Origin of the sequence: Phytohabitans sp. LJ34 (genome assembly GCF_052068095.1) — a bacterium.
In the GTDB taxonomy this organism is placed as follows: Bacteria; Actinomycetota; Actinomycetes; order Mycobacteriales; family Micromonosporaceae; genus Phytohabitans.
Genome location: NZ_JBQHDG010000005.1, coordinates 1 through 223,962, shown reverse-complemented (window position 1 = coordinate 223,962; position 223,962 = coordinate 1). Strand labels below are relative to the sequence as shown.

General features: G+C 70.8%; 208 protein-coding genes, 7 tRNA genes, 1 other RNA gene and 3 pseudogenes (1 of these 219 only partly in view). 100 read left to right on the top strand and 119 right to left on the bottom strand.

The features are described from left to right. Window positions 1-1,079 carry the 5' portion of an acetyl-CoA carboxylase biotin carboxylase subunit gene (locus ACTMTJ_RS11045; protein ID WP_441216056.1) on the bottom strand. 259 nt of this gene lie to the left of the window's left edge, so only the first 1,079 of its 1,338 coding nucleotides appear in the window; the start codon lies at window positions 1,077-1,079; its stop codon lies beyond the left edge, outside the window. After that, window positions 1,079-1,675 (bottom strand): TetR/AcrR family transcriptional regulator, encoded by a 597-nt coding sequence (locus ACTMTJ_RS11040; RefSeq protein WP_441216055.1) that lies wholly within the window; start codon window positions 1,673-1,675, stop codon window positions 1,079-1,081. The genes ACTMTJ_RS11045 and ACTMTJ_RS11040 overlap by 1 nt, the downstream gene beginning before the upstream one ends. Before the next feature lie 210 nt (window positions 1,676-1,885). Between ACTMTJ_RS11040 and ACTMTJ_RS11035 the strand changes: the two genes are divergently transcribed. Further along, entirely contained in the window at window positions 1,886-3,127 is a 1,242-nt protein-coding gene (locus ACTMTJ_RS11035) for a YncE family protein (RefSeq protein WP_441216054.1), read from the top strand. Between the two features lies 1 nt (window position 3,128). Here the strand turns inward: ACTMTJ_RS11035 and ACTMTJ_RS11030 are convergent, their stop codons facing one another. The 3 genes from ACTMTJ_RS11030 to ACTMTJ_RS11020 form a co-directional block, all read right to left on the bottom strand. Then, window positions 3,129-4,415, bottom strand: a complete 1,287-nt coding sequence (locus tag ACTMTJ_RS11030) for an aminotransferase class V-fold PLP-dependent enzyme (protein ID WP_441216053.1) — start codon at window positions 4,413-4,415, stop codon at window positions 3,129-3,131. A gap of 23 nt (window positions 4,416-4,438) precedes the next feature. After that, entirely contained in the window at window positions 4,439-6,550 is a 2,112-nt protein-coding gene (locus ACTMTJ_RS11025) for a hypothetical protein (protein WP_441216052.1), read from the bottom strand. A 100-nt stretch (window positions 6,551-6,650) separates the two neighbouring features. Further along, window positions 6,651-7,436 carry an SGNH/GDSL hydrolase family protein gene (locus tag ACTMTJ_RS11020; RefSeq protein ID WP_441216051.1) on the bottom strand — a complete coding sequence of 262 codons (786 nt, stop codon included), beginning with the start codon at window positions 7,434-7,436 and terminating at the stop codon, window positions 6,651-6,653. Between the two features lie 75 nt (window positions 7,437-7,511). Between ACTMTJ_RS11020 and ACTMTJ_RS11015 the strand changes: the two genes are divergently transcribed. Then, the gene (locus ACTMTJ_RS11015) at window positions 7,512-9,218 is read left to right on the top strand and encodes a proline--tRNA ligase (protein ID WP_441216050.1); all 1,707 of its coding nucleotides are present in this window, start codon (window positions 7,512-7,514) and stop codon (window positions 9,216-9,218) included. Between the two features lie 28 nt (window positions 9,219-9,246). Beyond that, window positions 9,247-9,672, top strand: a complete 426-nt coding sequence (locus ACTMTJ_RS11010; RefSeq protein ID WP_441216049.1) for a CBS domain-containing protein — start codon at window positions 9,247-9,249, stop codon at window positions 9,670-9,672. Between the two features lie 3 nt (window positions 9,673-9,675). On the opposite strand, the gene ACTMTJ_RS11005 is transcribed toward ACTMTJ_RS11010, so the two are convergent. Next, entirely contained in the window at window positions 9,676-10,245 is a 570-nt protein-coding gene (locus tag ACTMTJ_RS11005; protein ID WP_441216321.1) for a YbaK/EbsC family protein, read from the bottom strand. Next, the gene (locus tag ACTMTJ_RS11000; protein WP_441216048.1) at window positions 10,245-11,027 is read right to left on the bottom strand and encodes an SDR family oxidoreductase; all 783 of its coding nucleotides are present in this window, start codon (window positions 11,025-11,027) and stop codon (window positions 10,245-10,247) included. The genes ACTMTJ_RS11005 and ACTMTJ_RS11000 overlap by 1 nt, the downstream gene beginning before the upstream one ends. Before the next feature lie 70 nt (window positions 11,028-11,097). Between ACTMTJ_RS11000 and ACTMTJ_RS10995 the strand changes: the two genes are divergently transcribed. Further along, window positions 11,098-11,904: an alpha/beta fold hydrolase gene (locus ACTMTJ_RS10995; RefSeq protein ID WP_441216047.1), complete on the top strand. Its 807-nt coding sequence runs from the start codon at window positions 11,098-11,100 to the stop codon at window positions 11,902-11,904. A 38-nt stretch (window positions 11,905-11,942) separates the two neighbouring features. Beyond that, the gene (locus ACTMTJ_RS10990; protein WP_441216046.1) at window positions 11,943-12,740 is read left to right on the top strand and encodes an endonuclease/exonuclease/phosphatase family protein; all 798 of its coding nucleotides are present in this window, start codon (window positions 11,943-11,945) and stop codon (window positions 12,738-12,740) included. Here ACTMTJ_RS10990 and ACTMTJ_RS10985 read toward each other — a convergent pair. The 7 genes from ACTMTJ_RS10985 to gyrB all read right to left on the bottom strand — a co-directional run bounded on the left by ACTMTJ_RS10985 (window position 12,715) and on the right by gyrB (window position 19,256). Next, on the bottom strand, window positions 12,715-13,371 hold the full coding sequence (locus ACTMTJ_RS10985; RefSeq protein WP_441216045.1) for a TRM11 family SAM-dependent methyltransferase: 657 nt from the start codon (window positions 13,369-13,371) through the stop codon (window positions 12,715-12,717). The two genes, ACTMTJ_RS10990 and ACTMTJ_RS10985, sit on opposite strands and share 26 nt — an antisense overlap. Window positions 13,372-13,399: 28 nt before the next feature. Next, window positions 13,400-13,475, bottom strand: a tRNA-Ala gene (locus tag ACTMTJ_RS10980). A gap of 29 nt (window positions 13,476-13,504) precedes the next feature. After that, window positions 13,505-13,633 carry a DLW-39 family protein gene (locus tag ACTMTJ_RS10975; protein WP_218577294.1) on the bottom strand — a complete coding sequence of 43 codons (129 nt, stop codon included), beginning with the start codon at window positions 13,631-13,633 and terminating at the stop codon, window positions 13,505-13,507. 48 nt (window positions 13,634-13,681) lie between these two features. Beyond that, window positions 13,682-13,758, bottom strand: a tRNA-Ile gene (locus ACTMTJ_RS10970). A gap of 90 nt (window positions 13,759-13,848) precedes the next feature. Next, a complete protein-coding gene (locus tag ACTMTJ_RS10965) occupies window positions 13,849-14,694 on the bottom strand; it encodes a DUF3566 domain-containing protein (RefSeq protein ID WP_441216044.1) in 846 nt (281 codons plus the stop codon). 3 nt (window positions 14,695-14,697) lie between these two features. Then, a complete protein-coding gene (gyrA, locus tag ACTMTJ_RS10960) occupies window positions 14,698-17,220 on the bottom strand; it encodes a DNA gyrase subunit A (RefSeq protein ID WP_441216043.1) in 2,523 nt (840 codons plus the stop codon). Window positions 17,221-17,312: 92 nt separating this feature from the next. Further along, a complete protein-coding gene (gene gyrB / locus ACTMTJ_RS10955; protein WP_441216042.1) occupies window positions 17,313-19,256 on the bottom strand; it encodes a DNA topoisomerase (ATP-hydrolyzing) subunit B in 1,944 nt (647 codons plus the stop codon). A 470-nt stretch (window positions 19,257-19,726) separates the two neighbouring features. Here gyrB and ACTMTJ_RS10950 point away from each other — a divergent pair, with 470 nt between their 5' ends. Together ACTMTJ_RS10950 and ACTMTJ_RS10945 are read left to right on the top strand one after the other, a co-directional pair. After that, window positions 19,727-20,281, top strand: a complete 555-nt coding sequence (locus tag ACTMTJ_RS10950; protein ID WP_441216041.1) for a hypothetical protein — start codon at window positions 19,727-19,729, stop codon at window positions 20,279-20,281. 160 nt (window positions 20,282-20,441) lie between these two features. Then, window positions 20,442-21,539: pseudogene (locus tag ACTMTJ_RS10945) on the top strand (MFS transporter); the annotation flags it as partial. 175 nt (window positions 21,540-21,714) lie between these two features. Here ACTMTJ_RS10945 and ACTMTJ_RS10940 read toward each other — a convergent pair. The 5 genes from ACTMTJ_RS10940 to dnaA form a co-directional block, all read right to left on the bottom strand. Beyond that, window positions 21,715-22,251: a DciA family protein gene (locus tag ACTMTJ_RS10940; RefSeq protein WP_441216040.1), complete on the bottom strand. Its 537-nt coding sequence runs from the start codon at window positions 22,249-22,251 to the stop codon at window positions 21,715-21,717. Further along, entirely contained in the window at window positions 22,241-23,368 is a 1,128-nt protein-coding gene (gene recF / locus ACTMTJ_RS10935; protein ID WP_441216039.1) for a DNA replication/repair protein RecF, read from the bottom strand. Before recF ends, ACTMTJ_RS10940 begins: the two co-directional genes overlap by 11 nt. Before the next feature lie 7 nt (window positions 23,369-23,375). Next, window positions 23,376-24,251, bottom strand: coding sequence for a phosphogluconate dehydrogenase (NAD(+)-dependent, decarboxylating) (gene gnd / locus ACTMTJ_RS10930; RefSeq protein ID WP_441216038.1), 876 nt, complete (start codon window positions 24,249-24,251; stop codon window positions 23,376-23,378). Window positions 24,252-24,312: 61 nt separating this feature from the next. Further along, a complete protein-coding gene (gene dnaN, locus ACTMTJ_RS10925; protein ID WP_441216037.1) occupies window positions 24,313-25,446 on the bottom strand; it encodes a DNA polymerase III subunit beta in 1,134 nt (377 codons plus the stop codon). A gap of 718 nt (window positions 25,447-26,164) precedes the next feature. Beyond that, entirely contained in the window at window positions 26,165-27,898 is a 1,734-nt protein-coding gene (gene dnaA / locus ACTMTJ_RS10920) for a chromosomal replication initiator protein DnaA (protein WP_441216320.1), read from the bottom strand. 535 nt (window positions 27,899-28,433) lie between these two features. Between dnaA and rpmH the strand changes: the two genes are divergently transcribed. From rpmH to ACTMTJ_RS10875, 9 genes are all read left to right on the top strand, one after another. Then, window positions 28,434-28,571, top strand: a complete 138-nt coding sequence (rpmH, locus tag ACTMTJ_RS10915; protein ID WP_441216036.1) for a 50S ribosomal protein L34 — start codon at window positions 28,434-28,436, stop codon at window positions 28,569-28,571. Between the two features lie 31 nt (window positions 28,572-28,602). Beyond that, on the top strand, window positions 28,603-29,007 hold the full coding sequence (gene rnpA, locus ACTMTJ_RS10910) for a ribonuclease P protein component (RefSeq protein ID WP_441216035.1): 405 nt from the start codon (window positions 28,603-28,605) through the stop codon (window positions 29,005-29,007). 44 nt (window positions 29,008-29,051) lie between these two features. Further along, on the top strand, window positions 29,052-29,309 hold the full coding sequence (gene yidD, locus ACTMTJ_RS10905; protein ID WP_441216319.1) for a membrane protein insertion efficiency factor YidD: 258 nt from the start codon (window positions 29,052-29,054) through the stop codon (window positions 29,307-29,309). Then, window positions 29,306-30,319, top strand: a complete 1,014-nt coding sequence (yidC, locus tag ACTMTJ_RS10900; RefSeq protein ID WP_441216034.1) for a membrane protein insertase YidC — start codon at window positions 29,306-29,308, stop codon at window positions 30,317-30,319. The genes yidD and yidC overlap by 4 nt, the downstream gene beginning before the upstream one ends. Window positions 30,320-30,488: 169 nt before the next feature. Further along, a complete protein-coding gene (locus ACTMTJ_RS10895; protein WP_441216317.1) occupies window positions 30,489-31,073 on the top strand; it encodes a Jag family protein in 585 nt (194 codons plus the stop codon). Between the two features lie 4 nt (window positions 31,074-31,077). Further along, window positions 31,078-31,839 carry a 16S rRNA (guanine(527)-N(7))-methyltransferase RsmG gene (gene rsmG / locus ACTMTJ_RS10890; protein WP_441216033.1) on the top strand — a complete coding sequence of 254 codons (762 nt, stop codon included), beginning with the start codon at window positions 31,078-31,080 and terminating at the stop codon, window positions 31,837-31,839. 282 nt (window positions 31,840-32,121) lie between these two features. Continuing rightward, complete coding sequence (locus tag ACTMTJ_RS10885; protein WP_441216315.1) at window positions 32,122-33,564, top strand: ParA family protein; 1,443 nt, start codon at window positions 32,122-32,124, stop codon at window positions 33,562-33,564. Window positions 33,565-33,598: 34 nt separating this feature from the next. Next, window positions 33,599-34,639 carry a ParB/RepB/Spo0J family partition protein gene (locus ACTMTJ_RS10880; protein ID WP_441216032.1) on the top strand — a complete coding sequence of 347 codons (1,041 nt, stop codon included), beginning with the start codon at window positions 33,599-33,601 and terminating at the stop codon, window positions 34,637-34,639. 2,100 nt (window positions 34,640-36,739) lie between these two features. Next, window positions 36,740-37,588, top strand: a complete 849-nt coding sequence (locus tag ACTMTJ_RS10875) for a hypothetical protein (RefSeq protein ID WP_441216313.1) — start codon at window positions 36,740-36,742, stop codon at window positions 37,586-37,588. 68 nt (window positions 37,589-37,656) lie between these two features. Here ACTMTJ_RS10875 and ACTMTJ_RS10870 read toward each other — a convergent pair whose 3' ends face one another. Beyond that, window positions 37,657-38,610, bottom strand: a complete 954-nt coding sequence (locus ACTMTJ_RS10870) for a D-alanine--D-alanine ligase family protein (RefSeq protein ID WP_441216031.1) — start codon at window positions 38,608-38,610, stop codon at window positions 37,657-37,659. An 8-nt stretch (window positions 38,611-38,618) separates the two neighbouring features. Beyond that, window positions 38,619-39,935, bottom strand: a complete 1,317-nt coding sequence (locus tag ACTMTJ_RS10865; RefSeq protein ID WP_441216030.1) for a PLP-dependent aminotransferase family protein — start codon at window positions 39,933-39,935, stop codon at window positions 38,619-38,621. Window positions 39,936-40,181: 246 nt separating this feature from the next. On the opposite strand from ACTMTJ_RS10865, the gene ACTMTJ_RS10860 reads away from it, so the two are divergent. Further along, window positions 40,182-40,841 carry a GNAT family N-acetyltransferase gene (locus ACTMTJ_RS10860; RefSeq protein WP_441216029.1) on the top strand — a complete coding sequence of 220 codons (660 nt, stop codon included), beginning with the start codon at window positions 40,182-40,184 and terminating at the stop codon, window positions 40,839-40,841. A gap of 1 nt (window position 40,842) precedes the next feature. On the opposite strand, the gene ACTMTJ_RS10855 is transcribed toward ACTMTJ_RS10860, so the two are convergent. The 6 genes from ACTMTJ_RS10855 to ACTMTJ_RS10830 all read right to left on the bottom strand — a co-directional run bounded on the left by ACTMTJ_RS10855 (window position 40,843) and on the right by ACTMTJ_RS10830 (window position 46,590). Further along, window positions 40,843-41,982, bottom strand: coding sequence for an N-acetylmuramoyl-L-alanine amidase (locus tag ACTMTJ_RS10855; protein ID WP_441216028.1), 1,140 nt, complete (start codon window positions 41,980-41,982; stop codon window positions 40,843-40,845). Between the two features lie 123 nt (window positions 41,983-42,105). Next, entirely contained in the window at window positions 42,106-42,429 is a 324-nt protein-coding gene (gene trxA, locus ACTMTJ_RS10850; RefSeq protein WP_441216027.1) for a thioredoxin, read from the bottom strand. A 16-nt stretch (window positions 42,430-42,445) separates the two neighbouring features. Continuing rightward, a complete protein-coding gene (trxB, locus tag ACTMTJ_RS10845; protein WP_441216026.1) occupies window positions 42,446-43,399 on the bottom strand; it encodes a thioredoxin-disulfide reductase in 954 nt (317 codons plus the stop codon). An 84-nt stretch (window positions 43,400-43,483) separates the two neighbouring features. Then, on the bottom strand, window positions 43,484-44,362 hold the full coding sequence (locus tag ACTMTJ_RS10840; protein ID WP_441216025.1) for a hypothetical protein: 879 nt from the start codon (window positions 44,360-44,362) through the stop codon (window positions 43,484-43,486). Next, entirely contained in the window at window positions 44,359-45,003 is a 645-nt protein-coding gene (gene sigM / locus ACTMTJ_RS10835) for an RNA polymerase sigma factor SigM (protein WP_441216024.1), read from the bottom strand. The genes ACTMTJ_RS10840 and sigM overlap by 4 nt, the downstream gene beginning before the upstream one ends. A gap of 9 nt (window positions 45,004-45,012) precedes the next feature. Further along, the gene (locus ACTMTJ_RS10830) at window positions 45,013-46,590 is read right to left on the bottom strand and encodes a protein kinase domain-containing protein (RefSeq protein WP_441216023.1); all 1,578 of its coding nucleotides are present in this window, start codon (window positions 46,588-46,590) and stop codon (window positions 45,013-45,015) included. A 286-nt stretch (window positions 46,591-46,876) separates the two neighbouring features. Here ACTMTJ_RS10830 and ACTMTJ_RS10825 point away from each other — a divergent pair, with 286 nt between their 5' ends. Beyond that, window positions 46,877-48,448, top strand: coding sequence for a helicase HerA-like domain-containing protein (locus ACTMTJ_RS10825; RefSeq protein ID WP_441216022.1), 1,572 nt, complete (start codon window positions 46,877-46,879; stop codon window positions 48,446-48,448). Window positions 48,449-48,460: 12 nt separating this feature from the next. On the opposite strand, the gene murJ is transcribed toward ACTMTJ_RS10825, so the two are convergent. Further along, a complete protein-coding gene (gene murJ / locus ACTMTJ_RS10820; RefSeq protein ID WP_441216021.1) occupies window positions 48,461-50,227 on the bottom strand; it encodes a murein biosynthesis integral membrane protein MurJ in 1,767 nt (588 codons plus the stop codon). A gap of 1 nt (window position 50,228) precedes the next feature. Beyond that, a complete protein-coding gene (locus ACTMTJ_RS10815; protein WP_441216020.1) occupies window positions 50,229-51,077 on the bottom strand; it encodes a hypothetical protein in 849 nt (282 codons plus the stop codon). Window positions 51,078-51,115: 38 nt separating this feature from the next. Between ACTMTJ_RS10815 and ACTMTJ_RS10810 the strand changes: the two genes are divergently transcribed. From ACTMTJ_RS10810 to ACTMTJ_RS10790, 5 genes are all read left to right on the top strand, one after another. After that, complete coding sequence (locus ACTMTJ_RS10810) at window positions 51,116-52,561, top strand: CCA tRNA nucleotidyltransferase (RefSeq protein WP_441216019.1); 1,446 nt, start codon at window positions 51,116-51,118, stop codon at window positions 52,559-52,561. Between the two features lie 109 nt (window positions 52,562-52,670). Continuing rightward, window positions 52,671-53,549 carry a hypothetical protein gene (locus tag ACTMTJ_RS10805; RefSeq protein WP_441216018.1) on the top strand — a complete coding sequence of 293 codons (879 nt, stop codon included), beginning with the start codon at window positions 52,671-52,673 and terminating at the stop codon, window positions 53,547-53,549. Between the two features lie 35 nt (window positions 53,550-53,584). Next, window positions 53,585-54,064, top strand: a complete 480-nt coding sequence (locus tag ACTMTJ_RS10800) for a methylated-DNA--[protein]-cysteine S-methyltransferase (RefSeq protein WP_441216017.1) — start codon at window positions 53,585-53,587, stop codon at window positions 54,062-54,064. Between the two features lie 45 nt (window positions 54,065-54,109). Beyond that, a complete protein-coding gene (locus ACTMTJ_RS10795; RefSeq protein ID WP_441216016.1) occupies window positions 54,110-54,316 on the top strand; it encodes a hypothetical protein in 207 nt (68 codons plus the stop codon). A gap of 42 nt (window positions 54,317-54,358) precedes the next feature. Further along, a complete protein-coding gene (locus ACTMTJ_RS10790; RefSeq protein ID WP_441216015.1) occupies window positions 54,359-54,538 on the top strand; it encodes a hypothetical protein in 180 nt (59 codons plus the stop codon). 44 nt (window positions 54,539-54,582) lie between these two features. On the opposite strand, the gene ACTMTJ_RS10785 is transcribed toward ACTMTJ_RS10790, so the two are convergent. Together ACTMTJ_RS10785 and ACTMTJ_RS10780 are read right to left on the bottom strand one after the other, a co-directional pair. Further along, the gene (locus tag ACTMTJ_RS10785; RefSeq protein WP_441216312.1) at window positions 54,583-55,662 is read right to left on the bottom strand and encodes an inositol-3-phosphate synthase; all 1,080 of its coding nucleotides are present in this window, start codon (window positions 55,660-55,662) and stop codon (window positions 54,583-54,585) included. 23 nt (window positions 55,663-55,685) lie between these two features. Next, complete coding sequence (locus ACTMTJ_RS10780) at window positions 55,686-56,321, bottom strand: PadR family transcriptional regulator (protein ID WP_441216014.1); 636 nt, start codon at window positions 56,319-56,321, stop codon at window positions 55,686-55,688. Between the two features lie 173 nt (window positions 56,322-56,494). On the opposite strand from ACTMTJ_RS10780, the gene ACTMTJ_RS10775 reads away from it, so the two are divergent. From ACTMTJ_RS10775 to ACTMTJ_RS10765, 3 genes are all read left to right on the top strand, one after another. Continuing rightward, window positions 56,495-56,974, top strand: a complete 480-nt coding sequence (locus tag ACTMTJ_RS10775; RefSeq protein ID WP_441216013.1) for a DUF5318 domain-containing protein — start codon at window positions 56,495-56,497, stop codon at window positions 56,972-56,974. A gap of 197 nt (window positions 56,975-57,171) precedes the next feature. Then, window positions 57,172-59,931, top strand: a complete 2,760-nt coding sequence (locus ACTMTJ_RS10770; protein WP_441216012.1) for a transglycosylase domain-containing protein — start codon at window positions 57,172-57,174, stop codon at window positions 59,929-59,931. A 92-nt stretch (window positions 59,932-60,023) separates the two neighbouring features. Next, entirely contained in the window at window positions 60,024-61,541 is a 1,518-nt protein-coding gene (locus ACTMTJ_RS10765; protein ID WP_441216011.1) for a glycosyltransferase family 87 protein, read from the top strand. 18 nt (window positions 61,542-61,559) lie between these two features. Here ACTMTJ_RS10765 and ACTMTJ_RS10760 read toward each other — a convergent pair whose 3' ends face one another. Both ACTMTJ_RS10760 and ACTMTJ_RS10755 read right to left on the bottom strand, forming a co-directional pair. Then, window positions 61,560-63,644: a hypothetical protein gene (locus ACTMTJ_RS10760; RefSeq protein ID WP_441216010.1), complete on the bottom strand. Its 2,085-nt coding sequence runs from the start codon at window positions 63,642-63,644 to the stop codon at window positions 61,560-61,562. 11 nt (window positions 63,645-63,655) lie between these two features. Continuing rightward, entirely contained in the window at window positions 63,656-64,432 is a 777-nt protein-coding gene (locus ACTMTJ_RS10755; protein ID WP_441216009.1) for a deoxyribonuclease IV, read from the bottom strand. Window positions 64,433-64,597: 165 nt separating this feature from the next. Here ACTMTJ_RS10755 and ACTMTJ_RS10750 point away from each other — a divergent pair, with 165 nt between their 5' ends. The 5 genes from ACTMTJ_RS10750 to rplI all read left to right on the top strand — a co-directional run bounded on the left by ACTMTJ_RS10750 (window position 64,598) and on the right by rplI (window position 67,304). Beyond that, the gene (locus ACTMTJ_RS10750) at window positions 64,598-65,389 is read left to right on the top strand and encodes a hypothetical protein (protein ID WP_441216008.1); all 792 of its coding nucleotides are present in this window, start codon (window positions 64,598-64,600) and stop codon (window positions 65,387-65,389) included. A gap of 251 nt (window positions 65,390-65,640) precedes the next feature. Then, on the top strand, window positions 65,641-65,931 hold the full coding sequence (gene rpsF, locus ACTMTJ_RS10745; protein ID WP_441216007.1) for a 30S ribosomal protein S6: 291 nt from the start codon (window positions 65,641-65,643) through the stop codon (window positions 65,929-65,931). A gap of 73 nt (window positions 65,932-66,004) precedes the next feature. Continuing rightward, complete coding sequence (locus ACTMTJ_RS10740) at window positions 66,005-66,550, top strand: single-stranded DNA-binding protein (protein ID WP_441216006.1); 546 nt, start codon at window positions 66,005-66,007, stop codon at window positions 66,548-66,550. Between the two features lie 47 nt (window positions 66,551-66,597). Further along, window positions 66,598-66,837, top strand: coding sequence for a 30S ribosomal protein S18 (gene rpsR / locus ACTMTJ_RS10735; protein WP_173040721.1), 240 nt, complete (start codon window positions 66,598-66,600; stop codon window positions 66,835-66,837). Window positions 66,838-66,851: 14 nt separating this feature from the next. Beyond that, the gene (gene rplI / locus ACTMTJ_RS10730; protein WP_441216005.1) at window positions 66,852-67,304 is read left to right on the top strand and encodes a 50S ribosomal protein L9; all 453 of its coding nucleotides are present in this window, start codon (window positions 66,852-66,854) and stop codon (window positions 67,302-67,304) included. A gap of 544 nt (window positions 67,305-67,848) precedes the next feature. On the opposite strand, the gene ACTMTJ_RS10725 is transcribed toward rplI, so the two are convergent. Next, window positions 67,849-69,855 carry a hypothetical protein gene (locus tag ACTMTJ_RS10725; RefSeq protein ID WP_441216004.1) on the bottom strand — a complete coding sequence of 669 codons (2,007 nt, stop codon included), beginning with the start codon at window positions 69,853-69,855 and terminating at the stop codon, window positions 67,849-67,851. Window positions 69,856-70,221: 366 nt separating this feature from the next. Here ACTMTJ_RS10725 and ACTMTJ_RS10720 point away from each other — a divergent pair, with 366 nt between their 5' ends. Beyond that, entirely contained in the window at window positions 70,222-72,876 is a 2,655-nt protein-coding gene (locus ACTMTJ_RS10720; RefSeq protein ID WP_441216003.1) for a replicative DNA helicase, read from the top strand. Between the two features lie 54 nt (window positions 72,877-72,930). Here the strand turns inward: ACTMTJ_RS10720 and ACTMTJ_RS10715 are convergent, their stop codons facing one another. Genes ACTMTJ_RS10715 through ACTMTJ_RS10700 form a run of 4 tightly spaced genes read right to left on the bottom strand, consistent with a single transcriptional unit; the run spans window position 72,931 to window position 77,748 of the window. Next, window positions 72,931-73,308, bottom strand: a complete 378-nt coding sequence (locus ACTMTJ_RS10715; protein WP_441216002.1) for a zf-TFIIB domain-containing protein — start codon at window positions 73,306-73,308, stop codon at window positions 72,931-72,933. 26 nt (window positions 73,309-73,334) lie between these two features. After that, on the bottom strand, window positions 73,335-73,994 hold the full coding sequence (locus ACTMTJ_RS10710) for a phosphoribosyltransferase (protein ID WP_441216001.1): 660 nt from the start codon (window positions 73,992-73,994) through the stop codon (window positions 73,335-73,337). Next, window positions 73,949-75,223, bottom strand: a complete 1,275-nt coding sequence (locus ACTMTJ_RS10705) for a glycosyltransferase family 87 protein (RefSeq protein WP_441216000.1) — start codon at window positions 75,221-75,223, stop codon at window positions 73,949-73,951. Before ACTMTJ_RS10705 ends, ACTMTJ_RS10710 begins: the two co-directional genes overlap by 46 nt. Next, complete coding sequence (locus tag ACTMTJ_RS10700) at window positions 75,220-77,748, bottom strand: putative bifunctional diguanylate cyclase/phosphodiesterase (RefSeq protein ID WP_441215999.1); 2,529 nt, start codon at window positions 77,746-77,748, stop codon at window positions 75,220-75,222. The genes ACTMTJ_RS10705 and ACTMTJ_RS10700 overlap by 4 nt, the downstream gene beginning before the upstream one ends. 654 nt (window positions 77,749-78,402) lie before the next feature. On the opposite strand from ACTMTJ_RS10700, the gene ACTMTJ_RS10695 reads away from it, so the two are divergent. From ACTMTJ_RS10695 to ACTMTJ_RS10665, 7 genes are all read left to right on the top strand, one after another. Continuing rightward, window positions 78,403-79,224, top strand: a complete 822-nt coding sequence (locus tag ACTMTJ_RS10695) for a tetratricopeptide repeat protein (RefSeq protein WP_441215998.1) — start codon at window positions 78,403-78,405, stop codon at window positions 79,222-79,224. A gap of 150 nt (window positions 79,225-79,374) precedes the next feature. Further along, on the top strand, window positions 79,375-82,392 hold the full coding sequence (locus ACTMTJ_RS10690) for an AfsR/SARP family transcriptional regulator (protein ID WP_441215997.1): 3,018 nt from the start codon (window positions 79,375-79,377) through the stop codon (window positions 82,390-82,392). A 111-nt stretch (window positions 82,393-82,503) separates the two neighbouring features. Further along, window positions 82,504-83,862 carry an ATP-binding protein gene (locus tag ACTMTJ_RS10685; RefSeq protein ID WP_441215996.1) on the top strand — a complete coding sequence of 453 codons (1,359 nt, stop codon included), beginning with the start codon at window positions 82,504-82,506 and terminating at the stop codon, window positions 83,860-83,862. 124 nt (window positions 83,863-83,986) lie between these two features. Further along, a complete protein-coding gene (gene moaC / locus ACTMTJ_RS10680) occupies window positions 83,987-84,478 on the top strand; it encodes a cyclic pyranopterin monophosphate synthase MoaC (protein WP_441215995.1) in 492 nt (163 codons plus the stop codon). Then, window positions 84,475-84,963, top strand: coding sequence for a MogA/MoaB family molybdenum cofactor biosynthesis protein (locus tag ACTMTJ_RS10675; RefSeq protein WP_441215994.1), 489 nt, complete (start codon window positions 84,475-84,477; stop codon window positions 84,961-84,963). The genes moaC and ACTMTJ_RS10675 overlap by 4 nt, the downstream gene beginning before the upstream one ends. 9 nt (window positions 84,964-84,972) lie before the next feature. Continuing rightward, window positions 84,973-86,193, top strand: a complete 1,221-nt coding sequence (locus tag ACTMTJ_RS10670) for a molybdopterin molybdotransferase MoeA (protein WP_441215993.1) — start codon at window positions 84,973-84,975, stop codon at window positions 86,191-86,193. Further along, window positions 86,190-86,615: a molybdenum cofactor biosynthesis protein MoaE gene (locus tag ACTMTJ_RS10665; RefSeq protein ID WP_441215992.1), complete on the top strand. Its 426-nt coding sequence runs from the start codon at window positions 86,190-86,192 to the stop codon at window positions 86,613-86,615. The genes ACTMTJ_RS10670 and ACTMTJ_RS10665 overlap by 4 nt, the downstream gene beginning before the upstream one ends. Before the next feature lie 77 nt (window positions 86,616-86,692). Here ACTMTJ_RS10665 and ACTMTJ_RS10660 read toward each other — a convergent pair whose 3' ends face one another. From ACTMTJ_RS10660 to ACTMTJ_RS10620, 9 genes are all read right to left on the bottom strand, one after another. Next, entirely contained in the window at window positions 86,693-88,213 is a 1,521-nt protein-coding gene (locus ACTMTJ_RS10660; RefSeq protein WP_441215991.1) for a glycosyltransferase 87 family protein, read from the bottom strand. A 171-nt stretch (window positions 88,214-88,384) separates the two neighbouring features. Beyond that, on the bottom strand, window positions 88,385-88,930 hold the full coding sequence (locus ACTMTJ_RS10655) for a DoxX family protein (protein WP_441215990.1): 546 nt from the start codon (window positions 88,928-88,930) through the stop codon (window positions 88,385-88,387). Between the two features lie 29 nt (window positions 88,931-88,959). Then, window positions 88,960-90,165 carry an AAA family ATPase gene (locus ACTMTJ_RS10650; RefSeq protein ID WP_441215989.1) on the bottom strand — a complete coding sequence of 402 codons (1,206 nt, stop codon included), beginning with the start codon at window positions 90,163-90,165 and terminating at the stop codon, window positions 88,960-88,962. Window positions 90,166-90,283: 118 nt separating this feature from the next. After that, on the bottom strand, window positions 90,284-91,075 hold the full coding sequence (locus ACTMTJ_RS10645; protein ID WP_441215988.1) for an LppU/SCO3897 family protein: 792 nt from the start codon (window positions 91,073-91,075) through the stop codon (window positions 90,284-90,286). A gap of 86 nt (window positions 91,076-91,161) precedes the next feature. After that, window positions 91,162-94,359, bottom strand: coding sequence for a UvrD-helicase domain-containing protein (locus tag ACTMTJ_RS10640; protein WP_441216311.1), 3,198 nt, complete (start codon window positions 94,357-94,359; stop codon window positions 91,162-91,164). A gap of 185 nt (window positions 94,360-94,544) precedes the next feature. Beyond that, window positions 94,545-95,735: a metallophosphoesterase gene (locus ACTMTJ_RS10635; RefSeq protein ID WP_441215987.1), complete on the bottom strand. Its 1,191-nt coding sequence runs from the start codon at window positions 95,733-95,735 to the stop codon at window positions 94,545-94,547. Window positions 95,736-95,742: 7 nt separating this feature from the next. Continuing rightward, entirely contained in the window at window positions 95,743-95,997 is a 255-nt protein-coding gene (locus ACTMTJ_RS10630) for a MoaD/ThiS family protein (RefSeq protein ID WP_441215986.1), read from the bottom strand. A 1-nt stretch (window position 95,998) separates the two neighbouring features. Beyond that, complete coding sequence (gene moaA, locus ACTMTJ_RS10625; RefSeq protein ID WP_441215985.1) at window positions 95,999-97,015, bottom strand: GTP 3',8-cyclase MoaA; 1,017 nt, start codon at window positions 97,013-97,015, stop codon at window positions 95,999-96,001. 17 nt (window positions 97,016-97,032) lie between these two features. Beyond that, the gene (locus tag ACTMTJ_RS10620) at window positions 97,033-97,920 is read right to left on the bottom strand and encodes a fructosamine kinase family protein (RefSeq protein ID WP_441215984.1); all 888 of its coding nucleotides are present in this window, start codon (window positions 97,918-97,920) and stop codon (window positions 97,033-97,035) included. A gap of 59 nt (window positions 97,921-97,979) precedes the next feature. On the opposite strand from ACTMTJ_RS10620, the gene ACTMTJ_RS10615 reads away from it, so the two are divergent. Beyond that, window positions 97,980-98,486, top strand: a complete 507-nt coding sequence (locus tag ACTMTJ_RS10615) for a GNAT family N-acetyltransferase (protein ID WP_441215983.1) — start codon at window positions 97,980-97,982, stop codon at window positions 98,484-98,486. 89 nt (window positions 98,487-98,575) lie between these two features. Beyond that, the gene (locus ACTMTJ_RS10610; protein ID WP_441215982.1) at window positions 98,576-99,595 is read left to right on the top strand and encodes a DUF4192 domain-containing protein; all 1,020 of its coding nucleotides are present in this window, start codon (window positions 98,576-98,578) and stop codon (window positions 99,593-99,595) included. A 59-nt stretch (window positions 99,596-99,654) separates the two neighbouring features. On the opposite strand, the gene fdhD is transcribed toward ACTMTJ_RS10610, so the two are convergent. After that, window positions 99,655-100,503 carry a formate dehydrogenase accessory sulfurtransferase FdhD gene (gene fdhD, locus ACTMTJ_RS10605; RefSeq protein WP_441215981.1) on the bottom strand — a complete coding sequence of 283 codons (849 nt, stop codon included), beginning with the start codon at window positions 100,501-100,503 and terminating at the stop codon, window positions 99,655-99,657. A gap of 129 nt (window positions 100,504-100,632) precedes the next feature. On the opposite strand from fdhD, the gene ACTMTJ_RS10600 reads away from it, so the two are divergent. The 3 genes from ACTMTJ_RS10600 to ACTMTJ_RS10590 all read left to right on the top strand — a co-directional run bounded on the left by ACTMTJ_RS10600 (window position 100,633) and on the right by ACTMTJ_RS10590 (window position 103,261). Then, window positions 100,633-102,321 carry a DUF4394 domain-containing protein gene (locus tag ACTMTJ_RS10600; protein ID WP_441215980.1) on the top strand — a complete coding sequence of 563 codons (1,689 nt, stop codon included), beginning with the start codon at window positions 100,633-100,635 and terminating at the stop codon, window positions 102,319-102,321. A 113-nt stretch (window positions 102,322-102,434) separates the two neighbouring features. After that, window positions 102,435-103,031 carry a molybdenum cofactor guanylyltransferase gene (mobA, locus tag ACTMTJ_RS10595; protein ID WP_441215979.1) on the top strand — a complete coding sequence of 199 codons (597 nt, stop codon included), beginning with the start codon at window positions 102,435-102,437 and terminating at the stop codon, window positions 103,029-103,031. Further along, window positions 103,028-103,261 carry a DUF6457 domain-containing protein gene (locus ACTMTJ_RS10590; RefSeq protein WP_441215978.1) on the top strand — a complete coding sequence of 78 codons (234 nt, stop codon included), beginning with the start codon at window positions 103,028-103,030 and terminating at the stop codon, window positions 103,259-103,261. The genes mobA and ACTMTJ_RS10590 overlap by 4 nt, the downstream gene beginning before the upstream one ends. A 4-nt stretch (window positions 103,262-103,265) precedes the next feature. On the opposite strand, the gene ACTMTJ_RS10585 is transcribed toward ACTMTJ_RS10590, so the two are convergent. Further along, complete coding sequence (locus ACTMTJ_RS10585) at window positions 103,266-103,763, bottom strand: hypothetical protein (protein ID WP_441215977.1); 498 nt, start codon at window positions 103,761-103,763, stop codon at window positions 103,266-103,268. Between the two features lie 25 nt (window positions 103,764-103,788). Then, window positions 103,789-106,056 (bottom strand): FdhF/YdeP family oxidoreductase, encoded by a 2,268-nt coding sequence (locus ACTMTJ_RS10580; RefSeq protein ID WP_441215976.1) that lies wholly within the window; start codon window positions 106,054-106,056, stop codon window positions 103,789-103,791. 92 nt (window positions 106,057-106,148) lie between these two features. On the opposite strand from ACTMTJ_RS10580, the gene ACTMTJ_RS10575 reads away from it, so the two are divergent. Next, complete coding sequence (locus ACTMTJ_RS10575) at window positions 106,149-107,225, top strand: T3SS (YopN, CesT) and YbjN peptide-binding chaperone 1 (protein ID WP_441215975.1); 1,077 nt, start codon at window positions 106,149-106,151, stop codon at window positions 107,223-107,225. 131 nt (window positions 107,226-107,356) lie between these two features. Here the strand turns inward: ACTMTJ_RS10575 and ACTMTJ_RS10570 are convergent, their stop codons facing one another. Next, window positions 107,357-109,297: a beta-propeller domain-containing protein gene (locus tag ACTMTJ_RS10570; RefSeq protein ID WP_441215974.1), complete on the bottom strand. Its 1,941-nt coding sequence runs from the start codon at window positions 109,295-109,297 to the stop codon at window positions 107,357-107,359. A 43-nt stretch (window positions 109,298-109,340) separates the two neighbouring features. Continuing rightward, the gene (locus ACTMTJ_RS10565) at window positions 109,341-109,799 is read right to left on the bottom strand and encodes an Lrp/AsnC family transcriptional regulator (RefSeq protein WP_441215973.1); all 459 of its coding nucleotides are present in this window, start codon (window positions 109,797-109,799) and stop codon (window positions 109,341-109,343) included. A gap of 66 nt (window positions 109,800-109,865) precedes the next feature. Here ACTMTJ_RS10565 and ddaH point away from each other — a divergent pair, with 66 nt between their 5' ends. Further along, complete coding sequence (gene ddaH / locus ACTMTJ_RS10560; RefSeq protein WP_441215972.1) at window positions 109,866-110,690, top strand: dimethylargininase; 825 nt, start codon at window positions 109,866-109,868, stop codon at window positions 110,688-110,690. 13 nt (window positions 110,691-110,703) lie between these two features. Here the strand turns inward: ddaH and ACTMTJ_RS10555 are convergent, their stop codons facing one another. Both ACTMTJ_RS10555 and ACTMTJ_RS10550 read right to left on the bottom strand, forming a co-directional pair. Beyond that, window positions 110,704-111,894 carry an ABC transporter substrate-binding protein gene (locus ACTMTJ_RS10555; RefSeq protein WP_441215971.1) on the bottom strand — a complete coding sequence of 397 codons (1,191 nt, stop codon included), beginning with the start codon at window positions 111,892-111,894 and terminating at the stop codon, window positions 110,704-110,706. A 106-nt stretch (window positions 111,895-112,000) separates the two neighbouring features. Then, a complete protein-coding gene (locus tag ACTMTJ_RS10550) occupies window positions 112,001-112,774 on the bottom strand; it encodes an alpha/beta hydrolase family protein (RefSeq protein WP_441215970.1) in 774 nt (257 codons plus the stop codon). Window positions 112,775-112,858: 84 nt separating this feature from the next. Between ACTMTJ_RS10550 and ACTMTJ_RS10545 the strand changes: the two genes are divergently transcribed. Further along, window positions 112,859-113,443: a bacterial proteasome activator family protein gene (locus ACTMTJ_RS10545; RefSeq protein WP_441215969.1), complete on the top strand. Its 585-nt coding sequence runs from the start codon at window positions 112,859-112,861 to the stop codon at window positions 113,441-113,443. A gap of 314 nt (window positions 113,444-113,757) precedes the next feature. On the opposite strand, the gene ACTMTJ_RS10540 is transcribed toward ACTMTJ_RS10545, so the two are convergent. The 6 genes from ACTMTJ_RS10540 to ACTMTJ_RS10515 all read right to left on the bottom strand — a co-directional run bounded on the left by ACTMTJ_RS10540 (window position 113,758) and on the right by ACTMTJ_RS10515 (window position 118,657). Beyond that, window positions 113,758-114,573 carry an HAD family hydrolase gene (locus ACTMTJ_RS10540; RefSeq protein ID WP_441215968.1) on the bottom strand — a complete coding sequence of 272 codons (816 nt, stop codon included), beginning with the start codon at window positions 114,571-114,573 and terminating at the stop codon, window positions 113,758-113,760. Then, window positions 114,573-115,394, bottom strand: a complete 822-nt coding sequence (locus ACTMTJ_RS10535; RefSeq protein ID WP_441215967.1) for an HAD family hydrolase — start codon at window positions 115,392-115,394, stop codon at window positions 114,573-114,575. Before ACTMTJ_RS10535 ends, ACTMTJ_RS10540 begins: the two co-directional genes overlap by 1 nt. 113 nt (window positions 115,395-115,507) lie before the next feature. Further along, window positions 115,508-116,764: a serine--tRNA ligase gene (gene serS / locus ACTMTJ_RS10530; protein WP_441215966.1), complete on the bottom strand. Its 1,257-nt coding sequence runs from the start codon at window positions 116,762-116,764 to the stop codon at window positions 115,508-115,510. 11 nt (window positions 116,765-116,775) lie between these two features. After that, complete coding sequence (locus ACTMTJ_RS10525) at window positions 116,776-117,615, bottom strand: hypothetical protein (protein WP_441215965.1); 840 nt, start codon at window positions 117,613-117,615, stop codon at window positions 116,776-116,778. Window positions 117,616-117,617: 2 nt separating this feature from the next. Beyond that, on the bottom strand, window positions 117,618-118,139 hold the full coding sequence (locus ACTMTJ_RS10520; RefSeq protein WP_441215964.1) for a Uma2 family endonuclease: 522 nt from the start codon (window positions 118,137-118,139) through the stop codon (window positions 117,618-117,620). 38 nt (window positions 118,140-118,177) lie between these two features. After that, window positions 118,178-118,657: a hypothetical protein gene (locus tag ACTMTJ_RS10515; protein ID WP_441215963.1), complete on the bottom strand. Its 480-nt coding sequence runs from the start codon at window positions 118,655-118,657 to the stop codon at window positions 118,178-118,180. 46 nt (window positions 118,658-118,703) lie between these two features. Between ACTMTJ_RS10515 and ACTMTJ_RS10510 the strand changes: the two genes are divergently transcribed. The 3 genes from ACTMTJ_RS10510 to ACTMTJ_RS10500 all read left to right on the top strand — a co-directional run bounded on the left by ACTMTJ_RS10510 (window position 118,704) and on the right by ACTMTJ_RS10500 (window position 120,325). Then, window positions 118,704-119,132, top strand: coding sequence for an OsmC family protein (locus tag ACTMTJ_RS10510; RefSeq protein ID WP_441215962.1), 429 nt, complete (start codon window positions 118,704-118,706; stop codon window positions 119,130-119,132). A gap of 63 nt (window positions 119,133-119,195) precedes the next feature. Further along, window positions 119,196-119,558 carry a metallopeptidase family protein gene (locus ACTMTJ_RS10505; protein WP_441215961.1) on the top strand — a complete coding sequence of 121 codons (363 nt, stop codon included), beginning with the start codon at window positions 119,196-119,198 and terminating at the stop codon, window positions 119,556-119,558. 44 nt (window positions 119,559-119,602) lie between these two features. Beyond that, on the top strand, window positions 119,603-120,325 hold the full coding sequence (locus tag ACTMTJ_RS10500; RefSeq protein ID WP_441215960.1) for an AIM24 family protein: 723 nt from the start codon (window positions 119,603-119,605) through the stop codon (window positions 120,323-120,325). 2 nt (window positions 120,326-120,327) lie between these two features. Here ACTMTJ_RS10500 and pheA read toward each other — a convergent pair whose 3' ends face one another. The 4 genes from pheA to ACTMTJ_RS10480 all read right to left on the bottom strand — a co-directional run bounded on the left by pheA (window position 120,328) and on the right by ACTMTJ_RS10480 (window position 123,249). Beyond that, the gene (gene pheA / locus ACTMTJ_RS10495) at window positions 120,328-121,278 is read right to left on the bottom strand and encodes a prephenate dehydratase (protein WP_441215959.1); all 951 of its coding nucleotides are present in this window, start codon (window positions 121,276-121,278) and stop codon (window positions 120,328-120,330) included. 9 nt (window positions 121,279-121,287) lie between these two features. After that, window positions 121,288-121,812, bottom strand: a complete 525-nt coding sequence (locus tag ACTMTJ_RS10490; protein WP_441215958.1) for a hypothetical protein — start codon at window positions 121,810-121,812, stop codon at window positions 121,288-121,290. Between the two features lie 118 nt (window positions 121,813-121,930). Continuing rightward, the gene (locus ACTMTJ_RS10485; protein WP_441215957.1) at window positions 121,931-122,389 is read right to left on the bottom strand and encodes a hypothetical protein; all 459 of its coding nucleotides are present in this window, start codon (window positions 122,387-122,389) and stop codon (window positions 121,931-121,933) included. A 110-nt stretch (window positions 122,390-122,499) separates the two neighbouring features. Beyond that, the gene (locus tag ACTMTJ_RS10480; protein ID WP_441215956.1) at window positions 122,500-123,249 is read right to left on the bottom strand and encodes a hypothetical protein; all 750 of its coding nucleotides are present in this window, start codon (window positions 123,247-123,249) and stop codon (window positions 122,500-122,502) included. Window positions 123,250-123,410: 161 nt separating this feature from the next. On the opposite strand from ACTMTJ_RS10480, the gene ACTMTJ_RS10475 reads away from it, so the two are divergent. Further along, entirely contained in the window at window positions 123,411-124,625 is a 1,215-nt protein-coding gene (locus ACTMTJ_RS10475) for an arginine deiminase (protein WP_441216310.1), read from the top strand. On the opposite strand, the gene ACTMTJ_RS10470 is transcribed toward ACTMTJ_RS10475, so the two are convergent. From ACTMTJ_RS10470 to ACTMTJ_RS10420, 11 genes and pseudogenes are all read right to left on the bottom strand, one after another. Further along, window positions 124,612-125,496 carry a DUF5926 family protein gene (locus tag ACTMTJ_RS10470; protein WP_441215955.1) on the bottom strand — a complete coding sequence of 295 codons (885 nt, stop codon included), beginning with the start codon at window positions 125,494-125,496 and terminating at the stop codon, window positions 124,612-124,614. The two genes, ACTMTJ_RS10475 and ACTMTJ_RS10470, sit on opposite strands and share 14 nt — an antisense overlap. A 178-nt stretch (window positions 125,497-125,674) precedes the next feature. Further along, the gene (locus ACTMTJ_RS10465; protein ID WP_441215954.1) at window positions 125,675-126,136 is read right to left on the bottom strand and encodes an ATP-binding protein; all 462 of its coding nucleotides are present in this window, start codon (window positions 126,134-126,136) and stop codon (window positions 125,675-125,677) included. Window positions 126,137-126,154: 18 nt separating this feature from the next. Then, entirely contained in the window at window positions 126,155-127,615 is a 1,461-nt protein-coding gene (locus ACTMTJ_RS10460; protein ID WP_441215953.1) for an ATP-binding protein, read from the bottom strand. A gap of 93 nt (window positions 127,616-127,708) precedes the next feature. Then, the gene (locus ACTMTJ_RS10455; protein ID WP_441215952.1) at window positions 127,709-128,044 is read right to left on the bottom strand and encodes a rhodanese-like domain-containing protein; all 336 of its coding nucleotides are present in this window, start codon (window positions 128,042-128,044) and stop codon (window positions 127,709-127,711) included. 13 nt (window positions 128,045-128,057) lie between these two features. Next, the gene (locus ACTMTJ_RS10450) at window positions 128,058-128,993 is read right to left on the bottom strand and encodes an LCP family protein (RefSeq protein ID WP_441215951.1); all 936 of its coding nucleotides are present in this window, start codon (window positions 128,991-128,993) and stop codon (window positions 128,058-128,060) included. 312 nt (window positions 128,994-129,305) lie between these two features. Continuing rightward, window positions 129,306-130,481 (bottom strand): LCP family protein, encoded by a 1,176-nt coding sequence (locus tag ACTMTJ_RS10445; RefSeq protein ID WP_441215950.1) that lies wholly within the window; start codon window positions 130,479-130,481, stop codon window positions 129,306-129,308. Between the two features lie 126 nt (window positions 130,482-130,607). Then, a complete protein-coding gene (locus tag ACTMTJ_RS10440; protein ID WP_441215949.1) occupies window positions 130,608-131,843 on the bottom strand; it encodes an LCP family protein in 1,236 nt (411 codons plus the stop codon). Window positions 131,844-131,937: 94 nt separating this feature from the next. Next, window positions 131,938-132,939 (bottom strand): UDP-glucuronic acid decarboxylase family protein, encoded by a 1,002-nt coding sequence (locus ACTMTJ_RS10435; protein ID WP_441215948.1) that lies wholly within the window; start codon window positions 132,937-132,939, stop codon window positions 131,938-131,940. A gap of 131 nt (window positions 132,940-133,070) precedes the next feature. Next, a complete protein-coding gene (locus ACTMTJ_RS10430) occupies window positions 133,071-134,750 on the bottom strand; it encodes a solute symporter family protein (protein WP_441215947.1) in 1,680 nt (559 codons plus the stop codon). After that, complete coding sequence (locus tag ACTMTJ_RS10425) at window positions 134,747-135,097, bottom strand: DUF485 domain-containing protein (protein WP_441215946.1); 351 nt, start codon at window positions 135,095-135,097, stop codon at window positions 134,747-134,749. Before ACTMTJ_RS10425 ends, ACTMTJ_RS10430 begins: the two co-directional genes overlap by 4 nt. Before the next feature lie 154 nt (window positions 135,098-135,251). Then, window positions 135,252-135,764: pseudogene (locus ACTMTJ_RS10420) on the bottom strand (flavin reductase family protein); the annotation flags it as partial. 201 nt (window positions 135,765-135,965) lie between these two features. Between ACTMTJ_RS10420 and ACTMTJ_RS10415 the strand changes: the two are divergent. Continuing rightward, a complete protein-coding gene (locus tag ACTMTJ_RS10415) occupies window positions 135,966-136,934 on the top strand; it encodes a glutamate ABC transporter substrate-binding protein (RefSeq protein ID WP_441215945.1) in 969 nt (322 codons plus the stop codon). A gap of 893 nt (window positions 136,935-137,827) precedes the next feature. Here ACTMTJ_RS10415 and ACTMTJ_RS10410 read toward each other — a convergent pair. The 9 genes from ACTMTJ_RS10410 to ACTMTJ_RS10370 form a co-directional block, all read right to left on the bottom strand. Continuing rightward, entirely contained in the window at window positions 137,828-139,477 is a 1,650-nt protein-coding gene (locus ACTMTJ_RS10410; RefSeq protein WP_441215944.1) for an ABC transporter permease, read from the bottom strand. Beyond that, window positions 139,468-140,229 carry an ABC transporter ATP-binding protein gene (locus ACTMTJ_RS10405; RefSeq protein WP_441215943.1) on the bottom strand — a complete coding sequence of 254 codons (762 nt, stop codon included), beginning with the start codon at window positions 140,227-140,229 and terminating at the stop codon, window positions 139,468-139,470. Before ACTMTJ_RS10405 ends, ACTMTJ_RS10410 begins: the two co-directional genes overlap by 10 nt. A 16-nt stretch (window positions 140,230-140,245) precedes the next feature. After that, complete coding sequence (locus ACTMTJ_RS10400) at window positions 140,246-141,685, bottom strand: DUF4153 domain-containing protein (RefSeq protein WP_441215942.1); 1,440 nt, start codon at window positions 141,683-141,685, stop codon at window positions 140,246-140,248. 216 nt (window positions 141,686-141,901) lie between these two features. Further along, the gene (locus ACTMTJ_RS10395; protein ID WP_441215941.1) at window positions 141,902-142,933 is read right to left on the bottom strand and encodes an ATP-binding protein; all 1,032 of its coding nucleotides are present in this window, start codon (window positions 142,931-142,933) and stop codon (window positions 141,902-141,904) included. Next, window positions 142,930-143,616 carry a response regulator transcription factor gene (locus ACTMTJ_RS10390; RefSeq protein WP_441215940.1) on the bottom strand — a complete coding sequence of 229 codons (687 nt, stop codon included), beginning with the start codon at window positions 143,614-143,616 and terminating at the stop codon, window positions 142,930-142,932. The genes ACTMTJ_RS10395 and ACTMTJ_RS10390 overlap by 4 nt, the downstream gene beginning before the upstream one ends. Before the next feature lie 69 nt (window positions 143,617-143,685). Continuing rightward, complete coding sequence (locus ACTMTJ_RS10385) at window positions 143,686-145,347, bottom strand: sodium/solute symporter (protein ID WP_441215939.1); 1,662 nt, start codon at window positions 145,345-145,347, stop codon at window positions 143,686-143,688. Then, window positions 145,347-145,739, bottom strand: coding sequence for a hypothetical protein (locus ACTMTJ_RS10380; protein WP_441215938.1), 393 nt, complete (start codon window positions 145,737-145,739; stop codon window positions 145,347-145,349). The genes ACTMTJ_RS10385 and ACTMTJ_RS10380 overlap by 1 nt, the downstream gene beginning before the upstream one ends. A 42-nt stretch (window positions 145,740-145,781) precedes the next feature. After that, on the bottom strand, window positions 145,782-147,032 hold the full coding sequence (locus tag ACTMTJ_RS10375) for a hypothetical protein (protein WP_441215937.1): 1,251 nt from the start codon (window positions 147,030-147,032) through the stop codon (window positions 145,782-145,784). Continuing rightward, window positions 147,029-147,538, bottom strand: a complete 510-nt coding sequence (locus tag ACTMTJ_RS10370; RefSeq protein ID WP_441215936.1) for a SigE family RNA polymerase sigma factor — start codon at window positions 147,536-147,538, stop codon at window positions 147,029-147,031. Before ACTMTJ_RS10370 ends, ACTMTJ_RS10375 begins: the two co-directional genes overlap by 4 nt. 80 nt (window positions 147,539-147,618) lie before the next feature. Here ACTMTJ_RS10370 and ACTMTJ_RS10365 point away from each other — a divergent pair, with 80 nt between their 5' ends. Further along, entirely contained in the window at window positions 147,619-148,218 is a 600-nt protein-coding gene (locus ACTMTJ_RS10365) for a Uma2 family endonuclease (RefSeq protein ID WP_441215935.1), read from the top strand. Here ACTMTJ_RS10365 and ACTMTJ_RS10360 read toward each other — a convergent pair. The 5 genes from ACTMTJ_RS10360 to ACTMTJ_RS10340 form a co-directional block, all read right to left on the bottom strand. Beyond that, complete coding sequence (locus tag ACTMTJ_RS10360; protein WP_441215934.1) at window positions 148,215-148,970, bottom strand: LytR/AlgR family response regulator transcription factor; 756 nt, start codon at window positions 148,968-148,970, stop codon at window positions 148,215-148,217. The two genes, ACTMTJ_RS10365 and ACTMTJ_RS10360, sit on opposite strands and share 4 nt — an antisense overlap. Further along, window positions 148,967-150,175, bottom strand: a complete 1,209-nt coding sequence (locus ACTMTJ_RS10355) for a sensor histidine kinase (RefSeq protein WP_441215933.1) — start codon at window positions 150,173-150,175, stop codon at window positions 148,967-148,969. The genes ACTMTJ_RS10360 and ACTMTJ_RS10355 overlap by 4 nt, the downstream gene beginning before the upstream one ends. Before the next feature lie 251 nt (window positions 150,176-150,426). Then, window positions 150,427-151,932 carry a sugar transferase gene (locus ACTMTJ_RS10350; RefSeq protein ID WP_441215932.1) on the bottom strand — a complete coding sequence of 502 codons (1,506 nt, stop codon included), beginning with the start codon at window positions 151,930-151,932 and terminating at the stop codon, window positions 150,427-150,429. Window positions 151,933-152,211: 279 nt separating this feature from the next. Further along, a complete protein-coding gene (locus ACTMTJ_RS10345; RefSeq protein ID WP_441215931.1) occupies window positions 152,212-153,072 on the bottom strand; it encodes an Fpg/Nei family DNA glycosylase in 861 nt (286 codons plus the stop codon). A gap of 31 nt (window positions 153,073-153,103) precedes the next feature. After that, complete coding sequence (locus tag ACTMTJ_RS10340; RefSeq protein ID WP_441215930.1) at window positions 153,104-153,553, bottom strand: NUDIX hydrolase; 450 nt, start codon at window positions 153,551-153,553, stop codon at window positions 153,104-153,106. 107 nt (window positions 153,554-153,660) lie between these two features. Here ACTMTJ_RS10340 and ACTMTJ_RS10335 point away from each other — a divergent pair, with 107 nt between their 5' ends. The 3 genes from ACTMTJ_RS10335 to corA all read left to right on the top strand — a co-directional run bounded on the left by ACTMTJ_RS10335 (window position 153,661) and on the right by corA (window position 156,762). Then, window positions 153,661-154,053: a CBS domain-containing protein gene (locus ACTMTJ_RS10335; RefSeq protein WP_441215929.1), complete on the top strand. Its 393-nt coding sequence runs from the start codon at window positions 153,661-153,663 to the stop codon at window positions 154,051-154,053. A 62-nt stretch (window positions 154,054-154,115) separates the two neighbouring features. Beyond that, window positions 154,116-155,210 carry a PLP-dependent aminotransferase family protein gene (locus ACTMTJ_RS10330; protein ID WP_441215928.1) on the top strand — a complete coding sequence of 365 codons (1,095 nt, stop codon included), beginning with the start codon at window positions 154,116-154,118 and terminating at the stop codon, window positions 155,208-155,210. 403 nt (window positions 155,211-155,613) lie between these two features. Continuing rightward, window positions 155,614-156,762 (top strand): magnesium/cobalt transporter CorA, encoded by a 1,149-nt coding sequence (gene corA, locus ACTMTJ_RS10325; RefSeq protein ID WP_441215927.1) that lies wholly within the window; start codon window positions 155,614-155,616, stop codon window positions 156,760-156,762. 31 nt (window positions 156,763-156,793) lie between these two features. On the opposite strand, the gene ACTMTJ_RS10320 is transcribed toward corA, so the two are convergent. Beyond that, the gene (locus ACTMTJ_RS10320; RefSeq protein ID WP_441215926.1) at window positions 156,794-157,255 is read right to left on the bottom strand and encodes a hypothetical protein; all 462 of its coding nucleotides are present in this window, start codon (window positions 157,253-157,255) and stop codon (window positions 156,794-156,796) included. 297 nt (window positions 157,256-157,552) lie between these two features. Here ACTMTJ_RS10320 and ACTMTJ_RS10315 point away from each other — a divergent pair, with 297 nt between their 5' ends. Together ACTMTJ_RS10315 and ACTMTJ_RS10310 are read left to right on the top strand one after the other, a co-directional pair. Continuing rightward, the gene (locus ACTMTJ_RS10315; protein WP_441215925.1) at window positions 157,553-158,089 is read left to right on the top strand and encodes a peptidylprolyl isomerase; all 537 of its coding nucleotides are present in this window, start codon (window positions 157,553-157,555) and stop codon (window positions 158,087-158,089) included. A gap of 17 nt (window positions 158,090-158,106) precedes the next feature. Continuing rightward, complete coding sequence (locus tag ACTMTJ_RS10310; RefSeq protein WP_441215924.1) at window positions 158,107-159,039, top strand: rhomboid family intramembrane serine protease; 933 nt, start codon at window positions 158,107-158,109, stop codon at window positions 159,037-159,039. A gap of 28 nt (window positions 159,040-159,067) precedes the next feature. Here ACTMTJ_RS10310 and ACTMTJ_RS10305 read toward each other — a convergent pair whose 3' ends face one another. Beyond that, window positions 159,068-159,562, bottom strand: coding sequence for a PH domain-containing protein (locus tag ACTMTJ_RS10305; protein WP_441215923.1), 495 nt, complete (start codon window positions 159,560-159,562; stop codon window positions 159,068-159,070). Between the two features lie 70 nt (window positions 159,563-159,632). Between ACTMTJ_RS10305 and ACTMTJ_RS10300 the strand changes: the two genes are divergently transcribed. The 6 genes from ACTMTJ_RS10300 (at window position 159,633) to ACTMTJ_RS10275 (ending at window position 164,926) form a co-directional block, all read left to right on the top strand. After that, complete coding sequence (locus ACTMTJ_RS10300) at window positions 159,633-160,763, top strand: thiolase family protein (protein WP_441215922.1); 1,131 nt, start codon at window positions 159,633-159,635, stop codon at window positions 160,761-160,763. Between the two features lie 45 nt (window positions 160,764-160,808). Beyond that, window positions 160,809-161,303 (top strand): hypothetical protein, encoded by a 495-nt coding sequence (locus ACTMTJ_RS10295; RefSeq protein WP_441215921.1) that lies wholly within the window; start codon window positions 160,809-160,811, stop codon window positions 161,301-161,303. A gap of 177 nt (window positions 161,304-161,480) precedes the next feature. Continuing rightward, a complete protein-coding gene (locus tag ACTMTJ_RS10290; RefSeq protein ID WP_441215920.1) occupies window positions 161,481-162,158 on the top strand; it encodes a response regulator in 678 nt (225 codons plus the stop codon). After that, window positions 162,151-163,548: a sensor histidine kinase gene (locus ACTMTJ_RS10285; RefSeq protein WP_441215919.1), complete on the top strand. Its 1,398-nt coding sequence runs from the start codon at window positions 162,151-162,153 to the stop codon at window positions 163,546-163,548. Before ACTMTJ_RS10290 ends, ACTMTJ_RS10285 begins: the two co-directional genes overlap by 8 nt. 35 nt (window positions 163,549-163,583) lie before the next feature. Then, a complete protein-coding gene (locus ACTMTJ_RS10280) occupies window positions 163,584-164,093 on the top strand; it encodes a hypothetical protein (RefSeq protein WP_441215918.1) in 510 nt (169 codons plus the stop codon). 131 nt (window positions 164,094-164,224) lie between these two features. Continuing rightward, window positions 164,225-164,926, top strand: a complete 702-nt coding sequence (locus ACTMTJ_RS10275; RefSeq protein WP_441215917.1) for a glycosyltransferase family 2 protein — start codon at window positions 164,225-164,227, stop codon at window positions 164,924-164,926. Here the strand turns inward: ACTMTJ_RS10275 and ACTMTJ_RS10270 are convergent. Both ACTMTJ_RS10270 and ACTMTJ_RS10265 read right to left on the bottom strand, forming a co-directional pair. Continuing rightward, window positions 164,907-165,776: a transketolase family protein gene (locus ACTMTJ_RS10270; protein WP_441215916.1), complete on the bottom strand. Its 870-nt coding sequence runs from the start codon at window positions 165,774-165,776 to the stop codon at window positions 164,907-164,909. The genes ACTMTJ_RS10275 and ACTMTJ_RS10270 overlap by 20 nt on opposite strands. Before the next feature lie 4 nt (window positions 165,777-165,780). Next, on the bottom strand, window positions 165,781-166,461 hold the full coding sequence (locus tag ACTMTJ_RS10265; RefSeq protein ID WP_441215915.1) for a transketolase: 681 nt from the start codon (window positions 166,459-166,461) through the stop codon (window positions 165,781-165,783). Window positions 166,462-166,505: 44 nt separating this feature from the next. Between ACTMTJ_RS10265 and soxR the strand changes: the two genes are divergently transcribed. Beyond that, complete coding sequence (soxR, locus tag ACTMTJ_RS10260) at window positions 166,506-166,949, top strand: redox-sensitive transcriptional activator SoxR (RefSeq protein WP_441215914.1); 444 nt, start codon at window positions 166,506-166,508, stop codon at window positions 166,947-166,949. Here the strand turns inward: soxR and ACTMTJ_RS10255 are convergent. After that, entirely contained in the window at window positions 166,942-167,862 is a 921-nt protein-coding gene (locus ACTMTJ_RS10255) for an NAD(P)H-quinone oxidoreductase (RefSeq protein WP_441215913.1), read from the bottom strand. The two genes, soxR and ACTMTJ_RS10255, sit on opposite strands and share 8 nt — an antisense overlap. Window positions 167,863-167,947: 85 nt before the next feature. Between ACTMTJ_RS10255 and ACTMTJ_RS10250 the strand changes: the two genes are divergently transcribed. From ACTMTJ_RS10250 to ACTMTJ_RS10225, 6 genes are all read left to right on the top strand, one after another. Next, a tRNA-Ser gene (locus ACTMTJ_RS10250) sits at window positions 167,948-168,036 on the top strand. A gap of 67 nt (window positions 168,037-168,103) precedes the next feature. After that, a complete protein-coding gene (locus ACTMTJ_RS10245; protein ID WP_441215912.1) occupies window positions 168,104-168,355 on the top strand; it encodes a hypothetical protein in 252 nt (83 codons plus the stop codon). A gap of 597 nt (window positions 168,356-168,952) precedes the next feature. Further along, window positions 168,953-169,537 carry a hypothetical protein gene (locus ACTMTJ_RS10240; protein ID WP_441215911.1) on the top strand — a complete coding sequence of 195 codons (585 nt, stop codon included), beginning with the start codon at window positions 168,953-168,955 and terminating at the stop codon, window positions 169,535-169,537. Between the two features lie 44 nt (window positions 169,538-169,581). After that, on the top strand, window positions 169,582-170,700 hold the full coding sequence (locus ACTMTJ_RS10235; protein ID WP_441215910.1) for an XRE family transcriptional regulator: 1,119 nt from the start codon (window positions 169,582-169,584) through the stop codon (window positions 170,698-170,700). Window positions 170,701-170,702: 2 nt separating this feature from the next. Then, the gene (locus ACTMTJ_RS10230; RefSeq protein ID WP_441215909.1) at window positions 170,703-171,569 is read left to right on the top strand and encodes an NAD-dependent epimerase/dehydratase family protein; all 867 of its coding nucleotides are present in this window, start codon (window positions 170,703-170,705) and stop codon (window positions 171,567-171,569) included. Next, window positions 171,566-172,099 carry a YbhB/YbcL family Raf kinase inhibitor-like protein gene (locus tag ACTMTJ_RS10225; RefSeq protein WP_441215908.1) on the top strand — a complete coding sequence of 178 codons (534 nt, stop codon included), beginning with the start codon at window positions 171,566-171,568 and terminating at the stop codon, window positions 172,097-172,099. Before ACTMTJ_RS10230 ends, ACTMTJ_RS10225 begins: the two co-directional genes overlap by 4 nt. Here the strand turns inward: ACTMTJ_RS10225 and ACTMTJ_RS10220 are convergent. After that, complete coding sequence (locus ACTMTJ_RS10220; RefSeq protein WP_441216309.1) at window positions 172,089-172,814, bottom strand: hypothetical protein; 726 nt, start codon at window positions 172,812-172,814, stop codon at window positions 172,089-172,091. The genes ACTMTJ_RS10225 and ACTMTJ_RS10220 overlap by 11 nt on opposite strands. Before the next feature lie 421 nt (window positions 172,815-173,235). Between ACTMTJ_RS10220 and ACTMTJ_RS10215 the strand changes: the two genes are divergently transcribed. Further along, window positions 173,236-174,756: a peptide deformylase gene (locus ACTMTJ_RS10215; RefSeq protein WP_441215907.1), complete on the top strand. Its 1,521-nt coding sequence runs from the start codon at window positions 173,236-173,238 to the stop codon at window positions 174,754-174,756. Here ACTMTJ_RS10215 and ACTMTJ_RS10210 read toward each other — a convergent pair. Next, the gene (locus ACTMTJ_RS10210; protein WP_441215906.1) at window positions 174,753-175,868 is read right to left on the bottom strand and encodes a globin domain-containing protein; all 1,116 of its coding nucleotides are present in this window, start codon (window positions 175,866-175,868) and stop codon (window positions 174,753-174,755) included. The two genes, ACTMTJ_RS10215 and ACTMTJ_RS10210, sit on opposite strands and share 4 nt — an antisense overlap. A gap of 180 nt (window positions 175,869-176,048) precedes the next feature. Here ACTMTJ_RS10210 and ACTMTJ_RS10205 point away from each other — a divergent pair, with 180 nt between their 5' ends. Beyond that, window positions 176,049-176,825 (top strand): CPBP family intramembrane glutamic endopeptidase, encoded by a 777-nt coding sequence (locus tag ACTMTJ_RS10205; RefSeq protein WP_441215905.1) that lies wholly within the window; start codon window positions 176,049-176,051, stop codon window positions 176,823-176,825. On the opposite strand, the gene ACTMTJ_RS10200 is transcribed toward ACTMTJ_RS10205, so the two are convergent. After that, window positions 176,807-178,330 (bottom strand): hypothetical protein, encoded by a 1,524-nt coding sequence (locus ACTMTJ_RS10200; RefSeq protein WP_441215904.1) that lies wholly within the window; start codon window positions 178,328-178,330, stop codon window positions 176,807-176,809. The two genes, ACTMTJ_RS10205 and ACTMTJ_RS10200, sit on opposite strands and share 19 nt — an antisense overlap. A 131-nt stretch (window positions 178,331-178,461) precedes the next feature. On the opposite strand from ACTMTJ_RS10200, the gene ACTMTJ_RS10195 reads away from it, so the two are divergent. From ACTMTJ_RS10195 to ACTMTJ_RS10185, 3 genes are all read left to right on the top strand, one after another. Beyond that, window positions 178,462-178,552 (top strand) — tRNA-Ser (locus ACTMTJ_RS10195). 34 nt (window positions 178,553-178,586) lie between these two features. Beyond that, a tRNA-Arg gene (locus ACTMTJ_RS10190) sits at window positions 178,587-178,659 on the top strand. 141 nt (window positions 178,660-178,800) lie between these two features. Next, window positions 178,801-179,007: a DUF397 domain-containing protein gene (locus ACTMTJ_RS10185; protein WP_441216307.1), complete on the top strand. Its 207-nt coding sequence runs from the start codon at window positions 178,801-178,803 to the stop codon at window positions 179,005-179,007. On the opposite strand, the gene ACTMTJ_RS10180 is transcribed toward ACTMTJ_RS10185, so the two are convergent. Next, window positions 178,976-179,695, bottom strand: coding sequence for a DUF6082 family protein (locus tag ACTMTJ_RS10180; protein WP_441215903.1), 720 nt, complete (start codon window positions 179,693-179,695; stop codon window positions 178,976-178,978). The two genes, ACTMTJ_RS10185 and ACTMTJ_RS10180, sit on opposite strands and share 32 nt — an antisense overlap. 195 nt (window positions 179,696-179,890) lie before the next feature. Here ACTMTJ_RS10180 and ACTMTJ_RS10175 point away from each other — a divergent pair, with 195 nt between their 5' ends. Next, window positions 179,891-180,289: a helix-turn-helix domain-containing protein gene (locus tag ACTMTJ_RS10175; protein ID WP_441215902.1), complete on the top strand. Its 399-nt coding sequence runs from the start codon at window positions 179,891-179,893 to the stop codon at window positions 180,287-180,289. Window positions 180,290-180,324: 35 nt separating this feature from the next. Beyond that, complete coding sequence (locus tag ACTMTJ_RS10170; RefSeq protein ID WP_441215901.1) at window positions 180,325-180,735, top strand: VOC family protein; 411 nt, start codon at window positions 180,325-180,327, stop codon at window positions 180,733-180,735. Between the two features lie 2 nt (window positions 180,736-180,737). On the opposite strand, the gene ACTMTJ_RS10165 is transcribed toward ACTMTJ_RS10170, so the two are convergent. Then, entirely contained in the window at window positions 180,738-181,367 is a 630-nt protein-coding gene (locus ACTMTJ_RS10165; protein WP_441215900.1) for an alpha-ketoglutarate-dependent dioxygenase AlkB, read from the bottom strand. Between the two features lie 19 nt (window positions 181,368-181,386). Continuing rightward, entirely contained in the window at window positions 181,387-181,983 is a 597-nt protein-coding gene (locus tag ACTMTJ_RS10160; RefSeq protein ID WP_441215899.1) for a TetR family transcriptional regulator C-terminal domain-containing protein, read from the bottom strand. 34 nt (window positions 181,984-182,017) lie between these two features. Here ACTMTJ_RS10160 and ACTMTJ_RS10155 point away from each other — a divergent pair, with 34 nt between their 5' ends. Next, window positions 182,018-182,503 (top strand): GNAT family N-acetyltransferase, encoded by a 486-nt coding sequence (locus tag ACTMTJ_RS10155; protein ID WP_441215898.1) that lies wholly within the window; start codon window positions 182,018-182,020, stop codon window positions 182,501-182,503. 65 nt (window positions 182,504-182,568) lie between these two features. Here the strand turns inward: ACTMTJ_RS10155 and ACTMTJ_RS10150 are convergent, their stop codons facing one another. The 4 genes from ACTMTJ_RS10150 to ACTMTJ_RS10135 are packed head-to-tail and all read right to left on the bottom strand — an operon-like array spanning window position 182,569 to window position 189,799. After that, the gene (locus ACTMTJ_RS10150) at window positions 182,569-183,726 is read right to left on the bottom strand and encodes a VWA domain-containing protein (RefSeq protein ID WP_441215897.1); all 1,158 of its coding nucleotides are present in this window, start codon (window positions 183,724-183,726) and stop codon (window positions 182,569-182,571) included. Beyond that, window positions 183,719-185,887, bottom strand: a complete 2,169-nt coding sequence (locus ACTMTJ_RS10145; protein WP_441215896.1) for a DUF5682 family protein — start codon at window positions 185,885-185,887, stop codon at window positions 183,719-183,721. Before ACTMTJ_RS10145 ends, ACTMTJ_RS10150 begins: the two co-directional genes overlap by 8 nt. Further along, window positions 185,880-186,941 (bottom strand): ATP-binding protein, encoded by a 1,062-nt coding sequence (locus ACTMTJ_RS10140; RefSeq protein ID WP_441215895.1) that lies wholly within the window; start codon window positions 186,939-186,941, stop codon window positions 185,880-185,882. Before ACTMTJ_RS10140 ends, ACTMTJ_RS10145 begins: the two co-directional genes overlap by 8 nt. Beyond that, window positions 186,938-189,799 carry an SWIM zinc finger family protein gene (locus ACTMTJ_RS10135; RefSeq protein ID WP_441215894.1) on the bottom strand — a complete coding sequence of 954 codons (2,862 nt, stop codon included), beginning with the start codon at window positions 189,797-189,799 and terminating at the stop codon, window positions 186,938-186,940. The genes ACTMTJ_RS10140 and ACTMTJ_RS10135 overlap by 4 nt, the downstream gene beginning before the upstream one ends. A gap of 94 nt (window positions 189,800-189,893) precedes the next feature. Between ACTMTJ_RS10135 and ACTMTJ_RS10130 the strand changes: the two are divergent. The 4 genes and pseudogenes from ACTMTJ_RS10130 to ACTMTJ_RS10115 form a co-directional block, all read left to right on the top strand. Continuing rightward, window positions 189,894-190,394, top strand: a pseudogene (locus ACTMTJ_RS10130) (DedA family protein); the annotation flags it as partial. A gap of 238 nt (window positions 190,395-190,632) precedes the next feature. Then, on the top strand, window positions 190,633-192,954 hold the full coding sequence (lon, locus tag ACTMTJ_RS10125) for an endopeptidase La (RefSeq protein WP_441215893.1): 2,322 nt from the start codon (window positions 190,633-190,635) through the stop codon (window positions 192,952-192,954). Window positions 192,955-193,394: 440 nt separating this feature from the next. Beyond that, entirely contained in the window at window positions 193,395-193,937 is a 543-nt protein-coding gene (locus tag ACTMTJ_RS10120) for a DUF6230 family protein (protein WP_441216306.1), read from the top strand. Next, window positions 193,909-195,444 carry a DUF6114 domain-containing protein gene (locus ACTMTJ_RS10115; protein WP_441215892.1) on the top strand — a complete coding sequence of 512 codons (1,536 nt, stop codon included), beginning with the start codon at window positions 193,909-193,911 and terminating at the stop codon, window positions 195,442-195,444. Before ACTMTJ_RS10120 ends, ACTMTJ_RS10115 begins: the two co-directional genes overlap by 29 nt. A 174-nt stretch (window positions 195,445-195,618) precedes the next feature. On the opposite strand, the gene ACTMTJ_RS10110 is transcribed toward ACTMTJ_RS10115, so the two are convergent. Further along, window positions 195,619-197,289, bottom strand: a complete 1,671-nt coding sequence (locus ACTMTJ_RS10110; RefSeq protein WP_441215891.1) for a DUF885 domain-containing protein — start codon at window positions 197,287-197,289, stop codon at window positions 195,619-195,621. Between the two features lie 133 nt (window positions 197,290-197,422). Between ACTMTJ_RS10110 and ACTMTJ_RS10105 the strand changes: the two genes are divergently transcribed. Next, entirely contained in the window at window positions 197,423-198,400 is a 978-nt protein-coding gene (locus tag ACTMTJ_RS10105; RefSeq protein ID WP_441215890.1) for a DMT family transporter, read from the top strand. Here ACTMTJ_RS10105 and ACTMTJ_RS10100 read toward each other — a convergent pair. Continuing rightward, window positions 198,348-199,427, bottom strand: a complete 1,080-nt coding sequence (locus ACTMTJ_RS10100; protein WP_441215889.1) for a PHP domain-containing protein — start codon at window positions 199,425-199,427, stop codon at window positions 198,348-198,350. The genes ACTMTJ_RS10105 and ACTMTJ_RS10100 overlap by 53 nt on opposite strands. Window positions 199,428-199,436: 9 nt before the next feature. After that, on the bottom strand, window positions 199,437-200,417 hold the full coding sequence (locus ACTMTJ_RS10095; protein ID WP_441215888.1) for a DUF4034 domain-containing protein: 981 nt from the start codon (window positions 200,415-200,417) through the stop codon (window positions 199,437-199,439). Window positions 200,418-200,528: 111 nt separating this feature from the next. Here ACTMTJ_RS10095 and ACTMTJ_RS10090 point away from each other — a divergent pair, with 111 nt between their 5' ends. Further along, window positions 200,529-202,373, top strand: coding sequence for a M48 family metallopeptidase (locus ACTMTJ_RS10090; RefSeq protein ID WP_441215887.1), 1,845 nt, complete (start codon window positions 200,529-200,531; stop codon window positions 202,371-202,373). Window positions 202,374-202,646: 273 nt separating this feature from the next. On the opposite strand, the gene ACTMTJ_RS10085 is transcribed toward ACTMTJ_RS10090, so the two are convergent. Both ACTMTJ_RS10085 and ACTMTJ_RS10080 read right to left on the bottom strand, forming a co-directional pair. Further along, window positions 202,647-203,633 carry a prephenate dehydrogenase/arogenate dehydrogenase family protein gene (locus ACTMTJ_RS10085; RefSeq protein ID WP_441215886.1) on the bottom strand — a complete coding sequence of 329 codons (987 nt, stop codon included), beginning with the start codon at window positions 203,631-203,633 and terminating at the stop codon, window positions 202,647-202,649. Between the two features lie 71 nt (window positions 203,634-203,704). Beyond that, complete coding sequence (locus ACTMTJ_RS10080; protein ID WP_441215885.1) at window positions 203,705-204,436, bottom strand: M23 family metallopeptidase; 732 nt, start codon at window positions 204,434-204,436, stop codon at window positions 203,705-203,707. Window positions 204,437-204,523: 87 nt separating this feature from the next. Between ACTMTJ_RS10080 and ACTMTJ_RS10075 the strand changes: the two genes are divergently transcribed. The 4 genes from ACTMTJ_RS10075 to ACTMTJ_RS10060 all read left to right on the top strand — a co-directional run bounded on the left by ACTMTJ_RS10075 (window position 204,524) and on the right by ACTMTJ_RS10060 (window position 206,261). Beyond that, a complete protein-coding gene (locus ACTMTJ_RS10075) occupies window positions 204,524-204,871 on the top strand; it encodes a hypothetical protein (protein WP_441215884.1) in 348 nt (115 codons plus the stop codon). An 85-nt stretch (window positions 204,872-204,956) separates the two neighbouring features. Continuing rightward, window positions 204,957-205,124 (top strand): hypothetical protein, encoded by a 168-nt coding sequence (locus tag ACTMTJ_RS10070; RefSeq protein ID WP_441215883.1) that lies wholly within the window; start codon window positions 204,957-204,959, stop codon window positions 205,122-205,124. Window positions 205,125-205,291: 167 nt separating this feature from the next. Continuing rightward, on the top strand, window positions 205,292-205,813 hold the full coding sequence (locus ACTMTJ_RS10065; RefSeq protein WP_441215882.1) for a tRNA adenosine deaminase-associated protein: 522 nt from the start codon (window positions 205,292-205,294) through the stop codon (window positions 205,811-205,813). Beyond that, window positions 205,803-206,261 (top strand): nucleoside deaminase, encoded by a 459-nt coding sequence (locus ACTMTJ_RS10060; protein ID WP_441215881.1) that lies wholly within the window; start codon window positions 205,803-205,805, stop codon window positions 206,259-206,261. The genes ACTMTJ_RS10065 and ACTMTJ_RS10060 overlap by 11 nt, the downstream gene beginning before the upstream one ends. On the opposite strand, the gene ACTMTJ_RS10055 is transcribed toward ACTMTJ_RS10060, so the two are convergent. Genes ACTMTJ_RS10055 through ACTMTJ_RS10040 form a run of 4 tightly spaced genes read right to left on the bottom strand, consistent with a single transcriptional unit; the run spans window position 206,235 to window position 209,209 of the window. After that, entirely contained in the window at window positions 206,235-206,699 is a 465-nt protein-coding gene (locus ACTMTJ_RS10055; protein ID WP_441215880.1) for an acyl-CoA thioesterase, read from the bottom strand. The genes ACTMTJ_RS10060 and ACTMTJ_RS10055 overlap by 27 nt on opposite strands. Continuing rightward, the gene (locus ACTMTJ_RS10050) at window positions 206,699-207,328 is read right to left on the bottom strand and encodes a TetR/AcrR family transcriptional regulator (RefSeq protein ID WP_441216305.1); all 630 of its coding nucleotides are present in this window, start codon (window positions 207,326-207,328) and stop codon (window positions 206,699-206,701) included. The genes ACTMTJ_RS10055 and ACTMTJ_RS10050 overlap by 1 nt, the downstream gene beginning before the upstream one ends. 40 nt (window positions 207,329-207,368) lie before the next feature. Next, complete coding sequence (locus tag ACTMTJ_RS10045; RefSeq protein WP_441215879.1) at window positions 207,369-208,556, bottom strand: sensor histidine kinase; 1,188 nt, start codon at window positions 208,554-208,556, stop codon at window positions 207,369-207,371. Next, window positions 208,553-209,209 carry a response regulator transcription factor gene (locus ACTMTJ_RS10040; protein ID WP_441215878.1) on the bottom strand — a complete coding sequence of 219 codons (657 nt, stop codon included), beginning with the start codon at window positions 209,207-209,209 and terminating at the stop codon, window positions 208,553-208,555. Before ACTMTJ_RS10040 ends, ACTMTJ_RS10045 begins: the two co-directional genes overlap by 4 nt. A gap of 109 nt (window positions 209,210-209,318) precedes the next feature. On the opposite strand from ACTMTJ_RS10040, the gene ACTMTJ_RS10035 reads away from it, so the two are divergent. From ACTMTJ_RS10035 to ACTMTJ_RS10020, 4 genes are read left to right on the top strand one after another with little or no spacing between them, the layout of a single operon-like run. Then, window positions 209,319-209,846, top strand: coding sequence for a hypothetical protein (locus tag ACTMTJ_RS10035; protein ID WP_441215877.1), 528 nt, complete (start codon window positions 209,319-209,321; stop codon window positions 209,844-209,846). Further along, window positions 209,843-210,910, top strand: a complete 1,068-nt coding sequence (locus ACTMTJ_RS10030) for a peptidoglycan-binding protein (RefSeq protein ID WP_441215876.1) — start codon at window positions 209,843-209,845, stop codon at window positions 210,908-210,910. Before ACTMTJ_RS10035 ends, ACTMTJ_RS10030 begins: the two co-directional genes overlap by 4 nt. Next, on the top strand, window positions 210,907-211,560 hold the full coding sequence (locus ACTMTJ_RS10025) for an ABC transporter ATP-binding protein (RefSeq protein WP_441215875.1): 654 nt from the start codon (window positions 210,907-210,909) through the stop codon (window positions 211,558-211,560). Before ACTMTJ_RS10030 ends, ACTMTJ_RS10025 begins: the two co-directional genes overlap by 4 nt. Continuing rightward, window positions 211,557-212,741 carry an ABC transporter permease gene (locus ACTMTJ_RS10020; RefSeq protein WP_441215874.1) on the top strand — a complete coding sequence of 395 codons (1,185 nt, stop codon included), beginning with the start codon at window positions 211,557-211,559 and terminating at the stop codon, window positions 212,739-212,741. The genes ACTMTJ_RS10025 and ACTMTJ_RS10020 overlap by 4 nt, the downstream gene beginning before the upstream one ends. A 52-nt stretch (window positions 212,742-212,793) precedes the next feature. On the opposite strand, the gene ACTMTJ_RS10015 is transcribed toward ACTMTJ_RS10020, so the two are convergent. Together ACTMTJ_RS10015 and ACTMTJ_RS10010 are read right to left on the bottom strand one after the other, a co-directional pair. Beyond that, on the bottom strand, window positions 212,794-213,951 hold the full coding sequence (locus ACTMTJ_RS10015; protein ID WP_441215873.1) for a sensor histidine kinase: 1,158 nt from the start codon (window positions 213,949-213,951) through the stop codon (window positions 212,794-212,796). Further along, the gene (locus ACTMTJ_RS10010) at window positions 213,948-214,604 is read right to left on the bottom strand and encodes a response regulator transcription factor (RefSeq protein ID WP_441215872.1); all 657 of its coding nucleotides are present in this window, start codon (window positions 214,602-214,604) and stop codon (window positions 213,948-213,950) included. Before ACTMTJ_RS10010 ends, ACTMTJ_RS10015 begins: the two co-directional genes overlap by 4 nt. An 89-nt stretch (window positions 214,605-214,693) precedes the next feature. Here ACTMTJ_RS10010 and ACTMTJ_RS10005 point away from each other — a divergent pair, with 89 nt between their 5' ends. The 4 genes from ACTMTJ_RS10005 to ACTMTJ_RS09990 are packed head-to-tail and all read left to right on the top strand — an operon-like array spanning window position 214,694 to window position 218,110. Then, window positions 214,694-215,230, top strand: a complete 537-nt coding sequence (locus tag ACTMTJ_RS10005) for a hypothetical protein (protein WP_441215871.1) — start codon at window positions 214,694-214,696, stop codon at window positions 215,228-215,230. Beyond that, window positions 215,227-216,276 (top strand): peptidoglycan-binding protein, encoded by a 1,050-nt coding sequence (locus tag ACTMTJ_RS10000; RefSeq protein WP_441215870.1) that lies wholly within the window; start codon window positions 215,227-215,229, stop codon window positions 216,274-216,276. Before ACTMTJ_RS10005 ends, ACTMTJ_RS10000 begins: the two co-directional genes overlap by 4 nt. Continuing rightward, window positions 216,273-216,926, top strand: a complete 654-nt coding sequence (locus tag ACTMTJ_RS09995) for an ABC transporter ATP-binding protein (protein WP_441215869.1) — start codon at window positions 216,273-216,275, stop codon at window positions 216,924-216,926. Before ACTMTJ_RS10000 ends, ACTMTJ_RS09995 begins: the two co-directional genes overlap by 4 nt. 20 nt (window positions 216,927-216,946) lie before the next feature. Beyond that, window positions 216,947-218,110: an ABC transporter permease gene (locus tag ACTMTJ_RS09990; protein ID WP_441216303.1), complete on the top strand. Its 1,164-nt coding sequence runs from the start codon at window positions 216,947-216,949 to the stop codon at window positions 218,108-218,110. Here ACTMTJ_RS09990 and deoD read toward each other — a convergent pair. After that, a complete protein-coding gene (gene deoD / locus ACTMTJ_RS09985; RefSeq protein ID WP_441215868.1) occupies window positions 218,107-218,814 on the bottom strand; it encodes a purine-nucleoside phosphorylase in 708 nt (235 codons plus the stop codon). The two genes, ACTMTJ_RS09990 and deoD, sit on opposite strands and share 4 nt — an antisense overlap. A gap of 67 nt (window positions 218,815-218,881) precedes the next feature. On the opposite strand from deoD, the gene ACTMTJ_RS09980 reads away from it, so the two are divergent. After that, window positions 218,882-218,968 (top strand) — tRNA-Ser (locus ACTMTJ_RS09980). Window positions 218,969-219,338: 370 nt separating this feature from the next. Here the strand turns inward: ACTMTJ_RS09980 and ACTMTJ_RS09975 are convergent. From ACTMTJ_RS09975 to ACTMTJ_RS09965, 3 genes are all read right to left on the bottom strand, one after another. After that, window positions 219,339-220,523: a DNA sulfur modification protein DndB gene (locus ACTMTJ_RS09975; RefSeq protein ID WP_441215867.1), complete on the bottom strand. Its 1,185-nt coding sequence runs from the start codon at window positions 220,521-220,523 to the stop codon at window positions 219,339-219,341. 427 nt (window positions 220,524-220,950) lie between these two features. Next, window positions 220,951-222,030, bottom strand: a complete 1,080-nt coding sequence (locus tag ACTMTJ_RS09970; RefSeq protein WP_441215866.1) for a hypothetical protein — start codon at window positions 222,028-222,030, stop codon at window positions 220,951-220,953. A gap of 158 nt (window positions 222,031-222,188) precedes the next feature. Then, window positions 222,189-222,276, bottom strand: a tRNA-Ser gene (locus ACTMTJ_RS09965). Window positions 222,277-222,379: 103 nt separating this feature from the next. Here ACTMTJ_RS09965 and ffs point away from each other — a divergent pair. Then, window positions 222,380-222,473, top strand: an RNA gene (gene ffs, locus ACTMTJ_RS09960) — signal recognition particle sRNA small type. 179 nt (window positions 222,474-222,652) lie between these two features. After that, a partial coding sequence (locus tag ACTMTJ_RS09955; RefSeq protein ID WP_441215865.1) for a DNA polymerase III subunit gamma and tau occupies window positions 222,653-223,962 on the top strand: 1,310 nt, incomplete at its 3' end.

Below are 223,962 nucleotides of genomic sequence, written 5' to 3'. Positions count from 1 at the left end.
TCGACCCACGCCGTGATCGCGCCCGGCCCGGGGAGGAAGCGCTTCGGGTCTTCCGCGTTGACCCGCAGCTCGATCGCGTGCCCGCGCGGCACAAGCCCGTCCGGGTCGAACGTCGGCGGCAGCCCGGCGGCCACGCGCAGCTGCTCCTCGACAAGGTCCAACCCGTACACGAACTCGGTGACCGGGTGCTCGACCTGGAGCCGGGTATTCATCTCCAGGAAGAAGAAGTCGCCGCTGCCCGGGTCGAAGAGGCACTCGACCGTGCCCGCGTTGCGGTAGCCGACCGCCTCGCCCGCTCGCACCGCCGCGGCCAGCAGCCGCTCGCGTAGCTCGGGTGAGACCGCGGGTGAGGGCGACTCCTCCAGCAGCTTTTGGTTGCGGCGCTGCACCGAACACTCGCGCTCGCCGAGCGCCACGACGCGGCCGTCGGCCAGCCCGAGGATCTGCACCTCGATGTGGCGCACGCGCGGGAAGTAACGCTCGATCAGCACGGAGCCGTCACCGAACATCCGCTCGGCGAAGCCGCGCACCTTGTCGTACTCCGTGCGCAGCGCCGCCTCGTCGGCCGCTACGCCCATGCCCATGCCACCGCCGCCGGCGGCCGCCTTGACCATCACGGGGTAGCCGATCGAGGTGGCCGCCTCGACGGCGGCCTCGGCCGTCGCGGCCGGGTCGGTGGTGCCGGGCGCGACCGGCACCCCGGCCGCGGCCATCAGGTTTCGCGCATTGATCTTGTCGCCCATCGCCGTGATCGCCTCGGCGCCGGGCCCGACCCAGATCAGGCCGCTGGCCTCGACGGCACGGGCGAAGTCGGCGTTTTCCGACAGGAAGCCGTAGCCGGGGTGCACCGCCTGGGCGCCGGTCGCCTTGGCCGCGGACAGGATCGCCTCGGTGTTTCGGTAGCTCAACGCGGGATTGGCCGGGCCGACGTTGACCGCTTCGTCGGCCTCCGCCACGAACGGCAGCCCGGCGTCAGCCTCGGAGTGCACCGCGATGGCACGCACACCGAGGCGCTTGGCGGTGCGGATGACCCGGCGAGCGATCTCGCCCCGGTTGGCGACGAGGAGTGACTCGATCATCACTGCCCGACCAGCGCTGCCAGCGTGGCGTCGCGCAGCAGCGCCGCACGGCGCTCGCGCTCGACCTCACCGCCGAGGAACGGCGTCGAGTTCATGAGGCCGAAGGCGGCGTGCGCCAGCACCCGGGCCTCGCCAGCCACGAACTCGGGGCGGAGGTTGGTCAGGACGCTGACCCACTCCTCCACGTACAGCCGCTGGAGGCGCCGGATCTGGCGCCGCGGCTCTTCGGGCAACCGATCGAGCTCGTGCAGGTGCAGCGCGATCACGGCCGGGTTGGCGAGCGCGAACTCGACGTGGAAGTCGATCAGCGACTCCAGCGCGGCGCGGGCGTCGTCAGGGTGGCTTGCCACGCGGGCCCGACCACCCTCGAGGAGGCCCTCGCTGACCGGGATCAAAGCCGCGACGAGCATCGCTTCCTTGCCGGCGAAGTGATGGTAGAGCGCTGGCCCGGTGACCCCGGCGGCTGAGCCGATGTCGTCCATCGACACGCCGTGGTAACCGCGGGCCGCGAAGAGGCCCACAGCGATCTCGATTATCTCGTCGCGCCGGGTCCGCCTACGGGCCGGCGCCGACGACGTCTGCTGCTCCACCGTCACCGGGTCAGCGTAACGAATTGTCAACACACGCATATCATGCGATCGGCGCCCTCTCTCCACCAGCGCTGAGAGAGAAGACTCGCCAGGGCCGCGGCGAGCGCGTCGACCGACATGCCGTCCACAGAGGACACCCGGCCCGAGGTCGAAGGCGTGCCGGGCCGGCACGGCATCGGCCTGGAACCATCACGGTCCGTCACGCCTCTTCCCGGCATGACGAATCGGCGCACAGTCCTCCAGCTCGCCGGGCTCACCGGCGCGGGCGCCGTGCTCGGCGCCTGCGACTCCGGCACCGCGGCGAAGCCCAAGGCCACCCCCGGTGACCTGCTCATCGTGGAGACGAAGGCCGGGCTCTCGGTCGTGGAGGCGGGCACCGGCAAAGCCATGGTGCCGGCGGCGCCCTCGATCATCACCGGCGACCGCACCCGCCTGGTACGCACCGAGTGGACCGGCAAGGGCACCAAGCTCGCCACATACCGGCTGCCCGGCGGCGAGGTGGTCGCCGGCGGCGTGATCCGCGACAAGCTGGACGCGCGGGTGGTCAGCGCCGACGGGCGGCTGGTCGCGCTCGCCTCGCCGGCCGGCCCGCGCAGCCGTACCACCATCGCGGTCGCCGACGGCAGCGGCGAGCGGATCCGCGTCGACCTGATCGGCAACCTGGAGCCGGAGGCGTTCGACGTCACCGGGCAGTACCTGTTCGTCCTCGACTACCTGCCGCCGACCGCGCCGGACCGCTACCGCGTACGCGCCCTCGACCTGCACTCCGGCAAGGTGGAGCCCCTGCTCAACCGCGCGAAGGCGGTGCTGCCGCCAGGTGCCGAGGAGGAGATGCGCGGCCAGGGCCGGCAGGCGGTGTACGACACCAAGCGGCAGCAGCTCTTCACCCTCTACACCCACCAGCCCGACCACCTGCACAGCCGCGACCTGCTCGCCGGTGCCCGGGACTCCGCGCCGCACGTGCACGCGTTCGTCCACACCCTGCACCTGGGCCAGCGCTGGGCGTTCTGCATCGACCTGCCCGAGCCGTTCGGCGTGCGGGCGGCCGAGCGGCACGCGATCGCGTTGAGCGGCGACGGGCTTCGGCTGTGCGTGGTCGACGCGGTCACCGGCACGGTCGCCGTGATCGACCCTGAGGGCCTCAACGTGGTGCGCACGATGCCGCTGTCCGCACCGACCGGCGACGGGCCGGCGACCGCCGCGGTCACCGCCGACGGGCAGCGACTCGTCGTCGGGGGCGGCGACAAGGTCGTGGTGATGCCGTTGGGTGGCTCCGGCTCCCCCACCCGGTGGTCGCCCGGATCCCAGGTGCGCGGCCTGGCGCTGCTCGACGGCGCCGAGCGCGCTTACGTCGGCCAGGACGGCGCGGTCACCGCCCACGACCTGACCACCGGCGGGCTGCTGTCACGCACGGTGGTGCCCGGCCTCGTTTCGGTGCGCCAGGCCGTCGCCCGCTGACCTACGCGAGGGTACGGGCCGCCTTCAGCGCGGCCTCCACGTCGGCTTCGTTGTTGACGATCGTCGTGCCGAACCGGAGCAGCGTGGGCCGGTACGGCGTGGCGCTGGCGACCACCTTGAGCCCGCGCAGGCGAGCCACGGCCTCGTCGACGCTGACGTCGCGCACCTGGCAGCAGACCACGCCGGCGGACAGATCACGGCTCTTCGGCGTGGCGAGCTGAAGCCCGCCGATGCCAGCGAGCCCGTCCTTGAGCGTGGTGGCGAGATCGTGGGTACGCGCCGCGACCCGCTCGCGTCCGATCGCCTTGTGAAAGTCGAACGCCTCGGCCAGCGCCCACCGGTGCTCGAAGCTGTGGTAGCCGCCCGGGGTGGCCGCCGGACCGGGCGGGCTCGCGCCGCCGTCAAAGCCGAGCCACGCGCCGATGCTGCGCCCGTCGAATGTCGGGATCACCGGGGTAAACCGGGCCCACCCGTCGGCCGAGCCCCAGACCAGCCCGGTGCCGCGCGGGCCGAGCAGCCACTTGTGGCAGCCGGAAACGAGGAAGTCGCAGCCGAGGTCACCCGGGCTGACGTCCTCCGCCCCGAAGCCGTGCACCGCGTCGACGCAGAGCAGCACGCCGCGGCCACGCAGCGCGTCGGCGATCGCCCGGATCGGCAGCTTGACCCCCGTGCTCGAGTGCACCCAGGTCACCGCCACCACCTTGGTACGTCCGGTCACCGCGCGGGTCAGGTTGCCCACGATCTCGTCGGTGCTCGCCTTGGCGGAGTCGGCGTAGAGCCGCACCCGGCGCACGGTGACGCCGTCGCGCTCAGCCCGCAGCCGGAGCGACTCGTGCGTGGCGTAGAAGTCGTGCTCGGTGGTCAGCACCTCGTCGCCGGGCTCCAGCCGCAGGCCGGTGTAGAGCAGGCCGAGCCCCATCGTGGTCGAGTCGGTGAACGCGATGTCGTCGAGCCCTGCGTCGAGGTAATCCGCGGCGGCCACCGCCACCCGCTCGTCCAGCCGCGCCTCGTTTTCGTGCAGGTAGCCGATCGGGTCGGCGTCGAGCCCGGCCCGGTGCCGCTCGATCGACGCGCGCACCGGCGCCGGGTGCGGCGCGAACACGAACGTGGACAGATGCGCGATCTCGGTGCTCACCGCGAACTGGGCACGTACGCTGGCCCAGTCCGTGGGAATCAAGGGCGGCGCGCCCGCGGGTGCGGGCGCCGCCGCCGGCTCGTCGTCACAGGCGGCGGCCGCACCGACAAACCCCGCGGCCGCCGCCACTCCCAGCAGGCTTCGCCGTCTCATCCGACCAGCCTGCGCTGTGAAGGTCACAATCCGGACGCGCCTTCCTCCGGCGGCAGCGGCTCCTCGACCAGGAAGAGCGCGGTCCGCTCGGGCGACACCGTGCCGTCGGCTGTGTGCGCCCGCGCGGTCACGGTCATCTCGCCCGCCGCGGTCGGCGCCATGACGACGGTCGCCTGCTGGCTGCCGGGCGTCACGTCGAGCGTCTGCTCGGGGCCGCCGTCGACGCGGTAGGTGAAGCGGACCAGGTCGGGCAGGCCGGACCAGAAGTAGAAGGTCGCCTCGACGCCTGGACCGCCGGTCGGGAACCACTCGTGGTAGACGTCGGAGTACACGCTGGGCCGCAGATCCACCACGCTGAACGAGTAGGTCGCCGGCTCCGACTCGGTGCCGTCCGCACCGACGCTCACCACCGACAGCGTGATCGGGCCGGCTCCGGTCGGCGCCCAGGTCACCGAGGCGCGGCCGTCAGCTTCCGCGGCGACCGTGCGCGCCGCCTCCGTGCCGAAGGTGTAGCGGTATGCCACCACGTCGGGCAGGCGCGGAGCGAACGTGAATACACCGGGAACTCCCTGGCCGCCGCTCGTCTGGCCGTCCGCGTAGACGGTCGCGGTGATGTCGGGGCCGGTCTTCACCTGGAACGTGTACGTCACGGTGCCGAGCCGGCCGGCGGCCGTGACCGTCGTGACGCGAAGCGTGTGCTGCCCGCCGCTGTTGACGACGATGGACACCTCCGCGCCCCCGTCGGCCCCGGCCGTCACCGTCTCGGTGGCGCCGTCATCGAGCCGGTAGTCGTAGGCCAGGACACCCTCGGTGGTCGGCTCGAACGTAAACCGGCTCGCCTGCCCCAGCATGCCGATCTCGCCGGTGACCGCGGGCAGGGTGTGGCTGACCGTAAACCAGTATTCCGTGGCCGGTGAACGGTTTCCGGCGGCGTCGATGCTGTTTACCGTCAGCCGCTTGCTCCCCCACGCGGTCGGCGTGAACCGGAACGTGGCCGGGCCGCCCGTACTCTCCGCCGGGACGGAGGTGAACGTGATCCCGCCATCCCAGCTGGCCCGATAGCTGACGACGTCGGCCGTGCCGTTGGGAGTGAAGGTGAAGGCGCCTTCGATGCCGGGACCGCCGTGCAGCTGGCCATCGCTCGGATAGTCCGATGAGGACACACTGGGCGCGGCCGGGCGCTGGAGGTCCATTGTGAAGTAACAAGGCTCGGTCCAAGCCGAGGACGTCTGCGGGTCGAGCGCGCGCACCTGCCACGCGTACGTCTGGCCGTGCGCCAGCAAGGTCTTCGGGTAGACCGCCGTCCGCACCGCGGTGCCCGCGTTGCCCAGCCGGACCATGCGCTCCTCCGGCCGGTCGACCGGCCACACCGCAAACTGTCCCTCGACCCGGTCGGGGAACCCGGCCTGGTGGTCTGGGTCCACGATCCGGGCCGACAGCGCCACATCGGTGTCACCGTGCAGCCGGCCTGGGGCCTGCGGCTCACAGGGCCAGTCGGTGTGCACCATCAGGTCGGTCGGCACTTCCGGCGACGTGTTGTACCGCACCGTCAGGCGGGCGCCACTGGCCAGCCAGATCCCTTGCGCCGGATCACGCTCCACATCGGACGGCAGCTGCACCGCGAGGGTCAGCGTCTGGCGCCCCTCGGCCACCGCCTGGCGCAGGCCCTCGACCGCGTCCCACTCGATGCGCGGCGCCGGGCACGGCCGCGGATACGTTGTCGTGTAGAGCAGGCCGAGCGACGCGGGCGGCCGCCGCCAGCTCGACCGCTCGGTGAAGTCTTCGGTGCGCCACAGCTCGATCGGCGGGCGCTGCGTGCAGTCTTCGGCCTTTGTCTGCGCGCCGACGAACATCGCCGACTCGATCGTGGTGCCGCGGAAACGGCTGATGTCGAACGTGAAGTAGGCCCGGGACCTGTGCCGGCGGCCCTGGTCGTCGCGCCATGTACCGACCGGGGCGTCTCCCGCGCCGTCGATCGTGATTCGGTGTGGATGGCGGGCGTCGACGGATGCCCACGACACCCGGGTGATCGTGGTCGTGCCCACCGCGGCCGCTGGCTGCGCGGTCGCGACCAGGGCTCCGGCGGTCAGGACGGGCGTGGCCGCGGCGGCGACCAGCCTCCAAAAAGAGCGCATCGAACCTCCCCGAACTGCGCCGGCTACCCCAACTGCGCCAGCGGTGGGGGGAGGGTACAGAGCGGGTATGACTGTGCGCGATCCCTTATGGACAATGCGGCTAAGCCTGGCGTTCCTGCTCTACCGGGGCGAGTGTGGGGCGTTTCGCACTGATGAAGTCACCCGAGGACCGCCCGGTGAGGCGGCGCTTGACCCACGGCGCCAGGTAGCGCCCGGCCCACCGCAGGTCGGACGCGCGGGCGGCCAGCCACGGCGTCCGCTCCGGGCGCGGCGGCACCAGCAGCCACTCCTCGTCGCAGCCGACGCCGAGCGCGTTCAGCACGTGCCCGGCCACGCGCCGGTGGCCGAGCTCGGACAGGTGCAGGCGATCGACACTCCACATAAGAGGGTGGTGGAACGCCTCGTCATGGTTGAGGTTGACCAGGGTCGCGCCGGTCGCCTCGGCGGCCTGCTCGACCGCCTGGTTGAGCTGATTTCCGCGCGGCAGGGTGATCCGCGAGCCGGGCAGCCGGGTGACCCACGCGTCCGAAAACCGGAAGAGGATCACGTCGGCGCCACCGCCGCGCAGCTCCGCGATCACCTTGAGGAAGCGCTCGATCAAGACACCCATGTCGAAGTTGCGGCGCAACATGTCGTTGCCACCCGCCGCGAAGCTGATCAGGTCGGGGCGCATCGCGAGCGCCGCCGGCACCTGCTCGGCCACCACGCCGGGGAAGAGCCGCCCCCGGATCGCCAGGTTCGCGTAGCGGAAGTCCGGCCCGACCTCGGCCGCCAGCCGGGTCGCCACGAGATCCGCCCATCCACGGTAGACACCGCCCTGCGGGTACGGATCGTCCATCCCCTCGGTGAAGCTGTCCCCGACCGCCACGAAGCTGCGCCATCTCACGACCGCAAGTCTCGCACCATCCCGGGACGGCGTAATCCCGGTGCCCCGGACAGTGACGGGGCCTACGCTGCGCTCATGTTGCTGCGGATGTCCACGCTCTTTCTTCGTACGCTGCGCGAGGACCCCGCCGACGCCGAGGTGCCGAGCCACCGGCTGCTGCTGCGGGCGGGCATGATCCGGCGGGCCGCTCCGGGCGGGTTCACCTGGCTGCCGGTGGGCAAGCTGGTGCTCGACCGGGTCACCCAGGTGGTCCGCGAGGAGATGGCGGCGATCGGCGGCCAGGAGCTGTCGTTTCCGGCCCTCCTGCCGCGCGAGCCGTACGAGACGAGCGGCCGCTGGACCGCATACGGCGCGGACATCTTCAGGCTCAAGGACCGCCGCGGCGCCGAGTACCTGCTCGCGCCCACCCACGAGGAGATGTTCGCGCTGCTCGTACGCGACACGCTCAACTCGTACAAGGACTTCCCGGTGATCCTCTACCAGGTGCAGAGCAAGTTTCGCGACGAGGCGCGGCCGCGGGCCGGCCTGCTGCGCGGGCGGGAGTTCCTGATGAAGGACGCGTACTCCTTCGACCTGGACGAGGCCGGCCTCGCTGAGGCGTACGACAAGCACCGCGGCGCGTACCAGCGGATCTTCGACCGGCTGGGGCTCGACTACACCGTCGTGGCCGCGATGTCCGGCTCGATGGGCGGGTCGGCGTCCGAGGAGTTTCTGGCCGCCTCGCCGGTGGGTGAGGACACGTTCGTGGGGTGCACCCACTGCGACTACGCGGCCAACACGGAGGCGGTGATCACGCCCGCGCCGGCGCCGAGCGATCCCGCGATCCGCCCGGCCCTGGAGGTCCACGACACCCCGGACACACCCACGATCGACACCCTGGTGGAGCTCGCCAACGCCCGCCGGCTGGGTGGGCGCGCCGACTGGACGGCCGCCGACACCCTCAAAAACGTCGTGGTAACGGTCACACCACCCGGCGCCGACCCGTACCTTCTCGTCATCGGCGTGCCCGGCGACCGCGAGGTGGATCTCAAGCGGGCGGAGGCCGCGCTGCATCCGGCGGGGGTGGCCATGTTCGACGCTTGGTCGACCCGGCCGGACCTGGTCCGCGGCTACATCGGGCCGCAAAAGCTCGACCAGCGCTACCTCGTCGACCCGCGGGTCGTCCCCGGCACCTCCTGGCTGACCGGCGCGAACGAGCCCGGGCGCCACGCGGTCAACGTGGTGTGTGGCCGCGACTTCACCCCGGACGGCACGATCGAGGCGGCCGAGGTGCGGGCCGGCGACCCATGCCCCGGCTGCGGCTCCGGCACGCTCACCATGCGCCGCGGCATCGAGATCGGCCACATCTTCCAGCTCGGCCGCCACTTCACCGACGCGTTCCAGGTGGACGCGCTCGGCCGGGACGGCAAGCCGGTGCGGCCGTTGATGGGCTGCTACGGCATCGGCCTGTCGCGTGCGGTGGCGGCCATCGCGGAGCAGCACCACGACGAGCGCGGGTTGGTGTGGCCGCGCGAGGTGGCGCCGTTCGACGTGCATGTGGTCGCGGCCGGCAAGGACCTCGGTCCCGCGGCGGTCGAGCTCGGCGGTCGCCTCGCCGCCCGTGGGCGGCGGGTGCTGGTCGACGACCGGGCACAGGTCTCCGCCGGGGTGAAGTTCACCGACGCCGAGCTGATCGGCATCCCCGAGGCCGTCGTGGTCGGCCGCCGCTTCGCCGAGGGGTACGTCGAGTGGCGCGACCGGGCCACCGGGGAACGCACCGAGGTGCCGCTCGACCACGTGTAGCGGCGGCCCATCCGGGTACGAATAGCTCATGGGTACCCTGACTGTGCGCGACGTGATGACCAGGCAGGTCGTCTACCTGCCCGCCGAGACCACTGTGGACGAGGCCGCTCAGGCCATGCGCACGGCCGACATCGGCGACGTCGTGGTGACGGAGGGGCCGGCGCTTGCCGGCATCCTGACCGACCGCGACATCGTGGTGCGAGCCGTCGCCGAGCGGCAGGACCCCGGCCAGATGACCGTCGGCTCGATCGCGAGCACCGACCTGGTGATGATCCAGCAGGACGCCAGCCCTCAGGAGGCGGTCCGGTTGATGCGCGAGCGGGCCGTGCGGCGGCTGCTCGTGTGCGACGCCGACCGCCAGCTCGTGGGCGTCGTCTCGCTCGGCGACCTGGCCATGCGTCTGGACCCGTCGTCCGTCCTGAGCGACATCAGCGAGGCCTCGCCCAATAATTGATCTTCAGGTTTCACGTGCAACGGTATCGACGGCCTTGGCTAGACCTTCGATGACCTGCGCGCGGGGCAGTGCGCTGAGCGCGGTCCCGGGCAGTGCGATCTTGCTGTGCCGCACACCAGAGCCGATGATCACGTACCCCGCGGCGGCCACGCGGGAGTCGACGAGGACCGGCCAGTCCTCGGGGAGGCCGATCGGAGTGATCCCGCCGTACTCCATGCCGGTCAGCTCCACCGCCTCCGCCATCGGCGCGAAGCTCGCCTTGCGCACGTCGAGCATCTTGCGCACGACTCCGTTGACGTCGGCCCGGGTGGTGGCCAGGATGACACAGGCCGCGTAGCGGGTCACGCCCTCGCGCTTGCCGGCGACGACGACGCAGTTCGCTGAGATGTCCAGGCCCACCTCGTACGCCTCGCAGAACGCCGCCGTGTCCGCGAGCGTCGGGTCGATCGGCGCCACCAGCACCTCGTCGACGCCCACCGGCGCGTTTGCGGGCCAGGCGTCGAGGGCGGCGGCGGTGGACGCGGCAAGGAGGTCCGGGCGGCTGCGGGCCGGCTCGGTCTTCAAGGTCCCTATCACGCCTGCGAGTCTCGCACCGGCTTGTACCTCTCGGCGAGGTACTCCTCCCACGTCCGCGTGCCAGTGGGCTGGGCGGTGGTCGTGAGCGCGCCCTCCCGCATCGCTCGCAGTGTCTTGCCGGGCAGGCGAAGCGACAGCACCGGCCGGCGCTTGCCCGTCGCGCGCAGCCAGGAGCGCACGATCTCCTCGGAGGTCCGCACCTCCGGCCCACCGAAGTCCTCCACCCGCCGGCTCGGCCCGGCCGCCAGCAGCCCCGCGATCCGGTCGGCGACGTCGCGCGGGTCCACTAGCTGCACGGTGATGCCGGGGTCGGCGACAAGTACGCCCAGGCGGCTCGCGACCGGCAGGAAGCGTTCGTCCACAAGCTGTGGAAACTGGGTGGCGCGCAGGATCGACCAGGGCACCGGGCCAGCCTGGAGCACCTTCTCGGCGGCCAGCTTGTGGCGGTAGTAGCCGAACGGGATCCGGTCGATGCCGACGATCGAGACGTACACGAGGTGCCGCACGCCGGCCCGCTCGGCCGCGGTCGCGAGCCGCCGGGTGCCGGCGACGTCCACCTCGCCCGCTTTGCGGTACTGCGTCGTCGCGGAAGCCAAGTGGACCACCGCGTCCACGCCGGCGACCGCTTCCGCCAGGCCTTCTCCGGTCGCGAGATCCGCCCGCACCCAGCCCGGCCTGGCACTGCGGCTGGTCCGGCGCACGTCCTGGCCGTCCTGTTCGAGCCGGGGCAACACGGCTTGCCCGAGTACCCCGCTCGCACCCGTCACGAGAACCTTCATGCCGTGTGGACGAGCGGGGCGGGTCGAACGTGACTTGACGACGCTAGCTAATGTTGTTAGCTTTTTAGCTATGACAAGTAGTTACCTGGAGCGCGGCGAGGGTCGGATCGCTTACGAGGTGCACGGCGAGGGGCCGCTGGCCGTGTGCGTGCCCGGCATGGGCGACCTGCGCTCCGCATTCCGCTTCACCGTCCCGGCGCTGCTCGAGGCGGGCTACCAGGTGGCGACGATGGACCTGCGCGGCCACGGAGAGAGCGACGACGGCTTCAGCGCGTACGACGACCCCGCGGTGGCCTCCGACATCCGCGCCCTGGTCACCCACCTCGGCGGGCCGGCGCTGCTGGTCGGCAATTCGATGGGCGCGGCGGCGTCGATCATCGCGACCGCCGAGGCGCCCGAGCTTGTCGCCGGCCTCGCCCTGTTGGGCCCGTGGGTGCGCGACCCCAAGCCCAACCCGGTCATGCGCCTGGTGCAGCGCCTGATGCTGGTCAAGCCGTGGGGCCCGGCCGCGTGGCGGGCGTTCTACAAGACGCTCTACCCCGGCCGCCGCCCCGACGATCTGGCCGCCCACCTCGACCGCATCGGCGCCAGCATGGGGCGCGGCGACCACTGGCGCTCGTTCGTGCGCACGACGGCCACCAGCCACGCCCCGGTCGAGGCCCGCCTCGACGACGTGCGCGTGCCCGCGCTGATCGTCATGGGCGAAAAGGACCCGGACTTTCCCGACCCTGCGGCCGAGGCCCGCTTCGCGGCCGAGCGCCTGCGCGGCGAGCTCCTGCTGGTGCCCGACTCCGGCCACTACCCGCAGGCCGACTCGCCCGACCTGGTCAATCCGGCGGTGCTCGCGTTCGCGGCCAAGGTCTTCGGCCGGTTGTAGCCGTGCGGACGCCCGCCGCCGGCGTGATGATGGCGGGCATGCGCGTTGCGACGCTCAACCTCTGGTGCCGGCGCGGCGACTGGCCCACGCGGCGGAAGGTCCTGGCGGACGGCTTCCGCGAACTGCGGCCGGACCTGATCGCGTTTCAGGAGTCGATCGTCACGGACGACTACGACCAGATCGCCGACCTGCTGGGCGATGGCTATGAGATCCACCACGGCGGCGCCCGCACACCGCACGACGGCGCGGGCACGACGATCGCCAGCCGCTGGCCGGTGACGAAGCTGCACGAGCGGGACCTCAGCGTCACCTCGCGCGTCGACCCCGCCGAGCCGTGGATCGGCCGGGTGTACGCCGCCGAGGTCGACGGCCCGGAGCCGCTGCTCTTCGTCAACCACAAACCCTCGTACCCACTGCACATGGAGCTGGAGCGGGAGCTCCAGGCGGTGGCCACGGCCCGCATGGTGGAGGATCTGCTCGGCTCCGGCCAGCGACACGTGGTGCTCGCCGGCGACTTCGACGCCACGCCCGAGGCGGCGAGCATTCGCTTCTGGTCCGGCAAGCAGTCGCTGCACGGCCTGAGCGTCTGCTACCGGGACGCCTGGGAGCAGGCACACCCCGGCGAGCCGGGATACACGTTCGCGACCCGAAACCCGCTGATGCGCTGGGATTGGGACCGGCGGATCGACTACGTCTTCGTGCGCTGCGAGGCCAAGGGGCCCACGCTGCGGGTCGACCGGTGCGAGCCGCTCTTCGCCGACTCCGTGGATGGCGTGTGGGCGAGCGACCACTTCGGCGTGGTGGCCGACCTCAGCCCGCGGCCTTCTCGTACGTGAGGCAGTAGTCGCCGCTCAGACCGGGCAGCAGCGCGTCCCAACACAGAAACGTCTCCTGCCGCAGCACCAGATGGCGGCAGAGCACCCGCCCCATGTCCCAGGCCAGCGGCGTGATGAACCCGTCGTCCTCGAGGTTGGCCACGTTGACCACCGCGCGGCCGCCCGGCCGCAGCAGCCCCGCCACCTGCCGGAAGACATCGCCGATCTCGGCCAGGTAAGTCACGTAGTCGCCGTCCAGCGTCTCGTACGCGGTCAGCGGGTTTTCCGGATGGTCGGTCGCGGTCATGTACGGCGGCGAGGTCATGCACAGGTCGATCGGCCCGTCGACGAGGGCGGCGAGATTGCGCGCGTCGCCCTGCACGACCCTGACATCGCCACCGGCCAACCGGCCCCGGATCAGGTCGACGCGCTCGTCGAGCAACTCGACACCGATCGCCCGGCGCCCCATCCGCTCGGCCACCACCAGCGTGGTGCCGAAGCCGGCGAACGGGTCGAGCACCAGGTCGCCCGGTGACGTGTACTCCTCCAGCGCGGCCTCGACCAGCGCCTCCGGGTAGTGCACGTCTTCGTCGGCGCCCTCCGGGCGCTGCGCGATCAGGTCGGTCGCCTTCAGGTACAGCCAGGGTTTCACTGCGCCAGTATCCGACCGCAGCGCTCCATGGTGGAGCCGAGGGGACTCGAACCCCTAACCCCTGCCTTGCAAAGGCAGTGCTCTGCCAGTTGAGCTACGGCCCCCGCTGGCGGCGCGGCCGCCTACGGGTGGACTAGCGAAGGTCGGGCGCGGTGGTGGCCTCGTGCCACAGGGCGCGCTCGTCGTTGGACTCCTTGACCTTCTTGGCGATCAGGGCCGCCGCACCGATCACACCGGCGATGATAAGAATCTTCTTCCACATGGGGTGATCGCCCTCCAGGTTGAGTCTCGGCCGATGGTGCTGGACGCATGGTGGGGCTAGATGGAATCGAACCATCGACCTCAGAGTTATCAGCTCTGCGCTCTAACCGACTGAGCTATAGCCCCGTGCGCGTGCGGCGACGAGCAAGGTTACCGTACCCGGGAAGCTTCTCCCAAGTTGGGGCGCCCGCCACGCCGAGCGCCCCAGATGCCCGATCAGTCCCGCTCGGCCAGGGTGAGCTCGACGCCGCCGACCAGGTCGGCGCAGACGTTGTAGATGAACGCCCCGAGCGTGGCCAGTGCTGTGAAGAGCACGACGTTGACCGCTCCGATCAGCGCGGACGTGCCGATGACGCCCTTGGCGGTGATCCGGAACGTGCTCCCGTCGTCTCCGCCGCCGGCACTCACCAGGTCGGTCAGGCTGCTGTTGACGCTCTCGAAGACGCCCATCGCGTCAAGCGCGAGGTAGAGCACCGAGGTGGCCACGATCACCACGATGAAGAGCACCAGCGAGACCGCGAAGGAGAACTTCATCACCGACCACGGGTCGATGCGCTTTACGTTGAGCTTGGCCCGTCGCGGACCGCGCGATGCCGCGGACGCCACCGTGCTGCGTGCCGCGCGCACCGCCTCGCCGACCCGGGCCGCGCCCACGGCAGCAGACCCCGCGGCACCGACCGTGCGCACCGAGGCCCCGCCAGCTGCGGCCCGCCCGGCACCCGGACGTGCCCCCGCGCCCGGCGGCATGGCCGGCGCTCCGGGAGCGGGGCCCGGCGTCACCTGCGTGGCGCCTGCCGGTGGCGAGCTCACCGGAGCCTTGCCGGAGACCACCTGGGTGGCCGGACCCGGCGCGCCCTGAGGCTTTTGCCCGTCGCCCGGCTGCTCCGGTGGTGGAGGCATGCCGGGAGCCCGCGTGAACTTCGGGGACGGCGCCTCAGCGGGGACTGCCGCCCGGCCCACGACCGCGCGGCCGGTCGCCGGTGTGCCGCCTTGGGCGGCCTCCTCCTCGACCGGGTTGGTCGAGGTCCCCGCAGCCCCCGACTTCGCCTGTGTCTCCGTCATCAACTAGTCCTGTTCGTCAGGCTCGTCGGCATTGCGAGCAATGGCCACGATGGTTACACCGTCTGGCAGGTCCATCAACTTGACCCCCATTGTGTTCCGATCGCGAGTGCGGCGTACAGGCTTCACCGGAGTCCGGATAACTCCGCCGTTACTTGTGATAGCGAAGAGCTCGTCGTCCGGGTTGATGACGACCGCACCCACAAGTCCACCACGACGCTCGGTGATCTTGGCGGTCAACACGCCCTTGCCGCCGCGACCCTGCACCGGGTACTCCTCGATGGGTGTGCGCTTGGCATACCCGCCGTTGGTCGCCACCAAAACATCCATGCCCTCGCGTACGACCTCCATCGCGAGGAGCACGTCGTCCTCACTGAATCGCATGCCTATCACACCCGAGGTAGCCCTACCCATCGGACGCAGAGCCTCGTCGGTGGCGTTGAACCGGATGGCCTGTGCGTTCTTGGACACCAGCAGGAGGTCGTCCTGTGGGCCGGCGAGCGCGGCGCCGACCAGCTCGTCCTCGTCGCGCAGGTTGATCCCGATGATCCCACCGCTGCGGTTGGAGTCGAACTCTTCCAGCCGGGTCTTCTTCACGAGCCCATTCTTGGTGGCGAGCACAAGGTAGGGCGCGACCTGGTAATTGGAGATCACGATCACCTGCGCGATGTGCTCCTCCGGCTGGAAGGCCAGCAGGTTGGCGACGTGCTGGCCCTTGGCCACCCGGTTGGCCTCGGGCAGCTCGTACGCCTTGGCCCGGTAGACCCGGCCCTTGTTGGTGAAGAACAAGATCCAGGAGTGCGTCGAGGTCACGAAGAAGTGGCTGACGATGTCGTCCTGGCGGAGTGAGGCGCCGCTAACCCCCTTGCCGCCCCGGCGCTGCGAGCGGTAGAGGTCGACCTTCGTGCGCTTCGCGTACCCGGTGCGGGTGATGGTGACCACCACGTCCTCGCGGGCGATGAGGTCTTCCATCGAGACCTCGCCGTCGAACGGCACGATCTTGGTGCGGCGGTCGTCGCCCCACTTGGCGACGATCTCGGCCAGCTCCTCCGAGACGATCTTCCGCTGCCGCTCCGGCTTGGCGAGGATGTCCTTGAGGTCGGCGATCTCCAGCTCGATCTTGGCCAGCTCGTCGATGATCTTCTGGCGTTCGAGGGCGGCCAGCCGGCGCAGCTGCATGTCGAGGATCGCCGTGGCCTGCACCTCGTCGATGTCGAGCAGCTGGATCAGGCCGGTGCGGGCCTCCTCCACGGTGGGCGAACGCCGGATGAGCGCGATCACCTCGTCGAGCGCGTCGAGCGCCTTGACCAGACCGCGCAGGATGTGCGCCCGCTCCTCGGCCTTGCGCAGCCGGAACGCCGTGCGCCTGCGGATCACGTCGATCTGGTGCTCGACGTAGTACCGGATGAACTGGGCCAGGTTGAGCGTGCGCGGCACCCCGTCGACGAGCGCCAGCATGTTGGCGCCGAAGGTCTCCTGGAGCTGCGTGTGCTTGTACAGGTTATTGAGCACGACCTTCGCGACCGCGTCACGCTTGAGCACGATCACGATGCGCATGCCCGTGCGACCGGAGGACTCGTCGCGGATGTCCGCGATGCCGGCGAGCTTGCCCTCCTTGACCAGCTCGGCGATCCGCTCGGCGAGGTTGTCCGGGTTGACCTGGTAGGGCAGCTCGGTGACGACGAGGCAGGCGCGCCCCTTCTTGTCTTCCTCGACCTCGACCACCGCGCGCATCCGGATCGACCCGCGGCCGGTCCGGTACGCGTCCTGGATGCCGGCCATGCCGACGATCAGGCCGTAGGTCGGGAAGTCGGGGCCCTTGACGATCTGGATCAGCTCGTCGAGCGTGGTGGCCTCGTCGGCCTCCGGGTGCTCGAGGCACCACTGCACGGCGGCGGCGATCTCCCGCAGGTTGTGCGGCGGGATCTTGGTGGCCATGCCCACCGCGATGCCCTCGGAACCGTTGATCAGCAGGTTGGGGATCCGCGACGGCAGGATTGTGGGCTCCTTGGCCCGGCCGTCGTAGTTGTCCTGCATGTCGACGGTGTCTTCGTCGATGTCCCGCAGCATCTCCATCGCCAGCGGGTCGAGCTTGCACTCGGTGTATCGCATGGCGGCGGCCGGGTCGTTGCCCGGCGAACCGAAGTTGCCGTTGCCGTCGACCAAGGGGTAGCGCAGCGACCACGGCTGGGCCATGCGCACGAGCGCGTCGTAGATGGCGGAGTCGCCGTGCGGATGGAACTGACCCATGACGTCGCCGACGACGCGGGAGCACTTCACGTAGCCGCGGTCCGGGCGGTAGCCCGAGTCGTACATCGCGTAGAGGATCTTGCGGTGCACCGGCTTGAGGCCGTCGCGTACATCCGGCAGCGCTCGGCCGACGATCACGCTCATCGCGTAGTCGAGGTAGGAGCGCTGCATCTCCACCTCGAGGCCGACCGGTTCGACCCGAAGGCGGTTGCCGCCCTCGCCGTTTTCGTCGGCGCTGTTCGAGTCGTCCGGTTCGCTGTCGAATGGAGTGTCCGTCACAATCAAACCCTTATCAGACTAAAAGCCGCATAAAGCCTGTGGACAACGGCTGTGGAAACTGCAAAAGCTGTGGATAACGTTGTGGGGCCGCGCTAGATGTCCAGGAAGCGCACGTCCTTCGCGTTCCGCTGGATGAACGAGCGACGCGCCTCCACGTCCTCCCCCATCAGGACGCTGAAAAGCTCGTCCGCCGTTGCGGCATCATCCAGGGTCACCTGACGCAGCGTACGGGTGGCCGGGTTCATCGTGGTGTCCCACAGCTCCGGGTAGTTCATCTCGCCGAGACCCTTGAACCGCTGGATGTCATCCGGCTTGGCGTTGGGCTTCTTCTCCTGGCGGAGCCGGATCAACCCGTCGCGTTCGCGGTCCGAGTACGCATACTGCGCGTCATCGCCCTTCTTGTTCCACTTGATCTTGTACAGCGGCGGCGCGGCGAGGTAGACGTGGCCCAGCTCGACCAGCGGCCGCATGAAGCGGAAGAGCAGCGTCAGCAGCAGCGTCTGGATGTGCTGGCCGTCGACGTCGGCGTCGGCCATCAGAATGATCTTGTGGTAACGCAGCTTCTCGATATCGAAGTCCTCGTGCACGCCGGTGCCCAGTGCGGTGATCAGGGCCTGGACCTCGTTGTTCTTGAGCACCCGGTCGATCCGGGCCTTCTCGACATTGAGGATCTTGCCGCGGATCGGAAGGATCGCCTGGGTGCGCGGGTCACGGCCCTGCTTGGCCGAGCCACCCGCCGAGTCGCCCTCGACGATGAACACCTCCGACTCGCGCGGGTCGGTCGACTGGCAGTCGGCCAGCTTGCCGGGCATCGAGCCGGACTCCAGCAGCGACTTGCGCCGGGCCAGCTTGCGGGCCTGCGCCGCCGCGATCCGGGCGCGAGCGGCGGCGGTCGCCTTCAAGATGATCATCTTGGCCTCGGCGGGATTGCGCTCCAGCCAGTCGGTCAGCCACTCGTTGCAGACCTTCTGCACGAAGCTCTTCACCGGAGTGTTGCCGAGCTTGGTCTTGGTCTGGCCCTCGAACTGGGGGTTGGCCAGCTTCACCGAGATGATCGCGGCGAGCCCTTCGCGAATGTCCTCGCCGGAAAGCTTCTCGTCGCCCTTGAGGAGCTTCTTGTCCGCACCGTACTTGTTGACCACGGTGGTCAGGGCCGCCCGGAAGCCTTCCTCGTGGGTGCCGCCCTCGTGCGTGTTGATCGTGTTGGCGAAGGTGTAGACCGACTCGCCGTACGACTCGTTCCACTGCATCGCGATCTCGACCGACATGCCGTCGTCCTCGGCGCCGAACTCGATGACCGTCTTGTGGATCGCGCTCTTGGTGTTGTTGAGGTGCCGCACGAAGTCGGCGATGCCGCCCTTGTAGAGGAAGGTCACCTCGCGCGGCTTGCCGTCCTCCTCGATCGTGCGCTCGTCACGCAGGTGGATGGTGAGCCCACGGTTGAGGAACGCCATCTCCTGAAGCCGGCGGTAGATCGTCTCGAACATGAACTCGGTGGTCTCGAAGACCTTCGGGTCCGGCCAGAACGCCACCGAGGAGCCGGTGCGGTTGGTCGTCTCGCCCTTCGCCAGCGGGGTCGGCTTGGAGTCGTGGTACTGCTGGCGGTAGGTGAAGCCGTCCTTCCAGATCTCCAGCTCCATCCGCGCCGACAGCGCGTTGACGACCGAGACGCCAACGCCGTGCAGGCCACCGGAAACCTGGTATGCCTTGCCGTCGAACTTGCCGCCGGCGTGCAGGACGGTCAGCGCCACCTCGACGCCGGGCTTCTTCAGCTTGGGGTGCAGGTCGACGGGAAAGCCGCGGCCGTTGTCGACCACGCGGACCCCGCCGTCGGCGAGGAGGACCACGTCGATGGTGTCGCAGTAGCCGGCCAGCGCCTCGTCGACCGCGTTGTCGACGACCTCCCAGACCAGGTGGTGCAGGCCCCGTTCACCGGTGGATCCGATGTACATACCGGGGCGCTTGCGGACCGCCTCCAAGCCCTCAAGGACGGTAATCGACTCGGCGCCGTATTCCTGCTTCTTCTGCGCTGCCACCCTCGGCCACTTTCTCGCACTGCCCAGCGCTGGTCGGCGCGGGGGCGCGGGGTATGGCGGGCTGTCACGGCGGCAGGGGCGCGCGCCACCGCAACGTATGCTGTGGCGGGCGCTCCAGTCACCGCGGTCGCCCGCGGATCACGTTCACTCCGAGCGCCGGATGCACCGGCGTCTTCGTCGCCTCCAATCTTACTGTGCGGAGGCCGGAAACCGGGTACACGGCACCCCATGCGGGCACCTGAGACCTTCATAGCGGGCCGAATGGCGCCGGTCGCGACTCCCCCCACACGCGGGGCGCCCCGACGCGGAAGACCGCCCAGCGGGACCGAAACTACGGGAGTGCCCACTCGGGGGTCGCGCAAAGGGCACACCGTGTCGTAATTTTGCCCGGCGCCGTTTGAACCACCGGGCGCCTTTTGCACATAGCAGGCGCACGGTCACGCTGCGCTACAGGAGAGGGTGACCCCACGATGGGGCTGGACAACGTCGCCGTGAAATGGCCGCGTACCGGCCGCTTTTACGACCCCGTGGCCCCCGCCGAGTTCGTCGACTTCGCCGAGCTCGCGGACGATCCGCAGGTCTCTGCGCCGACCGCGGCGCTCGCCGGCCACATCGCGAAGACCGGCACGGTGCGCGCCACGGCGTACACGGAGCTGGTCGACCTGCTCCTCGGCCTGGATGGTGTGCTGTACGCCACAGAGGCCGCGGCTGAAGACGAAGACCCAGTGATCGACCCGGACGGCTGCGCCTGGATCGCCGGCGGCCTGGAGCGGTTCGTGGAAAGCCATCGGGAGCACGGCGAGGCGGTCACGTTCGACACGGTGGGCGCGGTGCTGCGCGCGGCCCTCGCCGGCGGCCGCCTGGCCGACCAGCAGCTGCGCTGGCTCGACAACCGCCTCGACGGGCTGCGCGACGAGTCCGGGGGCGCGCCGCAGTGGAGCTTCTCCCGCTCGGAGCTGGGCGTGCTGTCCCGCTTCTACCGCCGGTGCGCCGACCGCGGCTTCGCCGTCTACGCCGACTTCTGACAGCCGATCCTCTTCTCCGGCCTCGTCCGGACGGCCCATCATCACGCTGAGCTACGTGAAGTCGCTCACCGGACCGGGCTAAATCCGCCTTGAAGTAGCCAGACTTGCCCGCGCCACCAGCCGGTGGTGACGGAGAGTCACGGCAGGAGCACAGCACTTCATGGGCACGACGTTCGCCGCCCTGCGACATCGGGACTACCGGATCTGGGCGGGTGCGGGGTTCGTCTCGGTCGCGGGCACGTGGATGCAGGTGCTGGGCGTCAACTGGTACGTCCTGGAACAGACCGGATCCGCCGCCCGGATGGGGTTCGCGGTGCTGCTCCAGGCGCTGCCCGTGCTTCTGCTCGCCTCCTGGGGCGGCGCGCTTGCCGACCGGTTGCCGGCCCGCCCGCTGCTGCTCTCCACCCAGCTCGCGCACGCCGCGCTCGCGGCGGCTCTCGCGGTGATCGCCACGACGTCCGCCGGTGGCCTTCCCGCGGTGTACGCGATCTCGCTCCTCGGCGGCGTGGTCTCGGCCGTGGAGGGACCGGCGATGGGCCGGTTCGGTGCACAGCTCGTGCACCGCGACACCCTCGGCAACGCGCTGGCGCTCGGCTCGCTGACCAACTCGGCCGGCCGCATCCTCGGCATGAGCGCCGGGGGCGCGATGGTGGCCGCCGCCGGACCCGCCCCGCTGTTCGCGGTCAACGCGGTGAGCTTCGTCGCGGTCGTCGGTGCCCTCCTGGCCGTGCGCCCGGCCCACGCGGCCGCGCCGGAACCAGCCCAGGACGGCGGCGTGCGCGCCGGCTTCGCGTACCTGATCCGCCAACCTGTCGTACTCGTTGCGCTCGCGCTGGCGTTCGTGCTCGGCAGCCTCGGTCGCAACTACCAGATCACGATGGCCGCGATGAGCGGCGGGCCGCTCGGCGGCGGCGCCGGCGGCTACGGCGCACTCTCCACCGTCTTCGCGGTCGGCACGGTGGTCGGCGGCTTCGCCGCGGCCCGGCGGCCGTCGCTGGGCTACCGCACGCTGGTCGGCGCCGGCCTGCTCGCCAGCGCGCTGCAATTGGGCGCGGGGCTGATGCCCGGCGTGTGGAGCTTTGCCGCGCTGATCCTGCCGATCGCGGCGGCCGCGGTCCTGATCGACACGACGGTCTCCGCCCGGGTACAGCTCGACACCCGGGAGGAGATGCGCGGTCGGGTGCTGGCCGCACTGACGATTACGGGGTCGGTGGCCGGCGCGGTCGGCGCCCCCCTGCTCGGCTGGCTGGCCGAGCACGTCGGCCCGCGGCAGACCCTCGTGCTGGCCGGCGCGGTCGCCGCGATCGCGTCCGCCGCGACCGGTGTGGCGCTGGCCCGCTTATACGGCCGGCCGGTGCGCCCGGTCGAGGTGCGGATAACGCTGCGCGAGTCGGTCGGCCTGAACGCCGCGCGGCTGCGCGCGAACGCGGCACTCAGCCGTATGTGTCCCGCGGGCCACGGCCCCGCACCCGCCTGGCGCCGCGTGACCAGGACGGCGCGGCCGGTCCGTGAATGTGCAGCTTGCGCACCACGTTATGGCCGACTTCGGCGGCGATCCGCCGGAGCAAGGACGCGGCCAGCAGCCGCAGCTGGGTCGCCCACGCGGTAGATTCCGCCTCCACGGTCAGCTCGCCGTCGTCGAGCTTGATCGGGCGGCTGTGCTTGGCGATGTCTGGACCGACCACGCGCTCCCAGGCCCCGAAGACCGTGGCCTCCGCCGCCGGCCGCTGCCACCCCCGTGCCTTGACAAGCTTGGCGAGCACGTCGCCGAACACCTGCGGGTCGCGGGGGTCGGGCCCCGGTCCGGAATATCCCCGCGCGCGCCGGCCGCCGACCACCGGTCGCCCGTCGTCCCCATTGGACGGAGTACGCCGGCGGGGTGCGGCCGCCTGCCGGCGCGCTTTTGCCGCGTCGAGAACGGCACGGGCCAACTCCGGTCCGGCCTTCGGGCTTTCGGGCTCATCCGACACGGTGCACCCGTCCTTCCGCCACCTCGTAGCGTGACCCGCGGAGAACCGCCGGCACGTCCTCGGCAACCGCGCACGTTACCAGCAGCTGGCTCGCGCCACCGACAAGTTCGGCCAGGCGGGCGCGGCGGCCGGCGTCGAGCTCGGCGAAGACGTCGTCGAGCACGAGTACGGGCTCGATGCCCTCGGTGCGCAGCAGGTCGTACGCGGCGAGCCGGAGCGCCAGCGCGTACGACCAGCACTCGCCGTGGCTCGCGTAGCCCTTGGCGGGCAGGTCGCCGAGCGTAAGCGTGAGGTCGTCGCGGTGCGGGCCGACCAGCGTGACGCCACGCTCCACTTCGGACGATCGCGACTCGACGAGCGCGGCGGCCAGCGCGGCCTGGAGCGCCTCACGGTCGGGCGGGTCGACCGGCACGGTGGCCTTGTACGCGATCGACGCGCTGCCCTTGCCGGCCGCCACCGCGTCGTACGCCTTCGTCACGTGCGGGGCAAGCGCGGCGACCAGCTCCAGGCGGCCGGCCAGCAGCTCGGCGCCGTGGTGGGCCAGGTGTGCGTCCCAAACGTCGAGTGTGGACAGATCGCCGCCCCGGCTGCCGCCGGTCTTGCGGGCCAGGTACGCCGTGCGGAGCAACGCGTTGCGCTGCTTGATCACCCGGTCGTAGTCGGCGCGCACGCCCGCGTACCGCGGCTGCCGCGCGACGAGCAGGTCGTCGAGGTAGCGGCGGCGCTCGCCCGGGTCGCCGCGGATCAGCTCGAGGTCTTCCGGCGCGAAGAGGACGAGCCGCAGCGCGCCGAGCACGTCGCGCGCCCGCCGCACCGGCGAGCGGCCGAGCCGGGCCCTATTGGCCTTGCCCGGCACGAGCTCCAGCTCGACCAGCAGCTCGCGTCCATCGTGGACGATCATGCAGCGGATCACCGCTGCCGCCGCGCCGGCCCGGACCAGCGGAGCGTCGGTGGCCACGCGGTGGCTGCCCAGCGTGGCGACGTAGCCGAGCGCCTCGATCAGGTTGGTCTTGCCGACGCCGTTGTGGCCGACCAGCACCGACCCGCCCGGCTCGAGATCGACCTCCACCCGCTCGTACGAGCGGAAGTCGACAAGCTCGAGCCGTTTGACGTACATCGGGCGGCTACGGCCGCTTGCGGACCGCGTGCCCGCCGAACTGCTGGCGCAGCGCGGCGACCGCCTTCATGGCCGGCGAGTCGTCCTGCCGGGACACGAAACGGGCGAACAGGGACGCGGCGATCACGTTCATCGGGACGGCCAGCCGGATCGCCTCCTCGACGGTCCAGCGCCCCTCGCCGGTGTCCTCCGTGTAGCCGCTCAGGTTGGCCAGATCCGGATCCTCGTCGAGCGCCCGGTCGAGCAGGTCGAGCAGCCACGACTCGACGACCGAGCCGTCCCGCCAGGACTTGATGACGCCGGGCACGTCGGTGACGAGCTCGGATGCGGTGAGCAGCTCGTAGCCCTCCGCGTACGCGTGCATCAGGCCGTACTCGATGCCGTTGTGGACCATCTTGGCGTAGTGGCCGGCGCCGACCGGGCCGGCGTGCACGAAGCCGAACTGGCCCTGCGGCTTGAGCGCCTCGAAGACCGGCTCCAGCCGCGACACGTGCTCGGGGTCGCCACCGACCATCAGCGCGTACCCGTTTTCCAGGCCCCAGACGCCGCCGGAGACGCCGACGTCCATGTAGCCGATGCCCTGCCGCCCCAGCCGCTCGGCGCGTGGCGCGTCGTCGCTGAAGCGGGAGTTGCCGCCGTCGATGATGAGGTCGCCCTCGGCGAGGAGGGTGGCCAGCTCCTCGATCGCCGCGTCGGTCACCGCGGCCGGCACCATCACCCACACGGCACGCGGCGGCGCCAGCCGCTCGACCAGCTCGGCCAGGCTGGCGACGTCGGACACGTCCGGGTTGCGGTCGTATCCGATGACCTCGTGGCCGGCAGTGCGCAGCCGCCCACGCATGTTGCCGCCCATCCGGCCAAGGCCCACAAGCCCTAGCTGCATGACTCTGATCCCCCCTGTTTGTCCCGGCTAGTTGTGCCTGCTGTCGCGCCGGATAGCCCGATCAGCGGGTTACCCGGATTGGCATGATCAGATAGCGGTAGCCAGGGACGATCTCACCATCCTCGCCCGCCGGCGAGATCACGGCCGGCTTGAAGGCGTCGACGAACGACAGCATCGCGGTGGGGGAACCGAGCGCGGCGAGGCCGTCGAGCAGGTACTGCGGGTTGAAGCCGATGGTCAGCGGCTCGCCGGTGAAGGCGGCCTCCATCGCCTCGCTGGCCCGCGCCTCCTCGGTGCCGCCGGCCTCGACCACCAGCCCTTCGTCGCTGAAGCTCAACAGGACCGGCGTCGTGCGGTCGGCGACGAGGGCGACGCGGCGGACCACCTCGTTGAGGGCGGCGACCGACACACGGGCCTCGGCGTTGTGCGAGGCCGGGAAGAGTGAACGCACCGGCGGGTAGTTGGCACCGTCGAGCAGGCGGCTGGTGGTGCGCCGCGCGCCACCCACAAAACCGATCATGCCCTCGCCGGCGCCGCCGTGGGCGAGCGCCATCGTCACGTCGCCGCCGAGCGGGCCGAGCGTCTTGGCGGTATCGGCGAGAGTGCGGGCGGGCACGAGCGCGTTCATGCTCAGGTCGGGGTTTTCCGGGCGCCACTGCATCTCGCGCATCGCGAGGCGGTAGCGGTCGGTGGCGAGCATCGCCAGCGAGCTGCCATTGAGCTCGATGCGGACGCCGGTCATCATCGGCAGCGTCTCGTCGCGGCCGGCGGCGATCGCGACCTGGGCCACCGCGGAGGCGAACTCGGCCGCGTCGACCGTGCCGGCGCTGTCGGGCATCTCGGGCAAGGTCGGGTAGTCCTCGACGGGCATGGTGGGCAGCGTGAAGCGGGCGCTGCCGCAGACAAGCTCCAGGTGCGCACCGACGGCCGCGATGTCGACCGGCTTGGCGGGCAGCGCCTTGGTGATCTCGGCGAGCAGGCGGCCGGACACGAGGGCCGCGCCGTCGGCGTCACCTTGCACGTCGACGCTCACCTGACTGGAGACCTCATAGTCGAAGCCGGACACGTTGAGCTGCCCCTCGGTCACCCGCATCATCACTCCGGCGAGCACCGGCACCGAAGGCCGGTTGGGCAGGCTCTTCGCCGTCCACGCCACGGCGTCGGCGAGCGCGTCGCGCTCAACTCGGAACTTCATGCCTGTGCCTCCGCGTCGACTCGGTGGTGTGGCGGTCCGGGCCGTGAGCGCCGGCGCAGAACCGCCCTACCGACCATAGGGCTCCCCGGCCGGCGGCGTACGCCCACCCCCGGTGGTTTGCCCGATCAGATACCTAGGTTGGCCCGGCGGGAGCCGGTCCACAGAACGCACAACGCCGGTGATTGATTTTTGTTGTCTTAGAAGGATCAAGTTCATCGTCTTCATAGGGCCTGTGTGAACTGTGGAGGACGGGCGTCTCCCCTGGCCAGGCCGTTATCCACCGGTGGTTTGGCTGTGGAGAAGCAGGGTAGGAAGCGGGCCGTCCCTCCACAGGTTGGCGATCGAGCAATGGTTGTCCACCTCTGTCCACCGGTCATCCACCGGCTATCCCCCGGGTTTCTCCCCAGGTCTGTGGAGAGCGTGGTGGAGGTCCCCCACGACTTTTCCCCAGAACCTTCAACACCTCGTACACACCTGCGCCATCGGTCGTGGACAGTCTTGTTACCCGCCGTACACGTCCACAGCGGTTTCCCCAGGAGTTGTCCACAGGTTGTGGGTAACCCTTCGCAAGAACACAAGGTGTTGTCCACCGACAGTGGACACAGCGTGTGGACGCGTGTGGACGGATGTGGAAAGCAGACTTTCGGCCAGGATCTGCGGGCACGCCTGTGTGTTCCCGGACCGTCGGGGCGACGGCTCGCTGGTCCGGGGCGGGCTGTCAGGAGTTCTGCTTGATCCGGTTGGTCAGCTCGGCGATCTGGTTGTACAGCGAGCGGCGCTCGGCCATCTGCTGACGGATCTTCCGGTCGGCGTGCATCACGGTGGTGTGGTCGCGGCCGCCGAAAGCCTGCCCGATGCGGGGCAGTGACAGGTCGGTGAGCTCGCGGCACAGGTACATGGCAACCTGGCGGGCGTTGACGAGCACCCGCGAGCGCGAGTGGCCGCGCAGGTCTTCGAGGCTCACGCCGAAGTAGTCGGCCGTCGACACCATGATCTGGTCAGCGGTGATCTCGGGCCCCGAGCCGTCCGGGATGAAGTCGCGCAGCACCTCTTCGGCCAGCGACAGCTCGACCGCCGAGCGGGTCAGCGACGCGAACGCGGTCACCCGGATGAGCGCGCCCTCGAGCTCGCGGATCGAGTTGGCGATCCGCGAGGCGATGAACTCCAGCACGTCCGGCGGCGCGAACAGCCGCTCCTGTGCGGCCTTCTTCTGGAGGATCGCGATGCGGGTCTCCAGGTCGGGCGGCTGGATGTCGGCGAGCAGGCCCCACTCGAACCGGGTACGCAGCCGGTCTTCGAGCGTCGCGAGCTGCTTCGGCGAGCGGTCCGAGGTGATGACGATCTGCTTGTTCGCGTTGTGGAGCGTGTTGAACGTATGGAAGAACTCCTCCTGCGTCCGCTCCCGGTTTTCCAGGAACTGGATGTCGTCGATCAGGAGGATGTCGACGTCGCGGTAGCGCCGCTGGAAGGCGCTCGTCTTGTCGTCGCGCAGCGAGTTGATGAAGTCGTTGGTGAACTCTTCGGTCGAGACGTACCGCACGGAGCGGGCGTTGCCGAGCGTGGTGGCGTAGTGGCCGATCGCGTGCAGCAGGTGGGTCTTGCCCAGCCCGGAGCTGCCGTAGATGAACAGCGGGTTGTACGCCTTGGCCGGCGACTCCGCGACCGCGACCGCCGCCGCGTGGGCGAAGCGGTTGGACGAGCCGATGACGAACGTCTCGAACATGTACTTGGGGTTGAGGCGGTTGCCGCCCGACTCGGTACCTCCACCGGGCCGGCGGTCGTCGCGGGCGGGACCGCCCGGACGGTGATCGCGCCCCGCGGTGCCCCGGTCGGACATGGCCGCCGCGCGGCCGGGACCGCTGTCGGGCCCGGAGTCATGGCGCAGGTCTCGGGTAGTCGGCTCGTCCCGGCGAGTGAGGTCCGGATGGTGCATGTCGTCCCGGTAGTCGGGGACGGCCTCGGCGTGCACGGGCAGCCGGTCGGTGTCGCCGAGCGACTCGGTCGCCTGGCGCGGCGCGGAGAAGAGCGCGCCCTGCCCCTGCTCTGGGTCGCGGGCCATGGGCACGGACGCGGAACCGGTCGCCGGCGCGGCCGCGGGCGACATCGGGTGCTGTGCCGAGCCGGTCGGCTCCTCCTCCACGAAGGCGCCCTCGAACCCGTCGTCGCCGGCGTCGAGGTCGGCCGGGCTGCCGTAGATGGTGCCGGCCGGGCGGCCCTGCCCGTCTTCCGGCGGCCGGATCGTCACGGCCACCTGGATCGGCCGGCCGAGCCGGCGGGAGAGCGCGTCGGTGATCGCCGGGCGCAGGCGCGACTCGATGACGTCGCGGGTGAACGCGTCCGGCACGGACAGCAGCGCGATGTCCTCGACGATGGCACCAAGGCGGGTCAACCGGAGGTACGCGCGCTGCTGCGCCGAGACGATCTCGTCAGCCAGCTCCTCGGTCGCCGCCATCCAGACGACGGCCAGATCATTCTCGGCCACCCCTCGCGCCACCCCCTTCGCCCTCCGAGCGCCCCGGGCTGCCCCCGTTGCCGCCAGTCGTCCACAAGTTATCCACAGCCTGTGTACCGACCGATTGTGGTTTCCAGCCTGACGCTCCAGCGGAGCTCGCTCGGCCTGCGACGACGCTGGAAGCGGTACACCGTGCCGAACGACTGACTGCCTCGTCCGGTTTTGCACCGATTTGTAGCGGCAGTGACCCCCTGTCGCGGACCGGCAATCGGGCACGCTAACAGCGTTGTCCACAACCCTTCAACCGCTGTCCACACCGGTTCGTTGTCGGTGGCCGCGAAACCGCGCATTGAGGCCACTGCCCACGGTGATGCGGGAAGCACACGCCGTTCCGAAAGCCCTCCTCGATGCCTCCCCGGACCCGACCGTTTGACGGTGATTGCCGGTCTGCGTAAGCTTGAGCGGCTGCTCCGTGGCCTGACGGAGCGCCTCGTGCTGAGCAAAATGCACCCGGTAGTGAAGACGGAGATTAGACGTGAGCAAGCGCACCTACCAGCCGAACAACCGCCGGCGTGCCAAGACCCACGGTTTCCGGCTGCGCATGCGCACCCGTGCCGGCCGTGCCATCCTCTCCGCCCGTCGCTCGAAGGGGCGCACCCGCCTGTCGGCCTGAGCCCGGCGGGCAGGTCGAAGGTGAGGCAGTCGTGCTGGCCGCGGCGCAGCGACTGCGGCGCAGCAGCGACTTCGCCGCAGCGGTACGCGGCGGCCGTCGTGCCGGCCGCGGGTCCGTGGTCGTCCACCTGACCGTCCCACAGCAGACCGAGCTTTCCGAGCCGGCGCCCACCGACGATTCTTCGGTGCGCGCCGGCTTCGTCGTGTCCAAGGCCGTCGGCGGGGCGGTGACGCGCAACACGGTGCGCCGCCGGCTTCGCCACCTCGTCCGCGAGCGCCTGGCCACCCTGCCACCGGGGAGCGTCCTGGTCGTGCGTGCCCAGCCCGGTGCGGCCACCGCGCCCTACGAGAGGCTCGGCGCCGACCTGGACGCCGCACTCGCCGCCGCCCGCAGGCCGGGCCGAGACCGCCCGGGTGGCAGAGGGGCGCGGCGGTGAGTGACGAGCGGCACGGCCAGCCGGCTCCACGCCCCCGGCTCGGGATAGCGGCCCGGGTGCTGAGCGCACTGGTCATCGCGTACCGTCGTTGGATAAGCGCGGCATTGCCGGCGCGCTGCCGGTTCTACCCGTCATGTAGTGCGTACGCCCTCGAGGCCATCGCCACACACGGCGCCTTGCGGGGGACCGGCCTCGCGACCTGGCGGTTGTTGCGCTGCCACCCGTTCCACCCCGGCGGGTACGATCCCGTGCCCCCACCCAAGAGCCACCGTCGTGCTGATGTGACTGGAGCCCCGAATTGAGTCTCGACTGGATCTACTGGGCGATCTCGTGGATCCTGCTGCGCTGGCATTCGCTGTGGGAAACGATCGGCATCCCGGATGGCACCGTCTTGGGCACCAACTGGGCCTGGATTCTCGCCATCTTCTTCCTGGTGGTCACCCTCCGGGTGATCCTCTTCCCGGTCTTCGTCAAGCAGATCAAGTCGCAGCGCGCGATGCAGGCGTTGCAGCCGCAGGTCAAGGCCCTCCAGGAAAAGCACAAGGGTGACCGGGAGACGCTCCAGAAAGAAATGATGGAGCTCTACCGGAAGGAGAAGGCCAATCCGCTCATGGGCTGCCTGCCCATGTTCCTTCAGATTCCGGTCTTCCTCGGCCTCTTCCACGTGCTCCGTCGGCTCGACCCGTTCCAGACGATCAACACGACGATCTACGGGTGGAGCCAGGCGCAGTGGGATAGCGCCGTGCACGCGAAGCTCTTTACCGCGCCGATCGCCGCCTCGTTCCGTTCCTCGTCGTCCGAGCTGCAAGGCCTCGGCGCCGACGGCACGACGGTAAAGATCATCGCGGGCATCCTGGTCGCGATCATGATCGCGACGACCTACCTCACCAGCCGCCAGATGATCCTGAAGACCGGCTGGGCCGAAGACCCGCAGCAGCGCATGATCCAGCGCCTCATGCTCTACGGCATCCCGGCCTCGCTGCTCATCTCCGGCGGCATCTTCCCGATCGGCGTGATCATCTACTGGGTGACCAACAACCTGTTCACGCTCGGCCAGCAGCAGTGGGTGCTCCGCAAGTACCCGCCGCCGGTGATCAACAACAAGAGCGGCAAGGCGGTGCCCGGTCCGGGCGCCCGCAAGGCGGCCCCGGCGAAGCAGCAGGACAAGCCGGCGAGCCGGTTCAGCCGTTCCAAGAACAACGGCGCGGTGCAAGACACCAAGCCGGCGGTCGACGGCAAGGCCCTCGCACCGCGGCCCGGCGCCAAGCCGGTGAATCCGAAGAAGCGCAAGCCCGCCAAGCGCCAGGGTTGACGCGACCGGTGCCCGCCGGCTGGCCGGCGGGCACCGCGGCGCTCCCCCGGCGACCGCGAATGGCGGCCCAAACAACAGACGTGCCCGTGGACGCAGGCAAGCACTCGCCCGCCCCGGGAAACCAGCGGACCGGAGACGGTCCAGCCGAGCGAGTACGGAGATGAGACCGGTGACCGACACCAGCGTTCCCCAGACCGACCAGTCCCTCGACGACGAGTTGGACGCCCAGCCGGATGCGGTGGAGGACGGCGAGGACGAAGACGTCAAGGAGGCGGACGCCGCCCCCAGCGACACGGATCTCTTCCGGCAGAGCGAGATCGCCGCGGACTACGTGGAGGGCCTGCTGGACATCCTCGACTACGACGGCGACATCGACGAGCTGGTCTCCGCCGGCCGGCCGGTCGTCGAGGTGGTCGGCGGGCGTCTCCAGCCGCTGGTCGGCCAGCGCGGCGCCACGCTGGAGGCGCTCCAGGAGCTGACCCGCCTGGCCGTGTTCCGGCAGACCGGCACGCCCAGCCGGCTGCTGCTCGACGTCGGGGGCTACCGGGCCAACAGGCGCAAGGAGCTCGCCGCCGTCGCCAAGAACGCCGTGGAGAAGGTGAAGGAGTACGGCGAGCCGGTGCGCCTGGAGGCGATGTCCGCGTTCGAGCGCAAGTGCGTACACGACGTGGTCAACGCGCTCGCCGGCGTGGAGAGCGAGTCGGAGGGTGTCGAGCCCAACCGGCGCATCGTCGTGCGTCCGGTCACCGACTAGCCACGTGCCCAGCGACGTCTCTTCCGGCCCGGGTGGTTCGCCACCCGGGCCGTTGCCTGTGCCCGCCGGCGCGCTGTTCGGTGACCGGCTCGACCGTGCCGTGGCGTACGCGGAGCTGCTCGCGACCGAAGGGGTCGTGCGCGGCCTCATCGGTCCGCGCGAGGCGCCGCGCATCTGGGATCGCCACCTGCTCAACTGCGCGGTAGTTGCCGAACTGATCCCGGAGGGGGCTTCTGTCGTAGACGTGGGGTCCGGTGCCGGTTTGCCCGGTATCGTGCTTGCTGTGGCACGGCCTGACCTCACGGTCACCCTGGTCGAGCCACTGGCACGACGGACCGCCTTCCTGGCGGAGGTGGTGACGGAGCTCGACCTCGACCGGACCGTGGAGGTGGTCCGGGCGCGGGCCGAGGAGGTCGCCGGGAGGAGTCCCGCTGACATCGTCACCGCTCGGGCGGTCGCGCCACTCGACCGGCTCGCTGGCTGGTGTCTACCCCTCGCCGCCATCGGTGGGCGGCTGCTCGCGCTCAAGGGCGCCTCGGCCGCCGACGAGGTGGCGGCACACCGTGACGCGATCGGTCGGCTGGGCGGTGCCACGCCGGTCGTACGGCGATGCGGGGTCGGTCTCATCGACCCGCCGACGACCGTCGTGGAGATCGTCCGGGAGCGCGCCGTCGGGCCGGCACGGTCAAAGGCATCGCGGGGGGCGAGCCGCCGGTCTACATCGGACGGTGGCACCGCGCGCGGGGGTAGAGCGCGGAGGGGTTAGATGGTTGGGCGGCCACGAACTGTTGGTATCGGATGGCCGCCGGACGCGGTACCAAGATATGGCGGTGTACTGCGGCGTGTATGCGGCTTTCTCCTGTATGTCGTACCGCCGCGGGGTGCCAGTCGGGCTCATGTGTCGGACACCAATGGCCTCTCGCGCCCATCGGCCGTAGGCTGGCCGCGCGTCGATAGTGTGGAACCGGCGGCGGCTCCTGTGCGGCAGCGTCCCCCGCTGCCCGTCGGGCCGCACGCGTCGCCGGGGCATCCGGGCGCGAGTGCTGTTATGGCCGACCCATCCGAAGTGGACAGGGATGACACGGTGCAGGACAACGGTAGGTACGACGATTCGGGGTTGAGCCACCCCGGCGGCTATCGCGCGGGCGGTGCCGCTGTTTCACGTGGAACCGACTACGAGGGCTGGTCCGTCGGCCGCGCCGTTCCCGGGCAAGGGAGCGATCCGCACGCCGTGCCACAGCCGCGGGCCGGCAGCGGATACGACCGCCCCGCCCGCCCTGACGGCGAGCCGGGTCCGGCCACCGGGAGGTCAGCAGTGCCAGAGCGTACGCCTCAGCCGCCGACGGGCTACCCGACCGGCGCACCCGACGATCCGCATCGCCGTCCCAACCCGGCGCCTAGGCCGCAGCCGCCCGCGCCGTCGTCGGCTCCTCCGGCGGTCTCCCCCGCCAGCGCTCCCGCGCCGGCTCGGGCCACGGCGTCGGTAAAGCCTGTCTCAGGCGCCGCGCCGTCACCCTCTCCAGCGCCACCTTCCGACACGCCCGCGCCGGCAGCAGGGCCTTATGGGGAGGAAGGAGGGGTTGACGCGTACGTTTCACGTGAAACCCCGTCGCGTGAAGAGGATGATCCACCGTTGGCTATGGAGGCAATGCGCGCAGTTCAGATCCTGAACCCGAGTGGCGAGGTCACCATGCCTCGCCCCGCCCGGTCGAGGATCATGTGCGTGGCAAACCAGAAGGGCGGCGTCGGTAAGACCACGACCACCGTAAACCTGGCCGTGGCGCTCGCCCTCCACGGCAACCGGGTGCTGGTGGTCGACCTCGACCCGCAAGGCAACGCCTCCACTGGGCTCAACGTGCCGCACCACGCCGGCATCCCGGACGTGTACGACTGCTTGATCGACAACGTGCCGCTGGCTGACGTCGCCCAGGCCGTCGAGGGGATCCCGAACCTCTGGTGTGTTCCCGCGACGATCGACCTCGCTGGCGCCGAGATCGAGCTCGTCTCGGTGGTCGCCCGCGAGTCCCGGCTCTCCCGCGCGATCACCGCGCACCCGGAGAAGTTCGACTACGTCTTCATCGACTGCCCGCCCTCGCTGGGGCTGCTGACGGTCAACGCGTTGGTGGCGGCCCAGGAGGTGCTGATCCCGATCCAGTGCGAGTACTACGCGCTGGAGGGCCTCAACCAACTGATCAACAACATCAACCTCGTCAAGCAGCACCTGAACCCGACGCTCGACGTCTCCACGATCCTGCTGACCATGTACGACCGCCGCACCCGCCTGGCCGACGCCGTCGAGCAGGACGTGCGCAACCACTTCGGCGACAAGGTGCTTCAGGCGGTCATCCCCCGCAACGTCCGCGTCTCCGAGGCGCCCAGCTACGGCCAGTCGGTCATGACCTACGATCCCGGTTCGCGGGGCGCCACGAGCTACTTCGAGGCCGCTCAGGAAATCGCGGAGCGCGGGGTCAAACTGGGAGGAGCGGCGTGAGGCAGCCGTTCGTCGATGATCGGGAGAGTGCGGCATGAAGAACCGTCCGCGCGGCGGGCTCGGGCGCGGGCTGGGGGCGCTGATCCCCACCGCGCCCGCACAGCCGTCGGGTGGCGAAGAGGCGGCTGACGCGACGGCGTCGCCCGGTGCTGGAGAGGCTGCCGCCACTGAGAGCGCGCCACCTGCCCACGTGTCGCCGGCCGAGCTGGCCTTCACGCCCGGGGCCACCACGAGCCACCTCGCCCCCGTGCCCGGCGCCCGCTTCGCCGAGATCCCGGTCGGGTCGATCGTGCCCAACCCGAAGCAGCCACGGCACGTCTTCGACGAAGAGGCCATGGAGGAGCTCAAGACCTCGATCCAGGAGGTAGGGCTGCTCCAGCCGATCGTGGTGCGCGAGCTCGACGGCGAGAAGTACGAACTCGTCATGGGCGAGCGCCGCTGGCGTGCCGCCCAGGCGACCGGCCGCGACACGATCCCGGCCATCGTGCGCGACACGCGCGACGACGCGATGCTCCGGGACGCGCTGCTCGAAAATATCCACCGCGCCAACCTCAACCCCTTGGAAGAGGCGGCCGCGTACCAGCAGCTGCTGGAGGAGTTCGGGGCGACGCACGAGGAGCTGGCCAAGCGCATCGGCCGGAGCCGCCCGCAGATCTCGAACACCATCCGGCTCCTCAACCTTCCGGCGCAGGTGCAGCGCCGCGTGGCGGCCGGGGTGCTGTCGGCGGGCCACGCCCGCGCGCTCCTCGGCCTGGAGGACAACGAGGCGCAGGAGGAGCTGGCGCTGCGGATCGTCGCGGAGGGCCTTTCGGTGCGCGCCACCGAAGAGCTCGTCGCGCTGGCCGTCGCCGAGGGCCCGAGCCCCGCGGCCAAGCCGGCCAAGCGCCGCGTCAAGGCACACGCACCCGCACTCAGCGATCTCGCCGAGCGCCTGTCCGACCGCTTCGACACCCGCGTCAAGGTCGACATCGGTCGCAGTAAGGGGAAGATCACGATCGAGTTCGCCACTGTGGACGACCTCGAACGGATCGTGGGCATCATCGGAGTGGAGCGGACGGAGCAGCCACCGGAGTAGCCCGCAGCGCCCCGTCGTCTAGTGGCGGGCGTGAACCCGACTCGGGGGTTCACGGCCGCCGTCGTTTCACGTGAAACGGTCGGGCGTGGGCTGCTCGCTCTGCCGGACGTGGCGGGGTGGGTCGGTGGGCTAGGCGCTGTGGTCGAGGCTCGACCCTTCGTGGCGGTCTCCGGTCGAACGGCGGTCGCCCGCGGGAGGTTTGCTGAGTCCGGGTACCGCGTGCCGGTTGGCTTGGGGCGCCGTCTTGGGCCGTGGCAGGAGCAGCCGAGGACATGGCCCAGCTGTGGGCGGGCCGTGGAGAACGCGCCGCGATCCGCACCCGTTGTCCATCTCGCCGGCGGTTCATCTCCGGGAGCGGCGGGACCACGTCGCGGTGGCGGCTCCCCGACTCCCCGGCGGTGATGGCAGCGCGGCGGTTGCGGTGCCGGCGCCGGCCGCGGTGATGGCGCGCTCCGGTTGTCGTGCGGTATTGGCAGTCCGACGGTGATGCGGCGTGGCAGTCCGAGCGTTAGGGCGACGCCGCCGTAGCGGTGCGGCAGCGGCGCTGTCGCAGTGCCGCCCTGCGGCGGGTGCGCCCGCGGTGTGGCTCCGGCGCTGTGCGGGTGGCGCTTCTGGCGGCGTGTGGACGGCGGCGCTCCGGGTGGTGGCAGAGGAGGCCGATGGCGACTGGCCGAGGCAGCGACGGCGGCCAGACGGGTGGGCCGCACACGGCCTTGGGCGCCACCGTTGCCTTCGGAGCACCGTCTCGCAACCGCTCCCCCGTGTGGCCCGTGGGCACCCAGCCGTCAGCGCCGTCTTCCCGGCGACACCGAGGTGTGGGTTCGGCCGCGGCGGGCTTCTAGGGAAACGGCGCATCTGTGGCCGGCTCCGCGACACCAGTAGCCAACGGCGGCGGCCGTCGGCGCTGACCGCCACGGCCGAGGGCCGGCGCCAGTGTGCCCGAGGCGGAGACGGACTCGTCGGGGGCGTCAGGTCTGCCGGCGATTCCACCGCGCAGGCGAGGTCACCCGCCCCGGGTCCGGGCAGTCGTGAGGGAACTGTCCAACTGGGTCGGGTTCAGTCGAATGCCGAGACGCGAGCCGGTCGCTGTAGCCCGCTCGATAGAGACACCACCGCCGGGGCGATCTCGGGAGCCGGACACGGCGGTGCACCGAGACCGTGTGACCGAAGAAGATCGGCCCTCGCCGCCGGGTCGCCATCGCATGTGCCGGGGACGCCGAGCGGGGAACGCCACCCGGCTGCCTCCCCGAGAACCACACGAAACCGCAGCCGCCAAATGACGCCGAGGCCCATCGACACCCGCACGCGGAACGGGCGCCGGGTCTCATCGGCGGCCTGCCAAATCTGGGCGACCGATGGTCCTCCACCAAGCGGCCTCGATCCCCGTCGGCCGCTGAGGCTGACGCCAGAGGATGCGGGAGCGAAGTCAGGACGGCTCGGCCCGTCGCAGAGCATCACGACCGCCAGCGGAGGGCCCCCGCGTCACCAGAGAACAGGAGAAGTCGATCACCGATGTTTCCCGTGAAACATCGCCTCCACCGGTCGTCGTCGCACCCGATGGAAGCAGCCTCGCCACGACTCGCCTAGAGAACGAAGGACCCCTCCCTCGCGCGGAACCATCGCCCTGCGAGGGACGGCACCCCAGCCGGCGATCACCAAACACGTGGTTCATGTTTCACGGGAAACGAGCCGCCGCCTGCGCCCCCCGTTTCACGTGAAACCACGGGCCTGCACAATCCACAGAGGTTATCCACAGACGGGCCAGATTCGAGAGAAAGTGCCGGTCGGGGACGGTGGTTGCCTGTGGACAGAGAAGGTGGCGTCCGCCCGAAACGGGGAAGGACAGCGGTCCTGAACTCCGTTAGGGTCAGCCTCGTGCCAGACACAGCATCCCCCGTTCCTGACTTCACGAAGTGGCCCTCCTTCCCTTTCGAGGGCGACCTGCGGGTCAAGCCACTCGACCCGCCGGTGGACAACGAGCCGGCGCGCAAGGGCGAAGACGCAGCGGACTGTAGCGCGTGCAACGCGCCCGACGAGTCGTACATCTGGGTCAGTGAGCGATGGCGTGTGCGCGCCATGGATCGGCCCACCGGACTGCCGATGGTGCTCATCCTGGAGTCCCGCTCGCACCTCGATCTGGGCGACCTGCCCAACCTGTTGGCGGCCGAGCTCGGCGTGATGACGGTGCGGCTGGAGCGGGCTGTCCGGTCACTCGACGGCGTGGCACGCGTCCACGTAAACCGGTGGGGAGACGGGTCGGCACACCTGCACATGTGGTTCCTCGCCCGGCCGTACGGGCGGCTGCAACTGCGTGGCACGTTCCTCTCGCTGTGGGACGACATCCTTCCGCCGATCTCCGAGTCGACGTGGCGGGAAAACCTCGCGCTCGTCGCCGCGTGGTTGGCGGAGTTCGGCGGCAGGCCGCTCGCCGAGCCGCCGCGGATCGAGTGGCAGGCGCCGTCGAGCCTGGTGCAGCAAGCGGAGGCCGAGGCGGCCAGCCTCGCTCAGCAAGCCGAGGCCGACGACACCTCAGTGGCGCTCATCGAAGCACCCGCCGACGAGGAGACCGCTGCCGAGGACGCCACCGCCGAGGACGCCACCGCCGAGGACGCCACCGCCGAGGACACTGCTGCCGAGGACACCGCCACCACCACCGCCGAGGACACCACCACCGAGGACACCGCCGCCGAGGCGACTCGCGACGGCGCGACCGCCGACCTCACCAGGAAGGCCGCAACCCAAGTGGCGACCTCAAGCGCAGCCGCGCCAGCCACCGACCCGGCACCAGCCGGCGAAGCCAAGCCGGCGGAAGCCACCGTCGACGAAGACGCCGCCACCGTCGACCTGGCGCGCCAAGGCCAGCCCGCCCCCGCCGTCCCGGCCGCCAGGTCCGCCGAGCAGTCCGAGGCCCGCGGAGGAACACCCGAACACCAGCGCGCCACGACCTGAACCAACCGACCAAGCAACGCGCCCCCGCACCGGGACTACCCGGCACGGGGGCGCTTGTGTCTGGAGGCTCAGGATCCGCGTCGAGCCGCTTGCTCCACCAAGGTGGCCAGCAGCCTGCCGAAGTCGAGCCCGGCCGCCTGCACCGCCAACGGCAGCAGTGACGTCTCCGTCATGCCGGGCGACACGTTTACCTCGAGTACGTGCGGCTGGCCTTCCGGGTCGACGATCAGGTCGACGCGCGAGAGATCGCGCAGCCCGAGTGCCGAGTGCGCCGCGATCGCGGTCTTGGCCACCACCGCCGCCACGTCCGGGTCGAGCCGGGCCGGCGCGTGCCATGTGGTGAGGCCGGCGGTGTACCGGGCGGCGTAGTCGTACACCCCGTTGCGCGGCACGATCTCGACGGCTGGCAGCGCCTGCGGTCCCTCGCCTTGGTCGACGACCGACACCGCCACGTCCATGCCGGCGACGTACCGCTCGACGAGCGCCGTGGAGTCGTACGCGAAGCAACCCACCATCGCGGCTGGGAGTGCCGTCGCGTCCCGGACCACCGCGGCGCCCAGGCCGGAACCACCCTGCGCGGGCTTGACCATCAGCGGCAGGCCCAACCGGTCGGCGATACGATCGAGCACCGCCACCGCACCGAGCTCGGAGAAGCGGTCATGTGGCAGCGCGACCCAGTCGGGTGTGGGGATGCCCGCCTCGCGCAGCACCGCCTTCGCCGACGGCTTGTCCCAGGCGAGGCGTGCCGAGCGGGCGTCGCAGCCGACGTACGGCACGTCGCACAGGTCGAGCACCCCGCGCAGTGAGCCGTCCTCACCGGTGGCGCCGTGCAGCGCGATGACCACCGCGTCGGGTGGGTCGGCTTGCACCGCGGGCAGCAGTGAGACGTCGGCGTCGCGCAGGTCGGCCTGGATGTCGGCGCCGCGCAGCGCGTCGAGCACGCGACGTCCAGATTTCAGGGACACATCCCGCTCGTACGAGAGGCCGCCGGCAAGGACGAGGACGCGAAGGTCCGTATTCATGCCTCAGATCATGCCAAGCCGGGGTCAGGGGCATCGGCCGCGGCCTGCCCCCGCCGGCGCGCGGCCAGCCCGGTCATCGCGCCGAACACCTGCCGCATGGCCAGCTCCTGCTCCATCACGCCGGCCAGCCGCCGCACGCCCTCGCGGATCCGCTCCGGGGGTGGGAACGAGAAGTTGAGCCGCATGTGCCCCGCGCCCGTGCCGTCGGCGTAGAAGCCGGTGCCCGGAACGTACGCCACGCGGGCGGCGATGGCCCGCGGCATCATCGCCTTCGCGTCGAGCCCTTCGGGGAGGGTGGCCCACACGAAGAGGCCACCCTTCGGCTCGGTCCAGGTGGTGCCGGCGGGCATCAGGTCGGCGAGAGCGCCCAGCAGCGCGTCGCGCCGCTCGCGGTAGATCTCCCGGTACGTCTTCAGCTGCTCGCGCCAGGGCATCGTGGCCAGGTAGGTGGTGACGGCCGCCTGCGCGTAGGCGCTGGGGCACAGGATCTGCGCCTCGCTGGCGATGACGAGCTTTTCCCGCACCGCGTGCGGCGCGAGGATCCAGCCGACCCGCATGCCGGGCGCGAACGTCTTCGAGAACGTGCTCAGGTAGAACACCCCGTCGCGGCGGCGGGAGCGCAGCGGGGCGGGCGCGTCGCCGTCGAAGCTGAGCTGGCCGTACGGGTCGTCCTCGACCACCAGCAACCCGGCGCGTTCGCAGATGTCGAGCACCCGCTCGCGCCGCTCCTCGGTCAACGTCACGCCGGCCGGGTTTTGGAAGGTGGGGATCGTGTACAGGAACTTGGCGCGCCGCCCCGACCGGGCGACCTCCGCGATCGCCAGCTCCAGCGCCTCGGGCACGATGCCGTCGTCATCCATCGGCACGTGCACGACCTGCGCCTGCGCGGCCTGGAAGACGCCGAGCGCGCCAACGTAGGTGGGGCCCTCGGCGAGCACCACGTCGCCGGGGTCGAGGAAGATGCGCGCGACAAGGTCGAGGGCCTGCTGCCCGCCAACGGTCACCACGACGTCTTCGGGGGAGGCGCCGCAGCCGACGTCGATGCCGGAGAGGGCCATCACCTCGCAGATCCGCTCGCGCAGCTCGAGCGTGCCCTGACCGATCCCGTACTGGAGGGTGGTGTGACCGTGGTCGGTGGCGAGCTTGCCGAGCATCTCGCCCACCGCGTCGAGCGCGAGGGCGGAAACGTAGGGGGCACCACCGGCGAGCGAGACGACCTCGGGTCGGCTGGCCACGGCGAAGAGGGCGCGGATCTCCGAAGCCGTCATGCCGCGCACCCGCCGGGCGTAGCGATCGGTATAGTCGTCGAGCGTCGTGCCGGTCATGACTCACCTGCCTCGTGGGTGCAAACACGCATCCGAGCCCAGCCACACTGCTGGCCGATCGATCCTAGTCCTCGGGCACAATCCTCCCCAGCTGGTTCCACATTCCGGGCCCAAGGGCCGACCAGACGGGTCCCAAGGGTGACCGGTTGCCCGACCTCTCCCCTGACGCGAAGTTCCGGCGTACGATCTGCTGTCGGGGGCAAGGAGGCGGCGCGTGGCTGCAATCGAGGCTATGAGGATTCGGCGATGTCGCGACGCTTGGTCAGTCTGACACTCGACACTCTCGAGGATCTTCCCCGTCCCTGCCGCGCCTGCGTGTTCTGGGAGCTGGATCCGGTCGCCGCGGAGCGCGCGTGCGCCGCCGGCGATCCCGGCCTGGAAAAGGAAGCGTGGGTCTCCCAGACACTCCTGGAGTGGGGCTCCTGCGGCAAGCTGGCGTACGTCGACGGCATGCCCGCCGGCTTCGTCATGTACGCGCCGCCGGCCTACGTGCCCCGCTCGATGGCGTTCCCGACGTCCCCCGTCTCGGCCGACGCGGCGCTGTTGATGACGGCGCACATCGTCACCGCGTTCGCCGGTGGCGGGCTGGGGCGCATGCTCGTGCAGGGCGTCGCGCGCGATCTCACCAAGCGCGGCATCAAGGCGATCGAGGCGTTCGGCGACGCCAAGTACGGCGAGGCGGGCGACGGCGAAGACGGCTGCCTGGCACCGGCCGACTTTTTCCTCTCCGTCGGCTTCAAGACCGTGCGGCCACACCCGCGCTTTCCCCGGCTGCGGCTGGAGTTGCGCACGGCCCTGTCGTGGAAGTCCGATGTGGAGTACGCGCTGGAGAAACTGCTCGGATCGATGAGCCCGGAAAGCCTGCTACGTCCGGTTCGCCCCGCTACGCGATCAACGTCGGGCTAAATCACGACACTGCGGCTGCGCGCAGGCTCCGCACGTCGATCGAACCGGTCGGCACGTCGGCCTCCATCGGGAAGTACATGCGCTGCACCGCCGCCACGACCGCCTCGACCACGCGGTCGCGGAAGGCCGGATCGATCAGCCGCTCCCGGTCGGCCGGCGACGTCAGATAGCCGACGTCGACCCGCACCGCGGGCATGCGGGTGAGCCGGAGCAGCTCCCACGTCTTCGGATGGGTCGCGCAGTTGCGCAGGCCCGTGCGCTTGACGATCTCGCGCAACACAAGCCCGGCCAGCCGCTCCCCCACGGTGGAGGTCACGCCGTTGCCCGTGCCGTAGTGGAAGGCGGCCACGCCGTCGGCCTCGGGGTTGTCGTGGCCGTCGATGTGCAGCGAGATGAAGAGGTCACCGCCGAGCTCGTTGGCCAGATCGGCGCGGGCGAGGTCGGTCAGCGCCGGCCCACCACCGGGCCCGCGGGTCAGGTGCACCCGCATCCCGGCCGCCGCGAGCCGGCCCTCCAGCCGCGCGGCCATGTCGAAGGCGAGGTCGGCCTCGGTCCAGCGCAGCGGCCCGTCCGGCACGACGATGCCCGGGTCGGAGCCGCCGTGGCCGGGGTCGATGACGATGACCTTGCCGATCAGGTTGGGACCGGAGCGGCGGAACGCCTCCGCCTCGCGCAGCCACTGCGGCCGCCCGCCGACCACCTTGCGGCCGAGCCGCTTGAGCGCGTGCATGGTCTGCGGCCCGCACGCCCCGTCTGGCTGGAGGCCCACCTCGCGCTGGAACTGGGCCACCGACCGCGCCGTGTTGGGGCCGAAGATGCCGTCGGCGCGGCCCACGTCGTATCCCATCTCCAGCAACCGCTCCTGGAGCGTCCGGACGTCTTCACCGACGAGTGGCTCGGGGATCGCGTGGTAGAGCGCCCGCGCGCCCAGGCGCCAGCGAGCGGCGTCCAACGCGCGCCAGGTCTCGTCGCCCACCAGACCGTCGACGGACAGGCCACGGGTCTGCTGGAAGCTGCGGACGGCCCGCTCGGTGTCGTTGTCGTACTCGTCGGCGCCACCGGTCAGGAGGTCTAGCTCGGCGAGGATCTGGTTGATCTCGATGACCGCGGGGCCGCGGTCGCCGCGCCGGATCGGACGCACGAGGACCTCCTCTGTGAGAACGCTTCAGGAGCCTATCCCGACCGGCGACGCACCGCCGGCCACCCGAAAACACACCCAAGAAAAGGGGCGCCCCCTATGGGAGCGCCCCGAAGCAAACAGCCGTTACAGCGCGGCCTCGATGAGCTTGACAAGGTCGCCCTTTGGACGGGCGCCGGCCACCGACTGCACCGGCTGGCCGCCCTTGAAGACGGTCAGCGTGGGCACCGACATGACGCGGTACGCGCGCGCGGTTTCCGGGTTTTCGTCGATGTTTACCTTGACGATCCGCACCCGGTCGCCCATCTCGCCGGCGATCTCCTCAAGCAGCGGCGAGACCTTCTTGCACGGCGCGCACCACTCGGCCCAGAAGTCCACCAGCACCGGCGTCTCAGATTGCAGCACGTCGCTGGTGAAACTGGCGTCGGTGACCGCCTTGGTTGTTCCCACGAAGACCCTCCTGAACTCAGACTTCCAGTGATGCGATGAACCGCTCGGCGTCCAGCGCGGCGGCACAGCCCGTGCCGGCGGCGGTGATGGCCTGGCGGTAGGTGTGGTCGACCAGGTCGCCCGCGGCGAAGACGCCCGGCACGCTGGTGTGTGTGCTGGGGGCGTCCACCACGACGTACCCACTCTCGTCGAGCTCCACCGTGTCGCGGAAGAGCTCGCTGCGCGGGTCGTGGCCGATCGCGACGAAAACGCCGGTGACGTCGAGCACCTTGCTCTCGCCGGTGTGTACGTTGCGCAGGCGCACGCCGGCGACCTTGCCGTCGTCTCCCAGAATCTCTTCGACGACCGAATTCCACTCCACGCGGATCTTCGGGTTGGCGAGTGCGCGATCGGCCATGATCTTGCTGGCCCGGAACTCGTCGCGGCGGTGGATGATGGTGACCGTCTCGGCGAACTTGGTCAGGAAGTTGGCCTCCTCCATCGCGGAGTCGCCGCCGCCCACGACCACGATGTGCTGGCCGCGGAAGAAGAAGCCGTCACATGTGGCACAGGAGGAGACGCCGTGGCCGAGCAGCTCCTGCTCGCCCGGGACACCGAGCGGCCGCCACGCCGAACCGGTGGCGAGGATGACCGCCTTCGCCTGGTACTCCGTCTCGCCGACATACACCTTCTGGGTGGCGCCGGAGCCGAGCCCGCCGGTGTCGACCAGCTCCACCCGGGTCACGTCGTCGGTGAGGAACTCCGCGCCGAACCGCTCCGCCTGCTTGCGCATCGAGTCCATCAACTCAGGACCCATGATGCCGTCGGGGAAGCCCGGGAAGTTTTCCACGTCGGTGGTCGTCATCAGCGCGCCACCGGACTGCGCACCCTCGATGACTAGCGGCTTGAGGCTGGCGCGCGCGGCGTACACCGCGGCGGTGTAACCGGCTGGCCCCGAGCCGATGATGATCAGATTACGGACCTCGTCCACTGCCGACTCCCGTAGTGTGTGTGCGCAGAGGAGAACCCATCGCGGGCAGCGATGATTCCCGACCCCTCGTCCGGGTGGGTCAGCTCACCCTATCTTCGCGCTGCCGCGGGTGTCCGCGCCCCGCGCCGCCAGGCCACACTCCGGACCAGACGCCCATACCCACCGTGCCCCGGAACTGTCCGTGAAAAACACGATCGCGGCCGGTGACCCCCGGAACGACGCGAGGTCGACCACGTCGACGCTGCTCACCCCGAGCGGGTGGACCGTGGCGATGGCCTCGATGCAGGCGGCCCGCGCCGCGGGATCGCGCAGCCGGTCGAGGGTCGTGAGCGTGCCGAACAACTGGCGCTCCGCCTCGTCCTGCGCCGTCACGGGACCGCTGGCAGGCATCGCCGGTGGGGCCGCACTCGCCAAATCGCCGTAATTTCGACCGCTCACCGTGACCGGCATCACGCCTCGCACCGCGTTGGGCACGGCCTCCGCGTTGCTATCGGTGCCTGCCGGCGCGTCCGCCACGGTGCCGGCGGCGCTGCCTTCGTCACCGCTGCCGAGGTGGTCGGCCTGGCTCAACCCGAGGCCGGCGATGGCGACGACACCGGCGGCGATCGCCGCCGGAGCGGCCCATCCGGGCAGCCGGCGCCGCGACCGAGACGCGGTCCGTGGGGGTCCATCTGGATCATCGGGTACGAGCGAGAGGGCTGGACGGTGTGGCTCCTGTGCCAGAGCGGCAGTGATCCGATCCGCCACCTCCGCGGGCATCGGCTCCGCCGAGGCACCCCAGGACGCCAGGCTGGCGCGCACGCCCTCGGTCGCCTCGGAGAGAGCTGAATGCGCCTCGGCCCACGCCGGCTCCTCGGCCACTCGCCGGGCCACCACGGCCTCCTCGGGCGTGCCGTCCAGCGCCCCGCCGACATAGTCGGCCAGCAGGTCGATATCGACCTCGCTGAACTCCTGCCCGGTCACTTCTCGTCCTCCACGCTCGCCGTGCGCGCCTGCGCCGTACTGGTTCGGACGCGACCGCCGGACTGCTGGTTCCCCCCACGGGCCCGGAGGTGACCCAGCACAACCGCCAGCTTGGCCCGGCCACGCGCACACCGGCTCTTTACCGTGCCCTCGGCCACACCGAGGATCACCGCCACCTCGGCAACCGGGTAGCCCTGCACGTCGACCAGGATCAGCGCGGCCCGCTGCTCCTCCGGCAGCTGGGCCAGCGCGTGCCGCACGTCGAGAGCGGTGTCGTGGTCGACCGACGGCGCGGCGGGCTCGGCGGCCACCGGCCGGTCGGGCTCGGTGCGGCTGCCGTCCGGCAGCGGCACGGTGGGATGGGCCTGACGCCGGCGGGCCCGGTCGAGACAGGCGTTGACCACGATGCGGTGCAGCCAGGTGGTGACCGCCGACTCGCCCCGGAAGCGGGCCGCCGCCCGGTGGGCGGACAGCAGCGCGTCCTGAAGCGCGTCGGCTGCCTCTTCGCGGTCGGCGAGCGTGCGCAGCGCCACGGCCCACAGCCTGTCGCGGTGCCGGTGGAACAGCTCGGCGAAGGCGTCTCGATCGCCGTCGACATGGGCGCGCAGCAGCTCGGCGTCGCTACGCGAGCTGTCGGTCACGGCTGCACACTAGCTCAGCCCGGCGACCACGATTTCCTGCACGCCGACCTTGAACGGCCACTGGCCGTCGCTGGTCTCGGGCAGCTCGGTGATGAAGAAGAGCAGATACTGGTACTTCTGGTCGGGGTCGAAGTCGGTGAAGCTCATCTTCGTCGCGTCGAACGCCTCGAACGGGTCGCCCACCCGCTTGTACGACTTCACGATTTGCTCGTCGCCGGCCGCGCTGCTGCCCGGGTCGGTGGTGCCCGCCCGCAGCTCCGCGGAGGCGCCGCTGTCGGAGAGGGTCACCTGCACCGAACTGACCGTGCGGGGCTGGCCCAGATCGATCAGGATGCCCATGCCCGGCTTGCGGTTGCCGAAGTCGGCAGTGCGGTAGCCATTGGGCTCCCAGCCGGTGTTTTCATTGCCGTCGACGACCTTGTCGGCGCCCTCGAGCTCCTGGCGGTCGCCGTCCGGCGGGTCGACGATGCGCACCTGGTTGGCACTGATCGTGAAGTTTTGCGGCTTGCCGGCGACGGCGCCGCCGCCGGTCGTGGGATCGCTGCCGGAAGTGGCCGGCGCGTTGGAGGGTGGCGCGGCGGTGTTGTCGCCGTCGCCGTCGCCCAGCGCGCTGATCCCGAAGAGCAGGCCGGCGACGGCGATCGCGAGGAGCCCGGCCACACCAGCGGCGATCTTGCGGATCGTCGCCCGCTGGGGCTCGGGGCGCCCAACGCCCGCGTCGACCGTGGCCGCGACGTCGCCGCGCGGGCCGGACAGGAACCGCAGCGGCCCGGCCTCTTCGTAATACGGCTCGTCGCCGGCGCTGTCGAGGCGGCCCAGCTCGGCCGCGAGCACATCGGCGGCGGGCAGCGCGAGCCGGCTGTCGAGCAGGTCCATCGTGAGGTCGTCGAGGTAGGCCGGGACGCCCGCCCGGATCTGGCGGGGCGCCGCGACCGCGCCGCTCGCGTCGCGCACCGCGTCGGGCAGCGCCGAACGGCCGGCCTCGGTGTGCGGCCAGTGGCCGGTCAGCGCGAAGTAGAGGATGCCGCCGATCGCCCGCACGTCGGTATCTTGCGTGTCGGCGTTGTCGGCTCGGGCGTCGGCGAGCACGACGCGGCCGTCGTCGCCGATCAGGACGGTGCCGGGGTGGATGTTGCCGTGGACCATGCCGGTGGCGTGCATCGCGGCGACCGCGTCGGCCACGGAGTGGGCCACCGTGGTGGTGCGGGTCGGATCGAGCGGCTCCTCGGCCACGATCTCGCGCAGCGACTCGCCGTCGACCCACTCGCGCACCACGTAGGCCCGCTCGGCCTCGTCGATCGCGTCGTAGACGCCGACAAGGCTGGGATGGATCACACGGCTCGCCGCGACGGCGGCCTGGAGCATCTCCATCGCGGAGTCGCCGCCGGGGTAGCGCAGCACCACCGCGACCGGACGCCGGAGCACCACGTCGACGCCGCGCCAGACCTGCCGCCCGGCGCTGTCGTTGTTGATGTGCTCCGCGAGCTCGTACCTCTCGGCCAGGATCTCACCGACGGTGGGCGCACCGAAGGTCATGACCTGGGGCGCGCTCTCGCTCGCCTCCTGACCTTCGCCGACCTGGGTCACCCCGTCCTCCCTCGGTGATCGTTTGGATCAAGTGGACCCGTGTGTGCTGCCTGTGATCTGGCCGCTTCGCCGCAGCCGGCAACCCGGCGGCGGGCACAACTAATAGCGTAGGCGCTACCCGCACCCGACGAGTGCGACCTTACCCGGGTCATGCGACCTCTCAACACGTCATCTTGGCGTGGCAGCCGGCCTGATGCGAGTCAACGGGGTCGACCTTGGGAGGTAAGTTGCAATCATCCCAGTTTGAAGCCTCCTGCAAATAGTGCGTTATAGGTACGCTTTCGCCATGTCTGATCTTGCGGGGCAGGTGCGCGACGGGTACGCCTTCGAGGGGGCGGCACTCGAGCTGGGCGCCCTGGTGGTGGACGATCGAGGCGACCCCGAGGCGAAGGTGCGCATCCCGCTCGGCATGCTCAACCGGCACGGTCTCGTCGCCGGCGCCACGGGTACGGGCAAGACCAAGACGCTCCAGGTGATCGCCGAGCAGCTCAGCGCGGCCGGAGTGCCGGTTTTCCTCGTGGATATCAAGGGCGACGTGTCGGGCATGTCGGCCCCGGGCAGCCCGAATGAGAAGATCAGTGCGCGGGCCGCCGACATCGGGCAGGACTGGCAGCCCGCTGCGTTCCCGGTGGAGTTCTACGCGCTCGGCGGGCGCGGCACCGGCATCCCGGTGCGCGCGACGATCACGTCGTTCGGCCCGGTGCTGCTGTCCAAGGTGCTCGGGCTCTCCGACGTACAGTCCTCGTCACTAAACCTGATCTTCCACTTCGCGGACGCGAACGGGCTGCCGCTGCTGGACATCAAGGATCTGCGCTCGGTCATCCAGTACCTGGTCTCCGACGAGGGAGCCGAACAACTGCGTTCGCTCGGTGGGCTCTCCAAGCAGACGGCCGGCGTGTTGCTGCGGGAGCTGGTGGCGTTCTCGGACGCCGGCGCGGACGACTTCTTCGGCGAGCCGGAGTTCGACACGGCCGACCTGATGCGTACCGCGCCGGACGGGCGGGGCGTGGCCTCGATCCTGGAGCTGCCCGGAGTCGTGACCCAGCCGGCGCTCTTCTCCTCTTTTCTTATGTGGCTGCTGGCCGACCTCTTCCAGGACCTGCCTGAGGTCGGCGACGTCGACAAGCCGAAGCTCGTCTTCTTCTTCGACGAGGCCCACCTGCTCTTCAAGGACGCGTCGAAGGACTTCCTGGAGTCGATCACGCAGACCGTGCGGCTGATCCGCTCGAAGGGGGTGGGCGTCTTCTTCGTGACGCAGACGCCCAAGGACGTACACCCCGACGTGCTCGCTCAGCTCGGCAACCGGGTCCAGCACGCGTTGCGGGCGTACACGCCGGACGACGCCAAGGCGCTCAAGGCGACCGCGTCGACGTTCCCGCACTCGGCGTACGACCTGGAGGAGGTGCTCACCAAGCTCGGCACCGGCGAGGCGATCGTGACCGTGCTGTCCGAGAACGGCGCGCCGACCCCGGTCGCCTGGACCCGGCTCCGCGCTCCCCAGTCGCTGATGGCCGCGGCCGACGCGGCGGCGATGACGGCGGTGGTGCGGGGGTCGACGCTGCACGCGAAGTACGCCGAGCCGGTCGACCGGGAGTCCGCGTACGAGAAGTTGGCCGCCCGGCTGGCGCCGCCGTCCACAGGTGGTTATCCACAGGGCTCTCCCGCGCCCGAGACGCCTCCCGCACAGAGTTATCCACAGGAGCGGAAGGCACCGCGCGGAGAGAAGGAGAGCCCGAACATGATGGAGAAGGTGCTCGGCTCCAGCGCTACCAAGTCGTTCATCCGGGCGGCCGCCACCGCCGCCGGCGCCGCCATCGCCCGCCAGATCTTCGGCACCGCGAAGCGCCGCCGCCGCTGACCCGGGAGGCTCCTAGCGGCGGATCTTGCGGCGGACCAGTGCGAAGACGCTATTGATCTCGGTGACCTTCAGGCCGAGGGCGATGGCCACGTAGGTGCCGCTGATCGCCAGCCCGCCGACCGCCAGCTGGAGGAAGGCCTCCCCCATGCTCGGTGTCCAGCCGCCTGGCAGCACGTAGATGACGGCGAGCCCCACCACTGTCGCGCCGACGGCGGCGACGCCCACTTTGACGACCGTGACGAGGATGCCGCCGAGCCCGATCGCCCCGATGCGCCGGTGCATGAGTATGGCGGTGATCAGCCCGGAGGCGGCATAAGACAGCGCGTTGGCGAACATCAGCCCGGGCGCCGCGAACGCCGCCGAGAACAGCAGGAAGATGACGACCTGCACGAGGATCCGCAGGCCGACCACCGGCAGGTTGACGAGAGCCGCGGTCTTGGTTTCCTGCCGCGCGTAGAGCCCGACGGTGAATAGCTGGCTGATCGAGAACGGCACGAGCGCCACCGCGGTCACCACCAGCACGATGGCGGTCCGGTTGGCGTCCTCCTGCGTGAACGCCCCGCGGCGGAAGAGCGCCACCGCGATCGGCGCGGCCAGCACCGCGTAGCAGATGGCGACCGGCGTGAGCACCGCCGTGATCATGCGGGTGCCGCGGGCCAGGTCGGCGGCCATGTCGGAGTGCCGGTGGTCGGCCGCCGCCGCGCTCATCCGCGGGGTCAGCGCGGTGATGATCGACACCGAGATGATGCCGTGCGCCATGTACATCAGCAGGAACACGTTGTTGTAGATCGCCGGGCCCGCGGCGCCCTTGCCGCTGGCCCGGTTGAGCAGGTTGAACGCGACGATCTGGCCGATCTGGGTGACGATGACGTAGCAGAGCGCCCAGACCCCGATCCGGCCCAGCTCGCGCAGGCCGAGCGCGCGGAAGTCGAAGCGCCACCGCCAGCGGAAGCCGACCTTGCGCAGCGCGGGCAGCAGCCCCAGGCTCTGGATCACCACGCCGAGCAGCGTGCCGGCGCCGAGCAGCAGGATCTGGCCGTTGGTCATCTGCTCCGGCCGGATCGCCTTCGCCCCGTAGATAAGGACGTAGACGCCGCCGGTCGCGATGACGACGAGGTTGTTGAGGATCGGTGTGAACATCGGCGTGGCGAAGTGCCCGCGGGTGTTCAGCACGGCGGTGAGGATCCCGGAGAGCCCGATGAAGAAGATCATCGGAAGCGTCAGGTACGAGATCTTCGTGACCAGGCCCTTGAAGGCATCCGACTGGTCGCTGCTCGTGTAGAGGAGCGTCAGCACCGAGGCCAGCACCGTGACGATCAGCGCGGCGGCCGCCAGCACCACCACAGTGAGCGTCACCAGCCGCTGCGTGTAGGCCTCGCCCCGGTCCGGATCCGCCTTCCGCCGCCGCACCAGCACCGGGATGATCGTGCTGCTCAGGAGCGCGCCGAGCAGCAGCTCGTACACGATGCCGGGGAGCACCTGCGCCGTCGTGTAGGCGTCGTTGATCGCGGCGCCGCCGAGCGCGGCGGCGAGCACGACGGTGCGCAGGAAGCCGGTGCCGCGGCTGACCAGGCTGCCGATCGCCATGACGGCGCTGTTGCTGGCCGCGCTCCCCTGCTCCACCTCCACGGCCGGCTCGAGGTCGGGAGCGGACTCCACGCCGGGGGCGGGATGCATGCCGTACGGCATCGGCTGGGTCGAGATCAGCACGGCACCGTCCGGGTACTGCTGGTGCGCGCTGTGCCCCGCGTTGGCGCTCTTATAGAGGCCGCCGCCCATCTCAACCCCGCTTCTGGTCGATGCCGTACCAGCGCAAGGGTACGGGGCCATCGCCTGCCAGCACGTCCGCGACCCAGGCGGCTTCGGCGGGTGTGACCGGCTCGGCCAGCGCGTCGAGCAGGGTCGGGTGATCGCAGCCGGCGGACTCCAGAGCGGCCAGGAGAGCGGCGGTGTCACGGCGGCGGGCGAGCGCCCGGACCTGCTCCGTGCACCACGGCTCGGCGGCCACCCGGTCGACCCGCCGGCGCGCCAACCGCACCAGCGTGGCGAGCTCGTCGAAGGGGAAGACGTCGCTGCCGGCGTACCGCAGCGTGCCAGCCACTCCCTCGCCGGGCACCTCCAGGTAGTCGGTCACCTGCGCCTCGGTCAGCACCCGTGGCGAGTACGGGAACAGCGGCTCCTGCTCAGCCGGCGGCACCGGTACCCGCAGCGAGCGCAGCGCCGCGCCGAGCAGGCCACGTACCGCGACGGCGTCGTCCTCGGCGGTGATCGGCGCGAACCGGCACAGCAGCGCGACCGTCAGCCCGGGGTGCGGCAGCGACGGGTCGTCGAGCGCCACCACCTGGCCGATCAGCTCCAGCTCGGGCCAGAGCAGCCCGTGCGGATGCCACCGCGACCGGTCGTCCCACGCCATCGGTATCGGCTCGATGCTGGTGGGCGTGCGCAGGCCGAGTGCGTAGGTGCCGTACCGCCGGTCGAGGTCGAGCACCAGCGCGTACCCGCCGGCGATCGGGAATGTGGCGCGCAGCTCCGCGGGGTCGGGATCGGCGTGGGGGGTGGTGCGAAAAAAGTAGTCGGCCCAGAACGCCGGGTCGTGGCAAAGTGTCCGCAGGGCGTCGGGTACCGGCACGAGGCATCATCCTGCCCCACCGATAGGCTGGCTGTCCCATGTCCAAGACTTCGAACGCCACGGGGCTTACCGATGCGCAGCGCAACGCCGTGGCTGAGCTGATGCGCGTCTCCCCGATCGCCGACGAGCTCGGCCGCCGCTTCACCAAGGCCGGGTACGAGCTGCACCTGGTCGGCGGATCCGTGCGCGACGCGCTGCTCGGCCGGCTCGGCGACGACCTGGACTTCACCACCGACGCACGGCCGGACGACATCCTCCGGGTGCTCGAGGGCTGGGCCGAGACCACCTGGGAGACCGGCCGCGAGTTCGGCACGATCGGCGCGCAGCGGCATGGGCTGCGGCTGGAGATCACAACGTTTCGCTCCGATGCGTACGACGGCGTGACCCGCAACCCGGTCGTCCAGTACGGCGACAACCTCCTGGACGACCTGCGCCGGCGCGACTTCACGGTCAACGCGATGGCGGTGAGCCTGCCCGAGCACCGGTTCACCGATCCGTACGGCGGCCTCGACGACCTCGCCGCCCGGCGCCTGCGTACACCCGGCACGCCGCAGGAGTCGTTCGGCGACGACCCGCTGCGGATGCTGCGGGCCGCGCGCTTCGCCGCCCAGCTGCGGTTCGCCGTCGACCCGGACGTGGTCGCGGCGATGGGCGCGATGGCCGCCGACCTCGGCCGGATCACGGTCGAGCGGATCCGCGACGAGTTCACCAAGCTACTCTGCGGCGCCGACCCGGTGACCGGGCTGCGGCTGCTGGTCGACACCGGCCTGGCCGACCGCTTCCTGCCCGAGCTGCCCGGCCTCAAGCTCGCGATCGACGAGCACGCCCAGCACAAGGACGTGTACGAGCACACCCTCACCGTGGTCAGCAACGCGGTGCGGCTGGAGAGCGGCGAGGGCCCCGACTTCATCCTGCGGATGGCCGCGCTGATGCACGACGTCGGCAAGCCGGCCACCAAGGCGGTCGGCCCGGACAACAGGGTGAGCTTCCACCACCACGAGGTGGTCGGCGCGCGCATGACCAAGCTGCGCATGAAGGAGCTTCGTTATCCCAAGGACGTGACGTCCGACGTGGTCAAGCTCGTCGCCTTGCACCTGCGCTTTTACGGGTACGGGCGGGGAGAGTGGACCGACTCGGCGGTGCGGCGGTACGTGACCGACGCCGGTGACCTGCTCTCCCGGCTGCACAAGCTGACCCGCTCCGACTGCACCACCCGCAACAGGCGCAAGGCCGCCCAGCTCTCGTCCGACTACGACGCGCTGGAGACCCGGATCGCGCAGATTCAGGAGGCCGAGGATCTCGCGCGGGTCCGGCCCGACCTCGACGGAAACGCGATCATGGAGTTGCTCGGCGTGCCGCCCGGCCCGATCGTCGGCCGCGCCTGGCGGCATCTCAAGGAGGTCCGGCTGGAGCGCGGCCCGCTCGACCGGGACGAGGCCGAGGCAGAGCTGCTGCGCTGGGCGCGCGACGAAGGTGTGATCTAGCCAGCCGGTTGGTTGGTTACAAGCCGTGGCGCGTCTCGGCTACCGTCGCTCGCGAAGTGAGCCGACTCCGGTCGGCGGCCGTAGAGGGTGTGTGAGGGGGAGGCAGCTGATGCAGCCGTGTGCGGTCTGCGGGGGCGTACAGGTGAACGCCGCCGGCTACTGCACGCAGTGCGGCACGTTCCGGGGGATTCCCCAGCAGCCGCCGCCACCGCCACCCGCTTATCCACAGGCACCCCCGCCTGGGTACCCCGGTTATCCACAGCCCGGGAGCCCGCCGGCCTACCCGACGAGCGTGCCCCCGGCGGGATATCCGACGAGCGTGCCGCCGGCGTACGCCCAGCAGACCAGCGGCGGCGGCTACCCCGGCTATCCGCCGCAGCCGCAGCAGCAGCGCGGCCGGTCCTACATGGTCCCTCTTTTCGCGCTCGGCTCGGTGCTGGTGGCCCTGGTTGTGGCGATCGTGATCGTGGTGGCCGCGCGGGGTGGCGGTGACGACCCCATCGCCGGACCGACCGGCGACCCGACCACCGGCGGCCCGGTGGAGAGCACGAGCGCCGCGCCCGGCTCCGACCTCGACGAGTGCGTGATCGGCACCTGGCGGGTGACGTCTCACAAGGAGACGGTGGCGGTCCAGGGAGACAGCGTCACCTTCACCGGCGGCGAGGGCGCGACACTGCGGCTCAACCGCGACGGCACCGGCGAGACCGACTACGGCAGCAGCACCGAGTACAGCGGCGAGCTCAACGGCTCGACGGTCCGGCTGGAGATTTCCGGCCGGCTGACCTACAACTTCACGACCAGGGCCGGCCGGGTCAACGTCACCGACGTGGAGTCGAACGTGAGCGGCAAGGTCACCCTCGGCGGCGAGGAGTACGACGTCCCCAACGTCCTCGACACCAAGGACGACTCGTCGAGTTACACGTGCTCCACCGACCGGCTGACGCAAAACACCGGGCTCCTCACGACCGAGTACGAGCGAGTCAGCTGAGCGTCGCTGTCACACCCGGCGGCCACAATAGGTGGATGCGTTGGGTGGTGATCGACTCGCCGATCGACGAGCTTTCCGTCGCCGTGGACGACACGGGCGTCTGCGGCGTGCACTTCGGCGCGGTGGCCGACGCCGCCGAGGTGAGCGATCCCCGCCTCGACGCCGCGGTCGCGGAGCTGAGGGCCTACTTCGCGGGCGAGCTCACCGACTTCACCCTGCCGCTGTCGGTGCGCCGGGGCAGCGACTTCGAGCGCGCGGTGTGGCACCAGATGACTCTGATTCCTTATGGGGAGATGCGCACCTACGGCGAGGTCGCGGCCGCGGTCGGAGACCCCGGCGGCGCGAGGGCGGTCGGCGTCGCATGCAATCGCAACCCGATCCCGATCATCGTGCCCTGCCACCGCATCGTCGGCGCCGGCGGCAAGCTCGTCGGCTTCGGCGGCGGCCTCCCCCGCAAGCGCTACCTGCTGGAGCTGGAGGCCCGCGTCGCCCTCCAGCTTTCTTGGGGTTCCTGAGTTGGTGTTCTTGAGCCAACCCTAGGTCCTTTGTAGAACATCTGTATGGATTTAGAGCTGATGATCAGACCAGAAGTGGCGCAGCGCCTGCGGGACCTGGCCGAGGAGGAGCAGCGCTACAAAGAAAAGCTCGCGGAGGAGGCGATCGAGGGGTACCTGAACCGCGCTCAGCGGAGAGAGGAGCTGTTGCGCATCCTGCGCCGTGAAGAGGAGGCAAACGCAGAGTTCTACCGAGAGCTGGGCGACCTATGAGCCTCGGTGCAACACGGAGTGATCCGGTGGCAACCACTGGATATGTCGAATGCGGGCCTGGCCTGGCGCGCGCTCGCGGTAAGTCTCGGACGCGTCGGGTTGGTGCTCGAGATGCCGGCCGCGGACCGGAGCAAGCTCACCGACGACCTCACCACCGGCGCGATCGATTCGGTTGACGAGGTCACACGACGACTTGCCCCGTACCTACGGGTCATCGAGTGAAAACGGGCCGGGACGTCGCGTCCCGGCCCGTCTTCGTGCGGTGGTCAGCGGTCGACTTCGCCCTTGATGAAGGCCTCGACCGCGGCGTGCGCCTCGTGGTCCGCGTACTGGACCGGCGGCGACTTCATGAAGTAGGACGACGCCGACAGGATCGGGCCGCCGATGCCGCGGTCCTTGGCGATCTTCGCGGCGCGGAGGGCGTCGATGATGACGCCGGCCGAGTTGGGCGAGTCCCACACCTCGAGCTTGAGCTCGGCGTTGAGCGGGGTGTCGCCGAAGGACTTGCCTTCGAGCCGGATGTACGCCCACTTGCGGTCGTCGAGCCACGGCACGTGGTCGGACGGCCCGATGTGGACGTCGGACTTGGCCATCTCGTGCGGCACCTGGGACGTCACCGACTGCGTCTTGGAGATCTTCTTCGACACGAGCCGGCTGCGCTCCAGCATGTTCATGAAGTCCATGTTGCCGCCGAAGTTCAGCTGGTACGTGCGGAGCAGTTCGACGCCGCGGTCTTCGAAGAGTTTGGCCAGCGCGCGGTGCACGATGGTGGCGCCCACCTGGCTCTTGATGTCGTCACCGACGATCGGCAGGCCCGCGTCTTCGAACTTCTTGGCCCACACCGGGTCGGAGGCGATGAACACGGGGAGCGCGTTGACGAAGGCGCAGCCCGCGTCGATCGCCGCCTGGGCGTAGAACTTGTCGGCCGCCTCGGAGCCCACCGGCAGGTAGGACACGACGACGTCGACCTGCGCGTCGCGCAGTGCCTTGACGACATCGACCGGGGACTCGTCGGACTCCTCGATGATCTCGCGGTAGTACTGACCCAGGCCGTCGAAGGTCGGGCCGCGCTGCACCTGCACGCCGGTGGGCGGCACGTCGCAGAGCTTGATGGTGTTGTTTTCGCTGGCGACGATCGCTTCAGCGAGGTCTCGACCCACCTTCTTGGCGTCCACATCGAACGCCGCGACGAACTCCACGTCAGACACGTGGTAGTCGCCGAAGGTGACGTGCATGAGACCCGGGACGCGGTCGGTGGGGTCGGCGTTGCGGTAGAACTCCACGCCCTGCACCAGAGACGAGGCGCAGTTTCCGACACCGACGATGGCCACGCGTACGGAGCCCATCGCGTTTGCCTCCTTCTTGTTCATCACGGCCGCTCCGGGATGTCCCTGGTAGGTCCAGGCGGAGGCGGGCTGTCTTTATCTGTTGGGCTGGCCGAGGGCTTGCCCTCGGGCGCCCGGCCGGAGCGCTCGTTGGCGATGAGCTCCTCCAGCCAGCGGACCTCGCGCTCGCAGGCGTCGAGTCCGTGGCGCTGCAACTCGAGCGTGTAGGCGTCGAGCCGCTCGGTAGCCCGGGCCAGCACGTCGCGCAGACCCTCCCGGCGCTCCTCCACCTTTCGGCGGCGACCTTCGAGGATGCGCAGCCGCGTGGCGCGGTCGGTGCGCGCGAAGAACGCGAAGTGGACGCCGAAGCCGGCATCGTCATACGTCTCTGGCCCGGCCTGCGCGAGCAGCTCGGCGAAACGCTCCTTGCCTTCCGCTGTGATCTTGTAAACAACGCGACCGCGGCGGGTGGTCAGCGGCGGGACCTCTTCGGCACCGACGGCCGCCTCCCCCGCCTCGGTGATCCAGCCGACGCCCTGCAACCGCCGCAACGTGGGGTACAGGGTGCCGTAGCTGATCGCCGCGCGGATCGCGCCGAGCTTTGTGGCGAGCTCTTTGCGCAGCTCATAGCCGTGCATCGGAGACTCCTGGAGCAGGCCGAGGATGGCGAGCTCGAGCACGTCTCACCCTCCTTACCCACTGGTGTACTCGCGTTAACCGGTGCGATGTATCGCCCCGATACATCGCACGGTATCGCGGAGGTGGCCGGACGGCAAACATCAGAATCGAGTCGTCTGGTAGCAGAAAGTGACGGTTGTCGCCTCCTCGCCCGGAACCGCGTACCCTCGTCCGCATGCGCACGCAGCGGCAGGTTGTCGACTACTCGCTCCAGAAGCGAGCGCTGCTGCGTGAGGTCCTTTCTGGCCGCGTGGGTACGTACGAAGTCTGCGATGCGTCTCCCTACTTGAAGAACGCCGCCCGCTTCCACGGCGAGCCCACCGACCGGCGCTGCCCGATCTGCCGCCGGGAAAACCTGACGCTCGTCCATTACATCTATGGCGATGAGCTCAAGCAGTCGGCCGGACAGGCCCGCACCCGCACGGAGTTGCCGGTGCTGGCGATGACGTTCCGTGAGTTCCAGGTGTACGTGGTGGAGGTGTGCCGCGCCTGCGACTGGAATCATCTCGTCGAGCAGTTCCTGCTCGGCCGCGACGGGCTGACCGATGAGCCCGCCGCAGAGACGGCGGCTGCCGTCGGCTCATCCACTTCTGGTTCATCCGCTACCGGCGTTGGGGCGCCGGCGACCAAACGAAGGCGAGAGGCCCGACGGTGACCGATGCTTGCCCGAACGACGGGGTGGAGGACCCGAAGTGGCGGGGCAAGCAATCACTCGTTAATCGGATAAGTCCGAATTTGTCGGGCGAAGCCTTGCTCGGTCATGTGGCCGGGCTGGCGTCAGAAGGTGTCCTAACTCACCGCAACACGGTGGCGTCGCGAGAGCGCGTCATCGCGACCGGCAGGGTGTGACGAATGAACTCGTACGACGACCCTAGTTCCGCGCGCGGTCGGGCCAATGTTTCAGGCCCGTCCGACGACTACGGGGCCCCCCGCGCCCGTGGGTCGGCACGCGGCGGCTCCGAGGGTGGCTGGGCCCGAAACGGCGACGGGTACGGCTCCGAGCCGGCGCCCCGCCCCACCTCGGGCCGCGCGGCCGCCGGCTCCTCAGGCCGGGCATCGGTCGGCGCATCGTCCGGGCGGGCCTCCGCCGGCCGGGCCTCCGTTGGTTCCGCGTCGGTCGGCTCGGCTTCACCGGGCACGGCAGGGCGGCCGCCCGTCGCCGGCGCGGCCGGCCGGGCCACCGTCGGTCGCGCCGCGGTGCGGCCGGTCTCGCCGGCCGGGCCTGAGTTCGGCCGGCCAGACGTGCTGGAGGGTCCCGGTGGGCCGAGCGGGCCGACCGGCCCCGGTCGCCGGGCCGCCAAGGGTGGCAGAGGCCCCAGCGACCCGGCCGCGATCAAGCGAGCCAAGCGGCGCAAGAGGATCAACTGGATCGTCGCCGCGTTCGCCGTCGTCGTGATGATGGCCGGCGCCGGCGTGGTCGCCTTGACCTGGTTCTACGACGACGTGCCGACTTACGACACATTCGAGGCCCAGGCGACCTCGATCGTCTACTCCAACGGCAAGGAGCTGGCCAAGCTCGGCGAGGTCAACCGCACGGTCGTGCCGGCCGACAAGATCTCGCCGGTGGTCAAGGAAGCCGTGATGGCCGCCGAAGACAAGAACTTCCTCGATCACGAGGGCATCGATCTCAAGGGCATCGCTCGCGCCGCCTGGAACAACTTCACCGGCGGCAACACCCAAGGCGCCTCGACGATCACGCAGCAGTACGCGCGGCACGCCGCCGACCTCAGCGGCATCAACTACAACCGCAAGATCCGCGAGGCGGTGCTGGCCCGAAAGCTGGAGCAGGACCTCGAAAAGGACGAGATCCTCGGCTACTACCTCAACGCGATCTACTTCGGTCGAGGCGCGCACGGCATCGAGGCCGCCGCACAGATGTACTTCCGCAAGTCGGTGTTGGTCCAGCCGGGTAAGAAGGGCGCGCTCACCAAGGAAGAGGCCGCCGTCCTCGCCGCGGTGATCAAGCAGCCGGAGCCCGACAAGGCCACCGGCCACAAGGGCTTCGACCCGCAGACCAACCCCGAAGAGGCCAAGGCGCGGTGGGGCTACACCCTCAACAACATGGTCGAGAAGAAGTGGATGACGGCCGATGAGCGGGCCAAGTCCGTCTACCCGACCAAGACGCTGCAAAAGTACGACGCGAAGAGCTGCAACATCGGCTGCGGCATCGACAAGCCGAGCGGCAACGTCGTCAACTACGTCCGCGACGAGCTCGAAGAGATGGGTATCCCGGCCGCCGAGTGGAAGAAGGGCGGCTACCGGATCACCACCACGATCAACCAGCAGGCGCAGAAGTCGGCGGAGGAGGCGGCCCGCTGGGCGTCCACGACCTCGCCGATGCACAAGCTGCCGAAGTACTACAAGGCAGCGCTTGTCGCGATCGATCCGACCAACGGCCAGGTGTTGGCGTACTACGGCGGTGAAAACGGCACCGGCTACGACTACGCCGGTCTCAACGACGGCGGCAACTCGGGCGGTCACGCGGCGGGTTCGACGTTCAAGATCTACACGCTCGCGGCGGCGATGAAGGCGGGCATCCCGATGGACTCGCGCTGGGACGCCCTCAAGGACGACGACAACGGGCGGAAGATCTCGAACGCGGGCCGCGACGCCGGTGACATCAGGTGCGGTCGCAGTTGCACGCTCGAGCAGTCGACGATCTCGTCGTACAACGTCCCGTTCTACTGGATCGCCGACGGTATCGGGCCGGCCAAGGTGGTCGAGGCGGCCCGCGATGCCGGCATCCGCACGATGTTCGACACCAACAAGGGCAAGCCGCACGACCTCACCAAGACCGCCCCGGAGAAGCTGGCGCCGGCGGAGTTCGACAACGAGGTGGCGTTCGGCCAGTACCCGATCACGGTGCTCGACCACGCCAACGGTGTGGCCACCCTCGCCAACCGGGGTATCTACAACAAGGCGCACTTCATCAAGAAGGTGGAGAAGCGCGACGCGACCGGCAAGTTCGGGCCGGTCCCGGGCAAGGGCGAAAAGCTCAAGCCGGAGCAGCGCTTCGAGGCCAACCAGATCGACGACATCAACGCCGTGCTCCAGAAGATCCCCGACAACATCGACAAGGATCTGAAGGGCGACCGCCCGGCCACCGGCAAGTCCGGCACCTGGGAGCTCAACCAGGACCGCAGCGACAACGGCGACGCCTGGTTCGTCGGCGCGACGCCGCAGATCGCCTCTGCGGTCTGGGTCGGCACCGAGGGCAAACGCCGGGCGATCAAAGAACCGGGCGGCACCAAGAAGATGTCGGGCTCCGGCACACCCGCCTCGATCTGGGAAATGTTCATGGACCTGGTGCATGAGCGGATGGCGCTGGAAGTCAAGCGGTTCGAAGACCGGAAGAACACCGGCGATCCGGACAGCCCGTTCCCGAACGGCGCGTCGCCACCGCCGCCGACCCAGGGGCCGGACAACGGCAATGGCAACGGCAATGGCAACTGTGGCCTGCTGCCTGACATCCTCTGCCCGGACAACGACCGCAACGGCAATGGCAACGGCAACGGCAATGGCAACGACGACGACAACGACAACGAGCAGCCCAACCCGGGCACTCAGACCACGCCACCGCCGCAGCAGGGCAACACGCTCCCGGGGGGTTAGCCTCTCCCGACCGGGTGTCGACTCGACGATTGCTGGGATCCGCGCGGCTGGGCCGCGCGGATCCCGCCGTCGATAGGGCATGATGCCTCTTTATGAGCGTGCGCACGACCGACATCGATGGATCTGAACGTGTAGATCATCCGGCGCAGTCGGACGGGTTCGTGCGCGGGCTGTCCGAGGCCATCGGGGGGCCGATCGGCGAGCACGCCGCAGGCTCCGACAAGCCGCAGGCGCAGTGGGGCGGGCGCTTCTGGACCGCCACCCGCATCGTCATCGCGCTGACCTGCCTCACGCTCGCCCTGCACTGGGTGCAAAAGTCGCCGTGCCGCGACGGTGCCTGGGCAGACCACATCCAGTACACGCGGTTCTGCTACACCGACGTGCTCGCGCTCTACTACGCCGAAGGGCTCAACGAGGGCAAGGTCCCCTACCGTGACCACCCGGTCGAGTACCCGGTGCTGACCGGCTACTTCATGGGCGCCCTCGGGCTGCCGGTGCACGCGCTCGGGGAAAGCCGTCCGGAGCTCAACCAGGCGCTGTGGTTCTACGATGCCAACGCCCTGGTGCTCGGTGCTCTCGCGATCGCGACGGTCGCCACGATCCTGGCCGTGCGTCGGCGACGACCGTGGGACGCGGCGATGTTCGCGCTCTCCCCCGCTCTATTCGTCACCGCGACGGTAAACTGGGACTTTCTCGCCATCGGGCTGGCCGCGTTCGGCATGTATGCCTGGGCCAAACGACATCCCGTGGTCGCCGGCATCCTCCTAGGACTCGCCGGCGCCGCGAAGATGTGGCCACTCTTCATCCTCGGGCCACTGCTGGTGCTCGGTCTGCGTACGAATCGGCTCCGGCAGGCGCTCGTGGCCACCGGCACCGCGCTCGCCGCGCTGGTCGCGGTCAACCTGCCGGCCGCGATTCCGTACCGGGAAAACTGGGACCGCTTCTTCGAGCTCAATACCGAGCGGCCGATCGACTGGGGCACGCTGTGGTATATCGGCCGTTACCTCGACGGCAAGTGGAACTCCGGCTCACCGGGTGACCAAGGCCCCTTCCAGTGGCTGAGCAACCATGTCCCGCAGCTCAACCTCCTGACGTACGGCCTGTTCGGGCTCTCCTGCCTCGCGATCGCCGCGCTGGCCCTCTTCGCGCCCCGCAAGCCGCGCGTCGCCGCGCTGGCGTTCCTCGTGGTCGCTTCGTTCCTGATCTTCAGCAAGGTCTGGTCCCAGCAGTACGTGCTGTGGCTGATTCCGCTCGCCGTCCTCGCCCGTCCGCGGTGGGGTGCGTTCCTCGCCTGGCAGATCGCCGAGGTGCTCTACTTCGTCTCGTTCTACGGGGAGCTGCTCGGCGCCTCGGGCAAGCCGGTCTTCCCGGAGGGCGTCTTCGTGCTCGCCTCCACCCTGCGGCTGGTCACCGTCGCCGTCCTGTGCGGGCTGATCGTGCGCGACATCGTGACGCCCGAGCGCGACCCGGTGCGGCAGACGTACGAGGACGACCCGGACGGTGGCGTCTTCGACGGTGCGGACGACGCGCCGTGGCTGGTGCGATGGCGCGCGCGACGCGAGGCCGGCGAGGCTCCGCCGCCGCCGGACCGGGAGCCGGTGACCGTCTGAGCTCCCGGCCAGCCGGGGTCAGAGCCGGTACACGATCGTGTCGCCGATCTCCTCGCGCTGGATGCCGAGCCCGTCGACGGGCAGGTCGACGGCCGCCTGCCACGGTGTGCCGTCGAGCTCGTCGCGGAGCATCACGACCGTCTTGACGCCCAGCTCGCGCAGGTAGTCGACGCTGGCTTGATCGGGGAACGTCTTGGCGGCCTCCCGCGTGCGCTCCTGCCGCACCGGCGTGAATCCGCTCCCGCCGTTGACCACCGGCTGGAAACGCGTGGTCGACCAGAGCATGACGGTCTGCTCGTAGGTCAGGTTGAAGGGCAGCACGAGGATCGGCCCGGGGTCGGTGCGCATCACCGCGGGCTGCGGGGGCACGGCCGGGTGCGGTGTGGTGTTGAGGCCCTCGACCAGCACCAGCAGCAGTGGCACCAGCGTGACGATGCGGAGCAGTACGCCTGGGCGCAGCGTCAACCGCGTGGCGGCGATCTCGTTGACCCGGCGCACCAGCGCGCTCACCGCACCCGCCGCCAGGATGCCCAGCAGCAGCGTCGTCCACAGCATGAGCCGGCCCGGCGTACGCAGGCCGTCCCAACCCGGCAGGTACTCGAAGAGCGGCAGATACGTGTACTTGCCGCCGAAGAAGTTGGGGCCGAGCGCCAGGATGCCGGTGACCAGCACGCCGCCGAGCAGCAGGAGCCGGTGGCGCACCTTCCAGATCGAGAAGAACAGGCCGGCGAGGGCGAGCGCGTACAGCACGTATCCGGGCAGGACGGCCATCTCGGCCGGCCACCGGAGGCCGTCGCGCACGTTTTCGTGCAGGTCACCCCAGATCAGCGACTCTGGCGGCGCGATGAAGAGGCCGCTTGGCGGCGGCGCGTACGCCTCCAGATCCTGCACACGGCGGGTCGCCTCCGGGTGCAGGTGTGCCACCTCGAAGTACGGCAGGGCGAGCAGCACTCCCGTCGCCGCGAAGATCAGGCCGCCGAAAAGGTCGGCCAGCGCCAGGCGCGCACCGAACCGCCGCCTGACCGCCCACCGCAACGCCTTGCGCCAATACCAGGTGAACAGGGCGACGAGCGAGAGCGCGCCAAGCACGTACGCGAAGATCAGGCCGATGCCGAAACCCAGGCTGAGCTGCCACGCCGCGACGAGCCAGCCGGCGAGCGCCCACCCCGCGTGGCGCCGGTCGTCGCGATATCCGTGCGCGAACGAGTAGCCGTGCCCGCGGGCCAGCATCGCCAGCGCGAGCGGGATGCCGCCGTTGGAGACGATGTGCAGGTGTCCCGCCTGCGCCAGCATCCAGGGCGCGTAGGTGTAGGCGGCCCCCGCCACGATCGCGCCGGTGCGACCCGCGCCGAGCTGGCGGACCAGCGCATACGCCCCGAAGGTCGCCAGCGCGTGGGCCAGCACGAAAATGATGTTGTATCGGAGGATGGCCGCCTGTGGGCCGTCGCCCAGCATGCCGGCCGGCGCGTATCCGAGCAGGGTGTCGGAGAACGCGAAGGTGAGCCGCTCCGGGAAGAAGGTATTGGAATCCCACAGGTGGGCCGGGTCGCTCAGCAGGATGTGGCCGGACCAGGCCATCTGCCAGGCCTGTAGCGCCGGGTCGTGAAAGTCTTGCGGGAGCGTGTGCAGCGGATAGCGCAGGGTCGGCCAGGTCATCAGCACGGCGAGCACGATGCAGCCGAGGACGGCGAGGGTCCACTCGTGGATCAGGAACCGGCCGATCGCCCGCCCGACCCGCTGACGCCTGGTCGGTGGCAGCTCAGGCTCCGGCGCGAACGCCGCGAACGGGTCGCGCGGCCGCCCCTCCACCGTGGCCTTTTCGCCCTTGGCGTCGCCTGCCTTGTCCCCGGCCTGCTCGGCCTCGGCTGTCTTGTCCTCGGTCTTTTCGCCGGCCTTGGCCTTTTCGTCAGTGTCGGTCTTTTCGTCAGCCTCGGTCTTTTCGCCGGCCTGGGTGACCGTGGTCCCCTCGGCGTCGGTGGCCTTGTCGCTCTTGGGCTCGCTGACGGCGGTCTCGTCGCGCTTGGCCTGGTCGGCCTCGGGCGCCGCGCTCGACTCCGGAACCGTCGGATCGTCATCGACGACCTGCGGCTGCTCCGTACTCATGGAATGGGGTCCTATCGGCCGACTCGGTCGCGCAGGAAGGTGATGTCGGCGGCTTGGCCGTCGACGCCGCCCGGGGTCTCCACCACAACCGGCGCGCCGGCCGCGCGCACGACGGCGACCACGAGCTCGGGGTCGATCCTGCCGCTCCCGAGGTTGTCGTGGCGGTCTCGCCCGGAGTCGAAGTCGTCCTTGGAGTCGTTGGCGTGGATCAAATCGATGCGGCCGGTGATCGCCTTGATCCGGTCGACGGCGGTCAGCAGGTCTTCGCCGCCCGCGTGCGCGTGACATGTGTCGAGGCAGAAGCCGGGCTCGAAGTCGCCGATCGCGTCCCACAACCGGGCCAGCGCGTCGAAGCGGCGGGCGCAGGCATTGTCGCCGCCGGCCGTGTTTTCGATCAGCACCGGGGTGGCAAAGCCGCCCTCCTTCGCCGCGTACTCGAATGCCTTGCGCCAGTTGTCGAAGCCGGTGGCGATGTCTTCGACCTTGTCGACGTGTCCACCGTGGACGATCAAGCCCTTCGCCCCGACGTCGGCCGCACCCTTGGCGTGGCTCATCAGCAGCTTGCGGCTGGGGATGCGGATGCGGTTGTTGAGCGTCGCCACATTGATCCGGTAGGGCGCGTGGATGTAGACGTCGACGTCGGAGGCGCGCAGCGCCTCGGCGTCGGCACGCGGCGACGGATCCTTCCACGCCTGGGGATCGGTGAGGAAGAACTGCACCGTGTCGGCGTCGCGGGCGGTCGCGGCGCCCAGCGGGTCGGTCGAATCGACGTGGGCTCCGATACGCATGGGGCCGAGCCTACTGAAGTGGTCTGACGGTCCGTCATCGAGCGGCCGTTCCTGACAAATCACCCGTCACCGGCGACTCGCCCAATTCGTTACTCGGAGTAGACCCAGCCCGGGAGGTCCCTCAGCGCGGCCTCCCGGGCGCGCCGCCGACCTGGGAGATGGTGAATGCCGCCGCCGGCACGACACCGCGCCGCCGCCACCGCGGTCGCCGCGCTCTTCGCCGCCATGCCGCTGCTGGTCACCGCCGCCGCGCAGGCCGCGCCGGCGCCGGACCAGCTTCCCGCGGAGAGCGGCAAGGAGGTCGTCTTCAGCGGCGACCGAGGGCTCCTCGGCGTCTCCTGTGCGGCCAATCCCAGCACGAGTTCGGTCACGATCCCGGCGGAGACCACCTTGCGCGTGGTCAACAAGACGGGGTACCGGGCGAAGCTGATGCTGGACGGCGCCGCGCAGGGTGAGATCGCGGACGGCGCGGCGGCGCCGGTGGTGTTCCACCGCGGGCCGGTCACGCTGGGACTCAAGCCAAGCTGCATGCTCTCCGACGAGTCGGCGGTGCGGGTCGAGGTCGTCCCGGCGCCGCGCGCCAAGGCGCCTGGCTCCAAGCCACGGCCCGGCTCGCCGGCGCGACCGGCTGACGGCGAAGGCGACCAGCGGGAGGAGCGGCCGGAGGCCGAGCCGACGGCGACGCCGACACCCTCCCCCGCCGTGACGGAGACACCCGAACCAGCGATGGCCAGCGAAGACGGTGGCGACTCGGGTGAGGCCGTGGCTACCGTTGACGACACATCAGGTACCGACGAGGGTGTGGCGGCCGAAGCGCTCTCCTCGGTGCAGCCGGTGCGCAAGAGCGGACCAATTGGACTTCTAGCGCTGATCGCCTCAGTTTGCGTGGTGGGCGTCTCAGCCGGTGCAATTCGGGCGATTATCGCTCAACGTGCAACTCGGACGGGTGTCGCGTAATATACAAGTCAACACAAGGCTCCGCGGGGCGCCTTCTATCCAACCTCGTCGGTGTGGTCGTTCCTCCCCAGGTCCCACCCAAAGAAGCGGATAGGGCGCCCCGCGGCTCTTCATGCCGGGCCAGCCCGGTATCCTGGTTCGGTTCGCCTCGTCGCCGTGGGCATATCCCACGGCGTCACTTGTGCGGACAGACGCACGACCTCCTGCCACGGACGGACCGTGGCCACTAGCCCAGAGGAGGTGAGCACGTCTTGCGTCATTACGAGATCATGGTGATCCTCGATCCAAGCCTCGAGGAGCGCACCGTCGCCCCGTCGTTGGACACGTACCTCAACGTGATCCGCACCGCGGGTGGCTCGGTGGAAAAGCTCGACGTCTGGGGTCGCAGGCGACTGCAATTCGAGATCAAGAAGAAGGCCGAGGGCATCTACGCGGTCATCGACTTGCAGTCATCCCCTGAGGCGGTCGCAGAGCTGGATCGTCAGCTCCGGCTCAACGAGTCCATTCTGCGTACCAAGGTCATCCGGCCGGACGTCCGCTGACGCGGCGCCGGCTCGCCCGGATCAGCCTCGTCGTGTTGTCGTACGGCTCTGGCAGCCTTCCGGCAAACGATGAGTGCGCGAGGAGTTGGTCATGGCAGGAGACACCATCATCACGGTCATCGGAAACCTGACCGATGACCCCGAGTTGCGCTTCACCCCGTCGGGTGCGGCGGTCGCCAAGTTCCGGGTCGCATCGACGCCCCGGGTCATGGACCGCCAGTCCGGCGAGTGGAAGGACGGCGAGCCGCTCTTCCTATCCTGTTCCGTGTGGCGGCAGGCGGCCGAAAACGTCGCCGAGTCGCTCCAGCGGGGCGCCCGCGTGATCGTCTCGGGCCGGCTGCGCCAGCGGTCGTACGAGACGCGCGAGGGTGAGAAGCGCACCGTCTACGAGCTTGAGGTCGACGAGATCGGCCCCTCGCTGCGGTACGCCACGGCGAAGGTGCAGAAGATGTCGCGCTCCGGCGGTAGCGGCGGCGGCTTCGGTTCCGGTGGTGGCGGTGGCCAGAGCGGCGGTGGCGGCGGAGGAAACTTCGACGACCCGTGGGCCACGGCGACTCCAGCCTCGTCCAGCTCCGGTTCGGGCGGCGGCAGCAACTTCGACGACGAGCCTCCGTTTTAATGCCGGGACCCCGACGGGGCGGCACAGGATCATCAGGAGCACGAGCAATGGCTAAGGCTGCGGCACTTCGCAAGCCGAAGAAGAAGGTGAACCCGCTCGACAAGGAGGGGATCACCTACATCGATTACAAGGACACGGCGCTGCTGCGCAAGTTCATCTCCGACCGCGGCAAGATCCGCGCTCGGCGGGTGACCGGGGTGACGTCCCAGCAGCAGCGGCAGATCGCCCGTGCGGTCAAGAACGCCCGCGAGATGGCGCTCCTGCCGTACACCACGACGGCGCGCTGAGGGGAGGCACCACGATGAAGATCATTCTGACTCAGGAGGTGTCCGGCCTCGGCAGCCCTGGCGACGTGGTGGAGGTCAAGGACGGCTACGGCCGTAACTACCTCCTCCCGCAGGGCTTCGCCATCACGTGGTCGAAGGGCGCGGAAAAGCAGGTCAGCGTGATCCGACGGGCCCGCGAGGCCAGGGAGATCCGCGACCTGGGCCACGCCAACGAGATCAAGGCCCAGCTCGAAGGGCTGACCAAGGTCAGCCTGTCGGCTCGCGCCGGCGACGGCGGCCGCCTCTTCGGCTCGGTCACCCCGACCGAGGTCGTCGAGGCCGTGCGCGCCGCGGGCGGCCCGGCTCTCGACCGGCGCCGGCTGGAGCTCTCCGGGCACATCAAGTCGCTCGGCGCGCACCAGATCCGGGTCAAGCTGCACCCGGAGGTCACGGCCCGCTTCGACCTGACGGTGGTCAAGGCCAAGTAAGGCACGCACGACAGACGGGGGCGCTTCGGCGCCCCCGTTTTCGTTTACTCGTCCGCCGCGCGCCAGCCGCCTATGGGCTGGCCGCTGATTTCCGCCGGGGCGCTGGCCGCCGAGGGAGCTGGCCGCTGGTTTCCGCGGGGCGCTGGCCGCCGGGGGGCCGCTGGTTTCCGGCGGGCGCTGGCCGCCGAGCGGCTGGCCGCTGGTTTCCGGCTGGCGCTAGGGCCTGTTTACAAAGTCCTTGCCGGGCTCGCCGAGCCCAGACACGACCAGCGGCGTCGGGCGTAGGGCCGCGTACAACACCGGTATGCGACCTTACGCCCGCCACCACCGGACGCGGCCTGGACTCCGGCTCGCCTCGACAATCCTTTTGAAACAGGCCCTAGAGCCAAGCGGGGAGCGGCGTGCCCGCGCCGCTCCCCGCGGCGGCGCGACTGGAACACCAGTGCTGTTATAGCGGCGGTTTAACGGCACTGGTGTTCCAGTCGTCGCGGGACACCGCCGCGCCCTAGCCGTAGAAGGGCTGGCCGCTGGTTTCCGGCGGGCGCTAGCCGCCGAGCGGCTGGCCGCTGATCGCGGAAAGCAGCACAGTGGACAGTCCGCCGCCCACGACGGCGGCCGCCAGACCCACGCTGACCGAACGCCACGTATTACTGACCCAGCGCAGCAGGACCGCCACGACCAGGCTGACCGCCAGGGCCGCCGCGAAGCGGGTCAGGCCGCCGGAGAGCGAGCCCAGCACCTGGGACTCCTCGCCCTGCACGACCGTGTAGACGGCGAACAGGAGCAGCGGCACCGTGTACCAGGCGAGGGTGGCCAGGATCGCCGCCATTACACCGCCTGGTGCGCGGATGTACTCGTCTTCGAGCTCGTCGGGCGTCGCTACCCGCCGGACAGCCGCACCCAGGGCGCGCTCGCGGCCGGCGTCAGCGGCTGGTGCACGCCACCCGGCCGGCGCTGCCGCCGCCGCGCGGCCAGGCGCCAGGGCGGCGGGACGCTCGGCACCGGCGACGGTCGAGGGTGCGCGCCAGTCGCGCGTAGGTGCGTCGGCTACGCCCCGCTCGGTCACCGGAGCGGCGGTCGGTGCGCGCCAGTCGCGTGTAGGTGCGTCGGCTACGCCGCGCTCGATCTCGGGGGCGGCGGCGGCCGCCCGCCACTCGCGGGTGGGCGCGTCGGCTACGCCGCGCTCGATCTCCGGGGCGGCGATCGGTGCGCGCCAGTCGCGCGTAGGTGCGTCGGCGACGCCGCGCTCGATCTCCGGGGCGGCGATCGGTGCGCGCCAGTCGCGCGTAGGTGCGTCGGCGACGCCGCGCTCGATCTCCGGGGCGGCGATCGGTGCGCGCCAGTCGCGCGTAGGTGCGTCGGCGACGCCGCGCTCGATCTCCGGGGTGGCGGGTGCGCGCCAGTCGGCCGGTGGTGCTTCGGCGCGGGCGCGATAGGTCGTCGGGGGGTCGTCGCGGCGCGGTGCCGCTCCCCTGAGGTCGTCGCCGCGGAAGGTCGTGGGTGTGCTCCGGGCGCCGGGCCGGTCGTCGTAGTCGGGCTCATCCGGAAACGCGACCGCCGGCGACCGCGGGGCTGACGACGGGATGCCAACCCACCGCGGGTCGTCGTCGGAGAGGCGGGCCGCCGGCACCTCGCTCCGGCCGGACCACCCGGGTGTGCTGGACAGGCCGGAAACCGGCGCGCTGCTCGACCACGACCCGGAGGGCTCCTCCGCGCGGCCGCTGTCAGAACGGGTGCTCGGCCACCGCGCCTCGGTCTGGTCTTGCCAGGATCGGCGCCGGCGCCCCGTCGACGCCGGGTCGAGGCCGACCGCCCACTCTGGCCGCCGGGGGCGGGACGCCTGACCGTCGCCGGCCTGCTCGCCGGCGGGCGGCACCCACTCGCTGGTGTCGGTGAAGCCGTCACGCTGCGGCGGAACGGCCGGACGCCGGTCGTCGTAGCCGCTGGGCTCGTCGGGCAGCTCGCGCCAGTCGGGGGCGGTCCGGCGGCGGCCGTCCGGCGCGGCGCGGCGGCCACTGTCCGATCTGGACGGCATGAGCGGCTCGCCGGTGTCGCGATGCCACTCGCCGGTGAAATCGCCCCGAGTCCACTCGCCTGTGTAGGCCTCGCGGGTCCACTCGCTCGTGCTCGCCGCGCCGACCCACCCGCTCGTCGGCGCCGACGACGGGGTCCAGCCACTCGTCGGCGCGACCTCGGGTGACCACCCGCTCGCGTGGCGGCCACCGCGGTCGTCGGGCTCCTCGTAGCGGCTGAAGGTGCCGGTGCTGTCTTCGTCGCCCTGCTGCCACCGGGTGCGGGCACTGCGCCGCCCATATGGCCGGTCGTCGGCGACGGCGTCATCCTGCTGGCGGCGGCGGCCGCGGTAGATGCTGCCGGAGGCGCCGGACGAATAGGAGGAGGAGCCGCCAGACGGGTAGCCACCAGCGCCGCCGAGATCGGCCCGGTGCGCACCGCTCTCGCCGGTGTAGTCCCAGCTCTGGGGGCGAGCCTCGTCAGCAGACCGGCGCTCACGCCGGTCGCGAGAGTCGAACCCCCAGTCCCGGTAGTCCACGGTCAAGCTGACCTTTCCTGATGTCTTCAGACCGCAACTGGCCCCTGGGCACATCCGTCGATGGTCATGATATGCCGTAATCAGGGCCTCGGCAGACCCTGAATTCTTCCTCCACACCTTGGGGACCGAGTCCGCCCACGTCACACCCTACCGGGCGGGTAATCCCCAGTGGTTATACACAGCCTGTGCACAGGCTGCACACACCCCCGCGGGTGACTGTCCACAGGTTGTCCCAAGACTCGTCCACCGGCGTATTTGAGGTGCTGACCAGGGTTTTCGTATGGTGTCCGCTCGGCCTTCGTGCAAACTGTCGTACCCGTGCGGTTCGCTTGCGCGGAGTCGATCACGTGGGGGGAGGGGGGACGGGTGTCGGTCAGCGACGACGTGCGGCCGGCTGGCCGCCCACCTGCCGATCCCCCGCCGCCCGGCGGTCCAGGCGGATTCGACGGGCAGTTCGACAAGACGCCACCGCAAGACGTGGCGGCGGAGCAGTGCGTGCTCGGCGGCATGCTGCTGTCGAAGGACGCGATCGCCGACGTGGTCGAGATCCTCAAGCCCGGCGACTTCTACCGCCCGGTGCACGCGACCATTTTCGACGCGGTCCTCGACCTGTACGGGCGGGGAGAGCCGGCCGACCCGATCACGGTCGCCGCCGCGCTCGCCGACACCGGCGACCTCGGCCGCGTCGGCGGCGCGCCCTACCTGCACACGCTCATCGCCAGCGTGCCGACCGCCGCCAACGCGGCGTATTACGCGCGCATCGTCGGCGAGCGGGCGGTGCTGCGCCGCCTCGTCGAGGCCGGCACCCGCATCGTGCAGCTCGGCTACGGCGCCGCGTCCGGTGCCGGGCGCGATGTCGACGACGTGGTCGACCTGGCCCAGCAGGCCGTGTACGACGTGACCGAGCGGCGGGTCAGCGAAGACTTCGCGGTGCTTGCCGACATGCTCCAGCCCACACTCGACGAGATCGAGGCGGTCGGCGCCCAGGGCGGCGTGATGACCGGCGTGCCGACCGGCTTCACCGACCTCGACCGCCTGCTCAACGGCTTGCACGCCGGCCAGCTCGTGATCGTCGCCGGCCGACCCGGTCTGGGCAAATCAACAGTTTCTATGGACTTTGCCCGAAACGCCGCCATCAGGCATAACTGCGCGAGCGCGATCTTCTCGCTGGAAATGAGCAAGGTCGAGATCGTGATGCGACTGCTCTCGGCCGAGGCGCGGGTGCCGCTGCACGTGCTCCGCTCCGGCCAACTGTCCGATGACGACTGGACCAAGCTGGCCCGCCGCATGGGCGAGATCAGCGAGGCCCCGCTGTACGTCGACGACACGCCCAGCATGAACCTCATGGAGATCCGGGCGAAGGCGCGCCGTCTCAAGCAGCGCCACGATCTCAAGCTGATCGTCGTCGACTACCTCCAGCTGATGTCCTCGCCCAAGCGCACCGAGAGCCGCCAGCAGGAGGTCGCGGAGCTGTCGCGTGGCCTCAAGCTGCTGGCCAAAGAGGTCGAGTGCCCGGTGATCGCGGTGAGCCAGCTCAACCGAGGTCCCGAGCAGCGCACCGACAAGCGCCCCCAGCTGTCCGATCTTCGTGAGTCGGGATGTGTGACCGCTGACACCCGACTGATTCGTGCAGACACCAACGCGGAGGTCACGCTCGGCGAGTTGCTCTCCTCTGGCGCCAAAGACGTCCCTGTATGGGCCTTGGACGAGAGCCTGAGATATACGCCCCGCACCATGACGCATGCGTTCCCCAGTGGGCGCAAGGAGGTCTTTCAGCTTCGGCTCGCCTCCGGCAAGGAGATCGAAGCGACCGCCAACCACCCATTCCTCACGTTCGACGGGTGGCGGCCACTCGGCGAGTTGGCGGCGGGGATGCGCCTCGCCACGCCGCGGCATATCCCGCCCCCGCTGACCATCAAGCCTTGGGCGGACGAGGAAATAGTGCTGCTGGCCCATCTCCTCGGTGACGGTTCCTTCGTCCGGCGGCAGCCGATCCGATACGCGAGCGTAGACGAGGAAAACCTGCGGGCGGTCGCAGAGGCAGCAAAGCACTTCGGCATCACCGCCGTCCGTGACGAGTACGCGGCGGCAAGGGTGACGACGCTTCGGCTGCCAGCGCCCTATCGGCTGGCTCGGGGCCGTCGCAACCCAATCGCGGCGTGGCTGGACGCGCTCGGCTTGTTCGGACTGCGGTCGCATGAGAAGTTCGTGCCGGCCGGGGTGTTCTCGCTGCCCAAGAAGCAGGTGTCGATGTTTCTCCGGCACCTGTGGGCGACAGATGGATCTGTGACGACCGCCGGTCGTGCGGGACGGATCTACTTCGGTTCGACAAGTCGCCGGATGGCCGAGGATGTCGCACGGCTGTTGCTGAGGTTCGGCATTACCGCCCGCCTTCGAGAGATCCGACCGGTGGCCTACCGACCGCAGTACGCGCTCGACGTGTCCGGGCGCGATGACCAGCTGCGCTTCTTACGTGAGATCGGCGTCCACGGCGGTTGGGGCGCCGCGTGCCAGAGACTGCTGTCCGTGCTCGAGGACGTGGCGGGCAATACGAACATCGACACCGTGCCGACGGACGTGTGGCAACGGGTTCGGGAGGTTCTCGCCGAGCAGAAGATGGCGCACCGCCAGTTCGCCGTCCGGAAACGCGCGCCGAGCCGACAGCGGCTGGCCCGCATCGCGGCGGTGCTGGAGTCAGCAGACCTGGAGTTGCACGCCACAAATGACGTCTTCTGGGATGAGATCGTCTCGATCGAGCCGCTCGGCGAGCGAGAGGTCTACGACGCCACGGTGATGGGCACTCACAACTTCATCGCGAACGGCATCGCCACCCACAACAGCATCGAGCAGGACGCCGACGTCGTCCTCCTGCTTCACCGCGACGACTACTACGACAAGGAGTCGCCGCGGGCGGGAGAGGCCGACTTCATCGTGGCGAAGCATCGAAATGGTCCGACGGACACCGTCACGGTGGCGGCCCAGCTTCACCTGTCTCGCTTCGTCGACATGGCGATTGTCTGACGCGGGCCATCCCGGTCCGGCGTGCGCCGGACCGGGAGGCGACGAGCGTGGGTCTCAGTCGAAGAGCTCGCCGAGGAAGCCCTTGCGACGCTTGTGGCGGTAGTGGCCGTGGTAGCCGTAGTGCTGCTGACCACCCCCGTACGCCGGGGCCGGCGCGGGGTAGCCGTGGGCAGGCGCGGGAGGCGGCGGAGCGTAGCCACCGGGCGGCGGCGGGGGCGGCGGTGCGTATCCACCGCTGGCCGGGGCCGGCGGGCGCTGGCCGGCGGGCGGCGCGGTGTGCTGCTGGTTCCAGTTGGCCTCGGCCTCGAAGAGTTTCTCCAGCTCGCCCCGGTCAAGGAAGATCCCGCGGCACTCGCCGCACTGGTCGACGGTGACGCCGCTGCGCTCATACTGACGCATCTCGCCGCGGCATTTCGGACAGGTCATCTGCATCCCTCGACGGTACCGGGTGACGCCACTCACGGCTCTGAGGCACGATCCCCCGAACCGGTGCGGGCGAGTATCGTGCCGACCTCGTCGTCGGTCACCTGGTGGAAATCGTGGTAATAGCGGCTCACCGCGCCGAACTCGTTCGCGCACACCGGGCAGACCACCTCGTCGGCCACCGAGGCGAGGCCGGCGCACGCATCCGCCGAGCCGACCGGTGCGGCCAGCACGATGCGCTCGGCGCCGAGGCGGCGCGCGACCACCACGGCGGCGCGGGCGGTGGCGCCGGTCGCGAGGCCGTCGTCGACGATCACGGTGACCCGGCCGGCCAGGTCGAGGGGTGGGCGGCCGGCCCGGTAGCGCTCCTCGCGCCGCGACCGCTCGGCCTCCTCCTTGCGGGTGACCTCGGCGATCTGCTGCGGCTCGAGCCGGTCGGCGATGTCGTCGTTGAGCACGCGCACACCGTGCGGACCGAGCGCGCCGAACGCCACCTCGGGTGCCCACGGCACGCCGAGCTTGCGCACCACGAGCACGTCGAGTGGGATGCCGAGCCGGGTCGCGACCTCGGCGGCCACCGGCACGCCGCCGCGGACCAGACCGAGCACGACCGCCTCGGGCCGGCCGGCGTAGGCCCACAGCCGGTCGGCTAGCGCCGCGCCGGCCGTCCGCCGGTCTCGGTAGGCGGCTCCCATCCCTCTAGGTGTACGCCGTTGCCGGCGACCACGCCAGGTGCGGACGGGCGGCGCAGCGCGGGCACCCATGCCAGGAACGCGACCGGATACAGCAGGTACCCGAACCGGGTCGAGGGCATCAGCAGGATCGCGGCCAGCAGCCCGTACCCGCAGATGGTGGCGGCCGCGGCGGCAGTGCGGGGTGGGCGGCGGGTGAGCCAGACGGCGATGGCCACCGCCGCCACGGCGAGGAGCGCGCCCGCGATGACCCGGCCGCCGGGCAGGTTGTCGGCGATCAGATAGCCGGGGAACGGGGATTGCGCGGGGCTCGTGACGACGCCTTCGCCGAGGGGGAAGCGGATCACGTTGTCGACGAACGCGGTGGCATCCACCAGCACTGCGGGCAGCAGCGCGAGCGCAGGCAGGCCGATGGCGCCGGCGGCGAGCCGGACCACCTGCGGACGGCCGGCGGTCAGCGCGTGGACCAGCAGCACGGCCACGACCGGCCACGCGAAGAGTTTGAGCGCGGCGGCCAGTCCCACCGCGATCCCCGCCGCGCCGTAACGGCGCGCGGCACACAAGGCCAGAGCCAAAAGACACAGCGTGAGTACCGGCACGTCGTCACCGCCCGTCGCCATCGTGAGCGGTACGAGTGGGAGGACGGTGCCGATTTGAAGGGCGCGCAGCAGCGCGGGTCCCCGATCGAGCAGCTGGATCGCGAGTCCCAGCGCGGCGATGGTGACCAGGGCGAACCAGATGCGTGCGTCCGTCCACCAGGCGTCGCCGGCAATCGCGCGGGGCAGGCCGAAGAGGGCCATCCCGGGCTGGTACGGCAGGTAGCCGAGCAGCTGCTCACCCGGTGGCAGGGTGGCGATGGTGTCGCTGGACAGGTACGGCGTGCCGTGGTCGAGCAGGCGCTGGCCGCCGTGCTCGATGACGATCACTTCCTCCTGGGCCCGGTCGGTGCGCCCGCCGGCCCGCTGCACCGCCTGGATCACCATCGGCAGCAGCGCCGTGGTGACGAACGCGAACCCGGCGATGAGCGCTCGTTGCCGGGTACCCGATCGGTGGGCGACGAGCTGGACCACGACGGCGATGGCCGCGACCGCGTAGCCGGCGGCGGCGACCGCGCCCCAGGCGCGGTGTGGCAGCAGCGTCGAGGTGGCCGCGGTGACGGCGGCGAAAGCGGCCGAGAGCCCGTAGAGCGCGAGGTCGACGACGAGGGTGCGATCCCTGGCAGCGGCACTCACGCGGGCAAGTGTGGCAGGCGATCACCGCGGTTGCGTCCACCGGCCCGGCGGCCGGGCGAGAGGCGGATGACCGAGCCCTCGTCGTGCAGCGCGGGGGCGAGCGTGCCGGGGCGGCCGCCGGAGCCGCGGTGCAGTGCGGCGAGCAGGCGGGCCGACGGCATAGGGCGGGCGAAGAGGTGGCCCTGGCCGGCGGTGCAACCCATCTCCCACAGCGCCCGCCGCTGCGGCTCGCTCTCGACGCCTTCGGCGACCACGACGAGGTTGAGGCTGCGCCCGAGGTCCAATGTGGAGCGGATGACCGCCGCCGCCTCAGGCGAGCTCTCCATCTCACGCACGAAGCCGCGGTCGATCTTCAGCTCGTGTACGGGGATGCGGGAGAGCACGGACAGCGACGAGTAGCCGGTGCCGAAGTCGTCGAGCGCGAGCCGCACGCCCGCGTCGCGCAGCTGGCCGAGCACCTGGTCGACGACTTCGAGCTGGCTGATCGTGAGCGTCTCGGTCAGCTCCAGGAAGAGCCGGTCGGGCGGCAGGTCGTGTGCGCGCAGCCGGGCCACCACGGAGCTGGGGAAGCGCGGGTCGAGCAGGCTGCGCGGCGAGACGTTGACCGCGACCGGCAGGTCGAATCCGGCGTCGCGCCAGGCGCCGGCCGCAACGAGCGACTGGTCGAGCACCGCGTCGGCGAACGCGGGCAGCAGGCCGGAGCGCTCGACCGTCTCCAGGAAGCGCAGGGGGTCGAGGTTGCCCCGGTCGGGGTGGTGCCACCTGGCCAGCGCCTCGGCGGCGAGCACCTCCCCGCTGCCCAGGTCGACGATCGGCTGGAAGGTCACGGTGAACTCGTGCTGGGTCAGCGCCCGCGGCAGGTCGCCGCCGAGCGCGAGGCGGCCGACGTCGGCGGTGTCGCGGGCCCGGGCGTACGTGGCGGTGCGCTGCCCCGAGCGCTTGGCCTGGTACATCGCGACGTCGGCGCGGCGCAGCAGCTCGGGCATCCCGCCGCTGCCCGGCGCGACCGCGATGCCACCGCTGGCCTCGACGCTGATCCGCATGCCGTCGAGCGCCATGGGAACGTGCAGCGCGGCGAGCAGGCCCTCGGCCCGGTGTGCCGCGATGGCGGGCGCGGGCAGCCCGGTGATGAGCACGGCGAACTCGTCTCCACCCAGCCGTGCGACGAGGTCGTCGGGGCGGGCCTCCTGGCGTAGCCGCGACGCCACCTCGACGAGCACCCGGTCGCCGGCGGCGTGGCCGAGCGTGTCGTTGACCTCTTTGAAGTGGTTGAGGTCGATCAGCACCAGCGCGGTGACCCCGTCGGCGTGGCGGTTGGCGAGCAGCTCGGTGCCGTGCTCCAGCAGCTGACGCCGGTTGGCCAGCCCGGTGAGCGCGTCGTGCGCGGCCGCCCGCGCGTGCTCGTCGGCGACCCTGGTCAGCTCCTCGTACGCCGACGCGTTGCGGACGGCCGTGCAGAGCGCGGAGGCGAAGGTGCGCAGCGTGTACCGCTCGCGCTCGGAGAGCTTTACCTGGCCGCGCACCCGTAGCCGCAGCTCGCCGACGTCGGCGCGACCGTCGTGCCCTTCCAGGGCGCGCGGGATGACGGAGCCCGTGGTGGCCGGTGCCCGGTCGGCGGGCCCGTCGTAGGTGACGCCCCGGGCGTTGCCCCGCACGAGCCTGGGCCGGTCGTGCAGCTCCACCTCGACCTCGTCGACCGAGAAGAGCTCGGCGGCGCGGGTGACGGCGCTGCTCAGCACCGCGTCGAGGTCGACGTCGTTGAGCGCGTCGGTGACCTGTGCCAGCCGTTGCCACGCCTCGCGCTCGACCCGGTAGCGCACCCGCGCGGAATACGAGAGGTGAAGGCTGAGGATCAGGAACGGCATCGCGATGAGGAAGCGCCGGTCGGCGTGGAGTGGCACCAGCGTGCACAGCACCACGACGAAGCGGACGGCGAACCCGGCGAGACGCAGATCCCAGTTGCTGCGGAACTTTTGGACGATGCTCGCCTGCGCGGCCAGCGCGATCACGGGGATGGCGAGGACGTCGTCGACGACAGCGGCGACGGCGTACGCCGCGGCCAGCGGGACGATCATCTCCAGCGGCTCGGCGGCGGCGCCCTGCCATCCGAAGAGATGGAGGACTCCACCGGCGGCGGCCGCGACCAACGCGTTCTTTCCCGCGCCGAACGCCGTCTTGAGCGGCGACAACCGCAGGAACATCGAGCCGCCCGCCACGCCGACGGCGGTGCTCAGCACCACCCACTCAGCCGGTGCGACACCGAGGCCGATCATGACGGCGGCCTCGACCCACGTGATGGCGTGCGTGGTCGACCGGATGCGCAGGGGCACCTTGACGACAGTCCCGGCCGCGATCAGGCCGGTGATGGCCACGATCGTCGCGACGTCGGACGCGTGCTCGGGTGGACGGTGGGAGGTTAGGTAGAGAGCCGCCACGACCGCGGCGGAGGCAAACCCGACGACGAGACCGACAAGCAGCAGCAGCCGCCGATCGGTCCCAATGTCACGTCGAAGTCTGTCGGCCAAAGCCAGATCCTCGCGGTGCCGAGAAGTCCGGTGATCTGACTGGGTAGCCTACTCGGTCGGGGGATGTCAGGGACTACTTCACTGCCAGTCGCTGCCGCGCATGACGTCTCCCCTTCTTTCGATGCACTAAGCGGGAAAATTGTTTCGCCGCTATGTGCCGATCTGGCCCCCGTCTTACTGAGAAGGAGCCTAAGGTAAACGTCGCGCGGTTCACACGGATTAGTGTCGTAATGCGCAGTATCAGTAACTCTAGCCCGGATTGTCACGGGCTGTCCCCGTTTGCGGACGGAGCGCGATGGCGCCTCTATCAGAAGCGTTTCCGATCCATCTACAGTTACGCGTTTCGTCGCCGGGCGGAAGACTCGATCTTGTAGATGGCCTGATCACGTGCTGTCGCGCAAAGCGCTATCACCATAGCGGCTCGTCCGATTCGCGTGTTGTGGGCCGGCTCTCACATGCGGATGCAAGGTCGGTTCGGCCGGTTATTTGATCAGATCGATTAGGCCTTCATCCCGTTATGGCGAGAGGCGCCAAAGCCTTCGCCTGCAACCGGTCGAAAACGCAACCCGCCGCCTTGATCGCGTCCCTGTCCCGGTTACCCTGCATAGTTGGTGGCCCGACACTATATCGATGCTTCTCTCTGGGAGACAAACGGTGTTGGAGGTGCGCGTCCTGGGGCCGTTGGAGGCCCGAGTGGATGGTGCCGCTTTGCCGCTGGGCACCCGGAAGCAGCAGACCGAGTTGGTGAGGTTGGCGGTCCAAGCCGGTCGGGCCACGAGCGTCGAAGAGTTGATCGACGAGCGGTGGCCGGCCAAGCCGGCGACAGCGCTGGCCGGCGGAGGTGACATCGCGGCGACCGGCGCGCAGGCCGGTCCGCTTCTGCCGGTGTCCAGGCCGTCGGTGACGCTGGAGACCAGCCGCCGCCGTCTCGTGCCGCTCGACGGCGTACGCCCGGAGTCGCTGCCCGTGATGTCCCGCGATGAGGCGATCGAGCTCCTGGGCAAGGTGGTCGGATCCGATCGGGTCGGTGCCGAGCCGAGCGCGGCCGACGAGGTGGCCCGGCGGTGCGGCTACCTGCGTTCCAACATCCGCGCGCTCGTACACCGGGCGGACGAGGCAGGGCTTTACGATCTTTTCGGCACCGCGGTCATGCACAATTACATCGCTTCGGGCCATCAGCGGATGGGGCGCCATCAGGAAGCGGTAAAGCACCTCAAGGCGGCGCTGGAGCTGTACGAGCGCAGCGGAGACCCGCTCGGCGCGAGCACCGCCCGCGCCAACCTCGGCCTGGTGTACCTCTGGCTGGGCCGCCCCGAAGACGCGGTGGTGGTCCTCCACGAGGCACAGCAGAAAGCGCTCGCCGGCATCGCATCCTGGATCGAAAAGGACGATCCGGCCGAGGCCCGCCGGGCATTGGTCCTCTTCAGACAGATGAAGGTTCCGGAGCAATTCGACATCGAGCGGCGTCTTGACTAGTCGCGGCGCTCATGCGGGCCGGCGGCGCGACGAGACGCTTGGTCGCCTCTGTGCGGCACAGCCTATGATCAGCGGGAACGCGGCGTCCGGCTCGACCAGGCGTTAGGCAGGCCCGACACTATATCGATCCTTCTCTCTGGGAGACAAACGGTGTTGGAGGTGCGGGTCCTAGGGCCGTTGGAGGTGCGAGCCAACGGCGCGGCGCTGCCGCTGGGCACCCGAAAGCAGCAGACCGTGCTGGCGATGCTGGCGGTCCAAGCCGGTCGCGTGGTGGGTGTCGAGGAGCTGATCGACGAGCTGTGGCCGGACGATCCGCCCGCCTCCGCCGTGCCCAACACACGCACCTACGCCGCCAACCTACGCCGGCTCTTCGACGCCACCGACGCCGCCCGGGGCCTGATCCGCCGGCAGGGCGACGGGTATGTGCTGCGGACCGACCGATCCGGCGTCGACCTTCAGGCTTTCCTCGACGAGTGCCAGGGCGCCCGTGAGCTGCGGGCCGCAGGCGAGCCGGCCAAGGCGGCCACCGTGCTGGCCGGTGCGTTGGCGCGCTGGCGCGGTTCGATGCTGGCCGGCGTGACGCAGGGCCCGGTGCTCGCGGCCCGTAGCGCGGCGCTGGAAGAGGAGCGGCTGGTCGCCACCGAGGATCTCGCCGACGTCCACCTCGAGCTGGGCCAGCCGGCCGAGGCCGCCCGGCTGATGCGCGACCACACCCAGATGCACCCCCTGCGCGAACGGGCGTACGGGCTGCTGATGCGGGCGCGGGCCGCCGCGGGCGACGTCCCCGGCGCGCTGAGCACCTACACCGCGGCGCGGCGGGCACTCGGCGAGGAACTCGGCATCGAGCCGGGTCCGGCCCTGCGCAGGCTGCACCGAGACCTGCTGAAGCCCGCCGTGGAGCCAGGTCCGGCCGTGACCACCCAGCCGCCGGCGCCGGTGGCGAGCTGGTTACCGCGCCGGGTCGCCGACTTCACCGGCCGGGCGGATCTCGTGGCGCGCCTGCTCGGCGCGGGGCGGGAGGCCGGTGACCACCCGGTCATCCAGGTGATCGACGGCATGGCCGGCAGCGGAAAGACCACGCTCGCGGTCCACGTCGCGCACCAGCTCGCCGGGCACTACCCGGACGCGCAGCTCTTCATCGACCTACAGGGCCACGGCGAAAGCAGCCCGGTCGAGCCGGCCCCGGCGCTGGTCACCCTGCTCCGGCAGATCGGCGTCTCGGGCGACCGCATCCCGGCGGACGTCGACAACCGGATCGCCCTCTGGCGCACCGAGCTGGCCCGGCACCGCGCCGTCGTCGTGCTCGACAACGCGGCGAGCACCGACCAGGTCACCCCGCTGCTGCCCACGACCGGTGCGTCGATGGTCCTGGTGACAAGCCGGCGCCGCCTCGCCGCGATGGAGGGCGGGCATCCGCAGTCGCTTCCCGAGCTTTCGGCTGAGGAGGCGGTCGAGCTGCTGGCAAACACCGTCGGACCGGCGCGGGTGCGGGCCGAGCCGCAGGCGGCCGGCCAGGTGGTGGCGCGTTGTGGATACCTGCCGCTGGCGATCCGGCTGGCTGGCGCACGGCTGGCCCACCGTCCGGGCTGGCGCCTTGCGGATCTCGCCGACCGGCTCGGGCACCAGGCGACGGTCCTCGCCGAGCTGACCGCGGAAAACCGCTCGATCGCCAGCGCGTTCGGCTTGTCCTACGCTCCCCTGCGCTCGCCGACGAAGCGGATGTTCCGGCTTCTCGGGCTGTGGCCGGGTGAGCACTTCCCGGTCGAGGCGGCGGCGGCGCTGTCCGGCCTCTCCCTGCCGGAGACCGCGCAGGTGATCGACGAGCTTGTCGACCGCCATCTCGTGGAGGAGCCCGACGCGGGGCGGTTCCGCCTGCACGACCTGATGAGCGAGTACGCCAACGCCCTTACCCAGGCCGTCGATCACGCGCAGCAGCGGGAGGCCGCCATGGCCGCGCTCCTCGACTACTACGTGCACTCCGCCGCGGCGGTGACCGAGCCGCTGGAGCCGCCCGCGCTGCGGCGCCACCTCGACCTCGCCCCACCGGCGCGGCCGGACCTGCTCCAGGCACAGGGCACCGTCGACAGCGACTGGCTCGAGCGCGAGCGGTCGAACGTCCGCGCCCTCATACGCCTCGCCGAGGAGGCCGGCCTCGACGGGTACGTCTGGCGGCTGGCTCGGGCGGCGTGGCGGTTCCACTTCCTGCGCGGCTACTACGACGACATCATCGAGCTACAGCAGCGCGGCCTCCGTGCCGCCGAGCGGCTGAATGACGACAAAGCGATCGCCGCGATGCACAACTACCTCGCATCGGGCTACCAGCGCGTCGGCCGCTTCCTGGAGTCCATCCAGCACCTGGAGATCGCGGTCAGGCTGCGCGAGCGCATCGGGGATGTCGCCGGCGCCTCGCAGACCCGGGCAAACGCGGCCAGCGTCTACGCGCACCTCGGGCGGTTCGACCAAGCCGTCGCGCTGAACGAACGGGCGCTCGCCGAGAGCCGGCGCCTGCTCGACGTGTCGGTCCTGCTGATCCTGCCCAACCTCGGCATCCCGTTGATGTACCTCGGCCGGCTGGACGAAGCGCTCCGGGTACACCGGCTGCACCTCTTCCTCGGCCGGCAGAGCGGTGTCACGTACCACGTGGCCCAGGCACTTGGTCACATCGGCGCGGTGCGTGCCCGCATGGGCGACGCCCGCCAGGCGATCCGGCTCATCAACGCGTCGCTCGCGCTCAAGCAGCGGATCGGTGTCCGCCTGGGGGTGGCCGAGTCGACCAACGACCTGGCCAACGCCCACCGCGAGCTCGGTCACCTGGCGGAGGCGGAGCGGCTTCACCGGGTCGCCCTGCGCCGCTCCACCGCCGTGGGGCAGCGGAGCATGGACGTCGCCACCATGAACGACCTCGGCCGAACCCTCGTCCGCGCCGGCCGGTCGCGTGAGGCCGTCGAGATGCACGAGCAGGCGCTCGCGCTCGCGACGAGCCTTGGCAACCCGTACGAACAGGGAAGGGCGCTGTCCGGCATCGCCGCCTGCCGCGTGGACGACGATCCCGCCGAGGCGCGCCGCCACTGGGAGCGGGCCTTGGTCCTCTTCCGCCGGATAGAGGTGCCGGAGCGGTACGCGGTGGAGCAGCACCTTTCCGCGCTCGCGCCGGCCAGGGGTCCCTGAGAGTCCGCTGAGAGGCTATCGCCGCATTATCGATTTTTTGTCGATCTCCTGATCGCGGCCCCCGTACGGTCGCGAGCGTGCCCGTGGCAAGGCGCACAGGGAGGCGTAAAAATGGGGCGGCCAGAGCGCGGTCTCGACGCTGTCGACGGGCCGGTGGAGCGATTCGTCGCCGAGCTTCGCGACCTGCGGCGCACTGCGGGCAACCCGAGCTACCGCGAATTGGCGAGGAGGGCGCATTACGCCCCGACGACGTTCTCCTCGGCGGTGTCCGGATACCGGCTGCCGACGCTGGAGGTGACGCTCGCGTTCGTCACCGCGTGCGAGGGCGACGTGATGCGCTGGGAAGAGCGGTGGCGACTGGCGGACAGCCAGGCGCGGGAGGCCGCCACCAGGTCGACCGAGGGGGTGGCCCGCGCGCCGTACCGCGGGCTGGGCGTGTACCAGCCGCACCACGCGGAGTGGTTCTTCGGACGTGAACGCCTGATCGCCAAGCTGGTCGGCATGCTGTCCGTACGCCGGGCGGTGGTCGTGTCCGGCGCCAGCGGTACCGGCAAGTCGTCGCTGCTGCGAGCGGGCCTGATACCGCGCCTCGGCGCGCTGCCGGTGCGGCCGGCGTTCCTGCCGATCCTGATGACGCCCGGGCGGCACCCGGCCGCGGAGCTGTCGCGGCGCATAGCCGAGGTCACCGCCCGTACCCCGCACGAGGTGGCCCTGACGGTCGTCGTCGACCAGTTCGAGGAGATCTTTACCCGCGGTGCCGAGCAGGCCGAGTTCCTCGCCGCGCTGCGGGTTCTCGTCCAGTCGCCGCACGGCCGGCACCGGGTGGTCGTCGGCGTGCGCGCCGACTACAGCGAGCGCACCACCGACCTCCTATCCCCTGCCGACCACGGCGTGGGGCGGCTGACGGTCGGCGAGATGACCGGACCGGAGCTGAGGGAGTCCATCGTCCGCGCCGCGCGGCAGGCCGGGCTCGCGGTGGAACGCGCCCTCGTGGCCCGCATCGCGGCGTCCGCGCCGGGCACACCGCACGCCCTTCCGCGCATCTCGCACGCGCTCCTCGAAGCGTGGCGCCGGCGGCGCGGTGTGGTCATCACCGTCGGCGGATACGAGGCCGCGGGCGGCATCGCCGGTGCCGTGGAGCAGACGGCCGAGAGCGTACACACCGCCCTGGACGCGTCCCAGCGGCAGGCGCTGCGCTGGACGCTGCTGCGGCTCGCTCGGCTCGACGGCGCGGGCAACGTGACACTCCTCGGCCCGGTACCGGCCAGCCACAACGCCGTGGCGGCTGCGGCGATCGGTCGCATGGCGGTGGCCGGCCTGCTCGCCACCACGCCGGACACCGTGGAGATCCCGCACGAAGCTCTCGTGACGGCTTGGCCGCGGCTACGGGCCTGGCTCCGCGACGCGAACGCCGACCGGTTGGGCGGGCCGCCCCGGGTCCTGTCGGGTTCGTTCCGATCCGCGTCATAGAGCCGGTGCATTACAAGCGGCCTGCCGTCGCGCGTATCCGGATTCCCCGCGGCGGCCGGCTTTTACGGGCGGAGGGGCGCCACGGGGGCGCTCCCTTCCCCAGCCCGCCGCATAAGCTCGCCTGGTGACGGATTCCGCCCATCTAACCCACGTCGACGCCGCAGGCGCGGCCCGCATGGTGGACGTGTCGGCAAAGTCGGTCTCGGTGCGCCGCGCGGTCGCCGCCGGGCGCCTGCGCACCACCGCCGAGGTCGTCGACCTGCTCCGCCGCGACGGCCTGCCCAAGGGCGACGCGCTTGCCGTGGCCCGGGTCGCCGGGATCATGGGCGCCAAGCGCACGCCCGACCTGATCCCGCTCTGCCACCCGATCGCCCTGCACGGCGTCACGGTCGACTTCGAGCTGACCGGCGAGACCGTGGAAATCACGGCGAGTGCCAAGACGGCCGATCGCACGGGTGTCGAGATGGAGGCGTTGACCGCCGTGGCCGCCGCCGGGCTCGCCCTGGTCGACATGGTCAAGGCCGTCGACCCGGCCGCTTCCATCGAGGGGGTACGGGTGCTGAGCAAGGAAGGCGGCAAGACCGGCGACTGGACCCGGCCGGAGGATCGTCCGTGATCCGGGCGCGCGTGGTCGTCGCCTCCAACCGCGCGGCCGCCGGGGTGTACGCGGACACGAGCGGGCCGCTGCTCGTCGAGGGCCTGCGCGAGCTTGGCTGCGACGTGGGCGAGCCGGTGGTGGTGCCGGACGGCGAGCCGGTCGCCGACGAGCTGCGCCGCGCGGTCACCGACGGGCTCGACGTGGTGCTGACCAGCGGCGGCACCGGCATCACGCCGACCGACCGCACGCCCGACGTGACCCGTGAGCTGCTCGACTACGAGGTGCCGGGCATCGCTGAGGCGATCCGGGCGTACGGGCGGGACAAGGTGCCCACCGCGGCGCTCTCCCGCGGGCTGGCCGGCGTCGCCGGTCGTACCCTCGTCGTCAACCTCCCGGGCTCGAAGGGTGGGGCTCGCGACGGCCTTGCCGTGCTCGGGCCGTTGCTGGCACATGCCGTCGATCAGCTGCGCGGTGGCGACCACGCGAGCCAGACACAGGGATAGGCTCGCCTGGTGAGCACTGAGACAGCGCCGGTCTCGTGGGCCGAGGCGCGGTCGCTGGCCTACACGGCCGGCCTGGCCGCCGCCCAGCCGGCGGTGCGGGTGCCCCTGGCTGAGACCGACGGGCACACGCTGGCCGAGCCGCTGACCACGCTGACCGACCTGCCCGCTTTCCCGACCTCCAGTGTGGACGGTTGGGCGGTGCGTGGCCCGGGGCCGTGGCGGGTGGTCGGGCGGGTGCTCGCCGGCAGCAGCCCCGCACCGCTCGGCGAAGACGGCACCACCGTCGAGATCGCCACGGGCGCGATGCTTCCCGAGGGCGCCACGACGGTGCTCCGCGTCGAGGATTCAGCGCACACGCCCGACGGCCACGTGACCGGCACGCCGCGGGCGCAGCCCGAGTGGCGGGTGCCGGGTGACGAGGCGCACCGGGGCGAGGTGCTGCTGCCCGCCGGCGCCGCGGTCAACCCGGGCGTGATCGGCTTGGCCGCGTCCTGCGGCTACGACACGTTGCCGGTGCGCCGCCCGCCGCGCTCGGCGCTGCTGGTCTTCGGTGACGAGCTGCTCACCACCGGCCTGCCCGGCGCCGGTCGGGTGCGTGACGCTCTTGGCGCGCCGGTCCCGGCCTGGCTCCGCCGATACGGCGCGGAGCCCGGCCTTTTCGTCGGTCCGGTCGAAGACACGCTCGCCGCGCACGTGGCCGCGATCCGCAAGGCGCTCGACAGCGCCGAGCTGGTGTGCACCACCGGCGGCACGATGCGCGGCCCGGTCGACCACCTCCACCCGGCTTTGCGCGAGCTCGGCGGTGAGTACGTGGTGAACACCGTCGCGGTCCGCCCCGGCTTTCCGATGCTGCTCGCCCGGGTGCCCGGGCCCGACGGGCGGTCCCGCTTCCTCGCCGGCCTCCCCGGCAATCCGCAGTCCGCGATCGTCGCGCTCGTGTCGCTCGTCGCGCCGCTGCTCGCCGGGCTGCACGGCCGCCCCGAGCCGGTGCTGCCCACGATCACGCTGGCCGAGGCGGTGCCCGGCCGGGGCGAGCACACGCATCTGGCGCTGGTGCGGGTCGACCCGGTCGACCACGTCGCCCACCCGGTGCGGCACGTCGGTTCGGCGATGCTGCGCGGGCTGGCGCAGGCCGACGGGTTCGCGGTGATCGCGCCGGGTACGACCGGCGAGCCGGGCGCGGTCGTACCGTTCGCGCCACTTCCCCTGTTCATGGGAGAGCGGCCATGACCGATTCCGTCGTGTTGCTGGCGGTCACCGACCTGCCGCTCGACCTGGCCGCGCACGAGGCCGCGGTCGCCACGCGCCAGGCCGGCGCGGTCGTGTCGTTTCAGGGTGTCGTCCGCGACCACGACCACGGCCGCACGGTCACCAAGCTGGAATACGAAGGCCACCCGACCGCCGAGGCCGTGCTCCGTGAGGTGGCCGCCGAGATCGCCGCCGACCCCGATGTGCACGCGGTGGCCGTGTCGCACCGGGTCGGTCCCCTCGAGATCGGCGACGTCGCGCTGGTGGCCGCCGTGAGCACCGCGCACCGGGCGGCCGCGTTTGCCGCCTGCGCCCGCCTCGTCGACGAGGTGAAGGCCCGGCTGCCGATCTGGAAGCACCAGATCTTCACCGACGGCACCGACGAGTGGGTCAACTGCCCCTGAGCGCCTCGTCCTGCCTGCGCGGCTCTTCCGGCTGGCGGAACGGGCGCCGGGGCACCTCCTGGGGCGGCGGGGGGGTCCTACTTGCTGGCTCGCTCCGCTCGCTCGGCCCCGGCTGCCGGTTCAATTCGGGCAGCTCGCTGCGCGCCCAGCCCCGAATTGACCCGGGCTCGGGGTCGAAGCACCGTATTGCCCACCGCGTAGGACGGGCCGTAGAACGCCGGCTCGGCCCCCGGGCGCCACGGCAGCGCGGCCACCAGCACGATGATCGCCAGCGCGAGCGAGTTTTCCATCAGCGCGCCCCACAACCCGTCGGCGTAGTGCGAGACCTGCGGCAGCTGGTGCTCGTACGGCCAGATGGGTGAGCGCACGAAGAGCAGGAATAGGCCGAGGGCCGCGAGCGCGTGCCGGATGCCGGTGAGTGCGGGGAACCAGATCGGCGTGCGCAGCCCGGTCAGCGCGGCGAAGCCGGCGGCCGCCGGCCCGGGGCGGCGGATCGGCCCGCGACTGGCGTCACGGCGGCGCAATGTCGCGTCGAACAGGACGATGATCGCCGGGAGCACGTAGAGCAAGTGGTGCGACCACGAGATCGGGCTGATCACGTTGGTGGTCAGGCCGACCAGCGTGAACGCGGCCAGCTCGTCACCGTCGGCGTGCGCGTGGTTGGCGCGGGAGAGGCCCACCGCGAGCAGCAGCAGCGCGAACGCCAGCCACAGCAGCGTGGGTGCGCTCACCGAGTCGTACATCCGGGCGAGCACGCCGGCGAGCGACTGGTTGGGCGTCATGTCCGCCGCACCGACCCGCTCCGTCTGCCAGAGCACGCTCGTCCAGTAGGTCATCGACTCGCGTCCGGCCACCGCGAAGGTGCCCATGGTCACGCCGACCGCGGTGGCGATCGCGGTGAACGCGACCCGCCACTGCCGGGAGATCACGAAGTAGACGATGAACAGGGCCGGCGTCAGCTTGATCGACGTGGCGAGCCCGACGCCGACCCCGGCCCAGGCGCCGGTGGCGAAGAAGCGGGTCAGCTGCCCCTGGAGCGGGCTGCTCCGGCCGCGGGTGCGCCACCGCAGCGCCACCATGTCGGCCATGATCAGACCGAAAAGCAGGAGATTGATCTGCCCGAACCCGAGCGTCTCGCGGACCGGCTCGGTGGCGGTAGCGAGCGCTGTGGCGACACCGACGACAAACCACAGCGACCAGCCGTAGCGGCGGACGATCGGGGCGAGCAGCGCGGTCAGCACCAGGGCGAGGGCCCCGAGGCTGGCGATGACGTTGACCCAGCCGGCGGCCTCCACGGGTACGAGCGCCAGCGGCATCATCAGGATGCCGGCGAAGGGTGGATATGTGTATCCGATCGTCATGCCCGGAGCGATGAAGTCGTATAGCTCGTTACCGCCCGCCCACCAGACCACCGCGCCGTGGTAGATCTTCATATCGAAGAAGTCGTAGAACCGTCCGTACGCCTCGATGGCGCGCCAGGCGGCGTAGAAGGTAACGGCGATGATGCCGACCCGCACGACCACCCAGAGGTCGATCCCACTGAGCACGCGGCGGACTGGGGCGAGGCGGCCCATCCGTCTCCCGACGGTCGCCGGCATGGCGTGGCCACCCCCGTACCAAAATCGTTCCCACCCAGGTCCGCCTAGAAGCCTAGAACGGCCTGTCACTCCAGTACCTCCTGCGTTACCCGACCGTGTCCGATCCCACACTGGTTCGCGACATTTCCAACGGGTTAACGTACGGCGTGTAGTTCAGGTGATTCGGGTGGGTTATCCGGGCAGGTGCCGGCCCACCGCCGCCGATTTGACGGCGATGCGCGCGTCGCGGCGAGCGGCCCGGACGCCACGCTGGATCGAACGCCGCCGATCTCCCATGAAGCGCTCCGTACGGTAGCGCAGGCTCGGCCGTCCCTCGGTGTCGGCGGCCGCCAGCAGCAGGCCGCCGAAGAGTCCGATGTTCTTCAGCACGTGGATCTGATGAGCCCGCCGCTCCGCCGGGTCGTCCTGCTCCCAGAACGCGTGGCCGGCGAGCGTCGTCGGCACGAGGGTGCCGGCCAGCACCGCCGCGGCGGTGCGGCTGCCCCGCCCCGTGGCCAGGAGCAGCCCAGCGACCGCCTGGATCGCGCCGTTGATCCGGACCAGCGCGCGGGCGTCGGTCGGCAACGGGGTGGGCGCCTTGTCGAGCAGCGGTGCGACCCGATCCGTGACCCGCTTTGCCTTGGGCACCAGCGGGTCCGGGTTGACCAACGCTTGCGCGCCATTGGCCACGAAGATCGCGCTGAGCATCGCGCGCGCCGCGGTGCGTACGGGTCTCATGGGCCCTTCATACCCGGTCGTGGTGCTGCTTACCCCACTGTTCGGAGGTATCGGCCAAAGTGCGGAACGGTGAACGCCACCGTCCCCCGCTCACCGGAGTAGATGAGTCCCTTTTTGATGAGCGCGTCGCGGGCCGGCGAGAGGCTGGCCGGCTTGCGCGCGAGCTGCTTGGCGATGTCGGCGGTGGACACCGCGGCGTCCATGTCATCCGTCGGCTCGGCGGCGGACAGCGCCGCCATCGCCCGCATGTACTCCCGCTCGGCCGGGGTGGCCCGCTCGTAGCGCGAGCCGAAGAACCCCACGGCCAGCTCGGCCTCGGCCTCCGGCGCCGCCACCCGCACGTCTTCCGCGGTGATCGGCGAGCGCGGCGCGTGGTCCCAGGTCGCCTTCCCGTACGCCTGCACGAAGTACGGGTAGCCGCCGGACTTCTCGTAGAGCAGGTCGAGCGCCTTCTGCTCGTACTCGACCTCTTCGCGGGACGCTGGCGCACCCAGCGCCTGGTCGGCCGAGAGCCGGTCGAGCCGGTCGATCCGCTGGTAGCGGAACAGCCGCTCGGAGTACGACTTCGCGGCGGACAGCACGGCCGGCAGGTGTGGCAGCCCGGCGCCGACCACGATGAGCGGCGCACCGAGCTGGGACAGCTCGTGGCAGGCGGCACAGAGCGCGGAGATGTCGTCGGGCCCGAGGTCCTGCATCTCGTCGATGAACAGCGCGATGCCGGTGCCCACGTCGGTGGCCACGCTGGCCGCGTCGGTGAAGAGCTCGACCAGGTCGATCTCGATGTCGCCGGAGTCGGCCCGCCCGGCCCGCGCGGGCACGTCGATGCCCGGCTGCCACCGGTCGCGGAGCTTCGCGTTGGCCGCGTTGGCGCGCAGGGCGAACGCCTTGAGCACGCCGAGGAACTCGTCGATCCGATCTGGCGCGCGGTGGTGCGGGGCCAGCTCGCGCACCGCCATGTGCAGCGCGGCGCTGACCGGCCGGCGCAGCGCCTGGTCGGGGCGGGCCTCGATCTTGCCGGTGCCCCAGAGCCGGCCGATGGCCTGCGAGCGAAGCGTGTTGAGCAGCACGGTCTTGCCGACGCCGCGGAGCCCGGTGAGCATCAGGCTGCGCTCGGGGCGACCGCGGGCCACCCGCTCGAGCACGATGTCGAAGACCTCGAGCTCGCGATCGCGGCCGGCGAGTTCGGGTGGGCGCTGCCCGGCGCCCGGCGCGTAGGGGTTGCGGACCGGATCCACGTATCGCACCGTATCGGCTCGTCTAGGGCAGAACCTAGAAAGCCGTATAGGCGTGTCGAGGGAAATCGACAAGAAAATAGCGCCGTCTAGCAATATCGCTAGACGGCGCTACAGAAGGCTATCGCTGCTTCAGGCAGAGCACGAAGTCGAGCGGGTTGAGCTCGCTGTCGAAGAAGTAGTGGAACTGGTAGCCCGCCACCGTCTTGCACTTGGCGTCGTAGTCGATCGTGCCGTCGAACCGGGCCAGCACCTCGAACGTCTTGGCCCCGCACTCCGCGATCTTGAGCTCGGGCTTGGCGTCGGTGCCCTCGTTGACCACGCACTGGCCGGCCTTGACAAAGCGGGCGTCGGTGGAGTTTTCCGGCGCCGGGCTTGGATCCTGCGAGCCATCCGCGCCGCCGCTCGGATCGGCCTGCTGTGAGGAGGTGGGCAGCGCGCCGCCGCCGGTCGGGTCGTCGTCGGCGCCGCCCAGCTTGACCACGGCCGCCACGCCACCCGCCACGACCAGCAGGGCCAACGCCACGACCACGAGGACCAGCGTGCGGTTGCCGCCCTTGCGCGGTGGCGCCGGCGGCACCGGCTGCCCCCACGCCGGGTCGGTCGCCGGGGCGTAGCCGGGCTGCTCGTACTGCCGGGTGGAACCGTAGCCCGGGCTCTGCTCGTAGCCCTGGTCGTAGCCACCCTGCTGGTAGCCGCCACCCTGCTGGTAACCGCCCTGGTCGTAGCCGCCCTGGTCGTATCCGGGGTAGCCGGCCGGGGACGCGGGACCGGCCGGTGGCGTCGACGAGGGCGTGCCGCCCCACGGGTCGGGCTGCCCGCCCCAGGGGTCGGACGGCTGCCCGTACGGCTCCTGCGGCTGCCTCCCCCAAGGCTCCTGCGGCGGGCCGGAATATGACCCGTAGTTAGACATGTGACAGCCCTCCCGAGACTGCGATGTTCCCGGTCACCGTAGCGTGGCGACCCCCTCGCCATACCTCCCGGAACCGCGCCAATCTCTCAGAGCAAGCGCAGCTGGCGGTCCTTGGGGCGGCGCGGGCCGGCGTCGCCGAGCCGCTCGAAAAGACCGCTGTCGATCGCTTCGAGGAACGGCGTCGGCCGGGTCTCCCGCTCGGTGCCGAAGCGGACGCGGCGGGAGGCGTGGCTGACGTACAGCCGGTCCTGCGCGCGGGTCAGGCCGACGAAGAAGAGCCGGCGCTCCTCGGCCAGCTCTTCCTCGGCCGGCGGTCTGCCGGGCAGCCGCAGCGGCAGCAGACCGTCTTCGCAGCCGACCAGGAACACGACCGGAAACTCCAGACCCTTCGCGGCGTGCAGGGTGAGCAGCGTGACGGCCTCGGCGCGCGGGTCGAGCGCGTCGACCTCCGCGCCGGTGGCCAGCTGCGACAGGAACAGCTCCAGGTCGTCGCCGCAGCGCTGGGCCAGCGGGGTGAGCACCTCGACGGCACCCCAGATGTCTTCCGGGCTGGTCGCCGACGGCGCGTCGAGCGTCGGCGCGGTGAAACGCTGGGCCAGCACCTGGCCGGCGAGCCGCACGCGGGCCGCGATCGAGCCGCCCAGCCCGCCGGCGTGCCGCAGCTCGCGGGCGATCGAGCCGACGCCGGCCCGGTCGCGCAACCTGTTGTGCGAGCGCTTCTGCACCGGGATGCCGGCGCGGGAGAGCGCCTCGACGACCGGGGCGGCCTGCGCGTCGGTCCGGTACAGCACCGCTATGTCGGAGAAGGAGATCGTGGAAGAGCGCCCGTCGATCCGCCCCGAGTCGAGCGAGCGGTGCGAGACGCCGCCGACCAGCTCGTCGACCGTGCGGCGGACGAAGTCGGCCTCCTCGACGGCCGAGCCGGCGGGGTACAGGCCGACGAGTGGCGCCTCCGGGTCGAGCCGGGCCGGGTCGAGCCGCCGCCCACTCACCAGCGTGGACGGCGCGATGGCCTGCACCGCGGCCGCGACGATGGGCGCGGCCGAGCGGTAGTTGCGGGTCAGCCGCACCAGCCGGGCGTCGGTGAAGTCCTGCGAGAAGCGCAGGAAGTACGCGACGTCGGCGCCGCGGAACGAGTAGATCGCCTGGTCCGGGTCACCGATCGCGCACAGGTTGCCGTCTGGCGGGCTGAGCAGGCGCAGCAGCTCGTACTGGGTGGCGTCGACGTCCTGGTACTCGTCTACGAAGATCCACCGCCACCGGGTCCGGTACTCCTCGACCAGCTCCGGATCGTCGCGCAGCAGCGTGACCGGCAGCTCGACGAGCTCGTCGAGGTCGACGAGGTTTTGCTGGCGGAGCACCTTGACGTACGCGTCGCGGTCGTCGCCCGCCTCGGCCTTCGCCTCCGCCCGCTGCGTGTCGTCGGCGACTCCGAAGCCCTCGCCGAGCCCGGCCGCCGACGCGTGCTCGCGCAGGATCGCGAGGCCCAGCGAGTGGAAGGTCGCCACCGTGACGTCTTCGGCGACCGGCCCGAGCAGCCCGTCGAGCCGCTCGCGCAGCTCCTCCGCCGCGCGCCGGGTGAACGTGATCGCCAGGCACTGCTCCGGGTAGACGTTCAGCTCGGCGCAGAGGTACGCGATGCGGTGGGTGAGCGTGCGGGTCTTGCCGGTGCCCGGCCCGGCCACGATCAGCAGCGGCCCGCCCGGCGCCGAGGCGGCCACCCGCTGTAGCGCGTCCAGCCGGTCGAGCAGGCCGGTGCCGACCTCCTCCATGCCGGAGAGCATCGGCTCGAACGGCTCGTGCGGCGAGGCCGGCGCCGCGATCGGCGGGGCGGGCGCCGCCACGGGCGGGGCGGCCTTCGCCTGGCGGGGAGCCTTCGGTGCCTCCGCCTTGCGTCGCGGCGCGGGCTCGGCCGGCCGCCGCTGCGCGGGCACGGGCATGTCGAAGAGCGTGTCCGCCTGATGGGCGTGACCGGCACGGGGGAGTTCGTCCGGCTGGAAGATGCTGATCACGCCGTACTCGCCGTCGTATCCCGAGACCCGCCGCACCTGCCCGCGGCGAAGGCGCCCGATGGCCTCGGCCAGCAGCTCGCCGCCGGCCTGCCCGATGTCGGCCAGCGGCGTGTGGGTGAGGATCCGCAGCTCCGGGCCGAGCGCCGCGACAAGCGTGTTGATCTGGCCGTCGACGGTCTTGGAGCGCGGCCCGACGCCGTTGATCTCGCCGACGATCTGCGGCAGCGAGAGCAGGTGGGTGACCTGCTTGGCACCCGGGCGGGCGTCGTCGCGGTCGGCGAGGTCTTCGACCCGGCTGAGCACGCCGACGGTCAGCGGCTTGCCACACTGCGGGCAGAGGCCGCCGGCGGCCCGGGTCTGGTCGGGCTGCCAGTTGACGCCGCAGACGCGGTGGCCGTCGGCGTGGTACTTGCCCTCCTCGGGGAAGAACTCGATCGTGCCGTGCAGCCCGTCGCCGGTGCGCAGCGCCTCGCGGATGCCGAAGTAGTCACGCGGCGCGGTCAGTACAGTCGCCTCGCGGGCCAGCGCCGGCGGCGAGTGGGCGTCCGAGTTGGACACGAGCTGGTAGCGGTCGAGGCTGGACACCCGCCAGTTCATCTCGGGATCGGAGGAGAGGCCGGTCTCCACCGCGAAGATGTGCTCGGCCAGGTCGGCGTAGCAGTCGGCGATCGCGTCGAAGCCCGACTTGCTGCCGAGCGCGGAAAACCACGGCGTCCAGATGTGTGCGGGCACCAGGAAGCCGTCGGGGCTCGCCTCCAGCGTGATCTCCAGCAGGTCGCGCGAGTCGAGGCCGAGGATCGGGCGCCCGTCCGCACCCAGGTTTCCGATCCGCCCGAGCGCGGTGTTGAAGCGGGCCACCGCGTCGAGGTCGGGCAGGTAGATCAGGTGGTGCACCTTACGGGTGCGGTCGTCGCGCTTGTAGATCGTGGAGATCTCGACGCTCAGCATGAAGCGCACCGGATCGGCCTCGGCCGCGCTGGCGAGGATCGGCGGCAGCTTGCGGGCGATCTCGCGCTCGGCCTCCGGGCTGAGCCGGTAGAGGCCCGGCTCGGCGGGGTGCAGCGTCTCACGCAGGTGGTCGTGCCAGGCCGGGTGGGTGAAGTCGCCGGTGCCCAGCACGCTGACGCCCTTGCGCCGCGCCCACCAGGCCAGGTTGGGAAGGTTGAGGTCGCGGCTGCATGCGCGGGAGTACTTCGAGTGGATGTGCAGGTCAACGACGTACGGATTGCTGCCGGTCGAGCTGTCCTGAGGTGCAACGCTGAACGGAGGCACGCCGCATAGTGCCATGCCCGCGTCGTCCGGCGCGTGTTGCCACGCGCGCGTGACGCCCACTGTGTCTCCGGGTTCGCTCGCTCGTGCGGCGCTGAAGGCGACGTCTTCCTCCGCCGCACCGAAACCCCCGACATCGTCGGAGGGGCGGCTGCGTCCAGACGCCGCCGCGCCAGCTCGCTCGCTCACTACTGGCTGTGCAGCTCGACGAGGGTGACCTGTGGGGGCGCGCCGACACGTACCGGCGGACCCCAGAAGCCGGCGCCGTTGGTCACGTACACCTTCGTGCCGTCGACCGTGCCCAGCCCGGAGACGATCGGCTGCTCGAGGCGGACCAGGAGGTGCCACGGCACCATCTGGCCGCCGTGGGTGTGGCCGGAGAGCTGGAGGTCGACGCCGTACTTCGCCGCGTTTTCCGCCTGCACCGGCTGGTGTGCCAGCAGCACGACCGGGCGGCTCGGGTCGCGCCCGTCGAACGTCTTGGGAAAGTCGGGCCCGTCTTCGTATTCTTCGCCCGCGATGTCGTTGACGCCGGCCAGGTCGAGGCCCTCGATCTCCAGCCGCTCGTTGCGCAGCGGGCGCAGACCGAGGCGGGCCACCTCGTCGACCCACTCCTGGTGCCCGGAGAAGTACTCGTGGTTGCCGGTGACGAAGTAGGTGCCGCGGCGCGAGCGCAGGCGCTCCAGCGGGGCGGCGGCCGCGCCCAGCTCCTCGACGCTGCCGTCGACGAGGTCGCCGACGACGGTCACCAGGTCGGCGTCCATTTCGTTGATCATGTTGACGATCCGCTCGGTGTGTCCGCGACCGCGCAGCGGGCCGAGGTGGATGTCGGAGACCAGCGCGATGCGCATGCCGTCCATCGTGCGCGGCAGCTTGGCCAGCGGGATCGACACGCGGTCGAGCTGGGGCGGGCCGAGTGCGCTGCGGATGCCGTACCCGGAGACGCCCGCGGCGGTGAGCCCGGCGAAGATGGCCGCCCCGCGGGCGAGGAGCAGCCGCCGATCGGGCTGGTGATCGGGAGCCGGCGGCTCCGCCGCCGGACCGCCGGCGCCGACCAGGGCCGGCACGGGGGCGGACGCCCGCCCGCGGCGCAGCCAGAGCTTGGCCACGAGCATCGGGATCTCCAGCACCACCAGCACGACGATCAGGTAGAACATGACCGCCAACCAGAGGTAGCCGGGCCAGGCCAGCCACCACTGCCCCATCCGGGTGCCGACCAGGGTGGCGGGCACGAGCACACCGAGCACGAGCGCGGCCACGCCGCCGGCCCGGCGCCAGCGGCCCGGTCGGGTGGTGTCGCGGATCAGGCGCTTCCACAGGTAGAAGTGGATCAGCCCGATCACGGCGAACGCGAACACCACGAACACGATCACGCCCACGCTCGGATCAGCCTCCGGCGAACGGGGGAAGGACGTCGACGGTCGCCCCGCCGGGCAGGGCGGACTGGCGGTCGTGGCAGGCGACGCCGTCGACCAGGAAACTCGCCGCCTTGAGCACGGTGCCGAGCCGCTCGCCGCGACGGGCCGACAGCTCGGCCGCCAGGTCGTCCAGGCAGAGGCCGGCCGGCGCGAAGTCTTCGGGCACGCCGGCCGCGGCCCGGGCGCCGGCGAAGTAACGCACCGTAATCGACTCGACCGCCATGTCAGCCGCCGATCGCGGACATCGGGCGGGCCGGCTGGAGGAACTTCGCGTCGTCGATGCCGTGTCCGGCCCGCTTGGCCCACATGGCCGCGCGCCAACGGTCGGCGATCTCCTCGTCGCCGGCACCCCCGCGCAGCGCGCCCCGCAGGTCGGACTCCTCCGTGGCGAAGAGGCAGTTGCGTACCTGGCCGTCGGCGGTCAGGCGGGTGCGGTCGCAGTCGCCGCAGAAGGGGCGGGTGACGCTGCCGATCACGCCGACCTTCGCCGGCTGGCCGCCGGGCGCGGTGAAGCCGTCGACAAGCCATGTCTCGGCGGGTGCGCCGCCGCGCTCGGCCGGGTCGGGCAGCAGCGTGAACTCCGCCTCCAGCGCGGCGAGGATCTCCGCGGCGGTGATCATGCGGGTGCGATCCCAGGCGTGCTGGGCGTCCAGCGGCATCTGCTCGATGAACCGCAGCTCGTAGCCCTCCGCCAGGGCGAACCGCAGCAGCGCCGGCGCCTCGTCCTCGTTGATGTCACGGAGGAGCACAGAGTTGATCTTGACAGGGGTGAGGCCCGCCGCCCGCGCGGCGGTGAGGCCGGCCAGCACGTCGGGCAGCCGCCGCCGGTGGGCCAGCCGCTCGAACCGCTCGCCGTCGAGCGTGTCGAGCGAGACGTTGACCCGGTCGAGGCCGGCCTCGCGCAGCGGCCGGGCCAGCTTGTCGAGGCCGATGCCGTTGGTGGTCAGCGACAGGCGCGGGCGCGGGCTCAGCTCGGCCACCGCCGTCACGATCTTGGTGAGGCCGGGCCGGATGAGCGGCTCACCGCCGGTGAAGCGGACCTCGTCGACGCCGAGCCGCTCGACCGCGACCCGGACCAGGCGGATCACCTCGTCGTCGGTGAGCACGGCCGAGTTGGGCAGCCAGGGCAGCCCTTCCACCGGCATGCAGTAGTTGCAGCGCAGGTTGCACCGGTCGGTGAGCGAGACCCGCAGGTCGGTCGCCACCCTTCCGAACCGGTCGACGAGCCCCGCGGTGGTCATCTCTTGACGTTACCGCGTCAAGCGCGCAGCGCCGCCTCGGCCGTTGCCCGAACAGCGGATCGGTACGCCCCGCCGAACAGCGCCGTGTGCACGAGCATCAGGTGCAGCTGGTGCACCGGCACGCGGGCCGGCCAGCCCTCCGCCAGTGGCCACTCCTCCTGGTACGCGGCGAGCACCCGGTCCAGGTGCGGCGCGCCCCCGAAAAGGGCGAGCTGGGCGAGGTCGGTCTCGCGGTGGCCGCCGTGTGCCGCGGGATCGACGAGCCAGGCCCGCCCGTCGGCCGCCCACAGCACGTTGCCCGGCCACAGGTCCCCGTGTACGCGCGCGGGCGGCTCGTTCCCGCCGTACCCGTCGATGCGCGAGACGACGTGCTCGACGAGGGCGACGTCGGGTGCGGAGAGCGCGCCGTTGTCGGCCGACATCCGCAGGTAGGGCACCAGCCGGCGCTCGGCGAACCAGCCCGGCCAGGGGCCGGGCGACGGCGTGTTGTCTGCGGGCAGCGCGCCGATGAAGCCCGGCCCCTCGGCCCCGAAGGCGCCGGCGCCGGCCCGGTGGGTGGCCGCCAGGTCGCGCCCGAGGCGCTCCGCCGCTCGCGGCGTCGCCGCGCCGGGCTCCACCCACTCCAGCGCGAGCAGCGTGGGCAGCGCGGCGATGACCTCCGGCACGGGCGCGCCGCCCGCATCGCGCAGCCACCGCAGCCCCGCGGCCTCCGTTTCGAAAAATCCATCTGGTACCGGCTGCGCGGCGCCACTCCACGACTTGGTGAACAGGGACGCGCCGTCGTCGAGCGTGAGCCGGGAGGCGGTGCAGATGCTGCCCCCTGGCACGGGCGTCTCCCGGATTCGCTGATGGGTCAGGAAGGCGGGGAGATGCTCGGGGTGCGCCCGGAGGTACGCGAGGTCCATGTCGACCACTCTTACCAAGTGGGTGTCGCCGTCGGCTTAACAGGGGTAAGCATGACGTCATGGCGGTGACGATCCGTTCGTACCGGCCCGGCGACCACAGCGCCGGCCGGCGGCTGTGGGTCGAGTTGACCGAGCGGCACCGGGCGCTCTACGACGACCCGGGCTTCGGTGGCGCCGACCCCGGCGCGGCGTTCGAGGACTACCTGACCAGGCTGGACCTGTCCGGCATGTGGGTCGCCGACCACGGCGAAGACGGCGTCGTCGGGCTGGTCGGCCTCATCATGAAGGGCCGGGCGGGCGAGGTCGAGCCGGTCGTGGTGACCGAGGCACACCGCGGCCAGGGCGTCGGCCGGGCGCTGCTCGGGCACGTCGCCGACGAAGCGCGGCGGCGTGGGCTGGCCTACCTGACGATCTCCCCCGAGTCGCGCAACGTGGACGCGATCCGCAGCCTGCACGCGGCCGGGTACGACGTGCTCTCCGCGCTCCAGTTGACGCTCGACCTCGGCCGGCGCGAGCACGCGTGGCGGCAGGACATCGACATTCACGAGCTCCGATTTAAGTCCTGACCTGCTCCACTACTGAGCGTGCCTGTGGATAACCCGGGTGTCGTCCACAGGGCCTTCTGATCTCATCCAGGCCAGCGCAAGCTGCCCACATGACACCGCTCGCCCTCCGCACACCAGCTGACCTGCTCGCCGCCATCCCGTTTCTGCTCGGCTTCCACCCGCGCGACAGCGTTGTCGTCGTGGGGCTCCGCGCCCGCCACGTGGTCTTCGCCGCCCGGGGTGACCTGGGCGAGCCGCCCGCCTTCGTGGAGTACGTGACGTCCGTCGTCATGCGGCAGGACGTCGACACCGCCGCCGTCGTCGGCTACGGCACCGACGAGCGGGCGCGCGAGCCCGTGCTGGCCATCCGCGCGGCGCTGGAGCGACACAGCGTCGGCGTGATCGACGCGTTGCGCGTGGCCGACGGGCGTTACTGGTCCTACGCGTGCCCCGGCGAGGGCTGCTGCCCGCCCGAGGGCACGGCATACGACCCCGTGGCCAGCCCCGTGGCCGCCGCGGCCACCCACGCCGGGCACGTGGCGCTCCCCGACCGCGACACGCTCGTGCGGCAGATCGCGCCGATCGGCGGTGCGACCCGCGAGTCGATGCGCCGGTTGACCGAGCGTGCCACCGCGCGGCTGAGCAGCATGCTTGCCACCTCGCCGCCGGGTGACCTGCTGGGCAGCCGGTCGCTGCGTCAGCTCGGCGCCGCCGCGGTGCGGGAGGCGATGCGCTGCCACCGCGAAGGCGGCCGCCTCAGCGACGACGAGGTCGCTTGGTTGACCGTGCTGCTCAAGCACCTGCCGGTCCGCGACTACGCGTGGGAGCGGGTGGGCGTCGACGAGTGGCACATCGAGCTGTGGGTCGACGTGCTGCGCCGGGCGGAGTCCCACCTCGTGCCGGCGCCGGCGTGCCTGCTCGCGTTCGCCGCCTGGCGGTCCGGGCAGGGCGCCCTCGCCGTCGCCGCGGTGGAGCGGGCCAGGGACGCCGATCCGGCCTACTCGATGGCCCGCCTCCTCGACGACGTGCTGCGCCGCGGCATCCCGCCGTCCGCTCTGGAGTCGTTTCCGATGCCGCCACACGCCCGGGTGGGCAGCCGCCGGCCGCGCCGCCGCCCGGCCAGGGCCTGATTGCAAAGTCCGCGCTGGGCTGGGTCCGGGCTCCGGCCCGCCCCGACAACCCTTTCGGATCAGGCCCCAGGTCTGACCCGGTGGTGACCCGTGTAGACGTTCATCGTCTCGCCGCGGAGAAAGCCGACGAGCGTCATGCCGGCCTCCGCGGCCAGGTCACCGGCGAGCGTGCTGGGCGCCGACACGGCGGCGAGCACCGGCAGGCCGGCCATCCACGCCTTCTGGGTCAGCTCAAAGCTGGCCCGGCCGGAGACCAGCAGCACGTGGCCGCGCAGTGGCAGTCGCTGCTCGCGCACCGCCCAGCCGACGACCTTGTCGACCGCGTTGTGCCGGCCCACGTCTTCGCGCAGCACCACGAGCTCTCCCGACGGGGTGAAGAGGCCCGCCGCGTGCAGCCCGCCGGTTCGTTCGAAGACCCGCTGGGCCGCACGCAGCCGGCCCGGCAGGGCGGCCAGCACCTGCGCGTCCACACCGACCGGGTCGCCGGCCACGTCAAATTGCGACCGGGTGCGGATGGCGTCGATGCTGGCCTTGCCGCACACACCGCAGGAGCTGGTGGTGTAGAAGTTGCGGGCCGGGTCGGTCTCCGGCGGCGGCACATGGCCGGCGAGCACCACGTCCACGACGTTGTACGTGTTCGGCGTGTCGGTGCCCGCGCAGAGCTGCGCGGTCACCACGTCGTCTGCCTGGCGGATCACACCCTCGGTGAGCAGAAACCCGATGGCCAGGTCAAGGTCGTCGCCCGGCGTGCGCATGGTCACCGCCAGCGGGCGCCGCGGCGCCGGCCCGGCCGGTCCGACCCGGATCTCCAGTGGCTCTTCGGCGGCGAGGGTGTCCCGCCGCTCCACGGTGCCCCGCCCGCTCGTGTCGATCGTAAGGACCGTGCGCCGGTCCGTTGCCCTGCCCATCTCCCCAATCTCCCCTGACTCCCCAATTCGTGCCACCCGTTCGCGAGCGACCCATCAGCGGCGGGTGCCCCCTCCGAAGCCCTGACAGAAGCCGGCCGAAAGCCGGGGGTTCATGAGGGAGGAAACCCGATGGGTTCGAGGAAAGGAACGGTGCGGCGGGTCTCGGTCACCGCGACCGCGCTGACCGCTGGCCTCGCAGGTGCGGCGCTGGCCGCGGTCGCCACCGGCATGGTCTCGATCGGCACGTGGATGCCGGGCGGTGGTGGCGACGACGCCCCGGCCGAGCTGGCCGGTTCGCGGAGCCGGGCGGGCGACGGATACGGCGATCGGGGTGACCTCTTCGTCGTCACCCAGGAGGGCCGGCTCCACCGGTTCGACAAGCTCGGCACCGGCCGGCAGGAGCTGAGCCTGGCCATCACCGGCCTGGCAGAAGGGGAAAAGCTCGTGGGTATCGACACCCGGCCAGCCAATGGCCAGCTCTACGCCGTGGGCAGCACCAGCCGGCTGTACGTGATCGACCCGGCCACCGGCGCCGCGGCGCCGGTCGGCACCCCGTTCACCACCGCGCTCTCCGGCAAGCGGTTCGGCGTCGACTTCAACCCGACCGTCGACCGGCTGCGCATCATCAGCGACACCGGGCAAAACCTGCGGATCGACCCCACCACGGGCGCGGTCGCGGGCGTCGACACGGCGCTGGCCAGCAAGGGCGTGACCGCTGCTGGATACACCAACAGCGTGGCGGGCGCGACGTCGACCGCGCTTTACGACATCGACAGCAGCAAGGACATCCTGGTGCTCCAGGGCACCAAGCCGGGCGTGATGCCGCCCGTCTCACCCAACACCGGCCAGCTCTTCCCGGTCGGCCGCCTCGGCGTCGACGTGCTCGGGCTCGACGGGTTCGACATCGTGGGCGCGGCCAAGGGTGACACGTTCGACGAGGCCGACTACACCGCGATCGCCGCCGTGCGGGTCAAGGGCGACGGCGACACCACCCGCCTGGTCCGCGTCGACCTGCGCACCGGCAAGGCGAGCCCGCGCGGCAAGCTGCCGAAGGGCGTCGTCGGCATCACCGCCTCGGCGGGTGGGCCCACCACCGTGTACGCCACGACGGCCCGCAACGACCTGGTCCGCTTCGACCGCGACTCGCTGAAGATCCGCTCGCAGCAGCCGATCACCGGGCTCGCCGCCGGCGAGAAGGTGCTCGGCATCGACGTGCGCCCGGCCAACGGCCAGCTCTACGCGCTCGGCAGCACCAACCAGATCTACACGGTCAACCCGCGCACGGCCGCCGCTACCGCGGTGGGCACGCCGTTCAGCCCCGCCGTGTTCGGCAACGCGGTCGGCTTCGACGTCAACCCGGTCGTCGACCGGCTGCGCGTGGTCACCTCGTCCGGGCAAAACCTGCGCCTCGTCCCCGACACGGGCGCGGTGGCGGGCGTCGACAAACCGCTCGTCTACGCCGCCGACGACCGCAACGCCAAGGCCAAGCCCAAGGTGGCGCACGCCGCGTACACCAATGGCTTCGTGGGCACCACCGCCACGACGCTGTACGACATCGACACGGGCATCGACGTGCTGACCGTGCAGGCCCCGCCAAATGACGGCGTGCTGCGTACGACCGGCAAGCTCACGCTCAACGTCGACTCGGCCGGCGGCTTCGACATCGCCGCCGACGGTGAGGCCATCGCGGCCCTGTCCCGCTCCGGCGGCAGCCGCATCTACGCGATCGACCTGGGGTCCGGCAAGGCCCGCCTGATCGGCAAGCTCGGCCGCGGCAGCACGCTCACCACCCTCGCGGTCGCCCCGCGCGGCGTCTAGGCACTACTCGCACAGACCGCCCCGGTCCTATTCGTGGGAGGGCCGGGGCGGGTGCGCGCCCCGCGGCATGCCGAATCTCGGCGTGGCGGTCGCGGGGCGGCTACGGTCTGGGTGTGCGGGGTTTCGCGGCGATCGTGTTGGCCGGGGGCGCTGGGCGGCGCCTGGGCGGGGCCGCCAAGCCCACGCTGACGGTCGCCGGCCGCAGCATGCTCGACCGTGTGCTGCGTGCCGTCCCCGACGCCGCGCCGGTGGTCGTGGTCGGCGCGACGCCGGCGGAGCCGCCCACGGGAGTCATCACCACGGTCGAAGACCCGCCCGGCTCGGGGCCGGTCGCCGCGACGGCCGCCGGGATCGCACTCCTCCCCCGCGACGCCGGCGACGTGGCCCTCCTCGCCGCCGACCTCCCCTTCCTGACCCGAGCCGCGGTCACCCGCCTCCGGCAGCGGCTCGCGGCGTCCACAGTGGATGGTGCGCTCTACGTGGACGGTGATGGCCGCCGCCAGCTGCTGTGCGGTGTCTGGCGCGCGCCTTCCCTGCTTGCGCCGATCGATCGCCTGGCCGCCGGGCGCGGGCTGGCCGGCGCCTCGATGCGGGCCCTCTTCGCCGGGCTGGATGTGGCTGAGGTCGCCTGGACCGAGCCCGGCCCGCCACCGTGGTTCGACTGCGACACCGACGAAGACCTGCGTCAAGCGGAGGAATGGGCCCGATGAACCTGAACGAGTGGACCGAGGCGGCCTGCGCCGAGCTCGGCCTGGAAGTGGCTGACGCCAACGTCAAGCTTGTGCTCGATTTGGCCCGCGACGTCGCGCACAACGTGGTGCGTCCGGGCGCGCCGGTCTCCGCCTACCTGCTGGGTCTGGCCGTGGGGCGCGGCGCCGATCCGGCGGACGCCGCCGCTCGCCTGACCGCGCTGGCCGAGCGCGCGGGCGCCGAGGCGTAGCGCCTCAGCACGACCCCCGGTAGGCCACCACCGCCTCGCGCGCGGCCTTCACCTTCTCGGTCTGCAACGGCTCGACAGCTTCGCCGGCGGAAACCTTCGCCGCGAGCTTTGCCTTGGCCTCACCCGCCGCGGCGACGACCGTCCGCAGGTCGTCGGCCAGCTCGGCCGGCATCCGCGCCTGGAGGAGCGTGCCGTGCAGCACCATCGAGTCGACGAGGCCGCTCAGATCCTTTCGCTCGTTGGCCGACTCTCCGTCGATCAGCGCGAGGATGCCCAGGTCGAACGCGGGCCCAGCGGCCGTGGCGAAGCCGTTGAGGTCTGCGCAGAACTCGACCTGTGCCTCGGCGTCACTCGCCGACGGAGAGGGCGCCGGTGGCGAACCTGTCGCGGACGCCGGGGGCGGCGAGGTGGGTGCCGGGTCGGCCGGGTCGTCACCGCAGGCGGCGGCCGCGATCCCGATCGCCATCAGGACCGCGGTCGTACGAACCAGCGCGGCTCTCATCGCGGCCAATGCTAGTGATGCGCCGCTACACCGGTTCGAGACGGATGATGATCTGCTTCGACGTGGGGGTGTTTGAGCCTTCCGCCGTCGAGTCGAGCGGGACCAGCACGTTTGCCTCAGGGAAGTACGCGGCGGCGCAGCCGCGGGCCGACGGGTACGCGACCGCGCGGAAGCCCTTCGCCCGCCGCTCCACGCCGTCTGTCCACTCGGAAACCATGTCGACCATGTCGCCGTCGGCAACGCCCAGCGCCGCCAGGTCTTCCGGGTTGACGAAGACCACGCGCCGCCCGGCGTGCACGCCGCGATAGCGGTCGTCCAGCCCGTAGATCGTGGTGTTGTACTGGTCATGGCTGCGCACCGTCTGGAGCAGCAGCCGGCCCTCGGGCACCCGGATCACCGACAGCGGCCCGGCGGTGAAGATCGCCTTCCCGCTGGGTGTCGGAAACTCCAGGCGATCGCGGGGCGGATGCGGCAGTGTGAAGCCGGCCCGGTCGGCGACCTTCGCCTCGAAGTCAGCGAAGCCCGGCACCACCGCCGCGATCACCGAGCGGATGGTGCGGTAGTCGGCCTCGTACTCGGCCCACGGCACCGGTGACTCGGGCATCAGCGCGCGGGCCAAGCGGGTGACGATCGCGACCTCGGAGAGCAGGTCGGGCGAGGCCGGGGCGAGGCGGCCGCGGGAGGCGTGCACCGACGACATGGAGTCTTCGACGGTGACGAACTGCTCGCCCGACTCCTGCCGGTCGCGCTCGGTGCGGCCGAGGCAGGGCAGGATGAGGCTCGTCGCGCCGGGCACGACGTGCGAGCGGTTGAGCTTGGTCGACACGTGCACGGTCAGCGCGCACGAGCGGAGCGCCGCCTCGGTCACGGCCGTGTCGGGCGTGGCGGACGCGAAGTTGCCGCCCAGGGCCATGAAGACCCGCACCCGACCGTCGCGCATGGCGCGGAGAGCATCGACCGTGTCGTACCCGCGGCGGGTCGGCATGGAGACGCCGAGCAGGTCGCCGGCGGCGGCCGACCACGACGGCGGCTCGTGCCAGATGCCCATGGTGCGGTCGCCCTGCACGTTGGAGTGGCCGCGCACCGGGCACAGGCCGGCGCCCGGCTTGCCGAGCATGCCACGCAGCAGCTGCACGTCGACGATCTCGCGGATGGTCGCCACCGCCTCGCGCTGCTGGGTCAAGCCCATCGCCCAGCACACGATCGTGGCGCCCGACGACGCGAACATGCGGGCCGCGGCCTCGATCTCCTTCCGTGCGAGGCCGGTCGCCGCGGCCACGTCAGCCCAGTCGAGCGTGCGAAGGACGGAGGTGTACGCCTCGAACCCGCTCGTGTAGCGGTCTACAAAGGACTGGTCGACCGCACCCCACTCGACAAGCAGCGCGGCGATCGCGCGGAAGAGCGCCTGGTCGCCGCCCACCTTGATCTGGAGGAAGCGGTCGGCCAGCGGGGTGCCCTTGCCCACCAGGCCACGAACCTTTTGCGGGTTGCGGAAGTGGATCAGCCCCGCCTCGGGCATCGGGTTGACGGCCAGGATCTTCGCGCCGCGGCGCTTGGCCTCTTCGAGCGCGGAGAGCATGCGCGGGTGGTTGGTGCCCGGGTTTTGGCCCACGACCACGATCAGCTCGGCGCGGTGGATGTCGTCGAGCGTCACCGAGCCCTTGCCGATACCGATCGTGCCGGTGAGCGCGACGCCGGACGACTCGTGGCACATGTTGGAGCAGTCGGGCATGTTGTTCGTGCCGTACGACCGGGCGAGCAGTTGGTAGAGGAACGCCGCCTCGTTGGAGGTGCGCCCGGAGGTGTAGAAGACCGCCTCGTCCGGCTCGACCGCGCGCAGGTGCCCGGCGGTCAACGCGAACGCCTCGTCCCACGAAATTGGCACGTAGTGGTCGGACCCTGGGCGGCGCACCACCGGCGTGGTGAGCCGCCCCTGCTGTCCCAACCAGTGGTCGGAACGCTCGGCCAGCTCGGAGATCGGGTGGGCGGCGAAGAACTCGGGTGTGATCCGCCGCAGCGTGGCCTCTTCGGCCACCGCCTTGGCGCCGTTTTCACAGAACTCGGTGTGAGAACGCGCACCCGGCGCCGGCTCCGGCCAGGCGCAGCCAGGGCAGTCGAAGCCGCTCGGCTGGTTGATGCGCAGCAGCGTGAGCGCGGTGCGGCGGACCCCCATCTGGGCCAACCCCGCGCTCAGCGCGTGTGTGACGCCCGGCAACCCGGCCGCTGTGCGCTTCGGTGTCTCGATCCGCAGGTCACGGTCGCCTGGATCGTCGCGCGGCGCCCCTTTCGCCATAGCTGCACAATAGCCCCGTAGCCCTTGAATGACCGGTGGTCAGTTCGCGCCCCAACCGCTCGGTAGGGTGTGGCTGACGGACGGAGGCGATCATGACCGAGGACCAGGGCAAAGCCGACGTAGCTGGCGGGCAGGCCCCGGAAACCATCCTGCTCGACGAGCCGACGACGGCCGACCTGCGCTCCAAGGTGACCGAGGCATGGCGGGAGTTCGCCACAGCGCTGGCGGCCACACTCGCGAAGCTGCCTATCGGTGCACACGTGGAGCTGACCCTCGACCCGACCGCGTCCGGCACCGGCGACGCCGTGTACTCGGTGAGCCTCACCGTGGAGGACGACGGCCGGATCAACGCGCTGGCTGTGGGCAACGCGAGCCTCCCGCCCGGGTTCCGGATGGACCGCGCGGCGGTCGCCGACCTCGTGGCGCTCGGCTGGTCGCCGCCCGGGGTGGTCGAGGGCTCGGGCGATCAGTTCGGGCTCCGCTCGACCACCGCCGAGGCCGTGCGGCTGGCCGCCACGATCTCCCGGACGCTCCGCGACGTGTACGGCGCGCCGCACCCCGCGTTCCTGGTCTATGTCGTGCACGACGCCGAAGACGAGCCGCTGCCGGTCGACCCGCTCGGCACCGCCCGTCCCGAGATGCTCCTCGACGACGACGAGGTCGAGCTGGCCGAGCGCGTCGTGCGCGGCGGCGAGTCCGACGACGTGCTCGAGCTGGACGAGCAGGTGCGCATGGTCGTCGCCGCGATGATGAAGAGCGCGCCCGACCAGCTCCAGGTCGACTCCGACGGCGACATCGGCATCCGCGCCGGCTCGGCGATGGTGTTCGTGCGGGTCCGCGACAACCCGCCGCTCGTCGACGTCTTCTCGCCCGTGCTCACCGAGGTGGAGCCGACCGAGCAGCTCTACGTCAAGCTCTCCGAGCTGACCAACCGCATGCCGATCGGCCGGCTCTACTGCACCAACGACACGGTGTGGGCGTCCATCCCGGTGTTTGGCCGCAACTTCCAGCCCACCCACCTGATGCTCGCCGTCCAGGTGATGACGGGCCTGGCCGACGAGCTCGACGATCGGCTGCACGGCGAGTTCGGCGGCAAGCGCTTCTTCGGCGAGGGCGACAAACCCGCCCACCGCGACGCGGACGACCACCGCACCGGCATGTACTTGTAGCTACTTCTTCCGGCGGTCGCGTTCCTCGTCTTCGGGGTCGGGCGCACGATCGCGCGCCTCCCTTGCCGGGAGGTGCGCGATCGCCCATCCAAGGCGCTGGTTGGCGGGGTCGCTCCCCAGTGGTGCCGCCATCAGTCGCTCCAGCTGAGCCAGGCTCGGGTGTCCAACGTGGACAAGTTGGTGGCCTTCAGACCGCTGTCCGACACCGTCCAGAGGTCGTCGCCGATCACCAGGGAGCGGCGGATCATGCCGATGCCGGGCTGGTCGGTCTTGGTCTCGTGCGAGACGGTGCCCACCTCGGTGATCGCGGTGTCGCCGACACGAAGCACCAGCGCGCCGTTGCTCCCGCGGTCTCGCTCCCACACCGACAGCGGCATCACCAGCAGCTTGTCCTCGGGCCAGTAGAGGAACGCGTGCGGGTCGTACTCGGCCTCGGAGTGCGCCGACTTCACGTGGTGCTGCGCCAGCCGCGAGGGACTGTCCAGGTTGGACACGTCGAAGAGCGACACCTGCGTGCCCTGTGCCTGCCCCTGCTCGGAGGCCTCCTGCCCGACGCCGATGACGCGGCCCGGCTCGGCCGGGTGCAGGTACGCGGAGTAGCCCGTGATCTTCAGCTCGCCCGCGACCCGCGGCTTGGCCGGGTCAGTGAGATCCACTGTGTACAGCGGATCGGTCTGGCGGAACGTCACGACGTACCCGGTCGTGCCGGCGAAGCGTACGGCGTAGATGCGCTCGCCCTTGCCCAGCCCGGTAATCTTGCCGGCTTCCGGCATCGCACCGCCGGCCAGGCGCAGCACGTACACGGTCGAGCTGGACCTTGGCGCGTCGCCCCACGTGCGACCGCTGGTGGTGGCCACGCGCAGGTGACCGTCCCATTCGGACATCGCGTACTGGTTGATCAGCCAGCCGCGCACCGAGCCGGAGCCGACGTACGCCGGCCGGCCGGACTTGGAGATGTCGAAGCGGTAGATCTCGGTGATCTCGTCTTCCGGCTTGGGCTCGCCGTTGCTGCGCTGGAGCCAGCCCATCACCCGCCACCGCTGGTCGTTGGCGACGTAGAGGTTGACGCCGTTGCTGTAGACGGTGTCGCCGTCGGCCACCACGCCGACCGGGTCACCGTCGCCGAGGCCGCTCGCGCCGAGCTCGAAGCTGAGCAGAGTGACCAGCGAGGTGCCCGAGTACGTGGCCGGGCGGGAGTAGCGGTCGCAGCCCAGCACGCCCTTGTCGGTGGTGCCGCCGGTCTTGACGGTGTATCGGGGGAACCAGTCGTCGGCGGTGGCCTTGTCGATGATCCGCTTGTTGGCGGCCACCTGCTGCTTTTCCGAGAGGCCCTCCCGGTACGGGAAGTCCAGGCGGGGCGAGGAGCGCACCACGACGCGGGCGGTCGCGCCGACCTGGCGCGCGTCCACGAGGCTGCCGGCCACTTCGTACTCGCTGATCTTCTTCGGCGCGCCGGAGATGTCGAGGAGGATGACCCGCGTGCTGGCGATACCGGCCGGCCGGGCGGAGTCTTCGGCGGCGGTGTACCAGCCGCCGCGGATCAGCACCAGCGCGCGGTCGCCGTGCAGCAGCAGTGAGCCCTCGCCCCAGCGGACCGGGTCGTCGTCGCCGGTGGCGAGGTCGAGCTTGCCGGTGAGCTTGTGCGAGCCCGCGTCGACGACCCGCACCACGCCCTGCTGGATCGTCAGGATCCGCCGGCCGTCGGTCTTGACCAGGTCGGGCTCGTCGACGCCGGCCTCGTGCGTGTTGGTGCCCGAGTAGCTCGGCGCCTGCTTCGCGCTGGAGCCGGCGGCGGAGTCCTCCGCGGCACCGGCCGCCGAACGCGCGCCCCCCTCCGCGAACGGCATCCCGCCGCCGAGGCCCCACGGCCCGACGTACTCCTTGGCCGCCTTCTTCATCAAGGCGAGCCCTTCGGCGCAGGAGTCGAACGCGACGAGTTTGAACTGCCCGGCGGGCACGGCGGGATCGTGCCGTGCCGGCGGGCTGGGCGGCTCCGGCGAAGACGTACACCCGGCGAGGGCGACCAGCAGGGCGAGCGGCGCGCCCGCGGCGACCGCGAGTCTCGGTGTCATGCGGGCTTGGACGCCGCGTAGGCGGCAGTCGTTCCCGGTGGGATCAGGTCGGTGCCGCCACCACCGTCGGGGAGTCGACGAGCCGGGAAAGCACGATCGTGCTGCGCGTCGAGGTGACGAACGTCTGCGCGCGCAGCCGTTCCAGGGCGTTTTCGAGGTGCGCGATGTCCGCCGCCCGCAGGTGCACGAGGGCGTCCGCCTCGCCGGAGACGGTGTACGCGCCGATGACCTCGGGCAGGCGCCGCACGGCGACCGCGATCTGCGCCGGCGTGGTGCGCCCCGCGCAGAAGAGCTCGACGAACGCCTCGGTGGTCCAGCCGACCGCGGCCGGGTCGATGACGGCCGTGAATCCCCGGATCACCCCGGCTGCGCGCAGCCGGTCGACCCGTCGCTTCACGGCTGGGGCGGAGAGGGAAACGCGGGCGCCGATGTCCGCATACGAAGCGCGTGCGTCGGCGACCAGGGACGCAATGATTCGCTGGTCTACGTCGTCGATCTGCAATGCTTCGCCTCTCCGACGCAAGATTTCCGGCTGTCTTCGCACATGCAGCGTACCTACTCTTTGTGCGTGAGCCAGCAGCGCATGCCGCGAAACCGGACATATCTCATGTGCCCGCCAGAGCACTACGAGGTGGCGTACGCGATCAACCCGTGGATGGACACCACCACGCCCGTCGACACCGAGCTCGCGCTCAAGCAGTGGGAGCGGCTCCGGGAGACCCTGACCGGCCTCGGGCACGCGGTGCACGTGCTCGCGCCCGAGCCATACCTGCCCGACATGGTGTACGCGGCCAACGGTGCGTTCACCGTCGACGGTGTCGCCTACGGGGCCCGCTTCAAGTACGCCCAGCGCACCGCCGAGGCGTCCGCGCACCGGGCGTTCTACGAGGCTGGCGGCTGGGAGTTCCGTGCGCCCACGCGGACCAACGAGGGCGAGGGCGACTTCGCGTATCTGCCGGCGGCGTACGGCGGCCTGATCCTGGCCGGGTACGGCTTCCGCACCGAGCCGGACGCGCATGCCGAGGCGCAGGACGTCCTCGGCCGGCCGGTGGTCTCGCTGCGGCTCGTCGACCCGCGTTTCTACCACCTCGACACCGCGCTCGCGGCGCTCGACGACCGCCGGGTCACGTACTACCCGGGCGCGTTCTCGACGGCCTCCCAGCGCGTGCTGCGCCAGCTCTTCCCGGACGCCCTGCTGGCCGACGAGGCGGACGCGTACGCGTTCGGGCTCAACCTGGTCAGCGACGGCCGCAACGTCGTGCTCAACAGCGAGGCCACCGGGATGGCCCGCAAGGTCGAGGCGGCCGGTTACACGCCGGTGCTCGTCGAGCTCTCCGAGCTGAAGAAGGGCGGCGGCAGCGTCAAGTGCTGCGTCGCCGAGCTACGCCCCTGACGAAAGAGACGGATCAGCCCAGGGTCGCGAGCTCGCTCAGCAGCACATTGGACAGCACCTGGCCGTCCGGGCGCACCTCGCGCAGATACCACCTCTGCTGCGGCCTGCGCGGCTGGTTGAACTGCCAGGTGCCGCGCGGGCTGTCGATCTGGCCCACCCGGCCGAGCATCAGGTTGACCTGCTGCGCGGTCGGGCGCCCGCCACACAAGCGGATGGCCCGGTCGAGCACCTGTGCCGCGTCGTAGGACGCCATCGCCGACGCCGAGGGCAGCAGGTCGTGCTCGCGCTGGTACGCGGTGGCGAAGAGGCGGTTGGCCTCGTTGTTGAGGTCGGCCGAGTAGTTCATGGCGGTGAAGATGCCCTTGGCCTCGTCACCCATGTCTTCGAGCGCGCTGCCCTCGGTGAAGCCGCCGGGCGCGTAGATCGTCGCCTTGAGACCTTCGGAGTGGTACTGCTTCACGAACTCGACCGCGGCCGGACCGGAGTAGAAGGCGTACAGGACGTCGGCGCCGCTCGACTTCAACTGCCCCAGCGTGGGACGGAAGAAGTCTTTGTTGGGCGCGATCGTGGGCGCTGTCCAGAACGTCTCGATCGGCTGCTTGTCGGCCCCGAAGGCCTGGCGGAACTTGTCGACCGCGTCGCGGCCGGTGTCGTCGGTGGGCGCGACGACGGCGACCTTCTGGCTGCTCGACACGACGCCGGTCAGGTAGCTGCCGAGTGCCAGGCTGGGCTCGTTGTCGACGAACGAGGCGGACCAGATGTAGAGCACGCCCTCCAGGCTCCCGGGCACGCCGTTGGTGGCGATGAGGGGCACCTTGGCGTTTTCGATCGTGTCGCGCAGGCCGGAGAGCGAGGCCGAGTTGGCCACGCCGGTGAGCGCGAGCACGCCCTGCCCGAGGAGGGACTCGACGGCGCCCTTCGCGGACTTGGCGTCAGCGCCCTCGTCGGCCGTCACCAGCTGCACGGGATGTCCACCGAGTCGGTTCTGGTTGAGCTGGAGGTACAGCTGGAAGCCGTTGACGAGGTCGTCGCCGACCACCTTCAGCGGGCCGGTCTGCGGCGCCACGAGTCCGATCCGGACCGGGTCGTCGCTGAGCTGCGGCTCGTTGTCGGCAGCGTCGTCCGAGGCGCACGCGGCGGCGACTCCGGCGGCGCCGAGGGCCGCGAAGAGTTTCAGCGCCTGCCGGCGGTCTATCTGGGGCACGGTCAGCCTTTCCCATGGTCGGGGGCCGGATCGCGGCCCACCCGGCTGTCTACCTGGTTCGCGACGCTGCGTCAATGAAGCTTTATTAACTTGGCCCGCTGCCGCCTTATGGGTGCAGGGACATCAGCGCGTTCTTCACCACAGGCCAGGCGGTGGAATGCGGGTCGATAAGGGCGAAATGCTCCGCTTCGGGTAGCTCGATGAGCGTGACTTCGCCACCTTCGGCGCGTGCGGTCGCCGTGTACTTGCGGCTGATTTCCACCGGGACGTGCCGGTCCCGGGCGCCGTGAACGATCACACTCCGTACAGCCGGAGGTGTGCGAGCGGAGGGGTCGGCCTCCGCGTACCGGTCCGGGACGTCGCCCGGCCCACCGCCGAGGAGCGCGGCCACCGCCCCGCGGTCGAGGTCGAGCCGGTGCGCCTCGGCGAGGTCGGCGACCGGTGCGAGGGCCACGATCCCGAGCACGGGCGCGGGACCGGCCAGCGCGTACCAGATCGCGAGGTGGCCGCCAGCCGAGTGGCCGAGCAGCAGCGGGGGCGCCCAACCCAGGCCCATCAGCTGCGGGATCGCCGTGACTCCGGCCACAACATCGGCGAACGTGCCGGGCCAGCCGCCACCCGGCTGCCCGGTCCGGCGGTACTCGAGCTGTGCCACGGGGTAGCCGGAGGCGGCCAGGTCGGCGGCGAGCGGCGCGGTGTGTGATCGATCCCACTCCGCCCGCCAGAAGCCACCGTGCACCACGATCACCAGGGGCCGCGTCGGAGAGCCGGCCGGCGGCAGCCGCACATCGGCGATCTGGTCGGGGTGGTCGCCGTACCGCACGGTGGCGTCCGGCGGCGGGGTCGGGCGGTGGAGAACGCCACGGGGGTCGCTGGACATGGGCAGACGCTATCCCGACGCGGTATTGCTCAGTTGCCCCCACCGGTGCCCACCCGCACCCGCCTCTGCGCGAAGATGGACGGCATGCCCGAAGCACCCCGTACCCCGGAAGAGCCTGGCCCCGGGCCGGGCACCGTCGTGGTGGTCGGTCCGGACGGACGTCCGGTCGGCACCGTCGATACCGACGCGCAAGCCGACGGTGAGGATCCGTCGCGCCTGATCGAGCAGCCCGCCAAGGTCATGCGCATCGGCAGCATGATCAAGCAGCTCCTCGAAGAGGTGAGGTCGGCGCCGCTCGACGAGGCCAGCCGGAGCCGGCTTCGCGAGATTCACAGGCGCTCCATCACCGAGCTCGAAGACGGCCTCGCTCCCGAGCTGCGCGAGGAGCTGGAGCGGCTGTCGCTGCCCTTCGAAGAGGGCGCGACGCCCAGCGAGGGCGAGCTGCGGGTCGCCCAGGCCCAGCTGGTCGGCTGGCTGGAGGGCCTCTTCCACGGCATCCAGGCCGCGCTGGTGGCCCAGCAGATGGCCGCCCGCCTCCAGCTGGAGCAGATGCGCGGCGGCGGTCGTCCCGCGCTGCCGGCAGTGCCCGGCGGGCTCATGCCCGGCATGCCCGGCACCCAGCAGCCCCAGCAAGGCGAGGGCGGCGGCCGCACCGGCCAATACCTCTAGAGACCTTTCGAGATGTGAGCTACCGCGACGTCCGCCGTGGTCCAGACCGTTGCTCCCGCGGCCTCACCCTCCGCTGTTGGTCCCGGCCTGCCCCTGCCCCCAAGAGGGCAGCCCTCTTGGGGATGAACTGTGAAGAGGGCTCCCGTATACCCGTCTGGACGGTGACAGGGCTGCCCTCTTGGGGCGCGCGGAGGTGGGCTTGACCCGCGGACCCGGCAGCGGAGGTCGGGGAATTCGGCTCGCTCCAGCGAGCCGCCGGCCTCCGCGGTCTCCGGCGGGAGCAACGGTCCGCAGCTGACGCGGACCCGGGTAGATCAGTTTTCGATCTCGAAGAGCTTTTCCAGGTACACGGCTACGCCGTCTTCGTCGTTCGAGAGGGTCACGTCGTCGGCGATCTCGCGGACGGCCGGGTGGGCGTTGGCGACGGCGACCGCGCGGCCGGCCCAGGTCAGCATCGGCACGTCGTTGGGCATGTCGCCGAACGCCACGACCTCGGCCGCCTCGATGCCGCGCTGCTCGCAAAACCAGGCCAGCCCGGCCGCCTTGGTGACGCCCGCCGCGGAGATCTCGACCAGCCCGGAGTACGACGAGTGGGTCGCCTCGGCCAGCCCGCCGAGCGCCGCGGCGACGATCCGCACGAACGCGTCCGGGTCGCGCTTACCGGCCCGCACCAGCAGCTTCACCGCCGGCACCGAGGCCACCTCGTCGGGCGTGGCGAGCACCCGGATCGTAGGGTCTTCGGCGTCCCAGAAGACCGGCCACTCCGCGTCGTGCCGAAACTCGCGCCCGTCGGCCACCTCGACCGCGAAGGTCGCGCCCGGCACCTCCGCCCGCAGCCGCTGGGTCACGTCGGCGAGCAGGTCAGGTGCGAGCGGATTGGCGCGGACGATGCGGTCGCCGTCCGGGTCGTACACCACGGCACCGTTGGCACAGACGGCCGGAAGCGGCTCGTGCAGCTGGTCGTACACCTGGCTGAGCCACCGCACCGGACGGCCGGTGACCAGCACGACCACGGTGCCCCGTGCGGCGATCCGGGCCAGCACGTCAACCGTGCGTGGGCTGAGCGAGCGGTCCTGCCGCACCAGCGTCCCGTCGAGATCGGTGGCGACAAGGCGCGGCGCGTCTCCCATCAACGCGACAGTAGTCGATCGAGGTAGACCGCTACGCCGTCGTCGTCGTTGCGCAAGGTCACCTCGTCGGCCAGCAGCCGCACGGTCGGGTGGGCGTTGGAGACCGCGACCCGGCCCCAGCCGGCCCACTCGAACATCGGGATGTCGTTGGGCATGTCACCGAAGACCAGGACCTCGGCCGGGTCGACGCCGAGCACGTCGGCCACGACCGCGAGGCCGGTGGCCTTGTCGACGCCCGGCGGGCAGATCTCCACGAACCCGAGCCCGGCCTGGGTCACCGAGGCCAGCTCCGGCGGCACGATCTCGCGTGCCGTGGCGAGCAGCGTGTCGACGTCGTGGTCGGCGGTACGCGCGAACGCCTTGATCACGTCACCGTCAAGGCACTCGGCCCGGGCCCGCTCCTCGAAACCCTCGGGGTATGGCCACGCCGCGTCGAAGTCGCCCCAGAGCGGCGCACCCGGGCCATCCTGCGCCTCGACCATGACGATCAGCGGCCCGACCTTCGCCTCGAGATCGGTGAGCAGCTTGGCCAGCGTCACGCCGGAGAGCCGCTCGTCGCGCAGGACCACCGGGCCGGCCGGGTCGGTCTGGTCGATTACCCGCCCACCGCCGGCCATCACCAGGTAGTCGGCCGCCCGGATGTCGTTGCGGGTGAGCTCCGCCAGCCGCGGCCCACGCCCCGTGGCACCCACGATCGGGATGCCGGCCGCCCGGACCCGGTCGAGCACCTGATGGGTGAACTCCGACACGGTGTCATCGCTGCGCACCAGCGTGCCGTCGAGGTCAGTGGCGATGAGCTTTGGCAGTCCCGGGCGGGGCATGGTCCCTCCTCACCCGGCCGAGACCGGCGCGGCGACTCCGCTCCGGCACCGGCGGGGGAGCAACCGTACCTCACCGAACGCTACTCATCCATGACTTTCGTGCGACGCCAAGGTCACGCGGGCTCTAACACGTCGCGGCCACCCAGATAGGGCTGGAGTGCCTTGGGCACCCGCACCGACCCGTCCGGCTGCTGGTGGTTTTCCAGGATCGGGATCAGCCAACGGGTGGTGGCGAGCGTGCCGTTGAGCGTCGCCGCGGTCTGCGTCTTGCCGTCCGCGTCGCGGTAGCGGATGCCGAGGCGGCGGGCCTGGAACGTCGTGCAGTTGGACGTGGAGGTCACCTCGCGGTAGCGGCTCTGCGACGGCACCCACGCCTCGCAGTCGTACTTGCGGGCCGCGCTCGATCCCAGGTCGCCGGCCGCCACGTCGATCACGCGGTAGGGCACCTCGACCTTGGCGAGCATCTCCTCCTGCCAGGCCAGCAGCCGCAGGTGCTCGTCGCGTGCCTCCTCCGGGCGGCAGAAGGTGAACATCTCCACCTTGTCGAACTGGTGCACCCGCAGGATCCCGCGCACGTCTTTGCCGTGCGAGCCGGCCTCGCGGCGGAAGCACGTCGACCAGCCCGCGTATCGGATGGGGCGCTCCAGGTCGAGGATCTCGCCCGAGTGGTACGCGGCCAGCGGTGCCTCGCTCGTGCCGACCAGGAAGAGGTCGTCGGCCTCCAACCGGTAGACCTCGCTCGCGTGCGAACCGAGGAAGCCGGTGCCCTCCATCGACTCCGGCTTGAGCAGCACGGGCGGGATGACCGTCGTGAGGCCGTACTCCACGGCCTGGGCGATGGCCATCTGGAGCAGGCCGAGCTCCAGCAGCGCGCCGACGCCGGTGAGGAAGTAGAAGCGGCTGCCGGAGACCTTCGCGCCGCGTTCCATGTCGATCGCGCGCAGGGCCTCGCCCAGCTCCAGGTGGTCGCGCGGGCTGTCGAGGTCGGGCTTGTGACCAACCTCGCGCAACACCACGAAGTCGTCCTCACCGCCGGCCGGTGCGCCCTCTTCCACGACGTTGGGCACGGCCAACTGAGCCTGGCGCAGCGCCTGCTCAGCCTGGGTGGCGGCGGTCTCGGCCGCCTTCACGTCAGCCGACAACTCCTTGGTACGGGCCAGGAGTGCGGTCTTTTCGTCGCCCTTGGCCTGGGAGACCTGCTTGCCCAGCGACTTTTGCTCGGCGCGCAGTGCCTCGAAGGCCTGCACCGCCGCACGGCGCCCCTCGTCGGCGCGCAGCAGCTCGTCGACGGCGGACTCGGACTCGCCACGGGTGCGCTGGCTGGCACGGATGGCGTCGGGGTCGTCGCGAAGCAGGCGGAGGTCAATCACGACATACCAGCCTACGGGGTCGGCAAGTCGTTTCTGCCGTCGGCCGGCGGCTTGCCATCGTGCATGGGAACGAACGGCGCCGTTGGCCCGACCGTGAGATCGGCCGGCGGCGGAAGGTCACTGTCGAGGTCGTCCGGCTCCTGCGCCGCCCGCGGCCGCCGCCATGGCCAGTCGACCTGCGTGGCCGCGTCCCGCGGCTCGGCGTCGGCGCCCGCCCCGGCCGCGGCCGGCTCCACGGCTGGCGCCGGCATGAGCCGACCGGCCAGGTAGAAGGCGATCGCGAAGCCGGCGATGCCGAGGAATGCCATGGGCAGGCCGCGCCCGTACGCCAGCTCGTAGGTCGGACCCTGCGGACCGAAGAAGAGGCGGGACAGCTGGTACGACGCGCTGTGGTCGTCGAGCCACACCGTGGCGCCGGCCAGGATCGCGGCGGACAAGCCGGCCGCTGTCAGCCCGAGGACCCGCAGCTGGGCGCGCATCGCGGGGCGGCCGAAGAGGAGCAGGCTCATGCAGCCCACGAGCACGAAGATCCCGATGAGGTATCCGGTGGCGTAGCCGCCCAGGTCGGCGACGCCGGCGGTGCCGGGCGGGGGCACCTGCTCCGGCGGAAGCACGATGGACTGCGGCGTGAAGGTGGTGGTCTGCCACTCTCCGACCAGCGAGGCGAAGATGGCGACCGCACTCAGGCCGGCGACGATCGGCACGAGCCGCCAGTCTTTGCGCACGGCGGTGAGGATCTGCGACGCGCGTGGGCGCTGCCGGACCGGCGCGTCGGCGCCGAACTCCACGACCGCCGGCTCGTCCAGCCGCGCGCCGATGTCCGCCTGTGGCTCCTGTGGCTCCTGCGACATGGCTAGAGACTCTCTTTTTCCAGCGTGCTCAGCATGACCACCCGCGTCTCGACGTAGCGCTCAGCTCCCGCCTCACGAACGAGCTTGTGCTGGTGAACGACCGTGTCGCCGTCGTCCGTTTCCTCCACTCGCCAGTACTCCGGTATGCCGCAGGCGGCGTACTTGGCCGGCTTGACGATGCGATCCGCGGTGCGCGAGTCCGGCGACACGACCTCGACTACCAGCTCGAACTCACGTGCCGGGTGATAGGCCACTTCCTTCGCCGGTAAGTCTCGGAAGACTGCGACGTCGGGCGTGACAAGTTCGCGTGGGCCTAGAACTACACCTTGCTCCAGGTATGCCAGCCTGCCGGCGTGGATGAGGAGGCGGTAAGTGCGCCCCACGCCGTCCGCGTGCCGCGGACGCATCGCTGCGGCTGCCACAACCAGGTTCCCTTCCCACAGCTCATAGCGGTAGTCGGGCGGGAGGTCCTGAAGGATCTCCGGTGTCCAGTCGATGCCTACCGGCAGCTTGATCGTCGCCATGCCATCCTCCGCCCCTGCCTCCCCGACCAGGATAGGCATCAGTTTTGCTGGGTGCGGACTGACAACAGAGCGCCACCGAGCGCCAACACCAGGGGTGCGGCCACCCCGTAGCCGACGCCGGGGCCACGGGTCGCCCGGACGTCGACCATCGCGAGCCCGCTCACGAGCGTGTCCATCGAGGCGCCGGCGGCCCGCGCGCCGACCAGGCTGGCGAGGAGCATGCCGAGCACGCCCATCGCGAGCGCGGCTACCCCAGCGCCCCGGGCCGCGCCGCCGGTGGCCGCCGCCGCGCCCGCGACAAGGCCGAGCACCACGAAGAGGGCGATCACGTACCACCAGCCGAGGTCGAGCTGGAACACCGCGATGCCACCGGAGTGGTCCAGGTCCGCGCCCTCCACCGGAACGTCGACCGCGAGCCGGTAGTGGGCCCAGGGCACCGCGAGCGCCAGAAGCGCGAGCACGAATCCGGCCACCACCAGCGCGCCGCCGCCGCCCACCAGCGCCACCTTCCGGGTCATAGCGGGATCGTCGCATCGGAGTGCCGATTGGGCTAGCGTCGGGCTCATGCCTATCCGCACCGCATCTGCCCGCTGGCAGGGCAATCTCACCGAGGGTTCCGGCACCATCCGCACTGGTAAGGGCGGATACGAGGGGAACTATTCGTTCAAGTCCCGCTTCGAGGAGGGTGAGGGGACCAACCCCGAGGAGTTGATCGGCGCCGCCCACGCCGGCTGTTTCTCGATGGCCTTCTCGAAGGGCCTCGCCGACGCCGGTTTCACGCCGGACTCGGTCGAGACGACCGCGAAGGTGCACCTGGACAAGACCGACGCCGGCATGACCGTCACGCGCATCGACCTGGAGACGGTCGGCCAGGTGCCGGGCATCGACGAGGCCGAGTTCCTGAAGATCGCCGAAGGCGCCAAGGCAAACTGCCCCATCTCCCGGCTGCTCTCGCCCGGCGCCGAGATCACACTCAACGCCCAGCTGGCCTGACCCTCCGTCTTCCCGGCGGCGCCGGCTCTCCGGCGCCGTCGGTCATCCCTGCCGTCGGGCAGAATGAGTCGTGTGCCCGTCGAGATGAGCCGCGAGCGGTTCGAGGAGCTGGTCAGCGAGGCCCTCGACGAGGTGCCGGAAGAGTTGCTCGGCCTGATGAGCAATGTGGTGATCCTTGTCGAAGACGACTCACCGCCGGGCGAGCCGGAGCTGCTCGGTGTGTACGAGGGGTATGCGCTCACCCGCCGGGGCTGGGATTACGGCGGTGTGCTGCCCGACCGGATCACCATCTACCGCAACCCGACACTGCGCATCTGCGACAACGAGGACGACGTGGTCGAAGAGGTCGCTGTCACGGTTGTCCATGAGATAGCGCACCATTTCGGCATCGACGACGAGCGCCTGCACGAGCTCGGTTGGGGCTGAACGGCCCAGGTCGACTATTGCCACCGCGGCCTACTCTCCGAGGCATGCGTAGCGCGTTGTTCTCGGCGGAGAACCTCGAGAAGGAGTCGGCGCAGCCCGGCATGCGGCTGCAAAACTCCAAGATGTTGAAAATAGAGCTCAATGGCGAGTGCATGGCCCGCACCGGCGCCATGGTCGCCTACCAGGGCCAGGTCCAGTTCCAGGCGCTCGGCTCCGGCGGGATCGGCAAGTTTCTGAAGCAGAAGCTGACCGGTGAGGGTGTCCCGCTGATGAAGATGAGCGGTCACGGTGACGTCTTCCTCGCCGACCTCGCGTCGGACGTGCACCTCATCGACCTGGAGCCCGGCGACGCCCTGTCGATCAACGGTTCCAGCGTGCTGGCCTTCGACTCGACGCTCCAGTACGACATCAAGATGGTGCAGGGCATGGGCATGCTCTCCTCGGCCGGCCTGTTCAACTGCGTGTTCACCGGGCACGGGCGGATCGCGGTGACCACCAAGGGCACCCCCGTGGTGCTCAACGTCGACCAGCCCACGTTCGTCGACCCGCAGGCGGCGGTGTGCTGGTCGGCCAGCCTTCAGACCGGCTACCACCGGGCCGAGCAGCTGGGCCTTGGCACGCTGCTGGGGCGGCGCACGGGTGAGGCCTTCACGATGAGCTTCGCCGGGCAGGGCTTCGTCGTGGTGCAGCCGTCCGAGGAGCCGCCGGTGCAGGGCAGCGGCCAGCAGCAGAGCAGTGGCGGTCTAGGCGGCCTGCTCGGCAACTAGGGCTAGCTCACGTCGCCCGCGCGGATGCGTGCCAGCCACGCGGCCGCGTCGGCATAGTCCACATCGGAGAGTCCGGCCGGCGCGGGGACCGGCCGGTCGTCACCGACCGCGCGCTGCCGCGGGTACGACCCGAGGAAGCGGACGTCGGCGCACACCCGGCGCAGCCCCTGGAGGGCCTCGCCGAGGCGGTCGTCGGAGACGTGCCCGGTGCAGTCGAGGAAGAACGCGTACCGCCCGAGCCGCTCGCCCGTCGGCCGCGACTCGATGCGGGTGAGGTTGATACCGCGCACCGCGAGCTCCATGAGTACGCCCAGCAGCGCGCCCACCCGGTCGTGCGAGATGAAGACGGCCAGCGAGGTGACGTCGTCGCCGGTCGGCTCCGGCGGCGCTGACGGCCGGGACACCAGCACGAAGCGGGTCACCGCGTCCGGGTGATCGGAGATCTTCTCCGCGAGCAGGGCCAGCCGGTACCGGTCGGCGCCGATCGGCGCGCAGATCGCGGCGTCGTACTCGCCCGCGGCGGCGGCGATCGCGGCGGCCGCGTTGGAGAGCACGTCGACGACCGTGGCCTCGGGCAGGTGGGTGCGCAGCCAGCCCCGGCACTGCGCGGAGGCCTGCGGGTGCGCCGCGACCGTGCGGATCCGCTCGAACGCCACCGGCTGGCGCGCGCCGAACACGAACTCGACCGGGATCACCACCTCGCGCGTGATCACCAGCGGCGCCCCGTCGATCAGCTCGTCGAGCGTGATGCCCACCGCGCCGCCGATCGAGTTTTCCACCGGTACGAGCGCCGCGTCCGCCTCACCGGCCCGGATCGCGTCCAGCGCCTCCGGAACGCTGCGCGCCGGCGTACGGGTGCCGCGCGCGGCCGCGGGCAGCGTCAGCAGCGCCTGCTCGGCGAAGGTGGCTTCGGGGCCGAGGTACATGAAATGGGTGGGTGGCACGCCTGGCATGCCATCAGCCTAGACATTGCCGGGGGCTTGACCGCCCTCGCAGGCCACGACACGGATGCCGGCCGGCGCGCTCGTGCGCACCGGGATGTTGCACACGTTGGTGCCGGCGGTGACGAGCGTCAGCGAGCTCGGCGCGCCGCGGGTCACCACCAGCAGCGGGTCGCGGTTGGAGACGACGATCACGCTGTACTGCCAGGTGCCGGCGCAGAGCGGCGTGTCCGAGCGCACCGTGGCCGACCCGCCGCCCGGCAACATGCCCGACGTCCTGCGCAACAGGGCCATCACCTGCGCCGCACTGGGCTGCCCCTGGCACGGCACAGCGGTGGCCTCGCCGAACGTGGGCGTAGCGCTGGGCACGGCGGTCGGTGGCAGGTCGGAGGCGACCGGCGGAGGGGAGGCCGTCGGCGGAGCCGTCTTGGGCGAGGGGACCACGCTGCCCGGCGGATCGCGCAGCTCCGGCGGCACGCCGCAGCCGGTGACCAGCGCGGCGATGGCGATCGCCGCGGCACCGGCACGTGTGGCGATGGCGGTCACGGCGGCACCACGACGGGCGGCGCGGGCGTGGGCAGGCACGGGCTCCTCGAACATCAACGGGCGTCGCTGGACGGCCGGACATGGCCGAGGTCCATATTAGGCGGATACGAGGAGTGCCTCACACCTCACAGAAGAATGTGAGCGAGCCGGTAACCTCGCCGTCGTCGTGCAGCGGCGTCGCGATGGCGTCGACCGTGGCCGCGCCGCCCTCGGTGCCGGACTGGACCCGCAGGAGCCCACGCGCCAGCCGGCCGGACGAGATGGCGAGCACGGGCGGGATCTTGTCGATCTCGGTGTCGGGCAGCTCGGTGCGCGCCTGCGTGAAGTCGACGAGGCGCAGCACGCCCTCGACGAGGCTTTCGCCGGTGGCGTCGGCGGGGCTGCCCAGCCCCAGCAGCTGGCACGCCGACTCGGAGATGGCCACGATCACCATCTCGGAGTTGATCAGCATGCACGGCTCGCCGGCGGCGGCGACGGTGGGCTCCCACAGCTCGAGGCTGCCGAGCCGCTCCGGCTGTAAGGTCGCGCGAGCTTCCGGCACGAACGCTTCCGAAATGGAGAGTTCGACGTGCGCCACCCCGCGCCTCCAATACACTCCGCCGGTAAACCGCTACGCTAACCGGTTTCGACGCGGAACGCCGACCCCGATCCTTCCGGCGGGTTTGTCCGGTACGGCTGGCTGGGACGCTACCGGCGGGCACCCCTCTTGTCAGCGGCCGTTCGGCCGTCCTCGTACCACCGGTAGTTGGCCGCCGACCGGTACGGAGCGTTGAGCCAAGTGGACGGGTGGCGTGCAACCTGGGAGAGCTTTTCCGCCGTCGCGGGGGTGATCTTCTGACCACCGGCCACGAGCAGCCGGTCGAGCTCGCGGTGGGTCGCCACGAGGCAGTCCTTCGGCAGCCCGTACACGCTGATCTGGCCCGATCCGACGAAGGTCAGCACGGGGGTGACCGGCACGTTGAGCCCGACCGCGGCGGAGAGCGCCTTGGCGGCGCGCTTGGCGTCGCGGCGCGCCTCGGCGAAGTAGGCCGGGCGCTTGCCGTTGATCTGCACGACGTCGCCGGCGATCATCACGCGAGCGCGGCCGTGGTCGGCGACCGTGACGGCGAAGATGCCGCTCGGCCCGATCGCCAGGAACCCGGCCCGCTCGTCGCGCGCGCGGCCCTCGATGTCGATCAGGGCGGCGGGCACGTCGGTGCGCGGCCAGTCGACCACGTGCCACGCGGGGCCGAGGTGGTCTAGGCGGGTGAGTGCGCGGGCGCCAGCGGCCTCTACGCGCCGCGCATCGCGCTCGGCACGCCGCCTACGGGCCCACTCGAGTGGGGTGGGTCGAACCGCTTCGAGGATCGCTGGCTGACCGTCGCCCGTCGGGGACTGGCCAGCGGGGGGTAGCGCCCGCTGCGGGGGGACAGCACGACGCGCAGGGAAGACGGTCATCGCGGACCTCCGGCAAAAGGTCTCTCTAGTTGTGGTTTCACTACGGTACGTGGTTGAGCGGGTACTCAAGAAGGAGTGACGGCGGAGTGACTGGGGATGAATGCCGCATTCACGACCCGCCTCTTTTGTCAGATGGTGCTACCCGAGTGGCTACGCTGACCATTGTGGCCCATTACGTGGACAGCGAGGTTGGAAGACTCGTCACAGTGCTCCTCCACCGCCCGGGTCCTGAGCTGGCGCGTCTGACCCCGCGAAACAGCGACTCGCTGCTCTTCGACGCGATCCCTTGGGTGGGCCGGGCGCAGGAAGAACACGACGCCTTCGCGGGCGCCCTGCGCGACCGTGGCGTGGAGGTCCTCTACCTGAGCGCGCTGCTCGCCGAGACCCTCGCGACCGACGAGGCGCGGGCCGAGCTGACCGGCCAGGTGCTCGCCGACCCGCGGCTGGGCGAGACGCTGCGCCGGCGGGTGGCCGACCACCTGGCCTACCTCGACCCGGCCGGACTGTCCGATGTGCTCATCGCCGGGCTGGCACACGAGGAGCTGCGCGGCCGACCGGGCGGCCTCGTCTACGCCCTCATGGACCAGCACGACTTCATCATCGACCCGCTGCCCAACCTGCTCTTCACCCGCGACTCGTCGGTCTGGGTGCGCGACCAGGCGGCGGTCAGCAGCCTCGCGATGCCGGCCCGGCGGCGGGAGACCACGCTGCTGCACACGATCTATCGGCACCATCCACGCTTCGCCGGCACAGAGCTGGCCTACCAGCCCGCGCTCGAGCCCGTGGAGGGCGGCGATGTCCTGCTCCTCGCGCCCGGCGTCCTCGCCGTGGGAGTGGGGGAGCGGACCACCCCGGCCGGCGCCGAGCGGCTGGCCCGCCGGGTGTTCATGGCCGGGCTGGCGCACACGATCCTTGTGGTGCCGATCGCGCAGGAGCGCGCCACCATGCACCTCGACACGATCGTGACCATGGTCGACGTCGACGCCGTGCTGATGTACCCGAACGTCGCCGACGCCCTCGTGGCGTACACGGTGGTGGCCGGCGAGGACGGCGAGCCGCAGGTGGACGGTCCGGCGCCGTTTCTGCGGGCCGCCGCCGACGCGATGGACCTCGACGCGCTCCGGGTCATCGACACCGGGCTCGACCCGGTGACCGCCGAGCGGGAGCAATGGGACGACGGCAACAACACGCTCGCCATCGAGCCGCGGCTGTGCGTGGCGTACGAGCGCAACGTCGAAACCAACGCCCAGCTCGAACGCGCCGGCATCGAGGTGATCCCGATCCCCGGGTCCGAGCTGGGCTCCGGTCGTGGCGGCCCGCGGTGCATGTCCTGCCCGATGGTCCGCGACCCGCTGAAGCCTCTCAGCGCAGCGTGAGCTGGCGGCCCAGCAGCCCTTGCTTGGCACGGCGGGCGGTCGCGTCGAGCGGGCTCTCGTCGCCGAGCGCGTCGGTGTAGCGCTTGGCGAAGTCGGCCACGGGCGCCTCCCAGTCGGCCGCCTCCGGCTCACGCGGGATGTCCCACACCGGCACCAGGCGGCCGTGCGCGCGGAACATGCCGGCGAACTTGGTGCCGTCGCCCAGCAGCAGCTCGCCCGCACCGGCGAGCCTCGCCAGGGCGTTGAGGGCGGCGTCTTCGTCGTCTGGCAGCACCCAGCGCACGTGCCCCTTCTCGGGGACCCGGCACCAGTACGCCGCCTTGGCCGCCGCGAGCCGCACGGTCGGGTAGATCGACGCGTTGGCCCGCTCCAGCGACGCCTTCACGTTGGGGTCGTCGGCCGCGTCGGCATCCAGCCAGAACTCGAACGTGTCGTGCATCGTCACGTCGAGCGCCCCGTCGACGAGGACATCTTGGAGGCGGGGACCTTCGCCGGGCAGGGCCGGCACGGCCACGGTGCCGCCCGGCTCGGTCTCCAGTGCGGAGAGCAGGGCGACGGCGAGGTCGCGCGAGATGTCGCCGGATTGCACGTGGCGCTGGAGACCGACGAAGACCCGGCCGTCCGGCTTGGTCATCGCCGGCCACGCCATCGGCAGCACGGTGGCCAGCGTGACGGACCGCTCGCCGTACTTGGCGACGAGGTCGGGGGCGAGGCGCAGCGGCGCCGACGCGGCCGGCACCAGCTCGCGCAGCGCGATCCACTCCGCCTCGTCCGCCAGACCCTCGAACGGGCGGGGGACGAATACGTCGCGCAGCTTTTGACGCTTGGGAGCCGCCTCAGCGGACCGGGAGTTCTTTCGACGCTTGCTCACTCTGTCTCCGGGTTCGTTCGCTCACGCGGCGCTGAAGGCGACGTCTTCCTCCGCTGCCCCGAAACCCCGACTTCGTCGGCGGGGCAGCTCCGTCCAGACGCCACCGCGCCAGCTCGCTCTCTCACAGCCGTTCAGCCTAGGCTCTACGCGCGCGGCGCGGGGCCAAAGGCGCGGCCGATCACGGACTTTCCCGCCGTTGGTGGTCGAAAGTGCCCGACAGCTCCGCCCAGACGCTCTGCCCGAGGCCGTCTCGGTCGACGCCCCAGCAGTCGGAGAGGGCGGCCACGATGCTCAACCCGCGCCCGTCGACGGCGTCGGTGGCGATCGCCCGGATGCGTGGCGGCTCGGCCGCGCCGCCGTCGGTAACCCGCACCTCGACGGTGTCGTGGTCGACCTCGGCCTCGGAGCCGGCCGGCCGCAGCCGCCAGGCCACCCGCACCACCCCGCCGGGCAGCGGGTTGGCGTGGCGCACCGCATTGCCGACGAGCTCGGCCAGCACGGCGACGGCGTCGGCGAGGAGAGCGGGATGCACCGCGTCACGAAGCTCGTTGGTGAGGCGTTGCCGGGCTATGCGCGCGCCGCGGGGGTGATGTGGGATGACTACGCACCAGGCTCGCTCGGCCAGTGCCATCGACACCATCGTGCCTCCTGCCCTCACCTATCCGCGCGGGAGTCGCACCTCTGCGACGGTACCGCCCCCCTGACGGGGTCGGAGGGATACCCACCCGTTTTGCCGCTCGACAATTCTTCTAACGAGATAGAGGCCCAAACCGGTGCCTGGATACCTCCTCCGGTCTCCCTGCTCTCCCTGCCAGAAGCGATCGAACGCCCGCTCGACGTGCTCCGGTCGTACCCCGATGCCGCGGTCGCTAACCCGGAATACCACGGTGCGTTCCTCCGCCTGGGCGGTGACCTCCACGAGGGTGCCGGGATTCGAGTACTTCTCCGCGTTGGTGGCCAGCTCGGTGAGGACCGTCGTCATGCTGGCCCGGTCGCCGAACGCCTTGGGCAGGTCGTCGGGAAGCGCGAGGGTGAGGCGCCGACGCAGGTCGGCGGGGAGGGCGCTCGCCGCCGTGCGCAGGGCATCGACGAGGTCGAACGGCGTGGGCGGCGCCGCGCCCACCTGACCACCGTCGTTGGCGGCGGAGAGCAGCCGGTCGACGAGGCGGGCCAGCTCGCCCGCCCGCAGCCCGATCACGCGGGCCGCCTCCAGCCGGTCGAGCTCCGAAAGCGACTCCCAGTGATTACTGAGCGTGTCGGCGTATCCCTTGATGACGGTGACCGGTGTGCGCAGCTCGTGACTGGTCACCGCCACGAAGAGGTCGCGGTCGTGATCACGCTGATATTGGTCCGTGGTGTCACGGAAGGTGACCACACGCGACTCGGGCGCCCCCGGCAGCTCGCCCGCGGCCACCTTGAGTCGGCGGCCGTCGTCGAGCCGGTGGTCGATCACCTGGCCGGGCGCGGGCAGCGGAAACGGCAGCCGCTCGCCGAGCATCTTCTCCGCGGGAAAGCCGGTGACCTGCTCGGCCGACGGGTTCCACAGGCGGATGCGCAGGTCGCGGTCGACCACCGCGAGGCCGTCGGCGAGCGCGGCCACCACCGGCCCGTTGCCGTGCACGGGAAGGCCGGCCTGGTCGCCGTAGAGGTGGGCGATGCAGCTCGCCAGGTAGACCATCAGCGAGTGGTCGTCGGCCGTCGCGGTGCCGTCGGGATCGGCGAAGAAGGCGTGCAGGCTGCCGATCGTCGTGCCGCTGATGTCGGTGCGCGCGTGGATGACGCGGTGGAGCCCGCGGGAGCGCAGCTGGAGGGTGAAGCCGGCCTCGAACGCGTCGGCCGGCAGCTCGCTGGTCTGCGGCCCGGCCAGCAGCCGCGCGTTTGCCGGGGCGGTGGGGTCGACCGGGCGGCCCAGCGTCCAGCCGGTGGCACCGCTGGCGGCGATGACCCGCCCGCCGGAAGGGCCGTACTCCACGAAGGTCATGCCGTCGGCGTGCAGTGCCCGCTGGCCGAGGCCCAGCAGGTGGCCGACCACCGGCAGCCCGGACACGCCGGAATTGGCCGTCTCGATGACGTCGGCCTGGCCGGCGATCAGAGCGGCGTAGTCAGGGCGCTCCGGCATGCCCCGAGTCTGCCCTGTGGGACTCCCATTTCGCTATCACCGCGCTTTCTGGATCCCACACCGTGTCCGTCCCGGTCTCGACACGGTGGGTGCTCAGAGCACGCGGGCCGGCTGCCCGACCTCGCTCACGAGCTCACGCCCGCTGGCGGCCCAGTCCTGCATGCCGCCGTCGAGGTTGCTCACGTTTTCCCAGCCGTTGCCCAGTAGGTAGGCCACCACCTGCCCGGAACGCCCACCGGAGCGGCACACCACGACGATGTCGCCCTCGGTGGGCAGCTCGGAGAGGCGGGCAGGGATGTCCATCATCGGCATGTGGTGGGCGCCGGGCGCGTGGCCGGCCTCCCACTCGTCAGGCTCACGCACGTCGAGCAGATACGCACCGGCGGGGATCTCCGCCGTGGAAACCGTGGGAATGTGAGGTCCGAACACGTCGCCACTCTATCTAGAGTTTGTTGATCCACTTCGGGTTGGCAGTGGCCCATCCGGCGACTTCCGCGCGTGACAACGCCGCGAAGAGGCCCGGCGCGGGGTCGTCCAGCAGCGCGTAGGAGACGCCGCCGATCATCTCCGGGTGGGCCGGCACCTGGAGTCCCACCAGGTCACCCGCTCCCAACCCGCGCAGCGCGAAGACAAGATCCTCCACGGGTACACCGTTGGTGTCCACGGTCAGCGAGGCACCGACCGCCCGCACCAGCTGGTCGATCTTGAGCGGGTTGGTGACAAGGCCACGGTCGGACACCTTCACCATGATCGCCTTGAGCAGCTGCTGGTGGTGCCGCTGCCGGTCGAAGTCACCGGCCGGCAGGTCGTACCGTTGGCGGGCGTAGTCGAGCGCCACCGCGCCGCTCATCTGCTGGCAGCCAACGGTGAAGAGGCGGCCGGTGTGTATCGAGCGGGTGCGCGTGTCGACGCACATCGTCACCCCGCCGAGCAGGTCGACCACCCGCCGAAAGCCGGAGAAGTCGATGATCGCGGCTCCGTCGAAGTTGACGCCGGTCAGCTGGGTCACCGTGGCGGAGAGCAGCGGCACCCGCCCGTACGAGAAGGCCGCATTGATCTTGTCAGTCCCATGGCCGGCGATCGGCACGCGCAGGTCACGCGGGATCGAGATCAGGTAGGCCTGATCCAGCCCGGCCGGGATGTGCGCGATCACGATCGTGTCTGCCCGCTGGCCCTCGGACGGATTGTTCGCCCGGAGGTCGGAGCCGACGAGCAGGTAGTTGAGCGGCCCCTGCACGGCCGTCCGCCGCTGCCGCGCCGCCTCGTCGAGCAGCCGCTCCTGTGCGATCGAACGCTCGTACCGCGACACGAGCACCCGCAGCCCCACGATGCCCACCGCGGACACCAGCAGCAGGGCCAGCCCGATGCCGAGGACCACCTTCGCCCAGCGCGGAGCGGGCGGCCGACCGGGCGACTCCGGGGCCGTAGCTTCCCGCTCGATGGTGGACGTGGCTCCTCCCAGACCCGGCGGTGGTCTCTTGACTCAGCCTAAGGTCGGATTTGCCAGGAGGGCCCCAATTACCCCGATCTAGTGCCGCCCGCGACCGTCTTCCGGATCAGGACCGACGGTCAGGCGCGCTGTCGCCTGCCTCGACTTCATTGATCGGCGCACAGGTCGGCCACACGCCAATAGATCGCGGGCCCTCGCTGCCCCTCTGGGGGCAGTTACATACCACGATCGCTCGCCTGCCTAGGTCTTGGCGATGAACTGGGGGTTGCTGATCACGAAGTCGGCCAGGCGGCCGTCGCGGACGGCGGCGAGCATCTGCATCGACTGCTCGCTGAGCTGCTCGAAGTCCTGGCCGTTGACCTTCTGCGTGTTGAACTTGCCGGCGTTGGTCTTGATCAGCACCAGGTCGTTGGCGGCCACGCCGCGCAGGGTGAAGATGAAGTCTTCGACCGGGATGCCCTGGGTGTCCAGCACGAAGGCCTTGCCCGCGGCCTTGATGACGTTGTTGAGCTTGAGCGGGTTGGTGATCACGCCCTTGCTCGTCGCCTCCTTGGCGATGGCCTTGATGAGCTGCTGCTGGTGGCGCTGCCGCCCGTAGTCGCCGTCGGAGAGGCTCTTGCGGATGCGGGCGTAGTCGAGGGCCAGCTCGGCGGACATCCGGCGGCAGCCCTTCTCGTGTACGACCGGCTTGGCGCCTGGCGGCAGGTCCTGGATGCCGACGCCCTCCTTGTACCAGAGCTTGTAGATCTTGCCCTTCTTGTCGATGCCCAGGTGGATCGACTCGGCGCGCTCGTCGACGCACATGTTGACGCCGCCCAGCGTCTTGACCACCGACTCGAAGCCGGCGAAGTCGATGATCGCCGCGCCGTTGAACTTGATGCCGGTGAGCGAGTGGACGGTCTGTGCCAGCGAGTCGACGCCGCGGGCGCGCTTTTCCAGCTCGGTGCCGGGGCCCTGGTAGCCGTACGAGAAGGCGGAGTTGATCTTTTCGGTCGAGCCGCCGAAGCCGGTCTTCGGGTACGCGGGGATCTGTACGCGCCAGTCACGCGGGATGGAGACCAGGTAAGCCTGGTCGTGCGATTCCGGGATGTGCAGCACGACGATGGTGTCGGCCAGCACGCTGGTCTCGGAGCTGCCCCTCGCGCGGGCGTCGATGCCCACCAGCAGGAGGTTGACCGCGCCCTTGATGTTGTTGCCACCGGGGCCGGCGGCCGCGGCGGCGCCGCCGAGGAGGTTGGTGGTCTCGATGTTGGAGGTGGCGTTGCCGATGACGACGCGGGCGCCGACGATAGCGGTGCCGCTCACCATCATGAGCACCGCGCCGAAGATGACGGTCAGGCGTGCCCACAGTGGATCCCGCCGGCGTTTGCGCGGGGTGGTGACGTCCGTTACGGGGCGCCTCTGGCCGCGCTCCACCTGCATCCTTGGGTCCGATCGCCGGGGGTCAGGTCCAGCGGGCAAGATACAGCCACTGGAGATATGGAAGGTTAACAGCAGATGGCGTAGCCGGAAACATCCGGCTACGCCACCAACGGTTGTCGATCAACTACCCTGCTTGGGGGCTGGTGAGGCGTTGGCCGCGGCCCACTCCTCCATCTTGTCGTTGGCCATCGCCTGGTACATGGCCAGGGCCTTTTCCTTGTCGGAGACCACTACCGACTCGCCGTTGATCGTGTCGCTGCCCTTGTGCGGGCTGGTGAAGAACTTGAGGTTGTCACCCCGGAGGCTGCGGAACTGAAGCGCCATGTCCACAAGCGAGAAACCCTCGTCGACCGTCACCGCGTCGGTCGTCGCCTTGAGGAACGAGTTGAGCTTCTTCGGGTTGGTCAGCGTGCCCGTGCTCGCCGCCTTGTCCATCAGCGCCTTCAGGAACTCCTGCTGGTGACGCACCCTGGCGAAGTCGCCGTCCGGGAACTGCTTGCGCTGGCGAACCCAGTCGAGCGCCTGGTCGCCGTTCATGTGCTGCACGCCCTTGTGGAACGTGCGGTACGGCTTGTGGATCGAGGTGATCGTGCGCTCCACCTTGAGGTCGACCCCGCCGAGCGCGTCGGTGACCTCCTTGAAGCCGCCGAAGTCGATCGCCATCACGTGGTCGATGTGGACATCGCTGAAGCACTCGACCGTGCGTACCGCCAACGGGAGGCCGCCGAACGCGAAGGCTGCGTTGATCTTCGCGCGCTGGCCGCTGCCGCAGTCGGCGCCCGCGCTCTCCGGGATGGGCACGTAGAGGTCGCGGGGGATGGAGACCAGGTAGGCCTCTTTGTGGCTGGCCGGGATGTGCATGAGGATGATCGTGTCGGCGCGCCACTCGCTGCTCTGGTCGACCTTGGCGTCGGGGTCGCGGGAGTCGCTGCCCACCATCAGGATGTTGAGCGTGCCGTCGACCGTCTTGGCCGGCCGGCCGCCGGTGATCTCCGAAAACGGGTCGGTGCGGGCCAGGTCGTCATCGAGGTTGTTGACGTACGCCCAGAGGCCGAGCCCGCCCAGCAGACCGAGCACCAGGACCGCGATGCCGGCCAGGAGCGCGATGCGGCCCCAGCGGGGACGCAGGCGGGGCCGCCGGCCGCCCGGGTAGACCGGGCCGCCCGGCCCACCGGGACCGCCCGGGCCGCCAGGCCCCCGGCCGCCGTATCCCGACGAGCGCGCCGGTGGCTGCCCCGGGGCAGCCGAGCCAGGCACGTGGGCCCGGCCGGAGATTCGTCCCGAATCGGGCTGGTTCATGCCCGGTACGGACGCCCGGCCGGAGCTGCCGCCGTAGGAAGACCTGGTCGCTGTCATGTAAGCCAGGGTAGGTCGGGAAGGCGAGTCTGCCTTTCAGCCAACGCCGACGGCGGCACAAAGACGGGAGTCAGCCCACCCGCTTCGCGCTGGGCTAGCCCACCCGCTGCGCACTGAGCTTGCCGACTCGCTGCGCGAAGTGCTCGATCGTGCGGCGCAGCCCCTCCTCGACCCCCACACGCGGGGTGAAGCCGAGCCGGGTGCGGGCGAGGGTCAGGTCGGGCCGGCGCATCTCCGGGTCGTCGGCGGTGCGCGGCACGTACGAGATCACGGACTCGCTGCCGGTGAGCCGGATGATCAGCTCGGCGAGCTCGCGCATCGAGAACTCGTCTTCGGTGCCGCAGTTGATCGGCCCGGTCTCGGTCGAGTCGAGGAGCAGCAGGATGCCGCGGACCAGGTCGTCGACGTAGCAGATCGAGCGGGTCTGCGTGCCGGTGCCGTGCAGCGTGATCGGCTCGCCGCGCAGCGCCTGGGTGATGAACGTCGGCACCGCCCGCCCGTCGTCCGGCCGCATCCGTGGCCCGTACGTATTGAAGATCCGCACGATGCCCACGTCGAGCCCGTGGTGGCGCTGGTAGGCCATCGTCGCGGCCTCGGCGAAGCGCTTGGACTCGTCGTACACGCTGCGCACACCGACTGGGTTGACGTTGCCCCAGTACGACTCGGGCTGGGGGTGCACCTTCGGGTCGCCATACGCCTCGGACGTGGAGGCCAGGATGAAGCGGGCGCCGTCCTTGAACGCGCGGTCGAGCAGCAGGAGCGTGGCCTGGGAGCCGACCCGGAGGATCTCGATCGGCAGCGTGGTGAAGTCGGTCGGGCTAGCCGGCGAGGCCATGTGCAGGATCGCGTCGAAGCGCTGGGCGATCGCCGGATGGTGGTCGGGGAGCCCGTCGGCCACGTCTGCCTCGACGAGCGTGAAGTCTGGATGCTCGGCCAGGTGGGCCACGTTGTCCTTGGTCCCGGTCACGAAGTTGTCGACCGCCACCACCGCGCAGCCGCGCGCCAGCAGCGCGTCGACCAGGTGCGACGGGACAAACCCCGCACCCCCGGTGACGAGGACGCGGTGACCTGCTCCGAATCGCGGGACTACGACCATGAGCGCAAGCCTACCGATTGATACCCACCGCCTTGTCCCTACGTACCCCACGATGGCAGCGGGAACCTCGGACGGGACGGACCCGCGCGGCTGTGGGCAGGCCGCGCGGGTCCGTCAGGAACGCCGGTGGATCAGTGCGCGCCCGCACCGGTGAGGGAGCGCACCTCCAGCTCGGCGTATTTCTGCTCGTCGGTCTCCTTCGAGATGAGCGTGCCGATCCAGCCGCAGAGGAAGCCGACCGGGATCGAGATGATGCCGGGGTTGTTCAACGGGAACCACTGCCAGTCGGAGTTCTTGAACATCGAGGTCGGAGCCCCCGACACGACCGGCGAGAAGAACACGAGCACCACGGCGGCGATCAAACCGCCGTAGATCGCCCACGTCGCCCCGGAGGTGTTGAACCGCTTCCAGAAGAGGCTGTACAGGATGGCCGGCAGGTTGCCGGAGGCCGCCACCGCGAACGCGAGCGCGACCAGGAAGGCCACGTTCAGGCTCTGTGCGAAGAGGGCCAGCACGATCGAGATCGCGCCGATGCCGAACGCGGAGATCCGGGCCACGTTCACTTCCTGCTTTTCCGAGGTCTGGCCCCTCTTGATCACGTTGGCGTAGAAGTCGTGCGCGAGGCTCGACGACGACGCCAGCGTCAGGCCGGCCACCACCGCCAGGATCGTGGCGAAGGCGACCGCGGCGATGACCGCGAGGAGCACCGCACCACCCGTGTCGCCACCGAAGAAGTCGACGCCCAGGGCCTCGGCGAGCTGGGGTGCGGCCGTGTTGCCGGCCGCGTCCTGCTCACGGATCGCCGCGCCACCGACCAGGGCCGCCGCGCCGAAGCCGAGCGCGAGGGTGAAGAGGTAGAAGGTGCCGATGATGCCGATCGCCCACAGCACGCTCTTACGGGCCGCGCGCGCCGTCGGCACGGTGTAGAAGCGGATCAGGATGTGCGGCAGGCCGGCTGTGCCGAGCACCAGCGCGATGCCCAGCGAGAAGAGGTCGACCTTGTTGTAGAAGGTCTGCTTCGCGTTGTCGGCGACCTCCACGCCGTACCGCAGGCCCGGCTCGAGGAAGGCCTCGCCCTTGCCGGACTGGTCCGCGGCGGCGCCGAGCAGCGAGGAGAGGTTGAAGTTGAACTTCGCCATCACCAGGACCGTCATCAGCGCCGCGCCGCTCATCAGCAGGAACGCCTTGACGATCTGGACGTACGTGGTGCCCTTCATCCCGCCGACCGTGACGTAGACGATCATGAGGGCGCCGACCAGGATGATCGTGGCGATCTTGGCGGCGTCGGCGTCCATGCCGAGGAAGGTCGTGCCGGGGCGGATGCCGAGCAGCAGCGCGACGAGCGCGCCCGCGCCGACCATCTGGGCGATCAGGTAGAAGATCGACACCGTGATCGTGGAGACCGCGGCCGCCGTGCGCACCGGGCGCTGGCGCATCCGGAACGCGAGCACGTCGGCCATCGTGTACTTGCCCGAGTTGCGCAGGAGCTCGGCGACCAGCAGCAGCGCGACCAGCCACGCCACGAGGAAGCCGATCGAGTACAGGAAGCCGTCGTACCCGTACAGCGCGATGAGGCCGGCGATGCCGAGGAACGACGCGGCCGACATGTAGTCGCCGCCGATCGCCATGCCGTTCTGGAAGCCGGAGAAGGACCGGCCGCCGGCGTAGAAGTCGGTCGCCGTCTTGGTCTGGCGGCTCGCCCACACGGTGATCGCGAGGGTGATGGCCACGAAGACCAGGAACAGCGTGATCGTCAGCGTGCGGGCGGTGTTGTCACCGGCCTCGGCCGCGAGGAAGGCGGAGGGACTCATGCGGCGTCTCCCTTCTCCCTGAGCTCGTGGGCGATCTTGTCGGCGATCGGGTCGACCTGGCGGCTCGCGAAGCGCGAGTACAGCCAGGCGATCACGAACGTGGACACGAACTGGAGGAGGCCGAAGACGAGCGCCACGTTGATGTGGCCGACGACCTTGGTGTCCATGAAGCCGCGTGCGTAGGCGGACAGGATCACGTAAAGCGCGTACCAGAGAAAGAAGGCCACGGTCATCGGGAAGATGAAGCCGCGCAGAGTCTTGCGCAACCTCGTGAAGTCCTCCGACCGCTGGACCTCGACGTACCGCTCGGCGTCCGAGGTGGCGGGAGCGGGGATATCCGTCGTCATGCGAAGTTCACCACCTTCACAGGCGTAGGCGGGTGTCGGCAGGACCGTAAGAACGGCGGTACGACGAAGGAAGTCGTGATCGCGATCACGGTCGTCGATTGCGCCGAACGGTTGTCTGCCTGCGCCGAGTGACGTGGATCACGCCGGTAACCGGTTAGCCCAGCTCCCGGTAGCGCCCGCGGAAGTGGATCAAGGGGGAGTCGTCCGGCCCGACCTCGATCGCCTCGATCGTCGCCTCCACCAGCAGCCCCCAGCCGAACTCGCGCGCGCTGTCCAGCCGGCAGCCCACCCAGGTGCCCACGTCGGCGGGCACCGGCCCGTACGGCGTTTCGATCCAGCCGTCATCCCGGAAGAGGCCACCGGGTGCGGGCAGGATGCCGGCGAAGCGGTCGGCGAGCTGCTTGTGCCCCGCGGCCAGCGGTGCGACCGCGAACCGCCCGGCCGCGCTGGCCGCGGCCCAGAGGTCCGACTCGTCGTCGACGACGCCGAGCAGGCGGCCCGGCTCGCCGCCGGCCACCAGCGTGGACGAGACGGTGAGGCCCGCGGGGCCGGGCGCGGTCCAGAGCGTCACCGTCGAGGCGATGCGCCCACGCAGCCGCCGCACGGGTGAGCGGGCCTCGCCGGGCGTCGCGAAGGGGTCGGTGCCGTGGATCCGCGCGCCGGGCTCGGGAAGGCTCACTGTGCCTCCTGGTTCGCTCGCTCGTGCGGCGCTGAAGGCGACGTCTTCCTCCGCCGCCCCGAAACCCCGACTTCGTCGGCGGGGCGGCTCCGTCCAGACGCCGCCGCGCCAACTCGCTCCCTCACCTGCTCATCTTCGTTCATTCGCCGTTACGCCTCTCGTTAACCCCGTCCTCCTACCTTGCCGGCCATGAAGGCAAGGATCGGGGCGTCAGCGCTGGTGGTGGCGTTCCTCGCGGGTTGTGGATCGGGGCCGGCGGCCGTGCCGGTCGAGGAGCGACTGCCCCCGCCGCGCCCGGTCGGCGTCCAGGATCCCGCGCCGGAGACGAGCGGCTCGCCGGAAGAGGGCGGGTGTGACCCACGAGCCAGCTACCGGCCGCGCGGCGGCCTACCCGCCCCGGGCGCCATGCCCGCCGGCTCCGCGATGGCGAAGATCGCCGAGCGCGGCCACCTCGTCATCGGCGTCAGCCAGACCACCTACCTCTTCGGCTACCGCGATCCCGACTCGGGGCAGCTCGTGGGCGTCGACATCGACATCGCCAGGGAGATCTCCAAGGCGCTCTTCGGCGACCCCAACAAGATCCGCTTCCGCTCGATGGCCGCCGCCGAGCGCATCCCGGCGATCAAGGCCGGCGAGGTCGACATGATCATCCGGACCACGTCGATGAACTGCGAGCGGTGGCGCGAGGTCGCCTTCTCCACCTCTTACTACGAGGCACAGCAGCGGGTGCTCGTGCGCGGCGACTCGAAGGTACGCGGCATCCAGGACCTGGGCGGCAAGAAGGTCTGCGCCGCGGCCGGCAGCTCCGACATTGCCAACATCGCCGGCGCGCCATCCAAGCCGATCCCGGTCGCCGCCGTCGAGGTGCTCGACTGCCTGGTGCTGCTCCAGCAGGGCCAGGTCGACGCCATCTCCAACGACGACGCCCAGCTGGCCGGCTTCGTCGCGCAGGACCCCACGACCCGCGTGGTCGGTCCGGCGATCCGGGTCGAGCCGTACGGCATCATGATGTCCCAGTCCACAGTGGATCTCATCCGCTTCGTCAACGGGGTGCTCGACCGCATGCGCTCCGACGGCAGGCTGACCGCGATCTACCAGAGGTGGCTCACCTCACTCGGCGACGTGCCGACTCCGCCGCGGGCTGTTTACCGCGATTGATTTGAGCTACCGCGGCTTACCGCGATTGATTTGAGCTACCGCGGCGTCCGTCGTGGTCGCGGTCCGTTGCTCCCGCGGCCTCACCCGTTCGCTGTGTGTTGCGCTTACCCCTTTGACCGCCTCTGGCAGGAGCGCTCCGACCATCAGGATGGCAGGCGAGTGGTGCTGGTCGGTCGCTTGAGCTTTCGTTGCGCCGAGTAACCGGTGCGGCGGTGTGAGCCGCCCTCGGGTCGAGATAGCTTGTCCGCTTGCTCTGCGGGTTCGGCTTCGCTTGTGGTTGCGGTTAGTGCGGGGCCTCGGGCTCCGGCCGGGCCGTCCCGGCTTGTTCACCCTTCTTGCTGGGTGGCACGGCTCGGGCTTCGCCCGCTGGCTGCGGCAAGAGGCGGGGCCGGCCGAAGGGGCCATGACCGGTTTCAGCCGACTACTTGCAGGCAGATCTCTCCAGGTCCGCGTCAGCGGTGAACCGTAAGTTCCCGGCGGGCAAGGGTCCGGTCTGGCCATCGGGCTATCAGTTACACGGCGTCACCGGCCGGGATCGGGGGCTTTGAGATCTAGGACAGTTAGGGTTGAAATGGCGCCCTAACTCTCCAAAGATCTCGAATCTTGTGCCGCTCGCGCCGTTGCGGCGGTTACTCGCGGCGACGAAGCCCCGGTTGTTGGCGGGATCGTCGATCCGAGAGCAGACATTGTGGACAGGGACGACCGCGGCCCAGCGGCGGATGGGGTGAAGCCGCGGCTGCGGCGGTCCGGCTACGTTTACGGGCCCACGGTGGCAGCGGCATTCTGCCCCTTTGACCTTCGCGGTCCTTGGGGTTGGTTGTGTGACGCGGAGGGTTAGGCCGCGGGAGCAGCGGTCCGGACCAGCGCGGACGTCGCGGTAGCTCGGATCTGTCTCAGCGGTTTGGGGTGATCGTCTGGAGGAGTTCGGGCATCTGGCGGTCGAGCATGTCGCCGACCATGTAGGTGCCCAGCCAGGCCGCGCCCGCGCCGTACGCGAGGCCGATCGGTGCGGCCAGCCACAGCCAGGCCGGCGCGTCGCCGGCGAGGGCGGTGACCACCACGATCGGGATCGACACGGCCGCGGCGCCGATCAGCCCGAGGATGCTGAGCAGGCTCTTCGCCACGCCGGAGCCGGTGTTGATCGCGAACGGGTTGGACGTCTCGGGTAGTGCGTACGCGCCGTGCAGTGACACGAAGAGGTTGACCGCCAGCCCCGAGCCGTACGCGGCGGCGAGCGAGCCGATCATCACGCCGATCCAGGACGGCTCGCGCAGGAACACGGCCACGATCGCGGCGATCACGAGCAGCAGCGGCCCGAGGTACGTGGTGAACGCGGTCAGCCGTGCGCGCAGCTCGACCGCGCCTGGTACGCCGGCCACCACGTTCGCCGCGTAGGCGCTGCCGTCGTAGCCGAACTGGTTGGCCAGCGTGGCGGCGCCCAGAACGCCGACGAAGACCATGATCAAGCTGATGACGACCGGGTGGGCGCTGCCGGAGCTCAGGCCGCCGGAGCCGATGTTGACCATCACGGGCATGATCACGCCGATCACCGCGAACGTGATGAGGCCGGCCCGCCGGCGCGCGTCTCGCCACCAGTAGCGGGCCTCGCGGGCGACCAGCGCGCCGTATCGGGTGCGCGGCAGCCACGGCATGCTCCGCGGGAAGAGCTGCGCCACCGCGGAGGCTCCCGCGGGGACGGCGGTGCGGGCCGGGCCGGCGTTTTCGGCGCCGACCATCGCCGACTCCAGCGTCCGCGACCACCACCACAGCAGCAGGGCGATGGTCGCGGCCGTGATGAGGAGCTTCAGTGGGGCGGCCCACGCGCGCCCCTCCGCGATGTCGACGCCTACCGTGTACGGCGCAGCGAGCGGGGTCCAGCCCAGCACGCGGGCCGGGCCGCGCAGCCGCTCCCAGTCCGCGTTTTCGGCCAGGGCCATCGCGCCGATCTGCACCGGGCCGAGCAGTGCGGCCAGGCAGGCGAGCAGGATCGCGGCGAGGTCGCGTACCTTGCGGGAGCGCAGCATCGTGGCGAACGCGCTGGTCACCGCCCGGCTTGCCGCGACGCAGAGGAGCAGGCCGGCGGCGACGCCCAAGGCCTGCACCAGGGCCGCGCTCCACCCGCCGAGCAGGGCGGCCGTGATGACGAGCCCGGTCGTCGCCACGGCCGCGGCGAACGCGGGGATGCCGACCAGCGCCGCGGCGAGCAAGCCGGTGACGAGCGTGCGGCGGCGCACCGGCAGCAGCGCGAACCGCGCCGGGTCGAGCGTCTCGTCGACGCCGAAGAGGATCAGCGGCAGGAGCACCCAGCTGACCACGAGCACCGCGCCGCCCAGTGCCGAGGCAAGCACCGCCGCGTCGAGGTCGCCGGCGAGGCCGGGCGCGGCGAGCAGGAGCAGGGCGGTCACCGACCACCACAGCCCGACGACCAGGCCGATCATGAAGAGCGCGATGCGCCACCCCTTGCCGCGCATGTTGTTGGCCATCACGCGCAGCTTGAGCCGGATGAAGAGGGTCACCGGCGGCTGGTGCTGGTCTAGAGCCACGCCAGCTCCTCACCCGTCGACGTACGTCCGCCGACCACCTCGACGAACACGTCCTCCAGCGACCTGTCGCCGCGTACCTCGCTGAGCGTGCCGACCCGCTTGATCGCGCCCTCGGCCATGATCGCGACGTGCGTGCAGAGGCGCTCGACGACCTCCATCACGTGGCTGGAGAAGATGACCGTGCCGCCACCCGCCACGTACCGCTGGAGGATGTCGCGGATCAGCGCCGCCGACACCGGGTCGACCGCCTCGAACGGCTCGTCGAGCACGAGCAGCCTGGGCGCGTGCAGCAGCGCGCAGGCGAGGCCGATCTTCTTCTTCATGCCGGCCGAGTAGTCGACCACCAGCGTGCGGCCGGCGTCCGCCAGCGCGAGCACGTCGAGCAGCTCCCGCGCCCGCTGGTCGACCACCGCGGGGTCCATCCCGCGGAGCAGCCCGTGGTAGGCGAGCAGCTCGGCGCCGCTCAGCCGGTCGAAGAGCCGCACCCCGTCGGGCAGCACACCGAGCAGCGCCTTGGCCCGCACCGGATCGGACCACACGTCGTGCCCCTGCACCCAGGCCGTACCGGCGTCCGGCCGCAGCAGGCCAACCGCCATGGAGAGCGTGGTGGTCTTGCCGGCGCCGTTGGGGCCGAGCAGCCCGTAGAAGGAGCCGGCCGGCACGTCGAGGTCGACGCCGGCCACGGCCACCTTCGCGTCGAACCGCTTGACCAGCCCCCGGACCGCCAGCGCGGCATGCTCAACAGTCGTCACTTACCCGACGGTAGTCCTACCAGTAAACGCGGATCGGGCCGCAAGACTCAGTCCACTGGTACGACGTGGTGGGCTCGTCGCCGAGGGCGTGGCGGGCCCGGTCGGCGCCGATGTTCCAGCCGCGCCAGTCGTGCTTTGCCGCCAGGTCGCGGGCCACGTCGCCGAGCGCGCAGGAGCGCAGGGTGGCGGGTAGCCGGTCCAGCGCCGGCACCGCGTCGGCGGAGAGCCCGGACAGGTACGCCACGTCGATCTTGCCGGTGTCCTCGTAGCGGGTGACGTTGCGGTCGGCGATGAAGTGGTCCGGGTTGAGCATCGCCAGGCCGATCAACGCCGCCACGCCACTGCCGATCGCGGCCTGCGGGAGCCAGCCCGCGCGCAGCCGCACACCCGCCGCCAGCACCATCACCAGCACCGAGCCGAGCCACAGCTCGCAGGCGCTGACCAGCACGCGCAGGCGGGTGAAGCCGTACGCCTCCTCGTACGTGTGCATCCGGAAGAGCGCGGACGCGACGATCACCAGGCACAGCGCGGCCAGCCCGCCGAGCAGGACGCGGATCATCAGCCGGTCGCGGGGGTTGTCGCGCGGTGCCCACCGGGCGGCCAGCGCGAGTATGCCGAGCGTCAGCGCGGTCACCACGAGGAGCTGCCAGAAGCCGCGCCGCGCGTACTCGGCGTAGGTCAGGCCGGCGGTGCTCAACACGTGCTCCGCGCCACCGAAGAGCACGGTGAGCTGCACCGCCACGAACGCGATGAACACCGCGTTGAGCGCGATCAGCGGGACTGTCCACTCCAGACGGCGCAGGCGCGCCTTGGCCGGGCGCTCCAACCCGTCGAGGCGCGGCGGGGCGGCGAGCAGGTAGGCCCCGCCGAGCAGCGCCAGGGTGGCGAAGACGAACACGAACACCCAGCGGACCACCGTGTCCACGCTGAGCTCCGGCGTCACGCGGCCGGCCAGCTCGGCGAAGGCCGCGTCCGCGGAGGCGAAGAGCCCGCCGAAGACGAGCAGGAGCAGCAGTGATACGCCGATGGTCGCGGCGGTCCGGGCGGACGGGCCGCCGCGGTGCCGGCTGGCGACCACCTTGGCGCCGTGGGTGATCCAGGGCATGCTGCGCAGTGCCGCGACCGGCACGGCCACCGAGGTGACGACCAGCGCGGGCAGGCTACGGCCGGCGGTGACCGCGAGCGAGGCGGTCACGGCGGCGGTGAGCAGGCAGAGGACGAATAGCCAGCCGGCCGCGCGAACCGTGCCGACGCTGAGCAGTGCGAGCGTCGCGACCGTCCACAGTGGCCGGATGGTGCCGGGGACGGTCGCCGGCCGCACCGCCGGACCCCGGCCGACCGGGCCGCCATCCGCCCAGCCGCGCATCGACAGCGTGGTCAGCGCCGCCGCGCCGGCCATCCCGGCGACCGCCCACCCGACGCCCGGCCGGTCCAGTGGCACGCTCGCGGCTGCCACCAGACCGGCCATCCCCGTGGCGCCAAGTGCGATCGCGTCGGCCGGTCTGGACGGACCCGGCCAGCGGCGTTCGAGTGATGTGGGCGGGCGCGGGCCATACACCGGCACAAATGGGCGCGCCGCGGGTGGGCTCTGTATCGCCATCGTTCCTCCTCGTTTTCGGGCAGGGTCCATCCGCCCGGCGCGGTGCGCAAGGGCTTGTGCGTGCCGGAAAAATCAGGCGGGCGTCGGGATCGTGACCCGGATGCGGCAGCCGCTCTTCGCCTCCACGGGCGGGTCGAGCGCCGCGATAGTGCCACCGTGCAGCTCGACCACCCATCGGGCGATGGCAAGCCCGAGGCCGGTGCCCCCGTCGGTGCCCGCCCGCTCGCCGCGGGTGAACCGCTCGAACACCCGGGCCCGCTGGTCGCGTGGGATGCCGTCGCCCTCGTCGAGCACGTCGAAGCGGCAGTGGTCGGCAGAGGGGCGGGCGGTCACGAGCACGGTGCCGCCGGGCGGGCTGTGGCGGGCCGCGTTGTCGAGCAGGTTGGCGAAGACCTGCCGTAGCCGGTCGGGATCCGCCCGGACGCTGCCGGCCGCTTCGGGTACGAGCACCCGGAAGTCGACCTGGCGCCCCGCGCCGGCGGCGGTCACCGCGGCCTCGCGCACCACCTCGTCCAGGAAGTCGGCGATGTCGAGGTCGACCCGGTCGAGCGGCACCACGCCGGCGTCCAGCCGGGAGAGGTCGAGCAGCTCGGTGACCAACCGGCCGAGCCGCTCGGACTGGGCCAGCGCGGTGCGCAGCGCGGCCGGGTTGGGCTGCGCGACGCCGTCGACGAGGTTTTCCAGCAGGCTCTGGAGGGCGGTGATGGGTGTGCGCAGCTCGTGCGAGACGTTCGCGATGAGCTCGCGGCGCTGCCGGTCGGCGGCGGCGAGGTCGGCGGCCATCTGGTTGAACGCCCGCGCCAGCTCGCCCACCTCGTCGCGCGAGGTGGCGCGCACCCGCCGCGTGTAGTCACCGCGCGCCATCGACCGCGCCGCGGCGGTCATCTCGCGCAGCGGCGAGGTCATGCCGTGGGCAAGGATCTGCGAGGTCACCAGCGCGACGACGATGGCGGTGATGGACGTCCGGTACGCGATCCACCCGATGCCCAGCCGAAACACCACAAGCCCGGCAAACCCCGAGGCCACCAGCAGGATGCCCAGCTTGAGCTTGATCGACCGCACCGGGTCGAGCGGCCGGGGGAGCAGGTCCAGCAATGTGGTCATGGTGCAACCTCCAGCGCGTATCCGACCCCGTGCACCGTGCGGATGAGGTCGCCGCCCAGCTTGCGGCGCAACGCTTTGACGTGGCTGTCGACGGTACGGGTGCCGCCCGCCGCCGCCCACCCCCACACGTCGGCGAGCAGCTGCGCGCGGGGGAGCACCGTGCGCGGCCGCCCGGCCAGGTGCACCAGCAGGTCGAACTCGGTCGGCGTCAAATGCGCCTCGACCCCACCCCGCCGCACCCGCCGCTCCGCCTGGTTGATCTCCAGGTCACCCAGCCGGATCATCGGTGCGTCCTCCCGTGCCGCGGTGGCCGCCCGCTCGAAGCGCCGCAGCAGGGCGTGCACGCGCGCGGACAGCTCGCGCATGGAGAACGGCTTGGTCAGGTAGTCGTCGGCACCCACCGCGAGCCCGACGAGCAGGTCGGTCTCGTCGTCGCGCGCGGTGAGCATCAGCACGGGCACCGGCCGCTCCGCCTGGATCCGCCGGCACACCTCCAGCCCGTCGAAGCCGGGCAGCATCACGTCGAGCACGACGAGGTCGGGCCGCATCTGAGCGGCCGCCTCCACAGCACCGGGCCCGTCGCCCGCGATCCGCACGGTGAAACCTTCGGCCCGCAGCCGTGCGGCGACGGAGTCGGCGATCGTCCGCTCGTCCTCCACCACCAAGACCCGACGCTCGCTCATGTCCGGCACTCTATGCACCGACGATGGAGACCTCCCGCGCGAGTTGTGAACAACCTGTGGAGAACCCCGTCAGAGGCGTAGCGATTCGGGCGCGTGCAGGCGGAGCATCGTCGTGCCCACGTCGGGTGGCGTGCGGCGGCGGGTGGCCAGGGAAACCGCCACCATCACCGCGAACGCCAACGGCACCGTCCACGCCGCCGGCTGGGCGATCAGCGCGGCCGCCCACCCGTGGAGCGGCGGACCGAGGATGGTGACCAGCACCGCGCCCACCGCCGCCCCGCCGCCGACCAGGATGCCGGCGGCCGCGCCCAGGTCGGTGAGGCGCCGCCACCAGATGCCGAGCACGAGCAGCGGGCAGAAGCTTGACGCGGCCACCGCGAAGGCCAGGCCCACCACCTGCGAGACGTCGAGGCTGGCGACGTTGAGCGCAAGCACCACCGGGACCAGGCCGGCCACCAGGGCCGCCACCCGGAAGTCGCGCACGGAGCCGCGCTGGCCGGGACCGCGGTCGCTGGCGTGCGCCAGCACGTCGGTCGAGATGACACCGGCGACGCTGGTCAGCAGGCCCGAGCTCGACGACAGAAACGCGGCGAACGCGCCCGCCGCCACGAGCGCGGCAAGCATCTGTCCGAGTACGCCGTCGCCGACGACCGCGGACGGAAGCAGCAGCACGACCGCGTCGGTGTCACCGGTCATCATCAGCTGCGGGGTATAGACGCGGCCGAGTACGCCGTACAGCGTGGGTAAGAAATAGAAGAGCCCGACCAGCGCGAGCACCACAAGCGTCGTGCGCCGTGCGGCGGCGCCGTTGGGGTTGGTGTAGAAGCGCACGAGCACGTGCGGCAGCCCCATCGTGCCGAGAAACGTCGCGAGGATCAGGCTGTAGGTGCCGAAGAGCCCGCCCGCGTCGTTTCCGGGCAGCAGCCAGTCCATGTCCCGGGCTATGTCCACACCGGACACATGCGGCACCCGTTCACCGGCCTGAAATGTCAGCTCCTCACCGGGCTGTACCTCCCTTGTGGAGCCGTCGGGAAGGCTGAGGGTCGCGGGGTGGTCGACCACGACGGTGGTCGCGGTGGGGAAGGTGAGGCCGTCCGGCGGCGTCACCGGCGGACGGCCGTCCGCCTGCCAGTGCAAAACCAGGAACATCGCGGGTACAGCCAGCGCGGTGAGCTTCAGCCAATACTGGAACGCCTGCACGAACGTGATCGCGCGCATGCCGCCGAGCGCCACGTTGGCGGTGACGACGGCGCCGACGAGGAGCGCGCCGAGCTCGTAGGGGCCACCGGTGACGGTGGTGAGCGTCAGCCCGGCGCCCTGGAGCTGCGGCACGAGGTAGAGCCACCCGATGAAGACCACGAACGCGGTGGCGAGCTTGCGCAGGCCGCGCGAGTGCAGCCGCAGCTCGCAGAAGTCCGGCAGCGTGAACGCGCCCGACCGGCGCAGCGGCGCGGCGACGAAGAGCAGCAGCGCGAGATAGCCGGCGGCGAAGCCAACGGGATACCAGAGGACGTCGACGCCGTACTTGAGGATCAGGCCCGCCACGCCCAGAAACGACGCGGCCGACAGGTACTCGCCGCCGATCGCCGCCGCGTTCCAGGTGGGGCTGACCACGCGCGAGGCGACCAGGAAATCGGACGTGGTGCGGGCCAGCTTGAGGCCGTAGAAGCCGATCGCCAGCGTGACGAGCGTGACCGCGACGATCGCGGGAACGGTGTAGGGGTTGCCCATCAGCGTTCCGGCCGGCGGACCACGGCGGTGAAGTCCTGCTCGTTGCGCTCGGCGAGGTAGACGTACGTCCAGCCCACCGCGACGAGGAACGGAAACGCGCCGACGCCGAGCAGCAGCCACGGCAGGCTGATGCCGAGGACCTTCACGGTGCTGATGGTCGGCGCGACCGCGAAGAGCAGCGGCAGCGCGCCGAGCCCGATCGCCACCACCACCGACAGCCGCAGCGCGAGGGCGAGCTGGGCCCGCACGAGCCCACGCACCAGGGCGTCGCCGACCTGGGTCTGCTCGGTGAGCTCGGCCCGGGCGCGGTCGTGGGCGTGGCGGCGCACCACGTCGGCCAGCACGATCCTGGTCCGCTGTGGCGCGCCGGCGCCGGTGGTGGGCTCCTCCATGTCCGGCAGTCTCACCCACCACCGGCCGATGTCAAGCTCCGGCTACCCGATCGCCGCCAGATCGAGTACGCGGACAGACCCGTCGGCCGCCCGCCACTGGAAGATCGAGTCTTCGTATCCGTAGGAGATCCCCTCCGACCCCGATGGGGCGGTGACGCCGGCCGCCTTGCCGTCGACAAGGTCCCAGACGTACCAGAGGATCCCGCGGGCGGTTTGTACCGTGCCGACGCTGAATCTGCCGGCCATCGCGGGGCTGGCGTTGAAGCCGTCTTTCGGGTAGGGCAGCTCGCGGAGGCCGGTCCCGTCCAGGCGCTGCACGAAGTACTTGCCACCCTGGGTGGTGCCGGTGCAGATCTCCGGGGCGCAGATGACCTTCCGGGCGTTCTCGTGCGCGACCCACGGCCGCCGCTCGCCGGTCTCCACGTCCCACAGCACGCCCCTGCTCGGCGTGGACTCGTCCTCGGCGACGAAGTGCCTGGTCGTGTCCGCCCACGGCGACAGGCCGAACAGCCGGTATCCGTCGCTGTCCGGCACGCGCTGCGGCGTGCCGCCGGTGACCGGCAGGCGGTAGATCGCGGCACTTTCCTCGCCGACGAGGCCGGCCTCGTCCCAGTAGAGCGAGTCGCCGAGGACGCCGATGAGTGGAGGACTGGAGCCGTGGTCGGGTACCGTCGCGATCTTCTTGGGGTCGCCTGTGCCATCCAGCCGCGCGGTCCAGATCTCCGCGTGCCATCGCTTGCCGTTGTCGACCCCGGCCGTCCCGAACCACACGGCGTAGTCGCCGACGGCCGCGGTCCAGTCGGTCGACGACGAGTCCGGACGGGTCCGCATCTGCTCGGTGCCGAGAAAGATGACTTCGCCGGTCTCGGCGTTGAAGACGGATGGTGCGCTCGCGTTGGGCTTCCCCGTCCGCACCAGGTAGCGGTCGCCACCGAGGACGGCGAACACCTGGTAGTCGGACCCGTTCGGCAGCGTGGCCGGCAGCCGGTGCACCGCCTCCGACCAGACCTTGTCGGGCGCCTCAGCCGCTGCGAAGTCCGGCACTGTCCCCGACCAGTTCGAGCTGGCGAACGGGGGCGGCTCGTCGGTGGATCCCGCGCTCAGGTTGGCGACGGCGACCCCGCCCACCACCACGAGTACCGCGGCGCAGCCGGCCATCCCGGCGGTCCGGCGGTGCCTGCGGGCCCGCTGCCGGCGGCGTACACCGTCGAGGAAGCCCTCGTCCGGCTCAGGCGCGTGGTTGGCCGCGTCCGACAACGTGTAAGTCAGGTCCTCTTCCAGTTGGTGCGTCATCGTCCACTTCCTGCCTTCGTGTGCGCCGGTGCCCAGCTGGCGCGGAGCTTGTCCAGCGCACGGGCGGCCTGGCTGCGTACTGTGCCGCGCGCTATCCCCAGAAGCGCGGCGATCTCCTCGTCGGTGCGGTGCTCGTAGTAGCGGAGCACCAGCACGGCCCGCTGCCGGCGGGGCAGCGCGTCGAGCGCCCGCCACAGCCCAGCGTCACCCTCCGCGCGGTCCAGGCCCGGGTCGGCGTACCCACGATCCGGTGGCTCACCGACCAGCCGCTCCCGGCGCAGGCGGCGCCAGCGACTGATGTGCAGCCGGGCCATCGTCGTGCGGGCGTACCCCTCGGGGTCGTCCTTGCGCAGCACCCGCGACCAGGCCGAGCCGAGGCGCGCGAGCGCCTCCTGGGCCAGGTCGGCCGCGTCGTGCGGGTTGCCGGTCAGCACGTACCCGTAGCGGACGAGTGCGGCCGACCGCGCTCGGACGAAGTCTTCGAAAGCCTTGTCGGCGTCCTTCATGCCCACCTCCCTCGCCACCAGGGACGTGGCAGGACGAACCACTGTTGCACGGGACCTGTGGAAAACCTGACCTGTGGATAATGCTGTTTGGCCTGTGGATGACGCTTGGGGACAGAATGACCACCAGCCCTTTGATGAGGCACGAACCCGGAACGCCGTGGTCCATCGTCGATCTCAAGGCGTTACCCGACGACGACACCAACCGGTACGAGATCTATTGCGGCAGCCTTTTGGTAACGCCGCGCGGATACATGCCTCATGGCCTTGTCGTCAGCCGCCTTCATCGGCTTCTGCTTCGGCAGGCGCCCGGCGGCCTCATGGTCGGTGCCGGGTTGGGCGTCAGTGACAATGTCGCGTCCTACTTCATCCCTGCCCTGCTGGTGGTCCCGGAGACGGCACTGGCGGAAGACGGCGACGCCTTGCATCCCGCCGAGGTGCTTGTTGTGGTGGAGGTGCTATCACCTAGCAACGCTCGCTATGACCTGGTGGTAAAGCGCGACGAGTACGCGATCGCCGGCATTCCCCTCTACTGGATCGTCGATCCGAAGAAGCAGACCCTGACCGTGCTCGAGCTGGCCGACGACGGCACCTACCGGGATGCCGCTGTCGTCGAGCCGGGGCAGGTGTGGCGCACCGACACGCCGTTTCCGCTCGCCTTCGACCTGGCGGAGATCTTCTAGCGGTTCCAGTCCTGCTTGGCGGCGCGTACCAGCTTGTCCTTCAGCTCGCGGGTGTGGCGGCGAGAGACCGGCAGCTCGGTCTCGTCGACGACCACGACGTAGCCGGAGCCGGTCAGCCGGAGCTCGGCGATGAGCCGTAGCTGCACCAGATACGAGCGGTGGATCCGGACAAACCCGGCGTCTGCCCAGCGCTCGGCCAGCGTGGCCAGCGGCACGCGCACGAGGTGTGATCCGTCGGCCGTGTGCAGGCGGGCGTAGTCGCCCTGTGCCTCGACCCACCGCACCGCCGAGCGGGGCAGCATGCGGGTGGTGCCGGCGAGCTCGACCGGGATCGTCGGGTCTTCATCGGCGCGTGGCGCGGCGGTCGGGCCGGCCGGCACCACGCGTGAGCTGACCACCCGGCGCAGCGACTCGCCGATCCGTTCCGGCTGCACCGGCTTGCGTACGTAGTCGGTTACGCCCAGGTCGAAGGCGTCGACGGCCGCGTCGTCGTAGGCGGTCACGAACACGATCGCCGGCGGCCGGGCAAAGCGGCGCAGCACGCGGGCCAGCTCCATGCCGTCGAGGCCGGGCATGCGGATGTCGAGGAAGACGACGTCGACGTCGGTGTCGCGCAGGACGCGCAGCGCCTCGGTCGCGTCGGAGGCGGTGTGGAGGCGGCCGACGCGCGGGTCGGTGCGCAGCAGGTAGGCCAGCTCGTCGAGGGCCGGCGGCTCGTCGTCGACGGCCAGCACGCGCAGGAAGGCGTTCACGGGCTCGTCCGGACCGCGGGATGAAACTTCGGCACTCGCATGCTCACTTTCGTACCCGCCCCGAGCCCGGTTTCCACCACCAGACCGAACTGGTCGCCGAAGACGGAGCGGAGTCGCTCGTCCACGTTGGACAGTCCAACGTGGCCCGATTCGTGACTGTCGGCGGCCTCGGCGACGCCGGCGACCAGCACTGCCGGGTCCATGCCCACGCCGTCGTCTTCGACGGTGATGTGGCACTCGGCCCCGGCGTCGCGGGCCTCGATGCTCACCATACCCACGCCCGGCTTACGGGACAGGCCGTGCCGCACGGCGTTCTCCACCAGCGGCTGTAGGCAGAGGAACGGCAGGCCGACCGGCAGCACCTCGGGCGCGATCTGCAACCGCACCTGGAGGCGGTCGCCAAAGCGGGCCCGCTCGATCGTGAGGTACCGGTCGATGGAGCGCAGCTCCTCGGCGAGCGTGGTGAAGTCGCCGTGCGAGCGGAAGGAGTACCGGGTGAACTCGGCGAACTCCAGGATCAGCTCGCGCGCCCGCTCCGGGTCGGTACGGACAAAGGAGGCGATGGCGGACAGCGCGTTGTAGACGAAGTGCGGGCTGATCTGGGCGCGGAGGGCGCGTACCTCGGCGCGGGCGAGCATTTCCCGCGAGGAATCCAGCTCGGCGAGCGCGAGCTGAGCACCGGCCCAGCGGGCGGTCTCGAGCGTCGCCTGCACGAGCCCGGGCGCCGGCTGGTCGTCGGCGACCGCCACGAGCGCGCCCGGTGCCGAGCCGTCGGGGCCGGACATCGGCGCCACCACCGCGCCGCGCACCGGGCAGTCGACCCGGTCACAGGGCAGCTCGCCGAGCCCGAGCACGGTGGAGCGGCCGGCGGCGAGTGCCTTCCGGGACGCGGCGACGAGCTGAGCGGAGTGGTGGGTGCCGCGGCCGTCGAGCGCCAAAACGGCCTCGTCGTCGACGATCGCGAGCCCGGGCGCGCCGACCAGCGCGCGCAGGTGCCGGATCGCCTTCGCCGCGCTCGCCTGGCTGAGCCCGGTGCGCAGCGGATCGGCGGCCAGGCCGGCGGTGTGCAGCACGTCGTACGTGGCTCGCTGCGTCGCGGTCGCGATGCCGCGGCGGGCGCGCAGCCGGGCAACGGCCCAGACCGCCGCCACCAGCGCGCTGACCAGCGCGAGAACGGCGAGCGCCGCGGAGACGTTCGCACCCATGGGCAGATCATGGCACCTCGCGGTAACCCAAGAAGATTCGAGCTACCGCGATGGCCGTCGTGGTCGAGACCGTGGCACGGGGTGCTTCCCGCGGGCCTCCCCCCGTCCGCTGTTGGTCACGCGGTATGGGCTTGCACCGCGGACATGGCAGCGGAGGCCGGGGATCTCGGCTCGCTCCGCGAGCCGCCGGCCTCCGCGGTCTCCGGCGGGAGCAGCGGTCCGCGACTGACGCGGACCCGGGAAATCTGCCTTTAGTAAGCGCCCTTTCGGGCGAGGACGACCCCTACGGTGCGCCAGAGGATGCTCAGGTCATATGCGAGCGACCAGTTGTCCACGTAGTAGAGGTCGAGGCGCACGGCCTCGTCCCACGACAGGTCGGAGCGGCCGGACACCTGCCACAGGCCGGTGATGCCGGGGCGGACCAGCAGCCGCCGCCGCACGTCGCCGAGGAAGTCGCCGTCGTCGGCGGGGAGCGGTCGGGGACCGACGAGGGACATCTCGCCCCAGAGCACGTTGATCAGCTGGGGCAGCTCGTCGAGAGAGCTGGCCCGCAGGAAGCGCCCGACCGGGAAGACGCGCGGGTCATCCTTGATCTTGAAGAGCATGCCGTCGGTCTCGTTCTGGTCGACCAGCGAGGCGAGGCGATCTTCGGCGTCGACGTACATGGTCCGGAACTTCCAGACCCGGAACGTCCGGCCCTCGTGACCCACGCGCGGCTGCCGGAAGAACACCGGGCCGCGGTCGGACAGCTTGATGGCGAGCGCGATCGCCAGGAACACCGGGATCAGCACCAGCAACCCCAGGCCGGCCGCGACGCGGTCGAGCAGGTTTTTGGCCAGCCAGCCGATGCCGGAGAGCGTGGGCTCTTCCACGTGCAGCAGCGGCAGGCCCTCGATCGGCCGGATGTGTACCCGCGGGCCGGCGATGTCGGTGAGCTGTGGCGCCACAACGAGGTCGATGCCGGTGCCCTCGAGCTGCCAGGCCAGGCGGCGCAGCTCGCCCGGCTCGGCGCTGGCCGAGCCGCACACGGCGATCGTGTCGGCGCCGACCTCGCGGACCAGCGTCAGCACGTCGCGCCCGGAGTGCACCGGCACCGGCGTCTCGATGCCGCGCGCGGCCGCGTATCCGTCGGTGATGTGGATGGCGACCGGCACCAGGCCGGCGGACGGGCTGCGGGTGACCGCGGTGTAGACCTCCAGCGTCTCCGGCAGTGTGCCGATGAGCAGCATGCGGTGGCCGGCCTGGCCGGCGCGCTTGCGCACCTGGTGGAGGACGAACCGGGCGAAGTAACGAGCGATCAGGATGAGCAGCGTCGCGCCGACGAGCGCGGTGGCCACGGTGAGTCGGGAGAGGTCGGTCTTGGTGGCGAACGCGAGGAAGGACACGCTCGCCATGACCGTCACCGACGCGCGCACCACTCGTTTGAACTCATCGGTGCCGAGGCCGAGGTAGCGGCGGTCGTAGGCGCCGTTGGCCCAGAGCATGATGAGCCAACCGAGTGGCAGCAGCACGTACGCCACGGTCTTGAACCACGCCTCGTCGGCATCCTGGAAGCCGGAGACGGCCTGGTCGTACGCGCTGATGGAGATAAGGCTGGCCAGTGCGGCCGCCCCATAGTCGAGCAAAAGCAGCACCGCCGTGTACGGGCGGTGCCAGCGGGACGCGCGCCTGCGGGCGCGGGCCCACGCCGAGCGCGGCACACCGTTGTGCGATGGCGGCGTCGGCGCCTGAATCTCGAAGCTGTCGACGTGGCGCACAGTCCTGCTCCGGCCTGTGTTGGCTACCGGGCGTTGGAGGCTTGTCGTCACCTCACCTACGTCCTCCCGCTTTGCACGTGCCGCCCATGTGCCGTCAGGCTCGGGACTGACCACCGCATCAGTCTCCCATGGTCACCGCGGCGGATCGGTGACCGCAGAGACAATACGCCCCACCGTGATCGAATGGGACCATGGACCGGGCCACTATACCGAGCGTTGCCCACCGGGCATGTGCCCGTTGGCTCCGGTTTGCAAAACGGTAGGTCACGGCCATATCGCCTAGCGCACGAGCCGTGACAGTCTGCGATCGGCGAGTGGCTTTCCGCCGGTCTGGCACGTCGGGCAGTACTGGAGGCTGGAGTCGGCGAACGACACCTCCCGGACCGTGTCGCCGCACACCGGGCAGGGCAGCCCCGTGCGGGCGTGCACCCGGAGCCCCGAGCGCTTTTCGCCCTTGAGCTCGGCGGCGCGCTGCCCGACCGAGCGGGTCACCGCGTCGGTCAGGATCTCGTGTACCGCCGCGTGCAGCTGGGCCATCTGCTCGTCGGTGAGCCGGGTGGTGATCGCGAACGGGGAGAGCTTGGCGGCGTGCAGGATCTCGTCGGAGTACGCGTTGCCCACGCCGGCGAGCACCTCCTGCGAGGTCAGCACGCCCTTGATCTGCCCCTTGCGGCTGCGGATGCGCGCGGCGAACGTCTCCAGGTCGGCGGCGAGCGCGTCCGGCCCGAGGCGCGCCACGCCGGGCACCAGCGCCAGGTCTTTCACCAGGTACGCGGCGAGGCTCTTCTTGGTGCCCGCCTCGGTGAGGTCGAACCCGGAGCCGTCGTCGAGCCGCATCCGGAGCGCGATCGGCCCCTTGCCGGGCTTGAGTGGCGCGGGGCTGTTGAACGACTCGCGATAGTGCAACCAGCCGGCCCGCGCCAGGTGCACGACGAGGTGCAGGTCGCCGCCGATGTGTACGTCGAGGAACTTGCCGTGCCGGCCGGCGCCGGTGATCTCTTGGCCGGCGGCGGCGGACGGCGGCGGGTCGTACGTCTTCAGGGCGCTCAACGCGGCGACCTCGAGCCGGTCTACACGCCGTCCGGCGGCCCGCTCGCGAAGGTACGCGGCGAGCGCCTCCACCTCGGGCAGCTCAGGCATGCGACAAACGGTAGCCGGAATCGTCGGTCGATCAGAGGCCGAGCAGGTGCAGTGCGGCGAAACCGTCGTCGGCGATACGCCGGATGAGCCCGTCGTTGACGTCGCGGTGCTCGTCGAGCACCGTCACCTCACTCTCCGTGATCCATCGCCACTCCGTGTGCTTGCCTTCCTCCAACCGCGGGCGGCGCAGGTCGCCGTCGACCCGCACGAGGAAGTCGGTCTCCACTCGGTTGATGCCGTCATCGCCCGTGTACGCGTATTCACCGACGGTGCCGAGGACGACCGAGACGGTCCAGCCGGTCTCCTCCTCGACCTCTCGCCGCAGCGCGTCCTCCAGGCTCTCGCCCTGCTCCAGATGGCCGCCGACGATGTCCCAGGTATTGGGAAACAGGCGCCGATCGGGTGACCGGCGCTGGATGAAAATGCGCCCGTCGTCGTCGACGATCAAGGCGCCGGCGCAGCGTAGGGGCTCTGTGGACACAATCTGAATCTATCCACCTGACTCCCGTCCCGATAGAACGCAAGTCTTGTAGTTCTGTCTCCGTTCGGGCGACCATGTCCGTACGGTGCCTTGAGGGGTGATGTGCGATGCGCGTTCGCGATGCCATGTCCAGCCAGGTTCTCGTCGTCGGCCCCGAGCACACGCTGCGACAGGCCGCCCAGATGATGGCCACCCGCCGTATCGGCTCGGCCATCGTGATCGACCCCGACTCCGAAGGGGTCGGCATCATGACCGAGCGTGACGTTCTCAACGCCATCGGCCGGGGCCTCGACCCGGACGTGGAGCACACGTCCGCCCACCTCACCTGGGACGTGGTCTACGCCAGCCCTGACTGGACCCTCGAGGACGCGGCCGTGGCGATGGCCCGCGGCGGCTTCCGCCACCTCGTCGTCATGGAAGAGAGTGACGTGCTGGGCATCATTTCGGTGCGCGACATCATGCGGGTCTGGGCCCAGCAGCATACGAGCGCCAAGGTCTGACCCCGCACACTTCCGTGTATCTGGGTCGTGATGATCAACTTCGGTACGTACGCTGTGCAACCATGACCGCCGAGCAGCTGATCTCCTTCGCCCGTGGCGCGCCATCGCTGGACATCGTCGATGTCGAGGGCCTCAAGGCCGCCGCCGTCCGCGCGTTCGACGCCGATCCCGGCGGGATCACGGCGTACGGCACGTCCGTCGGCTACCCGCCCCTTCGCAAGTGGATCGCCGACAAGCACGGCGTCTCCGTCAACCAGGTGCTGGTCACCAACGGCTCGCTCCAGGCCGACGCGTTCCTGTTCGACTACCTCGTCGGTCCCGGCGACGCCGTGGTGGTGGAGCGCCCGACCTACGACCGCACGCTGCTCAACCTGCGCAACAGGGGCGGCGAGATCCACGCGGTCACCCTCCAGCCCGACGGCATCGACACCGACGAGCTGCGCAAGCTGCTGGAGTCCGGGGTACGCCCCAAGCTGGCGCACATCATCCCGAACTACCAGAACCCGGCTGGCGTCACGCTCTCGATGGCCAAGCGCGAGGCGCTGCTCGACCTCGCCGCCGAGTACGGCTTCACGATCTTCGAGGACGACCCGTACGTCGACATCCGCTTCCGCGGCGAGGCGCAGCCCTCGATGCTCTCGCTCGACGAGACCGGCGTCGTCGTGCACGCCTCCAGCTTCACCAAGACCGTCTGCCCGGGCGTGCGGGTCGGCTACCTCGTAGGGCCGGCGCCGCTGATCGGCGACATCGCCAAGCGGGCCACCAACCTCTACATCTCGCCCGGCATGGTGGCGCAGGCGATCGTCCACCAGTTCTGCGCGTCCGGCGACATCGACCGCTCGATCGAGACGGTCAAGGCCGCGCTGGGCGAGCGGGCCACGGTCCTGGCGGCCGCGCTGCGCGAGCACATCCCGGGCGTGCGCTTCACCGAGCCGGACGGCGGCTACTTCCTCTGGATCGAGCTTCCCGACGACGTGCTCGCCGACGACGTCTTCACGGCGGCCGCCGAGCGGGGCGTCGCTGTGGTCAAGGGCAGCGACTTCCTGCTGGAGGGCGGGGAGCACGCGCTGCGCCTCGCGTTCTCCGCGGTGACCGTCGACCAGATCGAGGAAGGCGTGCGCCGCCTGGCCGCCGCCGTCCAAACCGTCCGTCGATAGACGCACCCCACGAAAACGCGAGGCGAAGCGGGGCGTTTCTACGGGGGCCCCGCGATCTTCTGTCGGATTTCCGACAATGTGTCATCGCTGCCAGCTCAGGGTTCCCCTCGGGCCGGCTAACGGATCACAATGCTGCGAGCAAGCTGGGTCTTCCAGCGCTGTTGGTCGCGTCACGACCCCGCGACGCGGCCAACGGCGCCCAGGGAAAGCTGTTATGCGGTTGACCCCATAAGCAAAACCCCCCGCCCCCCATCGGCGCCGGGTGGGCCGCTCGCCACCCCCACCCCCCGACGCGGCCGGTCCGCCCGGCGCCTCAGCCACAGAGCCGCACGCGCTCTTCCCGTGATCAGGAACGCCCTGATCTGAGACGGGCGGGATTCGTGATGCATAGGAAGATGGGTCCATGGCGGATGAGGGTGCCCAGCGTGCGGACGGGTTGGGGCGGCCGCTGGCCCGCACCTGGGCCGCACCCGTCCGGCGGGCGATGACCCGGATGCTGAGCCCCACCGACGGCGCCGCCCGTCGGGACCACTCGCCCCCCTCCACGCGCAGCGCGGTCGTCGACTGCGCGCTCTACGTCGATGGCGAGCGCCAGCCTGGCGAGTGGCACTACGCCGAGGCGCTGGCCGCGGCCCGCCGGGAGCGGCAGCGGCACGCCTTCGTCTGGCTCGGCCTGCACGAGCCGGGCGCCGCCGAGATGGCCGACATCGCCGAGACGTACGGGCTGCACGAGCTCGCCGTCGAAGACGCGGTCAAGGCGGAGCAGCGGCCCAAACTGGAGCAGTTCGGCGAGGTGAGCTCGCTGGTGCTGCGCACCGCCCGCTACGTCGGCAAGGGCGAGGTCACCGAGACGGCCGAGGTCGTGGAGACCGGCCAGGTGATGCTGTTCATCGGGCCGGCCTTCGTGATCACGGTGCGCCACGGCGACGCCTGCCGGCTCTCGCCCGTCCGCGTCGACCTGGAGGGCAAGCAGGACCTGCTGCTGCAAGGGCCGTGGTCGGTGGCGTACGCGGTGACCGACCGGGTGGTCGACCTGTACGTGGAGGTGGCCGACCAGGTCGAGGTCGAGCTCGACGCGCTGGAGGCGCAGGTCTTCGACCGCAACTCGCACGGCCGGATCCAGAGCATTTACCAGATGAAGCGGGAGCTGGTGGAGTTCAAGCGCGCGGTGGTGCCGCTACAGCGCCCCTTGATCACGCTGACCGCGCAGGTCAACCGGGAAGTACCGAAGGAGATCCGGCGCTACTTCCGGGACGTGCAGGACCACCTCACCCGCACCGTCGAGCAGATCAACTCCTACGACGACCTGCTCAACTCGGTGCTCCAGGCGCGGTTGGCGCAGGTGACGGTGGATCAAAACAACGACATGCGCAAGATCGCCGCATGGGCCGCCATCGCCGCGGTGTGGACCGCGTTCGCCGGCATCTACGGCATGAACTTCACGCACATGCCGGAACTCGGCTGGACGTACGGCTATCCGGTGGTGCTCGCCGTGATGCTGACCATCTCGCTCGGGCTCTACCGCTTCTTCCGCAAGAACGGCTGGCTGTAGGCCCGCCGGCGAACCGGCGGGCCCACAGTCGTCAGTGACGGCCCTTGGTCGAGTCGACCACGCCGTCCAGCGTGGCGGAGTCGACCGACCCGTTCATCGTGGGGTCGGTGGTGCCGTCCATCTTCTCGTCGGCGTTCGCCGCGACCGGCTCCATCGCGTGGCTGGGGTCGTACTCCTGCCACTGCTGCTGCTTGCGACGGCGCATGACCAGGGCACCCGCGGCGCCGACTGCGGCGCCGGCGGCCAGCAGCCCGGCCAGCATCGGCCAGCGGTTGCGGGACATCCGCGACTCCTTCTTGGGCGAGACCGCCCGCATCTTCGTAGCGCCGGCCCGGCGCGCCTTGCGCCCGGCCCGCTTGGTAGTGCGGCCGGCCTCACGGGCGCCCTCCGCGGCCGCGGCGGCCAGCGGCGCGAACGCCGCCATGGTGGACTCCCACCCGTGGGACGCGCCTTCCTTGACCCGATGTACGCCGTCAGCAGCCTTCGGACCCATCGTCGCTCCAACTCCGCCAGCGGCATGTGTGGCGGCTTGCATGAAGTGATCGAAACTCTCGCCCAGCTCAGCCTTTACCAGCTGGCTTCGCGTCTTGCGCCGCGCCATTCCGAGCACCGATACCCACCTCCTCGCTCCGTTTACGTCCTGTTCCCCGTATCGCGGCGCGCGACACGTGTAACAGCACGACGGGGAGACCCGCTACTCCGTCATCCTGCCTCTTCGGATGCCTTCGCAGTGCCGGAACGGGCACATGGGAGGATCCGCATGGAACTGACCAACAACTGAGGAGTACCCGTGGCTGACGCTCTCTACGCCACCCTGCACACCAACCACGGCCCTATCCGGTTGGAGCTTTTCCCCAACCACGCGCCGAAGACGGTCGAGAACTTCGTGGGGCTTGCCAAGGGCACCAAGGCCTACACCGACCCGCGGACGGGACAGCCGGGCTCCGGGCCGTACTACGACGGCACGCTCTCGCACCGCGTGATCAGCGGCTTCATGATCCAGCTGGGCGACCCGACCGCCACCGGCCGCGGCGGTCCGGGCTACACGTTCGCGGACGAGATCCACCCCGAGCTCAGCTTCGACCGCCCGTACCTGCTGGCCATGGCGAACGCCGGGCCGGGCTACAACAACCAGGGCACGAACGGCTCGCAGTTCTTCATCACGGTGAGCGCGACCCCGCACCTCAACCGCAAGCACACGATCTTCGGCCAGGTCGCCGACGAGGCTTCGGCCAAGGTCGTCGACTCGATCGCGACCACCCCGACCGCGCCCGGCGACCGCCCGATCAGCGACGTGGTGATCGAGCGCGTCGAGATCGAGGGCTGACAGGTACCTTAGCGTGCATGAGTGAGTCGCCCGTGACCGTGCCGGTCTGTTACCGCCACCCGTCACGAGAGACTTATGTCCGGTGTGTCCGGTGTGATCGGCCGATCTGTCCGGACTGCATGCGAGCGGCCTCCGTCGGGCACCAGTGCCCGGAGTGTGTGGCCGAGGGTCGACGCACCCAGCGGCCGGCGCGCACCGCCTTCGGTGGCAGTGCCGCCGGCCGCGAGGGTTACGTCACCAAGGTGCTGCTTGGCCTCAACATCCTCGCGACCCTGCTCGGGGTCGCGCTGGGTGGCCTGAGCTCGCTCTTCGAGGGCGGCCTCTTCTCCAACGCCGGGCCGATCCAGGGCATCGGTGGCGTGATCGCGCACGCGGTGACCGTCACCGAGCAGGGCCGGGTGGTTCCGGGCGACTTCCCCAACTTCGGCGACGTGTACCCGGGTGTCGCGGACGGCGCCTACTACCGGCTGATCACCGCCATGTTCATCCACTACGGCCTGCTGCACCTGGGGCTGAACATGTGGGCGCTGTGGGTGCTGGGCCGAAACCTCGAGGCGGTGCTCGGGCCGCTCCGCTTCCTCGGGCTCTACCTGCTCGCGGGGCTGGGCGGCAACGTCGCCAGCTACCTGATCAGCCCGAACAGCCTCGCCGCCGGCGCGTCTACCGCGATCTTCGGGCTCTTCGCCGCGTTCTTCATCATCCTGCGCAAGCTCGGCCGTGACACCTCCGCGATCATCGGCATCCTGGTGGTCAACCTCGTGCTGACCTTCAGCGTGTCCGGCATCTCGATCGCCGGTCACTTGGGCGGCATGATCGTCGGAGCCATCGTCGGCGCCATCCTGGCGTACGCGCCGCGGGCCCACCGCACCCTCGTGCAGGCAGGTGGCAGCGCGGCGGTGCTCGTTGTGCTCGTCGCCCTGACGCTGCTACAGACGGTCGCCCTCACGTAAATTCCGGTCCGCGCTCCGCGCGGGCGGCTCACGCGTCTTTTGTGCCGCCCTGTAGACCCCAGTCGCTTTGGTCGCTTCGCTCCCGCCGCTTTGTGGGGTCTGCGGGCGGCGACCCGCTCGCAAGCGGCGCGAGTGCCGCGGCGACCTCCGACGGCGCCGCACCCAGGTCGTACTCGCTGAACAGGTGCAGCGAGTCGCCCGCGTCGATCTCCAGCGTCTCCGTGCGGATGCCGAGCCGGGGTCGGGTGTCCACCCGTACCCGCTCGATCTGCGACCAGGCCAGGTGGCGGCGGCCGGCGTAGCCCGCGACCAGCGTGATTCCCGAGGGATCGGCGGCGAGCCGCACCGGCGCGAGCAGGTCGCGCGCCGCCCACAGGGCGAGCCCGGCGGCCACGATGGCGGCGAGCACGAGGCGGACCTCGTCGCCGTCCGCGAAGAGCAGGCCGAGCGCCACGAGCGCGGCGACGGCGGTGAATTTCACGGCGGGCACCTTGCGGGGCACCCGCCAGGTAAGGGCGTCCATGCGCCAATTCTGGTCCGTGCCGCCCGGGGCCACTCGGAGCCGGGGCTACTGAAGGGTAATCTCGGTGAGCATGAGGGACGCGGTCATCGTCGGCGCGGTACGCACACCGGTCGGGCGGCGCAAGGGCGGCCTTTCCGAGGTCCATCCGGTCGACCTGTCAGCGCACGTGCTGCGCGCCCTGGCCGAGCGCACCGGCCTCGACCCGGCGTACGTCGACGACGTGGTCTGGGGCTGTGTCTCGCAGGTCGGCGAGCAGTCGTGGAACACCGGCCGCAACGCGGTCCTCGGCGCCGGCTGGCCTGAGTCGGTGCCCGGCACCACGCTCGACCGCCAGTGCGGCTCCAGCCAGCAGGCCGTGCACTTCGCGGCCGCGACGGTGCTCTCCGGGCAGGCCGACCTCGTCGTGGCCGGTGGTGTCGAGTCGATGACGCGGGTGCCGATGGGCTCCAGCGCGGCCGGGCAGTGGCCGTTCGGCGACGGCGTGCGCGAGCGGTACGGCGACGCGGGCTTCAGCCAGGGCGTCGGCGCCGAGATGATGGCCGAGCGGTGGGGCTTCACGCGGGCGCGGCTCGACGAGTACTCGCTGGCCAGCCACCAGAAGGCGGCCGCGGCTCAGGACGCGGGCGCGTTCAAGGAGGAGATCGCGCCGGTCGGGCCGATCGACGCCGACGAAGGCATCCGCCGCGACACCTCCCTGGCGAAGCTGGGCGAGCTGGCCACCCCGTTCAAGCCGGACGGCGTGGTCACCGCCGGCTCCGCGTCACAGATCTCCGACGGCGCCGCCGCGCTCGCCGTCACGAGCAGCGACTGGGCGCGCGAGCACGGCCTGCGGGCGCTCGCACGCATCCACACCGCCGTGGTCGCCGCCGACGATCCGGTCATCATGCTCACCGCGCCGATCCCGGCCACCGCGAAGGCGCTGCGCCGCGCGGGGCTGGGCATCGAGGAGATCGGCGTGTACGAGGTGAACGAGGCGTTCGCCCCGGTGCCGCTGGCCTGGCTGGCGGAGACGGAGGCGGACCCCGAGCGGCTCAACCCGCGCGGCGGCGCGATCGCGCTCGGCCACCCGCTCGGCGGGTCCGGCGCCCGCATCATGACCACGATGCTCCAGCACATGCGGCACAACGGCATCCGGTACGGGCTACAGACGATGTGCGAGGGCGGCGGCATGGCCAACGCCACGATCCTGGAACTTCTATAGCGTCTGACCCGCGACACATCCCGTTAGCACCTCGTTAAACGCGGCATGGACGTGTTCTCCCGAACGTTCTTGCCCGCCGCCGCCGAGGCCGGCGTGGCCATCTCCACCGTGAGCCGCCACATGCCCGTCTTTCGGCGGTGCGTGGAAGCCGACGACGCGACGGTCCTGGTCACCCGCTGCCTCCGCCCGGATCGGCCGATGCAAGGCGAGTTCCTGCTCCTGCTGACGTACCGCCGCCTGGTGGTGACCCAGGAGACCCGCGTGCTGCACCGCCTCCGCCTGCACCTCAACACCGAGCTTCGGCACCTCAGCAACGTCACCTGGAACCCGGACCCGCGCCTCGCCGCGGTCGAGCTCGCCGCGACGGCCGTGGACGGCATCCGCGAGCGGTTCTGGATCAAGACCGGTCATCCAAAGCAGGTCTGGCACCTGGACGCGCTACTCAGCCACGCCTTCCGTCCCCGTCTGGTGGCCGAGCGCGCCCAGCAGGCACCTCGTGTAACAGCGCCAGAAGCGCTGCACGTGCCGGCTGCCGCCTGACGAACCTTTTCAACCTGGACCGCGCGGCGCTCGCGCTCCGGTCTTACCGCAAGGGGAGGTTGAAAAAGGTTCGCTGGTTGGGGCGTCCCGCTCCCCGTGCGGGGCGCCCCAAACCCAAACGTTCCTCGAACAATCCCGTGCTGCCCAGGCGCGCGGCGTTCGGACATGATGAGTGCCGTGGAGTCGAAGGGCCTGGTGCTCGTCGTGGAAGACGAGCGGGCCATCGCGGACCTGGTCAGGATGTACCTGGCCCGGGACGGCTTCGGTGTGCACGTCGAGCACGAGGGCACGGCCGGGCTCGCGGCCGCGCGGCGGATGCGGCCGGTGGTCTGCGTGCTCGACATCGCGCTGCCCGGCCTCTCCGGCACCGAGGTGTGCCGCCAGCTGCGTGCGGGCGGCGACTGGACGCCGGTCATCTTCCTCACCGCCCGCGACGACGAGGTCGACCGGATCGTGGGGCTGGAGCTCGGCGCCGACGACTACGTGACCAAGCCGTTCAGCCCGCGCGAGCTCGTCGCCCGGGTGCGGGCGGTGCTGCGCCGCACGGCCGGCGCGCCGGAGGGACGGCCACACACCGTGGGACCGGTCACGCTCGACCCGGGCCGCCGGTCGGTCAGCGTGGACGGCGCGCCGGTGCAGCTGACCTCCACCGAGTTCGACCTGCTGGCACACCTGATGGGCCGGCCCGGCCGGGTGTTCACCCGCGAGGAGTTGCTGGCCAGCGTCTGGGGATACGCGGCGCACACGGGCACCCGCACGGTCGACGTGCACGTGGCGCAGGTACGGGCCAAGCTCGGCGCCGGCGCGGCCGTGCTGCGCACCCACCGCGGCGTCGGGTACGCGGTCGATGCCTGACCGCCCCGAGCTGACTCAGCTGTTGCCGATCGTGCGGCGCCGCCCCCTCGGGCGTACCCTCACCGCCCGCGCGGTGCTGGCCGCGTGCGCGGTGGCCGTGGTGTCGGTGCTGGTTACCGCCCTGATCGCGGTGCCCATCGCGGTACGGGGCGTCGAGCGGCAGGCGCGCGACTCGCTCGACCAGCAGGCGCAGGTCGCTGCCAAGCTCCTGCGTCCACGCCTCAACAGCGGCCGCACCGGCGACGAGGAACGGCTGATCCGGCAGCTGCGCACCGAGGAGATCGACGCCTACCTGATCCGGGCCGGCCAGCCGGACCGGCCGGGGCTGCCGCCGCAGGTGGTGGCGCAGATCGCCGCCGGACAGGACGTCAGCCGCCTCCGTCCGTCCATTGTGGTCGGCCGAGCACTGCCCGGTGGCAACGGCGTCGTGCTGACCTCGCCCCGGCCCAGAGGGCTGTGGCGGCAGGTGCTGGGCGTCATCTGGCTGCCCCTGCTCGCGGGCCTTGCCGCCGGCGTCGGCGCCGGTGTGCTGATCGCCCGCCGCATGGTGCGCCCGATCCGCAACGCGGCCACGGCCGCCGCCCGCCTGCGTGCCGGCGACCGGCGGGTGCGGGTGCCGGTGGAGCCGCCGCAGGAGGCCGCCGACCTGGCGTACGCCCTCAACGACCTGGCCGCCGCCCTCGCAACGAGCGAGGGGCGGCAGCGCGAGTTCCTGCTGTCCGTCTCGCACGAGCTGCGCACACCGCTGACCGCGATCCGCGGGTACGCCGAGGCGCTCGCCGACGGTGTCGTCGCCGAAGAGGGCGCCCAGCGGGCCGGCCAGACCATGCTCGCCGAGGCCGAGCACCTCGACCGGCTGGTCAGCGACCTGCTCGCGCTGGCCCGGCTGGAGGCGGCCGACTTTCCCCTCGCGCCGATGCGGATCGACCTGGCGGCGCTGGTCCGGGACGCCGCCGAGGCCTGGGGCGGTCGCTGCGCCGCCGCCGGCGTGGTGCTGTGGGTGGAGCTGCCCGCGCCCGAGGTGCCCGTCTTCACCGATCCGGGGCGGATCCGGCAGGTGGTCGACGGACTGCTGGAAAACGCGCTGCGCGTCCTGCCCGCGGGCGCGCCACTCGTGCTCGCGGCCGGGCCCACCCCGCGCGGCGTGGTGCTGGAGGTGCGCGACGGCGGCCCGGGGCTCACCGACGACGACCTCGCCGTGGCCTTCGAGCGCGGCGCGCTGCGGCAGCGTTACGAGGGCGTGCGCAAGGTCGGCAGCGGCCTCGGCCTGGCGCTCGCCGCCGGTCTCGTACGTCGGCTGGGCGGCACGATCGAGGCCGGTCACGCACCCGAGGGCGGTGCCCGCTTCACCGTGCTGCTGCCTCCTTACGAACCCCGAACACAGCCTTGACGGTGCCCTCGCCAGCCCGGCGGACGCTGTTCCACATGAAACGTCTCGGACTTGTGGTGGCCAGCGGAGTGCTGGCGATGGGGCTGGTGGGATGCGGTGGCGGCCCGGTGGGGCCGGCCGGCGGAGCCGCGGTCGAGGTCGCCGCGGCGATGGGCGCGGAGGGCCAGGCGCTGGCGGCGATGGGGCTCGACCCGTCGCCTTCCGCGTCTCCGTCCGCCGCGCCGGATCGAAAGGAGCGTCGCAAGGCGCGGGTCCTGCTCCGGAAGAACGTCCTGCACGGCGAGGTGGTCGTGCAGACCAAGGACGGGACCAAGACGGTCGCCGTGCAGCGCGGCGAGGTGACCGAGATCGGCGACTCCTCGATCACCGTGAAGTCCACCGACGGGTACACGGCGAGTTGGAGCTTCGCCGCCGACCTGCACGTGGTGCGGCACTCGTCGACCGTCAAGCCCGAGGAGATCGCGACCGGGACACAGGTCGGTGTCGCCGGGGCCAAGGACGGAGAAAAGTTCGTCGCCCGGCTGATCGTGGTGCCACGCTCGTGACCTGCGCCGCGAGCGCTCCGGACGGACTCCCCCGCGGGCGGGCGGGGGAGTCCGTTTCGTACCCATCCACACGCGGCGAAGCGGGTCAAGCTAGGCTGGTCGGGTTCTAGCCAGCGGCCCGTGGAGACCCCGTGAAGCTCTCGATCCTCATGCCGGTCTACAACGAGGAAGAACGCGTCGCGGACGCGCTCAAGCAGGCGCTCGCGGTCGACTACCCGTGCGAGATCGAGCTCGTGGTCGTCGACGACGGCAGCCGCGACGGCACGGCCGAGGTGCTCGGGCGGGCCGACGACGCCCGGCTGCGGGTGATCACCCACCAGCGCAACGCCGGCAAGGGTGCCGCGATCAAGACCGCGGTGCAGCATGCCGAGGGCGAGTACATGGTGATCCTCGACGCCGACCTCGAGTACGACCCGCAGGACATCCCCAAGCTTCTCGCCCCCGTGCTCGACGGCCGGGCCACCGTGGTCTACGGCAACCGCACATTCGGCAGTCACAGCGCATACAGCTTCTGGTACGTGATGGGCAACAAGGCCGTCACCACCGCCGCCAACGTGCTGTTCAACTCCTACATCGGCGACCTCGAGACCTGCTTCAAGCTGATGCCGGTCGCGCTCTACCGGTCCTTGGACGTCCACTCCCGCGGGTTCGGGATGGAGGCCGAGGTCACCGGCAAGCTGCTGCGCCGCCGCATCCGGCCCTACGAGGTGCCGATCAGCTACCGGGCCCGCGGCCGTGAGGAAGGCAAGAAGATCACCTGGAAGGACGGCGTCGAGGCGCTGTTCATCCTCGGCCGCGAGCGGGCCCGGCGCACTAGCCCACGAAAGCGCTGATCGACTGCCGCACACCGGCCGGGTCGAGCCCGTGCCACCGCGCGTGGTCCTTCGGGCTGCCGTAGCGGTGCAGGTCGGTGCGCACCACGCCAAGGCTGAGCAGGCGGTGCGGCACGTCGCGCAGCGCGTCCGAGACCACGGCGCTCGACGTACCGGCCAGGTACGGCTCCACCAGGACGACGTCGCTGTGCCCCAGCGCCCGCAGGCCCTTGACGTCGAACGGGCGGGGCGTGTTCGTGTACGCCACGGTCACGTCCAGCCCGTCCACCGCCGCGAGCACGGTGTCGAGCATCGGCCCGACCGCCACCACCGCCGCTTGCCCACCCCGGCGGAGTGTCTGGAGCCCGGTCGCCGGCCGTGCCTCCGCATTGTGCTGAGTGGACAGTCGCACATAGACCGGCTCGTCGTGCGCGGCCGCCGCGGTCAGCAGCGGTCCGATTTCGTCCGCGTGACCGGGTACATGCACGGTCCAGCCGCCCAGCGTGTCGAAGAGCGCCACGTCGCCGGGGGACTGGTGGGTGCGCCCTTCGGCCGAGGCGTCGTAGGAAGCGCCGATGCTCACCAGCACCGCGCCCACGCCCTGGTGGTTCAGGTCCAGCTTGATCTGCTCGTACGCCCGGTCCACCACGAACGGCGCGTACGAGTGCACGATCGGCCGCAGCCCGGTCAGCGCCAGGCCGCCGGCGACGCCGAGCATGAGCTGCTCGCGGATGCCCACGTTGATGACCCGGTCCGGGTGCTGGCGGGCGGCCGGCTCGAACGCGGCGGCCGAGATGTCGGCGAGCACCACGGCGGTACGCGGGTTGTCGTCCAGCAGCGCGGTGGCGGCGTCCACAAAGGTCTCTCGCATCGGTCTAACCCTTCTGCTCGACAACGGCCACGACCACGTGCGGCGCGGTGCCGGTGTGCGCCCGCAACCCCGCCTCGATCGCGTCGTGGTCGCCACCGTCGACAGTGGACGAGCTCCAGCCGTGGAAGCGGCTCGCCAGCCCACCCGGCCACCCGTGCGTGGACGACTGGTTGTCGACGACGACCGCGGTGAGGTTGGCGAGGCCGGTCGCGCCCGCGTACGCGATCGCCTCGTGGTTGGAACCTTCGTCGAGCTCGGCGTCGCCGGTCATCACGTACACGCGGGGCTCGGTGAGGCCCTGGGCCCGCAGCCCCAACGCGGTGCCCACGCCCAGACCGAGGCCGTGGCCCAGCGAGCCCGAGCCGATCTCGACGCCGGGCACGAGCAGGCGATCCGGGTGGTGCCCGAGCCGGCTGTCCGGTCCGGCGAGGTCGTCGAGCCACTCCTCGGGGATGAAGCCCTTGGCCGCGAGCACGGCGTAGTAGGCAGCCGGCCCATGCCCCTTGGAGAGCAGGAAGCGGTCGCGGTCCGGGTCGTCCGGCCGGTCGGGTGAGACGCGCAGCACCCGGTCGTAGAGGACCCACAGCACGTCGAGGGTGGAGTGCGCGCTGGGTCCGTGTTTCTCGTCGCCGGTGAGCCTGCTGAGCAGCTCGTCCAGCTTGGCCGTGGTCGTCGGTGCGGTCATATGGCTAGGGTGCAAGTTAAAGCGCACTTCAACTCAAGGGACCTATGACCGACGCCTCGTTGACCATCGGAGAACTCTCGCGACGCTCCGGCGTGGCAGCCTCCGCGCTGCGGTACTACGAGCGGCTGGGCCTGATCCGCGCGGTGCGTACGGGCGGCAACCAGCGCCGGTACGAACGCGCCGAGCTCCGCCGCGTGGCCTTCATCCGGATCTCCCAGCAGGTCGGTGTGTCGCTGGAGGAAATCCGCGAGGCGCTGGCCTCTTTGCCCGAGTCGCGTACCCCCACGACGGCCGACTGGGCCGCGCTGTCCGCGAGCTGGCGGGGCCGGCTCAACGAGCGGATCGCCTTCCTGGAACGCCTCCGCGACGACCTGACCGGCTGCATCGGCTGCGGCTGCCTGTCACTGCAACGGTGCCGCCTCTACAACCCCGACGACCAGCTGTCGGCGGAAGGCGCAGGCCCACGCCTGCTGCTGCCGCCTAGCTGACCGTGAGCAGGACTTTGCCGAGGTGGTCGCTGGCCTCCACGATCCGGTGCGCCTCCGCGGCCTGCGACATCGGCACCCGGCGGTAGATCACCGGCTTGATCGCCCCCGACTCGACAAGCGGCCAGACGTGCTCCCGCACCCCACGCACGATGGCGGCCTTTTCGTCGTGGCCACGGGCCCGCAGCAAGGTCATCGAAATCGACCCTTGCTTCGTGCCCAACGCCCGCAGGTCCAACTCCGCCTTGGCCCCGCCCTGCATCCCGATGATCGCCAGCCGCCCGCCGGTGGCGAGCGCCTCGACGTTTCGCGCGAGGTAACGCGCCCCGATGATGTCGAGGATGATGTCGGCCCTTACGTCGGCGGCCCAGTCCTCGTCGGTGTAGTCGATCGTGCGGTGCGCGCCAAGCTCCGTGAGCCGGTCATGCTTGCTCTTCCGCGCCGTCGTGACCACCGTCGCACCAAGCGCCACACCGTACTGGATCGCGAACGTGCCGATGCCACTCCCACCACCATGGATCAGGAGCGTCTTACCCCGCAGGTCGTGGCCGAGGTTGGACCAAACGGTGCAGGCCACCTCAGGCAGCGCGGCCGCCTCTTCGACCGACAACCCTTTTGGTACCGGCAACGTGTGCGCTGCCGGCACCGCGACGAGCTCGGCGTAGCCCCCACCACCGAGGAGCGCGCATACGGGCTCGCCGGTGGCCGCGTCGACGCCGCTGGCCTCCAGCCCCGGGTAGGGCGACGCCCCGGCCGGCGGGCTGTAAAGCCCTTGGCGCTGGAGCAGATCCGCCCGATTGACCGCCGACGCCGCGGTGCGGATCAGGACCTCGCCAGCCCCCGGCACGGGGTCCGGCACCTCGTTCCAGGCAAGCACATCCGGCCCACCGGGCTCGGTGATGGTGATCGCGCGCACGGCGACAGTGTCCCACCCACGGAGGTTGGGCCCCATGGCACACTAGGCACGGCTGCGGCAGTCGACTGCCGCACGTCGCGGTCCAGGAGGGTTCGCCTAGTGGCCGATGGCGGCGGTCTTGAAAACCGCTATGGGTGGTGACACTCATCGTGGGTTCGAATCCCACACCCTCCGCTTTCACCCCCCTTCCGCCCGGCGTTCCGTTTTAACTTGATCTATGGCCGGCGTCAGGATCGCCGGCGTGGACGCCAGGACCTCGTTTTCGGCGCCGCCGAGTGCCCGCGGTCTCGGCTTCGAACCACACCCCGACTTCCGGCAAGCCGCCGCGCACCTCGGCACCTGGCAACCACCCGGCCGGATCACCTTCGGCTATCACGGCGAGCCCAATTTTCAGCAAGGCCCCTACGACAACCCCACCCGCATCCTGCGGACCCTGGACCGCGCCGTCGGCCCAGGCAACTACCACCACACCACCGTGTTTGCCGCTAACTGAGGTATTCCAACGATTGCTGTATTGGTGCACATGTCCCAAGGCTGCTTTACGTGAGACACTTCTTGATGTCGGGTCGGGCCTGAATTTGTGTCCCGACAGGACATAAAGAAAGACCCCCGCCCTGTGCACACCAAGCTCACCGGGCGGAGGTCCTCCGCTCGGGCCCGCCGATCAGGCGGGCCCGCAGCCGGTCAAGGAGCACAGTGCCCCAATCACGGCTATTGCCGCTGCGAGGATCCTGAGGATCAGGAGACTCGCCTCGCCCACCTTCCGCCACCTGTTGGTGTCGGACGTTCGGGCAGTGGCCGAGCCCTTCGGCTCGCGGCGTTGCACCACCACGGGTGCCTACCTCCTCCCGGGAGGGCGTTCGCCTCCCGTACGGAGAGGCGACACGGCTAAACTCCGAAATTTGAGGCTAGCCACGCGCGATAGTGACGCCTTGGACGATAAAACGGGCGGGCGCTTGGAAGTAGGTTGCCATGGATAATTGCGGGGGCACCCAATGTGATTTCGCGGCTGCACCAAAGATTTGAAAAATGTGCCGACATGCCATGTCAGTGCCGTGACACGTGTGAAGTTGTGTGTCATTTTATGCCCATGGCTTCGTACGGCCGGGCGCTGAGCGCGCTCCACCCCACCTTCGCGACGATCTTCCGGAGCTTGGAAGAGGGTCTCGAAGAGGCGCAGCGATACCACACCGAGCGGATGTACAAGCGCTCCGACGACCCGCACCTCTTCCTCCACCTGGCCCGCCGGCGGGCGTGCGCGGTCCTGGAGGAGGCTGGCCTCTCCGCCAGGCTGGTCGACGACAGCGCCGCCCTCAACATGTCCGGGATCCAGATCCACCACCAAGGGTTCGCGGTCCGGGTCCTCCACACGCAGCGCGGCGGTGCGGGCGACGTGGAGGTGCCCGTGCCCGGCCTCTCCAAGCCACGGCAGGACTTCTGGCGACAGGCGTCCGCCATCCCCGGGCTGGATACCGACAACCTCCTGCTGCTCTGGCTCGACGACGGTGGCCTGCTCGCGGATCCGATGATCCTGATTCGTCCGCTCGGCGGGGACAGCTCGCGGGCCAATCTCCAGTTGGAGTGGCGCGGAAAGATCTTCCGGGAGATGGCTAAGCTGCGGGCGGAAGACCTGGTTGACCTTGAGCCCGATTGGCAGGCGGAGCGGCTGGCCTAGCGCGTCGGCTAGATCCACAAGATGCTGGCGGGCGAGGAGACGAGATGATCTACGGCGAGCGCATCCGGCAGGTGCGGGAGATGCACCGGCTGACGCAAGCCGACCTCGTCAAAGAGGTGCCGTCGCTTACGCAGTCGCGGCTGTCGCGGATCGAAAAGGACCTCGCGCCGATCGACGAGGAGTCTCTTGCGCTCGTCGCCGCGGTTACCGGTGTCGCCACGGCTTTTTTCTCGCGGCCGCCGACACCCGGTTTTTCGGTCCTGTCTCCCCAGCTCAGGTCGCGGAGTCGGCTGACGCAGGGTGAAAAGGCGGCCGCCTTGCAGTGGGCGCGCCTTGTCGACGAGGAGTACCAAAACCTCCGCAGTGGCGCGCGGGCCCTGCCGGTGCGGCTGCGGCCGACGCCGGGCGCGACTCCGGAGGCGGCGGCGGCGGCGGCGAGAAAGACACTTGGGTTCTCCGCCCACCAGCCGCTTCCCTACCTCATCTTGGCGGCGGAGCGGGCGGGGGTGACCGTCCTCGGGCTGCCCTACGCGATCGAGACGCTCGACGCCTTCTGCGCGTGGCGTCGGGGCGAGCCGGTCATCGCGCTGCTCGGCGGCGTGCCGGCCGACCGGGTCCGGTTTAGCGTCGCGCACGAGATCGGCCACCTGCTGCTGCACCAGCCCGGCCAGACGGGGCCCGAGGTCGAAGCCGAGGCCGACAGGTTCGCCGCGGAGTTGCTCACGCCCCTCGCGGCCTTGCGTGGCGTCATGCCGCACAATCCCACCTTGAGCGCGCTGGTGATGCTCAAAACGATCTGGGGCGTGTCGGTGAAGAGCCTCGTCCGCCGGGCCAAGGAGTTGGGCGCGGTGGACGGCGATCGGGCGCTGAGCCTGTACAAGCAGATGAGCTCCCGCGGTTGGAATAGGCGCGAGCCCGGTTACGTGCCGCCGGAAAAGCCGCGTGCCCTTCGCAAGATGGCGGAGATCGTGCACGGCCGGGGAGTGCGTACGGAGCGGTTCGCCGCGTTGGCCGCCTGGTCCGAGGAGCTCGCCCTCAACGTCCTGGCCCAGCACGCCACCGCCGAAGAGCTTCCCCACGAGCCCACGCCCACGCCCACGCCCGAAAAGCCGGAGGCGAACGTGATCCCCTTCCGGCCCCGTGCCGTCAAGACCGGGCGCTAGCCATGCGCGTTCTCGTTACCGGCGGGCAGGGGTTCCTCGGTCAGGCGGTCTGCCGTGCTCTCGATGCCGCCGGCCACGATGTCACCGTGCTGGGGCGCCGTGCTGGTGTCGACATCCGCGACCGGGAAAATGTGGCCGCCTTCGTCAAAGCCACCCGGCCAGAGGCCGTCTGCCACCTCGCCGCGCTCACCCGCGCCCGCGACTCGTTCGCCGATCCGCTCACCTACTTCGACGTGAACGCCGGCGGCACGCTCAACCTGCTCCTCGCACTGGACCGGCCCATTCCGTTCGTCCTCGCGTCCAGCAGCATCGTCTACGGCGGGCAGCGCACCGGCGCACTCACCGAAGACCTTGACCCGCACCCTGAGAGCCCATACGCCGCTTCCAAGGTCGCGGCCGAGCAGGTGGTCCTCGCCGCCGGGGGAGTCGTGCTCCGTTGCTTCAACGTCGCGGGCCCAGGCGACACGGACACCACGCGGATCATCCCGAACGTCCTCCGGGCGATCACCGGCGAGCTGCCCCATGTGACGCTCAACGGGGACGGCTCGGCGACCCGAGACTTCGTACACGTGGCGGACGCGGCGTGGGCCGTGGTCGAAGCGCTCAACGGGGCCGGGACGTACAACATCGGCAGCGGCGTCGGCACGAGCATGGCCGCGATCATCCAGGCGGCCGAGCGGATCACCGGCAAGCGGGTGCCGGTGAAGCACAACTCACCCAAGCCGGAGCCGCGCCACCTCATCGCCGACATCACGCGCGCGAAAACGGGACTCGGCTGGGAGCCGCGCCAGTCCAGCCTGGACCAGATACTCACGGACGCTTGGACAACGGCTGGTACAGATCCAGCGAGTGCGAGGATGACGGCATGAGTCTTGACCGTCCAATCGCACCGGACCCGTACGAGCTGCTCCCAGCCGTGCCCTCGTTCACGCTGACCAGCAGTGACCTCGACGACGGCCAGCCGTTCGACGCGACCTTCGCTCACGACAGCGTGGGTGGACAGAATCTCTCACCGCAGCTGGCCTGGTCCGGCTTTCCGACCGAGACCCGCTCGTTCGTGGTCAACTGCTTCGACCCGGACGCGCCTACGCCGAGCGGCTTCTGGCACTGGAACCTCGTCAACCTGCCCGCCTCGGTCACCGAGCTGGCCCGCGGCGCCGGCGCCGGCGATGTACACGGTGGCTTCCACGTGCGCAACGACTACGGGCAGCGGGCGTACGGCGGCGCCGCGCCGCCCGGGGGTGATCGGCCGCACCGCTACTACTTCGCCGTCCATGCGGTCGACGTCGACGCGCTCGACGTGACGCCGGAGGTCTCGAACGCGGTGGTCGGCTTCAACCTTGCCTTCCACACGTTGGCCCGCGCGATCCTGGTGGCGACCTACCAGGTCAAGGCTTGATGCAGCAGCCTGTGCAGATCTTGGGCTGAGGGAGCGTAAACGCGAGGCAGCAGGTCTTGCGCTGCACGGTCAGCTCGCCGCTCGGCCCGGGCACAAGCTCGATCAGGTCTTCCACGCCCAGCGTCGTGAGCAGCGTGCCGATGTGCTCCACGGTCGACCCGGGGAGTACATCGGCCGCGCGCAGGATGCCGTGCGCGATACCGGAGCTGACCGATCCGAGCAGCGTACGGGCGCCGACCCGCACCTCGGCGTGTATCGCGTCGAGCATCGGGGCGAGGTGGGCGTCGAGGAGCGAGGCCCGCAGCGCGCCGAGCAGGGCCGCCTCGTCGCGCATCACCCGCACCTGGGGCAGGCCGGAGAGCGCCAGCGGGTCGGAGGGGAGCACGGCGACGGCCACCGAGCGGCGGAAGCCGAGCGTGAGCAGCGGCCGCTGGTCTTCGAAGTGCATCAGCACGTCGTCGGGGTAGAGCAGCGGGACGCGCCGCGCCGAAGCCCAGCCGAGCACGACGGGCAGCGCGAGCCAGTAGGTGTACGCCTTCCAGGCGAGCGCCGCGGCGGCGTGCGGGGACGCCTGCCAGCGGCGCTTGGCCGAGCCGAGCAGGTCGGGCAGGCGGTCGCCGTCGATGAGGCGGGACGTGGAGATCCACTCGGCGTCGGAGAGCTCGGGCACCAGGAGGCCGGGTGTGAGGCCGGGCAGGTCGTCGGTGCCGAACATCGCCCGGAGCGTGGACGTGATCGGCGCGAGGAGGTCGGCGCCGGCGATGCGGTGAGGAACGACGGTGGTCACTTAGCGCCGCCTTCCTCACGGAGTGCGACGTACACGGTCAGGTCGGGGAAATGCCCCGTGCCGCCCCGCGTAAACGTGCTCACCTCGCCACTTCCCTTTGATCTCAAGCTGACGGATCACCCTAGCGTACTAAGGCTAGGCTAACCAGAGGTCCTGCCCCGCGTCTCCTTTTGTGCTCAGAAGTTGTCTTCAGTCACACTGCGTGTCAGGTTACGCAACGTAGTTGTCCAATACGCCTGAGTAGCCAAACCGCCCGTTTGTCAAGGCTTTTGTCGGTAACGCGCCAGTTCATGTTGGGCCGAGCGGCTAGGAAAGCAGACTGAAAGTCCCGGCCCGAGGTACTCAAGAGATGACGACATCGCCCATCGAGCGGGCTGCGGACACGTTCGCGGCTGAGCTGGCCCGATGGCGGGTCGAGCGCAGCATGAGTAAAAAGCAGCTCGCGGCCCGCATGGGCTTCGACCCGTCCTACGTCAGCCATGTCGAAGGACGCCGCCACCGTCCCACCGAAGACTTCGCCCGCCGTGCCGAGGCGGTCCTCGGGGCGGGCGGCGCCATCTGGCAGCGCTACCAGGAGTACGACGAGCTGCGCCACGCGCGGTCCTCGGCGAGCCACCGCGACCCACCCGTGCCCGAGCAGTGGCTGCCACCCGGCACCGGCCTGATCGTGGAGCAGGAGGTCGCCACGCTCGCCTACCGCGAGGGGTCCTACCGCTGCGTCATCCGCCGCGCTCTCTACAACGCGGGCACCGAGCCGGTCACCCGCTACCTGATCCGGGTGGCGGTCGACCGCTACCCCCATGATCCGGAAAAGTCCAACCGCCACCACCGCGAGCACCCGCTCAGCTTCGCCGAGCTCGACCTCCAGGCCTGGTGCGGCGAGGAGCCGGCTCGAGAGGCGATGGAATACCGCAAGAAGCACGATCGCGACGCGTTCAAGGAGGTCTGGCTCCTCTTCGAAAACTCCGAGGGCCGCTTCCCGCTCTATCCGGGGCAGCGCACGGTCATCGAGTACGCGTACACGGTCAGTCACGAAAAGTGGGGCCAGTGGTTTCAGCGCGCGGTGCGCCTGCCCACCCGCCGCCTTACCGTGCGGCTCGACTTTCCCAACTGGCTCGACGCACAGGTGTGGGGAGTGGAGACCTCGCTGTCGGCCGAGGAGGCGCCGCTGCGTACCCCCGTGATCAGGCGGGCCGAGGGCGAGCGGACGATCTTCGAGTGGACGACGGAGTCGCCGCCGCTCAACGCCCGCTTCCGGCTGGAGTGGCGCTTCCGCGGCCACAACGGCCCGCCACCGTCCGGCCTCGCGATCGCCGTGCGGGCCAGCGACCGCATGCGCGCGGTCGGCATCGTGCAGCGCGGCGCCGACACGCTCCGCCAGGCGGCCCGCCAGTTCGACCTGCCGCGCGACGAGGCGGACGCCCGCGACATCGTCGACCGGCTGGTGGGTGCGCTCGACCGGGTGGAAGAGCTGCACACGTTCACGAAGGGTGTTGGTCTTGCCGCCCCGCAGATCGGGCTGCCCTGGGCGGCCGCGGTGGTGCGGCCCGCCGACCGTACGGCCGAGCCGGTCGTGCTGCTCAACCCGCGGGTGGTCGAGGCGTCGCCGGAGACCGACGAGCAGTACGAAGGCTGCATGTCCTTCTTCGACGTGCGCGGGCTCGTGTCCCGGCCGCTCACGCTCCAGGTCGAGCACGCGAAGTGGGACGGCGGTCGGGTGATCACGGCGTTCGAGCAGGGCATGGCCCGGCTCGTGGCGCACGAGATCGACCACCTGGAGGGGCGGCTCTACGTCGACCGCATGGTGCCCGGCGTCCCGCTGGTGCCGGTCGAGGAGTACCGCGAGGCCGGAAACCCGTGGCGTTACTAAAGCTCGGAGAGCGCGTCGTACCTGATCCGCAACGGTGGGACCTGTAGCTCGGCCAGCGTGCGCAAGGTCGACTTCACCATGGTGGGCGAGCCCGAGACGTAGAAGTCGTGGTCGATCCACGGGCCATAGCGGGCGACCACCTCGCTCACGTTGCCCTGCTCGCCCGCGTAGCTCGCGTCCTCACTGCACGCGGGCACCACCGAGAGCCACGGGTGGCGGGCGGCGAGCTTCTCCAGGTCGGCAAGGTCGTACAGGTCCTCGCGGTCCTTCGCGCCGTAGAAGACGTGTACCCAGCGGTTGCGGTTGAAGCGGGCCAGCTCCTCGACGAGCGCCTTGATCGGCGCGAGCCCGGTACCGCCGGCCACACACACGATGTCGCGGTTGGACTTGCGGTCGAGCGTCATCGTGCCCATCGGCGCGGCGATGCGCAGCAGGTCGCCCGGCCGCACCCGGCGGACCAGCGCGCTGGAGACCCAGCCCGCGCCCAGCGCCCGCACGTGGAAGTCGAGCGTGCCGTCCTTGCGCGGCGCGTTCGCGATCGAATAGGTGCGCCACAGTCGCGGCCGGTAGCGGGGCGCCTCCACGCTCACGTACTGGCCGGCGCGATAGTCAACGGGGTGCTGTAGCGGTCGGAGCGTGAATACCGCGATATCGCGCGAACGCCGTTCGTGTGCGGTTACCTCGGCGTGCCAGAACGGTGGGTTCGTATCCGCGTCGGCGCCGGCCATCATCTTCTTGGAGATCACCGCGTACGCGTCGCTCCACGCCTGGTCGTACTCGACGCTCCACTGCTCACCGGCGAACGTGCGCAGCGCCTCCAGCAGCGCGCCGCCCACCACCTGGTAGTGCTCGGGGCTCACGTGGAACTTGCGGTGGTCGCGCCCCAGCGCCCGTAGGTATTCGTCGAATCGTTCCGGATCGTCGAGTGTCTGCACTGCCGTCACGATCGCGCCGAGTAGTCTGGCTCGCTGTACGTCCATATGAACCGGAAAGAGGGACCGCAGCTCGGGGTTCGAGATAAACATGCGCGCGTAGAAGTAGCCGGCGACCTTGTCCTGGTGCTCCTCGACGATGGTCCAGCTCTCCTTAAGCAGCCGCGAAAGATTTCCCATGGACGCTCTTTCCGTTGTGCGACGCGGGTAACGGTCACGCGTCTGTGGGATGCCGTGGAAGTTGCGCGAGAGTTTCAGCCTGCGCACCGAGCGTCGCAAAAGGTCGCACATCTTGTGCGATTCGGTTGATCTTGGGGTGGTAGGCGGCGCCGCCGACGGCGTGTCGGGCACAGTTATCGGGTGACGGTTGAGCTAGCCCCGCCGACCACCGGCCGCGACAACACCATGCGCCGCAACGAGGCGCTCCTCGTCCTCGGCGTCTCACTTGGACAGTCAGCCATCTATGCGATGGTCTCCATCACCGCGCGGCTGACGGCCGACCGTCCGCTCTCCCAGCAGACCGCGACGCTCAACGCGTCCCAGTCGCCGCGGCCCTACCTCGACCTCACATACCAGCTGCTCGGGATCTTCTTTGCGCTGGTCCCGGTGCTGTTGGCGATACACCTGCTCAACCGCGACCGCGACGCACGCGCCAGCCTCGGCCTGGACCGCCGGCGTCCGGCCTTCGACCTGGTGTGGGGCGCGCTGTTGGCGGTCGTGATCGGCGGTCCCGGGATCCTCGTCTATCTCGGTGCGCACCGGCTCGGCATCAACGCCACGGTAGTGGCGGCCGACCTCCCCGACCTGTGGTGGGCGGTGCCCGTGCTGATCTTGGCCGCCGCGCAGAACGCGATCCTCGAAGAAGTGGTCGTTGTCGGATATCTGATGACCCGCCTCGAGGAGATGGGATGGCGGGTACGCACCATCATCGCCACGAGTGCCCTCCTGCGTGGCTCATACCACCTCTACCAAGGCTTTGGCGGCTTCATCGGCAACGCGCTGATGGGAGTTGTCTTCAGCTACTTCTACCTGCGCACCAGGCGCGTTCTCCCGTTGGTGATCGCGCACACGCTGCTCGATGTGGTCGCATTTATCGGATATACCCTGATAAAGGGCCGCTACGACTGGCTGCCGTAGCCCTCGCGGTAGTGAGCCCGAGCCCGGTAAGCGAGCCGCTCCACCGCCGCGGCCGCGCCCACCGCGGCCGTCACCGGCACCACGCCAGGCAGCAGCCGCCGCGCGACCATCCGCACGGCCAGCCATCCCCGCGACTGGGCCGACAGGGGCATCGCGAGCCGCCAAGCCGCCTCCGCAGCCCGCAGGGCCGGCGCCCCCTCGACCACCACATCAGCCTCGGTGGCCTCGGCCAGCGCGGCCCTGGCCACCTCCGGCGACGAATGCACCCCGACCAGCACCAGCAGGTCGACCGCCCGCTCGGCGTCGAGCGGATCCCGCCCGTAGGCCGCCGCGAGGTGCAACACCAGCGCGGCCTGCGCCCAAGCGGTCGCGGTGAGCTCGGCCACCGGCGTCAACAGCCCCAACGCCGTCGACACCGCCCCACCTGCCCCCGCCATCCGCACGAAGCGCTGCGTCGCGAGCCGCGCGAGGCCGTCGTCCGTCGCCGCCGGGTAGGTCGCCCGCGTCTGCGCGGCCCAATCGCGCGCCCGCGGCCCGATCGCCCGCACGGCCGCCAGAGCCAACAGCTCCGGGGCGTGTCCAGGCCGGTCGAGCAGCCGCGGCGTGGTCGCCGGTCCATCTCCTGCCTTGGTACGGGCGACGACCGACCCACTGACCAACGCCACCGCCGCTCGGGGCGACGTGCTTGTCGTGACCGCCGCCCGGTCGGCTGTGGTCGCGGCCGTCTTGCGTGCTGGTGCCTTGGCGGCCTTCTTGGTCGCCTTCTTCGCGGCGGCCTTCCGGGGGCTCTTCGACGCAGGGGCCTCTTCTGCCGTCGAGGCGGCGGCTTTCCTCGGCTCCTCCGCGCTCACAGCCTTGGCTGGCGGCCGCGCCTCTGCCGGCGCGTCCGCGCTGGTCGGTGTGGTTTCGGGTTTCTCAGAGCCGGTGCGCGTGGTGGCGGGTTTCTCAGAGCTCGTGCGCTTGGTGGGGGGTTTGCCGGTGCTGGTGCGCGTGGTGGCGGGTTTGCCGGTGCTGGTGCGCTTGGCCGGCCGACCACGGGCCGGCGCTTCGGCCGCGGGCGCCTCCCGGGTGGCCCGCTTGTCCGGCTCCCGCGACGGTGGTGGTGGGGCGGGCGCCGTCTCCGGTGTCGCCCGCTCGGCGGGCGGGGCGTCGGCCGCCGCCACGTCGCGGGCCACCCGCTTGGCCGGCCGGTCGCGGGCTGGCGTCTCGGTTGCTGGTGCGTCGCCGGGGCTGCTCCGTTTGGCCGGCCGCGCGTCAGCCGGTGGTGTAGTGGTGGCTGGGTCTGGGGCCGCCGTCCGCTTGGCCGGCCGAGCCTTTCGGGGCGGCTCGTCGGGCGGCTCGTCCGGCACGGCAGGCGGCTGGAAGAGCACCGAAGGCGCAGGCCCGCTGGCCGGTGGCCGGCGCGGCGGCGGCGCCGGTGCCGGATCTTCCTCAGGCGGGGTGAAGGCAGCCTTGGACGGGCGGGACCGCTCCCGCCGGCCGCCCGGGCGACGCTCCTCCTCCATGTCGACGGAGCCTAGTCCTGATGAGCCCGCTTCACCTCCCGGAAACCCGGCGGCCGAGAGCCCGCGCCGCTTTGCCGCCACCGAGGCCCGCACGGTATCCTCGGCGGGCGGTGGTCTGCGACGGCCACCTGGGAGACTTCGCCTAGTCTGGTCTATGGCGCCGCACTGCTAATGCGGTTGGGGTCTTAACGCCCCTCCCGGGTTCGAATCCCGGAGTCTCCGCGCGAAGACCGGTGTGTATGCTGGTCGAGCACCTGCGCCCGTAGCTCAATGGATAGAGCATCTGACTACGGATCAGAAGGTTAGGGGTTCGAGTCCCTTCGGGCGCGCAGCAGGTCAAGGGCCGGTTCCAGTCGTTGGAGCCGGCCCTTGTCGTGTCCAGCGGCCGGCCGAGCCAGGTAAAGATCACGTCACGGCCGGCGTGTTGTTCCCCGCCGTCCACATTCGACAGATAGAACCACCCGGTGCGTATGGAGGGAAGCGACCCGGCCGGACCGTCGTGGCGTCGGAGCAGCCGGTGCGTCGGCGAGGCGCATTGCGTGGAGGTCCAGGTGCGATCGGACGCGGTGGTGTTACGTAGCTCGCTGCGACCGTCCGTCGCTCTGGAGCTGAGCCGAGACCAGTGGGCCCACTTCGTCGCTCACTTCAAGACCGGAGCCTTCGACCTACCGCGGTGATGCGCTCAACGCGCCTTGCGGAGCTGCGCCGGTGCCGCCGCCGGCGGTAGGAGATCGCCGCGCGGGCGGCGGACTCGGGCCTGATGGTGCTGGGTTCGTAGGGGCGGGTGGGTGGTCCGCCGGCGATCGCGTCCCGGTACTCGTTGTCGATGATCCGGTAGAACGCGCGCTCGCGGCCACGTGAGCGCGACCGCCAGGATCCGTACCTCGTCCAGTACTCGCGCGACACCTCGCTCTCGAAGAATGCTTGGGCGTAGGCGCGCACCTGCTGAGCGTCGATCTGGCCGTGTTCCCATGCGTACGACCAGCCCATAATCACCAGATTCGCATAGTAGAAGAGCCGCTCATCCATATCGGGCGGACTTACGCGCGGCCCCCAGCACTGGGCGTATATGGGGTCATCCATTGCCATTCTTAGGAGGTCGAATGTATATCCCCGCTGCAACCACAGTCGCTCGTGGCGCACCTGCTTGCGTTGAAGCATCGTGGAGGCGGCCACCACCAGCAGGGTCGCGACCAGGGCCGCAACCCATTCCCGGTCACCGCTGTCCAGGCTGGCGATCACCGACGGCGTGAGGGCGGCGCCCACGAAGATCGCAATTGACGCGGCGGCGACGGCGAGCATGACTCCGATCTTGCCGAGGCTCTCACGGAAACCAGGAAACAGGTCGAATCTCGGAGTCTTCATCTGGTGGCCCCCTGACCGGGTCCGCATATCGCTAACCTCATTTTGCAGGTGCCCGCAAACAGCGCTCGTTTTTGATCTGCTCATGCCTGACTCATTCATCTGCGGCGCCAGTAGCAGGGAGCAATTGCTTTCTTCCGGGCTCTCCGGCCGAGCAATTTCTTGGACGACAAACCGGGACATGGTGTGATAGGCGGCGTGAGTCGCGCTGTCGAGGAGACCAACAGGCGGATGTTGCGGGCCCGCGACGCCATGGACCGGGCCTACGCGCAGCCACTCGACATCCCTGCGCTCGCCCGTATCGCGCACGTCTCCGAAGGGCACTTCATCCGCACGTTTCGGGCGACCTTCGGGGAGACTCCGCACCGCTACCTACAGCGGCGGCGAGTGGAACGTTCCATGTTTCTGCTCCGCGAGACCGACCGCCCGGTCACCGACATCTGCTTCGCGGTGGGCTTCACGAGCCTGGGCACCTTCAGCCGTACATTTCGGGACATCGTCGGGCAGTCGCCGTCGGTGTACCGGCGTACCGCGGCGAGCGTGCCGGTGCCGACGTGCTTCACCCGCTCGTGGATGCGGCCCGTCAGTTTTGGATAAGCAGGGGTCGGCGGGGGGCGACTAGCGTCGCCACCATGTTGAACGCGACCGCGATGTCCTCCATCTTCGTACTCGACCAGGACCAGGCCCTCGACTTCTACGTAGGCACGCTGGGCCTGGAGGTCAATACCGACCAGGATCTCGGCTTCATGCGCTGGCTGACCGTCAACGTGCCCGGCGACCCGGGGCGCGCGATCCTGCTGGAGAAGCCGGGGCCGCCGTCGATGGACGAGGCGACGGCCGAGCGGGTGCGCGAGCTGCTGACCAAGGGCGCGGCCGGCGGGTGGCTCGGCTTCAACACCGACGACGCCTACCGGACGTACGAGGAGCTGAAGGCGAAGGGCGTGGAGTTTACGGACGAGCCGACCGAGCAGCCCTACGGCATCGACTTCGGCCTGCGTGACCCGTTTGGCAACGCGATCCGGATCCGCCAGCTGCCCAAGTAGCCCTACGAGACGCCGACCGGGCGAAACTGCACGCTGACCCGCGGGCCGACCGGCTTTGCCGTCTTGGGCACGGCATGCTCCCACGTGCGCTGGCACGAGCCGCCCATCACGATCAGGTCGCCGTGGCCAAGGGGGAACCGGAGGCTTGCACCGCCGCCACGGGGGCGGAGGAGCAGCGGCCGGGGTGAGCCGAACGAGACGATCGCGACCATCGTGTCGATGCGGGACGAGCGGCCGTTGGTGTCGCCGTGCCAGGCGACGCTGTCGCGCCCGGTGCGGTAGAGGCACATCCCGGCCGTGACGAACGGCTCGCCGAGCTCGGGGGCGTAGTGGGCGGTGAGGGCGTCGCGCGCCTGCTCCAGCAGCGGGTGGGGCAGCGGGTCGCCGCCGCCATACCAGCACAGGAGGCGGGGCACGTCGACCTCCCGCTCGTACATCTCCCGGCGCTCGGCGCGCCACGGCACCTCGTGCAGGAGGGTGTCGAGCAGGAGGTCGGAGCCGTGCACCCAGCCCGGCAGGTGGTCGACCCAGGCGCCCCGGCTCAGCTGGTGGCGCCGGACCCGGCCGGCGAGCGGGCCGAGGCCGGCCTGCTCGGCGATGTCGAGCATCGAGGGCTGGTGCGCGACTTCCATAGGAGGCACCCTACGCCGGCTAGCACACCAGTGCTAATCCGTATGCCGCGAGCGTGTCGTCGAGCATCCGCTCCTGGGCGGCCGGCGGATATCCCGCGGGATCGCCCGAGCCCAGCGCGCCGGCGCCTTCGACCAGCGCGATCAGGGTGGCGGCGACGGACTCCGCGCGGTCCGCCGGCCAGTCGGGGGCGGCGGCGCCGACCAGGCGGGTGATGCGGTGCCGCCATGCCTGGTTGTTGGCACGGTGCTGGGCGATCAGCTCCTCGTCGGCGACCGCCGCGGCGAGAAAGCCGACCCAGACCGTGCTCTCGGTGCGCAGCTCGTCGTCCAGCGCGAGGCCCTGCCGGAGCACCGCGCGCAGCGCCTCCCGCGGAGAGTTCGCCGAAGCCTCCAGCGCCTCGACGCGGGCCCGGGTGCGCTCGTGCAGCAGGCGCCGGGCATGCAGGAGCAACGCGCGGCGGTGCGGAAAGCGGTGCATGACGAGGCCGGTCGTGCATCCGGCCGCGGCGGCGACCGCGCGGATCGTCAGGCGCTCGAGCCCCTGGTGGGCGAGCACGTCCCAGACCGCGCGGGAGAGCAGCGCCTCCTGCGCGGGGCGGTCGGCCGTTCGTGCCATGGCGCTAACCGTAACGCATGTTACCGTAACGCTTGTGACGGATAACGACACGCGATGGGTACTCGAGGCGCGGCCGTGGGACGACCCGGCGGGCGCGGCCTTGCGAAAGGAGCAGCGGGCGGAGCTCGACGCCCGCTACGGGGGCGACGACCACGAGCCCGGGCCGCTGCCGTCGGCCGCCGACATCGACCACTTCCTCGTCGCGGTCGATCCCGTCAGCGGGGCCGCGCTCGCGTGCGGCGGCCTGCGGCGCCTCGACGCCACGAGCGCCGAGATCAAGCGGATGTACGTGGTGCCCCAGGCCCGCGGCACCGGCCTGGCCACCGCCGTCCTCCGCGCACTCGAAGCGGCCGCGGTCGAGCGCGGCTGGACGACGATGCGCCTGGAGACCGGGACCTTCCAGCCCGACGCTCAGCGTTTCTACGAGCGCGAGGGCTACACGTCGATCCCCCTTTTCGGCGTCTACATCGGCTCCGCGGTCTCCGTCTGCTACGAGCGAAACCTCAAGACAGAGATTTGAGCTACCGCGACGTCCGCGGTGGTCCAGACCGTTGCTCCCGCGGCCTCACCCTGCGCGGTGCAAGATCAAGCCCCGGACGCGAAGCGCTCGGCGAACGCACGCAGGTCGCGGCGCTCGATCGCCGCCGCCATCAGGTCGGGGAAGGCATCCGGCGTGCACGCGAACGCGGGCACGCCCAGCGACGCCAGTGCGGCCGCGTTGTCGTGGTCATACGCCGGGGCGCCCTCGTCGGAGAGCGCGAGCAGCACCACCACCTGGACGCCCGCCTCCACCAGCGCGGCGATTCGCCGCAGCATCTCGGCCCGGATGCCGCCCTCGTACAGGTCGCTGATCAGCACGAAGATGCTGTCGCGCGGGCGGGTGACGAGCTCCTGGCAGTAGGCGATCGCCCGGTTGATGTCGGTGCCGCCGCCGAGCTGGGTGCCGAAGAGCACCTCGACCGGGTCGTGCAGCTGGTCGGTCAGGTCGACGACCGCGGTGTCGAAGACGACGAGCGACGTGCGGAGCGAGCGCATCGACGCGAGCACCGCCGCGAACACTCCTGAGTAGACGACCGAGGCGGCCATCGACCCGGACTGGTCGACGCAGAGGACGACGTCGCGCTGCACAGCCGTGGTGCGCCGCCCGTATCCGACCAGGCGCTCCGGCACGATCGTGCGGTACTCCGGCTGGTAGTGCTTGAGGTTGGCCCGGATCGTACGGTCCCAGTCGATGTCGGCGTGGCGCGGGCGGTTGACGCGCGTTGCGCGGTTGAGCGCGCCGGTGACCGCGGCCTTGGTCTTGTTGGCGATGCGCCGCTCCAGCTCGTCGACGACCTTGCGCACCACCTGGCGGGCGACGTCTTTGGTCTGGTCGGGCATGACCCTGTTGAGCGAGAGCAGCGTGCCCACGAGGTGCACGTCGGGCTCGACGGCGTCGAGCATCTCCGGCTCCAGCAGCAGGCTGGTGAGGTTGAGCCGCTCGATCGCGTCGGACTGCATGATCTGCACGACGGTGCTGGGAAAGTACTCGCGGATGTCGCCCAGCCACCGCGCCACCTGGGGTGCGGACGCGCCGAGACCGGCCGAGCGCTGGCGCCGGGAGCCTTCGGCGTCGCCCGAGCCCGAGTCGTAGAGCGCGGCCAGCGCCGCGTCCATGGCCGCCTCGTTGCCGCCAAGCTCACCCAGCGACTCTTCGGCCGCGCCGCCGAGCACCAGCCGCCACCTGCGCGAGCGCTCATCCATGGCGAATCTCCCGTCCGAGCAATGTGGAGAGTGTGGGCAGGACGAGGGCGGCCCGCTCGTGGTCGATCTCGGCGGCGACCGCCTCGGCGGTGACCCCGCCGCGTACCCGCTCGCCGATCGAGCGCCGCTCGGGCGGGGCGAACGTGCCGAACGTGCGGCGCAGCAACGGCAGCACGTCGGTGAACGAGTCGGCCGCCACTTCGGAAAGCCACTCGTCCACAAGGGACAGCAGGGCCGCGTCGTGTACGAGCAGCAGGCCGCCGCCCGCCAGGAAGCCCTCCACCCAGTGCGCCGCGTGCGCCGGTGGCGTACCCGCGGTCAGCACCAGGCCCATGCGGCGCCGGGTCTCGCCGGCGCCGAGGCGGTCGGCGTCGTACAGCAGGCGGGTCAGCCGGCCCGTGATCAAGCCGTGGACCTGGTCGGAGGCGGCGAGCCCAGCGAGCGTGTCGAGCCACCGCTCGCGCATCTCCGGCTGGTCGAGCAGCCCCAACGCGCCGTGTACCGCGTCGATCTGCGTGCGCAGCGAAGCGGCCGCCTCGTCGGAGAGGGACGCGACCGCGCCGGGCAGCCCGACGCAGATGCGCACCAGCAAACCCTCGGCGACCGTACGCAGCGCGCTCACGTCGGTGCCGCGCACGTCGCCGTAGCGCAGCGTGCGGGCCAGCGGCGGCACCGCGCCCATCAGGTGTGCCACGTCGGTGTCGAGCGCGGCGCGGGTGTCGAGCGCGTGGAGCACCGCCGGGGTCGCCTCGGGCAGGTCGGCGAGCAGGCACACCTCGACGAGCGGCGTCACCTCGGCGAGCGTCTCGGCGGCGCGGGCGGCCTCGGTGACCTTGGCGGTGGCGGCGCTGGGCACGGTCGTGCCGTATCCGCCCGCCTCGACCACCGCGACCGCGAACTCCGGCAGCCACCGCAGCCGCCACTCCTCGCGGAACGTCCCCTTGCCCCGGGTGCCGCCCAGCGGCTCGCCCCACGGGATGCCGAGCAGCCGCAGCCGGTGCAGCAGCCGGCTGCGGGCCAGGTCGATCTCGCGGCGTAGGTCGAGGTCGAGGGCGCGTTCGAGGGCCTCGGCCTTGAGGCGGAGGCTGCGCTGCTGCGCGGCCAGGTCGCGGGCCAGCGGCACCGCGGGCATGTCATCCGGCACCTCGCCGAGGCGCTCGCTCACGACCAGCCGCCGGCCGATCAGCTCGACCCGCAGCTCGTCGCCGTCGCAGAGCACGGCGCGGGTCGCCTCGGTCAGCTCGGCGAGCCCGGCCAGCGGGCGGCCGCGGAGCGTGGCGAGCGCCTCGGTGAGCCGGACCGCCTCGATGACGTGCGCGGACGACGTCGGCACACCCTCTTCGCGCAGGATGCCGGCGGCCGCCACCAGCCACCGCGTCACCACTTCGTCGGGCGTGGTGAAGAGATGGTGGTACCAGCCGGGCGAGCGCACGCCCGCGCCGTAGCCCTGCCACGACGCCAGCCGCCCGTACGTCCACGGCACCCAGGTAAACGTGACCTTGGTCTTCTTGCGCCCCTTGAGCAGCGCGGTGTCGTGTGCGGCGGTGACCTTGGCGGTCAGCGCCGGCACGTGCCACGCGCCGCAGACCACCGCCACGTTGTCGTGCGACTTGCGCACCTCGCGGAGCACACCGCGCATGTACGCCTCGCGTACCAAGTCTTCGGGGTCCTCTTCGGACTCGGCGCGGATCGCCGCCATGGCCTCGCCGATCGCCTCGAAGGCCGGCGCGCCCCGGTGCTCGACGACGTCTTCCCACCAGCGCTCGGGGTCGTCGTAGCCGGCGGCGCGGGCGAGGTCGCCGATCGGGTCGGCCGGGCGTTCGGGCCGCTCGGCCTCCTCGCGACGCGACAGGCGATAGGCGTAAGGAAGATCGAAAAACCGCACTGGTACGCCGTGGGCGCCCGCCCACCGCATCGCCTGCCACTCCGGCGAGAAGACGGCGAACGGCCAGTACGCCGCCTGGCGCGGATCGTCGGCGGCGTAGCCGAGCAGCGCCACCGGCGGCTCCAGCCGCTCGTCGGCGACCCAGCGCACCAGCTCGTCGGCCTCCGGCGGCCCCTCGATGAGCAGCACGTCGGGACGCTGCTCGTCGAGCGCGCGCAACACCGCCCGCGCCGATCCGGGGCCGTGATGGCGTACGCCGTAGAACTGCTCAGGCATCGCGCGCGGCGCGGTAGAAAGCGGACCAGCCGTCGCGCTCGCGCACGACCGTCTCCAGGTACTCCCGCCACACCACCGTGTCGGTCGTCGGGTCCTTCACCACCGCGCCGACGATGCCGGACGCCACGTCGCGCGGGCGGAGCGTGCCGTCGCCGAAATGCGCGGCCAGCGCCCAGCCGTTGGTGATGACCGAGATCGCCTCGGCGGTGGAGAGCGTGCCGGTGGGCGACTTGAGCTTGGTGCGCCCATCCTCGGTGAGACCGGTGCGCAGCTCACGGAAGACGGTGACCACGCGGCGGATCTCCTCCAGCGCCGGCGGCACCTCGGGCAGCTCCAGCGAGCGGCCGAGCTGTGCCACCCGGCGGGCCACGATGTCGACCTCTTCGTCGGCGGAGGCCGGCACCGGCAGCACCACCGTGTTGAACCGCCGGCGCAGCGCGCTGGAGAGCTCGTTGACGCCCCGGTCGCGGTCGTTGGCCGTGGCGATGATGTTGAAGCCCTTGACCGCCTGCATCTCGCTGCCCAGCTCGGGGATCGGCAGCGTCTTCTCCGACAGGATCGTGATCAGCGTGTCCTGCACGTCGGAGGGGACCCGGGTCAGCTCCTCGACCCGCGCGATGCCGCCGTGCTCCATCGCGCGCATCACCGGGCTCGCCACGAGCGCCGCGGCCGTCGGGCCCTCGGCGAGCAGGCGGGCATAGTTCCACCCGTAGCGGATCGCCTCCTCGGGCGTGCCGGCCGTGCCCTGCACGAGCAGCGTCGAGTCGCCGGAGATCGCCGCGGCGAGGTGCTCGGAGACCCAGGTCTTGGCCGTGCCCGGCACGCCGAGCAACAGCAGCGCCCGGTCGGTGGCGAGCGTGGCGACCGCGACCTCCATGAGCCGGCGTGGCCCGATGTACTTAGGCGTGATCTTGCCGCCGTCGCCGAGCAGGTAGGTCACCACGGCCTGCGGCGACAGCCGCCAGCCGGGCGGGCGCGGCCGGTCGTCCTCGGCGGCGAGCGCGGCCAGCTCGTCGGCGAACAGCTGCTCGGCGTGCGGTCGCATTACCGTCATCGAAGCTCCTCGTACATCTCGCGGCGGAAGGTCAGAGCGGCGGCCAACTGCGCGACGGCGATGGCCTGGCGGGTCGGCGGGTCGGCGGCGTGCAGGGCCTCGGCGAGCGCGGCGGCCCGGCCGGCGAAGCTCACCGGCATCGAAGGAGCGGCGGTGCGGCACAGCTCGCCGATGTGCCACGCGTGGCGCTCGCCGGCGGCCAGCACCTTGATCGCGTCGAGCACGGCCACGGCCAGGTCGTCCGGCCAGGGCCCGGTCTGCATGGCGAGCAGCCGGTGCGCGCGGATCGGATCGCGGCCCAGCGCCTGCGCGGCGTACCGGGCCAGCGCCTCCGGCGGCAGCGCCTCGTAGAGCTGTGCGGTCAGCGCCTCGTCGTAGGGGTCCTGGTCCTTGTTGACCGGGCGGGACATCTCGTCGGCCAGCACGGTGACCCAGGCCGGGTCGCGCTGCACGACCGCGGCCCGAGCGAGTCCCTTGTGGAGGGTCGGGCCCCAGTGGTCGGCGACCGGCAGGGCGAGCACCTGGTCGGCGGTGCGCGCGAAGGCGGTGGTCCAGGTATCCAGCGGGGTGCGCGCCAGGATCTCCTCCAGCAGCCAGGCCTGCGGACCGATGCCCCGCGGCGGCTTGGGCTGCACGCCGTCGCGCCGCATCGCGGCGTCGCACTCGCCGGGCGGGGTGACCACGAGCCGGTCGCGACCCAGCGCGCGGCGCTCGATCCGCACGCAGGCAAGCGCGCGCTCGGCCATCCGCTGGCTCAGCGCCGAGCCGGGGAGCATGGAGAGCAGGTCGGCGGCGACCGCGCGCACCTCCTTGCGCCGGTCGTCGAGCGCCCGCTCCAGCAGCGGCTCGTCGGCTAGGGACAGCCCGGTGGCCAGGGCGCCGAGCAGCCGGGCACGGTCGTCGGGGTCTTCGATGTCGAAGGTCTCGCTCAGCAGCGCGAGGCCGGCGGCCGGGTCGGTGGCCCGCACGGCGGCCAGGTAGGCCAGGCGCTGGCCCGGTGTGCCGGTCGCCCAGTCTTGCGGATCGGGATCGGCGGTCGCCTCGGTCAGCAGGTAGCGCCAGTCGGCCCGCCGGGCGGCGAGCCAGCCGCCGCGGCGACCGGCGACGGCGCCGAGCGCAGGGCGCAGGGCGGTGCGCCGCCGGCCCGCGTCGAGCAGCGGCGGCAGCAGCTCGGGCGGCACCCGATAGCCCAGGTCGGCCGCGTGGCCGAGCCAGTCGCCGAGCAGGCCGAGCGCCACCTCGGTGCCGCCGGGCACGCCGCCGTCGCTGAGCAGCAGGGCGAGCCGGCGTCCGGCGGCGGCCGGCACCTGCGGGGCGATCTCGTCGGGCGCCGGCTCGATCGGCAGCCGGCCGGGCACGGGCGTGACACCGGCCCGCGCGTAGGCCAGTGCGACCGCGGCGCCCTCCAGCAGCCCGGACGGCCCGCGCCCGCCGAGCAGCACCCCGCCGACCGCCCCTCCCTCGTACGGCCGGCGCTCGGTGCCGACGAGCGCGGCGGAGAGCAGGTCGGGCGGCAGCTGGGGACCGCGCCGGTCGCCGGTGGGGCCGATCGGGGCCGGCACGTATCGCCCGTCGGGCCAGGCGGCGAGCGGCCGGAACCCGCCCGGACCGTACTCCCCGGCCAGCGTCACTGGGCGGCCACCGCTCCCGGCGAGCAGCCACCATGGCTGGTCGTATCCGGCGCTGAGCGGCAGCGCGTCACCGGCCGCGTCGACGAGGTGCCCGTCGTCGGTGAGCGTCACGCCGCCGAGCAGCATCGGCACGTTTTCACACCACGGCTCCGCCGCCACCGCCGCGGACCAGCCGGCGAGCGCCGCCGCGACGCCGACCGCCCCTGCTGGCGGCCCCTCCGGCTGGAGCGTGGCGTGCCGCTCCGCGACGAGCGCGCGCATCGGCAGGTTGCCCGGGTGCCAGCACAGGTCGGCGTCGAGGATCGTGCCGGGCACCACGTCGGCCGGAAACGCCTGCCCGATCGGCGTGAACGCGAGCAGCAACGCGAACCGCCCCGACTCCTCGCCGTGCAGCCAGGTGCGCCGGGTCGCCAGCCGCTCGTCGGCGAGGTCGACCTGGCCGAGCACGTGCCAGCGGTCGCGAACCCGGGGGCCGGCCAGCACCTCGTCGGTGGGCACCGGGATGCCGACCCGGGACCGCACGGTGGCGGCCAGCGGCGCGGGCAGCTCGTCGAGCCGGGCATGCGACGCGACGAGCAGGCGCAGGAGGGCCAGCTCGCCGAGCAGCCGGTCGGCCCAGTGCTGACCGACGCCGGCGATCCGTCCCAGGCGGCGCACCGCGTTGGCCGCACCGGGTGCCTGTGCGTCGACAAGGCGCGCGGCCATCGCCTCATACGGCCCGTAGCCGGACCGCTCGGACCCGGCCAGCCCATGGGCGACCTGGTCGGTGAGCCACCGGTCGAGCTCGTCGAGGCCGGCCGTGATCCGGTCGGCGCGCTGCTCGGCCCGCTTACGCGCGGCCTCCGGGTCAGCCGAGCCACGGGGTGCCGGGGCGGTGGCCGGGGTACGCGCCGCGCGGGCGGCTCGGGACGCCCGCCACTCGGCGACCCAGTCGGGTGCCGCCGCGTCGGGTGCGCCGCCGGCCGACCACAGCAGCATCAGGCCGAGCGCGTGCTTGCAGGGAAACTTGCGGCTCGGGCAGGAGCACCGGTATGCCGGCTCGGTCAGGTCGACGCAGGCCTGGTAGGGATGCTTGCCGCTGCCCCGGCACAGCCCCCAGAGCACGTCGTCGTCGCGCCCCGTGACCTCCCACTTCGTGGCGGCGCTGACCCCCTGTGCGGCGCGCGCGGAGCTGGTATCCGGAGCGAGCGCGAGCACCTGCGCGGTGCTCCACCGTTCGATCGGCACCGCAGAAATGTAGTGCGCCCGTGCGACATCTCGGGGGCCCACCCCGAGACGATCTCAGGGTCGGTTACCGGGGCCGCTCCGGGCCGCGGCCCTGATGTGCGGATATAGATACGCCCATAGCGTCATTGGCATGACGGAGTGGCTGGGGTGGGTCGGGGAGCTGCCGACGGTGGTCTTCACCGTGGCGCTGAGCGTGATCATGGTGCTCGACGCGATTCCCCTGGTGGGCATCCTGGTGCCCAGCGACGTCGTGGTGCTGACCGCGCTCGGCGCCCGCGGGCCGCTCGGCGGGGGCAGCGTCTTCCTGGCCATCGTGGTCGGCTGCCTGGCCGGCTGGTCGCTGGTCTTCCTCGTCGGGCGGCAGCTCGGCGACCGGGTTCGAGGCGGGCGTATCGGGGGTTGGATCGGCGAGGCCCGGTGGGCCGCCGCCGAGCGGGCGCTCCGCCTCGAAGGTGCCCGGATGGTCATGGTGGCGCCGTTCCTGCCGGTCCTGAACACCTTGGTGCCGCTGGCCGCCGGCGGGCTCCGGATGTCGTACCGCAGCTTCCTCCGCTCGGCCACGCTCGGCGCGGCGCTGTGGGGCGTCCTCTACGTCGGCCTCGGCATGCTCGGGCAGGCGGTGGGCGGCGTGCTCGGCGGCACCACCACCACGATGGTCGCCACGATCGCCGTCGGCCTCGGCTTCGGCTGGGTCGCCCTCTTCGGCGCCCGCCGCAGGCTGGCCATTGCGGAGCCGGCTGTGGCAGCGATCACAAATGAGGTACTGGATGGAACAGAGCGCACCGTTCGTAACTTGAGCCGTACAAGCTCAACTCAAGGACGGGGCGAACCTCATGACGACACTTCCGGTTCTGCCATTGACCGACGCGGTGCTGCTGCCCGGCATGGTCATCCCGGTCACCCTCGACACGACGACACAGGCCGCGATCGACGCCGCCCGTACGTCGGCCGGCAAGAAGCTGCTGGCCGTGCCGCGGCTCGACGGCGAGTACGGCTCGGTGGGCACGATCGCGACGATAGAGAAAGTTGGACGGCTCCCTACCGGCGAGCCCGCGGCGGTGATCCGTGGTCTCGCGCGGGCGCGTATCGGCTCCGGCGTGCCGGGTCCGGGTGCGGCCCTCTGGGTGGAGGCGGCCGAGCTGACCGAGGCGCCGCCCTCCGCTAAGGCGAAGGAGCTGGCCCGCGAGTACAAGGCGCTGGTTTCCGCCCTGCTGCAACGCCGCGGTGCGTGGCAGGTCATCGACGCGGTAGAGCGGATGACCGACCTCTCCGAGCTGGCCGACTCGGCCGGCTACGCCCCCTGGCTCTCCAACGAGCAGAAGGTCGAGCTGCTGGCGGCCACCGACGTGACCGCCCGGCTGGAGCTGCTGGTCGGCTGGGTCCGCGAGACGATCGCCGAGCAGGAGGTCACCGAGCGGATCAACGAGGACGTCCGCGAAGGGCTGGAGAAGTCGCAGCGGGAGTTCCTGTTGCGCCAGCAGCTCGCCGCCATCCGCAAGGAGCTCGGCGAGGAGGAGCCGGACGGCTCCGCCGACTACCGCTCCCGGGTCGAGGCGGCCAACCTCCCGGAAAACGTGCACAAGGCCGCGCTCGCCGAGGTCAGCAAGCTCGAACGGGCAAGCGACCAGTCGCCGGAGGCGGGCTGGATCCGCACCTGGCTGGACACCGTCCTCGAGATGCCGTGGAACACCCGTACCGAGGACAAGACCGACCTCGGCGCGGCACGCGAGGTGCTCGACGCGGACCACGCCGGCCTCGCCGACGTGAAGGACCGCATCCTGGAGTACCTGGCGGTGCGCAACCGCCGTGCCTCCCGCGGCCTGCACGTGGTGGGCGGCCGTGGCTCTGGCGCCGTGCTGGCCCTCGCCGGCCCGCCCGGCGTCGGTAAGACAAGCCTCGGTGAGTCGGTCGCGCGGGCCCTGGGCCGCAAGTTCGTCCGGGTCTCGCTCGGCGGAATCCGGGACGAGGCGGAGATCCGTGGCCACCGGCGTACCTACGTCGGCGCGCTACCCGGCCGCATCGTCCGCGCGCTGCGCGAGGCCGGCTCGATGAACCCGGTCGTGCTGCTCGACGAGGTCGACAAGCTGAGCGTCGGCTTCGCCGGCGACCCGGCCGCGGCCCTGCTCGAGGTGCTCGACCCGGCGCAGAACCACACGTTCCGCGACCACTACCTCGAGGTCGACCTGGACCTGTCCGACGTGCTCTTCCTCGCCACGGCCAATGTGATCGAGACCATCCCCGGCCCGCTGCTGGACCGCATGGAGCTCGTCACGCTCGACGGTTACACAGAGGAGGAAAAGGTCGCCATCGCGCGCGACCACCTGCTGCCGCGGCAGCTGGAGCGGGCCGGCCTGACGGCCGACGAGGTCACGATCGCCGACGAGGCGCTGCGCGAGATCGCCGCCGAGCACACACGCGAGGCGGGGGTGCGGCAGCTGGAGCGCGCGCTCGCGAAGGTGCTGCGCAAGGTCGCGGTCGCGCTGGCGGACGGCGGCGAGCCCATCCGGGTCGACGCCGGCAACCTGGCCACCTACCTGGGCCGGCCGCGGTTCACCCCGGAGACGGCGGAGCGCACGGCGGTGCCTGGCGTGGCCACCGGTCTCGCGGTGACCGGTGCGGGCGGCGAGGTGCTCTTCATCGAGGCCACCGCCATGGAGGGCGAGCCGGGGCTGACCCTGACCGGCCAGCTCGGTGACGTGATGAAGGAGTCGGCGCAGATCGCGCTGTCCTACCTGCGCTCGCACGGCGCGGAGCTGGGCATCGACGCGGCTTCGCTGGCCAAGCGCCGGATCCACGTGCACTTCCCGGCCGGCGCGGTGCCGAAGGACGGCCCGAGCGCGGGCATCACGATGGTGACGGCGCTGGCGTCGCTCGCTTCGGGACGCCCGGTGCGTCCGGAGGTCGGCATGACCGGTGAGGTCACGCTGGCTGGGCGGGTGCTCCCGATCGGCGGGGTGAAGCAGAAGCTGCTCGCCGCCCACCGGGCCGGGCTGACCGAGGTGATCATCCCGGCGCGCAACGAGCCCGACCTGGACGACGTGCCGGAGGCGGTGCGCGAGGCGCTCACGATCCACACGTTCGGTGACGTCGCCGACGTACTCGAACTGGCCCTGCGGCCGGCGGAGGAGCGGGCTCCGGCTCTCGTCGCCGCCTGACGAATCCCTTTCGCAGACCCCGCTCCGCGGTTCCGGCCGCGGGGCGGGGTCGCTGTCGTTACGGAATCGTAACTACTCGACAAATCCACTACGGCGGGTGAGCGCTGTCGTACCCGATGGTCGCTTAAGGTGGATTTGTCACCCCTGATCTGGTCATTAGGGCATAACAGCAGGTGACAGGTCCCGAATCAGTCTTCCACGAAAGTGTTACCAACCAGTAGCAAGGGTCTTGTGACCCGGGTCGCTTCGCGAGAACATCGGCACCGCGCTTGCTACCGGCTGGTAATGGCAGGAGCGGCCCTGATACGCGTTCCCCCACGCTCCCATCCGCCGCCGGCGCTTCCGTCGCGCTGGTGGCACCCATCGAGGAGGACCTTGTGAAGGATCCGCAAGGCAATCTGGTGCAGGGGCGCACCAGATGGCGGCGCTTCGCCGCGCTGATGGTCCCGGCGGCAGCTCTCGCCGGCGCCATCATCTTCGGCATGGCCAACGGCGCGATCGCCGCGTCGTTCAGCGTCTCGGGCCAGACCTTCAAGGTCTCCGCCAGCAAGCTGGAAGGTGACGGCTTCACGCAGTACGGCGGTGTCGCCAAGGAGAAGGACGGCACCCAGCACCCGGTCGCCATCTCCGGGATCAAGAGCGCGAAGCTGTACGACCTGTGCCAGTCGGTGAAGGTGCCCAACCTCCCGGTCGTGCTGACCATCAACGCGGGCGGCGACGGCGACCCGGCTACCGCCACCGACCTTCTGCTCGACGTGACAGAGCTGCGTGGCGACGCGACGTTCACCAACATCGACATCGGTGTGGACGCCTCCGACGTCGGCGGCCAGTCGGGTGCCTTCGGACAGCGTGCCCAGAAGGTCGTCATCACCGACCTCCAGCAGGAGGCGTGGTCGACCACCGCCGGCACGTTCACGCTGAAGGGCCTGAGGTTGAAGGTCAACGTGGGCGCCGATGCGAAGGAATGCTTCTACTGGCAGTAGTCGGCACGGGCCCGCGGAGCGATCGCCTTCGCGGGCCCTGTCCCGGCCCGGCCGTCGAATCTCTCCTTTGGAGGAGCTGGTGACTTCCCCGACGCCGCAGCACGCGAAGAGCAGCCCCCTTGCCCGCGGCTGGCGGGGTTTTCGCGTGTGGCGGCGGACCCGACCCTTCTGGGGCGGCCTGTTCACGATCCTCGCCGGCCTGGAGATCTTCGCGACCACGCAGGGGAGCCTGGGTGGCCTGACGTTTCAGATGGGTCCGACCGGATTCCTGTCCTGGCTGATCCCCACGATCCTGGTCGCCTGCGGCGTGCTGATGTGGGTGTCGCCGGGCCAGCGCCTCTTCTACGCGATCGTCGCCGCGATGACCGCCGTCTTCTCCCTCATCGGGGTCAACCTCGGCGGCTTCTTCATCGGTCTGCTGCTCGGCATGGTGGGCAGCGCGCTGGGCTTCGCCTGGACGCCGGTCGCGCCACCCGAGCCGGCGCCGGCCGGGAGCGAGCCGGATGCCGCGGAGGAGCCGGAGCCGGCCAACGAGGCCACAGTGGACAACCTGCTGGACGGGCCCGAGACGCCGCAGCGGCGCGACCACTGGCAAGGGTCCGATGTAGACACGACCGGCGAGATCCCAACGCAGCGGCCCGGTCCGGGCCGGTCTCAGCTCTACACGATCGCCGTCGTGCTGATGAGCCTGGCGTTGACCGGGGCGGTGATCCTGCGCGGCGGCACGCCGGCGCACGCGGCGCCCTGCAAGCCCGAGGCGCCGCCCGCCACGCCCACACCGACCCCGTCCGCCACGCCCACGCCCACCCCGGCGCCGGAAGGCGGCACCGAGGAAGGCGGCGGCAACATCATCGGCGACATCATCGAAGGTATCGGCGACCTGATCGGGATCGGTGGTGGAAACGAGAAGGCGCCGGCCGCCGAGGCCTCCCCGACTCCCACCCCGAGCGGCACGCAGGCGCCCGGCAAGCCGGCCGACCCCACGCCCACACCCACCTGCCCGCCAAGCGGCGCACCTGGTGCCGAAGAGCCTGGCGACGACGAGAAGCCGATCCTCACCCGGGTGGTCGAACCGCCGGCGGACATCGAGGCGATCAACCGCGTCCCGTCGATCATGACCGGCTCCAAGCTGACCAACTACAACCTGGAGTACCACGGCGTGACCGACCTCCCGCTGCGTGGCGGCGGCACGATGAAGGTGCTCTGGTTCAACATGACGAAGGCGGTGACGGACGACTTCGAGCTGAAGCCGACCGTCCCCAACAATCGCCGCATGTCGATCAAGGCGAAACCGCTGACCGTCGAGGGCACCGTGCGGTTTTTCACGCCGCGCTTCGCCGGCAAGCTGCTCGGCCTGCCCCAGGTCTACACGCCGACCGCGCCGCCGCCGCTGATCCCGGGCGTCCCGGTGCCGGTGCTCCCGATCGTCTTCACCGATGTCGAGATCCAGCTCGCCTACGTCGACTGCAAGACGCTCACCGCCAAGGACCTCGTCAACACGCCTTAGATCTCGCGTGCTTCGTCACGTAGGCCGCCGGCCGGCGCGGGCGAGGATGCGCGCACCTTGCCGCGAGCGCGGGAGGTGACGTTGCGTGAGCGGACGTCGCGGCAGCTCGAATGTCGATTTTGGATTTGACCTTCTCGAAGCGACGGGCGCCGAAGCCGGACTCCGAAAGGGTCCCTAGAGGCGGGACATCGCGGCCTTGAAGGGGTCGAGGCCGAGCGAGCCGAGGTTGAGCGCTTCGCGGTGAAACTCCTTGAGGTCGAAGTCGGCACCCTTGCGCGCCTTGGCGTCGTCTCGGGCCTGTAGCCAGATGCGCTCGCCCACCTTGTACGCCGGGGCCTGGCCGGGCCAGCCGAGGTAGCGGTTGAGCTCGAAGCGGAGGTTTTCGTCCGGCACCCGGCAGTGGGCGCGCAGGAACTCCCAGCCCAGCTCCGGCGTCCACCGCTCACCCGGGTGGAAGCCGAACGGGTTGTCGCGCGGGATCTCCAGCTCCAGGTGCATGCCGATGTCGACGATGACGCGGGCGGCCCGGAACGCCTGGCCGTCGAGCATGCCGAGCTTGTCACCCGGGTCCTCGAGGTAGCCGAGGTCGTCCATCAGCCGCTCGGAGTAGAGCGCCCAGCCCTCGCCATGCCCGGAACACCAGCTGAGCAGGCGCTGCCAGCGGTTGAGCAGCTCGGCCCGGACCAGCGTCTGAGCGATCTGGAGGTGGTGGCCCGGCACGCCCTCGTGGTAGACGGTCGTGACCTCGCGCCAGGTGGAGAACGCGGTGATGCCCTGCGGCACCGCCCACCACATGCGGCCGGGACGGGCGAAGTCTTCGCTCGGCGCGGTGTAGTAGATGCCGCCGTCGCTGGTCGGCGCCAGGCAGCACTCGATGCGGCGGACCGGCTCGGGGATGTCGAAGTGGGTGCCGTGCAGGTCGACGAGCGCCTTGTCGGCGAGGGCCTGCATCCAGTCGCGGAACGCCTCCTTGCCCTCGATCCGGCGGGCCGGGTCGGCGTCGAGCGCGGCGACGGCGTCGTCGATCGAGGCGCCCGAGCCGGCGATGCGGGCGGAGACCGCGCGCATGTCCGACTCCAGGCGGGCCAGCTCCTCGAACCCCCACGCGTACGTCTCGTCGAGGTCGACGCGCGCGCCCAGGAAGTAACGGGAGGCGAGCTGGTAGCGCTCGCGCCCGGCGGCCTGCTTTTCCCGCCCGAGCGGCGCCATGGTCTTGCGCAGGAACTCGCCGAACGCGGCGGTCGCGGCGGTGGCCGCGGAGGCGCCCCGCTTGAGCTCGGCGGTGAGAGTGTCGCCGGCGTCGAGCCCGTCGACGAACCCGTGGAAGAAGTTGTCGGCGTCCGGGTCGGTCCAGCTGTCGCACTGCTTGGCGACCTCGATCATCTGGGCGCGCGGGCTCACGTGGCCGGCCTCGGCCGCCTCCCGCAGCGTCACCTTGTACTGCTCCAGGGCGGCCGGGAACTGGCTCAGGCGGGCAGCGATGTTGGCGACCGCCTCTTCGCCCTCGCTCGGCATCAGATCGAAGACCATGCGCAGGCCGTGCAGCGCGCTCGCGATCACGTTGAGCTCGCTGGCGGCCTCTCCCGCGTCGTACCGCTCCAGCTCCAGGCCGAGCCGCTCGGCCATCGCCTCCTTCGCGACGCGCTCGGGCTCGGTGACCGGCTCGGTCGCGTCGATCGCGGCCAGCGTGCGGCGGGTCAGGTCGGCCTGGGCCGCGAATCCGCTCGGCGAAAGGTCGTCCAGCTTGTCGTCGTAGCCCTTGATGCCGGCATAGGTGGCGCCGGTCGGGTTGAGCGCGGCCCACTCGTCGACGTAGCGGTCCGCGAGGTCATCGATTCGTCCCACGGTGCGACCCTACGCGACGCCCCTGTCGTGCGCCTTGCCATTGCCTGTCACCCCGAAACGCTCCGAGTGACAGCCATCACCAGGTCCGAAAAGCGCGGGACTTTCGTCGTACCCCTGCGGCAGAGTGTCAGGAGTGTCCACCGCTACCGCTCCTGACAGGCTCAGTCTTCGGGCCTTCCTGCCGGGTTACCTGGCCCTGGCGGTGATCTGGGGTGCCAGCTTCCTGTTCATCAAAATCGGTGTGCGCGAGCTACACCCGCTCTACCTCACGCTCTTCCGGGTCGGCACGGGCGCGCTGACGCTGCTCGTCGTGCTCGCGGTCACGCGTGTCCAGCTGCCCCGCGACCCTAAGCTCTGGGCCCACCTGACCGTCGCCGGCGCGATCGGTGTGGCGCTGCCGTTCACCCTCTTCGGCTACGGCGAGGAGCGGGTCTCCTCGGTGCTCGCCGGCATCTGGAATGCGACGACCCCGCTCATCGCGCTGCCGATGGCGGTGTTCGCGTTCCGCACCGAGCGGCTGACGAGCCGGGGAGCGGTGGGCGTCGGGCTCGGCTTCGCGGGAGTGCTGACGATCCTCGGCGTGTGGGAGGGCGTCGGCGGCTCCCACCTCACCGGGCAGCTCATGTGCTTCGGGGCGGCGGCCTGCTACGGCTTCGTCATTCCGTACATGAAGCGGTTCGTCGCCGGGCGGTCCGAGTCGGGCGTGGCGCTGTCGGCGGCCCAGCTTGTCGCCGCGACGGTGCTGCTGGCCATCGTGACGCCGCTGCTGGTCGGCGCGCCGCCGGCACCGGCGAGCCTCTCGTTCGACGTGATCGGCAGCGTGCTCGCGCTAGGCGCGCTCGGCACCGGCCTCGCGTTCGTGATCAACATGCGCAACATCCGGCTCGCCGGGGCCAGCACCGCGTCGACCGTCACCTACGTGATCCCAATCGCGGCCACGGTCATCGGCGTGCTCGCGCTCGACGAGCGGCTGTCGTGGTATCAGCCGGTGGGCGCGGTCGTCGTCCTCGCCGGCGTGGCGGTGTCGCAGGGCCTGGTGCGCCGCCGCAAGCCGCCGGTCAGCCGTGCGAGCGAGCCCATTCGACAAGCCGCTCAGCAGGCCAGCTATTGACGACGTGCTCGGGGAGCACGCCGCAGAGCGCCGCCCGCTCGCAGCCAAAGCGCTGCCAGTCGAGCTGACCCGGCGCGTGCGCGTCGGTGTCGATGACGAACGAGCAGCCGGCCTCCAGGGCCTTGCGGATCAGGCGCTTTGGCGGGTCTTGCCGCTCCGGCCGTGAGTTGATCTCGACCGCCTTGCCGTGCTCGGCGCAGGCGGCGAAGACCGCGTCGGCGTCAAACTGGCTCTCCGGCCGGCCGGACTTGCTCGCCCGGCGGTGGCCCCGGTCACCCTCGCCCTCGGCGCCCTTCGGCCGCTTGGTGACCATGCGCCCCGTGCAGTGACCGAGGATGTCCAGGTGGGGGTTGGCGATCGCGGTCAGCATCCGCCTGGTCATCTTGGCGCTCTCGTCACGCAGGCCACTGTGCACCGAGCCGACCACGACATCGAGCCGGGCCAGCAGCTCCTCGTCCTGGTCGAGCGAGCCGTCGGCCAGGATGTCGACCTCGATGCCGGTGAGGATGCGAAAGCCGGCGGGCAGCGCCTCGTTGACCGCCGCCACGTAGTCGAGCTGCTTGCGCAGCCGGTCGGCGGTCAGGCCGCGCGCGACGGTCAGGCTTGGCGAGTGGTCGGTCAGCACCATGTACTCGTGGCCGAGCTCGACCGCCGCGAGCGCCATCTCCTCGATCGGCGAGCCGCCGTCGGACCACTCGGAGTGGGTATGGCAGTCGCCCTTGAGCGACTGGCGCAGCTGTGACGCCGCGTCGTCGAGGTCGACGCCCTCGGTGGCCAGCAGGCGCCGGAGGTACACCGGCTCCTCGCCGGCGAGCGACTCGCTCACGCAGCGCGCGGTCACGTCGCCCACGCCGGAGAGCTTGGTGAGCGTGCCTTCCGCGGCGCGGCTCGCCAGCTCCTCGGCGGGGAGCGCGGCGAGGGCCTTGGCGGCCGAGCGAAACGCGCGCACCCGGTAGGTCGCCTCGTTGGCGCGCTCCAGCAGAAAGGCGATGCGCCGCAGGTCGGCGACGGGGTCTCGGGTGGTCACGCCCCGAACCTACCGTCCCCCGCCGTACGCGTTCAGGTAGTAGTCGACCGGGTCGCCGCCGCCCATGTAGTGCCACGGGTGGTCGGTGATGTACGTGTAGCCGATCAGCTTGAACTGGTCGATCGCCGCCTGCATGTCGCCGCACTGCCAGAACGCGAAGGCGAACGAGTTGTGCAGCTTCGGCCAGCCCGGGCGCGGCTGGTACGACGGGTGCCAGATCGACCGCTGCGCGGCGGCCCGGATCTCGGCGCCCACCTCGGGGCGCTTCATGTACTCGACGTCTTCGCCGCTGGGCAGGTCGAGCCACATCTCGATGTGCGCCTCGACAAGGCCGCCGTGCAGCTGCGAGCCGGGCGGGGCGTACCCGGAGGTCTGCCGCGCGAAGGCGAACATCTGCTCGTGGCTGCCGAACCACTTGCGGCACAGGTACTGCTGCATCGCGCCGTGTGCCCACTTGTGCGTCGGGTGGCGCTTGACCACGTCCTGGAAGCGGCGCTGCTGCTCCTCGAGGTCCACCTGCCGGCCGACACCGGAGGTGAGCAAGAACGCGCGGGCGGTGGTGTCGTACTGGTCGCGGTCGGCCACCTCGTCGAGGCAGTTTTCGGCGAACCGCAGTCGCTTGAAGAACAGGTCGAACTGCTCCCGCTGGGTGGCCTCGGCGCGGGCCGAACCGCGCGCCTCCCAGGCCCAGAAGACACCGTGCGCGCCCTGCACGAGCAGCGGGAGCGTGGACTGCGGCTCGGCCGCCACCCACTCGCCGATCCAGTCCTGCACGCCGTCGACGTCGGCGCAGACGGAGATGTAGAAGGCGTGGTCGTCGGGGTCGCGCACGGACTGGAGGAAGCCGCGCGCGGACGCCCAGTCGCGCCGCTCCATCGCGGTGATCAGCTGCCGCGCGGCCGGGTCGCGCTGGGCTTTGTCGATGGTCGGCCGCGACGCGTCGCTCGCCTGCTGGCTCTGATCCGGCCGTTTCCTGGAGAACAGCCCCATGATCGTTTCCTCCCCGTATCGACGACCCTGGGGACTCTACCGGGCTGGACGGGGTTGCCGAGAAAAGATCAACTCGGTACTGTCCGCACGTTTCCACGGGGAGGAAAGCGCATGGTCGCCGCAGTACGCGCCGGTGCGTCAGTGCTCATGCTCGCCGGCTTCTATCTCGTCGCGCTCATACAGGTCGTCGCCGCCATCGCGTTCGGCGTCTGGCTGAGCACCCTGATGCCCGGCGGTCTCGCCGTCAAGCTCATCGGGCCGGTGCTGATCGCCGCGATCGGATCCGTGGCCATCGGGCTGTGGAAGGCGGCGCGCGCGAAGCCGAAGCCGCCGGAAGGGCTTAGCGTCGGCCCGGATCAGGCGCCCGAGCTGTGGCGCACCGTGCACGAGCTCGCACACGTCGTCGGCACCCGGGTGCCCAACGAGATCCGGCTCGTGCCGGACGTCAACGCCGCCGTGTACGAGGAGGCACACCTGCTCGGCCTGATCGGCGGGCGGCGCACCCTCTACATCGGACTGCCCTTGCTCCTCGCGTTCACCGTCGACCAGCTCCGGGCGGTGCTCGCGCACGAGCTCGGCCACTACTCGCACTCGCACACCCGGCTCGGCGCGATCGCGTACCGGGGACGGCTCGCGATCGGCGGCACGATCAGCCGGATCGGGCAGTACAACGTGGCGGGCTGGGTTTTCAAGGGATACGCCCGGCTGTACCTGCTGGTCGACAACGCCTCCTCCCGCCGGCAGGAGCTGGAGGCCGACCAGGCGGCGGTCCGCGCCGCCGGCCGGGCCGCCGCGGCCAGCGCGCTGCGCGAGATCCCGGTCGTCGACGCGGTTTGGGGCTTCTACTTCCGGCGGTACGTCGAGCCGGGCTGGGAATCGGGGTACGCGCCGGACGACCTCTTCGGCGGGTTCGCCGAGCTGATCGCCGCGCGCAAGGACGAGCTCGAAGAGCTGCGCGGGCAGGAGCCGCCGAGCGAGGGATCGGTGTGGGACACGCACCCGCCGATCGGCGAGCGGATCGGCGCGATCGCCGCCACACCCGAGGTCGCGCGTCCGGCGGACGGCCGCCGGGCCGGCGTGCTGCTGCCCGACCTGCGTGGCGCGGGGCGGGCGATGCAGACCAGGATGCTCAACGTCGGCGACCGGCAGGTGCTGCCGTGGGCGTACTTCACCGCGGCCACCGCCACCACGACGATGCAGCGCGAGGCGGACGCGGTCTTCCGGGCGATCGGCCGCGCGGTCGGCGCCCACCAGCTCGGCCTGTCCGCGCTGCTCGACATCGTCGCCGCCAACCGGCTCGGTGCCGCGGCGGAGAGCCTCTTCCCGGACGCCACCCGGCGCGAGGTGCCAAAGCGGTTCACCGACACGATGGCCATGCTGATCGCGCTCGCCGCGGTCCGGTCCAATGTGGCCTATTGGCAGCACTCGTGGACCGGGCCGGCCCGCCTCGTCGGCCGCGACGGCCAGCCACTGCCGACCGCGGAGATCGCCGCGCGGGCCGTGTCGCCGCAGACCGTGGGTGAGGCCCGCGCCTGGCTTGCCCACCTCGGCATCGACCCCGGCAGCGCGGTGGTGGTCGAGCAACGGGCCAGCGCGACCGGCGCGGGCGTGATCGCCGCGATCGCCAACGTGAAGGTCGACGGCGTTGAGCACGACCTGCTGGTGCTGGACAAGGGGCTGGTGTTCGTCGGCGACCCGGGCAAGTCCGACAAGGGGAAGGCCCGGCTGGAGGAGCTGGTCGGGTCGGCGCCGGCGGACGAGATCGCCAAGCGCCACCGCTTCCTGCCGTACGAGGAGGTCACCTCGTTCGCCGTCACCAAGAGCGTCCCGCTGCGCGCCGACATCACACTGCACAGTGGACAGACGATCTCGGTGCAGGAGGCGTGGAGCAGCGAGCTGATCACCAAAAACAGCCGCGACGTCCTCGTCGACGTGCTGAAGCGGGTCTCCGACTAGCAGATCTGAGCTACCGCGATGTCCGTCGGGGGTTTCGGCTGGCTCCGCGAGCCGCCGGCCGGGAGCGGGCCGCGGGCATCCGCCCGACAAAGCTCCACCCGGTGGGCTTGCGGCGCGGACCAGGCAGCGTGGGTCGGGGATCTCGGCGAGCGCCAGCTCGCCGCCGACCCGCGCGGTCTCCGGCGGGAGCGGCGGTCCGCAGCTGACACGGACCCGGGCACACTCAAGCTTGAGGCACACCAGACGGCATCACCTTGATCCCGAAACAATCTCCTAGTCGTCGGGGGGAGTGGGGCGGACGGCGGTCACCGAGCGGCGGTCTTGCGCGACCGCGGTGATCCAGCCGCCGGCGCGGCCGAGCCGGATCAGGGCGTCGGAGCGGGCCGGGAGGTCGAGCGTGGTGCCCGGCTTGGGCGGCCAGGCGGCGCGGGCGGCCGCACCGGGCTTGAGCCAGGCCGTCAGCTCGCCGATCGGGTCGGCGCCACCGAGGGCGGCGCGGGCCTGGGTCAGGGCTTCGAGCACCGCGTCGAGGGCCGGCCCCACCGCGTCGGCGTTGCCACCGCACATCGCGGCGACGAGCTCCGGCCGCGCGGCCGCGACCCGGGTGCCGTCGCGAAACGACCCGGCGGCCAGCGCCGCGGCGAGCGGGTCGGTCGCGCTGGCCGCGAGCGCGGCGGCCAGCAGGTGCGGCACATGGCTGACGATCGCCACCGCCCGGTCGTGTTCGTCGGCCGTCGCCGGCACCACGCGGGCACCAAGCCCGGTGAGCAGCGTGGCCAGCTCGAGCCAGTCGGGCAGCGAGGTCTCGCGCGGCTCCAGGCAGAGCACCCACGCGCAGCCGGTGAAGAGGTCGGGGTCGGCGGAGGTGAAGCCGGAGGTCTCCCGCCCGGCCATCGGGTGCCCGCCGACGAACCCGGCCAGCCGGTGTAGCCGGCGCCCGACCAGGTCGCGGACCGGCCCCTTGACCGATGTGACGTCGGTGACGAGTCCCGAGTAGCCGGCCTTGCCCAACTCGTCGAGCACGGTGTCGAAGGCGGGCAGCGGCACCGCGATCACCACAAGCTCGGCGCTGGCGACCGCGTCGCGCACGGTCGGCGCGACCTGCCACCGCGCGCTGGCCGGTGCCTTGGCCGCGGCGGTACGCGCGGTGGCCCGGGTGGCCGGGTCGGCGTCGTAGCCGAGCACCCGGTGCCCGGCTCGGGCGAGCGCCCGCAGCGTCGATCCCCCGATGAGTCCCAGCCCGATCACCGCGATGTCCACGCGGGAGACTTAAGCACACCCCGCTGTGGGGTGGTTACTGAGATCTCCGCCGGGGCGCGGTCTGGTAGTGCCTAGGGCTCGCTGGGGCAGCCGTTGCTCGCCTTGTACGACGCGACCTTGCTCACCGGCGAGGTGCTCTTCTTCTTGCGCCAGTCGTTGAGGAACGGGGCCGGCCAGACCACGCCTCGGCGGATCCACCAGTCGCCCGTGCGCTTGCACACCGGTGAGACGCCGAAGTGCAGGTGGCAGACGTTGTTGGCGTTACCGGTCTTGCCGACCGTGCCGAGCCGCTGACCGGCGCGGACCCGGACACCCGCCTCGATGCCGGACTGCACCACGGTCAGGTGTGAGCCGTAGTAGCGCACGCCGTCGTCGCCGAGCAGCGACACGGACAGGCCGCCGTTGTAGGGGCCCTGCACGCCGGTCTTCGAGTACTTGTCGACGCGGCTCACCTCGAGCACCTTGCCGTCGGTGACCGCCACGACCGGCTCGCCGCAGTCGGCGAAGATGTCGGTCGCCGGGTAGCCGGAGTGGGTCGGGTGATAGGACACGTTGCTGGCCTGCACCGGAAACACGTACTTCCACTTGCCGGCGGTGGCCTTGGCGGGGCTGCTCTTGGACGGGGTCGGCTTTGGCGATGGTGTGGGCGTCGCGCTCGGCGTGGGCGTCGGCTCCGGCGCGGCGGTCGTCGGGTCGGCCGCGGCCGTGGTGGCCGGTGGCTGCTCCCAGGCGACCGGCTCGCCGGCCTCGGGCGCATCCTGCGCGCAGCCGGCCGCCAAGGCGCCGGCCAGCACCACGATCATCGACGCTCGTATCCGTCGTCCCGAAAGCACCCGGCCATACTGGCAGACGAGCCTGGGTCCCGCCGACCCGGCGGGTAGGCTGCCTCTATGGCGGACCACTTTCCGCGTACCCCGTCGGGGTTGTTTCCGTCCCGGCCGCCGCGCCCCACCTACCGCGAGCCGCACCGCGTGCGGGGTGGTGCGCTGAGCGCCGGGCTGGGCGCGGGCGCCGCCTGGATGCTCTTCCTCGGGCTGCTCGGCAGCGATCTGCGCAGCTACGTCTGGTGGTCGGTGCTCGCGGGCGCCGTGGCCTGGTCGGTGGCCTTGATCCTCAGCCGGCAGGGTGACCGGGGCGTGGCCGCGGGCGTCGCGATCAGCGTCGGAGTGGCCTGGTCCGCGGCCGCCATCGCGGTCGCCGTGCGGTGGGGGATGACCGGCGACTGGCCACTTTGGTAGGCGTTGGGTAGGCGTTCTGTTAACTCGTCGTTGCGTGGCGCACCCGGGCTTGACGAAGGGCGCCACCGCTCGGCATCCTCGCGGCATGGCCTGGACAGTGGAGCGGCTCGACCCCGACCGAAGCCGCCGCCGGCTCCAGCTCCTCGCGGAGCTCGCCAGCGCGAAGTCGGTGCGGGATCGCGAGCGCCCTCGGCGACTGCGCGGAGATCGGCTGCGGGAGCTGATCGCCACGCGCCGGCGCCTGGCGAGCTGAGCGGAGCCCTCGAGGCAATTCATCGGGGCGTTGTGCGGCCAGTCGCCGATCGGAGCGGCTACCGTCACGCGTAGCGGAAACAACGGCCGTGGGATGCCGCCGGCCCACGCGGTTGGTTAACACTGAGCTTGATGGTTCGCTCGCAAGCTCGCTCACTTGGGGGGACCGTGTCGTACTTCGCTGCTGCCGTCGCGCGCGGCTCGTCCGGTTGGGCCGCGTCCGAGCTCGATCTGACCGGTGCGGCCGACATCGACGAGGTCGTCGACCGGCTACGTGACGCCGACGCGGACGCCGACGTGGCGTTGCTGTTCGTCGAGTCCGACGACTCATACCTGGCCATCCTCCGCCTCGACCAGGGCGAGGATCTGCGCGTCTTCGGTTCCGACTCGGTGTTCGCCGAGGAGTCCCGGCTCGGCGCGCTGCTGCTCGGCGACGTGAAGGCGCCGGCGCTGGAGATCGACGAGGTGACCAACCCGCCGGCGGACACCGACGACGAGGCGGCGCCGCCGGCCGCCGAGCCCGACGTCGACCCGGTCGGCGACCCTGAGCTCCTCGCCGACCTGGGCGTCTCCGCACACCAGCTGCTCAGTCTCTGCGCGCACGAGGGCCTGCTGCCGGCCGACGTCACCGCGGAGATCTGCCAGGTCCTCGGCTGCGCCGACGAGGTCGAAGACCTGCGTGAGCAGTGATCGGCTCGCCCGCCACGAGGAGTGGATGCGGCGGGCGTTGGCCGTCGCCGGTGCGTCCGGTGCGGACATTCCGGTCGGTGCGGTCGTGTACGGGCCGGACGGCGCCGAACTGGGCGCCGGCCGCAACGAGCGGGAGCTGACCGGCGACCCGACCGCGCACGCCGAGGTGGTGGCGCTGCGCCGGGCCGCCGCGGCCGCGGGCTCGTGGCGGCTCGACGGGTGCTCGCTCGTCGTCACGCTCGAACCGTGCACGATGTGCGCCGGCGCGCTCGTGCTGGCCCGGGTGTCCACGTTGGTCTTCGGCGCGTGGGAGCCCAAGACCGGCGCCGTCGGGTCGCTCTGGGACGTCGTGCGCGACCGCCGCCTCAACCACCGCCCCGAGGTGTACCCGGGCGTGCTCGCAGCGGAGTGCGCGGAGCTGCTACGCGGCTTCTTCCGGCTTGAGTAGCGACGTGGCCACCTCGCGGGCCGACTCGGTCCACGCGGTCGGGCGCAGCGTCGCCTGGTCGAGCCGCACGATCGCCCGCTTGCCCTCGGCGTAGCAGGTGCGGCCGTCGCGGGAGAGGAAACGGAAGCCGTACAGCGCGCTCGTCTCGCCGAGCTTGTCGAGCCAGAAGTGGACGAGCACCTCGCCCCCACCCCGGATCGGCCGGTGGTACGTGATCGCGAACTCGCGCACCGCGTGGAAGAGGTCCGGCATGGACGGTCCGTTGTGGTCGTAGTAGTGGCCCCGCGCGGTCCAGTACGGGGTGATCGCCCGCTCCAGGAGCACCGCGTATCGCGCGTTGTGCACGATGCCCATCGCGTCGAGGTCGTCGAAGTAGATCGCGATCGGCTCGACGTGGCCGTAGTCCACGGTGCGATCCGCGAGTGCGGCGTGCGTCATCATTCCTCCGGCAGCAGGGTCGGGTCGGTGCACAGCCCGCGCAGCCGCTCCAGCACGGCCCGGCGGGCCAGCGGGTAGACGACTTGCGGCGAGAGCAGGCGAAACTGCATGACGGCGGCGACGCCGGCCGCCTCTATCTCGTATGCCAGCATGGCCACGTCGGTGTCCGCCCGCAGCTCGCCGAGCTCGATGGCCTGGCGGGCGAGCTTCTCCATGTACTGCATCCACTCGGCGTGGGTCTGGGCGATCCGCTCGTAGACGGGGCCGGAGCGGGCGTTGTACTCGAACTTGACGGTGGCGAAGAAGCAGCCGCCGGGCAGCGTGCTGGACGCGTAGAAGTCGAGCCGCGCCACGTGCAGCGTCCACAGCCGGCCCACGCCCCGCGGCACCGACCGGGCCGGCCCGATCACCTGCTCCTCCCACTGCTCGCGGGCCCGCTCGACGGTGGCGAGCTGGAGGTCCTGCTTGGAGCGCCAGTGGGCGAAGAGGCCAGACTTGCTGACGCCGAGCGCCTCGGCGAGCTGGCCGAGGGAGAGCCCGTCGAGGCCGTCTTGGGTGACGAGCGCGACCGCGGTGTCCAGCACCGCCGTGCGCGTCCGCTCGCCCCGGGCCACCCGGCCGTCGACCATCACCCGGCCAGCATATGAATAAGACCGACCGGTCGTAAATCTAATTTGCCGGAAGAGTGACCTGCACCACCAGGCCGCCGCCGTCCCGCGGGCTGGCGTGCACCTCACCGCCGTGAGCCCGCGCCACCGAACGCACGATCGACAGGCCCAGCCCCGTGCCGCGGGCCGACCCCACCCGGTCGGTCAGCCGCCGGAACGGCTCGAAGAGCCCCGGGACCTCGTACGCGCGCACGACCGGGCCGGTATTGGTCACGCTCAGGCGCGTGCGCGTGCCCTCCTGGGTACACGACACCTGCACCCAGCCGCCGGTCGCGTTGTAGCGCACGGCGTTGTCGACGAGATTCTGGGTCAGGCGTTCCAGCAGCACCGGGTCGCCGGAGGTCGGCGCCGGCAGCAGCTCGTGCCGTACCTCGACGCCGGGCGCGCGGGTCTGGTCCAGCACGTTGCCGGCCACGTCGGCCAGGTCGACCGGCACCGGGTCGACCACCGCCTGCTCCGAGCGGGCCATCGTCAGCAGGCCGTCGATCAGCCGCTCGTGGCGGGCGTTCACCTCCAGGAGCGTCGTGCCGAGCTGGTGCAGCCGCGGCGGCGCGTCCGGCTGGCCCATCGCCACCTCGAGCAGCGTGCGGTTGATCGCCAGCGGGGTGCGCAGTTCGTGCGAGGCGTTCGCCACGAAGCGCCGCTGCCCGTCGAACGACCTGTCCAGCCGTTCGAGCATGTCGTCGAACGTGTCGGCCAGCTCGCGCAGCTCGTCTCGCGGGCCGCCGAGCGCGATCCGTTCGTGGAGGTTGCGGTCGGCCACCCGGCGGGCGGTCTCGGTGATCCGTGTGATCGGCCGGAGGGTACGCCCGGCGGCCAGCCAGCCGAGCCACACGCCGAGGACCGCGAACCCGCCCAGCGCGAGCGAGCCGCGGCGCAGCAGCGAACCGAGTGTCTGTTCGCGCAGGTCGAGCTGGATCTGCTTGGCGAGCGCTTCCTTGCGTTCGATGGCCGCCTGGTCGGCGGGCGGCAGCGACTTCTTGATCGCCGCGGCGGCCTTGTCGTCGATCGGCTTTTGGAACCCGGTGAACTCGGTGTACACCACGCCGGGCTTGGGCTCCTGCTTTTCCAGCGCGGCGGCCAGCAGCAGATAGGTCACGGCGAGCAGGGCCGTGCCGGCGAGCAGGAAGAGGCCACCGTAGAGGGCGGTCAGGCGCATCCGGACCGTCCAACTCCCGCGGATGTTCATGGAATCTGGTACCCCACTCCTGGAACGGTCGCGACCACCGGCGGCGAGCCGAGCTTGCGACGCAGCGTCATGACCGTTACCCGCACGACGTTCGTGAACGGGTCGATGTTTTCGTCCCAGGCCCGCTCCAGGAGCTGCTCGGTGCTGACCACGGTTCCCTCGGCCCGCAGCAGCTCCTCCAGCACCGCGAACTCCTTGCGGGACAGCGGCACGAAGCGACCGTCGCGGAAGACCTCGCGGCGGGCCGGGTCGAGCGCGATGCCGGCGCGCTCCAGCCGTGGTGGTATCGCCGGGCGAGCCCGCCGCCCCAGGGCCCGCACCCGGGCCACCAGCTCGACGAAGGCGAACGGCTTGGGTAGGTAGTCGTCGGCGCCGAGCGCCAGGCCGGCCACCCGGTCGGGCACCTCGGCGGCCGCGGTGAGCATCAGCACCCGCGTCTCGCCGCCGGCCGCGACCACGGCCCGGCACACCTCGTCGCCGTGTACGAGCGGCAGGTCGCGGTCGAGCACCACCACGTCGTAGTCGTTGACGCCAAGCCTTTCCAGGGCGGCGTCGCCGTCGTACACCACGTCGACGGCCAGTGTTTCGCGCCGGAGCCCTTCGGCGATCGCGTCGGCCAGGAGCTCCTCGTCTTCCGCGACGAGTACCCGCACGCGCCAATGGTGCCCAACGCCCGGATAAGGACGCCATAAGCATTCGCGCTGATGACCGTCTTACGCCCGACGCGGTGGGATCCGGAACGACAGAGAGGAGTGTGCCGAGATGAGAAGGATGCTCACCGCCGTACCCCTGCTGCTGCTCGCCGCCATCACCGCGTGTAGCGGGGGTGGGGAGGAGGGGCCGGGCGTGGCGACCGTCGGCAACGTCGCCACGGCGTCGGCCAGCCCCGATCCGAGCGCGCCGGCCGCGGATGACGAGGAGCGCAAGCGCCAGTTCACGCAGTGCATGCGCGACGAAGGCATCGACATCGATGACGCGGAGGGGCCGGGACGGGGCGTCCGGGTCCAGGCCGAGAAGCAGAAGATGCAGCGGGCGATGGAGAAGTGCCGCAAGTACCTCCCGAACGGGGGCGAGCCGGAGAAGCCGTCGGCGGCGGACCTCGAGAAGCTGCGCGAGTACGCCAAGTGCATGCGCGAGAACGGCGTCCCCGCCTTCCCCGATCCCGACCCGGAAAGCGGGAGTTTCAAGAACGAGCTGGACAGCGGCATCACCAAGAAGGACATCGAGGCAGCCGACGAGAAGTGCCGGGACAAACTGCCGACCGGTGGCAGGAAGGGCGGCGGTAAGTGAAGCGCGGGGTGATCTTCTCCGGCGTGGCGTTGGTGGCGGTCGCGGCGGCGGGCGTCGCGGCCGCCGGATTCGGGGGCGGCCGAGCCGACGGCACGGAGGAGCCGAGCGCCCAGCCGGCCACCACCACCCAGGTGACCAGACAGACGCTCGTGAAGGCGACCACGGTCGAGGGCGAGCTGAGCCACGGTGACCCGGTGCCTCTCGCATCACAAGCGCAAGGAACGGTGACCTGGCTCCCCGGGGTCGGCGCGACCATCTCGCGCGGCCAGGCGCTGCTGCGCGCGGACGAGCGGCCGGTGGTGCTGCTCTACGGCGCGCTGCCGATCTACCGCCCGCTCGCGGCGGGCGTGGAGGGCGCGGACGTCACGCAGTTCGAGCGCAACCTGCGCGAGCTGGGCTACACCGGGTTCACGGTCGACGACGAGTACACGAGCTCGACGGCCAGCGCGGTCAAGCGCTGGCAGGACGACCTCGGCGTCACCGAGACCGGCACGGTCGACGCGTCGCTTGTCGTGGTCGCCTCGGGGGCGGTACGGGTGGCCGAACTGACCGCGCGGGTCGGTTCGCCGGCGGGCGGCGAGATGTACACGTTCACCGGCACCACCCGCATCATCACCGTGCCGGTGGACGCGGGTGAGGCGGGGTGGGCGGTCAAGAACGCCCCGGTCACCGTCACCCTCCCGGACGGCAAGGAGGTCGCCGGCAAGGTCGCCTCGGTCGGCACGGTGGCTACCGGCGACGACAGCGAGGACCAGGGGCCCAACTCCACCGGTACGGATGACGCCCAGATCCAGGTGACGGTGACGGTCGCCGACCAGCGAGCGCTCGGCTCGCTGGAGCAGACGCCGGTCGACGTCGCGTACGTGGCCGACGAGCGCGAGGACGTGCTGACCGTCCCGGTCGCCGCGCTGCTCGCGCTCGCCGAGGGCGGGTACGGCCTGGAGGTCGTCGAGAACGGCGCCAGCCGGTACGTCGCCGTGGACACGGGACTCTTCGCCGACGGCCGGGTCGAGGTCAGCGGCGGCGGGCTGGCCGAGGGCATGACAGTGGGTCTACCGAAATGATCGAGCTGGACGGGGTTTCCAAGGTCTATCCGGGTGGCGTGACCGCGCTCGACAGCGTCTCTCTCGGCATCGCGACCGGCGAGATGGTGGCGATCGTCGGGCCGTCCGGCTCGGGCAAGTCGACCATGCTGCACGTGATCGGCACGCTCGACCGGCCCACTTCCGGGCGGGTACACATCGACGGGCACGACCTGGCCGGGTTGTCCGACCGGCAGGTGTCCGCGCTGCGCACGTACCGGATCGGGTTCGTCTTCCAGCAGTTCCACCTCGCGGCCGGCGTGCCCGCGGTGGACAACGTGGCCGACGGCCTGCTCTATGCCGGCGTGCCGCTGCGCAAGCGGCGGCGGCACGCCCGGACGGCGCTGGAGCGGGTGGGTCTCGCGCACCGGCTCGACCACCGCCCGCACCAGCTCTCCGGCGGTGAGAAGCAGCGGGTCGCGATCGCCCGTGCGGTGGTGGGGGAGCCGGCGCTGCTGCTTGCCGACGAGCCGACCGGCAACCTCGACTCGGCCTCGGGCGCCGCGGTGATGTCGGTGCTCCGCGATCTCCACGACACGGGTACGACGGTCGTGGTGATCACCCACGACCGGGACATCGCGGGCGCGCTGCCCCGCCAGGTGCACATGCGCGACGGGAAGGTCGTGCCGTGAGGCCGGCGAGGCTGAGCCCGGCCGACGTGGTCCGCGTCGGCGCGGCGGGGCTGCGCGCCCGGCCGCTGCGGGTGTTCCTCTCCGCGCTGGGCATCGCGATCGGCATCGCCGCGATGATCTCCGTGGTCGGCGTCTCGGCGTCGTCCCGGGCCGAGCTGGACCGCACGCTCGATCGGCTCGGCACCAACCTGCTGACGGTCGGCCCGGGCGAGACGCTCTTCGGTGACGCCTCCCGCCTGCCCAAGGAGTCGCTGGCCATGGTCGACCGGATCGGGCCGGTGGAGTCGGTGAGCGCGGTGGGGCGGGTACCGGACGTGGCCGTGTACCGCAACGACCACATCCCGCGCGGCCAGACCGGCAGCATCGCGGTGGTGGCCGCGCGGCTCGACCTGCTCGACACGGTCGCCGCCGAGGTGGCGACCGGCACCTGGCTGACCTCGGCGACCTCCGAATACCCGGGCGTGGTGCTCGGCGCGGTGGCCGCCCGCCGGCTGGACATCCGCGCGGCCGGCGTACGGGTGTGGTTGGGCGGCACGTGGTTCAGCGTGGTCGGCATCCTGCGGCCCGGGCAGCTCGCGCCCGAGCTGGACCAGTCGGCGATGGTCGGTTGGCCGGCCGCGGAGGAGCACCTGGCCTTCGACGGCCATCCGACGATGATCTACACGCGGTCGCGGGAGTCGGCGGTCGAGGACGTGCGGGCGGTGCTCGCCGCGACGGCCAATCCCGAGCAGCCCAACGAGGTCAAGGTATCCCGCCCGTCCGACGCGCTGGAGGCCCAGCGGGCCACCGACGCCACGCTCAACGCGCTGCTGCTCGGCCTCGGCGCGGTGGCGCTGCTGGTCGGCGGCGTGGGCGTGGCCAACACGATGGTGATCTCCGTGCTGGAGCGGCGGGCCGAGATCGGGCTGCGGCGGTCGCTCGGCGCGACGCGGGGGCAGGTCCGCCTCCAGTTCCTGGCCGAGTCGCTGCTGCTGTCCGCGCTCGGCGGCCTCGGCGGCGTGACGCTCGGCGTCGCAGTCACCGCGATCTATGCGGCGACACAGGGCTGGCCCACCGTGGTGCCGCCGCTGGCCACCGCCGGTGGGGTGCTGGCGACGCTGTTCATCGGCGCGATCGCCGGCCTGTACCCGGCGGTGCGCGCCGCCCGCCTCTCACCCACCGAGGCGCTGGCCGCGCCGTGATGCGGCGCGTGCGGCCTGCCTCTCACTCACCGAGGCGCTGGCCGCGCCGTGATCAGGCGTGCTGGGGGAGGGCGACGGTGATTTCCAGGCCGCCGCCCTCCCGCGGCTCGGCGCGTACCGTGCCGCCGTGGGCCATCGCCACCGCGCGGACGATCGACAGGCCCAGGCCGAAGCCACGGCCGCCGTCCACCCGCTCGCGGTGGAGCCGCCGGAACGGCTGGAAGAGGGTCTCGACCTCGTACGCTGGCACGACCGGGCCGGTATTGGTGACGGTGAGCACGGCCCACCCGTTCGCCGCCTGGGTGGTGATTGCCAGCCAGCCGCCCGGGGCGTTGTGGCGCACGGCGTTCTCGACGAGGTTTTGCACCAGCCGCTCCAGCAGGATCGGGTCGCCGCGCGTGGGCGCCGGGGCGAGCTGGCGCACCACCTCCAGCTCGGGTGCCTTGGCCTGGTCGAGCACGAAGTCCGCCACCTCGCACAGGTCGACGGGCGAGTGCTCGGCCACCTCGTTTTCCGCGTCGGCGAGCGTGAGCAGGCCGTCGATCAGCCGCTCGTGGCGCTCGTTGACGGTCAGCAGCGACTCGCCGAGCTGCTTGGTCTCGGCCGCCGCGCCGGGTCGGGTGACCGCCAGCTCCACGAGCGCCCGGTTGAGCGCGAGCGGCGTGCGCAGCTCGTGCGACGCGTTGGCCACGAAGCGCCGCTGTCCGTCGAAGGAGCGGTCCAGCCGCTCGAGCATCACGTTGAAGGTCTCGGCAAGCTCCTTGACCTCGTCGCGCGGCCCGGCGAGCGCGATCCGCTCGTGCAGTGCCGCACGGGCGCCGTCGGCGCCGGCGATGCGGCGGGCCGTGTCGGTGATCCGGTGCAGCGGCTGGAGCGCCCGCCCGGCCACCAGCCAGCCGAACGCGCCGGCGACGACACCCACGCCCAGCAGGGCTATGCCGCCCTGGGTGAGCAGCGAGTTGAGCGCGTCCGCGCGGAGCTGCTCCCGCTCGGCCTGTGCGTTGAGGATCGCCTGCTTGATCACCTCAGGGTTGCCGAACCTCTCGAACACCTGCTCGTTGCGCAGCGCGAGGTCGCCGGGGTCGGTGAGGTTGCGGTCGAGGCGCTGCGCCATCAGCAGGTACGTCACGCCGAGCAGCACCGCGCCGGCGAGGAAGAAGAGCCCGCCGTAGAGCACCGTCAGCCGTACCCGGATCGTCCATCGGTTCATGGCACTCGGTACCCCACTCCCGGTACGGTCTCCACCACCTGCGGTTCGCCCAGCTTGCGGCGCAGCTTCATCACCGTGACCCGCACGACGTTGGTGAACGGGTCGATGTGCTCGTCCCAGGCCTTCTCCAGCAGCTGCTCGGCGGAGACGACCGCGCCGCCGGCCCGCATCAGCTCGCTCAGCACCGCGAACTCCTTGTTGGCCAGCGGCACGAAGCGCCCGTCCCGGAAGACCTCGCGCCGGGCCGGGTCGAGCCGGATGCCGGCGCGTTCCAGCACCGGTGGCACGGCCGGGCGGGCCCGCCGGCCGAGCGCGTGCACGCGTGCCGACAGCTCGGCGAACGCGAACGGCTTGGTCAGGTAGTCGTCGGCGCCGATGCCCAGGCCGGCGACCCGGTCGCGGATGCCGGCGGCGGCGGTCAGCATGAGCACCCGGGCCGCCGCGCCGGACTCGACGATCGCGCGGCACACCTCGTCTCCGTGCACCACGGGCAGGTCCCGATCGAGTACGACCACGTCGTACTCGTTGACGCCGAACCGCTCCAGGGCGGCTTCGCCGTCGTAGACGACGTCGACCGCGAACGCCTCCCGCCGCAGCCACTCGGCGACCGCGTCGGCCAACACCTTCTCGTCTTCGACCACCAGGATCCGCACCCCACCATGGTCACTCGGCGGCGGATAACGCCGGCGTTAACTCGCGGCGTTACGGCGTGGTTATGGGCGAGTCGCTTCACTTCCGGGACATGAGAAGACTCGTGGTAGTCGCGTTCGCGGCGGTGCTGGTGGCCGGATGCGGCGGGACGGACAGCGACGACGGCATAGCGACCGCGTCCAACGGTGGGGCCAGCCCCACGGCGAGCGCCAGCGCGAGCGCGGACAGCGCCGACCAGAACCGCAAGTTCGCCCAATGCATGCGGGACAACGGCGTACCCGACTTCCCCGATCCGGGCCCGGACGGCACCTTCGGCGGCGGAAACCCCCAGGCGATGCGTGCGGTACTCGACTCGGACAAGGGGCGGGCGGCGCTCGACAAGTGCCGCGACCTGGCGCCCAACGGGGGTGAACGGCGGGATCTGGACCCCGCGCAGCAGGAGCAGCTGCGGCAGTGGGCGCAGTGCATGCGTGACAACGGCGTCGACGTACCGGATCCGGACCCCAACAGCGGCTCGCTCTTCGGCGGCGGCGGGGAGCTCCCGTTCGACATGGACGACCCCAAGTTCCAGAAGGCCATGGAGGCCTGCCAGGACAAGTTCACATTCCGGCAAGGGCAGGGCTCATGAGGCGCGGTGCCGTGCTGGGAGCCGGGGGCCTGGTGCTCGTGGTCGCGGCCGGCGCCGCCGCCACGGTCGGTTTCGGTGGCGCCGACGCGTCGACACCCGAGCGCAGCGCCCAACCACCCGCCACCGCGAAGGTCACCCGCGCCACCCTCACCCAGACCGAGACGGTGGACGGCACCCTCGGGTACGGCGACGCGACGGCGCTCAAGGCGCGCGGGTCGGGCGGGACGCTCACCTGGCTGCCGGCCGAGGGCGCGGTGGTGAGCCGGGGCAAACCACTGTACGAAGTGGACGGCGACCCCGTGGTACTCCTCTATGGAGCGTCGCCGCTCTACCGCACGCTCTCGGCCGGCGTCGAGGGCGCGGACGTCAAGCTCTTCGAGCAGAACCTTTCTGCGCTCGGCTACGACGGGTTCACCGTGGACGACGAGTACACGTCGTCCACAGCGGACGCGGTCGAGGAGTGGCAGGAAGACCTGGGCATCTCGTCCACGGGCGCCGTCGGAGTCGGACAGGTCGCGGTCGCACCCGGCCAGCTCCGTGTCGCTGACCTCCAGCTCAGCACCGGCGATCCGGCGAACGGACCCGTGTTCACCTATACCGGCACCACGCGGGTGGTCACCGTGGACCTGGAGGTGGACAAACAGCAGCTGGTGAAGAAGGGCACCGCGGCCACCGTCGAGCTGCCGGACGGCAAGCGCGTGCAGGGCAAGGTTTCCGAGGTCGGCACCGTGGCGGCCACGACGAAGGTCGGCGACGACGAGACCACCACCCTCGACGTGACCGTCACCGTCGCCGACCAGAAGGCACTAGGCACGCTCGACGAGGCGCCGGTCGACGTGATCCTCCAGGCCGAGCAGCGCAAGGACGTCCTCACCGTGCCGCTCAACGCCCTGGTCGCCCTCGCCGAAGGCGGGTACGGCGTGCAGGTGGTGGAGGGCGCCACGACGCGGTACGTGGCCGTCGACACCGGCATGTTCGCCGGCGGCAAGGTGGAGGTCACCGGCGCCGGTCTGACCGAAGGGCTGGTCGTGGGGGTTCCCAAGTGATCTTTTTGGAGCGGGTCTCCAAGACCTACCCGGGCGGCGTGACCGCGCTCCGCGACGCCTCCCTCTCGATCGCCGCGGGCGAGCTCGTCGCGATCGTCGGGCCGTCAGGGTCGGGAAAATCTACGATGCTCCACCTGATCGGCACCCTCGACCGCCCGTCGTCCGGCCAGGTCACCATCGACGGGTACGACGTGTCCGTGCTGTCCGACCGGTCGCTTTCCGCGTTGCGTTCGACCCGGATCGGGTTTGTCTTCCAGCAGTTCCATCTGGCCGCCGGTGTGCCGGTGGTGGACAACGTGGCCGACGGCCTGCTCTACGCCGGCGTGCCGCTGCGGGAGCGGCGGCGGCGCGCCCGCGCCGCGCTGGAGCGGGTCGGGCTCGGGCACCGCCTGGACCACCGGCCTCACGAGCTGTCCGGCGGGGAACGGCAACGGGTGGCGGTCGCGCGGGCGGTGGTGGGGGAGCCGCCGATCCTGCTGGCCGACGAGCCGACCGGCAACCTCGACTCGGCGTCCGGCGCGGCGGTGATGGCATTGCTGCACGACCTGCACGCCAGCGGTACGACCGTCGTCGTGATCACCCACGACCTGGACATCGCCGCCTCGCTGCCCCGGCAGGTGCGCATGCGCGACGGGCAGGTGCTGTCGTGAAGCCGGCGCGACTGTCCCCTATGGACGTCGTGCGGGTGGGCGCGTCCGGACTCCGGTCCCGGCCGCTGCGGGTGTTTCTGTCCGCGCTGGGCATCGCGATCGGGATTGCCGCGATGCTTGCCGTCGTGGGCATCTCCACGTCGTCCCGCGCCGAGCTCGACCGCACCCTGGACAAGCTCGGCACCAACCTGCTCACCGTCGGCCCCGGACAGACCTTCTTCGGCGAGGAGTCGCACCTGCCGGAGGAGGCGATCGGCATGATCGACCGGATCGGCCCGGTCGAGTCCGTCAGCGCCACCGGCAACGTCGACGCCAAGGTCTACCGCACCGACCAGATCCCCACCGCCGAGTCCGGCGGGATCGGGGTACGCGCCGCTCGTACCGACCTGCCCGGCACGGTGGGCGCCACGATGGCGAGCGGCACGTGGCTGAACGACCGCACCGCCGAGTACCCCGCCGTCGTACTCGGCTCGACCGCGGCCGACCGGCTCGGTGTCGCCCTGGCCGGACCGTCGGTGCAGGTGTGGCTCGGCGAGCGGTGGTTCACGGTGGTCGGTGTGCTCGCCCCGGTGCCGCTGGCCGCCGAGCTCGACACGGCCGCGCTGGTCGGCTGGTCGGTGGCCACGTCGGAGCTCGGCTTCGACGGGTACGCCACCACCGTCTACACCCGCACGACCGAGTCCTCGGTGGAGGCTGTCCAGGGCGTGCTCGCGGCCACCGCCAACCCGGAAAACCCCAACGAGGTCGAGGTGTCCCGCCCGTCCGACGCGCTGGCCGCCAAGCAGGCGACCGACGAAGCCCTGAACGGCCTGCTACTCGGCCTCGGCGCGGTCGCCTTGCTGGTCGGCGGCGTCGGCGTGGCCAACACCATGGTCATCTCGGTGCTCGAACGGCGCGCCGAGATCGGTCTGCGCCGCTCGCTGGGCGCCACCCGGGGCCAGATCCGCCTCCAGTTTCTGGCCGAGTCGCTGCTGCTGTCGGCGCTCGGCGGCCTCGCGGGCGTACTGGTCGGCATCGGCGTGACCGGCGTGTACTCCTGGACCCAGGAGTGGCCCACGGTGGTCCCCGCCTGGGCGATGGGAGGCGGCCTGGTCGCCACCCTGCTGATCGGCGCCGTGGCCGGCCTCTACCCGGCTGTCCGCGCCTCCCGCCTGGCCCCCACGGAGGCCCTCGCGACCCCTTAGGCGATCGCGGTGTCCAGGGCGATCTCGACCATCTCGGCGAACGTACGCTCGCGCTCCTCGGCGGTCGTGCGTTCGCCGGTCTTGATGTGGTCGCTCACCGTCAGCACCGTCAGCGCCCGGGCCTTGAACCTCGCCGCGATCGTGTACAGCGCGGCGGACTCCATCTCCACGGCCAGCACGCCGTAGTCGGCGAGGGTGTCGTAGAGGTCGGGGCGGTCGGTGTAGAAGGCGTCGGCGGCGAGAATCGGCCCCACGTGCATCTGGACGCCCCGCCGCTCGGCCACGTCCACAGCGGTGCGGAGCAGGCCGAAGTCCGCCACCGGGGCGTAGTCGATCAGGCCGTCGAAGCGCATCCGGTTCATGTTCGAGTCGGTCGAGGACCCGATCGCCGCGACCACGTCCCGCAGCTTCAGCGACTCGGTGAGCGCGCCGCACGACCCGACCCGGATGAGGGTCTTGACGCCGTACTCGTTGATCAGCTCGTGGGCGTAGATCGACGCGGACGGCATGCCCATGCCCGACCCCTGCACCGACACGCGGACCCCTTGGTAGGTCCCGGTGAAGCCGAACATGTTGCGGACCGTCGAGTAGCACTTGGCGTCCTCGAGGTAGTGCTCCGCGATCCACTTGGCCCGCAGCGGATCCCCCGGCATCAGGACCCGCTCCGCGATCTCGCCCGGCTTGGCGCCGATGTGCGTACTCATGACCGCGATCCTGCCAGGCGGCATGCCCCCGAGGAGCGACCCCCACCGGTCGGGTACCCTTCTCGGCGGTGGTGTGTCCGAGTGGCCTAAGGAGCACGCCTCGAAAGCGTGTGAGGGTGCAAGCCCTCCGCGGGTTCAAATCCCGCCGCCACCGCTCCCAAGCAGGCAGAGTGCCTGGCTGGCGCTCGCAAACCAGCCAGGCGTTTGTGCCATGTGGGTTCAGTTGTGCCCGCGCGAGGCCTGGTGAGGCCCCTGGCGGCACTTCGTCGCCGTCCGTTAGGTCGGCGTTCGAGCGCCAGAGCAAGCCGCCGACTCGGTTGGCGACCTTCTGCCGTACATGCCTCCGGACGTTGGCACCGTACAGCCCGCAGCGTTACGGGGGCCGCCCCACCCGTGTATCGAAATGACGGCAGTATCGGCAACGTATATGGAAAGCCGTACCGAAACGCGACACGCGACGTTCGTAGTGGTGGATAAGCGGCAGGCCGCTTTAGATTTGAAGACAGGCGGGCCTACAGCATCACCTAGCGCCCGCGAATACGTTTTCCAAGGTCGGAGTCCGGGTTAAGGACAGCGTCGCAAACGCGGTGTCCGGAGTCTTTTGCGCCGCCCGCGAACGAAAGCCCGCCGCTTGCGGTTCGCTTAGCTGCGACGCCCTCCCAATACTTCTCTTCACGCTCCCATCGAACCTGCCGGAGGAGCGAGTGAAGTTGGTCGCTCGTAAGTCGCGGCTGTTCTCTCGTCCAGCTGGTCGTCCGATGTGCGGCTGCTCCCACACCAGCGAGGATCGCGGGGGCGGTCAAGGCGGAGCGCGTTGCCAGGTCATCGGAAAAGGCTCGGACGAGACTGGAGACGGTGGATGAGACTTCGTTGAGCGCAATCTGAGGCTCAATATCAGCGAGATCAGACTTTTCGATCGTTCCCGAGGTTGCCTCTATGCCCGGTTTGCCGAAGAGTACCGTTACGCAGAGGGATCGAAGCCCAGAAAGCGTCATCCACTCTGGATCACTCTGCCCTAGTTGGCGTTTGCGTGAGTTCACGAAATGGCTGAAGCTCTCACTCTTGCCGCCAACCGATACCTCCGTAATCGACAGAACGCGTTGAGCAATCGTCGTGCCGAAATCGCGCTGGTCCATCGAGAGAGCTAGGGTCTTGGCGACTGACACGCCGAACAAGTTCCGGTCATGGAAGATCTGTCGAGCATCGCTGGTTGTTATGTCCCAGTAGATCTCGAAGGCAACAGGGGTCCGGCCAATGGTCGCCTCGTCCAGATCGAATGCTGCTGGGTCGTTCATGATCGCGTGCATTGCGGCAACCTGGGTTTCGCCATCGATGGCTACGATAGGGACCCCCAGTGGCAACGATGCGACGCCGTCCGGCCCGGGTTCTAGCGGTCGCGAAGACCAGAGGCAGATTGGAGGCGAGGACCATGCTTTGTCGAGTTCACCCCGCAGCCCCGCGGCAATGTAGGCGGCGTACGGCTTCACGTTCTTGCCTTTTGCGGTGCCCTTCAGCAGGCGCTGGACTTCGGATCGCAGCTCCGCATGCTCCCGTAGCTTGCGGTCGCTCCGGAGGGCCGTCGCGTTCTCCTCCCTGACAGGGTCCGGGACGAGCGTAAGGAGCGTGCCCCAGGTCATCACCCCCACCGCAGCGTATTGACGGAACGGCATCAGCCGGATCGGCACGCCCTCCAGTACACCAAACGTCACCCTTTGCTCCTCACCGTGTGGTCTGTAGCGCGGACATTACGTTGGAGTGGTTCATCACCGCAACCCCCGCAGTTACCTGAACTGGAACTGCGGGAGAACCAGTACGCGCGCACGCGGTGCCGCAATGCTTCAGCGGCCTCCCCGCGGGCGCCGCCGAAGGAGATGCGTCCCTGGTGGAAGCACGTCAGTGGCAGCACCGCAGAGACGTCAGCTCCGCTTCAAGCTCTTGGCTCGGGCAACGCGGCAACGGGAGCGGCCGCGCCGAACCGGACCAGCCGGCGCCTGCTCCTGGACAGTCTCAGTTGTCGTCTCATTCGAGGGGGAACCAGGTTGTGTGGCGGCCTACCCAAGATTGTCTGTTGCCTGGTACGCACGGCGCCGGTCGCGGTGTGCGTCTGGCGACTCCAATGAGCCGCTGGGCCTTCGCTTATCCCATGGTCACCAGGCGGGACCAACCGGCCTCATCGTCACCTGCGAGCAGGTGCACGTCGACACTGCGGCAGACTTGGAACCAGGTCGGGTCTGTGACTCGGCTAACGACCAGCACCGCCGTGGCAGGGCAACGTTGGGCAGTGACACGGTGCCGATACTCGATCACTTGGCCGAGTCCGAGCCTCAGCTGATTGATGTCGTTACCGCCGCTACAGCTTTTGACTTCGGCGATCATCTGGAAGCCCGCCGGACTTTGCCAGGCGATGTCTACAGGTGGGTCGACCAGCTCGCCCGCGAGGATCCCACGGCCGTTTAGATAGTCGATGAGCCGCCGGCAGAGGGCGTCGTGCTCCATCAGAGCGGCTTCCTTCGCCTCTGGGCTCGTTGCTTGCATGGATGGGTAAAGGCCTTCGGCGGGCTTGCCGCGATAGGAGCGATCGAAGCCGGGACCGGCCGTCCCCTCTGCCTTCCGGTCGTCACGCGATGCTTCGCCCAACAGCCGCAAACGGATCTGGGCGGCCTCGGCATGCATCTCTACTGGACGGGCCTGGAAGTCCTCGAACACCTCGTGGTCCAGCCGGTTGCCATTGCTGCGTGGATCGACGATGTTCAGCGTTTTGCGGGCAACTCCTGCAGGATTTCGGAAGTCGGGGTGCTTACGACCTGGGTGGATCGCGGAGCTTTGTAGCAGCGCCGACAGCTCTTTGACTCGTGCCTCGTCTGCCCCAAGCTGTCGCCCTCCGTTTTGGACGACGAGCTCGCAAGCGAGGAGGATCTCTTCGCGGGTCCAATCAGGTCTGGGCAGACTCACGACGCGAAATCCGAGTTTCTGAAGCAGCCGAGCAACGGCTGCTTCCGCGCCCTTGAGATCCGCGCGGGTCAGAGGCTGACCCTCGCTCCGTTCGTGAGCCACGCTCATGATCGCCCCCACGTCGTACAACTTGTCTTCGTGATCCAAGAAGTAGGCATAGCTTGTGCCGAAGTGGGCGGCCTTAAGAAAGGCGCGGCGGCCGAGGTCATCGCATTGTGCGATCGCGGCCAAGACGTTGGCTTGCGTCACGGCGTCGAGGTTCACGGTGAGACGGTACGACGGCCGTATGACCAGTCTTGGCGGACCGCCCCCAACCCGACGGTGTCCCCAGGTTGTCCACAGGCTGTGGATAGCACGTGTGTACGAGTGGGTGGGCCAAGCGAAAGGCCCGGCAGCCATGACAGCGACCGGGCCTTCGAGGGTGGCGGAGGATACGAGATTCGAACTCGTGAGGGGTTGCCCCCAACACGCTTTCCAAGCGTGCGCCCTAGGCCTCTAGGCGAATCCTCCGCCGGACAGAGTACAGGCATACCCCGCCGGGGGACGAAGCAGGCGCACGGCGCACCGCCCGCCCCGGGTCCCGGCCTTCCGGGCGCGGCCCGGTAGACTTGGCGGCGCCCCTCGTGCGGCGTCATCCTGTGAACCTCCCCAGGGCCGGAAGGCAGCAAGGATAAGCGGGCTCTGACGGGTGCACGGGGGGCCTCTTCATGGTCAGAGCGGCCCAAGAGGTCAAAGCGGCCCCCGAGAGGTCGAAGCGGCCCAAGAGGTCAAAGCGACCCCCATGAGGTCGAAGTGGCCGCCAGAAGCACCCGGCCGAGTGTCGTACCCCGCTGGCAAGCTCCCCGGCAGGCGGGGAGAATGGCGCGGTCGAGAGGAGGCGGCGAGAGTGGCACTGGCGCTCTACCGCAAGTACCGGCCCCGCACGTTCGCAGAGGTCATCGGGCAGGAGCACGTCACCGAGCCGCTGTCGCAGGCGTTGCGGAGCGGGCGGCTGCACCACGCCTACCTGTTCTCGGGGCCGCGCGGGTGTGGCAAGACCTCGAGTGCCCGCATCCTGGCCCGCTCGCTCAACTGCGAGCGCGGGCCCACGCCGGAGCCGTGCGGCCAGTGCGACTCGTGCAAGTCGCTGGCCAACGACGGGTCCGGGTCGATCGACGTCATCGAGATCGACGCGGCCAGCCACGGTGGTGTCGACGACGCGCGTGAGCTGCGGGAGCGGGCGTTCTTCGCGCCGGCGACCAGCCGATACAAGATCTACGTGATCGACGAGGCGCACATGGTCTCGTCGGCGGGCTTCAACGCGCTGCTCAAGCTGGTCGAGGAGCCGCCCGACTACGTCAAGTTCATCTTCGCGACCACCGAGCCGGAGAAGGTGCTCGGGACGATCAAGTCGCGTACGCATCATTACCCCTTCCGGCTGATCCCGCCCGGGGTGTTGCGTCCTTATCTCGAGCAGCTGTGCGCGGCCGAGAGCGCCAAGGTCGAGTCGGCGGTGTTCCCGCTGGTGGTGCGGGCCGGTGGGGGCAGCGCACGTGACACGCTCTCGGTGCTCGACCAGCTGATCGCCGGCGCCGGTCCGGAGGGTGTGACCTACGCGCGGGCGGTCGCGCTGCTAGGTGTGACCGACGTGGCCCTGATCGACGAGATGTGCGACGCGCTGGCGGCCGGGGATGGCGCCGCTGCCTACGGCACGATCGACCGGGTGGCGGAGGCGGGGCACGACCCGCGGCGGTTCGCGTCCGATCTGCTGGAGCGGCTGCGCGACCTGATCGTGCTTCAGCAGGTGCCCGATGCCGCGACCAAGGGGCTGATCGACGGGCCCAGCGACCAGATCGAGCGGATGGTGGCGCAGTCGGCGCGGCTCGGTCCGGCGACGCTCTCGCGATGCGCCGACATTGTCCACAACGGACTTGTGGAGATGCGCGGCACCACCGCGCCGCGGCTTCTGCTTGAGCTGATCACCGCGCGCATGCTGCTGCCGGGGGCCGACAAGACCGAAGACCTGCTCCAGCGCCTGGAGCGGGTGGAGCGCGGGGTCACTGTCCCAGTGGAAGCGGCGCGGCCGCAGCCCCAAGCGCGAGCCTCAGCGCCACCCGCGCCGGCCGCGACGCCACCCGCGCCGGCCGCCGCGCCACCCGCGCCGGCCGCGACGCCACCCGCGCCGGCCTCAGCGCCACCCGCGCCGGCCTCAGCGCC

What these genes read in the sequence shown, in the direction of transcription:
- ACTMTJ_RS11035 (WP_441216054.1), top strand. Translation starts at nt 1,886, where the DNA reads ATGACGAATCGGCGCACAGTCCTCCAGCTCGCCGGGCTCACCGGCGCG.
- ACTMTJ_RS11030 (WP_441216053.1), bottom strand. Translation starts at nt 4,415, where the DNA reads ATGAGACGGCGAAGCCTGCTGGGAGTGGCGGCGGCCGCGGGGTTTGTC.
- ACTMTJ_RS11025 (WP_441216052.1), bottom strand. Translation starts at nt 6,550, where the DNA reads ATGCGCTCTTTTTGGAGGCTGGTCGCCGCCGCGGCCACGCCCGTCCTG.
- ACTMTJ_RS11015 (WP_441216050.1), top strand. Translation starts at nt 7,512, where the DNA reads ATGTTGCTGCGGATGTCCACGCTCTTTCTTCGTACGCTGCGCGAGGAC.
- ACTMTJ_RS11010 (WP_441216049.1), top strand. Translation starts at nt 9,247, where the DNA reads ATGGGTACCCTGACTGTGCGCGACGTGATGACCAGGCAGGTCGTCTAC.
- ACTMTJ_RS11000 (WP_441216048.1), bottom strand. Translation starts at nt 11,027, where the DNA reads ATGAAGGTTCTCGTGACGGGTGCGAGCGGGGTACTCGGGCAAGCCGTG.
- ACTMTJ_RS10995 (WP_441216047.1), top strand. Translation starts at nt 11,098, where the DNA reads ATGACAAGTAGTTACCTGGAGCGCGGCGAGGGTCGGATCGCTTACGAG.
- ACTMTJ_RS10990 (WP_441216046.1), top strand. Translation starts at nt 11,943, where the DNA reads ATGCGCGTTGCGACGCTCAACCTCTGGTGCCGGCGCGGCGACTGGCCC.
- ACTMTJ_RS10975 (WP_218577294.1), bottom strand. Translation starts at nt 13,633, where the DNA reads ATGTGGAAGAAGATTCTTATCATCGCCGGTGTGATCGGTGCGGCGGCC.
- ACTMTJ_RS10965 (WP_441216044.1), bottom strand. Translation starts at nt 14,694, where the DNA reads ATGACGGAGACACAGGCGAAGTCGGGGGCTGCGGGGACCTCGACCAAC.
- ACTMTJ_RS10950 (WP_441216041.1), top strand. Translation starts at nt 19,727, where the DNA reads ATGGGGCTGGACAACGTCGCCGTGAAATGGCCGCGTACCGGCCGCTTT.
- recF (WP_441216039.1), bottom strand. Translation starts at nt 23,368, where the DNA reads ATGTACGTCAAACGGCTCGAGCTTGTCGACTTCCGCTCGTACGAGCGG.
- gnd (WP_441216038.1), bottom strand. Translation starts at nt 24,251, where the DNA reads ATGCAGCTAGGGCTTGTGGGCCTTGGCCGGATGGGCGGCAACATGCGT.
- dnaN (WP_441216037.1), bottom strand. Translation starts at nt 25,446, where the DNA reads ATGAAGTTCCGAGTTGAGCGCGACGCGCTCGCCGACGCCGTGGCGTGG.
- dnaA (WP_441216320.1), bottom strand. Translation starts at nt 27,898, where the DNA reads ATGGCGGCGACCGAGGAGCTGGCTGACGAGATCGTCTCGGCGCAGCAG.
- ACTMTJ_RS10885 (WP_441216315.1), top strand. Translation starts at nt 32,122, where the DNA reads ATGGCCGACCCATCCGAAGTGGACAGGGATGACACGGTGCAGGACAAC.
- ACTMTJ_RS10880 (WP_441216032.1), top strand. Translation starts at nt 33,599, where the DNA reads ATGAAGAACCGTCCGCGCGGCGGGCTCGGGCGCGGGCTGGGGGCGCTG.
- ACTMTJ_RS10875 (WP_441216313.1), top strand. Translation starts at nt 36,740, where the DNA reads ATGGTGCTCATCCTGGAGTCCCGCTCGCACCTCGATCTGGGCGACCTG.
- ACTMTJ_RS10870 (WP_441216031.1), bottom strand. Translation starts at nt 38,610, where the DNA reads ATGAATACGGACCTTCGCGTCCTCGTCCTTGCCGGCGGCCTCTCGTAC.
- ACTMTJ_RS10865 (WP_441216030.1), bottom strand. Translation starts at nt 39,935, where the DNA reads ATGACCGGCACGACGCTCGACGACTATACCGATCGCTACGCCCGGCGG.
- ACTMTJ_RS10860 (WP_441216029.1), top strand. Translation starts at nt 40,182, where the DNA reads ATGTCGCGACGCTTGGTCAGTCTGACACTCGACACTCTCGAGGATCTT.
- ACTMTJ_RS10825 (WP_441216022.1), top strand. Translation starts at nt 46,877, where the DNA reads ATGTCTGATCTTGCGGGGCAGGTGCGCGACGGGTACGCCTTCGAGGGG.
- murJ (WP_441216021.1), bottom strand. Translation starts at nt 50,227, where the DNA reads ATGGGCGGCGGCCTCTATAAGAGCGCCAACGCGGGGCACAGCGCGCAC.
- ACTMTJ_RS10810 (WP_441216019.1), top strand. Translation starts at nt 51,116, where the DNA reads ATGTCCAAGACTTCGAACGCCACGGGGCTTACCGATGCGCAGCGCAAC.
- ACTMTJ_RS10805 (WP_441216018.1), top strand. Translation starts at nt 52,671, where the DNA reads ATGCAGCCGTGTGCGGTCTGCGGGGGCGTACAGGTGAACGCCGCCGGC.
- ACTMTJ_RS10800 (WP_441216017.1), top strand. Translation starts at nt 53,585, where the DNA reads ATGCGTTGGGTGGTGATCGACTCGCCGATCGACGAGCTTTCCGTCGCC.
- ACTMTJ_RS10795 (WP_441216016.1), top strand. Translation starts at nt 54,110, where the DNA reads ATGGATTTAGAGCTGATGATCAGACCAGAAGTGGCGCAGCGCCTGCGG.
- ACTMTJ_RS10790 (WP_441216015.1), top strand. Translation starts at nt 54,359, where the DNA reads ATGTCGAATGCGGGCCTGGCCTGGCGCGCGCTCGCGGTAAGTCTCGGA.
- ACTMTJ_RS10785 (WP_441216312.1), bottom strand. Translation starts at nt 55,662, where the DNA reads ATGGGCTCCGTACGCGTGGCCATCGTCGGTGTCGGAAACTGCGCCTCG.
- ACTMTJ_RS10775 (WP_441216013.1), top strand. Translation starts at nt 56,495, where the DNA reads ATGCGCACGCAGCGGCAGGTTGTCGACTACTCGCTCCAGAAGCGAGCG.
- ACTMTJ_RS10770 (WP_441216012.1), top strand. Translation starts at nt 57,172, where the DNA reads ATGAACTCGTACGACGACCCTAGTTCCGCGCGCGGTCGGGCCAATGTT.
- ACTMTJ_RS10765 (WP_441216011.1), top strand. Translation starts at nt 60,024, where the DNA reads ATGAGCGTGCGCACGACCGACATCGATGGATCTGAACGTGTAGATCAT.
- ACTMTJ_RS10760 (WP_441216010.1), bottom strand. Translation starts at nt 63,644, where the DNA reads ATGAGTACGGAGCAGCCGCAGGTCGTCGATGACGATCCGACGGTTCCG.
- ACTMTJ_RS10755 (WP_441216009.1), bottom strand. Translation starts at nt 64,432, where the DNA reads ATGCGTATCGGAGCCCACGTCGATTCGACCGACCCGCTGGGCGCCGCG.
- ACTMTJ_RS10750 (WP_441216008.1), top strand. Translation starts at nt 64,598, where the DNA reads ATGCCGCCGCCGGCACGACACCGCGCCGCCGCCACCGCGGTCGCCGCG.
- rpsR (WP_173040721.1), top strand. Translation starts at nt 66,598, where the DNA reads ATGGCTAAGGCTGCGGCACTTCGCAAGCCGAAGAAGAAGGTGAACCCG.
- rplI (WP_441216005.1), top strand. Translation starts at nt 66,852, where the DNA reads ATGAAGATCATTCTGACTCAGGAGGTGTCCGGCCTCGGCAGCCCTGGC.
- ACTMTJ_RS10715 (WP_441216002.1), bottom strand. Translation starts at nt 73,308, where the DNA reads ATGCAGATGACCTGTCCGAAATGCCGCGGCGAGATGCGTCAGTATGAG.
- ACTMTJ_RS10710 (WP_441216001.1), bottom strand. Translation starts at nt 73,994, where the DNA reads ATGGGAGCCGCCTACCGAGACCGGCGGACGGCCGGCGCGGCGCTAGCC.
- ACTMTJ_RS10685 (WP_441215996.1), top strand. Translation starts at nt 82,504, where the DNA reads ATGGGGCGGCCAGAGCGCGGTCTCGACGCTGTCGACGGGCCGGTGGAG.
- ACTMTJ_RS10665 (WP_441215992.1), top strand. Translation starts at nt 86,190, where the DNA reads ATGACCGATTCCGTCGTGTTGCTGGCGGTCACCGACCTGCCGCTCGAC.
- ACTMTJ_RS10660 (WP_441215991.1), bottom strand. Translation starts at nt 88,213, where the DNA reads ATGCCGGCGACCGTCGGGAGACGGATGGGCCGCCTCGCCCCAGTCCGC.
- ACTMTJ_RS10655 (WP_441215990.1), bottom strand. Translation starts at nt 88,930, where the DNA reads ATGAGACCCGTACGCACCGCGGCGCGCGCGATGCTCAGCGCGATCTTC.
- ACTMTJ_RS10645 (WP_441215988.1), bottom strand. Translation starts at nt 91,075, where the DNA reads ATGTCTAACTACGGGTCATATTCCGGCCCGCCGCAGGAGCCTTGGGGG.
- ACTMTJ_RS10630 (WP_441215986.1), bottom strand. Translation starts at nt 95,997, where the DNA reads ATGGCGGTCGAGTCGATTACGGTGCGTTACTTCGCCGGCGCCCGGGCC.
- moaA (WP_441215985.1), bottom strand. Translation starts at nt 97,015, where the DNA reads ATGACCACCGCGGGGCTCGTCGACCGGTTCGGAAGGGTGGCGACCGAC.
- ACTMTJ_RS10620 (WP_441215984.1), bottom strand. Translation starts at nt 97,920, where the DNA reads ATGGACCTCGCGTACCTCCGGGCGCACCCCGAGCATCTCCCCGCCTTC.
- ACTMTJ_RS10615 (WP_441215983.1), top strand. Translation starts at nt 97,980, where the DNA reads ATGGCGGTGACGATCCGTTCGTACCGGCCCGGCGACCACAGCGCCGGC.
- ACTMTJ_RS10610 (WP_441215982.1), top strand. Translation starts at nt 98,576, where the DNA reads ATGACACCGCTCGCCCTCCGCACACCAGCTGACCTGCTCGCCGCCATC.
- fdhD (WP_441215981.1), bottom strand. Translation starts at nt 100,503, where the DNA reads ATGGGCAGGGCAACGGACCGGCGCACGGTCCTTACGATCGACACGAGC.
- ACTMTJ_RS10600 (WP_441215980.1), top strand. Translation starts at nt 100,633, where the DNA reads ATGGGTTCGAGGAAAGGAACGGTGCGGCGGGTCTCGGTCACCGCGACC.
- ACTMTJ_RS10590 (WP_441215978.1), top strand. Translation starts at nt 103,028, where the DNA reads ATGAACCTGAACGAGTGGACCGAGGCGGCCTGCGCCGAGCTCGGCCTG.
- ACTMTJ_RS10585 (WP_441215977.1), bottom strand. Translation starts at nt 103,763, where the DNA reads ATGAGAGCCGCGCTGGTTCGTACGACCGCGGTCCTGATGGCGATCGGG.
- ACTMTJ_RS10580 (WP_441215976.1), bottom strand. Translation starts at nt 106,056, where the DNA reads ATGGCGAAAGGGGCGCCGCGCGACGATCCAGGCGACCGTGACCTGCGG.
- ACTMTJ_RS10575 (WP_441215975.1), top strand. Translation starts at nt 106,149, where the DNA reads ATGACCGAGGACCAGGGCAAAGCCGACGTAGCTGGCGGGCAGGCCCCG.
- ACTMTJ_RS10570 (WP_441215974.1), bottom strand. Translation starts at nt 109,297, where the DNA reads ATGACACCGAGACTCGCGGTCGCCGCGGGCGCGCCGCTCGCCCTGCTG.
- ACTMTJ_RS10550 (WP_441215970.1), bottom strand. Translation starts at nt 112,774, where the DNA reads ATGTCCAGCGACCCCCGTGGCGTTCTCCACCGCCCGACCCCGCCGCCG.
- ACTMTJ_RS10545 (WP_441215969.1), top strand. Translation starts at nt 112,859, where the DNA reads ATGCCCGAAGCACCCCGTACCCCGGAAGAGCCTGGCCCCGGGCCGGGC.
- ACTMTJ_RS10540 (WP_441215968.1), bottom strand. Translation starts at nt 114,573, where the DNA reads ATGGGAGACGCGCCGCGCCTTGTCGCCACCGATCTCGACGGGACGCTG.
- ACTMTJ_RS10535 (WP_441215967.1), bottom strand. Translation starts at nt 115,394, where the DNA reads ATGCCCCGCCCGGGACTGCCAAAGCTCATCGCCACTGACCTCGACGGC.
- ACTMTJ_RS10525 (WP_441215965.1), bottom strand. Translation starts at nt 117,615, where the DNA reads ATGTCGCAGGAGCCACAGGAGCCACAGGCGGACATCGGCGCGCGGCTG.
- ACTMTJ_RS10520 (WP_441215964.1), bottom strand. Translation starts at nt 118,139, where the DNA reads ATGGCGACGATCAAGCTGCCGGTAGGCATCGACTGGACACCGGAGATC.
- ACTMTJ_RS10515 (WP_441215963.1), bottom strand. Translation starts at nt 118,657, where the DNA reads ATGACCCGGAAGGTGGCGCTGGTGGGCGGCGGCGGCGCGCTGGTGGTG.
- ACTMTJ_RS10510 (WP_441215962.1), top strand. Translation starts at nt 118,704, where the DNA reads ATGCCTATCCGCACCGCATCTGCCCGCTGGCAGGGCAATCTCACCGAG.
- ACTMTJ_RS10505 (WP_441215961.1), top strand. Translation starts at nt 119,196, where the DNA reads ATGAGTCGTGTGCCCGTCGAGATGAGCCGCGAGCGGTTCGAGGAGCTG.
- ACTMTJ_RS10500 (WP_441215960.1), top strand. Translation starts at nt 119,603, where the DNA reads ATGCGTAGCGCGTTGTTCTCGGCGGAGAACCTCGAGAAGGAGTCGGCG.
- pheA (WP_441215959.1), bottom strand. Translation starts at nt 121,278, where the DNA reads ATGCCAGGCGTGCCACCCACCCATTTCATGTACCTCGGCCCCGAAGCC.
- ACTMTJ_RS10480 (WP_441215956.1), bottom strand. Translation starts at nt 123,249, where the DNA reads ATGACCGTCTTCCCTGCGCGTCGTGCTGTCCCCCCGCAGCGGGCGCTA.
- ACTMTJ_RS10465 (WP_441215954.1), bottom strand. Translation starts at nt 126,136, where the DNA reads ATGGTGTCGATGGCACTGGCCGAGCGAGCCTGGTGCGTAGTCATCCCA.
- ACTMTJ_RS10460 (WP_441215953.1), bottom strand. Translation starts at nt 127,615, where the DNA reads ATGCCGGAGCGCCCTGACTACGCCGCTCTGATCGCCGGCCAGGCCGAC.
- ACTMTJ_RS10440 (WP_441215949.1), bottom strand. Translation starts at nt 131,843, where the DNA reads ATGACAGCGACCAGGTCTTCCTACGGCGGCAGCTCCGGCCGGGCGTCC.
- ACTMTJ_RS10435 (WP_441215948.1), bottom strand. Translation starts at nt 132,939, where the DNA reads ATGGTCGTAGTCCCGCGATTCGGAGCAGGTCACCGCGTCCTCGTCACC.
- ACTMTJ_RS10430 (WP_441215947.1), bottom strand. Translation starts at nt 134,750, where the DNA reads ATGAGTCCCTCCGCCTTCCTCGCGGCCGAGGCCGGTGACAACACCGCC.
- ACTMTJ_RS10425 (WP_441215946.1), bottom strand. Translation starts at nt 135,097, where the DNA reads ATGACGACGGATATCCCCGCTCCCGCCACCTCGGACGCCGAGCGGTAC.
- ACTMTJ_RS10415 (WP_441215945.1), top strand. Translation starts at nt 135,966, where the DNA reads ATGAAGGCAAGGATCGGGGCGTCAGCGCTGGTGGTGGCGTTCCTCGCG.
- ACTMTJ_RS10395 (WP_441215941.1), bottom strand. Translation starts at nt 142,933, where the DNA reads ATGACCACATTGCTGGACCTGCTCCCCCGGCCGCTCGACCCGGTGCGG.
- ACTMTJ_RS10390 (WP_441215940.1), bottom strand. Translation starts at nt 143,616, where the DNA reads ATGAGCGAGCGTCGGGTCTTGGTGGTGGAGGACGAGCGGACGATCGCC.
- ACTMTJ_RS10385 (WP_441215939.1), bottom strand. Translation starts at nt 145,347, where the DNA reads ATGGGCAACCCCTACACCGTTCCCGCGATCGTCGCGGTCACGCTCGTC.
- ACTMTJ_RS10380 (WP_441215938.1), bottom strand. Translation starts at nt 145,739, where the DNA reads ATGGAGGAGCCCACCACCGGCGCCGGCGCGCCACAGCGGACCAGGATC.
- ACTMTJ_RS10375 (WP_441215937.1), bottom strand. Translation starts at nt 147,032, where the DNA reads ATGACGCACCAACTGGAAGAGGACCTGACTTACACGTTGTCGGACGCG.
- ACTMTJ_RS10370 (WP_441215936.1), bottom strand. Translation starts at nt 147,538, where the DNA reads ATGAAGGACGCCGACAAGGCTTTCGAAGACTTCGTCCGAGCGCGGTCG.
- ACTMTJ_RS10365 (WP_441215935.1), top strand. Translation starts at nt 147,619, where the DNA reads ATGCTGTTTGGCCTGTGGATGACGCTTGGGGACAGAATGACCACCAGC.
- ACTMTJ_RS10355 (WP_441215933.1), bottom strand. Translation starts at nt 150,175, where the DNA reads ATGGGTGCGAACGTCTCCGCGGCGCTCGCCGTTCTCGCGCTGGTCAGC.
- ACTMTJ_RS10345 (WP_441215931.1), bottom strand. Translation starts at nt 153,072, where the DNA reads ATGCCTGAGCTGCCCGAGGTGGAGGCGCTCGCCGCGTACCTTCGCGAG.
- ACTMTJ_RS10335 (WP_441215929.1), top strand. Translation starts at nt 153,661, where the DNA reads ATGCGCGTTCGCGATGCCATGTCCAGCCAGGTTCTCGTCGTCGGCCCC.
- ACTMTJ_RS10330 (WP_441215928.1), top strand. Translation starts at nt 154,116, where the DNA reads ATGACCGCCGAGCAGCTGATCTCCTTCGCCCGTGGCGCGCCATCGCTG.
- corA (WP_441215927.1), top strand. Translation starts at nt 155,614, where the DNA reads ATGGCGGATGAGGGTGCCCAGCGTGCGGACGGGTTGGGGCGGCCGCTG.
- ACTMTJ_RS10320 (WP_441215926.1), bottom strand. Translation starts at nt 157,255, where the DNA reads ATGGGTCCGAAGGCTGCTGACGGCGTACATCGGGTCAAGGAAGGCGCG.
- ACTMTJ_RS10310 (WP_441215924.1), top strand. Translation starts at nt 158,107, where the DNA reads ATGAGTGAGTCGCCCGTGACCGTGCCGGTCTGTTACCGCCACCCGTCA.
- ACTMTJ_RS10305 (WP_441215923.1), bottom strand. Translation starts at nt 159,562, where the DNA reads ATGGACGCCCTTACCTGGCGGGTGCCCCGCAAGGTGCCCGCCGTGAAA.
- ACTMTJ_RS10300 (WP_441215922.1), top strand. Translation starts at nt 159,633, where the DNA reads ATGAGGGACGCGGTCATCGTCGGCGCGGTACGCACACCGGTCGGGCGG.
- ACTMTJ_RS10295 (WP_441215921.1), top strand. Translation starts at nt 160,809, where the DNA reads ATGGACGTGTTCTCCCGAACGTTCTTGCCCGCCGCCGCCGAGGCCGGC.
- ACTMTJ_RS10285 (WP_441215919.1), top strand. Translation starts at nt 162,151, where the DNA reads ATGCCTGACCGCCCCGAGCTGACTCAGCTGTTGCCGATCGTGCGGCGC.
- ACTMTJ_RS10280 (WP_441215918.1), top strand. Translation starts at nt 163,584, where the DNA reads ATGAAACGTCTCGGACTTGTGGTGGCCAGCGGAGTGCTGGCGATGGGG.
- ACTMTJ_RS10270 (WP_441215916.1), bottom strand. Translation starts at nt 165,776, where the DNA reads ATGCGAGAGACCTTTGTGGACGCCGCCACCGCGCTGCTGGACGACAAC.
- ACTMTJ_RS10265 (WP_441215915.1), bottom strand. Translation starts at nt 166,461, where the DNA reads ATGACCGCACCGACGACCACGGCCAAGCTGGACGAGCTGCTCAGCAGG.
- soxR (WP_441215914.1), top strand. Translation starts at nt 166,506, where the DNA reads ATGACCGACGCCTCGTTGACCATCGGAGAACTCTCGCGACGCTCCGGC.
- ACTMTJ_RS10240 (WP_441215911.1), top strand. Translation starts at nt 168,953, where the DNA reads ATGGCTTCGTACGGCCGGGCGCTGAGCGCGCTCCACCCCACCTTCGCG.
- ACTMTJ_RS10235 (WP_441215910.1), top strand. Translation starts at nt 169,582, where the DNA reads ATGATCTACGGCGAGCGCATCCGGCAGGTGCGGGAGATGCACCGGCTG.
- ACTMTJ_RS10230 (WP_441215909.1), top strand. Translation starts at nt 170,703, where the DNA reads ATGCGCGTTCTCGTTACCGGCGGGCAGGGGTTCCTCGGTCAGGCGGTC.
- ACTMTJ_RS10225 (WP_441215908.1), top strand. Translation starts at nt 171,566, where the DNA reads ATGAGTCTTGACCGTCCAATCGCACCGGACCCGTACGAGCTGCTCCCA.
- ACTMTJ_RS10220 (WP_441216309.1), bottom strand. Translation starts at nt 172,814, where the DNA reads ATGTTCGGCACCGACGACCTGCCCGGCCTCACACCCGGCCTCCTGGTG.
- ACTMTJ_RS10215 (WP_441215907.1), top strand. Translation starts at nt 173,236, where the DNA reads ATGACGACATCGCCCATCGAGCGGGCTGCGGACACGTTCGCGGCTGAG.
- ACTMTJ_RS10210 (WP_441215906.1), bottom strand. Translation starts at nt 175,868, where the DNA reads ATGGGAAATCTTTCGCGGCTGCTTAAGGAGAGCTGGACCATCGTCGAG.
- ACTMTJ_RS10200 (WP_441215904.1), bottom strand. Translation starts at nt 178,330, where the DNA reads ATGGAGGAGGAGCGTCGCCCGGGCGGCCGGCGGGAGCGGTCCCGCCCG.
- ACTMTJ_RS10185 (WP_441216307.1), top strand. Translation starts at nt 178,801, where the DNA reads ATGGAGGGAAGCGACCCGGCCGGACCGTCGTGGCGTCGGAGCAGCCGG.
- ACTMTJ_RS10180 (WP_441215903.1), bottom strand. Translation starts at nt 179,695, where the DNA reads ATGAAGACTCCGAGATTCGACCTGTTTCCTGGTTTCCGTGAGAGCCTC.
- ACTMTJ_RS10170 (WP_441215901.1), top strand. Translation starts at nt 180,325, where the DNA reads ATGTTGAACGCGACCGCGATGTCCTCCATCTTCGTACTCGACCAGGAC.
- ACTMTJ_RS10165 (WP_441215900.1), bottom strand. Translation starts at nt 181,367, where the DNA reads ATGGAAGTCGCGCACCAGCCCTCGATGCTCGACATCGCCGAGCAGGCC.
- ACTMTJ_RS10160 (WP_441215899.1), bottom strand. Translation starts at nt 181,983, where the DNA reads ATGGCACGAACGGCCGACCGCCCCGCGCAGGAGGCGCTGCTCTCCCGC.
- ACTMTJ_RS10150 (WP_441215897.1), bottom strand. Translation starts at nt 183,726, where the DNA reads ATGGATGAGCGCTCGCGCAGGTGGCGGCTGGTGCTCGGCGGCGCGGCC.
- ACTMTJ_RS10145 (WP_441215896.1), bottom strand. Translation starts at nt 185,887, where the DNA reads ATGCCTGAGCAGTTCTACGGCGTACGCCATCACGGCCCCGGATCGGCG.
- ACTMTJ_RS10140 (WP_441215895.1), bottom strand. Translation starts at nt 186,941, where the DNA reads ATGACGGTAATGCGACCGCACGCCGAGCAGCTGTTCGCCGACGAGCTG.
- lon (WP_441215893.1), top strand. Translation starts at nt 190,633, where the DNA reads ATGACGACACTTCCGGTTCTGCCATTGACCGACGCGGTGCTGCTGCCC.
- ACTMTJ_RS10120 (WP_441216306.1), top strand. Translation starts at nt 193,395, where the DNA reads ATGGTCCCGGCGGCAGCTCTCGCCGGCGCCATCATCTTCGGCATGGCC.
- ACTMTJ_RS10115 (WP_441215892.1), top strand. Translation starts at nt 193,909, where the DNA reads ATGCGAAGGAATGCTTCTACTGGCAGTAGTCGGCACGGGCCCGCGGAG.
- ACTMTJ_RS10095 (WP_441215888.1), bottom strand. Translation starts at nt 200,417, where the DNA reads ATGGGGCTGTTCTCCAGGAAACGGCCGGATCAGAGCCAGCAGGCGAGC.
- ACTMTJ_RS10090 (WP_441215887.1), top strand. Translation starts at nt 200,529, where the DNA reads ATGGTCGCCGCAGTACGCGCCGGTGCGTCAGTGCTCATGCTCGCCGGC.
- ACTMTJ_RS10080 (WP_441215885.1), bottom strand. Translation starts at nt 204,436, where the DNA reads ATGATCGTGGTGCTGGCCGGCGCCTTGGCGGCCGGCTGCGCGCAGGAT.
- ACTMTJ_RS10075 (WP_441215884.1), top strand. Translation starts at nt 204,524, where the DNA reads ATGGCGGACCACTTTCCGCGTACCCCGTCGGGGTTGTTTCCGTCCCGG.
- ACTMTJ_RS10070 (WP_441215883.1), top strand. Translation starts at nt 204,957, where the DNA reads ATGGCCTGGACAGTGGAGCGGCTCGACCCCGACCGAAGCCGCCGCCGG.
- ACTMTJ_RS10055 (WP_441215880.1), bottom strand. Translation starts at nt 206,699, where the DNA reads ATGACGCACGCCGCACTCGCGGATCGCACCGTGGACTACGGCCACGTC.
- ACTMTJ_RS10050 (WP_441216305.1), bottom strand. Translation starts at nt 207,328, where the DNA reads ATGGTCGACGGCCGGGTGGCCCGGGGCGAGCGGACGCGCACGGCGGTG.
- ACTMTJ_RS10045 (WP_441215879.1), bottom strand. Translation starts at nt 208,556, where the DNA reads ATGAACATCCGCGGGAGTTGGACGGTCCGGATGCGCCTGACCGCCCTC.
- ACTMTJ_RS10035 (WP_441215877.1), top strand. Translation starts at nt 209,319, where the DNA reads ATGAGAAGGATGCTCACCGCCGTACCCCTGCTGCTGCTCGCCGCCATC.
- ACTMTJ_RS10025 (WP_441215875.1), top strand. Translation starts at nt 210,907, where the DNA reads ATGATCGAGCTGGACGGGGTTTCCAAGGTCTATCCGGGTGGCGTGACC.
- ACTMTJ_RS10015 (WP_441215873.1), bottom strand. Translation starts at nt 213,951, where the DNA reads ATGAACCGATGGACGATCCGGGTACGGCTGACGGTGCTCTACGGCGGG.
- ACTMTJ_RS10005 (WP_441215871.1), top strand. Translation starts at nt 214,694, where the DNA reads ATGAGAAGACTCGTGGTAGTCGCGTTCGCGGCGGTGCTGGTGGCCGGA.
- ACTMTJ_RS10000 (WP_441215870.1), top strand. Translation starts at nt 215,227, where the DNA reads ATGAGGCGCGGTGCCGTGCTGGGAGCCGGGGGCCTGGTGCTCGTGGTC.
- ACTMTJ_RS09990 (WP_441216303.1), top strand. Translation starts at nt 216,947, where the DNA reads ATGGACGTCGTGCGGGTGGGCGCGTCCGGACTCCGGTCCCGGCCGCTG.
- deoD (WP_441215868.1), bottom strand. Translation starts at nt 218,814, where the DNA reads ATGAGTACGCACATCGGCGCCAAGCCGGGCGAGATCGCGGAGCGGGTC.